The sequence below is a fragment of the Flavobacterium movens genome, assembly GCF_039581425.1.
GTDB lineage: Bacteria > Bacteroidota > Bacteroidia > Flavobacteriales > Flavobacteriaceae > Flavobacterium > Flavobacterium luteolum.
Window position 1 is genome coordinate 230,687 of the sequence record NZ_JBCPXY010000003.1, and the last position, 230,686, is coordinate 461,372.

At 33.6% G+C, this 230,686-nt stretch carries 199 protein-coding genes, 2 tRNA genes and 1 pseudogene (2 of these 202 cut by a window edge); 123 read left to right on the forward strand and 79 right to left on the reverse strand.

The features are described from left to right. The 3 genes in view from AAYQ05_RS07365 to AAYQ05_RS07375 are tightly spaced (at most 31 nt apart) and all read left to right on the forward strand, a layout consistent with a single transcriptional unit that may run on beyond the window. Nucleotides 1-373 carry the 3' end of a DoxX family membrane protein gene (locus AAYQ05_RS07365; RefSeq protein WP_343542281.1) on the forward strand. 443 nt of this gene lie to the left of the window's left edge, so 373 of the gene's 816 nt are visible here — the last part of the coding sequence; its start codon lies beyond the left edge, outside the window; the stop codon is at nucleotides 371-373. Between the two features lie 31 nt (nucleotides 374-404). After that, complete coding sequence (locus tag AAYQ05_RS07370) at nucleotides 405-899, forward strand: SRPBCC family protein (protein WP_343542282.1); 495 nt, start codon at nucleotides 405-407, stop codon at nucleotides 897-899. Nucleotides 900-913: 14 nt separating this feature from the next. Beyond that, nucleotides 914-1,153, forward strand: coding sequence for a hypothetical protein (locus AAYQ05_RS07375; RefSeq protein WP_343542284.1), 240 nt, complete (start codon nucleotides 914-916; stop codon nucleotides 1,151-1,153). Nucleotides 1,154-1,229: 76 nt separating this feature from the next. Here the strand turns inward: AAYQ05_RS07375 and AAYQ05_RS07380 are convergent, their stop codons facing one another. The 3 genes from AAYQ05_RS07380 to AAYQ05_RS07390 form a co-directional block, all read right to left on the reverse strand. After that, complete coding sequence (locus AAYQ05_RS07380; protein ID WP_343542286.1) at nucleotides 1,230-2,216, reverse strand: hypothetical protein; 987 nt, start codon at nucleotides 2,214-2,216, stop codon at nucleotides 1,230-1,232. 190 nt (nucleotides 2,217-2,406) lie between these two features. Next, complete coding sequence (locus tag AAYQ05_RS07385; protein ID WP_343542288.1) at nucleotides 2,407-3,198, reverse strand: DUF5995 family protein; 792 nt, start codon at nucleotides 3,196-3,198, stop codon at nucleotides 2,407-2,409. A 180-nt stretch (nucleotides 3,199-3,378) separates the two neighbouring features. Further along, nucleotides 3,379-3,750 (reverse strand): GreA/GreB family elongation factor, encoded by a 372-nt coding sequence (locus AAYQ05_RS07390; RefSeq protein ID WP_343542289.1) that lies wholly within the window; start codon nucleotides 3,748-3,750, stop codon nucleotides 3,379-3,381. Between the two features lie 422 nt (nucleotides 3,751-4,172). Between AAYQ05_RS07390 and AAYQ05_RS07395 the strand changes: the two genes are divergently transcribed. The 5 genes from AAYQ05_RS07395 to AAYQ05_RS07415 all read left to right on the forward strand — a co-directional run bounded on the left by AAYQ05_RS07395 (nucleotide 4,173) and on the right by AAYQ05_RS07415 (nucleotide 9,312). Further along, entirely contained in the window at nucleotides 4,173-4,598 is a 426-nt protein-coding gene (locus AAYQ05_RS07395) for a copper resistance protein NlpE N-terminal domain-containing protein (protein WP_343542290.1), read from the forward strand. A gap of 79 nt (nucleotides 4,599-4,677) precedes the next feature. Next, nucleotides 4,678-5,082 (forward strand): DUF3997 domain-containing protein, encoded by a 405-nt coding sequence (locus AAYQ05_RS07400; RefSeq protein ID WP_343542291.1) that lies wholly within the window; start codon nucleotides 4,678-4,680, stop codon nucleotides 5,080-5,082. Nucleotides 5,083-5,269: 187 nt separating this feature from the next. Further along, nucleotides 5,270-7,579, forward strand: coding sequence for a type IA DNA topoisomerase (locus AAYQ05_RS07405; RefSeq protein ID WP_343542292.1), 2,310 nt, complete (start codon nucleotides 5,270-5,272; stop codon nucleotides 7,577-7,579). 360 nt (nucleotides 7,580-7,939) lie between these two features. Beyond that, nucleotides 7,940-8,416 (forward strand): DUF6265 family protein, encoded by a 477-nt coding sequence (locus AAYQ05_RS07410; protein WP_343542293.1) that lies wholly within the window; start codon nucleotides 7,940-7,942, stop codon nucleotides 8,414-8,416. 20 nt (nucleotides 8,417-8,436) lie between these two features. After that, nucleotides 8,437-9,312 carry a hypothetical protein gene (locus AAYQ05_RS07415; RefSeq protein ID WP_343542294.1) on the forward strand — a complete coding sequence of 292 codons (876 nt, stop codon included), beginning with the start codon at nucleotides 8,437-8,439 and terminating at the stop codon, nucleotides 9,310-9,312. Nucleotides 9,313-9,361: 49 nt separating this feature from the next. On the opposite strand, the gene AAYQ05_RS07420 is transcribed toward AAYQ05_RS07415, so the two are convergent. Beyond that, nucleotides 9,362-10,522 (reverse strand): MFS transporter, encoded by a 1,161-nt coding sequence (locus AAYQ05_RS07420; protein ID WP_343542295.1) that lies wholly within the window; start codon nucleotides 10,520-10,522, stop codon nucleotides 9,362-9,364. A gap of 219 nt (nucleotides 10,523-10,741) precedes the next feature. Between AAYQ05_RS07420 and AAYQ05_RS07425 the strand changes: the two genes are divergently transcribed. From AAYQ05_RS07425 to AAYQ05_RS07435, 3 genes are all read left to right on the forward strand, one after another. Beyond that, nucleotides 10,742-13,060: a TonB-dependent siderophore receptor gene (locus AAYQ05_RS07425; protein ID WP_343542297.1), complete on the forward strand. Its 2,319-nt coding sequence runs from the start codon at nucleotides 10,742-10,744 to the stop codon at nucleotides 13,058-13,060. A gap of 146 nt (nucleotides 13,061-13,206) precedes the next feature. Then, nucleotides 13,207-13,932, forward strand: a complete 726-nt coding sequence (locus AAYQ05_RS07430) for a DUF4198 domain-containing protein (RefSeq protein WP_343542299.1) — start codon at nucleotides 13,207-13,209, stop codon at nucleotides 13,930-13,932. Nucleotides 13,933-14,165: 233 nt separating this feature from the next. Continuing rightward, nucleotides 14,166-16,457 (forward strand): TonB-dependent siderophore receptor, encoded by a 2,292-nt coding sequence (locus AAYQ05_RS07435; RefSeq protein ID WP_343542301.1) that lies wholly within the window; start codon nucleotides 14,166-14,168, stop codon nucleotides 16,455-16,457. Between the two features lie 328 nt (nucleotides 16,458-16,785). Here AAYQ05_RS07435 and AAYQ05_RS07440 read toward each other — a convergent pair whose 3' ends face one another. Then, on the reverse strand, nucleotides 16,786-19,419 hold the full coding sequence (locus tag AAYQ05_RS07440; RefSeq protein WP_343542302.1) for a valine--tRNA ligase: 2,634 nt from the start codon (nucleotides 19,417-19,419) through the stop codon (nucleotides 16,786-16,788). A gap of 288 nt (nucleotides 19,420-19,707) precedes the next feature. On the opposite strand from AAYQ05_RS07440, the gene AAYQ05_RS07445 reads away from it, so the two are divergent. After that, complete coding sequence (locus AAYQ05_RS07445) at nucleotides 19,708-20,088, forward strand: DUF1573 domain-containing protein (protein WP_343542304.1); 381 nt, start codon at nucleotides 19,708-19,710, stop codon at nucleotides 20,086-20,088. Nucleotides 20,089-20,233: 145 nt separating this feature from the next. Here AAYQ05_RS07445 and AAYQ05_RS07450 read toward each other — a convergent pair whose 3' ends face one another. The 5 genes from AAYQ05_RS07450 to AAYQ05_RS07470 all read right to left on the reverse strand — a co-directional run bounded on the left by AAYQ05_RS07450 (nucleotide 20,234) and on the right by AAYQ05_RS07470 (nucleotide 27,990). After that, nucleotides 20,234-20,716 (reverse strand): hypothetical protein, encoded by a 483-nt coding sequence (locus AAYQ05_RS07450; protein ID WP_343542305.1) that lies wholly within the window; start codon nucleotides 20,714-20,716, stop codon nucleotides 20,234-20,236. Nucleotides 20,717-20,781: 65 nt separating this feature from the next. After that, nucleotides 20,782-22,911 carry an OmpA family protein gene (locus tag AAYQ05_RS07455; protein ID WP_343542307.1) on the reverse strand — a complete coding sequence of 710 codons (2,130 nt, stop codon included), beginning with the start codon at nucleotides 22,909-22,911 and terminating at the stop codon, nucleotides 20,782-20,784. A gap of 10 nt (nucleotides 22,912-22,921) precedes the next feature. Further along, nucleotides 22,922-23,848, reverse strand: coding sequence for a PorP/SprF family type IX secretion system membrane protein (locus tag AAYQ05_RS07460; protein WP_343542309.1), 927 nt, complete (start codon nucleotides 23,846-23,848; stop codon nucleotides 22,922-22,924). A 31-nt stretch (nucleotides 23,849-23,879) separates the two neighbouring features. Next, on the reverse strand, nucleotides 23,880-26,516 hold the full coding sequence (locus AAYQ05_RS07465; protein ID WP_343542311.1) for a gliding motility-associated C-terminal domain-containing protein: 2,637 nt from the start codon (nucleotides 26,514-26,516) through the stop codon (nucleotides 23,880-23,882). A gap of 148 nt (nucleotides 26,517-26,664) precedes the next feature. After that, nucleotides 26,665-27,990: a PDZ domain-containing protein gene (locus AAYQ05_RS07470; RefSeq protein ID WP_343542312.1), complete on the reverse strand. Its 1,326-nt coding sequence runs from the start codon at nucleotides 27,988-27,990 to the stop codon at nucleotides 26,665-26,667. Nucleotides 27,991-28,113: 123 nt separating this feature from the next. Between AAYQ05_RS07470 and AAYQ05_RS07475 the strand changes: the two genes are divergently transcribed. The 5 genes from AAYQ05_RS07475 (at nucleotide 28,114) to lgt (ending at nucleotide 33,151) form a co-directional block, all read left to right on the forward strand. Further along, the gene (locus AAYQ05_RS07475) at nucleotides 28,114-29,310 is read left to right on the forward strand and encodes a pyridoxal phosphate-dependent aminotransferase (protein WP_343542313.1); all 1,197 of its coding nucleotides are present in this window, start codon (nucleotides 28,114-28,116) and stop codon (nucleotides 29,308-29,310) included. Between the two features lie 204 nt (nucleotides 29,311-29,514). Then, the gene (folE, locus tag AAYQ05_RS07480; RefSeq protein ID WP_177210396.1) at nucleotides 29,515-30,186 is read left to right on the forward strand and encodes a GTP cyclohydrolase I FolE; all 672 of its coding nucleotides are present in this window, start codon (nucleotides 29,515-29,517) and stop codon (nucleotides 30,184-30,186) included. A gap of 132 nt (nucleotides 30,187-30,318) precedes the next feature. Continuing rightward, on the forward strand, nucleotides 30,319-31,800 hold the full coding sequence (gene cysS / locus AAYQ05_RS07485; RefSeq protein ID WP_343542315.1) for a cysteine--tRNA ligase: 1,482 nt from the start codon (nucleotides 30,319-30,321) through the stop codon (nucleotides 31,798-31,800). A 104-nt stretch (nucleotides 31,801-31,904) separates the two neighbouring features. Then, nucleotides 31,905-32,153, forward strand: a complete 249-nt coding sequence (gene yidD / locus AAYQ05_RS07490; RefSeq protein WP_008462282.1) for a membrane protein insertion efficiency factor YidD — start codon at nucleotides 31,905-31,907, stop codon at nucleotides 32,151-32,153. 65 nt (nucleotides 32,154-32,218) lie between these two features. Further along, nucleotides 32,219-33,151, forward strand: coding sequence for a prolipoprotein diacylglyceryl transferase (lgt, locus tag AAYQ05_RS07495; protein WP_343542317.1), 933 nt, complete (start codon nucleotides 32,219-32,221; stop codon nucleotides 33,149-33,151). Nucleotides 33,152-33,208: 57 nt separating this feature from the next. Here the strand turns inward: lgt and AAYQ05_RS07500 are convergent, their stop codons facing one another. The 11 genes from AAYQ05_RS07500 to AAYQ05_RS07550 all read right to left on the reverse strand — a co-directional run bounded on the left by AAYQ05_RS07500 (nucleotide 33,209) and on the right by AAYQ05_RS07550 (nucleotide 51,639). Next, entirely contained in the window at nucleotides 33,209-33,823 is a 615-nt protein-coding gene (locus tag AAYQ05_RS07500; protein ID WP_343542318.1) for an acyloxyacyl hydrolase, read from the reverse strand. A gap of 87 nt (nucleotides 33,824-33,910) precedes the next feature. After that, entirely contained in the window at nucleotides 33,911-36,901 is a 2,991-nt protein-coding gene (gene secDF, locus AAYQ05_RS07505; protein ID WP_343542319.1) for a protein translocase subunit SecDF, read from the reverse strand. A 225-nt stretch (nucleotides 36,902-37,126) separates the two neighbouring features. Then, nucleotides 37,127-38,062, reverse strand: coding sequence for a malate dehydrogenase (mdh, locus tag AAYQ05_RS07510; RefSeq protein ID WP_281631800.1), 936 nt, complete (start codon nucleotides 38,060-38,062; stop codon nucleotides 37,127-37,129). Nucleotides 38,063-38,172: 110 nt separating this feature from the next. Continuing rightward, nucleotides 38,173-40,113: a DNA topoisomerase (ATP-hydrolyzing) subunit B gene (gene gyrB / locus AAYQ05_RS07515; RefSeq protein ID WP_177210402.1), complete on the reverse strand. Its 1,941-nt coding sequence runs from the start codon at nucleotides 40,111-40,113 to the stop codon at nucleotides 38,173-38,175. A gap of 363 nt (nucleotides 40,114-40,476) precedes the next feature. After that, nucleotides 40,477-42,090 (reverse strand): asparagine synthase B, encoded by a 1,614-nt coding sequence (asnB, locus tag AAYQ05_RS07520; protein ID WP_343542321.1) that lies wholly within the window; start codon nucleotides 42,088-42,090, stop codon nucleotides 40,477-40,479. A gap of 310 nt (nucleotides 42,091-42,400) precedes the next feature. Next, the gene (gene asnB / locus AAYQ05_RS07525) at nucleotides 42,401-44,074 is read right to left on the reverse strand and encodes an asparagine synthase B (RefSeq protein WP_343542323.1); all 1,674 of its coding nucleotides are present in this window, start codon (nucleotides 44,072-44,074) and stop codon (nucleotides 42,401-42,403) included. Between the two features lie 527 nt (nucleotides 44,075-44,601). Then, nucleotides 44,602-45,051 carry a hypothetical protein gene (locus AAYQ05_RS07530; protein WP_343542325.1) on the reverse strand — a complete coding sequence of 150 codons (450 nt, stop codon included), beginning with the start codon at nucleotides 45,049-45,051 and terminating at the stop codon, nucleotides 44,602-44,604. Nucleotides 45,052-45,114: 63 nt separating this feature from the next. Then, nucleotides 45,115-45,645 carry a GNAT family N-acetyltransferase gene (locus AAYQ05_RS07535; RefSeq protein WP_343542327.1) on the reverse strand — a complete coding sequence of 177 codons (531 nt, stop codon included), beginning with the start codon at nucleotides 45,643-45,645 and terminating at the stop codon, nucleotides 45,115-45,117. 132 nt (nucleotides 45,646-45,777) lie between these two features. Beyond that, nucleotides 45,778-47,529 carry a TonB-dependent receptor gene (locus AAYQ05_RS07540; RefSeq protein WP_343542329.1) on the reverse strand — a complete coding sequence of 584 codons (1,752 nt, stop codon included), beginning with the start codon at nucleotides 47,527-47,529 and terminating at the stop codon, nucleotides 45,778-45,780. 141 nt (nucleotides 47,530-47,670) lie between these two features. Next, complete coding sequence (locus AAYQ05_RS07545; RefSeq protein WP_343542330.1) at nucleotides 47,671-48,534, reverse strand: PhzF family protein; 864 nt, start codon at nucleotides 48,532-48,534, stop codon at nucleotides 47,671-47,673. A gap of 90 nt (nucleotides 48,535-48,624) precedes the next feature. Next, nucleotides 48,625-51,639 (reverse strand): tetratricopeptide repeat protein, encoded by a 3,015-nt coding sequence (locus tag AAYQ05_RS07550; RefSeq protein WP_343542332.1) that lies wholly within the window; start codon nucleotides 51,637-51,639, stop codon nucleotides 48,625-48,627. Between the two features lie 308 nt (nucleotides 51,640-51,947). Between AAYQ05_RS07550 and AAYQ05_RS07555 the strand changes: the two genes are divergently transcribed. From AAYQ05_RS07555 to AAYQ05_RS07565, 3 genes are read left to right on the forward strand one after another with little or no spacing between them, the layout of a single operon-like run. Then, the gene (locus AAYQ05_RS07555; protein WP_177212503.1) at nucleotides 51,948-52,631 is read left to right on the forward strand and encodes a cell division ATP-binding protein FtsE; all 684 of its coding nucleotides are present in this window, start codon (nucleotides 51,948-51,950) and stop codon (nucleotides 52,629-52,631) included. Then, the gene (locus AAYQ05_RS07560) at nucleotides 52,631-53,512 is read left to right on the forward strand and encodes a glycosyltransferase family 2 protein (RefSeq protein WP_343542333.1); all 882 of its coding nucleotides are present in this window, start codon (nucleotides 52,631-52,633) and stop codon (nucleotides 53,510-53,512) included. The genes AAYQ05_RS07555 and AAYQ05_RS07560 overlap by 1 nt, the downstream gene beginning before the upstream one ends. Then, nucleotides 53,513-54,439, forward strand: coding sequence for a glycosyltransferase family 2 protein (locus AAYQ05_RS07565; RefSeq protein ID WP_343542335.1), 927 nt, complete (start codon nucleotides 53,513-53,515; stop codon nucleotides 54,437-54,439). It abuts the gene before it with no gap. Here AAYQ05_RS07565 and AAYQ05_RS07570 read toward each other — a convergent pair. Together AAYQ05_RS07570 and AAYQ05_RS07575 are read right to left on the reverse strand one after the other, a co-directional pair. Beyond that, complete coding sequence (locus AAYQ05_RS07570) at nucleotides 54,422-54,829, reverse strand: sugar 3,4-ketoisomerase (RefSeq protein ID WP_343542337.1); 408 nt, start codon at nucleotides 54,827-54,829, stop codon at nucleotides 54,422-54,424. The two genes, AAYQ05_RS07565 and AAYQ05_RS07570, sit on opposite strands and share 18 nt — an antisense overlap. Next, complete coding sequence (locus AAYQ05_RS07575) at nucleotides 54,829-55,911, reverse strand: glycosyltransferase (protein ID WP_343542339.1); 1,083 nt, start codon at nucleotides 55,909-55,911, stop codon at nucleotides 54,829-54,831. The genes AAYQ05_RS07570 and AAYQ05_RS07575 overlap by 1 nt, the downstream gene beginning before the upstream one ends. Nucleotides 55,912-55,955: 44 nt before the next feature. Here AAYQ05_RS07575 and AAYQ05_RS07580 point away from each other — a divergent pair, with 44 nt between their 5' ends. Continuing rightward, the gene (locus AAYQ05_RS07580; protein WP_343542340.1) at nucleotides 55,956-57,092 is read left to right on the forward strand and encodes a glycosyltransferase; all 1,137 of its coding nucleotides are present in this window, start codon (nucleotides 55,956-55,958) and stop codon (nucleotides 57,090-57,092) included. Here AAYQ05_RS07580 and AAYQ05_RS07585 read toward each other — a convergent pair. The 6 genes from AAYQ05_RS07585 to AAYQ05_RS07610 all read right to left on the reverse strand — a co-directional run bounded on the left by AAYQ05_RS07585 (nucleotide 57,089) and on the right by AAYQ05_RS07610 (nucleotide 62,814). Next, complete coding sequence (locus AAYQ05_RS07585; protein WP_343542341.1) at nucleotides 57,089-58,363, reverse strand: O-antigen translocase; 1,275 nt, start codon at nucleotides 58,361-58,363, stop codon at nucleotides 57,089-57,091. The two genes, AAYQ05_RS07580 and AAYQ05_RS07585, sit on opposite strands and share 4 nt — an antisense overlap. Then, complete coding sequence (locus tag AAYQ05_RS07590) at nucleotides 58,364-59,476, reverse strand: DegT/DnrJ/EryC1/StrS family aminotransferase (protein WP_343542344.1); 1,113 nt, start codon at nucleotides 59,474-59,476, stop codon at nucleotides 58,364-58,366. Beyond that, the gene (locus AAYQ05_RS07595) at nucleotides 59,473-60,420 is read right to left on the reverse strand and encodes a GNAT family N-acetyltransferase (protein ID WP_343542346.1); all 948 of its coding nucleotides are present in this window, start codon (nucleotides 60,418-60,420) and stop codon (nucleotides 59,473-59,475) included. The genes AAYQ05_RS07590 and AAYQ05_RS07595 overlap by 4 nt, the downstream gene beginning before the upstream one ends. A 2-nt stretch (nucleotides 60,421-60,422) precedes the next feature. Further along, the gene (locus tag AAYQ05_RS07600; RefSeq protein ID WP_281631785.1) at nucleotides 60,423-61,025 is read right to left on the reverse strand and encodes a trimeric intracellular cation channel family protein; all 603 of its coding nucleotides are present in this window, start codon (nucleotides 61,023-61,025) and stop codon (nucleotides 60,423-60,425) included. A gap of 85 nt (nucleotides 61,026-61,110) precedes the next feature. Next, complete coding sequence (locus AAYQ05_RS07605; RefSeq protein WP_343542349.1) at nucleotides 61,111-61,962, reverse strand: hypothetical protein; 852 nt, start codon at nucleotides 61,960-61,962, stop codon at nucleotides 61,111-61,113. A gap of 108 nt (nucleotides 61,963-62,070) precedes the next feature. Next, nucleotides 62,071-62,814, reverse strand: a complete 744-nt coding sequence (locus tag AAYQ05_RS07610; RefSeq protein ID WP_343542351.1) for an RDD family protein — start codon at nucleotides 62,812-62,814, stop codon at nucleotides 62,071-62,073. Nucleotides 62,815-62,834: 20 nt separating this feature from the next. On the opposite strand from AAYQ05_RS07610, the gene AAYQ05_RS07615 reads away from it, so the two are divergent. The 15 genes from AAYQ05_RS07615 (at nucleotide 62,835) to AAYQ05_RS07685 (ending at nucleotide 79,737) form a co-directional block, all read left to right on the forward strand. After that, entirely contained in the window at nucleotides 62,835-63,815 is a 981-nt protein-coding gene (locus AAYQ05_RS07615) for a stage II sporulation protein M (RefSeq protein ID WP_281631782.1), read from the forward strand. Between the two features lie 9 nt (nucleotides 63,816-63,824). After that, on the forward strand, nucleotides 63,825-64,601 hold the full coding sequence (locus tag AAYQ05_RS07620; protein WP_343542353.1) for a DUF4129 domain-containing protein: 777 nt from the start codon (nucleotides 63,825-63,827) through the stop codon (nucleotides 64,599-64,601). Then, nucleotides 64,594-65,796: a DUF4350 family protein gene (locus AAYQ05_RS07625; protein WP_343542355.1), complete on the forward strand. Its 1,203-nt coding sequence runs from the start codon at nucleotides 64,594-64,596 to the stop codon at nucleotides 65,794-65,796. Before AAYQ05_RS07620 ends, AAYQ05_RS07625 begins: the two co-directional genes overlap by 8 nt. Before the next feature lie 104 nt (nucleotides 65,797-65,900). Continuing rightward, nucleotides 65,901-66,914 (forward strand): AAA family ATPase, encoded by a 1,014-nt coding sequence (locus tag AAYQ05_RS07630; protein WP_177210425.1) that lies wholly within the window; start codon nucleotides 65,901-65,903, stop codon nucleotides 66,912-66,914. Nucleotides 66,915-66,998: 84 nt separating this feature from the next. After that, nucleotides 66,999-68,330: a DUF58 domain-containing protein gene (locus AAYQ05_RS07635; RefSeq protein WP_343542357.1), complete on the forward strand. Its 1,332-nt coding sequence runs from the start codon at nucleotides 66,999-67,001 to the stop codon at nucleotides 68,328-68,330. A gap of 64 nt (nucleotides 68,331-68,394) precedes the next feature. Continuing rightward, nucleotides 68,395-69,540: a transglutaminase domain-containing protein gene (locus AAYQ05_RS07640; protein ID WP_343542359.1), complete on the forward strand. Its 1,146-nt coding sequence runs from the start codon at nucleotides 68,395-68,397 to the stop codon at nucleotides 69,538-69,540. Between the two features lie 49 nt (nucleotides 69,541-69,589). Further along, complete coding sequence (locus tag AAYQ05_RS07645; RefSeq protein ID WP_343542361.1) at nucleotides 69,590-70,675, forward strand: phosphoglyceromutase; 1,086 nt, start codon at nucleotides 69,590-69,592, stop codon at nucleotides 70,673-70,675. Nucleotides 70,676-70,861: 186 nt separating this feature from the next. Further along, nucleotides 70,862-71,650 carry a TrmH family RNA methyltransferase gene (locus tag AAYQ05_RS07650; RefSeq protein WP_343542364.1) on the forward strand — a complete coding sequence of 263 codons (789 nt, stop codon included), beginning with the start codon at nucleotides 70,862-70,864 and terminating at the stop codon, nucleotides 71,648-71,650. A gap of 156 nt (nucleotides 71,651-71,806) precedes the next feature. Further along, a complete protein-coding gene (locus tag AAYQ05_RS07655; RefSeq protein WP_177210429.1) occupies nucleotides 71,807-74,026 on the forward strand; it encodes a RelA/SpoT family protein in 2,220 nt (739 codons plus the stop codon). 88 nt (nucleotides 74,027-74,114) lie between these two features. After that, nucleotides 74,115-74,579 (forward strand): Fur family transcriptional regulator, encoded by a 465-nt coding sequence (locus tag AAYQ05_RS07660; protein ID WP_008462215.1) that lies wholly within the window; start codon nucleotides 74,115-74,117, stop codon nucleotides 74,577-74,579. A gap of 93 nt (nucleotides 74,580-74,672) precedes the next feature. Continuing rightward, entirely contained in the window at nucleotides 74,673-75,944 is a 1,272-nt protein-coding gene (locus AAYQ05_RS07665; protein WP_343542367.1) for an adenylosuccinate synthase, read from the forward strand. Nucleotides 75,945-75,999: 55 nt separating this feature from the next. After that, nucleotides 76,000-76,581: a GDP-mannose pyrophosphatase NudK gene (nudK, locus tag AAYQ05_RS07670; protein ID WP_343542369.1), complete on the forward strand. Its 582-nt coding sequence runs from the start codon at nucleotides 76,000-76,002 to the stop codon at nucleotides 76,579-76,581. A gap of 104 nt (nucleotides 76,582-76,685) precedes the next feature. Continuing rightward, the gene (locus AAYQ05_RS07675) at nucleotides 76,686-77,570 is read left to right on the forward strand and encodes a L,D-transpeptidase (protein ID WP_343542371.1); all 885 of its coding nucleotides are present in this window, start codon (nucleotides 76,686-76,688) and stop codon (nucleotides 77,568-77,570) included. Between the two features lie 294 nt (nucleotides 77,571-77,864). Beyond that, the gene (locus AAYQ05_RS07680; RefSeq protein WP_343542373.1) at nucleotides 77,865-78,455 is read left to right on the forward strand and encodes a TetR/AcrR family transcriptional regulator; all 591 of its coding nucleotides are present in this window, start codon (nucleotides 77,865-77,867) and stop codon (nucleotides 78,453-78,455) included. Between the two features lie 142 nt (nucleotides 78,456-78,597). After that, nucleotides 78,598-79,737 (forward strand): FAD-dependent oxidoreductase, encoded by a 1,140-nt coding sequence (locus tag AAYQ05_RS07685; protein WP_343542374.1) that lies wholly within the window; start codon nucleotides 78,598-78,600, stop codon nucleotides 79,735-79,737. Nucleotides 79,738-79,798: 61 nt separating this feature from the next. Here the strand turns inward: AAYQ05_RS07685 and AAYQ05_RS07690 are convergent, their stop codons facing one another. From AAYQ05_RS07690 to AAYQ05_RS07710, 5 genes are all read right to left on the reverse strand, one after another. Then, nucleotides 79,799-80,191, reverse strand: coding sequence for a hypothetical protein (locus AAYQ05_RS07690; RefSeq protein WP_343542375.1), 393 nt, complete (start codon nucleotides 80,189-80,191; stop codon nucleotides 79,799-79,801). A 5-nt stretch (nucleotides 80,192-80,196) separates the two neighbouring features. Next, nucleotides 80,197-81,669 (reverse strand): IMP dehydrogenase, encoded by a 1,473-nt coding sequence (guaB, locus tag AAYQ05_RS07695; RefSeq protein WP_177210436.1) that lies wholly within the window; start codon nucleotides 81,667-81,669, stop codon nucleotides 80,197-80,199. 208 nt (nucleotides 81,670-81,877) lie between these two features. After that, nucleotides 81,878-83,272 (reverse strand): DUF5723 family protein, encoded by a 1,395-nt coding sequence (locus AAYQ05_RS07700; protein WP_343542377.1) that lies wholly within the window; start codon nucleotides 83,270-83,272, stop codon nucleotides 81,878-81,880. Next, nucleotides 83,269-83,820: a hypothetical protein gene (locus AAYQ05_RS07705; RefSeq protein ID WP_343542378.1), complete on the reverse strand. Its 552-nt coding sequence runs from the start codon at nucleotides 83,818-83,820 to the stop codon at nucleotides 83,269-83,271. The genes AAYQ05_RS07700 and AAYQ05_RS07705 overlap by 4 nt, the downstream gene beginning before the upstream one ends. A 77-nt stretch (nucleotides 83,821-83,897) precedes the next feature. Then, on the reverse strand, nucleotides 83,898-84,764 hold the full coding sequence (locus AAYQ05_RS07710; RefSeq protein WP_343542379.1) for a hydroxymethylglutaryl-CoA lyase-like TIM-barrel protein: 867 nt from the start codon (nucleotides 84,762-84,764) through the stop codon (nucleotides 83,898-83,900). 210 nt (nucleotides 84,765-84,974) lie between these two features. On the opposite strand from AAYQ05_RS07710, the gene AAYQ05_RS07715 reads away from it, so the two are divergent. After that, entirely contained in the window at nucleotides 84,975-85,586 is a 612-nt protein-coding gene (locus AAYQ05_RS07715) for a hypothetical protein (RefSeq protein WP_343542380.1), read from the forward strand. After that, on the forward strand, nucleotides 85,583-86,299 hold the full coding sequence (locus AAYQ05_RS07720; RefSeq protein WP_343542381.1) for a DUF3307 domain-containing protein: 717 nt from the start codon (nucleotides 85,583-85,585) through the stop codon (nucleotides 86,297-86,299). Before AAYQ05_RS07715 ends, AAYQ05_RS07720 begins: the two co-directional genes overlap by 4 nt. Here the strand turns inward: AAYQ05_RS07720 and AAYQ05_RS07725 are convergent. Then, nucleotides 86,285-87,319 (reverse strand): quinone-dependent dihydroorotate dehydrogenase, encoded by a 1,035-nt coding sequence (locus AAYQ05_RS07725; protein ID WP_343542382.1) that lies wholly within the window; start codon nucleotides 87,317-87,319, stop codon nucleotides 86,285-86,287. The genes AAYQ05_RS07720 and AAYQ05_RS07725 overlap by 15 nt on opposite strands. Before the next feature lie 372 nt (nucleotides 87,320-87,691). On the opposite strand from AAYQ05_RS07725, the gene AAYQ05_RS07730 reads away from it, so the two are divergent. From AAYQ05_RS07730 to AAYQ05_RS07760, 7 genes are all read left to right on the forward strand, one after another. Further along, nucleotides 87,692-90,130, forward strand: a complete 2,439-nt coding sequence (locus AAYQ05_RS07730) for an arylsulfatase (protein ID WP_343542383.1) — start codon at nucleotides 87,692-87,694, stop codon at nucleotides 90,128-90,130. 121 nt (nucleotides 90,131-90,251) lie between these two features. Then, nucleotides 90,252-90,836 carry a hypothetical protein gene (locus tag AAYQ05_RS07735; protein WP_343542385.1) on the forward strand — a complete coding sequence of 195 codons (585 nt, stop codon included), beginning with the start codon at nucleotides 90,252-90,254 and terminating at the stop codon, nucleotides 90,834-90,836. A gap of 22 nt (nucleotides 90,837-90,858) precedes the next feature. Next, nucleotides 90,859-92,079: an OprO/OprP family phosphate-selective porin gene (locus tag AAYQ05_RS07740; protein ID WP_343542387.1), complete on the forward strand. Its 1,221-nt coding sequence runs from the start codon at nucleotides 90,859-90,861 to the stop codon at nucleotides 92,077-92,079. Nucleotides 92,080-92,152: 73 nt separating this feature from the next. Beyond that, entirely contained in the window at nucleotides 92,153-93,145 is a 993-nt protein-coding gene (locus AAYQ05_RS07745; protein WP_343542389.1) for a DUF6515 family protein, read from the forward strand. Nucleotides 93,146-93,247: 102 nt separating this feature from the next. Then, a complete protein-coding gene (locus AAYQ05_RS07750) occupies nucleotides 93,248-94,381 on the forward strand; it encodes a formylglycine-generating enzyme family protein (protein ID WP_343542390.1) in 1,134 nt (377 codons plus the stop codon). 117 nt (nucleotides 94,382-94,498) lie between these two features. Continuing rightward, nucleotides 94,499-95,776 (forward strand): peptidase T, encoded by a 1,278-nt coding sequence (pepT, locus tag AAYQ05_RS07755; protein WP_343542391.1) that lies wholly within the window; start codon nucleotides 94,499-94,501, stop codon nucleotides 95,774-95,776. 1 nt (nucleotide 95,777) lies between these two features. Then, nucleotides 95,778-96,365 carry a YdeI/OmpD-associated family protein gene (locus AAYQ05_RS07760; protein WP_343542393.1) on the forward strand — a complete coding sequence of 196 codons (588 nt, stop codon included), beginning with the start codon at nucleotides 95,778-95,780 and terminating at the stop codon, nucleotides 96,363-96,365. 362 nt (nucleotides 96,366-96,727) lie between these two features. Here the strand turns inward: AAYQ05_RS07760 and yajC are convergent, their stop codons facing one another. From yajC to AAYQ05_RS07775, 3 genes are all read right to left on the reverse strand, one after another. After that, nucleotides 96,728-97,003, reverse strand: coding sequence for a preprotein translocase subunit YajC (yajC, locus tag AAYQ05_RS07765; RefSeq protein ID WP_008462186.1), 276 nt, complete (start codon nucleotides 97,001-97,003; stop codon nucleotides 96,728-96,730). Nucleotides 97,004-97,107: 104 nt separating this feature from the next. Continuing rightward, nucleotides 97,108-98,019, reverse strand: coding sequence for a transcription antitermination factor NusB (nusB, locus tag AAYQ05_RS07770; protein ID WP_343542396.1), 912 nt, complete (start codon nucleotides 98,017-98,019; stop codon nucleotides 97,108-97,110). A 287-nt stretch (nucleotides 98,020-98,306) separates the two neighbouring features. Continuing rightward, on the reverse strand, nucleotides 98,307-99,413 hold the full coding sequence (locus AAYQ05_RS07775; protein ID WP_343542397.1) for a Glu/Leu/Phe/Val family dehydrogenase: 1,107 nt from the start codon (nucleotides 99,411-99,413) through the stop codon (nucleotides 98,307-98,309). A gap of 204 nt (nucleotides 99,414-99,617) precedes the next feature. Between AAYQ05_RS07775 and AAYQ05_RS07780 the strand changes: the two genes are divergently transcribed. The 4 genes from AAYQ05_RS07780 (at nucleotide 99,618) to AAYQ05_RS07795 (ending at nucleotide 103,385) form a co-directional block, all read left to right on the forward strand. Then, nucleotides 99,618-101,396: an ABC transporter ATP-binding protein gene (locus tag AAYQ05_RS07780; RefSeq protein ID WP_343542399.1), complete on the forward strand. Its 1,779-nt coding sequence runs from the start codon at nucleotides 99,618-99,620 to the stop codon at nucleotides 101,394-101,396. Between the two features lie 68 nt (nucleotides 101,397-101,464). Then, nucleotides 101,465-101,833: a PUR family DNA/RNA-binding protein gene (locus tag AAYQ05_RS07785; RefSeq protein WP_177212505.1), complete on the forward strand. Its 369-nt coding sequence runs from the start codon at nucleotides 101,465-101,467 to the stop codon at nucleotides 101,831-101,833. Between the two features lie 156 nt (nucleotides 101,834-101,989). Beyond that, on the forward strand, nucleotides 101,990-102,814 hold the full coding sequence (locus AAYQ05_RS07790) for an alpha/beta hydrolase (RefSeq protein ID WP_343542402.1): 825 nt from the start codon (nucleotides 101,990-101,992) through the stop codon (nucleotides 102,812-102,814). A gap of 22 nt (nucleotides 102,815-102,836) precedes the next feature. Beyond that, nucleotides 102,837-103,385, forward strand: a complete 549-nt coding sequence (locus AAYQ05_RS07795) for an RBBP9/YdeN family alpha/beta hydrolase (protein ID WP_343542404.1) — start codon at nucleotides 102,837-102,839, stop codon at nucleotides 103,383-103,385. Nucleotides 103,386-103,535: 150 nt separating this feature from the next. On the opposite strand, the gene AAYQ05_RS07800 is transcribed toward AAYQ05_RS07795, so the two are convergent. Then, the gene (locus tag AAYQ05_RS07800) at nucleotides 103,536-103,871 is read right to left on the reverse strand and encodes a tRNA-binding protein (RefSeq protein WP_343542407.1); all 336 of its coding nucleotides are present in this window, start codon (nucleotides 103,869-103,871) and stop codon (nucleotides 103,536-103,538) included. 129 nt (nucleotides 103,872-104,000) lie between these two features. On the opposite strand from AAYQ05_RS07800, the gene AAYQ05_RS07805 reads away from it, so the two are divergent. The 3 genes from AAYQ05_RS07805 (at nucleotide 104,001) to AAYQ05_RS07815 (ending at nucleotide 106,350) form a co-directional block, all read left to right on the forward strand. Beyond that, nucleotides 104,001-104,894: an alpha/beta fold hydrolase gene (locus AAYQ05_RS07805; protein WP_343542409.1), complete on the forward strand. Its 894-nt coding sequence runs from the start codon at nucleotides 104,001-104,003 to the stop codon at nucleotides 104,892-104,894. A gap of 126 nt (nucleotides 104,895-105,020) precedes the next feature. Then, complete coding sequence (locus AAYQ05_RS07810) at nucleotides 105,021-105,575, forward strand: thioredoxin family protein (RefSeq protein WP_343542411.1); 555 nt, start codon at nucleotides 105,021-105,023, stop codon at nucleotides 105,573-105,575. A gap of 379 nt (nucleotides 105,576-105,954) precedes the next feature. Then, entirely contained in the window at nucleotides 105,955-106,350 is a 396-nt protein-coding gene (locus AAYQ05_RS07815) for a GreA/GreB family elongation factor (protein ID WP_095931379.1), read from the forward strand. Between the two features lie 108 nt (nucleotides 106,351-106,458). Here the strand turns inward: AAYQ05_RS07815 and AAYQ05_RS07820 are convergent, their stop codons facing one another. The 8 genes from AAYQ05_RS07820 to AAYQ05_RS07855 form a co-directional block, all read right to left on the reverse strand. Then, nucleotides 106,459-106,764: a cytochrome c gene (locus tag AAYQ05_RS07820; protein ID WP_343542413.1), complete on the reverse strand. Its 306-nt coding sequence runs from the start codon at nucleotides 106,762-106,764 to the stop codon at nucleotides 106,459-106,461. Between the two features lie 101 nt (nucleotides 106,765-106,865). Continuing rightward, on the reverse strand, nucleotides 106,866-107,798 hold the full coding sequence (locus AAYQ05_RS07825) for a peptidylprolyl isomerase (RefSeq protein ID WP_281631748.1): 933 nt from the start codon (nucleotides 107,796-107,798) through the stop codon (nucleotides 106,866-106,868). Nucleotides 107,799-107,840: 42 nt separating this feature from the next. After that, nucleotides 107,841-108,995 carry an MFS transporter gene (locus AAYQ05_RS07830; protein WP_343542415.1) on the reverse strand — a complete coding sequence of 385 codons (1,155 nt, stop codon included), beginning with the start codon at nucleotides 108,993-108,995 and terminating at the stop codon, nucleotides 107,841-107,843. A gap of 199 nt (nucleotides 108,996-109,194) precedes the next feature. After that, nucleotides 109,195-109,545: a cupin domain-containing protein gene (locus tag AAYQ05_RS07835; protein WP_281634770.1), complete on the reverse strand. Its 351-nt coding sequence runs from the start codon at nucleotides 109,543-109,545 to the stop codon at nucleotides 109,195-109,197. A 9-nt stretch (nucleotides 109,546-109,554) separates the two neighbouring features. After that, nucleotides 109,555-110,418, reverse strand: coding sequence for an archaemetzincin (locus AAYQ05_RS07840; RefSeq protein WP_343542416.1), 864 nt, complete (start codon nucleotides 110,416-110,418; stop codon nucleotides 109,555-109,557). A gap of 10 nt (nucleotides 110,419-110,428) precedes the next feature. After that, on the reverse strand, nucleotides 110,429-111,301 hold the full coding sequence (locus AAYQ05_RS07845; RefSeq protein WP_343542418.1) for a sugar phosphate isomerase/epimerase family protein: 873 nt from the start codon (nucleotides 111,299-111,301) through the stop codon (nucleotides 110,429-110,431). A gap of 32 nt (nucleotides 111,302-111,333) precedes the next feature. Beyond that, entirely contained in the window at nucleotides 111,334-111,870 is a 537-nt protein-coding gene (locus tag AAYQ05_RS07850; protein ID WP_343542420.1) for an NADPH-dependent FMN reductase, read from the reverse strand. Nucleotides 111,871-111,941: 71 nt separating this feature from the next. Then, nucleotides 111,942-112,301 (reverse strand): hypothetical protein, encoded by a 360-nt coding sequence (locus AAYQ05_RS07855; RefSeq protein WP_343542421.1) that lies wholly within the window; start codon nucleotides 112,299-112,301, stop codon nucleotides 111,942-111,944. 180 nt (nucleotides 112,302-112,481) lie between these two features. Between AAYQ05_RS07855 and trmD the strand changes: the two genes are divergently transcribed. The 22 genes from trmD to AAYQ05_RS07965 all read left to right on the forward strand — a co-directional run bounded on the left by trmD (nucleotide 112,482) and on the right by AAYQ05_RS07965 (nucleotide 136,624). Beyond that, nucleotides 112,482-113,162 (forward strand): tRNA (guanosine(37)-N1)-methyltransferase TrmD, encoded by a 681-nt coding sequence (gene trmD, locus AAYQ05_RS07860; RefSeq protein WP_111365359.1) that lies wholly within the window; start codon nucleotides 112,482-112,484, stop codon nucleotides 113,160-113,162. A 48-nt stretch (nucleotides 113,163-113,210) separates the two neighbouring features. After that, a complete protein-coding gene (locus AAYQ05_RS07865; RefSeq protein ID WP_343542425.1) occupies nucleotides 113,211-114,047 on the forward strand; it encodes an AraC family transcriptional regulator in 837 nt (278 codons plus the stop codon). A 105-nt stretch (nucleotides 114,048-114,152) separates the two neighbouring features. Next, nucleotides 114,153-115,274 carry an agmatine deiminase family protein gene (locus AAYQ05_RS07870; protein WP_343542427.1) on the forward strand — a complete coding sequence of 374 codons (1,122 nt, stop codon included), beginning with the start codon at nucleotides 114,153-114,155 and terminating at the stop codon, nucleotides 115,272-115,274. A 205-nt stretch (nucleotides 115,275-115,479) separates the two neighbouring features. Further along, on the forward strand, nucleotides 115,480-115,830 hold the full coding sequence (gene rplS, locus AAYQ05_RS07875) for a 50S ribosomal protein L19 (protein ID WP_008462155.1): 351 nt from the start codon (nucleotides 115,480-115,482) through the stop codon (nucleotides 115,828-115,830). Between the two features lie 280 nt (nucleotides 115,831-116,110). Continuing rightward, nucleotides 116,111-118,330, forward strand: a complete 2,220-nt coding sequence (locus tag AAYQ05_RS07880) for an NADP-dependent isocitrate dehydrogenase (protein WP_343542429.1) — start codon at nucleotides 116,111-116,113, stop codon at nucleotides 118,328-118,330. Nucleotides 118,331-118,471: 141 nt separating this feature from the next. Continuing rightward, nucleotides 118,472-120,853 (forward strand): TonB-dependent receptor, encoded by a 2,382-nt coding sequence (locus tag AAYQ05_RS07885; RefSeq protein ID WP_343542431.1) that lies wholly within the window; start codon nucleotides 118,472-118,474, stop codon nucleotides 120,851-120,853. A gap of 29 nt (nucleotides 120,854-120,882) precedes the next feature. Beyond that, nucleotides 120,883-121,704 (forward strand): DUF4249 domain-containing protein, encoded by an 822-nt coding sequence (locus tag AAYQ05_RS07890; RefSeq protein ID WP_281631736.1) that lies wholly within the window; start codon nucleotides 120,883-120,885, stop codon nucleotides 121,702-121,704. 2 nt (nucleotides 121,705-121,706) lie between these two features. Beyond that, on the forward strand, nucleotides 121,707-122,189 hold the full coding sequence (locus AAYQ05_RS07895) for a GyrI-like domain-containing protein (protein WP_177210470.1): 483 nt from the start codon (nucleotides 121,707-121,709) through the stop codon (nucleotides 122,187-122,189). A gap of 22 nt (nucleotides 122,190-122,211) precedes the next feature. Beyond that, a complete protein-coding gene (locus tag AAYQ05_RS07900) occupies nucleotides 122,212-122,790 on the forward strand; it encodes a hypothetical protein (protein ID WP_343542437.1) in 579 nt (192 codons plus the stop codon). A 13-nt stretch (nucleotides 122,791-122,803) separates the two neighbouring features. Beyond that, on the forward strand, nucleotides 122,804-123,250 hold the full coding sequence (locus AAYQ05_RS07905; protein WP_343542439.1) for a DinB family protein: 447 nt from the start codon (nucleotides 122,804-122,806) through the stop codon (nucleotides 123,248-123,250). Nucleotides 123,251-123,324: 74 nt separating this feature from the next. After that, nucleotides 123,325-123,987, forward strand: a complete 663-nt coding sequence (locus tag AAYQ05_RS07910; RefSeq protein ID WP_343542441.1) for a thiamine diphosphokinase — start codon at nucleotides 123,325-123,327, stop codon at nucleotides 123,985-123,987. A gap of 265 nt (nucleotides 123,988-124,252) precedes the next feature. After that, entirely contained in the window at nucleotides 124,253-125,050 is a 798-nt protein-coding gene (locus tag AAYQ05_RS07915; RefSeq protein ID WP_343542443.1) for a hypothetical protein, read from the forward strand. Nucleotides 125,051-125,245: 195 nt separating this feature from the next. Next, nucleotides 125,246-126,163 (forward strand): restriction endonuclease, encoded by a 918-nt coding sequence (locus AAYQ05_RS07920; RefSeq protein WP_343542444.1) that lies wholly within the window; start codon nucleotides 125,246-125,248, stop codon nucleotides 126,161-126,163. Between the two features lie 201 nt (nucleotides 126,164-126,364). After that, nucleotides 126,365-126,841, forward strand: a complete 477-nt coding sequence (locus AAYQ05_RS07925) for a GNAT family N-acetyltransferase (RefSeq protein WP_343542445.1) — start codon at nucleotides 126,365-126,367, stop codon at nucleotides 126,839-126,841. 180 nt (nucleotides 126,842-127,021) lie between these two features. Continuing rightward, entirely contained in the window at nucleotides 127,022-127,942 is a 921-nt protein-coding gene (locus AAYQ05_RS07930) for a DUF6438 domain-containing protein (protein WP_343542446.1), read from the forward strand. 184 nt (nucleotides 127,943-128,126) lie between these two features. Further along, a complete protein-coding gene (locus AAYQ05_RS07935) occupies nucleotides 128,127-128,651 on the forward strand; it encodes a hypothetical protein (RefSeq protein ID WP_343542447.1) in 525 nt (174 codons plus the stop codon). Between the two features lie 187 nt (nucleotides 128,652-128,838). After that, nucleotides 128,839-129,726 carry a hypothetical protein gene (locus tag AAYQ05_RS07940; protein WP_343542450.1) on the forward strand — a complete coding sequence of 296 codons (888 nt, stop codon included), beginning with the start codon at nucleotides 128,839-128,841 and terminating at the stop codon, nucleotides 129,724-129,726. A gap of 119 nt (nucleotides 129,727-129,845) precedes the next feature. Further along, nucleotides 129,846-130,922 (forward strand): 23S rRNA (adenine(1618)-N(6))-methyltransferase RlmF, encoded by a 1,077-nt coding sequence (gene rlmF / locus AAYQ05_RS07945; RefSeq protein ID WP_343542452.1) that lies wholly within the window; start codon nucleotides 129,846-129,848, stop codon nucleotides 130,920-130,922. A gap of 123 nt (nucleotides 130,923-131,045) precedes the next feature. Next, nucleotides 131,046-131,282: a uroporphyrinogen decarboxylase gene (locus AAYQ05_RS07950; RefSeq protein ID WP_343542453.1), complete on the forward strand. Its 237-nt coding sequence runs from the start codon at nucleotides 131,046-131,048 to the stop codon at nucleotides 131,280-131,282. Between the two features lie 85 nt (nucleotides 131,283-131,367). After that, nucleotides 131,368-132,309 carry an alpha/beta fold hydrolase gene (locus AAYQ05_RS07955; RefSeq protein WP_343542455.1) on the forward strand — a complete coding sequence of 314 codons (942 nt, stop codon included), beginning with the start codon at nucleotides 131,368-131,370 and terminating at the stop codon, nucleotides 132,307-132,309. Nucleotides 132,310-132,356: 47 nt separating this feature from the next. Next, the gene (uvrB, locus tag AAYQ05_RS07960; protein ID WP_343542456.1) at nucleotides 132,357-134,348 is read left to right on the forward strand and encodes an excinuclease ABC subunit UvrB; all 1,992 of its coding nucleotides are present in this window, start codon (nucleotides 132,357-132,359) and stop codon (nucleotides 134,346-134,348) included. Nucleotides 134,349-134,452: 104 nt separating this feature from the next. Then, complete coding sequence (locus tag AAYQ05_RS07965) at nucleotides 134,453-136,624, forward strand: prolyl oligopeptidase family serine peptidase (RefSeq protein ID WP_343542458.1); 2,172 nt, start codon at nucleotides 134,453-134,455, stop codon at nucleotides 136,622-136,624. A gap of 36 nt (nucleotides 136,625-136,660) precedes the next feature. On the opposite strand, the gene AAYQ05_RS07970 is transcribed toward AAYQ05_RS07965, so the two are convergent. Beyond that, nucleotides 136,661-137,062: a TerB family tellurite resistance protein gene (locus tag AAYQ05_RS07970; protein ID WP_177210486.1), complete on the reverse strand. Its 402-nt coding sequence runs from the start codon at nucleotides 137,060-137,062 to the stop codon at nucleotides 136,661-136,663. 57 nt (nucleotides 137,063-137,119) lie between these two features. Here AAYQ05_RS07970 and AAYQ05_RS07975 point away from each other — a divergent pair, with 57 nt between their 5' ends. The 4 genes from AAYQ05_RS07975 to AAYQ05_RS07990 all read left to right on the forward strand — a co-directional run bounded on the left by AAYQ05_RS07975 (nucleotide 137,120) and on the right by AAYQ05_RS07990 (nucleotide 140,557). Next, the gene (locus AAYQ05_RS07975; protein ID WP_343542638.1) at nucleotides 137,120-137,917 is read left to right on the forward strand and encodes an alpha/beta hydrolase; all 798 of its coding nucleotides are present in this window, start codon (nucleotides 137,120-137,122) and stop codon (nucleotides 137,915-137,917) included. A 32-nt stretch (nucleotides 137,918-137,949) separates the two neighbouring features. Beyond that, complete coding sequence (locus AAYQ05_RS07980) at nucleotides 137,950-138,960, forward strand: dipeptide epimerase (RefSeq protein ID WP_343542459.1); 1,011 nt, start codon at nucleotides 137,950-137,952, stop codon at nucleotides 138,958-138,960. A gap of 1 nt (nucleotide 138,961) precedes the next feature. Beyond that, entirely contained in the window at nucleotides 138,962-139,996 is a 1,035-nt protein-coding gene (locus AAYQ05_RS07985) for an aminotransferase class I/II-fold pyridoxal phosphate-dependent enzyme (protein ID WP_343542460.1), read from the forward strand. 96 nt (nucleotides 139,997-140,092) lie between these two features. Continuing rightward, the gene (locus AAYQ05_RS07990; RefSeq protein ID WP_343542462.1) at nucleotides 140,093-140,557 is read left to right on the forward strand and encodes a DUF1456 family protein; all 465 of its coding nucleotides are present in this window, start codon (nucleotides 140,093-140,095) and stop codon (nucleotides 140,555-140,557) included. Between the two features lie 129 nt (nucleotides 140,558-140,686). Here AAYQ05_RS07990 and AAYQ05_RS07995 read toward each other — a convergent pair whose 3' ends face one another. Both AAYQ05_RS07995 and AAYQ05_RS08000 read right to left on the reverse strand, forming a co-directional pair. Continuing rightward, nucleotides 140,687-141,400, reverse strand: coding sequence for a LytR/AlgR family response regulator transcription factor (locus tag AAYQ05_RS07995; RefSeq protein ID WP_343542463.1), 714 nt, complete (start codon nucleotides 141,398-141,400; stop codon nucleotides 140,687-140,689). A 3-nt stretch (nucleotides 141,401-141,403) separates the two neighbouring features. Then, on the reverse strand, nucleotides 141,404-142,444 hold the full coding sequence (locus AAYQ05_RS08000; RefSeq protein WP_343542465.1) for a sensor histidine kinase: 1,041 nt from the start codon (nucleotides 142,442-142,444) through the stop codon (nucleotides 141,404-141,406). A 220-nt stretch (nucleotides 142,445-142,664) separates the two neighbouring features. Between AAYQ05_RS08000 and AAYQ05_RS08005 the strand changes: the two genes are divergently transcribed. After that, nucleotides 142,665-143,462, forward strand: coding sequence for a DUF5694 domain-containing protein (locus tag AAYQ05_RS08005; protein WP_343542467.1), 798 nt, complete (start codon nucleotides 142,665-142,667; stop codon nucleotides 143,460-143,462). Between the two features lie 347 nt (nucleotides 143,463-143,809). Here AAYQ05_RS08005 and sucC read toward each other — a convergent pair whose 3' ends face one another. After that, nucleotides 143,810-145,003 (reverse strand): ADP-forming succinate--CoA ligase subunit beta, encoded by a 1,194-nt coding sequence (gene sucC / locus AAYQ05_RS08010; RefSeq protein WP_066035083.1) that lies wholly within the window; start codon nucleotides 145,001-145,003, stop codon nucleotides 143,810-143,812. A 416-nt stretch (nucleotides 145,004-145,419) separates the two neighbouring features. Here sucC and gltB point away from each other — a divergent pair, with 416 nt between their 5' ends. From gltB to AAYQ05_RS08110, 20 genes and pseudogenes are all read left to right on the forward strand, one after another. Then, nucleotides 145,420-149,937, forward strand: coding sequence for a glutamate synthase large subunit (gltB, locus tag AAYQ05_RS08015; RefSeq protein WP_343542472.1), 4,518 nt, complete (start codon nucleotides 145,420-145,422; stop codon nucleotides 149,935-149,937). 93 nt (nucleotides 149,938-150,030) lie between these two features. Beyond that, on the forward strand, nucleotides 150,031-151,485 hold the full coding sequence (locus AAYQ05_RS08020) for a glutamate synthase subunit beta (RefSeq protein ID WP_144339285.1): 1,455 nt from the start codon (nucleotides 150,031-150,033) through the stop codon (nucleotides 151,483-151,485). Nucleotides 151,486-152,179: 694 nt separating this feature from the next. Then, nucleotides 152,180-153,406 (forward strand): annotated as a pseudogene (gene lysA, locus AAYQ05_RS08025) (diaminopimelate decarboxylase); the annotation flags it as partial. A 357-nt stretch (nucleotides 153,407-153,763) separates the two neighbouring features. After that, complete coding sequence (locus AAYQ05_RS08030) at nucleotides 153,764-154,078, forward strand: GIY-YIG nuclease family protein (protein ID WP_343542476.1); 315 nt, start codon at nucleotides 153,764-153,766, stop codon at nucleotides 154,076-154,078. 170 nt (nucleotides 154,079-154,248) lie between these two features. After that, nucleotides 154,249-154,644 carry a helix-turn-helix domain-containing protein gene (locus AAYQ05_RS08035; RefSeq protein ID WP_343542478.1) on the forward strand — a complete coding sequence of 132 codons (396 nt, stop codon included), beginning with the start codon at nucleotides 154,249-154,251 and terminating at the stop codon, nucleotides 154,642-154,644. A 163-nt stretch (nucleotides 154,645-154,807) separates the two neighbouring features. Beyond that, complete coding sequence (locus AAYQ05_RS08040; protein ID WP_343542479.1) at nucleotides 154,808-155,110, forward strand: hypothetical protein; 303 nt, start codon at nucleotides 154,808-154,810, stop codon at nucleotides 155,108-155,110. Between the two features lie 93 nt (nucleotides 155,111-155,203). Next, nucleotides 155,204-156,025, forward strand: coding sequence for a hypothetical protein (locus AAYQ05_RS08045; RefSeq protein WP_343542480.1), 822 nt, complete (start codon nucleotides 155,204-155,206; stop codon nucleotides 156,023-156,025). 13 nt (nucleotides 156,026-156,038) lie between these two features. Beyond that, the gene (locus AAYQ05_RS08050) at nucleotides 156,039-156,488 is read left to right on the forward strand and encodes a hypothetical protein (RefSeq protein WP_343542481.1); all 450 of its coding nucleotides are present in this window, start codon (nucleotides 156,039-156,041) and stop codon (nucleotides 156,486-156,488) included. 26 nt (nucleotides 156,489-156,514) lie between these two features. Then, the gene (locus AAYQ05_RS08055) at nucleotides 156,515-156,982 is read left to right on the forward strand and encodes a DinB family protein (RefSeq protein ID WP_343542483.1); all 468 of its coding nucleotides are present in this window, start codon (nucleotides 156,515-156,517) and stop codon (nucleotides 156,980-156,982) included. A 107-nt stretch (nucleotides 156,983-157,089) separates the two neighbouring features. Continuing rightward, entirely contained in the window at nucleotides 157,090-157,455 is a 366-nt protein-coding gene (locus AAYQ05_RS08060; protein WP_177210499.1) for a hypothetical protein, read from the forward strand. 37 nt (nucleotides 157,456-157,492) lie between these two features. Then, nucleotides 157,493-157,855 (forward strand): hypothetical protein, encoded by a 363-nt coding sequence (locus AAYQ05_RS08065; protein WP_343542486.1) that lies wholly within the window; start codon nucleotides 157,493-157,495, stop codon nucleotides 157,853-157,855. A 237-nt stretch (nucleotides 157,856-158,092) separates the two neighbouring features. After that, nucleotides 158,093-158,644 carry a hypothetical protein gene (locus tag AAYQ05_RS08070; protein ID WP_343542487.1) on the forward strand — a complete coding sequence of 184 codons (552 nt, stop codon included), beginning with the start codon at nucleotides 158,093-158,095 and terminating at the stop codon, nucleotides 158,642-158,644. Between the two features lie 31 nt (nucleotides 158,645-158,675). Further along, nucleotides 158,676-159,149 carry a DinB family protein gene (locus AAYQ05_RS08075; RefSeq protein WP_343542488.1) on the forward strand — a complete coding sequence of 158 codons (474 nt, stop codon included), beginning with the start codon at nucleotides 158,676-158,678 and terminating at the stop codon, nucleotides 159,147-159,149. Between the two features lie 59 nt (nucleotides 159,150-159,208). Continuing rightward, nucleotides 159,209-159,574: a hypothetical protein gene (locus tag AAYQ05_RS08080; protein WP_343542489.1), complete on the forward strand. Its 366-nt coding sequence runs from the start codon at nucleotides 159,209-159,211 to the stop codon at nucleotides 159,572-159,574. A gap of 244 nt (nucleotides 159,575-159,818) precedes the next feature. After that, complete coding sequence (locus tag AAYQ05_RS08085; protein ID WP_343542491.1) at nucleotides 159,819-161,006, forward strand: hypothetical protein; 1,188 nt, start codon at nucleotides 159,819-159,821, stop codon at nucleotides 161,004-161,006. Nucleotides 161,007-161,160: 154 nt separating this feature from the next. Then, the gene (locus AAYQ05_RS08090) at nucleotides 161,161-161,487 is read left to right on the forward strand and encodes an ArsR/SmtB family transcription factor (protein WP_276174622.1); all 327 of its coding nucleotides are present in this window, start codon (nucleotides 161,161-161,163) and stop codon (nucleotides 161,485-161,487) included. Further along, entirely contained in the window at nucleotides 161,477-161,974 is a 498-nt protein-coding gene (locus tag AAYQ05_RS08095) for an SRPBCC family protein (protein WP_343542494.1), read from the forward strand. Before AAYQ05_RS08090 ends, AAYQ05_RS08095 begins: the two co-directional genes overlap by 11 nt. A 48-nt stretch (nucleotides 161,975-162,022) precedes the next feature. Continuing rightward, on the forward strand, nucleotides 162,023-162,523 hold the full coding sequence (locus AAYQ05_RS08100; protein ID WP_177210507.1) for an SRPBCC family protein: 501 nt from the start codon (nucleotides 162,023-162,025) through the stop codon (nucleotides 162,521-162,523). Between the two features lie 102 nt (nucleotides 162,524-162,625). Further along, nucleotides 162,626-163,012, forward strand: coding sequence for a hypothetical protein (locus AAYQ05_RS08105; protein ID WP_343542498.1), 387 nt, complete (start codon nucleotides 162,626-162,628; stop codon nucleotides 163,010-163,012). Beyond that, entirely contained in the window at nucleotides 163,012-163,881 is an 870-nt protein-coding gene (locus AAYQ05_RS08110) for an alpha/beta hydrolase (RefSeq protein WP_343542500.1), read from the forward strand. Before AAYQ05_RS08105 ends, AAYQ05_RS08110 begins: the two co-directional genes overlap by 1 nt. A 98-nt stretch (nucleotides 163,882-163,979) precedes the next feature. Here AAYQ05_RS08110 and AAYQ05_RS08115 read toward each other — a convergent pair whose 3' ends face one another. Together AAYQ05_RS08115 and AAYQ05_RS08120 are read right to left on the reverse strand one after the other, a co-directional pair. Further along, nucleotides 163,980-165,515: a YifB family Mg chelatase-like AAA ATPase gene (locus tag AAYQ05_RS08115; RefSeq protein ID WP_343542502.1), complete on the reverse strand. Its 1,536-nt coding sequence runs from the start codon at nucleotides 165,513-165,515 to the stop codon at nucleotides 163,980-163,982. An 80-nt stretch (nucleotides 165,516-165,595) separates the two neighbouring features. Next, the gene (locus tag AAYQ05_RS08120; RefSeq protein WP_343542504.1) at nucleotides 165,596-166,570 is read right to left on the reverse strand and encodes a Gfo/Idh/MocA family protein; all 975 of its coding nucleotides are present in this window, start codon (nucleotides 166,568-166,570) and stop codon (nucleotides 165,596-165,598) included. A 316-nt stretch (nucleotides 166,571-166,886) separates the two neighbouring features. On the opposite strand from AAYQ05_RS08120, the gene AAYQ05_RS08125 reads away from it, so the two are divergent. Continuing rightward, entirely contained in the window at nucleotides 166,887-168,203 is a 1,317-nt protein-coding gene (locus AAYQ05_RS08125; RefSeq protein WP_343542506.1) for an ammonium transporter, read from the forward strand. Nucleotides 168,204-168,353: 150 nt separating this feature from the next. On the opposite strand, the gene AAYQ05_RS08130 is transcribed toward AAYQ05_RS08125, so the two are convergent. From AAYQ05_RS08130 to AAYQ05_RS08140, 3 genes are all read right to left on the reverse strand, one after another. Beyond that, a complete protein-coding gene (locus AAYQ05_RS08130) occupies nucleotides 168,354-170,435 on the reverse strand; it encodes a protein-disulfide reductase DsbD family protein (RefSeq protein ID WP_343542507.1) in 2,082 nt (693 codons plus the stop codon). Next, on the reverse strand, nucleotides 170,435-171,745 hold the full coding sequence (gene tilS / locus AAYQ05_RS08135; protein ID WP_343542508.1) for a tRNA lysidine(34) synthetase TilS: 1,311 nt from the start codon (nucleotides 171,743-171,745) through the stop codon (nucleotides 170,435-170,437). Before tilS ends, AAYQ05_RS08130 begins: the two co-directional genes overlap by 1 nt. 225 nt (nucleotides 171,746-171,970) lie before the next feature. Further along, entirely contained in the window at nucleotides 171,971-173,257 is a 1,287-nt protein-coding gene (locus AAYQ05_RS08140; RefSeq protein WP_343542509.1) for an anthranilate synthase component I family protein, read from the reverse strand. Nucleotides 173,258-173,555: 298 nt separating this feature from the next. Between AAYQ05_RS08140 and AAYQ05_RS08145 the strand changes: the two genes are divergently transcribed. After that, a complete protein-coding gene (locus AAYQ05_RS08145; RefSeq protein WP_281631675.1) occupies nucleotides 173,556-173,930 on the forward strand; it encodes a DoxX family membrane protein in 375 nt (124 codons plus the stop codon). 59 nt (nucleotides 173,931-173,989) lie between these two features. Here the strand turns inward: AAYQ05_RS08145 and AAYQ05_RS08150 are convergent, their stop codons facing one another. From AAYQ05_RS08150 to AAYQ05_RS08160, 3 genes are all read right to left on the reverse strand, one after another. Next, nucleotides 173,990-174,532, reverse strand: a complete 543-nt coding sequence (locus tag AAYQ05_RS08150) for a lipocalin family protein (RefSeq protein ID WP_281631674.1) — start codon at nucleotides 174,530-174,532, stop codon at nucleotides 173,990-173,992. 156 nt (nucleotides 174,533-174,688) lie between these two features. Next, complete coding sequence (gene lpdA / locus AAYQ05_RS08155; RefSeq protein WP_343542515.1) at nucleotides 174,689-176,092, reverse strand: dihydrolipoyl dehydrogenase; 1,404 nt, start codon at nucleotides 176,090-176,092, stop codon at nucleotides 174,689-174,691. Nucleotides 176,093-176,472: 380 nt separating this feature from the next. After that, nucleotides 176,473-176,931, reverse strand: a complete 459-nt coding sequence (locus AAYQ05_RS08160; RefSeq protein WP_012024199.1) for an Lrp/AsnC family transcriptional regulator — start codon at nucleotides 176,929-176,931, stop codon at nucleotides 176,473-176,475. Between the two features lie 412 nt (nucleotides 176,932-177,343). Between AAYQ05_RS08160 and AAYQ05_RS08165 the strand changes: the two genes are divergently transcribed. Continuing rightward, nucleotides 177,344-178,588, forward strand: coding sequence for an aminotransferase class I/II-fold pyridoxal phosphate-dependent enzyme (locus AAYQ05_RS08165; RefSeq protein WP_343542518.1), 1,245 nt, complete (start codon nucleotides 177,344-177,346; stop codon nucleotides 178,586-178,588). A gap of 231 nt (nucleotides 178,589-178,819) precedes the next feature. On the opposite strand, the gene AAYQ05_RS08170 is transcribed toward AAYQ05_RS08165, so the two are convergent. The 5 genes from AAYQ05_RS08170 to AAYQ05_RS08190 form a co-directional block, all read right to left on the reverse strand. Beyond that, on the reverse strand, nucleotides 178,820-179,872 hold the full coding sequence (locus AAYQ05_RS08170) for a DUF695 domain-containing protein (RefSeq protein WP_343542520.1): 1,053 nt from the start codon (nucleotides 179,870-179,872) through the stop codon (nucleotides 178,820-178,822). 188 nt (nucleotides 179,873-180,060) lie between these two features. Continuing rightward, the gene (locus tag AAYQ05_RS08175) at nucleotides 180,061-181,995 is read right to left on the reverse strand and encodes an amino acid permease (RefSeq protein WP_343542522.1); all 1,935 of its coding nucleotides are present in this window, start codon (nucleotides 181,993-181,995) and stop codon (nucleotides 180,061-180,063) included. Nucleotides 181,996-182,329: 334 nt separating this feature from the next. Beyond that, on the reverse strand, nucleotides 182,330-185,236 hold the full coding sequence (locus AAYQ05_RS08180; RefSeq protein WP_343542524.1) for an FAD-binding and (Fe-S)-binding domain-containing protein: 2,907 nt from the start codon (nucleotides 185,234-185,236) through the stop codon (nucleotides 182,330-182,332). A 44-nt stretch (nucleotides 185,237-185,280) separates the two neighbouring features. Further along, nucleotides 185,281-185,463, reverse strand: a complete 183-nt coding sequence (locus tag AAYQ05_RS08185; RefSeq protein WP_343542526.1) for a hypothetical protein — start codon at nucleotides 185,461-185,463, stop codon at nucleotides 185,281-185,283. Between the two features lie 8 nt (nucleotides 185,464-185,471). Next, a complete protein-coding gene (locus tag AAYQ05_RS08190) occupies nucleotides 185,472-185,915 on the reverse strand; it encodes a DUF6896 domain-containing protein (protein WP_343542528.1) in 444 nt (147 codons plus the stop codon). Between the two features lie 70 nt (nucleotides 185,916-185,985). Between AAYQ05_RS08190 and AAYQ05_RS08195 the strand changes: the two genes are divergently transcribed. After that, entirely contained in the window at nucleotides 185,986-186,882 is an 897-nt protein-coding gene (locus tag AAYQ05_RS08195) for a hypothetical protein (protein ID WP_343542530.1), read from the forward strand. Nucleotides 186,883-187,066: 184 nt separating this feature from the next. Further along, entirely contained in the window at nucleotides 187,067-187,300 is a 234-nt protein-coding gene (locus AAYQ05_RS08200) for a hypothetical protein (RefSeq protein WP_343542531.1), read from the forward strand. Nucleotides 187,301-187,365: 65 nt separating this feature from the next. On the opposite strand, the gene AAYQ05_RS08205 is transcribed toward AAYQ05_RS08200, so the two are convergent. From AAYQ05_RS08205 to AAYQ05_RS08215, 3 genes are read right to left on the reverse strand one after another with little or no spacing between them, the layout of a single operon-like run. Further along, nucleotides 187,366-188,559, reverse strand: a complete 1,194-nt coding sequence (locus AAYQ05_RS08205; RefSeq protein WP_343542533.1) for a WG repeat-containing protein — start codon at nucleotides 188,557-188,559, stop codon at nucleotides 187,366-187,368. 46 nt (nucleotides 188,560-188,605) lie between these two features. Beyond that, nucleotides 188,606-189,562 (reverse strand): DUF3137 domain-containing protein, encoded by a 957-nt coding sequence (locus AAYQ05_RS08210; protein ID WP_343542535.1) that lies wholly within the window; start codon nucleotides 189,560-189,562, stop codon nucleotides 188,606-188,608. Next, entirely contained in the window at nucleotides 189,562-190,119 is a 558-nt protein-coding gene (locus AAYQ05_RS08215) for a LemA family protein (RefSeq protein WP_343542536.1), read from the reverse strand. Before AAYQ05_RS08215 ends, AAYQ05_RS08210 begins: the two co-directional genes overlap by 1 nt. 205 nt (nucleotides 190,120-190,324) lie before the next feature. Between AAYQ05_RS08215 and AAYQ05_RS08220 the strand changes: the two genes are divergently transcribed. The 16 genes from AAYQ05_RS08220 (at nucleotide 190,325) to AAYQ05_RS08295 (ending at nucleotide 205,976) form a co-directional block, all read left to right on the forward strand. Continuing rightward, nucleotides 190,325-191,533 (forward strand): anhydro-N-acetylmuramic acid kinase, encoded by a 1,209-nt coding sequence (locus AAYQ05_RS08220; RefSeq protein ID WP_343542538.1) that lies wholly within the window; start codon nucleotides 190,325-190,327, stop codon nucleotides 191,531-191,533. A gap of 198 nt (nucleotides 191,534-191,731) precedes the next feature. After that, nucleotides 191,732-193,306, forward strand: coding sequence for a glycoside hydrolase family 10-like protein (locus AAYQ05_RS08225; RefSeq protein WP_343542540.1), 1,575 nt, complete (start codon nucleotides 191,732-191,734; stop codon nucleotides 193,304-193,306). Continuing rightward, nucleotides 193,293-194,615 (forward strand): MFS transporter, encoded by a 1,323-nt coding sequence (locus AAYQ05_RS08230; RefSeq protein WP_343542542.1) that lies wholly within the window; start codon nucleotides 193,293-193,295, stop codon nucleotides 194,613-194,615. The genes AAYQ05_RS08225 and AAYQ05_RS08230 overlap by 14 nt, the downstream gene beginning before the upstream one ends. 21 nt (nucleotides 194,616-194,636) lie before the next feature. Then, nucleotides 194,637-194,978: a hypothetical protein gene (locus AAYQ05_RS08235; protein WP_343542543.1), complete on the forward strand. Its 342-nt coding sequence runs from the start codon at nucleotides 194,637-194,639 to the stop codon at nucleotides 194,976-194,978. A gap of 129 nt (nucleotides 194,979-195,107) precedes the next feature. After that, nucleotides 195,108-196,721, forward strand: coding sequence for a glycoside hydrolase family 3 protein (locus AAYQ05_RS08240; RefSeq protein ID WP_343542545.1), 1,614 nt, complete (start codon nucleotides 195,108-195,110; stop codon nucleotides 196,719-196,721). Between the two features lie 125 nt (nucleotides 196,722-196,846). Beyond that, a complete protein-coding gene (locus AAYQ05_RS08245) occupies nucleotides 196,847-197,485 on the forward strand; it encodes a peroxiredoxin (RefSeq protein ID WP_012024184.1) in 639 nt (212 codons plus the stop codon). A 185-nt stretch (nucleotides 197,486-197,670) separates the two neighbouring features. Beyond that, nucleotides 197,671-197,979, forward strand: coding sequence for a thioredoxin family protein (locus AAYQ05_RS08250; RefSeq protein ID WP_007805605.1), 309 nt, complete (start codon nucleotides 197,671-197,673; stop codon nucleotides 197,977-197,979). Nucleotides 197,980-198,089: 110 nt separating this feature from the next. Further along, nucleotides 198,090-198,347 carry a DUF6952 family protein gene (locus tag AAYQ05_RS08255; RefSeq protein ID WP_008462029.1) on the forward strand — a complete coding sequence of 86 codons (258 nt, stop codon included), beginning with the start codon at nucleotides 198,090-198,092 and terminating at the stop codon, nucleotides 198,345-198,347. Nucleotides 198,348-198,684: 337 nt separating this feature from the next. After that, on the forward strand, nucleotides 198,685-199,182 hold the full coding sequence (gene tpx, locus AAYQ05_RS08260) for a thiol peroxidase (RefSeq protein ID WP_308853433.1): 498 nt from the start codon (nucleotides 198,685-198,687) through the stop codon (nucleotides 199,180-199,182). A 13-nt stretch (nucleotides 199,183-199,195) separates the two neighbouring features. Further along, nucleotides 199,196-199,570: a diacylglycerol kinase family protein gene (locus tag AAYQ05_RS08265; RefSeq protein ID WP_057119332.1), complete on the forward strand. Its 375-nt coding sequence runs from the start codon at nucleotides 199,196-199,198 to the stop codon at nucleotides 199,568-199,570. An 18-nt stretch (nucleotides 199,571-199,588) separates the two neighbouring features. Next, a complete protein-coding gene (locus AAYQ05_RS08270; RefSeq protein WP_343542549.1) occupies nucleotides 199,589-202,042 on the forward strand; it encodes a DNA translocase FtsK in 2,454 nt (817 codons plus the stop codon). A gap of 73 nt (nucleotides 202,043-202,115) precedes the next feature. Continuing rightward, on the forward strand, nucleotides 202,116-202,742 hold the full coding sequence (gene lolA1, locus AAYQ05_RS08275; RefSeq protein ID WP_510727516.1) for an outer membrane lipoprotein periplasmic chaperone LolA1: 627 nt from the start codon (nucleotides 202,116-202,118) through the stop codon (nucleotides 202,740-202,742). A gap of 8 nt (nucleotides 202,743-202,750) precedes the next feature. Next, nucleotides 202,751-204,205 (forward strand): LptF/LptG family permease, encoded by a 1,455-nt coding sequence (locus AAYQ05_RS08280; protein ID WP_343542554.1) that lies wholly within the window; start codon nucleotides 202,751-202,753, stop codon nucleotides 204,203-204,205. Nucleotides 204,206-204,207: 2 nt separating this feature from the next. Beyond that, a complete protein-coding gene (ribB, locus tag AAYQ05_RS08285; protein ID WP_343542556.1) occupies nucleotides 204,208-205,341 on the forward strand; it encodes a 3,4-dihydroxy-2-butanone-4-phosphate synthase in 1,134 nt (377 codons plus the stop codon). A 1-nt stretch (nucleotide 205,342) separates the two neighbouring features. Then, a complete protein-coding gene (locus AAYQ05_RS08290; protein ID WP_095931760.1) occupies nucleotides 205,343-205,741 on the forward strand; it encodes an acyl-CoA thioesterase in 399 nt (132 codons plus the stop codon). A 150-nt stretch (nucleotides 205,742-205,891) separates the two neighbouring features. Beyond that, a tRNA-Ser gene (locus AAYQ05_RS08295) sits at nucleotides 205,892-205,976 on the forward strand. A gap of 161 nt (nucleotides 205,977-206,137) precedes the next feature. On the opposite strand, the gene AAYQ05_RS08300 is transcribed toward AAYQ05_RS08295, so the two are convergent. Then, nucleotides 206,138-206,338, reverse strand: a complete 201-nt coding sequence (locus AAYQ05_RS08300) for a YqaE/Pmp3 family membrane protein (protein ID WP_204251877.1) — start codon at nucleotides 206,336-206,338, stop codon at nucleotides 206,138-206,140. 287 nt (nucleotides 206,339-206,625) lie between these two features. On the opposite strand from AAYQ05_RS08300, the gene AAYQ05_RS08305 reads away from it, so the two are divergent. Next, a tRNA-Ser gene (locus AAYQ05_RS08305) sits at nucleotides 206,626-206,713 on the forward strand. A 146-nt stretch (nucleotides 206,714-206,859) separates the two neighbouring features. On the opposite strand, the gene AAYQ05_RS08310 is transcribed toward AAYQ05_RS08305, so the two are convergent. From AAYQ05_RS08310 to AAYQ05_RS08345, 8 genes are all read right to left on the reverse strand, one after another. After that, complete coding sequence (locus tag AAYQ05_RS08310; protein WP_343542561.1) at nucleotides 206,860-207,759, reverse strand: ROK family protein; 900 nt, start codon at nucleotides 207,757-207,759, stop codon at nucleotides 206,860-206,862. 22 nt (nucleotides 207,760-207,781) lie between these two features. Beyond that, entirely contained in the window at nucleotides 207,782-209,245 is a 1,464-nt protein-coding gene (locus tag AAYQ05_RS08315) for a glycoside hydrolase family 125 protein (protein WP_343542562.1), read from the reverse strand. Nucleotides 209,246-209,251: 6 nt separating this feature from the next. Further along, nucleotides 209,252-211,531 (reverse strand): GH92 family glycosyl hydrolase, encoded by a 2,280-nt coding sequence (locus AAYQ05_RS08320; RefSeq protein ID WP_343542564.1) that lies wholly within the window; start codon nucleotides 211,529-211,531, stop codon nucleotides 209,252-209,254. Nucleotides 211,532-211,624: 93 nt separating this feature from the next. Continuing rightward, nucleotides 211,625-213,886 (reverse strand): GH92 family glycosyl hydrolase, encoded by a 2,262-nt coding sequence (locus AAYQ05_RS08325; protein ID WP_343542567.1) that lies wholly within the window; start codon nucleotides 213,884-213,886, stop codon nucleotides 211,625-211,627. 189 nt (nucleotides 213,887-214,075) lie between these two features. Further along, nucleotides 214,076-216,064 carry a beta-mannosidase gene (locus AAYQ05_RS08330; RefSeq protein WP_343542569.1) on the reverse strand — a complete coding sequence of 663 codons (1,989 nt, stop codon included), beginning with the start codon at nucleotides 216,062-216,064 and terminating at the stop codon, nucleotides 214,076-214,078. Between the two features lie 442 nt (nucleotides 216,065-216,506). Then, nucleotides 216,507-218,021 (reverse strand): SusD/RagB family nutrient-binding outer membrane lipoprotein, encoded by a 1,515-nt coding sequence (locus tag AAYQ05_RS08335; protein ID WP_343542572.1) that lies wholly within the window; start codon nucleotides 218,019-218,021, stop codon nucleotides 216,507-216,509. Nucleotides 218,022-218,032: 11 nt separating this feature from the next. Next, complete coding sequence (locus tag AAYQ05_RS08340) at nucleotides 218,033-221,125, reverse strand: SusC/RagA family TonB-linked outer membrane protein (protein ID WP_343542574.1); 3,093 nt, start codon at nucleotides 221,123-221,125, stop codon at nucleotides 218,033-218,035. A 202-nt stretch (nucleotides 221,126-221,327) separates the two neighbouring features. Beyond that, on the reverse strand, nucleotides 221,328-222,338 hold the full coding sequence (locus AAYQ05_RS08345) for a LacI family DNA-binding transcriptional regulator (RefSeq protein ID WP_343542576.1): 1,011 nt from the start codon (nucleotides 222,336-222,338) through the stop codon (nucleotides 221,328-221,330). Between the two features lie 383 nt (nucleotides 222,339-222,721). Between AAYQ05_RS08345 and AAYQ05_RS08350 the strand changes: the two genes are divergently transcribed. Continuing rightward, nucleotides 222,722-224,332, forward strand: coding sequence for a class I SAM-dependent methyltransferase (locus AAYQ05_RS08350; RefSeq protein ID WP_343542577.1), 1,611 nt, complete (start codon nucleotides 222,722-222,724; stop codon nucleotides 224,330-224,332). Nucleotides 224,333-224,378: 46 nt separating this feature from the next. Then, a complete protein-coding gene (locus AAYQ05_RS08355; RefSeq protein ID WP_343542578.1) occupies nucleotides 224,379-225,353 on the forward strand; it encodes a bifunctional helix-turn-helix transcriptional regulator/GNAT family N-acetyltransferase in 975 nt (324 codons plus the stop codon). Between the two features lie 62 nt (nucleotides 225,354-225,415). On the opposite strand, the gene AAYQ05_RS08360 is transcribed toward AAYQ05_RS08355, so the two are convergent. The 3 genes from AAYQ05_RS08360 to AAYQ05_RS08370 all read right to left on the reverse strand — a co-directional run. After that, nucleotides 225,416-227,428 (reverse strand): protein-disulfide reductase DsbD family protein, encoded by a 2,013-nt coding sequence (locus tag AAYQ05_RS08360; protein ID WP_343542579.1) that lies wholly within the window; start codon nucleotides 227,426-227,428, stop codon nucleotides 225,416-225,418. Between the two features lie 280 nt (nucleotides 227,429-227,708). Further along, the gene (locus AAYQ05_RS08365; RefSeq protein WP_343542581.1) at nucleotides 227,709-230,498 is read right to left on the reverse strand and encodes a M16 family metallopeptidase; all 2,790 of its coding nucleotides are present in this window, start codon (nucleotides 230,496-230,498) and stop codon (nucleotides 227,709-227,711) included. A 105-nt stretch (nucleotides 230,499-230,603) separates the two neighbouring features. Beyond that, on the reverse strand, nucleotides 230,604-230,686 hold the 3' portion of the coding sequence (locus tag AAYQ05_RS08370) for a redoxin domain-containing protein (protein WP_343542584.1). It continues 1,057 nt past the right edge of the window; 83 of the gene's 1,140 nt are visible here — the last part of the coding sequence; its start codon lies beyond the right edge, outside the window; the stop codon is at nucleotides 230,604-230,606.

Sequence of the window (230,686 nt, forward strand, 5' to 3'; positions counted from 1 at the left end):
GGTTGGGCGAATTTTCTATTCGCTTTTAATGCTTTTGTTTGGATTAAGCCATTTTCTTTTTGCCGAGTTTGTGTCTACAATGGTTCCGAAATGGCTGCCAGGAACTATGTTTTGGACTTATTTTGTAGGCGTTGCGCTTATTTGTTCGGGCATTTCGATTATTTTTAAACTTTGTATAAAACCTATTTCGCTACTTTTGGCTTTAATGCTTTTACTTTTTGTACTTTTCTTCCACATTCAAGATGCTGTTGCAAACCCAACTGTTGGTGGCGGAAATGAAATTGTACGCGCCATTATTGCTTTACTTTTCTGCGGAATTGCATTGGTAATTGCACTAACAAACGATTCTAAAAAACAGGTTTTGGCGAGCTGAGATAATTTAAAAAAATCAGAAAAAACAAACCATGGAAAACTTCGATTGGACTTCTTTTACCAAAAAAATAGCTGTTAAAGCACAACTCAGCGAAATTTACAATGCTTGGACCATTGCAAACGAATTGGAAAAATGGTTTCTAGAAAAAGTATCTTTTTTTGATGCAAATCTCGAACCAATCAACAAAGACCAAAATGTTTTGGGAGGCAATGCTTATGAATGGCTTTGGTATTTGTATGATGATGCCATGAAAGGAAAAATCACTTCGGCCAACGGAAAAGACCAATTGCAATTTACATTTGAAGGAACGTGTCTTGTAGATATAAAATTGAGTGAAGAAAACGGTTATACAATTGTAGAACTTCGTCATCATAACATTCCGACAGATGATAATTCGAAAAAATTTATCAGATTAGGTTGTTCCAACGGTTGGCATTTTTATTTGACCAATCTAAAATCGGTTTATGAAGGCGGTCTGGATTTGCGTAATAAAGATGAGAATTTGAATCCTATGATTAATAATTAACTAGATCTCTTAAAATGGATCTTGAGCAAATAGTATTAGGGCGAATTATTCTGGAGTTTTTAGGTGCTTCAGCAAGATTTCTTGGTTACAATTTATGGACTCTTTCCAATGATAATGATTTCAGAACATTTTCAAGTTTTTGGTCACCAAGCGGAAGCAATCAGAAAAAAGATGATAATAGCAATCGCAATCATATGATTGGAGTTCTATTTTTGGGAGGTTTTACAATGCTGATGATTATTTTTAATACTTAATTCAAAAAAAACATCCCCAAAAGAAAGCTCTTTTTGAGATGTTTTTTATAAATGAAAACACAAGAAAAACCACCTTTTATTGTGGCGCAAATCGATTATGATCGTATAGTTTTTTCTCTGTTATATAATGTAAAATAAGATTCTTTGTCTGTTCTGCTGTCAAATCCTGATTGTATTTTTTTGCCACTACAACTCCCAGTCTGTTTTTTTCATCGTTTGACAGGTTTTCAAAATAAGAAAGTATGGTTTCTTTATTTTCCAATTCGTTAATATCAAAAACTGGAATTATTTCCTGCTCTTCAATTTCTTTCTTTCGGCTTGAAACGTTTATTTTCTCTATTTTTTCAGCTTTATTTTCAGACAAAGTTTTAACTGGCGCATAATTAACTGCAACTTTAGGTTCTGGCTCAGACGGTAAATCGGCAGGATTCATTTTAGAAACTTCTTTAAAAATATTTCCTAAAACTACAATCAAAACTATTTTTGGCAAAAACACAACGATATCGCTGTTTATGACTTTTACCATTTGAAGCGCCGAAACGATTGCGTACACTATAAACGAAAAACCTAAGATTTTAAAGTAATCTTTCAGAGCAATATCAATTTTTCTAAGACGGTTTCCTAAAATAATATCAAGTACAATCAATACCACACTGGATAAAAGCAAAAGAATGGCACTCGAAATAGAGCTTGTACTAAAGGAGAGCAGCGCATTAACATCGTTTGAAGAAAAATAAACTTTTAGAGACTTAAAAAAAATTACACCAACAGAATAAACTCCTATTCCTAAAAAAATGAAAGAGGCATTTATTAATGAGTTTGCTTTATTGTATTGCAATGTTTTATTCAAAAGAACTTTAAGGGCTAGCAAAAGTCCGATCCAAATTAGATTACTGAAAACAGAAAATCCGTTAGCTGTAAGACCATGAAGCCAAGTTTGGTCGACATAAATGAAATCTTTGTAAACTGAAAAAATAAGCATTAAACCAGCATATACAAATGCTACTATTGCAGCGGTATTATAAATTTTAGGCAATCTTGCCTTTGAGGTAATGTTGTTCATAGAATGGTTAGTTTGTTAATGGGTGATTGGGTGGTTATGCGGTCAAAAATATAAAAATATAAAAATATAAGTACAAAATCACTTTAACATTTCAGGAATTTGAATATGTTTGTGATAAAAAATAAAAGCTGCAAAATGATGCAGCTTTTTATATTTTCGAAGTAGAAAAACTAACTTTTACGAATCCAAATCACGCCACGATACATTCCATGTTTTTTTCTTCCATGATCTGCATATCGATTATTTTTTGAGCAACAGTTCCTCTTTCAAATAAACGAATGAATTTAAAAACAGCGCTGACAAAATATCCAGGATTTGAAACCAATCTGGCGATTTCTGTTATTCTCTGGTCTCGTAATTTCGTACAGGCTTCTCTTTCGTTTTCTGGAACTGCAACAAATTCATTGGCAAATTTCCATGCGCCATTTCTTGCGGTTTCCATGCTGAAATCGATAAAGAAATTGTCTACTTTACCCGTAAATTTTAATATCCACGTGAGTGTAGGCCAAATTTTGATTAAGCATTTTTCAACACCGCCAACCAAATTGCTCAAAATGAAGTTTATCTTATCAAAATCGGCTTTTAGATCTTCGATATCTTCGACTCTACTGACTTCTGCCGAGGCAATTCCTAAATCGAGATTGATATGAGCGTTGATTCCAAGCAGTAAATGCTGTAAAACTATTGGCCAGAACTTTTCGGCTTGTTCAAAAGCAAATGCCCAGCATTCAGACGGTTTTTCTTTGGCTTGGTATTGATAATACGCTTTCAAATACCGATTGGCAAAAATAACATCCAGCTTTTCCATTCGCTCACCATTCTGAAAAGAACCCGCCAGAATACCTTCTTTTACTCTTACCGTCACTTCGCGATACAGAATGGCAAATAAACCTAAATTGCTCTGGTCTATTTTTGACTTTTCTATTATTTGATCCAATAACAGAATTACTTCGTCTATAGTTTCAGCTTGTTTCATACTCATTCAGAATTGGTTATAACTAAATTGGGATGAACGAATTTAATTATTTTAAGCTTTCAATGAACGTCGTTTTGAGGTAATTCTCCTATTATTTCGCACTCTTATTATTTCAAAAAAAATCCCAAAAGAAAACTCCTTTGGGATTTTTACTGACTTTAAAACGAAAACGAACAATATTTTAGATTACTCTTCTACTTTCAAAATTTCTAATTTAAGATTTCCTTTTTTAGCAGGCCATTCAATAATATCGCCTTCTTTATAACCCACCATTGCAATTCCTTCATCTGAAAGAACCGAAATTTTGTTTTTACTGACTTTCGCTTTTTCTGGACCAACAAGAAGAATTGTTCTTTCTTGGTTATTAATATGGTCTTTATAAGTAATTTTTCGATCTATTGAAACCACATCTTCTGGCAAATTTTTTCGCAATACTTGTGTGGCGTGTTTTAACTGGCCTAATAAAAGTTCTTCTTCTTGAGCGGTTACTTTTTTTCTTCTTACGTGATCTTTAATTAAATCGTAGGTTCCTGTTGTTAAAATAATATGTTGCGACATGACTTTCTTGTTTGCTCCATTATTTCTAAGATATGACACAACTCTACAGTAAACAGCACGCAAAGCGACTATTCAACGATATCATATCCTGAATAAATGAGATTAAATAATAAAATTAAAATGGTAAAATATCCCCTGCCTAGAGTTGTGACAGGGCAAAAGGAATAAACTCTTTTGAGCTTTTCAAGAAAGTATCGTCATGCAAATACAGCAATGTGCACATTAAGCACATTAAACAGCTGTTTATTAAATAAAAATTTGCAGTGATCATTATGATGTTAATTGTAATCTGTTAGCAAGATAAGCTTATTTTCTGACAATAAAAAAATTATAAATTTATCAATACGGTTTTACGTAAGGATTTTGATTCTAAACCATTTATTTTTGAAAAAACTCTTAAAACTATCCGAAAAACAAAACCAATGAAACTAATACTTACGGCATTACTTTTAATTTTAAAATTAAACTTATTTGCACAGTCTAATCAGTTTGCAGGCGATTACACTCGTTCTCTTTCTACAGAAAAACATAAAATTGAATATAAACTGACTTTAAGTCAAGACGGAACATTTGAGTTTCATTCGTATTCCAATATGCAAGGCGGAAATCCAGAGGAAGGCAACTTGTATGGAAAAGGAAAATGGAGCGCAAAAGACAATCTGATTACTTTTTCGTCTGATAAAAAAACAGACTTAGACGAAAAATATACTTTAGATTTTAGCCATTCTACTGCAAGATTTGTCACTAAAAATGCAAGAGACAAAAGCGATAAAATAGTAAAAACCAAACTTCAATTTTTAGAATCGGAAATCTTCTGGATGAGAAGAATTGATATTTTAAAAGTGTAAATAGCTTAACGGTTCTGAAATTATCCAAATCTGTTTTTAAATCATCTAAAATAAATTATAGAAAAGAGAATTTAAACTCATGAAAAAATTCGTTTTTGCAGTTTTAACCTCTATTACATTAACTTCTTGTTTTGGTTTTCATGATTACGAAATTGAGACCATCGTAGACGACTACGAGGTTCTTTGGATTGACATACATCAATCAAGGTCGCTGAAAAAAGTAGAAACATTGGTTCCTGCTTTTGTTTTTGCCACAGGATACAATTCTAAATATATTTATTCGAAACAGCACCCTCTTTTAAAGAATTCCAAAGGCAAAATAAATTTAAACATAACACACTATTATATTATTGAAAGAACAAAAAGCATTTTTCAAGACAAACCCATTTTTGGCCCTTTCAATAAAATGGAGTTTGAAAAAAAATGCAAGGAACTTGCCATCAAAAAACCAGAATTTAATTTAACTTTTCCAACTGAATTTTGATTGACTCTTAAAGCTCTTTCTCGCTTTACGTGCCCTTCTCTCGAAGCCTTGGGATCGCTCAGTAGGACATAAAATGAAGGTATATCTATATCAAGTAAAACAAAAACCTTTGTCCCTTTGCTCCTTACAACCTTTGCCCCTTTCCCATAAAATCGTTACTTTCGCTCTTCAATAAGAAAAGGAAAAAATGAAGGTCTGTATTGCTGAGAAACCAAGTGTAGCACGTGAAATCGCATCTGTTTTGGGCGCTAATACCAAACATGACGGATATTATGAAGGCAATGGCTATGCCGTGACTTACACTTTTGGGCATTTATGCACCTTAAAAGAACCCAATGATTATAAACCGCATTGGAAAAGCTGGGATTTGAACAATCTGCCAATGCTTCCTGAAAAGTTTGAAACCAAAGTCGTTCAAAATTCTGGAATTCAAAAACAGTTTAAAATTATTAAAAGCCTTTTTGAGAAAGCCGAAGTGGTTATCAACTGCGGGGATGCTGGACAAGAAGGAGAATTGATTCAGCGTTGGGTAATGAACGAGGCGCATTACAAAGGCGAAATTCAGCGTTTATGGATTTCGTCACTTACAACGGAAGCCATTAAAGAAGGTTTTGAAAACTTAAAACCATCAGCCAATTATGATAATTTATACTACGCTGGGTTTTCTAGAGCTATTGGCGACTGGTTATTAGGAATGAATGCCACACGTTTGTATACCGTAAAACATGGTGGTTACAAACAGGTTTTATCTATTGGACGCGTGCAGACTCCAACGCTGGCAATGGTTGTGGATCGTTTTAGAGAAATCGAAAACTTTAAACCTCAACCTTATTGGGAATTGCAGACTTTATATAGAGAAACACTTTTTAGTTATGAAGAAGGCCGTTTTCTAAACCAAGAAGATGGACAAATTATAGTAGCAAAAGTCAAGGAAAGTGATTTCGAAATTGTTTCTGTTGAGAAAAAGAACGGAAACGAATATGCTCCAAAACTTTTCGATTTAACAGGTTTACAGGTGTATTGCAATCAAAAATTTGGCTTTTCGGCAGAAGAAACACTGAAAATTGCACAAACTTTATACGAGCAAAAAGTAATTACATATCCTAGAGTTGATACGACTTTTTTACCAGGAGACATTTATCCGAAAGTACCTGGAATTCTCCAGAAATTAACCAATTATGCTGAATTGACTCAGCCTATTTTGGAGAAAAAAATCAAAAAATCGCCAAAGGTTTTCAACGATAAAAAAGTAACCGATCACCATGCGATTATTCCAACGGGAGTTCAAAACAATCTGCCTCATAATCAACAGCAGGTTTACGATATTATTACAAGACGTTTTATTGCCGTTTTTTACGATGATTGTCTCGTTGCCAATACAACCGTAATCGGAAAAGCTGCCGATGTGACTTTTAAAGCAACTGGAAAAGAAATCTTGAAGAAAGGTTTTCGCGTTGTTTTTGAAGATCCGAATGCGAAAGAAAAAGAGCCCGACTTATTGCCGAGTTTTACTGTGGGCGAAAAAGGTCCGCATGAACCATCTTTTCTTCAAAAAGAAACCAAACCACCCAATCAGTTTACCGAAGCTACTTTACTTCGTGCCATGGAAACCGCAGGAAAACAGGTTGACGACGAAGATTTACGTGAATTGATGAAAGAAAACGGAATCGGACGTCCGTCAACTCGTGCGAATATTATTGAAACGCTTTTCAAACGTCAGTATATTGTTCGAAATAAAAAACAGGTTTTACCAACTTTAATGGGAATTCAATTGATCGATACGATTCAGAACGAATTGGTAAAATCGGCTGAACTTACTGGAACTTGGGAAAAACAACTGAAAGATATTGAAAAAGGAACTTTCACCGCTGCTGCGTTTATCAGAAACATGAAGCATATGGTGGAAGCTTTGGTTTATGAAGTTCGAAGCGAAACCAAACATGCTAATATTTCTCATGCTGCAACGATTCAGAAACCTGTTGTAAAAGCAGAAAAAGAGAAAAAGAAAGCGGCTGGAATTTCGGCAGAAACATGTCCGAAATGTCAAAAAGGAAATATACTAAAAGGAAAATCGGCTTTTGGTTGCAGCGAATACAAATCGGGCTGTGATTTTGTGTTGCCTTTTGTTTTTCACGATAAAAAAATTACGGAAAGCCAGTATTTAAGATTGGTTCAGAAAGGTTCTACAGTAAATATAAAAGGCTTTAAAACTGATTCTGGAACGGTTGAGGGTTTAATTCGTTTTGAAGAAAATTACAAACTGAAATTAGAGCCAAAGAAAATAGATAAAAAAGCCGAAACAAAAGAAAGTTCAGATGCTTTGACTTGTCCGAAATGCAAAAAAGGAACAATTCTAAAAGGTAAAACAGCTTATGGCTGTGCTGAATACAAATCGGGCTGTGATTTTAAAGTCACTTTTGATGAAGTTCGAGCGAAACTGCAAGACCAAAAACCTACTAAGGAATTAGTTTACTCTATTTTGAGTGCTAGTGTTTGATTTTTTAAGCCACAGATTAAAAGGATTCACACAGATTTTTTCTGCCGCGACTCGCCAGAAGGGACAGACGTAGTAATTACACGAATTTCCACAAAATTTTTCTCGCAGATTTAGCAGATTTGACAGATTTTTATAATGCAGAGTACAAAATTAAATCTGCTGAATCTGCTAAATCTGCGTGAGACAAAATCATTTTAATCCTTTTAATCTGTGGCCAAAAATAATTTTACTCTTCAATAATAATTCGAAAAATTCGCAGAAAACTTTCCATTCCGTTTATCAAGAAAAATTCGTGAATTCGTGGCTAAAAAAAAAATTCATACTTTAGTAGCATATTACCAAACCCAAAATCTCATAAATATGTTTCAGAAAATTACTCTTTTAGCTCTTGTATTAGCCGCAGTTTCCTGCCAGAAAAAAGAAACGGTTGAAAAAGATAAAATCAAAAAAGCCGACTGGTTAATCGGGAACTGGGAAAATAAAACTCAAGATGGAATTTTATCTGAAAATTGGCAAAAACTAAACGACAGTACTTTTAGCGCTTCTTCTTATTTTATTAAAGGAAAAGACACTTTGCATTTTGAAACTATTGTTTTGGCTCAGTTAGGCGAAACGCTAACTTACAAAGCAACTGTAAAGGGGCAAAATGATGACAAACCAGTTTTCTTCCCTTCTACTTCTGAATCAGATAAACAATTGGTTTTCGAAAATCCGAAACACGATTATCCTCAAAAAATCACTTATACAAGAAGTGCAAACAATACTTTGACAGCAGAGATTTCTGGAAATCTTAACGGAAAACCGAGTTCTGAGAAGTTTGTGATGACGAAGAAATAATAAATATTATTAATTTAAAGATGAGCTACGATTTATATTTTTTCAAAACTAAAGGAAGTCCTATAACTGATAATGAAATTGAGAATTTTTTATCCTCAGAATTAGTTCCAAAAGAAAATAATCAATGGTTTTTTCATAATTCTGATACAGAAGTATATTTTACTTTCGAAAAAACAGAAAAAGAAAATAATAACGATTCTGAAAATTTTGAAAATTTTGAAAATTTTGAAGATTTCAAGGATGTAAATATTTCCTTCAATCTAAATTTTCTTCGACCAAGTTTCTTCGGAATCGAAGCATTCGAATTTATAGATAAACTAGTAAATGATTTAGACTTATATGTTTTCAATCCGCAATCTGAAAATGACAAACCATACAAGCCGAATCAAAAAGAATTGTTCAACAATTGGAATAACACAAATTTACATGCAAGTTCAAGCCACTTTTCAGAACAAAACAGTTATTTAGACATTGAAAAATCAAATCAAATTTGGAATTATAATGCTAACCGAAATTTAATTCAACAAAAGTTAGGGAACGCTTATTTTGTTCCTAAAATGTTTTTTTTCAAAACAAAAGAAAACAATGATGTTATCACCGTTTCAAGCTGGACTGAACATATTCCAAATGTAATTCCTAATGCAGATTATTTTTTATTGACTAAAGTTCAAAAAAAATGGTTTAAAACAAAGAAAGAAAATACTTTAATTTCCAGAGAAAAATTATTATCAACTTTTGGAGAATATCTAAATGATCATGATTTTATAAATTGTAAAATCATTCACCCAGAAAATGCGCAAAAAGTTAAGATACTCTTTAATAATATATCTTCAGACTTAAATCTTGAAACTTTTGCTGAAAGAATCCAAATTGAAAGCTTGTTTAATGCAAAATAATAAATAAAACGGTTTGCTAAACTCTAGAACTTACTTAGTATTTTAAAAACTACTCATTCTCCCCGATCTTGTTCACCATAAAAATCATCAGAATACCTAGAAGTGCCATAATAAGAAACGCCCATTTCATGCTTAGATATTCAGAAATAAAACCAACCATTGGCGGAACTAATAAAAATCCGAGGTAACCAATTGTTGAGATTGAAGTTAAGGCCGAACCGCTGCTTAAGTTTGAAGATCTTCCGGCAATGCTAAATACTAACGGAACCACGCAAGAAACCCCAAATCCGATTAAAACATAACCGAAAATTGTTGGATACGCATACGGCAAGACAAAACAAAGACCAAAACCAGCCGTTATTAAGATTCCGCTATAAAGCAGGATTTTTTTAGTTCCAAATTTCATTACGCCATAATCCCCAAAAATACGCCCTAAAGTTACTGCCGAAGCAAAAAACACAAACGCAGCGCTGGTTAATTTTGGAGAAGCTTTTAAGATATTTTCGAAATAAATTCCGCTCCAGTCGTACATCGTATTTTCGCAAGCCATAGAAACGAAACAGATCAGGGAAAATTTTACCAGATTTTTTTCTGGCATTGAGAAAAACTTCTTTTTAACTGGAACAGGTTCGTTGTGAATACTCATCGGATAGAAACAAGCTGTCAGCGCCAGCATAAAAATACTCACTCCCAATAAATGATGTGATGGCGCAATTTTCTGTGTTACCATTACATAGCCTAATCCCGCTCCCGAAAAAACGGCAATACTCCAAACTGCATGAAAACGCGTAATAATCGATTTTGGATATAATTTCTGCACTTCAAGAGATTGTGCATTTATAGATAAATTGAAAATATTACGAGAGGCTCCAAAGAACAAAAGTATAATGACTAATTGCCAGACAAATGCCGCCAAACCTGGCAAAGACAAAGCCACATTGAACATTACCGCACCAAGTAGCATAATATATCGACTACTGTATTTGTTTAACAGTTTTCCCGTAAAGGGCATTGTCAACATTAAACCGATTGGAAAAGCAAATAAAACGGCTCCAAATTCGGCTTCAGATAATTTCAATTGGGCTTGTATATGTGGGATTCTCGAAACCCAAGAAGAATAGCCAAAACCAGAAAGAAAGAAAAAAACTGTATTGGCAATACGATATCCTCGAGGCGTATTTTGAATCTTTTTAAAGAATGGTAAAATCATGAAATCGTTTTTCAGACTGCAAAATTAAGCCTTTTTAAAGTTTATCCCACTACAAGTTCTAATAAGAATTTTGATTAATCTCTATAAAATCAACATTTAACAATTTCGACACTAAATGAGAAAAAAATAAAATTGTTAAAACTATTTTAATTTTTACATTTGCATTGTTTTTATTTATTCTAAATAAAATTAATAATTATAAACCAATTTAAAATAATAATGAATTACCTCCATTTGAAAACTACGCGTTTTCTATTTTCAGTCAGTTTACTATTTTCGTTTTTATCTGCCTTTGCACAAAACCACGGAAAAATAAAAGGAACAATCACAACATCTGATGGCGATGCCGCTGCCGGTGTCAATATTATTCTTAAAAATACGAAATACGGAACCGTTTCTAATGACGACGGCGGTTTTGAATTTAACAGAGTAAAACCCAGCACTTACATTATACAAGTATCTCTATCGGGCTATGAAACGCTTGAAAGAGAAATAATTGTCACTGAATATGAAACCATTACCATTAATTTACAATTAAAGGTTTCTAATAAAGAATTGAATGAAGTGGTCGTAAATGGAAAGAAAAGCAACTTGTCAAAAAAGACCGATTATGTTGCTAGAATGCCGTTAAAGAATCTCGAAAATCCTCAGGTTTACAATGTTATTCACAAAGAACTATTACAAGAGCAAATTGCGGTAGACATAAGAAGCGCAGTGCAAAATGCTACTGGTGCGATCTCAAAAATATATCCTTCTGGCGGACTTGAAATTAGTTTTAGAGGATTCAGTACAGGTGTAAATGCACGAAACGGAATGGAGACTCTTTCTGGACGAAGCTCAATCTCAATTGATAATGCCGAGCGAATTGAGGTGCTAAAAGGTCCTTCTGGAACTTTATTTGGTTCTTCTGTTTCTTCATTTGGAGGAGTTGTCAACCTGGTTACCAAAAAGCCTTTTGAAACTAGCAAAACAGAGATATCTTATACTGGAGGAAGCTTTGGACTGCAACGTGTTGCGGTAGATTTTAATATGCCTTTGACTCAGAATAAAAAAGTTTTGTTTAGAATGAACGCTTCGGCCAATACAGAAAACAGTTTCTTAAATTATGGTTTTAATAAAACGGTCTTATTTGCACCAAGCATTATTTATAAAGCAACCGATAGATTAACGTTGAGTTTGGACACAGAGATTTTCAACACCAATAACACACGCCCTACTTACGGACGTTCTTATGCGAAAGGACTTACCAACCCAACAGATCTAAAAGTAGATTACAGAACGAGTTTATTTGCAGATGATCTTGATGCTAAAACGACTTCTCCTAAAATATTTGCTCAAGCGGAATATAAAATTTCTGACAACTGGAAATCTACAACACTATTCTCATTGGTAGACGAACGCGTAGATCATAGTTACCAGTATTACACTACATGGAAATCGCCAACAGAAGTTCAAAGAATGGTATCGCGTTTTGGCCCAATTCATAATAACTTCACCAATTTTCAAGAAAATATTAATGGCGAGTTTTCTACTGGAAGCATCAAACATAAACTTTTAGCGGGCGTTAATTACAGATTTACAAAAGGCACATTTAAATATGCCACAACACAAGTTTTAGATGAAATTGACGTAACGACAGCTTTCGAACCAATTCGAAAAAGCGATGTAGATCCGAAATTGAAGGAAATGCAATTTGGTGTTCCAAATGAGCAGACTTTTAGTGTTTATGCTTCAGATGTCGTAAGTTTTACAGATCGCTTATCGGCAATGTTAAGTCTTCGTCTAGATAACTTTGTTCAGAAAAAATTGGAAGATACAGATGGATATAACCAAACTGCTTTGTCTCCAAAATTAGGTTTGGTTTATGAACTGGTTAAAGAACAGGTTTCTTTATTTGGAAATTATATGAATGGTTTTCAAAATGCTGGACCTGTAAATCAGCCAGACGGATCTATATTAATCTTAAAGCCAATTTATGCCAATCAATATGAAGGTGGTGTAAAAGTAGAAGGATTTAATAAAAAATTAAGCACAACAATTAGCTACTACAACATTACAATTGATAATGCTACAAGAACAAATCCTGATGGATATAATATTCAGGACGGAAAACAAGTAAGTAAAGGAATTGATTTTGAATTTATTGCCAATCCGATAAACGGCTTAAACTTGACAGCTGGTTATGCTTATAATGACAACCGCATCGTCAAATCGTCTGATGCCTCAATTGAAGGCAACAAGGCTAGCGGTGCACCAGAAAATGTTGTCAATTTCTGGGTTTCGTATAAATTTCAAAACACACTAAAAAATTTAGGATTTGGTTTTGGAGGAAATTATGTAGACAAACAGTATAAATTTGAAGATGAAAGTTTTTATGCTCCTTCTTATTCAATTTACAGTGCAACTGTATTTTACGACAGACCAGTATGGAGACTTGGCGTTAAATTCAACAACCTGACAAACACAAAGTATTGGGATTCTTATGGAATGGCTCAAACCCCTGCAAACTTCTTAGTAAACCTAACAGTAAGACTTTAGTTTTCCTATTCAAATATTTTCTAAAACCTCGAAATCTATACAATTTAAAATGTATTTCGAGGTTTTTTTTTATGTTTTATTTTTATTTATTCTAAATAAGACTTATGTTTGTGGAAAATATAATTCTATACTTTAAACTTGATCTTATGAAATCAAATACTTTAAAAACACTAAGCTTTTTATTTTTAATGCTTTTTGCTGCACCTCAGCTTTTTGCTCACGCCCTTTGGATAGAAACTAAGGCAACAGGAACAAAAGGAAAAGCTCAAGAAATTTCTGTTTATTTTGGCGAATTCTCTGATAACGATATTACAAAAGCAGATAAATGGTTTTCTGATTTAAAGGATTTTTCTTTAGTTGTAATTTCTCCATCCAAAAAAGAGGTTAAATTAACTTCTAAAGCTTTAGACAATAAATACCAGGCTTTCTTTACACCAGATGAAGACGGAGTTTATACAATTGTTATGCATCATACTGTAAAAGATGTTTATGGCACGATGAAACTAGATTACAATTCTAGTGCAACTGTTGTTGTTGGAAACAAAGCTACAGGAAACAATATTGCTTCTAACACAAACAAGATTGCTGTTTTCTCAGAAAATGCAGATGTCGCAAAAAAAGACAGTAAAATCACTGGAGTTGCTTCTTACGAAGGAGCTATTGCTAAACAAACAAAAATCAAAGTAATTGCTCCAAACGGATGGGAAAAAGAATTATGGACAAACGATAAAGGAGAATTCTCTTTTACACCAATCTGGTCTGGAAATTATATGGTAGAATATGCGCATACAGATAAATCGTCTGGCGAACATAATGGAAAAAAATACGATGAAATCTGGAAAATGGCAACGTATCAAATTGCTGTAAAATAATTTCAGTCAATCTCATTCTTAGATTTTAATTTCAATTTAAAATCCTTGCTCCTTAGCAAGGATTTTTTGTTACTATTTATACTAAATTAAAATAACATTAGAAAATCCTTAAGCAAATCTTAAGAAAAGAATAAGTAAGTTTTAATAAAGAAAATCGCTTCATAATTTCCTGTTAAAGACTTTGTCTATTTATATTTGCACTCGATAATTTTTATTGAATCTAAATAAACACCATGAAATATAATTTACTATTTGCATTAGGATTATTAAGTTTTGTCTCTTACGGCCAAGATTACTCAAGCAATGAGACTACTTCTTCAGTTAATGATACTGTAAAAAACAAAAAAGGAGAAATTCTTAACGAGGTTGTGGTTACCAAAACAAAAGAACCAAAACCTGTAACAGCAGTTCGTTCTGGATTAAAACCAATGGACAATCCTCAAACGATACAAGTTATCGGTTCTGAAATAATCGAACAGCAGCAAGCCATCAGATTAAGTGAAGTTCTTAAAAATGCTAACGGTGTTTATGTAGGTTCTGCTCGTGGTGGTGCTCAGGAATCATTCTTTTCTAGAGGTTACGACATGTCTGCCAATAATATGTTCAAAAATGGATTCCGTTACAATTCGGGATCAATTCCTGATGTTTCAGGTTTAGAGAAAGTAGAATTTCTAAAAGGTAGTTCTGCACTATTATTTGGAAATGTAGCTCCAGGGGGGATCTTAAACTTAGTAACCAAAACTCCTCAATTTAAAAGCGGAGGAGAAATCTCAATGCAGTTTGGAAGTTATGCGTACTACAAACCAGCATTTGATTTTTACGGAGGCTTAAATAAATCAATCGCGTTTAGAATTAATGGTTCTTACGAAAATTCAGAAAGCTTTAGAGATGTTGTAAAAAACGAGCGTATTTATGTAAATCCATCATTACTTTTTATTGTTAATCCAAAAACACAAATTACAGTACAAGGAGACTATTTAAGTGCTGATTGGACACCTGATTTTGGAACTGGAATTATCGGAAAAGAAATTTTAGATCTTCCTCGAAGCGCTTTTTATGGATCTCTTTGGTCAAATGGAACAACTAAATCTTCAAGTGCATCTGTATTATTAAATCACGATTTTAATAAAAACTGGAAACTAAACTTCAATAGTTCTTATCAAACATACAAGAGAACACAAAAATCTACAGCTCAACTATCAGGCTTAGATGACACTAAAATATATCCAATTCCAGGTTACTGGAACAGAGGATTAACTCAAGGACAAAACTTAGAGCAAATTTTAGGAGATCAATTAAGTCTTCAAGGGAACTTTAATACTGGTTCCGTAAAACATCAAATTTTTACCGGTGTAGACTGGGAAAATTCGTTTGCAACTGCTTATACTTACGCTTTTAGTGAAGAAGAAGTAAAAGTAAATGGTAAGTATGATCCTAGTCTTTATGACACTATTTATCTTTTTGATTTTGATCCGTCAACACAACGAAATGACATTCCGAACGCAAGAGCTACTCAAATTACAAAAACAGACACGAATCGTTTTGGAGTTTATTTTCAAGATTTTATTTCTATCACAGATAAATTTAAAGTTTTGGCAGGTATAAGATGGTCTTGGCAAGAAGCTGAAGTAAGTACATATAAAGAAACTACAACTGGCGCTGGAAATCCTCAAAATGCAGTTCCAACAATTACTCCAAAGCGTTTAGATAATGCATTTTCTCCTAAAGCTGGATTAGTGTATCAGCCAACAAAAGATGTTTCAGTATTTGGAAGTTATTCAACTTCTTTTACTCCAAATACAGGAACCACAGTAGACTTACAGCCTATTGAAGCTTCTATTATTGATCAATACGAACTTGGTGTAAAAACAGATTGGTTTAAAGGATTATTAAGCACAAATGTTACTGTTTATCAAATTACTAATAGCAATTTGGCACAGATGGCACCAACAAAAGCTGATGGAAGCGACAATTTTGACGCTAACATTAAAATGTTAAGTGGAGAAACGAAAAGCAAAGGTGTAGAAGTTGACGTTACGGCAAGACCTGTAGATGGTTTAAATATTATTGCTGGATACAGCTACAACGACATGCGTTACACTAAAACTTCAGGATTAAACGGAAGCTTTGTCGAAGGAGACCGTGTAGCAAGAACTCCATTAAACACAGCTAACTTAAGTTTCTTTTATACTTTACAGTCTGGATTCTTTAAAAACGTTTCTTTTGGTGCAATCGGAAACTACATCGGAAACCGTTTAGGAGGATGGAATGATGATTATCTTTGGACAGAAAATAAACCTTCAACAAATCCAAAAACGTACACAGTAACAATTAGAGATCGTGATATTCCATTAGAAGGCTATGTTACAGTTGATGCATCTGTTGGATATACTTGGCAAAAATTCTCTATTCTTTGCAAGTTATCAAACATTACAAACACATTAAATTATACTGTTCACGAGAACTATAGTGTGAACCCAATCGCTCCTCGTCAAGTTATGACAAGTCTGCGTTACAAGTTCTAAAATATTGAATTAGATGTTTTTTTTTATCCCAAGATTTTATGTTTCTCTGGAAATAGAAAAATCTTGGGATTTTTGTTTTAAGTCCAATTATAATTCAATTATAACTATTTATATGCCTGCAGTTTTCACGACCATAGCGAAAGCAAACAGGCAAACCAATTCATTAGTTTTATTCTTATAATCTACGGCCAGATCTTCGTAAATTATTGTTTTACTCCACGATTATAAAAATAAAATTCGTGAATTAGTTGGCTATAAAAAACAACAAACCCGACAGATTTTTGAAACCTGTCGGGTTTAATTTTATAAATTTAAAAAAATCTGATTCTTATTTCAAACCAGCCAAACTCTGCTCAATTGTAGCAATTTTTGCTAGAGCGTCAGCTTGTTTTTGTTTTTCTAAATTAAGGACTTTCTCTGGAGCTCCGTTTACGAATTTCTCATTTGAAAGTTTCGCTTCTACAGATTTCAAGAATCCTTTTGTATAATTTAATTCTTCTGTCAGTTTTGCAATTTCAGCTTCAATATCGATGTTTCCTGTAATCGGAATGAAATATTCATTTGATTTTACACGGAAAGACAATGCGCCGTCTACTTTTTCAGAAACATATTCGAAAGCAGAAACGTTTCCTAATTTTGTTATGATTGAATCAAAATAAGTAGAAACATTCTCGCTGTTGATTCCTTTTAATTCGATTGCGTCTTTAAACGGAATATTTTTATCTTTTCTGATTGTTCTGATTCCAGAAATTACTTCAATTGAATTTTCAAAATCAGCAATCAATTTAGCATCAAACGGTTTTACTTCTGGCCAAGTTGACACAATTAAAGCTTCCTCAGGCGTTCTTTCTGTGATTAACTGCCAAATTTCCTCTGTCAAGAAAGGCATAAATGGGTGAAGCAATTTCAAGTTGCTTTCTAACATTTCGATCGCTTTCGCGAAAGTAACGCTGTCAATTGGCTGTTGATAAGCTGGTTTGATCATTTCTAAGAACCAAGAACAGAAATCATCCCAAACCAATTTATAGATTGCCATAAGAGAATCTGAAATTCTGTATTTCTCAAAATTATCTTCAATATCAACCAAAGTCTGCTGTAATTTCGCTTCGTACCATTCGATTGCCACTTTTGATGATTCTGGCTGTGCGATCGTTTCAGAAACTTCCCAACCTTTAATCAATTTAAAGGCATTCCAGATTTTGTTTGAAAACGCTTTTCCCTGATTACATAATTCTTCGTCAAACATAATATCGTTTCCTGCAGAAGCACTTAAAAGCAATCCCACACGAACACCGTCAGCTCCAAAAGCATCGATCAAGTCTAAAGGATCAGGAGAATTTCCTAATGATTTAGACATTTTACGACGTTGTTTATCACGAACTAAACCAGTCAAATATACGTTTGTAAATGGTTTTTCACCTGCATATTCATAACCTGCAATGATCATTCTAGCAACCCAGAAAAATAAAATATCTGGACCTGTTACCAAGTCGTTTGTTGGATAATAATATTTAAAATCTGGACTTTCTGGATCCATGATTCCGCCAAAAACTGACATTGGCCATAACCAAGATGAAAACCAAGTGTCTAACGCATCAACATCTTGTTTTAAGTTGTCAGTTGTTAGTTGTTGGTTGTTGGTTTTTTCTTTTGCTAAAGCTAGCGCATCTTCGATGTTTTCAGCAACTACAAAATCTTCTTTTCCGTCTCCGTAATAATATGCCGGAATTTGTTGTCCCCACCACAATTGACGAGAAATATTCCAATCACGAATATTGTTTAACCAGTGCGCATAAGTATTTTCGAAACGTTTTGGATGTAATTTAATTTCTCCTGTTTCTAAAACCGACTTAATTGCTGGTTTTACCAATTCTTCCATTTTCAAGAACCATTGATCAGACAATCTTGGTTCGATTACCGCTTTTGTTCTTTCAGAAGTTCCAACTTTATTTAAGTGTGTTTCTGTTTTTGCTAAAGCGCCAATTTCTTCCAGTTCTTTTGCAATTTCTGTACGAACTACAAAACGGTCTTTTCCTTGATAATGTAATCCGAAACTATTTAAAGTTGCGTCTTCATTAAAAATATCAACGATTTCTAGATTGTGTTTTTCTCCTAACGTTTTATCGTTCATATCGTGAGCAGGCGTTACTTTCAAACATCCTGTACCGAATTCAACATCAACATATTCGTCTTCAATAATTGGAATTACTCTTCCGCAAATCGGAACGATCGCTTTTTTACCTTTTAAATGTGTAAAACGCTCATCATTCGGATTGATACAGATTGCAGTATCTCCAAAAATAGTTTCTGGACGTGTTGTAGCAATGGTTAAGAAATCTTCTGAACCTTCGATTTTATATTTTAAGAAAAATAGTTTTCCTTGTTGTTCTTCATAAATTACCTCTTCGTCAGAAAGCGTAGTTTTTGCTTCTGGATCCCAGTTAACCATACGGTATCCTCTGTAAATTAATCCTTTGTTGTATAAATCTACAAACGATTTAATTACAGATGCAGACATATCTGGGTCCATAGTAAATTTAGTGCGTTCCCAATCGCAAGAAGCACCTAATTTCTTAAGCTGTTCTAAGATTGTTCCACCATATTTATCTGTCCATTCCCAAGCGTGTTTCAGGAATTCTTCGCGGGTCAAATCGTTTTTATTGATTCCTTCTGCTTTTAATTTTGCTACCACTTTTGCTTCAGTAGCAATAGAAGCGTGGTCTGTTCCAGGAACCCAACAAGCGTTAAATCCTTTAAGACGCGCTCTACGAATTAAAACATCCTGAATCGTATTATTCAACATATGTCCCATGTGAAGGACTCCAGTGACGTTTGGCGGCGGAATTACAATGGTGTACGGTGTTCTATGATCTGGTTCTGAATGAAAATAGTTGTTTTTCATCCAGTAATCATACCATTTACTCTCAATCGTCTTAGCGTCAAATTGTGCTGGAATTGTCATTTACTAGGGTTGTTTAATCGTTAATTTGTTTAACCGTTTAATCGGTTTTGATCATCGAATTTCAAATTGATTTGTTTTCTTATTTTCTGTTTTAAAAAATCATTTATAAATCAATCTCAACGATTAAGCAAATAAACGATTAAACAGTTAAACAAAAAAATGGTTCAATTTTTGTATTTATAACTGACAGCAAAAGTAAATAATTAAGTAGACTATAAAAAGAGAAATAATAATTTGTGTGTTAATTAAAAGAATGTATATTTACTTACAATTAAAAAAAGATTTCATATGAAAAATGCAGCCTCTTTTATTGCAGCCTTATTGTTTAGCGCAGTAAGTTATGCACAAAACGGCCCAAAAATTGAATTTGCAGCCCCAGACAATACAATTGATTATGGAAAAATTTCTAAAGGTGACAATGGACTTCGTTCCTTTGAATTTACAAACACCGGAGATGCTCCTTTATTAATTACCGGTGCAGAATCTACAGTAAGTTCAATCGTTGTTACTAAACCTGCCGCAGCCATTTTGCCGGGCAAAAAAGGAAAAATCGATGTAAAATATAATATGGTTGCAGGGCCAATTCGTAAAACAATTACTGTTGAGACAAATGCAGTAAACTATCCTGATGGAAGAGTAGCCCTTAAAATTAAAGGTGAAGTTCAATAAGAATTAAAAAACCTAAAATAACAAAAGCCGTTTCTAAATCTAGAAACGGCTTTTTACTTTTACAGAGAAATATCTTCCTTCTAAAATCTTTTCTCTTTATCTACATAGAGAAACAACATCTTGCTTCTCAAATCTTTCTTCTTTATTACTTTGCAGCGCACTCGACAGAATCAAACTTGTATTTTACGCTTTCAAAATCAATTGGTTTATCTTTTACTAGATAAGTAACTCCCATTGTTGTCTGCATGGTTCCGTTTCCTAAAATAAGCTGATTGTTACGTTTTAAAAGAGCCATTGGGTTTTTGAATGTTTTTTCTCCATTCACATTGTCTTTAAAAGTATAATCTACAAATAAAGTATCACCATGAAACTCACCCGCAACTTCTCCTGTTCTAACAGTTGAAGGAGCAACTCTCATAATCATATCTCCAGTTAATTTTCCACTCTTTAAAGTATTCAATTTTAAATCTATTGTATCCTTTTCATAAATTGCTTTGTAGCAAGCAGTGCTAACTACTGTTTCAGCTTCTGCTTTTACAGCTTCAGCGGCTTTTTGTTTTTCTTCATTTTTACAGCTTTGCAATCCTACAAAGGATAAAAGCAAACAAGATAAGGCTAGATTTCTCATAATTTTTCTATTTTATTGATACTACTATAAAATTAAAGAAAAAAGATTTTTTTCTTACTATAATTTTATAAATTTTTGATTACAAATTCAGATCTTCTATTCAATTCGTGTTCTTCTTCTGAGCACGATTCATCTGTTTTACATTTTATAATTGGCACTGATTCACCATAACCTTTTGCAGAAACTCTTTTGGCATCTATACCAGATTGTATGATAAACTCTCTTGTTGAATTGGCTCTTTTCTGAGATAAATCGGCATTGTATTTTTCGTTTCCTCTTGAATCGGTATGCGATCCAATTTCGATTACCATTTCAGGATATTTTTTCATTAGTTCTACAACTCTGCCTAAAATCACTTTGGATTCTTTACGGATGTACCACAAATCATAATCGAAATAAATCGGATCTGTTTTAATGATTAATCGGTCTTTGTCTTTTACAACATCTTTTTCTTTTGCTAAAATGTCTTTTACTTTTTCGTTCTTTTTGATTTCAGCGGCAACAATTGCAGCTTCTTTGGCCTTTTTTTCTTTTTCTTTTAATTCAATTGCAACCAAAGCTTCTTTTTTCTTATTCTCTTCTTCAATAAAAATTTCTTGCTTTCTCTTGTTTTCAGCAATTTGTTTTTCTTCTTGTTTGATTGCTTCTAAAGATTTTAATGCCAAAGAACCATCGTTAACCTTATCTCTTGTTTTGTCTAATGTCAGTACTTTTGATGCGTTAGTATAATTTTCTTTGAAAGCACTAATTTTATACGAAGTCTCACAAGCAACAGTAAAACTAAATTTTCCGTCAGCCGAAGTTGTAATAGTATTTAAAGTTTTATTTTCTGAATCCTGCAATAGTACCGTTGCATTTTCTAAAGCCAATTTCGTATCAATATCTGTAATGGTTCCAGCAATAAACTGTTTGCAATCTTCAACAATTAAATCTTTTATTTCTTTAAATTGATAAATATCATCGCTTCCCTTTCCTCCTTCTCTATTTGATGCAAAAAATCCTTCTTTGGTATTAGAATCGATATTAAACGCAAAATCATCTAAATTAGAATTTAAAGGAAGTCCAATATTTACAGCTTTTGAATATTCGTTTCCATTTATTTCAGAAACAAAAACATCCAAAGATCCGTAGCCTAAATGTCCGTCTGAAGAAAAATATAATTTATTATCTGCCGAGGCAAAAGGAAACTGCTCTCTTTTATTGGTATTAATTTGTGGACCCAAATTCTTTGGAGTATCAAATGCACCTTTATTGATATTAACCGAATAAATATCAAAAGATCCTAAAGATCCAGGCATATCTGAAGCAAAATACAACACTTTTTCGTCTGGACTTAAGGCCGGATGCTCAACAGAATAATTCGGGCTATTGAATGGAAGCGATGTAATTTTTGTCCATTTTCCATCAACCAATTCTGCTTTAAAAATCTGAAGATTTGAAATTTTCTTATCGTCTTTTTTCTTTTTTCCGTTTTTTGAATTGTTTCGAGTAAAATACATTGTTTTGCCATCTTTTGTAAAAACAGCATTCGATTCATGCATTCCGGTTTTCAATTCTTTAGCAAAATAATGAACAATAGAATCTGCCGAATTAATGTTTTTAAGCGGAACTGAAACCAAATTCAAATAGGTTTCGTTATCCCATTTGTATTTTTTATCGAATAGACCAGGCTTCAATTTAACACCTGCAAAAACTAGATTTTCTTTGTATTTCACCGCTCCAAATTCAGAATTTGGGGTATTTATAGCAAGGTTTTTAATTTCAAAACGCTTACCGATTGCGGTAACATTTTCTAAAGTTTTAAGGTCTTTTTCAAAATTGGCAAGATCCTCAGAATTGGCAGATTTAGCATAATACTCTTTTAAATTGGCATTTGCGTCATCGTCTCTATTTGTTGCTTTTAAAGTTTGCGCGTATCTAAAATAATATTCTCGATCCAAATTATTACTATAACTTGAAACCAAAAGACGATAATATCGCTGTGCTTTTATCAAATCGTTTGTATAGAAATAAGAATCAGCCAGATTTTTAATGACTTCTTGCGAAGGTTTTTCGTCTGCTAATTTTTGGTACAAAACAATAGCTTCACTGTAATACGTTTTGTCAAAAAATCGTTTTGCTCTGCTTAACTCCTGACTTTGGGCACTTATAAACTGTATTGAAAATACGAATACAATAACGAGTAGTTTTTTCATATTTTTCATTTTAGAAGAATCTTGGTGATTTATCAAATCCTTTTCCTAACAAGTCTAAATCGAACAACAGCATGATTTCGTGTGTTCCAGAATTAAACTGTCCGAAGTTTGTGAGCGTATAATCGTAAGCATAACCCACTCTTAGGGTCGGCGTAACATTAATATTAAATAATGCACTTACCGAATCATCGATTCTATAGGCGGCTCCAAATTCAAATTTTTCATTATACAGAACATTGGCTGTAATATCTAACGTTATTGGCGCGCCTTTTACAAATTTTGACATAAATGCGGGTTTCAATTTCAATGCATCATTCAGCTGAAAAACATAACCTGCGGTTAAAAAAGTATGTATTTCTTCAGAACCAAAAGCATTAATCCCTGACTTTTCTTCAATGTATTTGGATTTCAGCAGATTTGGCACAGATAATCCAACATATAAATTATCTATAAAATAGTAGGCTCCTACTCCAATGTTTGGTTTTGTTGCATTTATATTTTCTGCAAAAGCTAGATCGGTTTGAGGATCTGTGAATTGAAAACCATTAAAATTGGTCTGCATGGATGAAAAACCTGCTTTTAAACCCAATGATAATTTATTTTGTCCGCCCAATTTTAAAACGTATGCAAAATCAGCATAAACATTATTTTCCTTTTTGGCTCCATCTCCAATATCATCTGAGACAAATGAGATACCAGCTTCTATTTTATCTGAAATGGCGGTGTGACCGAAAAATGTAAATGTTTTTGGAGCTCCAACTGCCCCTACCCACTGTGTTCTGTACAATCCTCCAAAATTCATCATGGCAGGAATACCTGTAGCATAAGCCGGATTAACTACACTCATATTGTACATATAATGCGTGTATTCGGGATCTTGCTGGGCAGAAATGGATAAACAGAAAAGGAAATTTATAACGAGTATTATTTTTTTCATTTGAAAATTATATTAAAATGTAAAAAGTGGTTTAGCGATTTAAATAAAGACGGCCTTGTTTGGGCGGTTTATTGTCTTTATTGAAATGCAGTACATAAAAATAAACTCCGTTGGGCGCAATACCAGCTGCGATACCGCTCTTTTCGTAATTTTTGCCATCCCAAGCAGGTTTACTATTATCTCCTTTATACATTCCGTTTCCGTATCTGTTATAAATTTCAAGTGTATAATTTGGATATAAAAATTCAATATCTTTTATCACAAACGAATCGTTTACCCCATCTCCGTTTGGAGAAAATCCGTCTGGGATAAAAAAATCGTATTGAGCAACCTCACAGTCCTGAAGTGAAACTTTTACTTCTTTATAATTATCTGACAAACATCGTGTTACTTCATTCAAATCGTATCCATAATAAGTTGCATTATGAACTAACATTGTGGTTGAAGGCAATAGATTTCCATCTACAGCATCATACCAAGCTACTGTTGTTGGAACATTTGTTTTATTAGACAAATCACTTATTTTTGGGTTTGCCAATCCACAAAAATCTGCCGTTTCATTCATTTCCGGTGCAGGAGTATCGTAAATAATTACCGTAACCTTGGCAGGTTCTGAAACACAGCCTGCTGTAGAAGTTTCTCTAACGAAGTAATCTTCTGTTTTTAAAACATAATCAGAAGCAAGCGGTGTTGTTGCTGTTGCCGAATTATACCATTTATATTGAGTTCCTTTCGGTTCTAAATTAGCAATTACCGCTTCATCAACCTTACAAAAATTTTGATCTAGAACAATTGGCGCTGGTGGAATTGGATTTATTATGAAATCATCTGTAACATTGATTAAGTCTACATCACAATTTGTAACCGTACTGGTTAAATTCAATAATGTAATTTTTGTGACGCCTGTATTTAAAAGCAATTCAGCCGGAATTATAAAATCTAATTTACCATTTGTTACAGCTTTAGTAATAGTTTGAACAGATGAAAAATTGCTTTCAGACAATGTATAAGAAATACTGGCGTTGGTTAAGCTTCCTAATCCCGAAACTGCTACAGAAACTGGAGCATTCAAACAATAATCATTAACTTTTGCAACCACAGTTACTGCATTTGGCAATGGATTTATATTTAGATTTCCGGCCACATTTGCTGTATTACTGCATTGAGGTGCAGGATTTGTGATATTGGTAATACTATAAATGGTAATTACTGATAATCCGCTTCTGGTGCTCAGGTTTCCTGGAACTACAAAAGAGGCTTTTCCACCAGCGGCAAGCATTTCTGCCGTTTCACCAAGAGCAAGATTATCTCCATTCACATTATAAGAAATGCGATAATTTCCATCTAGTAAATTGGGTGCAGTAACTTGAATTACTGCATCATCATTTTGACAAACTGCGAGTGCTGTTAATGAAGCATTCGTCAATCGCGGTAACGGATAAATCGTTAAAATAGTTGCAAATGGACTAAAAATGTTAACGCATTTTCCTTTACTTGATGTTGATACTATATTGGTGACCGTAATATTGTATTTACCAACCCGATTAAAATAAGCTGTTTCTATTGGAAAATTAAGTTCTCCATTTACAAAATTTGCGGTCTTTGCATTTGAAACAGATATTCCTGGCCCAACAACGGTATAAGAAACTTTATATTCGCCATTCGGAATAGGATCTGGTCCCTGTGTAATTTTTGCCGAGTAAGTTGCTATCGCAATTTCCGATTCGCAGATATCTTTATTAACTACGATTTTAGCCCCTGTAAAATCAAGTCTTTTTTCAAGAGTTATTTTTACTGTAGCTTCTTTATCAGGACATATATTATTGTCAGGAATTGCTAAAACTTTATAAATGTAAGCATATTCTCCAGGCCCGTTCGCATCAAACAATTCTTGTAGATTAATATTATGATCTGTAGGAGAAGTTATTCCTATTCCTGTCCACGTACCACCGGGGTCTTCATCAGTAAGCTGATCATTTAAATTTAAATCAGTGTATGCATCCAAATCAGTAGTTCCACATAAAATTAGATCTGCCGGTTTTCCTTCTTTTGGAGCTATCAAAACTGTAACTTCAAGATTAGTCGATTTTTCGTCTGGAGAACAGGCAAGCACAGCGGGTACGGTATAGACAAAACGAAGCGTAGTTTTGGTTTTTATACCCCCAATCTTTATCGGATTTTCGGCAGGCTCTCCTGTAATGTAAGTAAATCTGCCGTTTGTATGTGGCCCCATCACTTTACTGTCAAAAGCCGTAAAAAGATTAAAAGAGTCATCTTCATTACAAACTGTCACTTCCGATCCAACCCCAACGTATGCTCCTATGGTAATGGTAATGACAGCTTTATTATCTGTACATCCCGAAGTTGCAGGAGCTGTATAAGTATACTTGTAAGTTCCTCCTGCACGAATAAGCTGAGCATTCAAAACACCAGTAGAAGTATTTAGCCCTCTTAGGTTATTATTATCTGTCCAAGTTCCTCCAGGAATAGGAGAACCACCTAATAAAGAAAATAAATTTACAGATTGATAAATAGGATTTGTAACATCACAAATCAATTCGTTTGTGTTATCATTGCCAGCACATTGGGCTGCTAGTTTTGAAAAAAAGGGATTAAAAACTATAAAAAACAATACAAAATATAAATAGCTTATGTAGTTTTTTGCCATAGATTAAATTTTTGCTAAACATAAGAAAATATTTAACAAAAAAACTAATTTTTAGTAAACTTATTTTCACAAAAAAAAGATGTTTCTGCAATACAGCATCATAAAACGTGGTTTCCCAATAATTAAAGAAACTACAATTCAATAGTTTTTACAGTTCGTCTTCTAATTTGAATCTAAATTTAAGTACAACACTATTTCGTTCTACTTCCATATTAATCCAAATATCATCTTCCGATTTCAAAAGGTTATTGATCTGCTCAAGACTATATTTATAGGGCTGAGCATTATTAATACTGACGACAACATCACCTTTGCGTAATCCGCATTTTTCGGCTGCAGAATTCTTCCTTACATTAACAATCTCGTAAACAGGTTTAAGAGCAAATTTGTATTTAAAATTATTGTTGTTTTTGTCTTTGTCTTGCAATTCATCAATTGTAGAAGCCACCTGAACTGTTTCTAAATGTACTGTTTCCTGAACCCATTGAAGTCCATTGTGCTGAATCGTGATTCCGCTCTTATTATAGGTAAACGGCTCTGCATATTTGCTGTTTTTTCTTAGGTATAGTTTTTTTCCTTTATAATCCAAAACCAGAGTAAATCGTTTTAAGACTTCGCCCCCTACAGACCCGATACGTCCTGGGACCATCTTAACGTTTCGAATTGAAGCTGAATCAGGAAAAGAGACAATTGGTTTTTTAAAATCAAATTCGTCAATCGAAAATTTATCAATTTTGGCTCTATGCCCCTCAATGTCGCCACTAAATCCTTTTCCAAGAAAATCAGGAAAATTTTTATTTGGGAGTTTTATTTTATCATTTTCAAAAATCCAGAAAGCATCACTGTTTCCAATATCAATTAAAAGTTTTGCTGGAATTTCTTGATTGTTCACAGTAGCCGTTGTCATAATGTAAGGTTTTGACTTTTCTATGGTAATCGGAACTTTTTTAAACTTTCTGTTTAGCTTTTCTTCAAACTTAGCATTATTAGCATGCACTATTATTTTTCTTTTTTGATAATTGACTTCAACAAAATTATTTCTAAAGAATTTATGACCGATAATTCCGTTAACAGGAATTCCGATATGAGAAGATAAATTGAAGCTTTGATCTAAAATAATAAATACCATATGGTCTTTTGATTTTAGACCATGCGTTTCGAGAATATTTTTAGTTGATTTTAGGCCTTCTATTTCTTCTTCGCTTCCTAAACCACGTAGCTTTATTTTCTCCACATTGTTAAAACTGACTTCCTGCTTTTCTTCCATACTAAACAGAATTGTTTCTTCAACTCCTGAATCCAAAAGAAAATTTAGCTCAACTCCGTTTACTTTTATAGGAATAAAAACAAGATTATTAATCAGTTTAAAAGGAATCGTAGCCTTTGTTGCATTGTTTTCTAATAAAAAATCGCCTTGCCCGAAAAGCAAAAAAGGTAAGAATAACCCAAAAAACAATACTATATATTTTTTCATTGACAATATTTTATTATAAAATTAGTAAATATATTTATTATTGTTACATTTTCGCAAGTCCTTGTATTGTTTACGTTAAATTGGAAAAAAAAATGCAAATTTGCACTTCAATAATTTATACTCATGCCGACAATTTCACTCAAGGGAAAAAACATGCCCGAATCTCCGATACGCAAGCTGGCTCCTTTTGCTGATTTAGCAAAGAAAAAAGGACACAAGGTGTATCACTTAAACATTGGTCAACCGGATATCAAGACACCGGAAGTGGCCATCGAGGCGGTAAAAAATATTGATTTGACTCTTATAGAATACAGTCCGTCTGCCGGATATGAAAGCTATAGAAAAAAATTAGCACAATTTTACCAGCGCCAAAACGTAAACGTTAACACAGAAGACATCATTGTAACAACTGGTGGTTCTGAAGCCTTACTTTTTGCACTGGCCACAATTACAGATCCTGGAGATGAAATTATTATCCCAGAACCTTTTTATGCTAATTATCATGCGTTTGCTTCTTCTACAAGTGCAACTGTAGTACCTCTTGTTTCTACTATAGAAACTGGATTTGCTTTGCCGAGCATTGATGAAGTTGAAAAACTAATAACACCACGAACAAAAGCCATTCTGATTTGCAACCCTGGAAATCCGACTGGATATTTATACTCTGAAGCCGAAATTAAACAATTAGCGCATTTGATTAAAAAACATGATCTATACTTAATCGCTGATGAAGTTTATCGTGAATTTTTATACGATGGCGATGATGTGCACTTTTCTGTAATGAATTTAGAAGATGTACAGCAAAATGTAATCATGGTTGATTCTGTTTCTAAACGTTACAGTATGTGCGGAGCTAGAATTGGCTGTTTGGTGACAAAAAACAAAGATGTTTTATCAACTGTAATGAAGTTTGCCCAGGCGCGTTTGAGCCCGCCAACTATTGAACAGATTGCTTGTGAAGCTGCAATAGACACACCGCAAAGTTATTTTGACGAAGTAATTGGCGAATACAAAGAGCGCCGAAACACTTTAATTGCTGAATTAAACAAGATTGATGGTGTTGTGGTTACAAAACCAAAAGGTGCTTTTTATTGTATTGCCGAACTTCCAATAGAAGATTCAGATGATTTTGCACAATGGCTTCTTGAAAGTTATGATTTAAATGGCGAAACTGTAATGATTGCTCCTGCTAAAGGTTTTTATTCTACACCTGGAATGGGACTTAATCAGGTTCGTATTGCCTATGTTTTAAACAAAAAAGATTTGATTACAGCCGTAAACATTTTAAAGGAAGCTTTATTCGTTTACAATAACAGATAATCAATTCATTATAATACACTTTAAAAAGACAATAACGTTTTTCGTTGTTGTCTTTTTTATTTTTAATAATAGTATTTATCTTCAAATTTTAAATTATATCCAAAAAGCAGCAATTAAATCCTAAAAACCATAGAATAGGTTTCCTATTTATTAATTATCTTTACCGCCTTAAAAAGATATACCACATTATAATAGTAGTTCTTAATGATAAATAACGAAGATTTTTTAGACGAAATAGGTGACAGTCACTTCAGCAGTAATGCAAAAAACCCTTTAAGAGAGGATGCTTTTGACATCACTGATGAAGAAAAAATAGAAAAAATTAAAAAAGATGTCGAAAGCATTCTGCAAACATTAGGAATGGATTTGACAGATGACAGCATTAAAGGAACTCCAAACCGAGTTGCAAAAATGTTTGTAAAAGAAATTTTTGGAGGTCTTAATCCTGCAAAACAGCCAAAAGCTTCTACTTTTGACAATAATTACAAATATGGCGAAATGCTCGTAGAAAAAAACATTACAGTTTATTCTACTTGCGAACACCACTTACTGCCAATTATCGGGCGTGCTCACGTTGCTTATATCTCAAGCGGACGCGTGATTGGTTTATCAAAAATGAACCGTATTGTTGAGTATTATGCTAAAAGACCTCAAGTACAGGAGCGTCTAACTATGCAGATTGTTCAGGAACTTCAAAAAGCTCTAGGAACAGAAGATGTTGCCTGTGTGATCGACGCAAAACACCTTTGCGTAAATTCTCGCGGAATTAAAGATATCGAAAGCAGTACAGTAACTTCTGAGTTCGGCGGAAAATTCAAAGATCCTCAAACGAAGAGAGAATTTCTTGACTATATCAAACTGGAAACGCAGTTTTAATTTTTTTACGGTTATTTCTATTATATTTATGATCTAGCCCTGATAGAAGCGGCATCCTTTTATGGTGGGGTTCACCATAAAAGATATAGCTGATAGCAGGATTAGCTCCTATAAAACATCAATAAACTTAATATGCCATTATATACAACACAACCTCTAAAAATATACAATTCACTTTCGGGTGATAAAGAAGATTTCAAACCAATCCATGAAGGAAACGTTGGAATGTATGTTTGTGGACCTACCGTATATAGTAATGTCCATTTAGGAAACGTGAGAACTTTTATGTCTTTTGATGTAATTTTTAGATATTTTCTTCATTTGGATTATAAAGTTCGCTATGTTCGAAATATCACCGATGTTGGACATATTGTAGACGACGTCGATGAAGGTGAAGATAAAATTGCTAAAAAAGCACGTTTAGAACAATTGGAACCAATGGAAGTAGTACAGCGTTACACTGTTGATTTTCATAATATTCTAAAGGCATTCAACTTTTTACCACCAAGTATCGAGCCTACAGCAACTGGACATATTATTGAGCAAATTGAAATTATTAAAAAAATTATCGATAAAGGCATCGCTTATGTCGCTAATGGATCGGTATATTTTGATGTTGTAAAATATAACGAGACTAACAATTACGGTATTTTAAGCGGTAGAAATATCGATGATATGTTGGCTAACACGCGTGATCTTGACGGACAGTCAGACAAGAGAAATCCGCAGGATTTTGCGTTGTGGAAAAAAGCAGAGCCAGAACATATTATGAGATGGCCTTCTCCTTGGAGCGATGGTTTCCCAGGATGGCATCTAGAATGTACGGCAATGAGCACCAAATATCTTGGCAATCATTTTGACATTCACGGAGGCGGAATGGATTTAAAATTCCCTCACCACGAATGTGAAATTGCTCAAAACGAAGCTTGCACTGGCCAAGCTCCAGTAAATTACTGGATGCATGCTAACATGCTTACCTTAAACGGAAAGAAAATGGCAAAATCGACTGGAAATAACATTCTTCCAGGTGAGATTCTTAGCGGAGATAATAACATCTTAAGTAAACCATTTTCTGCTTCTGTGACTCGTTTTTTCATGCTTCAAGCACATTATAGAAGCATTTTAGACTTTTCTGATGATGCCATTGTTGCAGCTGAGAAAGGATACAAAAGATTAATGGAAGCACTAGATGCTTTACCAAATATCAATGCAAGTGCTTCTAGCTCTATAGATTTTGCAGCATGGAAACAGCTTTGCTACGATGCTATGAATGACGATTTCAATACGCCAATTTTAATTGCGCAATTGTTTGAAGCTGTTCGTTACATCAACCTATTAAAAGATGGCAAAGAAACTATTTCTGCGAATGATTTAGTTGATTTTAAAACAGCGGTAAACGCTTTTGTATATGACGTTTTAGGACTTAGCGATGACAAAGCTGCCGATGGCGATAGCGACAAACTAGATGGCGTGGTAAACATGCTTATCGAAATGAGAAATCAGGCGAGAGCAGACAAAAACTTTGCGCTTTCTGACCAGATTCGTGATCAATTAATCGCTTTAGGAATTCAGCTTAAAGACGGAAAAGAAGGAACTACATTTAGCATTCAATAAAAAAAGTGATCAGTGTTCAGTTTTTTAGTATTCAGTTTCAAACTTTATACTGACTGACACTAAAAAACTAAACACTGACCACTAAACTAACTGATACAAAAAATATGTTTTCAAAAATTCTAATATATCCGTTTGTATTGTTAGTCCGTTTTTATCAGACTGCGATTTCGCCTTTTACACCTGCCGCCTGCAGATTTGAACCAACTTGTTCAACTTATATGATTCAAGCACTGCAAATTCACGGATTGTTCTATGGTGGTTTTTTAGGTATTAAACGCATCTTAAGCTGCCACCCTTGGGGAAGAAGCGGATATGATCCTGTACCAGAAAAGAAATGCAACCACAAACATTAACTTTTTAGAAAGCGGTACTTTACATTAAATATTTATTTTTACAGCTATATAAAAAAAATCAATACATGACACACGCCTTAAATTTAGTTTGGAATCCTTCTGAGGGAATCAACTTAGGATTTTTTATGATTCGCTATTACAGCTTAATGTTTGTAATTGCTTTTGGTTTAGGATGGTTCCTAATGAAAAAGATGTTCGAAAGAGAAAACGAATCAATAGAAAAACTAGATTCTTTATTTGTTTGGACAGTATTAGCCACTTTAATTGGAGCTCGTTTAGGTCATGTTTTATTTTACGATTGGGAATATTTCAGAAATCATTTACTAGAAATTTTCCTTCCAGTTAGATTCGAACCAGAATTTCAATTTACCGGTTTCCAAGGATTAGCAAGTCACGGAGCAGCAATTGCGATTATTGTTGCCATGTATTATTACAGTAAAAAAATATTAAAGCGTCCTTTATTATGGATTTTAGACCGTGTTGTAATTCCAGTTGCGAGCGGTGCTATCTTTGTTCGTTTAGGGAATTTCTTTAACTCAGAAATTATCGGAAACGAAACTGACTCTGCTTTTGGAATCCGTTTCCTTCATGATAAATTCAGTAAGGCTGAAGCAGTTCAAAAAACAGGAATAGCAGATCCAAAAGAAGCTTATAATGCAATCGTTTCAGACCCAAGATTTGCTAATTTATTAGCCGAAGTACCTTCAAGACATCCTACTCAGCTTTACGAAGCAATCTGTTATGTTTTTGTTTTTGCTATTCTATACTTTTTATACTGGAAAACAAATGCAAGACTTAAATCTGGTCTATTATTCGGATTGTTTTTAGTGCTTTTATTCGTTGTACGTTTCATCGTAGAGTTTGTAAAAGAAAGCCAAGGCGGTTTTGAGAGCGAATTAGGCTTATTTTCAACAGGACAATGGTTAAGTATACCATTTATCATTATCGGGCTTTTCTTTGTCATTAGAACACAGAGAAATCCTTTAGCAGAATCATAAAGAACAATTTACAATTCAATAAAAAAGCCCAGTATTCAAATATTGGGCTTTTTCTTTTTATAACTGGTACGAAATACCAAATTCGATATTCTTGGTGTTATAACCTGCATTACTGCTTCCTAAACCAGCATTCGAAACATGCCTCACACTAGGACGCACATCAAACCGGAATTTATTGTAATCAACAGTAAAACCAAGCGCAAAAACATCGGCAAAAGCAAAACCTTTAGACATTCTTTCTGTTTCTGTATCTGTAATAAGTGGACCAACACTTCCTAATGCATAAACCGAAAAGATCTTACCAATGGGCTTTCTAACTATAAAACCAATATTAAGAACATATTCCCTCACCTCTTTTAGTTTCATATATTCTATTCTTTTCTGTTCGAAATTGGGCATCTCTGGTTTAACAAAATAATAATTCAACAATTGGTGCTTTCCAAAATTGATTTCGGGTTGAATTAAAACTTCATAAACAAAATTCTTAGTCTCTTTTATTTTGTAATAGAGTTGTGCTTTATAAAAATGATTCTCAAAAGTATAATCCGTGTTACTAAATTCACTTCCAAAACCATAACTCAAACCTACTCTGAAATTACTGTTTTTCTCTTGCGCATTAAGCTGGAATACCGCGAATAAAAAAAGCACAAAGAATATTTGTCTAAGAATCATAATTTGTTTTTGGTTGGCAGGTACAAACATAAAAAAAAGATCCAGCTTTCACTGGATCTTTTTTTTTATTTAGAATAAGGTTTTTAATTATGCCTTATTGTGTTTGTCTTCGATTGTGTGTTTCTCATCACTTGAAATCGTGTCAACCAATACTGGCGTAGCGATAAATAATGAAGAGTAAGTACCAACGATAATACCAATTAACATTGCGAAGATAAATCCTCTGATAGACTCTCCACCGAAGATAAACATCGTTAATAATACGATAATCATCATTAATGAAGTATTCAATGTTCTAGATAATGTAGTATTAATAGAAGCGTTTACTATATCTTCGAAACTTCCTTTACGGTTTCCGATGATAAACTCTCTAACCCTGTCAAATACGATTACAGTATCGTTCATAGAGTAACCAATTACTGTTAAGATCGCAGCGATAAAGTGCTGATCCATTTCCATGTGGAATGGCATGAATTTGTAGCATAATGAGTAAACTCCTAATACGAAGATTACGTCGTGTGCAACAGCTGCAATCGCACCTAATGAATATTGCCATTTACGGAAAGAAACCATTAAGTATAAGAAAATAACCGCCATAGCACCAAGAACTGCCCAGTAAGAGTTAGTTTTAATATCCTCAGAGATAGAAGCTCCAACTTTAGAAGCTTGCAACACACCTACTCTTTTACCATCAAATGAGTTGATAAATTTATCGTATGTTGTATTTGGGAAATATTTCTGTAAAGCAGCGTATAATTTTTGGTTTACTTCTTCGTCAATTGCTACACCGTCTTCTTTAATTTTATATTTAGTTGTGATTTTCAATTGATCATCATCACCTAAAATTTTAGCTTCAACTGGCGTACCGAAAGCAGCAGATAATTCATCTGAAACTGCAGTAGCATCAACTGGTTTTTCGAATTTAACTTGGAAAGTTCTTCCTCCAACAAAATCAACACCTTCATCTAATCCGTTAACAAAGAAAATAGAAACTAAACTTACTACAACTACAATTGAAGAGAAGATGTAAGTGAATTTTTTAATCTTGATAAAGTCAAAGTGGAAGTTTGTAAACCAGTTTTTAGTAATGTTTGTAGAGAAAGTTAAATCACCTTTTCCAGCAATATTTCTGTCAATGAAAATTCTAGCAATAAAGATAGAAGTAAACAATGAAGTTACGATACCAATTAATAATGTTAATGCGAAACCTTTAATAGGACCTGTTCCGAAAATAAATAAGATAGCTCCAGTTAAAACGTGAGTAACGTTAGCATCAATAATAGAACGCATTGCACCATGCCATCCGTAAGAAGCTTGAACTGCTTCAGAAAGAGATTTTCCTTCACGTAATTCCTCTTTCGCTCTTTCGTAGATAATAATATTCGCATCTACCGCAGTACCTAATGTTAACACGATACCTGCAATACCTGGTAATGTCAATACAAAACCAAAACTTGCCATAATTCCGAATAAGAATAGTAAGTTTAATAATAACGCAAGGTTTGCATACCAACCAGCTTTACCATAATAGAATACCATCCAAACACAAACTAATAAGAAACCTAATACAGAAGAAATTGTACCTGCATCAATAGCCGCTTGTCCTAAAGATGGACCTACAACAGTTGACTGGATAATATCTGCAGAAGCTGGTAATTTACCTGCATTTAATACGTTAGCTAAATCTTTAGTTTCAGCTACATCAAATGAACCTGTAATCTCAGATCTTCCTCCAGCAATAGGACCGCTTGTTACACCTGGAGCAGAATATACGATATCATCTAATACAATAGCAATGTAGCTTTTTTGAGCAAATGCTCTTCCTGTAAGTTCTTCCCAAACTTTAGCACCTTGGCTGTTCATCTGCATAGAAACTGCAGGTTTACCCATTTGGTCAAAAGTATCTTTTGCATCAGTTACAACACCACCGCTCATTGCTGGAGTATTGTCTCTGTTTCCTTTTAAAGCGTATAATTCTACAACTTCGATATCAGCTGCACTTTTTGCATCTTTAGCTTTTGGATCTTTAATAGTTGTTGGCTTACTCCATACAAATTTTGCATAGTGTTGGTCAGCTGCTAATAAAACTCTAATTTCTGGTCTTTTAAAATAATCATTGATAGTTGCAGTATCTTTAGGAGCAAAGTAACCTAAAACTGGTCCACCACCGTTACCAATTATTTTATCAAATAAAGGATTGTTTCCTTTTTTAACTTCTGAAGAATCTTTAGCATCAGTTAATAATGCATTTAATGAATCTTTAGCAACTGTTTTAGTTTCAGTTTTCTTAACTTCAGTTTTCTTCAAAGCCTCGTTAGCTGAAACTAAGAAATTACCAATTTCTTCAATTTTATAAGTTTCCCAGAACTCTAATTGAGCTTTTCCACCTAATAATTTTTTAATTCTATCAACATCCTTAGCACCTGGAAGCTCTACTAAGATTCTTCCTGTTTCTCCTAATTTCTGGATGTTTGGCTGTGTAACACCAAATTTGTCGATACGCTCTCTTAATACTTTAAAAGCACTTTCTACAGACTCATCAACTTTTCTTTTGATAACTTTTTGAACTTGCGCATCAGACATTTGAAAGTCTACTCCACCTTCTCCTTGAAGACTTCTGTTAGCGAAAATATCTGGAGATGCAAGTTTTACAGTTCCTTTTGAATTTGCTTCAAAAGCTTCAAAAAACTTATTTAAATACGTTTTGTTTCCTTCTAAATTTGCAGATGCATCAGCTAATGATTTATTAAAAACTGGATTTTTAGAATTATTAGCCAAACCTTTTAATACATCTTTAATAGAAATTTGAAGAATTACGTTGATTCCTCCTTCTAAGTCAAGACCTTTATTAAGCTGTTTGTTTTTCACTTCGTTATAAGTGAAATCAGTAAAACCAAGGTTTAATACTTTTTCTTTACCAATAGAATCTAAATATTTCAGCTCTTTATCAGGATTATCTCCTGCAAAAGCTTTAGCTTCACTTTTGACACCATTTGCCACAAAAGTGAATGATAGTTGGTAAATACTTACCAATGCAAATAGAATTGCGAAAAATTTAATAAGTCCTTTATTCTGCATTATTACTAAAAATTAATTATGTTTTATTTTTGTTTTTGTTTTAAAGTCCCATAAAATAAGCCCTGACATGATTTTTTAAAACAAAAAAACGAGATCACGAATTACCAATTTTTTTTTAAACCGAGCAAATATATAATTAACGAAAATATTAACCAATTTATTTATTAATTAATCTCAAAAAAAAAGCTGCAAAAGTGCAGCTTCTTTTCTTTTTTGCCGTTTTTATTATACTAAAATCGTTTTTAAGGCATCATTCATACTACGAACTGCATCTGCACTTTTCGCAAATAAAGCCTTTTCCTGATCGTTTAAGTTTATATCTAAAATTTCTTCTACACCGTTTTTACCAATTATACAAGGCACTCCTATACAGATATCATTTTGCCCATATTCTCCTTCTACCAAAACAGAGCATGCAATCATTTTTTTCTGATCGTTCAAAATACTATCCACTAAATATGCAACAGAAGCTCCTGGCGCATACCATGCAGAAGTCCCTAGAAGACCTGTAAGAGTTGCACCTCCTACCATTGTATCTGCGGCAACTTTCTGCAATACTTCTTCCGAAAGAAACTGCGACACCGGAATACCGTTATAAGAAGCTAAACGCGTTAACGGAATCATAGTAGTATCTCCATGACCTCCAATTACCATTGCCGAAATATCATTTGCTGGTTTGTCTAAAGCTAATGAAAGATACGTTCTAAAACGAGAACTATCTAAAGCCCCCCCCATACCTATAATTCTGTTTTTTGGAAGACCTGTAGCTTTTAAAGCCAAATACGTCATGGTATCCATCGGATTGGAAACTACAACAATAATTGTATTAGGAGAATACTTTAGCACGTTCTCAGCAACTGTTTTAACAATTCCTGCATTGATACCAATTAATTCTTCTCTCGTCATTCCCGGTTTTCTCGGAATTCCTGATGTAATTACTACTACATCGCTTCCTGCAGTTTTAGAATAATCGTTGGTAACGCCAGATACTTTAGTATTAAAACCAGTATTTGTCGCACATTGTGTAATATCCAATGCTTTACCTTCGGCAAAACCTTCTTTAATATCCAACAATACTACTTCGCTAGCAATTCCTCTATAAGAAATAACATCCGCACATGTAGCTCCAACATTTCCTGCTCCTACAATGGTAACTTTCATATTTTATACTTTATCGGTTATTAATTTTGTCTATTCTTTAAAAAGACAATTCGTTTAATTGTCTAGTAAATTTAAACAATTAAACGAATTGGAATTATTAAATTTTTATTTTATGCATCAATATTTGCATAAACTGCATTTTTCTCGATAAATTCTCTACGAGGCGGCACTTCATCACCCATCAACATAGAGAAAACTTGATCAGCTTCTGCAAGACTATCAATATTTACTTGGCGTAAAGTTCTGAAATTCGGATCCATTGTAGTTTCCCATAATTGCTCCGCGTTCATCTCCCCAAGACCTTTATAACGCTGAATATTGGCACTTCCTCCCATTCTTTCGTTAGCTTGATCACGCTGAACATCATTCCAAGCATATTCTTTTTTGTTTCCTTTTTTAACTAAGTATAAAGGTGGTGCTGCAATGTAAACGTGACCTTCTTCGATAAGTTCTTTCATGAAACGGAAGAAGAACGTTAATATTAAGGTAGAAATGTGGCTACCATCGACATCGGCATCACACATGATGATTACCTTATGATATCTTAGTTTTTCTAGATTTAATGCTTTACTATCTTCTGCAGTTCCTACTGTTACTCCTAAAGCAGTAAAGATATTTCTAATCTCTTCGTTTTCGAATACTTTATGGTGCATCGCTTTTTCAACGTTCAAGATTTTACCACGTAATGGCAGAATCGCTTGAAAGTTACGATCACGTCCTTGTTTTGCTGTTCCACCAGCCGAATCTCCCTCGACAAGATAAACCTCACATCTTGCTGGATCTTGCTCAGAGCAGTCAGATAATTTACCTGGCAATCCGCCACCACCCATAACGGTTTTACGCTGTACCATTTCACGCGCTTTTTTCGCTGCGTGACGAGCCTGAGCTGCTAGGATTACTTTTTGGATAATTAATTTCGCATCATTTGGATTTTCTTCCAAATAATTCTCCAGCATTTCTCCAACCGCTTGAGAAACTGGAGAAACAACCTCTCTGTTTCCAAGCTTAGTTTTCGTTTGACCTTCAAATTGAGGTTCAGATACTTTTACCGAAATAATAGCTGTTAATCCTTCACGGAAGTCATCTCCAGAAATTTCGAATTTTAACTTATCTAATAAACCAGAAGCATCTGCATATTTTTTAAGCGTTCTTGTCAAACCACTTCTAAAACCTTGTAAGTGCGTTCCTCCTTCGTGAGTATTGATATTATTTACGTAAGAGAAAATGTTCTCTGTATAACTTGTATTGTAAATTAAGGCAACCTCAACTGGAATTTCCCCTTTATCATTATCCATACTGATAACGTGAGAAACAATTGGCTCACGGTTACCGTCTAAGTAACGAATGTATTCTTTAAGACCTTCATCAGAATGAAATACTTCACTTCTAAATTCGCCTTTTTCATCCACTTCTCTCTTATCTGTAAAGGTAATTGTAATTCCCTTATTCAAGAAAGAAAGCTCACGCATACGCGCTGAAAGTGTATCATATGAAAACTCAGTAGTCTGAGTAAAGATCGTATCATCTGGATAGAAAGTCTGACGAGTTCCTCGTTTATCAGTCTCTCCAATTTGTTTTACTGGATATAAAGATTTACCTCTTTCGTATTCCTGCTCATAAATTTTACCTTCTCTAAATACAGTAGATTTCATGTGAACAGAAAGGGCATTTACTACAGAAACCCCAACCCCGTGCAAACCTCCTGAAACTTTATATGAATCTTTGTCGAATTTACCTCCGGCACCAATCTTTGTCATTACAACCTCAAGTGCAGAAACACCCTCTTTTTTATGCAAATCAACTGGAATACCACGTCCGTTATCTTCAACTGTAACAGAACCATCTTCGTTTATTGCAACACTAATCGTATCACAATGCCCTCCCATGGCCTCATCAATAGAGTTATCAACAACCTCATAAACTAAATGATGCAGTCCTCGAACCCCTACATCTCCAATATACATTGATGGACGCATTCTTACGTGCTCCATTCCTTCTAATGCCTGAATACTATCTGCTGAATAATTGTTCTTCTTGATTTCTTCGCTCATATAATTTATTCTAAAAATGTATTTACTGTCTAACACGCAAATATATAAAAACGCGAGCTATATACCCAGTAAAATACGACTTAAAGCACTTAAGTTATCAACACAATTGTCTGAAAAACCTAAAAATAGACTTAAAAATGAATTTAAATTCCAATTTTCTGAAATTCCAAATTCCAAAACTGGAAATAATGCAAAAATTGAAAAATTTAATTCTGGAAATTTTATTTATAGAAATTGCCAATTCCAAAAATGAAATTCCAATATATACAAAAAGCCGAAACTACATTTTTGATGCATTTCGGCTTTTTTACATTAAGTTCCTAAAATGGAATTTGTAATTTATTTTATTTTAGAATTTAACTTTTAAACCACTACTCCAGATTTTACCGTTTCAAAATTACCATTCAAATGGGCTGCATTTGCTCTTCCGCTTGGATCAAGGTTTTCCTGCCATTTTGGTATCCATTTACGAACGGTTTGCGCCGCACTGACCTGTGGATAGTATTTATGGAAAATCGATCGATACAAGTATGCTTCTTTCGTCGTTGGCGAATTATACGGAAATTCGGCACTTGCACCAGCTAATTGCTCATCTGTAACCTGAGATGCACAATATTCGATTAACTCATCTACCCAATTATATCCTACACCATCAGAAAACTGCTCTTTCTGACGCCATAAAACTTCCGACGGTAAATAAGCATCTTCAGTGTCAAACGCTTTTCTTAGAATATATTTCTCAACACCATCATAAGTTTTTGGCTGTTTTTCTTCTGTTTTAATTCGAATCGCAACATCTAAAAATTCGGTATCCAAAAACGGAACTCGGATTTCTAAACCATTTGCCATTGTTGTTTTATCTGCACGAAGCAAATCGGCTGTAAACAGCTTTTGCACTCTTTCTATCGTTTCATCTTGAAATTCTTCTTCTGATGGCGCATTTCTAAAATACAAATGTCCTCCAAAAACCTCATCGGCTCCTTCGCCAGACAAGATCACTTTTATTCCTTGATCAGCAATAGCTTTAGAAAGCAAATACATTGGAACACCAGATCTTACAGAAATAATATCGTATGTCTCCAAATGATAAATTACTTTTTCTAATGCTTTAACTCCCTCTTCAACAGAAAAATGGATTTCGTGATGCTCTGTTCCTAAAAATTCTGCCGCTTTTCTTGCTGCGATATTATCTGGTGCTTCAGCATCTAATCCGATAGAAAACGAATGTAGTTTTTGTCCTTTTTCTTTTAGCAATCGAGAAGCAATAGAAGAAATCAACGAAGTGTCTAAACCTCCTGACAAAACAGTTCCTAAAGGCACATTGCCCAATAATCGCTTATTTGTAGCTTGAATCAAACTTTCACGAATCAACCCTAAATCTAGTGCATGAGTCGCGTTTTTATGATCTTCGTATTCTGGGCGATAGTATTTTACAAAGCCTGTTTTTGCTGTATAATAATGTCCTGGGGGAAAAGTAGAAAAAGATTTGCACTGGTCTGCAATAGATTTCATTTCTGAGGAAAAATAAATTCGTCCTCTTTCATCTAAACCATAATATAAAGGTTTTACTCCAATCGGGTCACGACCTGCAATATATTTATCTCCATCAATTACAACAAACGCAAAATCTCCATCCAATTTATTACAGAAATCATAGCCGAATTCTTCATACAGATGCACAATAACTTCTGAATCTGATTCAGTTCTGAACGTATGGTCCTTTAAAACTGTATTTTTAAGCTCTTGATAATTATAAATCTCTCCATCATGAACCATCCATGCTTTGTTCGTTCCCTGAATAGGCTGTTTTCCTGAATTAAGATCAATTATAGACAGACTTTCATGACAAAGTATACTGCCATTTTCCATAATATGAATATCGCTCTCATCAGGTCCGCGATGTGACATTCTCTCAGAAAGTTCTTTTACAAGCTTGGGGTCTTTTCCTTTACCAATAACGGCTAACAATCCAGACATACTATTTTATTTTTTATTTTTATTCTGATGTACCAGCCTCAAATAAGCTGTACATTAAAAAATCATTAAAATTTCCGCTTAAAAGCAAAACTAAATATTATTTTCTGCTTTCCTACATTTTACATCCTAAAATTTCAGTGTTTAACTTTTATTTCGACGAAAGTCAAATTGGAAATAAATTTTAATCGATTACCAAAACTTTTAATTTTAATCTATTGAAAAACAGAAACTTTTTTAGACAAGAAAGACGCTCTAATAAAAGAACGTCTTTCGGCAATATATATACTAATTCTAAAAATTAAACTCTTAATTATTTAACATAAGCGTCATCGTGAACATTTGCTACTGCTCTTCCAGATGGATCGTTTAAGTTTTTGAAAGCTTCATCCCACTCCAAAGCAATTTTTGTACTACAAGCCACACTTGCTTCCTGAGGAACACATAATGCTGCGGCATCACTTGGGAAATGTTCTGTAAAAATTGAACGATAGTAATACTCTTCTTTTGAAGTTGGAGTTTGTAACGGGAATTTGAATCTAGCGTTTGCCAATTGTTCATCTGAAACTTCTCTAGCTACCACTTCTTTCAAAGTATCAATCCAGCTGTATCCTACTCCATCAGAAAATTGCTCTTTTTGTCTCCAAGCAACACTTTCTGGAAGCATATCTTCAAAAGCTTTACGAACAACCCATTTTTCCATCGGATGCTCTTTGTTGATCATTTTATCTTGCGGGTTGATGCGCATTGCAACATCCATAAATTCTTTATCTAAGAATGGCACACGTCCTTCGATTCCCCAAGCCGCCAAACTTTTGTTTGCACGTAAACAATCGTACATATGAAGTTTTCCTAATTTACGAACGTTTTCTTCGTGGAATTCTTTAGCGTTTGGTGCTTTGTGGAAGTATAAGTATCCTCCAAACAACTCATCTGCTCCTTCTCCTGAAAGAACCATTTTGATCCCCATAGATTTGATTACTCTCGCCATTAACCACATTGGAGTTGAAGCTCTAACTGTAGTTACATCATACGTTTCTAAGTTGTAAATTACATCACGAACAGCATCTAAACCTTCTTGGATTGTAAACTTAATTTCGTGGTGAATAGTTCCGATATGATCTGCCACCTTTCTCGCTGCTGCTAAATCTGGAGAACCTTCCAAGCCAACAGAGAAAGAGTGCAATTGCGGATACCAAGCATCTGTAGTATCATCTGACTCAATTCTTTTTTGAGCAAATTTCTTGGCCACAGCAGAAGTAATAGAAGAATCTAAACCTCCAGAAAGTAAAACTCCGTAAGGAACGTCACTCATTAATTGTCTGTGAACTGCAGCTTCCAATGCTTTTCTGATTTCTGGAATGCTAGTTTCATTGTCTTTTACTGCATCATATTCTGTCCAATCTCTTTTGTACCATTGTACAAATTCACCGTCTTTGCTTGATAAATAATGTCCCGGAGGGAATAATTCGATTTTTGTACAATATCCTTCTAAAGCTTTTAACTCAGAAGCTACGTAGAAAGTACCGTGCTGATCCCATCCAATATATAATGGAATAATTCCCATGTGGTCACGAGCTACGAAATACTCGTCTTTATCAACATCATAAATTGCGAAACCGAAGATTCCGTTTAATTCATCAACAAAGCTTACTCCTTTTTCTCTGTAAAGTGCTAAAATAACCTCACAGTCACTTTCAGTTTGAAACTTATATTTTCCTTCAAATTGTTTACGCAAATCTCTGTGGTTGTAAATCTCACCATTTGCAGCTAAAACTAATTTCTTGTCTTCTGTAAATAAAGGCTGTTTTCCTGAAGCTGGATCTACAATTGCCAAACGCTCATGAGAAAGAATCGCTTTATCATTACTGTAAATTCCGCTCCAGTCTGGTCCGCGGTGACGAATGATTTTTGACATTTCTAATACTTGAGGTCTTAACGCTTCGGCTTTTTGTTTAAGATCAAAGGCACATACAATTCCACACATAATTTTATATTTTAATTCTTTAAATTTTAATTTGATAGGGCAAAGATGTGATATTAGTTACAATTGAAAAACACAAACATCAATTTCAATTACAATTTAAAACCATAATTTTATTTTTACATATAAAATGTAAAATTTAGAAGTAAAAACAAGCTCAAAACTTGAAAATTTTAATTTTGACTATACAACTGATTGAAAATTGAAAGTTTTAAGCAGTTTTTTGAGTTAATTTTTGAGTTATTCTATTACTGATAAAAGATTCGTAAAGAAGAAATGGAAAGCTGTTCTGGAATTGTAGTTTATATAATTATTTCAGCTAGTTTGTCATTTCGAGGAACGAGACCCTAGCGATACCGACTAGGCAAAGCAAATCTTCACGAAAAGCCCTGCAAAGATTGGCGACTTACGTTGCGGAGTTACTTGCGAAGATTTCTCGTTCCTCGAAATGACAAGATTGAGTGAAGATGATTATTTAAAGAACTTTGTCAAAGTTTGAAACTTTGACAAAGTTGTTCCGAGCCTATAGATTACTCAACGCTTTGAATCGTATAATGTGTCTTATTTATTTCAAACTGAAATCCCGCTTTATTACCCATTAAATGATTTCCCAACGGAGATTGTGGAGAAAGTGCAATAACGTTAATTCCATCAATTGTTATTTTAGGAAGCGCAACACTTACATATAAATAGATTCCGTTTGCTTTTACCAAACTTCCCAAAACAATATTTTCTGTCGTTTTTAGCGGATCTATCTTATCCAAAATTGCTTTTTGCTCTAAAGCTTCTTTTAATTTATTTGTCAATTTTTCTTGCTCGATATGCATCATTGACAAAGCCGTTTCATGCTTATCACCTGCAGAACCTTTTGCATCATTTTTTGAATCTTCTGTCAAACCCGAAATCATGTCTTTAAAAACATCAATTCGATCTTGAACCATTTGAGTATAGTGAGAATATATTTTTTCTTTGAAAGCCATTTTTTTAAAGGTACTAAGGTTCTGAGGTGCAAAGATGCTAAGGTTTTTTCTTTATTTAAATTTTTATTCGAAAAAAGCTTTTGGGTATACTACTTCTCCGCTTACTTCTTTTAAACCGTCTTCTATTAATGCGATAACCATACAGTTTTCGGCGGGAACATCAAATGGCATTTTGATATTGTATTTTTCGCAAAGTTCATATCCAAACCTTGGGTAATAATCCTGATGACCTAATAAAATAACCGATTTGCAACCTAAGCTTTTTGCAATTTCATGCCCATGGAGAATAAGTTTAGAACCAATTCCCTTCCCTTGAAATTCTGGTAAAACCGAAATCGGAGCAAGTGCTAGTGAAGTAAAGGTTTGCGTTTCATTTTTTATCTGCAGTTTGGTAAATAAAATATGACCTATAATATGATTATCAGTTTCAGCAACAATAGATAGTTCTGGAATAAAAGCATCCGATTTTCTTAATCTTTCTACCAAAAACTGTTCTTTATGATCGCTGTATTCTTCCTTTTCGAAAGCTTTTTCAATCAAATGAAAAACACTTTCAAAATCGTTTTTATTTTCTTGGCGTAGTTTAATTTCCATTTTATAAAATTAAAAAAAACAGCCACGAATTCACGAATCTACTCCAAAAAATTCATGAGCTCATGGCTGAAAAAAAAAGGCACATTCATTTAAAATGTTTTTGTGCCTAAGTATCTTTATGGCAAAGATCTCTTAAAAATCAAATTTATAATTTGCGCCTCCCAAAACCTGGAATCCTTGTACAGGATAATTCAACCATTTTTCGTAAGCTTGATTTCCGATATTATTCAATTTCAAGAAAAACGTTAATCTTTCGTTGAATTTATAACCTACATGAGCATTCGCGTCAAAATAGCTTTTTAAAGTAATTGGTGTAGCATCGATTCCTAAAGAAGTATTTGTCTGCATATCTTTTCTTTCTCCAACATAAAACACATTCAATCCAGCGTACCATTGCTTTGTAATATTAACGTCTAAAGTCGAACTTAATTTCATTGTTGGCAAATTCCATGCTTCAACCACATTGTCTGTATTGTAACTATTAAAAGTTCCGTTGATTCCAAAAGTTACATTTTGAGAGAAATCGGCTTTTAATTCTCCATAAAAACGGAACGTTCTAATATCTTCATAAACTACTCCAAACGAGTTTCCAAAAGCATAATCTTCATTTGTAACTACTTCTGTATAATCATTTGCTTTAAAAAGCGCTTTATCTTTTTCATTTAAATATGAAGCAGTCACATTATAATTTACATTGTTCGCTAATTTTCCTTTTAATCCAGCAAAAACATTGTATTGTGTGCTCGATGGTCGCATGTTTAATGTCGGAGACAAAAACGGATTTTCGGTCACAAAATCGGCATACGAATTCTGATTTAAACCACCGTTTACTCCCGTATAAAAAATCATCAAATCGCCAACCAGTTTATAAGAAGCATTTACTTTTGGATAGAAATAGAATTTATTTCCGCTATTTTCAGAATCTGCACTGTAGTAAATTCCAGCCCCTAATTCTAATGTCCATTCATTTTCATTAATCACAAAACTTGGCTCAATTCCAACATTTGTAAAACTGTATTTTAAAGCTTCTGTATTGTCTTGGAAATAATTATTTTTGAAAGAACCGCTTACGTGATCTACAATTACATTGGTTTTAATTGCCTGATCCATTACATCAACAGTAAAAGTCGGCTTTACATAAAATCTGTTTTCAGAAGAAGAATAACTATCTGAAAAATGGGTGAATTTTGCAGAAAGCTTACTAAAAATACTTTCTGTAAATTCAGCATTTCCGCCGAGCCAAATTGTGTTATATGAATGATCTGGATTAATGCTGTTTACCAAATCATAACGCTGATCTGGAATTGTAGAGCCAAAATCTGATGGAAGTCCGTACCAATTATAAATCTGGTTTTGATATCCTAAATCAACGTTCCAGTTATTATCTCTGTTATTTTGACCGTAACCAACATTTATTGCAGTATCGTAAAATTCATCATTCAATTCCACATCTTTAATTCCGCCTTGAGAAGAGTGATGACGAAACATTCCCGCCACATAATCATTATTCCCTAAATCCTGATTTACGAATAATTCTCCGTTTAAAGTACCATAATTTCCAACTCCTAAAGTCGCATAATTATTAAACAATTTTTCTCTTTTAACTTTCTCAACGCCTTCTGCTTTTCCTTTTGAAGGTGTAAAAGTAGAAGCCACAGGAACAGACAAAATACTGTACTTAATAACTTCTTTTGGCTGATTTCCGCTATCGTCAAGCGAAGGCGTTTCTTTCACTTTAAAAGCATCTGAAATAGTCGGCGAATAAGGTTTTACTACGTTTATAGTTTCGGTTCCAATAGTTTCATTTTTCTTTTGCGCAATCGAAAACTGAGCAGCAAATAACACTAACAAAATGATTATTTTATGTCGGCAGTTTAATTTCATATTTATATTATTGTGTAAAATGTTGTTTGTAAAATGTAAAATGTGTTTTCAACCAATATTCTCTTTTCACATTTACATCTTTCTTTTCACATTTCACTTTTTACATTATCTAATTTTCTAATTATCTCAATTATCTAATTTCTAAGCTTCCCACTCTCCTTTAGCCACAAACTGAGCTTTTCCTCCTATTTTAATATCAAACAAATCTCCGTTTAGTTTTCCATTAAAATAGATCTCAGACGGGCGCCCGATGTAATCTCCTTGATGATTTGTCAATTCAAACTCAGGTTTATGATATTTTAGTAAAAAGGCCTGCAAACAGGTACTAGCACTTCCTGTTGCGGCATCTTCCACCAACTGATTATGCTCGATACACAACATTCTGCTGAACAATTTTTCTCCTTCCAAATAATAAAAGTATAAACCTCTGTGGTCTGTTTTACAGTGCTGTTTCATCCATTCATCAGCTTTATCTTTATCCAAAACCAAGTTTTCCAATGCTCTTTTACTGCTTAATCCAATCATTACAAAAGCACTTCCAGTTGTGACTTCCTGAATTGGAAACTGATTTTCGAAATCACTTACTTTCAAGTTGCTAAAAAAAGTAAAATCTATTTTAGAAAAAGTATCCCAAAACTTTGGCTGAGCCGCTTTCAACCAAATCAAATCATCTAATTTATTGATTGAAATTGGTCCAATTGGCACTTCTAATTTTATTTCGTTAGGCGAATTTTCAAAAATCTTATTCATCAAAACCCAAGAAGTCCCAATAATCGGATGACCTGCAAATTGCATTTCATGAGCTGGTGTAAAAATTCTAATTTCTGCTTTATTATTAGCTTTATCCAGTTTGGTTACAAATGTGCTTTCTGCAAAATTAATCTCGCGTGCCATCTGCTGCATTTGCGCTGTACTTAGATTTTCTGCATCCATAAAAACAGCCAGCTGATTTCCAGCATATTTTTTATCGGCAAAAACATCAACTATATAAAAAGGTAAACTCATTTTTTTCTTCTTTTCTTTTAGAAGCAAGAAGCAAGAGAAAAGACTTTATCTAAAAATCTTGCTTCTTGTCTCTTTCTTCTATTATTCTCTCTATCTATTAATCGACGAATTTGTTTTTGATTCTTCCGATTTAATTGCTGCTAATTCTTTTTTCGCTTCTTCTACAACATCTGGATAATCTGTAAAGTTGTTGATTACGTTATCCAAAATATAAGTCGCCTGATAACTGTCTTTTAATCCGTAGAAGTTTTTCGCCATTAATACTAAGCCTTTTGCTCCATAATATTTGTAAGCCGAATAGCTTTTTGCTAATTTCTGAACCGCAGTATTAGAAGCATCATATTTTCCTTCTTTCGTTTTAAAATATGCATCATAATACAAAGCTTCTGCAGCTAATTCTCCTTTTGAAGTCGTCATTAATTTTGCGTAAGCTGTTTTTGCCTTGTCTTCATTTCCTGTTTGAATCGCCGCTCTTGCAACAATAATTTGCGCATCGGCTTTTACTCCCGCATCAGATTTTGCATTTTCCAAAACTTTATCAGCAGCAATAACAGAATTATCATAATCCTTTTGATCATAATAACATTTCATCAAGTTTGCTTGCGCGAAAGTTTTATTCTGCGGATAATCTGCTTCGTTTTCTAAACGTTTTAAAACTGGAATTGCTTTATCACAATCTTTAGCTTTCAAATAAATTTGAGCCAATCTGTTTAACGCCTGCTCTGTAAATTCATTTCTTGGCTGATCAATTACAAATTGGTAATTAGCGATTGATTTTGTTTCAGAACCTTCTGCATAAGTCAGCTGAGCCAAATAGAAATTAGCTTCCAGCGCGTGCATTCCGTTCGGGAATTTAGACACATAACCCGCGAAACCAGTAATTGCTTGTTTCGAATTATTTTGGCTGTATTGTTTGAAAGCCGCATCATAAGTATCATTATCCAATTCTGCATCTGTAACTGCAACAAAATCTAATGTACGAACCCAAGTTGCATATTCGTCTACTTTTCCAGAATCTACATAGATTAATCTTGCTGTGGCAACTGCTTCTAGAGCTTCTGGAGTTTTTGAAAATTCAGCAGCAACTTTTTTGAATTTTGTTAAAGCCTGTTCGTCACGATCCGAATTATAATAAATCAGACCTTGTTTTAAGATTGCTTTTGAAGTAAAAGATCCGTTTTTAAACTCCGAAATCAATTGATCATAAGTTTTAATTGCCTGATCGTTTTTCTTTTCAGTAACATAAGTGTTTCCTAATTCGAACAAAGCATCATCACGATAAGATGATTTTTTGTACATCTGAAGGAAATTATTCAATTCCTCCACTTTTTTATCGTGTTTCGACATAAACCCGTAAGAAAGTGCTTTTTGAAACTGTGCATAATCAGCATCTACACCTTTTGCTGCAATTGCTTTTGAATATGCTTCGTTTGCTGCGCTATATTTTGAAGTCACAAAACGGCAGTCACCTAAACGCAAATAAGAATCGTTTAAACGGTTTTTATCTGAAGGCGAATTATCAATCTGAGCTTGAAAAGAATTTGCTGCCTGATCGTAATCTTTCAGTTTAAAATAGGTATAGCCAATATTATAATTGATGTTTTTATATTCCTCTGTAGATTTTGCCGCAGCCATTCCAGCAAATTGCTTGTAAGTCAGCAGAGCGTTTTGCATATCATCATTCAGATATTCTGTTTCTGCTTTCCAGAAAGTAGCACGTGCTGTAAACTCAGGCGTTTTTTGTTCGCTGATAGCACTTTTGAACATTTTACCCGCTTCTTGGTAGTTATTTTCGTTGTACAATTCTAATCCGCGATAAAAAAGCACTTTCTGGTATGCCGCTTTGTTTTCAGCAGTTCTATTTTTTTCTAACAAGGCCAAAGCTTCTTTATAGTTTTTAGAAGAAATATAAGAATCTACCAAAAGTTTTTCTACTTCTGCACGGCTTGAATTATTTGGATATTTTTTAAGGAAATCCAACAAAATACCTGGAACAGCTTGATACGCATTTCCGATATCATAACTTAATTTAGCGTAATTTAAAGCAGCATCTTCTTGAATCTGTGCATTAAAATCCATTTCGGAAGCATTTTTGAACGCATTTAAAGCTTCCTGTTTTTTACCCGTATTTAAATAACTTAATCCTAAATGATAGTAAGCATTTTGGGCAACAAAATCTTTTCCTTCAATAATTTTATTGAACTGAGAAATTGCTTTTTCGTACTCTTTCTGTTCATAATACGCATAACCTAACTGATAGAAATCGGTATTGTTCCATTTCCCTTTTTTGCCTGCATATTGCTCTAAATACGGAATTGCTTTTCCATATTGTTTTAAGTTGAAATAACTTTCTCCGATAATTTTATTCAGTTCCGATTTTTCAATATCGTTCGATTTGTTCATGGCTACCAATCCTAAATCAATCGCTTTTTGAAAATTCCCTAATTTGAAATTCATATCGGCTTGATAGTACGACAGTTTTTCTTTGTATTTTTCTTCGCCCGAAACCTCATCAAAATATTTTGTTGCTTCTTTATAATCGTCGCCTTCATACGCCATAAATCCTAAGTAATATTTGGCTTGAGAACCATATTCTTTAGAATTGACAACTTTATTAAAATAATTGGTGGCTTCTTTTTTCTTTTTAGCATTAAAATAGCTGTAGCCCTTCATGAAGTTAAACTTATCCGATTCAGTTTTACTCATGTAGCTTTCGTCTACTTTATCAAACCATTGCAATGCTTTTGGGTAATTTCCTTGTTCGAAGAAAAATTGTGCAGCCTCAATATAAGCCTGATTCTGTTTAGTGCTCGTCGGATAATCATTTACAAATTGCTCTACCAAAGCATCAGCATTTGCTTTATTGGTTCTTATAGCACAATTGGCAATGTAGAAAGCACAATCAGATTGAACCTCTTCGTTTGCTGCATTGTATTTTACTTTTTCAAAAATCAATTGAGCCGAAGCATATTGTTTGTCATTATATAAAGCCAGTGCTTTGTCAAAATCCTTTAATTCATAAGTATAAATAGCCGATTTTTGTGCCGAAGCTATAGTCGAGGTAAGGATAATTTGGAATAAAAAGAACCTGGAAAGTTTACGCATTGTAATAATATTTAGTATTCAAATGTATCATTTTATACGGTTTATAACGAAACGTTTTGAGGTTTTATTATGAACAAATATTCGATAATATGCATTTAGAAGCTCTACAAAAAACGAATCTGAAACATTAAAGGCAATATAAGTTATTCTAAGTTAGGAGCTTTTGACATATTAATTAAAATGAACTAAGGCTAATTATATGATTTAAATTTTCGTCCTTTTTCTAGAACTTTTCTTAAGAAATGATTGAAATTTATTTTGAATACAACCGTTATCTTATTACTTTTACCATTCAAACCAATTTTATTATGTCACAAACCGTACTATCTCTTAAAGAAGTCACTATATATCAAGAAGGAAGAAAAATTATATCTCACATTAACCTAGATGTTAACCATGGTGAGTTTATCTACATTATCGGAAAAACCGGTTCTGGAAAAAGTAGTTTTCTAAAAACTTTATATGCTGATTTGCCGTTAATTGAAGGTGAAGGACATATTGTTGAATTTGATTTGGCAACTTTAAAAGAAAACGACATTCCATATTTAAGACGTAAAATCGGAATCGTATTTCAAGACTTTAAACTACTTCCAGACCGTTCAATTAAAGACAATATGCTTTTTGTTTTAAGAGCTACAGGATGGGTCGAAAAAGAAGCCATGCAACATAAAATTGATGAAGTTTTGGATAAAGTAGGCATGAAAGACTTCATGAACAAAATGCCCCATCAGCTTTCTGGCGGAGAGCAGCAGCGTGTTGCGATTGCAAGAGCATTGCTTAACGATCCAGAGTTTATTTTAGCCGACGAACCAACAGGAAATCTTGATCCTCAAACGAGTTCTGAAGTATTAGAAGTATTAAAAGCAATCAACGCTGCAGGTAAAACTGTTATTATGGCTACTCACGATTATGCTTTATTAATGAAATTCCCATCGAAAACATTAAAATGTGAAGATGAAAGAATCTTCGAAGTGGTGCAAAGAAGCGTGTAATGCTTTCTATTTTAATTCCGGTTTATAATTATGATGTTTTTGCTCTTGTAGAAATGTTATATAAGCAAGCTTTAGAATGCCATATTCCTTTTGAAATTATTTGTCTGGATGATGCTTCACAAGAGTTTACTATAGAAAACCAAAGAATTAATCAATTCGAAAATACCTATTATTCTATTTTAGAAAAAAATATCGGACGAAGCGCAATCCGAAATCTATTGGCTCAAAAAGCAGTTTATGAAAATCTGCTTTTTTTGGATGCCGATACAATTCCTGTACATAATACTTTTGTTTCGAATTATATTTCAGAACTAGAAAACAAAATTGTTTTTGGCGGGCTTTTATATGAAAATAAAAAACCGCGACAAGAACAAATTTTACGTTGGATTTATGGCAAAAAAAGAGAAGCTTTAAGTTTATCAGAAAGAAATAGAAATCCATCAAATACAGCATTAGTTTCTAATTTATTGATAAAGAAAGAAATTCTTGATCGCTTTCCTTTTGATGAAAATCTAACAAAATATGGTTATGAAGATCTGCTTTTTTTTGCCGTTTTAAAATCTAATCAAATTGAGATTAAGCACATTGAAAATCCTGTTTTTCATTTAAATTTAGAATCTTCCAGCTTATTTCTAAGCAAAACAAAAACGGCGTTAGAAAATCTAGTTCTTTTAGATTATTTGAATAAAATATCGAAAAACGAAAGCAAAATCATTAGTTCTTTTGACTTCTTAAAAAAAATGAAACTGATTTCTATTTTTAATATTGCTTTTAAAAAATCGAAACAAAAAATTGAACGAAATTTGCTTTCAAACAAACCTTCACTTTTTCTGTTTGACATTTACAAATTAGGTTATTACTGTTTTCTTAAAACAAAATAAATGGCTTTTTTTTCAATCATAATTCCGCTTTACAATAAAGAAAACTTCATCGGAAATACGATTCAAAGTATTTTGAATCAAACTTTTCAGGATTTTGAAATTATTGTGGTAAATGATGGATCTACAGATAAAAGCGAAGAGAAATTACTGCAGTTTAACGATTCTAGAATTCAGTATTTCAGTAAAAAAAATAAAGGTGTTTCTGCAACAAGAAATTACGGAATCGAAAAAGCAAATTCCGATTTCATTACTTTTCTTGATGCAGATGATTATTGGTATCCAACATTTTTGGAAACTATGTTTACTAACATTTCAAAGCTTCCGGATCAAAAAGTGTTTTCTGCTGCGATAGAATTTGAAACTTCAAAAAAAATAATTCCAGCACAATATTCAATTTCTAAAACAAATGATGATTTCGAAATTGTAAATTATTTTAAAGCCAGTTTAAAAGAAACCGTATTGTGTACTTCCTGCTCCGTTTTTCATAAATCTATTTTCCAAGAAATTGGAAACTTTGACACCAAAATTAAAAGTGGCGAAGACACCGATTTATGGATTCGAATCGGACTTGTTTATCCTGTTGTATTTTCATGGAAAATCTTAGCCCGTTATGTTTACGACGCAAATAGTCTTTCTAAAAAAAGTGAGATGAAAGGCAAAATGGATTTTTCAAAATTTGAAGAGGCCGAAAAAACAAATTCAGACTTAAAATACTTTTTGGACTTAAACCGTTTTTCACTTGCCATTAAAAGTAAATTGGTTGGAGAAAAAGCTCTTTTTTACAACTATTACAATCCAATTGATTTAAAAAAAATTGGCTGGAAGAAAAGAACTTTGTTGCTTTTACCTGCATTTGCTTTACGTTTTTTAATTTCTTTTAAAACCTTTTTAGCAAATTTTGGAATTGGTTCATCTGTCTTTAAATAATCGAAACTTTTTGTATTCTCGAATATAATCTTCTTCATTAAATTCGCCAGAAGACAAAACGAGACAAACACTTCCTGAAGAGAAATTTTTGAGTTCACGCCAAATTCCAGAAACAATAAGCAAACCTACATTTGGTTTATTTAGCGTAATTGTTTTAATACTTTTTCCGTCTTTCAAAACTACGTCAAAACTACCGCTTAATGCAATTAAAAGTTCCTGCTGTTCTATATGAGCGTGCCCTCCCCTTTTGCTTCCGCTTGGAACATCGTACAAATAATATACTCTTTTGGAAACAAACGGAATCGTATTACCTTCAACAACCGAAAGATTTCCTCTTCGATCTTGAATTTTAGGAATCTCGATCAATTGAACATCTGAAATATTCGTCATTATTGATTGTTTAGAAGGTTTTTCCATTGATTAGAAATGTGTTTTAAAGACAAATGTTTTACGCTTTCAGTAGCATTCTGTTTACAAAAATGGTATAATTCGGCGTCATCTGCAAATTGATTCATTGCTTCGGCTAAAGCTTTCGGATTATGATTTTCGACCAACAAACCATTAAAAGCATTCTGAATAATTTCTCGCGGTCCAGAATTGCAATCAACAGCAATGACAGGCGTTCCTAATGCCAAAGATTCTACTATTGATAAAGGAAAACCTTCATATTTACTCGTCAAAATCGTAAATTTTGCTTCACGAACCTCATCGAAAGGTTTTGGTTTAAAGGGAAGAATTTTTATGCAATCATTTAAATTCAAAGTTTTTATTTTCTGCTGAATAAAACTTACATCATCTCCAGATCCCATTAAATGCAAACGGTATCCTTTCTCATATATTTTTGATTGCGAAAAAGCGTCTAACATCAAGGTGAAATTTTTCACTTTTTCTTCAAATCGTCCAAAATATAAGATTATTTTTTGCGGTTCTAAAACTGCTTTTTTCAATTCTTTTTCAGCAATAAAAAAAGGATTGTAAATGGTAATGGTATTTTCAAATCCATACCAATCCTTTACTTTTTCTTCAATCGCTTTTGAAACGCAAATCACATCTTTTACGTTTTTGTAAAGTATTCTCGACCAGAATTTTGAAGAAGGAAAGTAATCTTTAAAATTAAAGCTATGAACGATGTAATAAACTGTTGAATTTCGGCAAATGAATTTGGTAATTAATTCGCGCAATAAGACGTTTTTTGGCCGGCTGTCTATCACAATATCGATTCTACTTTGAAGTAAATAGTTTCTCAATAATTTCCCTTTTTTTAATTTTCTAAAAATAGAAACCGAGCCAGCGCTTTCTTTTTCTAAATTGAATAAAGCTCCTGTATATTCATAATCGACATCATCGTTGACAATTATGGAATGGACTTGAAAACCAGAACTTTCTAACATAAAAGTAAGCAAAGCTGCAAAACGTTCTGCGCCTCCTTTTCCTAAGGAAATTGAAACAATAGCAACTTTCTTTTTATTCATGTTTTAACCGAAAAAGTAAATATATTTGTCAAATATACATATAAATGAAAGTTTTACTGGTAGGCGAATACAGCCATTTGCACAATTCTTTAAAAGATGGTTTGCAGGCTTTAGGACATGAAGTTTTTATAATCGGTCACAATGACGGTTTTAAAAATTTTCCTGTTGATTTTCCTATTCAAAAAAAATGGGATTCTGGCTTTCTGAAAAAAGTAAAAATTGCAGTTTATAAAATCTCTGGATTCGATATTAGTTCTTATCTGACTTTTAGGCAATTTTTAAAATTCGAAAAACAATGTTCTGGTTTTGATGTTGTACAGCTGATTAACGAAAACAGCTTTTATTGCACTTATTATTTTGAAAAAAAAATCATTTCAAACCTCTTAAAAAATAACCAGGAACTATTTCTTTTAAGTACAGGTTACGATTATTTGAATGTGAAATATTGTTTTGAAAATCCTGATTTTAAATCTGTAATTCCGTTATATCTTAATCATAAAATTGATAAAAAATCTTTTGGAAATGTTTTAAAATTCCGAGAAAAAGCTTTTTTCAAACTGCATCAGTTTATCTATAAAAACATTCGTGGAATTATCGCTACAGATTTAGATTATCACCTTCCATTACAAAGCAATGAGAAATATTTAGGAATGATTCCGAATCCAATTAATATTGATAAACTTCTTTTTGAGCCACTAAATATTACTGATAAAATTGTCATTTTTCACGGAATCAATACTGAGAATTATCTAAAAAAAGGAAATGATTATTTTGAAAAAGCGTTAGAAATAATCGAGCAAGAATATACTTCAAAAGTCGAAATTATAACGGTACGAAGCGTTCCTTATGCCGAGTATATTAATTTGTACAACAGCTGTCATATTTTATTGGATCAAATTTATGCGTACGATCAAGGCTATAATGCACTTGAAGCAATGGCAAAAGGGAAAGTAGTTTTTACAGGCGCCGAAAAAGAATTTACCGCACGATATAATCTTTCTGAAAAAGTGTGCATAAACGCCATTCCAGATGTAGATTATCTAGTAAATGAGTTGTCTTTTTTAATTGAAAATCCAGAAGAAATCACTGCCATAGGAAAACGTGCGAAAGCTTTTATAGAAGAGTATCATCACTATAAGAAAATTGCAGAAAAATATATTCTAAAGTGGAATGAAAATTAGAATAGAATTTTTCTAAAATAAAACGTCAAAACCAAGAGATAAACCAAATTATCGAAAGCATAAGCGATTACAACACCCTCGATTTGAAAGATTTTGATAAAATACAAACTGGCAAAATATAAAACCGAAAACGAAAATAACTCGGCAATGATAAAGGCTGAAGTCATTTTTTTAGCAAAAAACTGAAAACCCAAAATTAGAGCGCAAACTTTGAAAACATCTCCTAAAAGCTGCCAAAAAAACAAATTGGATACAGGTAAAAATTCTTTAGTAAAAAGCAATTGAACTATAAAAATTCTAGTAAAATAAAGCAACGTTAAGCCCAAAACAAAAATTGGAAGTATAAATTTATAATACTGCAAAAAGATATTTTTGGTTTCTAAATCATTTTGAGCTTTAGATAATTTTGGAAGAAAATAAACACTCAAAATCGTACTGGCAAACATTAAATAATAAGTCGAAATTCTCATCATAGTTTCCCAATATCCCGCCTGTTCGATTCCTAAATCATGAATAATATGATTTCGTATTGCGAGAAAAACAAAAGGTCCTAAAACAGAGGAAACCAATACCATTAGAGAATAAGAAAAAAGATTTTTCAATACATTAAAATTGAATGCTTTTAATTTTATGAATTGCAGAAACTGAATCTCTTTTTGAACCAAATAAAAAGTAATAAAAAACAGCAAAGCCGGCGCAATTACAATTGCCAGCAGAGCTCCCGTCGTTTTGAACTGCAAAATCAGAAAAATAGAAGTCAATAAACCAACAATGTTTCCAATAATATTGATTGTAATTACTTTTTTAAATCTGCCCAAACCATTAATTACAGAAATAAAAAAAATAGAAAGTCCATAAGTTGGTAATACAAATGCTAAAATTTTAAAAACAATTAAATATTCCGTATTATTCCCAAATATTTTTTCGTTCCAATACGAAGCTGTAAAAAACAAAATACAACTTAAAAAAAGTCCAATTCCTATCAAAGTAATAAAAACCGTAGAAACTATTTTTTGAAGTTCGCTTTTATTTTTTTCATTTTCAGCGGTGTATTTTACAATTCCGTTCTGAAACCCTAAAGTTGAAATACTTTCTAATGAAGTCAAAAAATTACGCAGATTTCCGATCAAAGCCATTCCACTTGGTCCAACAAAAATCGCTAATATTTTCGAAGTAATTAAACCAATTCCGATTTTTAAAACAACGCTAAAGCTGTTTAAAGAAGCAATCTTAAACAAACTCGTTTGAATTATTTTTCTATAGAAATTCAATTAGTATTCGTTTAAAGTTTTAATAATATAATCCACTTCAGATTCAGTCAAAACTGGACTCATTGGCAGACTTAAAACTTCTTTATGAATCTTTTCCGTAATCGGAAATGATACATTATTCCATTCCAAGCTTTTGGAAGAAAAAGCTTTTTGCTGATGCGGCGGAATCGGATAATGAATTACGGTTTGGATATTGTTTTTAGCTAAATACTCTTGCAACTTTTCTCTATTTTCTGTTCGAACAACAAACAAATGAAAAACATGATTATTGGAAAAATCCCAAAACGGCAATACAATTTTACTGTTTTTAATTTCATACAGATAACGTTTTGCAACTACTCTTCGCTTTTCATTATCAGAATCTAAATTTGGCAGTTTAAGATTTAGAAATCCAGCTTGCAATTCGTCAAGTCTAGAATTTACCCCAATATATTCGTTATAATATTTTTTTTCTGAACCGTAATTACGAAGCGAAAAAAGCACTTTTGCCAATTGCTCGTCATTTGTTGTAACTGCTCCGCCGTCGCCTAAACAACCCAAATTCTTTCCTGGGTAAAAGCTGTACGCCGATGCCGATTTTAGATTGTAGGTTTTAGGTTTTAGATTCTTTTCTATGCCATGAGATTGCGCAGCATCTTCAATTATTAAAAGATTGTTATTATTCGCAATTTCACTTATTTTGTCCATTTCCGATAATTGCCCGTACAAATGAACTGCTAAAATCGCTTTTGTTTTTGGTGTGATTTTTTCCTGAATTAAATCTGGATTTATGTTGTAGGTTTCTAATCTAGGCTCAACCAAAACCGGAATCAAATCGGCTTGTAAAATAGCAAAAATACTTGCAATATATGTATTTGCAGGAACGATAACCTCATCGCCTTTTTTGAGTTTTCCGAGTTCGATATAACCTTTAAAAATAAGAACCAAAGCATCAAAACCATTTCCTACTCCGATGCAATATTTTGATCGGCAGTATTCTGCAAAGGCTCTTTCAAATGTTTCCACTTCTTTTCCTAAAACATACCAACCGTTTTCTAAAACCAGTTTCAGTTTTTCCTGAAATGCAGTTTCATACGGTTCGTTTATCTTTTTTAGGTCTAAAAATGGTATCACTTTATTTCTATTTTATAAAAATCCTGATTATAGACCGTACAGCCTAATTCTTCTTTCTGTGCCAAAAGTCCCAAATTATAACCTGATTCATTCTCATCATCCACAATTCCCATATCAAAAAAATGCTTTCCTTTTCGTTTATATTTATGAATCAGATTAATGAATAAAAAGTCTAATGCTCTAAATTCTTCTCCAATTTTTGAAGTGGCACCATATTGCGATTTTACAACATTTTTGGTTTCAAAAATCGTTATTCCTGCTATAATTTCATCATTTCTGTAAGCAGAATATTGTCTAATATTTTGGGGGAATTTAGATTTTAAAAGCCCTATTTCTTCTTTGGAATGCACTGGTTTTGTATTAAATCTTTCTACTAATCTTGGTTTCAGAATTTTTTCCCAAAAAGGATCAAAATTTTCTTCTTCGAAAATATCTAAATCCAAATTTTCAATTCTTCTAAAGTGCTTCATTTTGCTTTTAGAAATCTTTAGAGGAACAGTTAGATTAACTGCCAGATTCATTTCTTTTCGTTCTAAAACTGCTCCTCTTTTCATTAGGAAAAAGTCTATTGCTGCGTTTCCTTCAGAAAAATAAAAATCTGGAATCGGTTTATAATAAAAAGTATCGATTTTGTTCTCTTTTAGAAAAAGTAAAATTTCATCTAAAATTAATTCAACTTTTGCAGCTTTCAATTTTGGCAAATAAACCAAACCTCCATAAGTAAGCCCTTGATGCGAATAAACGGCATTTTCTTTTTTATTGGCTGGTAAGACAGCTCGCAATTTTTCTTCTTCGAAAACTAAAAGAGAAAAATCTTCAAAACGATCTTTGTGATATTCCATAAAATCGCGATGAAACAAAAATGTAGCATTTTTAGCTTGGGCAACAAAATCGTTCCAAATTGAATAATCGTCTTGAGAATACTTCTTTATGGTATATTTCATGTCTACTTATGATCAAATGCTTTTAAATGCCATTTGTATTTAACCGCCATTAACCTGATGATAATAATAACCAGCGAAGTAACCAAGTACAATATATCATCGTTTAAGTTTAGTTTTCGCAGTCCAAAAAATACAATTCCTCCAAAAATACAGATCGTTGCGTAAATTTCCTCTCTAAAAACGTTTGGAATTTCGTTACATAAAATATCTCGAATTACACCGCCAAAACAAGCCGTCATTGTTCCCAATGCAATACAAATTGCAGGATGAAGACCTGTTACAATTCCTCTTTCAAGACCTATCAAAGTAAAAACTCCGAGCCCAATTGTATCAAAAAGAAACAATGAGGTTCGAAGTTTATCGAAACTTTTTCTAAAAAGAATTGCTAAAAAAAAACCTAAAATGATCACATACACATATTGCATGTCGCGCATCCAGCCAACAGGAGTTCTTCCGATCAAGACATCACGAAGTGTTCCGCCTCCAACGGCAGTAACAAATGCAATGATAAAAACCCCAAACGGATCGAGTTTTTTGTGCATTGCGGTCAAGGCGCCTGACATTGCAAATGCCATTGTCCCAATAATATCAAGTAAGTGAAACATTTTTTTTGAGTTACAAAGATGCAAAGGGTCAAAGTTACAAAGTTGTAACGAATAATCTTAACAACTCTCACTCATAAAACATTCCTTATTTTTTTACGTAAATCGGACTTCTTTTTAGCAAATACGTAATCGAATCCATCCAACCGTCTTTTACTGCCAAGAATGGCTTGCGGGTTTGCGAGTAGATTTTATCAGTATTTCTATACATATCAAAATAAACCGTATAGTAGTAATACGTCTGATTGTTTGCCGTTGTCGTAGAAATGTCGTTTGTAGTTACTTTTTTGTTGTTATTGCTCACTTTTGCATTTCCGCTATTATAAGTAGTAGCTGTAGTACCTGTTCCAATTGTGTATGAAACTTTTGCGGCAACAATATTGTCTACTCCTAATATTTTTTCTAGATCCTCAATTGGCGTTTCGTCAATGTTAGTGTGGTCTATTCCTGCTTTGTGCAGTAAGCTATTTGTTGTTCTTAAATCCTGAACTGTTAACGGAAAAATGTTCGAAGATTTGTCTAACAATTTATTGTATAAATCGTTTTGAGCAAATTTTGCCATATCCTCAGAACCTTGCTGATTATCTGCATTTACATAAGGAACTGGCAATACTGCAATTGTATTGTGCTTCATATCTGCACTTGCAATACTTTGAGAGGAACTCTGAGAAGCACTGCTTGCATCTGCAGAAACATCAAAGGTTTGAGACCTTCCGCTTGCAAAATCAATTTTGGCAATTTGGGAAACATCTAACGAGATTTGAACCGTCTCGCCAGGAAGCGAATATTCAACTGTTTTATCAGACATTTTTAAAACGGTACATTCAATAATCTGATAATCTCTTTTTATAATTTTATCTAATTTTTTTCCGCTTTGAGCAAAACTCACAAAAGCAGACAGTAATACTAATAAGAATAAAAATGGCTTTGTAATTTTCATTGGATTGGAAATTTTATGAATTAATTATGTATATATAAATTTACGAATAAATATTAAACAATTATCAGTAAAAACCAGAAAAAACCATTAATTATTCAAAGAAAAAAATCACATGTTTTGTGTGTAAAAATTATAATCTTTTAAAATTACCCTAATAAAATCGCTATTGTTTCCTGATTGATTTTTAATCCCCGCGACACTTTCGATCTTAGCAACGAGTTTGTAAATAATTTCATGATCGTTTTTAGCGGTTGCTTTTTGAAAAGTTTCTTTTATAATACGCATATCATTGTCTGAAAGCTTAATTACCAAAGGATAAGTTGGAACATAAGCTTCTCCGATTTCTTCTAAAATAGTATGGCTGATATTAATTCTATTTTTCAACGTTATAACAGCTGTTCCCGCCGCCATATCGCCCAATCTTTGCGATTTCTGACTTGTAATAACTGAGATAAGTCCGGGAAGTCCAAAAAAGGTAAGAAAATCTATCACTCTAAAAAACCAGCGAATTAAATAATCTCCAAAACTGGCCTGATAACCATCAATTTTTACGACTTTAATTTTTACTATTTTTTTGCCAAGTGACTGGCCTTCAAAAACACTTTCTAAAACCAAAGAGTAAACTATAACTGGTGAATAGAGCAATAAAAAAATCGCGCCACGTGACCATCCATCCAAATTAACCATCAATCTATCTAACTGTAACCAGTCAAAAAGAACAATAGAAAGTGCTGTTATATAACAGATTATGATAAACAAATCAATAAAAAAAGCTCCTAGCCTTTCGCCTACCGAAGCCGCTATAAAATTTATTTTGACATTTTGTGTCGTATTAATAGATAATTCTGACATATTTCATATTTTAGCCTGCAATGAGAGAAATCGCCTTTATAAAACAAAACAGAGAAAAATGGCTCGAGTTTGAGCTGGCAATTTTTGGTAAAGCTAAAAAAAATCCTGATGAATTAGCTAATTTGTACATTCAAATGATGAATGATTTGTCGTATGCTCAAACGTATTACCCTAAAAGTAAAACGGTTGTCTACCTCAATCATCTTGCCTCTCAGATTTATCAGAAGATTTACAAAACCAAACGTACTGACCAAAATCGCTTAATAGATTTCTTTAAAATCGAAGTTCCTTTATTGGTTTACGAATACAGAAGATATTTGGTTTATGCCTTTGTTTTATTTTTTGTTACGGTTTCAATCGGAGTTCTTTCTGCGCGTTATGACCGTGATTTTGTACGTCTTATTTTAGGCGACGAATACGTAAATATGACTTTAGAAAACATCAAAAAAGGCAATCCGATGGCCGTATATGGTTCGGGAAGTAATTGGGGAAGCTTTATTGGTATTACGGTAAATAATCTTTTTGTAGGTGCCAGATGTTATTTCTATGGTATTTTTGCAGGAATCGGAACTTTTAATGTTTTCCTTCAAAACTGCATTATGCTGGGTTCTTTTCAATATTTTTTCTACGAACAGGGCGTTTTTTGGAAAAGTGTGCGAGGAATCTGGATTCATGGTTCTATGGAAATTTTTGCCATTGTAATCGAAACAACCGCTGGATTTATTTTAGGCGCTTCTATCCTATTTCCAAAAACTTTTTCGAGAATGAATTCTTTTAAAATTGGTTTCAAAAACAGCTTTAAAATATTCTTAAGCACATTCCCTTTTACCATAAGCGCTGGTTTTTTAGAAGGTTTTATTACACGATATTCTATCGATATGCCCAATTGGCTAAGCAGTTTTATTATCTTAGTGACGCTTGCAATAATTTCGTTCTATTACTTGATATACCCTTTTATTGTACACAAAAAAGTTCACTCTTTAACCGCCGAAAAACTTTAAGACCAAGTAATGACAAGATTATTTTTTATTTTATCTTTTCTTTTTTGCTGCAGTATTTCTCAGGCCCAGGATACTATTATCATACCTCAAGATCCTCCAAAAATTAGCGGAATTAAATATACCGAAAAAGACATCAAGATAGATTCTAGCAATATACAGATTAGACATTTTGAAAAGGATTTCAAAAAAAAATATACTGATAAAGATTTTGTCTACGAATACAAAGCTCCCGAAAAAAGCTGGTGGGATCATTTCAAACATTGGTTAGCCAGACAAATTTTTAATTTCTTTAATTTCAGTAGTGTAAAAACGTCTCTCAATTTTGTTTCTATCCTTTTTAGGATAATCGCTGTTCTGGTCGTTATCGTCCTAATTTATTTTATTGTCAGAGCTTTAACCAACCAAGAAGGAAGGTGGATTTTTGGGAAAAATGCCAATAAAAGAGCATTGTTTTATTCTGATGCAGAGAAAAATATCCATCTTTTAGATTTTGAAAAACTCATTAAAGAAAGCATCGAGGCTGGAGAAAAAAGAATCGCTGTACGCTATTATTATTTATGGCTTTTAAAAGTAATGGCACAGCATCATTATATTGAATGGGATATCGAAAAAACCAATTCCGATTATTTGTATGAACTTTACAACCCTGCGCATAAAGAAGAGTTTACCTATCTTTCTTATCTGTACAATTATATTTGGTACGGCGAATTTGAAATTGACGATGCAACGTTTAGAAAGACTGAAAACAGATTTAAAAAAGCACTAAAAACCTTTGGCAATGGATAATAAAGTTAAAATATACATTGCTATTCTGGTTTTAATTTTCGGAATAACATTACTTGTAGACAAAGGACAGCCAAAACCTATTGACTGGACTCCAACTTATTCTGTTGAAGATAAAATCCCGTTCGGATTGTACGTTTTCGATCAAGAAGTCGAAGGTCTTTTTAAACAAAAAGTGGAAAGAATTTCGACACAGACTCCTTACGAATATTTCGATTCTAAATATGATGATAGAGAAAACGTAGAATCTTATAGAATTAAAGGTACTTTCATGAATATTTCTGAAGCCGATAATATTGACGAAGGTTCGATGAAAGAAATTCTATATTTTGTTTCGCACGGAAATAACGCATTTTTAAGCATGAAAGTGTTTCCGAAAACGCTGCTTGATTCTTTAAAAATTGAGCTAAAAACCGATTTTATGCCCAATGACAGTATTTCGACTTGGATGGCAAACAAAAAAGTTAGCGCAAAAAAATATACTTTAAATACTGGATTAAGTGATTATTTTTCTAAAATAGATACTTTAAATACAAAAGTTTTAGGATATCAAATCAATCGTAAAAAAGAAAAACAGGTCAATTTTATAGAAGTTCCTTATAAAAATGGTTATCTCTATCTGCATACGCAGCCAGTGGCATTTACCAATTATAATCTGCTAAAAAAAGATCATTATCAATATGCAGATAATGTACTTTCTTATATTCCGAAAGGAAATATATTCTGGTACAATAAACCTTTTAACGATAAGCGAATTTCAACTTCTCCGCTCCGTTATATTTGGAGTCAGCCCGCTTTAAAATCGGCTTGGTATTTAGGCTTAATCGGAATTTTGATTTTTATGATTTTTAATGCAAAACGTAAACAGCGTATTGTGCCTATCATAAAACCATTGCAGAATTTAACGGTTGATTTTACCAAAACTATTGGGAATTTATATTATCAAGAAGGAGATCATACTAATATTATTGATAAAAAGATTATCTACTTTTTAGAAAAAATTAGAACCGATTATCTGCTTGATACCACCAAACTCGATGAAGATTTTATAACCAAATTGCATTATAAAACAGGGAAAGACGAAAAAGATATACGCGATGTGATTCAGCTAATCAATGATCACAGAAATAGCTATCACGGAAGTCTTGAAGAAGATTTGATTAAAATAAACACAGCAATAGAGAAGATTTTACATTAATTTATTTAGCTACAGATTAAAAGAATTAAAATGATTTTATAAAAAATAATCTGCGCTAATCATTTTAATCTGTCGCAAAAAAACATAAAATAACTGACCAAATTATGGACGATATCAATACAACATCAGGAGAAATCACAAATGAAAATGTGAATTTTGAAACGAGAATTAATTTAGGACCACTTTTAGATCACGTAAATACAATCAAAAAAGAGATCGAAACAGTAATTGTAGGACAGCACAAAATGGTTGATCAGCTTTTGGTTGCAATTTTGTCAAACGGTCACGTACTTTTAGAAGGTGTCCCTGGAGTTGCCAAAACAATAACAGCAAAATTATTGGCTAAAACCTTAAATATCGGTTTCAGCAGAATTCAGTTTACTCCCGATCTAATGCCGTCTGATATCTTAGGAACTTCTATTTTTAACCTAAAAAGCTCAGAATTCGAATTCAAAAAAGGACCTATTTTCTCTAATCTGATTTTAATCGATGAGATTAATCGTGCACCAGCAAAAACACAAGCTGCACTTTTTGAAGTTATGGAAGAGCGCCAAATTACAATTGATGGTTCTGCTTATCAGTTAGATGCACCGTTTTTGGTTATTGCTACTCAAAATCCAATTGAACAAGAAGGAACGTATCGTTTGCCAGAAGCGCAATTGGATCGTTTTCTTTTTAAAATCACCATTGATTATCCAAAATTAAACGAAGAGATTTTAATCATTCAGAGAGAACATACGTTGCAAGATCACGGAAAATTGGATGCGATAAAAACGATTCTTTCTGCTGAAGAAATCAAAGAATACCAAGGTTTGGTAAAACAAATTAGAGTTGAACAAAATCTGTTAGAATACATTGCCAGAATTGTGGTAAACACACGTGAAAATGCCTTTTTATATTTAGGAGCTTCGCCTCGTGCTTCAATCGCAATTTTAAATGCTTCAAAAGGTTTTGCTGCAATCCGCGGACGCGATTTTGTTACGCCAGAAGATATTAAAGAAGCCGCAATTCCTGTTTTACAGCACCGTGTTATTGTAGCACCAGAACGCGAAATGGAAGGGATTACGAGTTCTGAAATTATTAAACAGATTATTGAAACGGTGGAAATACCAAGATAGTTTTAGTTTTCAGTCGCAGTCTCAGTTTACAGTAATTCTGAGACCGAAAATTGAGACTGAAAACTGAGACCGAAAACTAAAAAAATGAAATTCATAAAAAGTCTATATCTGAACAATTTCTTTTTCTATATACTGATTGGTATTATAGGATTGTTTGTCTGCGCTTTTATTTTTCCGACTATGTATCATGCAGTTTGGCTACTAGTTCTAGGTTTAATTACTTTTTTGGGACTTGATATTTTACTTTTATATTTAGCAAGAACAGGACTTGAAGCTGAAAGAATTACGCCCGAAAAACTATCAAATGGAGATTTAAATCCGATAAGAATTAATTTAAAAAACCATTATACTTTTCCTGTTTCGGCTAAAATTATTGATGAGATTCCGTTTCAATTTCAGGTTCGCGATTTTAAAATTGTAAAAACAATAAAAGCGGCAACACAAAAAGAAATTGGTTATGATCTTCGTCCAACAGAACGTGGAGAATACCATTTTGGCTCTTTGAATATTTATGTTTCATCTCCATTAAGATTGATTTCCAGAAGATTTATTTTCGATAATGGTCAAATGGTTCCAACATATCCATCTTATATTCAGCTAAGAAAATACGATTTAATTGCTTTTTCGAATAATCTATTTCAATACGGAATTAAAAAAATACGCCGTATTGGTCATACAATGGAGTTTGAACAGATCAAAGAATATGTTCAAGGCGACGATTTAAGGACTTTAAACTGGAAAGCTACAGCCAAAAGAAATTCCTTGATGGTTAATCAATTTCAAGACGAAAAGTCACAATCGGTTTACATGGCAATCGATAAAGGACGCGTAATGCAAATGCCTTTTGACGGATTAAGTTTATTGGATTATGCCATTAATTCTTCTTTGGTTTTATCTAATGTGATTTTGAAAAAACAGGATAAAGCGGGACTTTTTTCTTTTTCTAAAAAAGTAGAAAATAGAGTTTTTGCTGAAAGAAGAGGTTCACAGATGCAGAAAATCCTTGAAACTTTATACAACATAAAAACCGATTTCTTCGAAAGTGATTATAGCAGATTGTATGTTGATATTAAGAAAAATATCAATCAGAGAAGTTTAATAATTCTGTACACCAATTTTGAAACAATGGATGGCTTAAATCGTCAATTGCCTTATTTAAAAGGAATTGCCAAAAGTCATTTATTGGTTGTTGTTTTCTTTCAAAACACAGAACTGAATTCAATCATCAATAAAAAGACAGGAACAATTCAGGAAGTGTACGACAAAGTTATTGCTGAGAAATTCATGTTCGAAAAACGTTTAATTGTGAATGAATTAAAGAAATACGGAATCCATTCAGTTCTTACACAACCCGAAAATTTGACTTTAGATGCCATCAATAAATATCTGGAGATTAAATCTAGAGGCATTTTATAGTTTATTCATTCCCAAATTTGTTCTATCTCAATCAAAATACTATTATCAATCAAAAATCAAAATAATGAAATCAAAAATCACTCTTATTGTATTTTTTGCTTTTTTTGCACAACTAGCTATAGGTCAAAAAAATATTCCAACAATAAAAGCAATATCAAAAAAACTTGACATTAGAGATGGTAAAACCTACAAAAAACAATCTTGGAACATTTCTCCGGAACTTAATCCAGATGTATACGAAACATCATCTCTAGGACAAAGAGTCACTTTTATTACTGATAAAGATTCGATTTCAATAAAGATTAAAAAAAATACTCAATTCGATTTTGTGATTTTACTTAATGATTCTGTAAAAGCTTATACACAAATCAAATATAAAGCCACTACATCTCGTTTAGAAATACTAAAAAAAGCAGCTAAATATAATTATTCAGATAATAGATTTATTCCTGAATTTAGTTATCAACCCGCGGATAATCCAAATCTAATGAAAATCAGAAAAGATTTAAAATTGGATTCAATTGCTGGAACTGGAAGTGAAACTTCTCAAATTCTTAATTTACTTCATTGGGTGCATAAAATAATTAGACATGATGGAAGCAGCTATAATCCAGCTCTAAAAAATGCAATCGATTTAATAAAAATATGCAAAACCGAAAATCGTGGTCTTAATTGTAGAATGATGGCAACAATTCTTAATGAATGTTATTTAGCTATGGGGATAAAATCAAGATATATTACCTGTATGCCAAAAGAAACTGATTTTGATGATTGTCACGTAATTAACATGGTCTACAGTAATGAATTTAAAAAATGGATTTGGATCGATCCTACGTTTGATGCTTATGTCATGAATGAGAAAGGAGAATTACTTGGAATTCAAGAAGTAAGAGAAAGATTGATTAACGGCAAAACATTAATTTTAAATCCTGAAGCAAATTGGAATAACAAAGCCACGCAGACTAAAGAATACTATCTGGAAACTTATATGGCTAAAAATTTATACCGACTAAAAACTCCTGTTTACAGTGAATATGACACTGAAACCGTGAAAGATGGAAAAGAAATTGCATATGTTGAACTATTGCCATTAGACGGAATCGAGCAAACTCCACAAAAAACAGAGTCTACGAATACTAAAACAAATGTAAAAACTATAAATTACAAGACAAATAATCCAAATTTGTTTTGGGCGAAACCAACAAAATAGAAAAGTTTTATAAAAGTTTTTAAATGTAAAGTGATTAAATAAAAATCTAATGAAAAAAATATTTTTAATTCCGATTGTTTTAATAAGCTTTCTAAGCAATGCCCAAAAAACTGAAAACATCATTATCATCACGACAGATGGTTTTAGATGGCAAGAAGTTTTTAAAGGAATAGATCCTGCAATTGCCAATGATAAAAAATTTAATCAGGGAGACAGCGCTTACATTTATAAAAAATATGCTAATGCCGATATAAAAGAAGCGCGTAAAAAACTAATGCCTTTTTTCTGGTCTGAAATTGCTAGTAAAGGTCAGATTTATGGAAATCGTGATTTAGGAAACAAAGTCGATGTCGCTAATCCTTATTGGTTTAGCTATCCTGGCTATAGCGAGATCATGACTGGAAATGTTGATTTAAAAGTCAATTCAAACGGTTACAAAGCCAATCCGAATGTAAATGTTTTGGAATTTTTAAATAAGCAGTCTAAACTAAAAGGAAAAGTTGCCGCTTTTGGCGCTTGGGATGCTTTTGACAGAATCTTAAACGAAGAAAGAAGCGGATTTCCTGTAATTTCAGCATTTGATAAAGTAGGCGGAAATAAGCCAACAGCGGCGCAACACTTACTAAATGAGATGCGTGACAACTCTTACAAACCATTTCACATGGATGAATGTCTAGATGTTTTTACGCATTATCAGGCAATGGATGAATTAAAAAATAAAAAGCCAAAAGTACTCTATATCGCTTATGGCGAAACCGACGAATGGGCACATCATGCGCAATACCGTTCGTATTTGGACGCAGCAAACCAAGTCGATAAATGGATTCAGGAAATCTGGAATTTTGTTCAAAATGATCCACAATACAAAAACAAAACAACTCTTTTCATAACAGTCGATCACGGACGCGGAGACAAAGTAAAAGCGCAATGGACCGATCATGGTTCTGATGTTCCTGGCGCTTCAGAAATTTGGTTCGCCGCAATGGGACCAGAAATTGCTCCAAAAGGCGAAATCAAGACAAATTCTCAACTTTATCAAAAACAGTTTGCTCAAACGTTAGCAAAATTGATGGGATATGATTTCAAAACCGATCATCCTGTAGAAACTGAGATTAAAGAAATTTTCGAGAAATAGTTTTTAGCCACGAATTACCCGAATTTTCACGAATTATAATTGAACGTAATCAAAATAAATTTGTGAAAATTCGTGTAATTCGTGGCTAAAAAAACTTTATTACTATACCTACAAGGTTTTAAAAACCTTGCAAGAAGAAAAAAACTCAGTACCTTAGCGCCTTAGAATCTTAGTCGCTTAAAAAAAATGAAACAAATCACTTCAATTCAAAATCCGTTTATCAAATCTTTGGTTTTACTTCAGGAAAAATCCAAAGCCAGAAAACAAACCGGCACATTTTTGATTGAAGGACAACGCGAAATTTCATTAGCCATAAAAGGCGGCTACGAAATCGAAACTGTTCTATTTTTACCAGAATTAGTTTCAGAATCAGAAATCAATAAACTGATTCAGAATCCGTTTCAGCTTATCGAAATTAATAAAGAAGTATACCAAAAACTAGCTTATCGAGATACTACAGAAGGAATTTTAGCTGTAGCAAAAACCAAATCTTTAAAATTATCCGATTTAAAGTTATCTGATAATCCATTAATTTTGGTTGTCGAATCTTTAGAAAAGCCAGGTAATATCGGTGCTGTTTTACGTACAGCCGATGCAGCCAATTTAGATGCTGTTTTAATTGCCAATCCAAAAAGTGATCTATACAATCCGAATATTGTTCGTTCTAGCGTAGGATGCCTTTTCACCAATCAAATCGCAACTGGAACATCTGAAGAAATTATTGCATTTTTAAAAGAGAAAAAAATCAATTTCTATAGCGCAACTTTACAAAATTCAACTTCATATCATACACAAAACTTTACTACTCCAACTGCTTTAGTCGTAGGTACAGAAGCTACTGGTTTAACCCAGCAATGGCGTGACGAAGCAACTCAAAATATCATTATCCCAATGCAAGGAGAAATTGACAGCATGAACGTTTCTGTTGCTGCCGCTATTTTAATTTTTGAAGCAAAAAGACAGAGGGGGTTTTGATTTTTGATTTTTGATTTTTGATTTTCTAAAAATCACTTCGTTCTTTTTGGAATTTATTTCTTCAAAAATCTAAAATCTACACTCTAAAATCTACAATCATATGGCCTTGCGTATGTTCAAACTAATTCTTATTTTTAGTACTTGAACTATGCCGTTATGACAGAAATAGATATAGAAAAAGAAAACAAAGCTATTGCGCAGGAATACAAGGAATTACTTCGAATAAGTTACCAAACTTTAAGCCCTACTGACAAGAAATTAATTAGAAAAGCTTTTGATGTTGCCGTTGATGCTCACAAAGAGCAGAGACGTAAATCGGGCGAAGCCTATATCTTTCATCCTATTGCAGTTGCAAAAATTGTTGCCTCAGAAATTGGTCTGGGCGCGACCTCTATCGCCGCGGCCTTACTTCATGATGTTGTAGAAGATACACCAATGACCGTTGAAGACATTGAGCGTTTGTTTAACCCAAAAGTGGCGCAGCTTGTTGAAGGACTTACGAAAATATCTTTAGTCCAAAAAGATTTGAATGCCTCAATGCAGGCTGAGAATTTCAGAAAAATGATTCTGACGCTGAATGACGATGTTCGGGTAATTTTAATTAAGCTTGCCGATCGTCTTCATAATATGCAAACAATGGATTCGATGGCGGAATACAAACAAACCAAAATCGCATCTGAAACTTTATACATTTATGCTCCCCTTGCCCACCGTTTGGGATTGTATAATATCAAAACCAAATTAGAAGATTTAGGATTAAAATATACTGAACCTGCAGTTTATGACGATATCGTAAGTAAAATTCGTGAAACTAAAGAAGAGCAGGATGCTTACATCAAAGATATTTCGGATGTATTGAAAAAATCTTTAGACAATGAAGGTGTAGATTACATCATCAAAGGGCGCCCAAAATCGATTTATTCTATTCGTCGAAAAATGCGTGCTCAAAACGTAACTTTCGATGAAGTTTACGATAAGTTCGCACTTAGAATTGTATACAAAGCCGACCCGCATGAAGAAAAATTTATTGCCTGGAAAATATATTCTATCGTAACAGATCATTATAGACCAAGCCCGAGCCGTTTGCGTGACTGGATTTCATCTCCAAAATCGACTGGTTACGAAGCGCTTCACATTACTGTAATGGGTCCAAAAGGACGCTGGGTGGAAGTTCAGGTTCGAAGCGAACGTATGGATGAAATCGCCGAAAAAGGATATGCAGCACACTATAAATACAAAAACGGCGCAACAGAAGAAAGCGGTCTGGATACTTGGCTGAATCTTCTTCGCGAAGCTTTAGAAAATCCAGAAACCAATGCGGTTGATTTTGTAGAAGATTTTAAAATGAATTTATATTCTAAAGAAATCTTCGTCTTTACGCCAAAAGGAGAAATCAAATCGTTGCCAAAAGGCGCTACTTCTCTTGATTTTGCTTTCAGCATTCACTCTGAAATCGGAATTAAAACACGTGGAACTCGTGTAAATGGACGTCTAGTGCCGTTGAATTACGAATTAAAAAGTGGTGATCAAGTTGAAGTAATTACTTCTCCAAACCAGAAGCCAACTGTAAACTGGTTAGAATATGTAACAACTTCAAGAGCTAAAAATAAAATTAAAAACGTTCTTAACGAGAACACCAAAAAAATTGCGGAAGAAGGAAAAGAATTACTTGTTAGAAAATTAAAACATTTAAAAGTAACATTCAACGAACAAGTTACAAACGAGTTAGTTAACTTCTTTAAATTAAAAACAAGTTTAGATTTATTTTATAGAGTTGGAATTGGTGCGATTGAAAATCAGCAGTTAAAAGATTATGCTGCGCAGAAAAGCAATTCGTTTATCAATTTCTTCAAAAATAAAATTAAGCGAACGAAAGACACTGCAGACGAGGACATTCACAAACCAGTCATCAGCAGCAATTATGATATGTTGGTTTTTGGAACCGAACATGACAAGTTAGACTATAAACTTTCGCAATGCTGCAACCCAATTCCTGGTGATGATGTTTTCGGTTTTGTTACCATTAATGAAGGAATAAAAGTGCATAAAAAAGATTGTCCGAATGCAATTGGAATGCAGTCTAATTATGCTTACCGAATCATGAGCGCCAAATGGATTGACTCTTCTCAAGAAGAATTCAAAGCCATTATCAACATTACAGGAATGGACGTTTTAGGACTTACCAACCAATTGACAAAGGTAATTTCAAACAATATGAGCGTAAATATTCAGAGTATTTCACTAAGCACCGATGCTGGAATTTTCCACGGACAGGTTGCCGTAATTGTTAAAAACAATACGATTTTGAAAAAAATGATTAGCGCTATCAAGAAAATTGACGGGGTCGATAAGGTTACTAGAGAGTATAGAACCTAACTTTTTAGGGAAACTATAAGAATTTTGTAACGAAACTTTAAACCCGAAACTTTTATTCATTAAAAATAAAAAATTATCTTTGCCGGATATGACACTTATTTCAACTGACAACACTAAGAATCAAGAAATTGTAAAAAATGTTTTTACACTATATCTTGAACAAAAAGGGCATCGCAAAACTCCTGAGCGTTATGCTATACTTCAGGAAATTTACGATAGCGAGGAGCATTTTGATATAGAAAATCTATACATCAAAATGAAAAACAAAAACTATCGTGTGAGTAGAGCTACTTTATACAACACGATTGAGTTATTGTTGGACTGCGCTTTGGTTAGAAAACATCAATTTGGGCAAAATCAGGCTTACTACGAAAAATCATATTTTGATAAACAGCACGATCACATCATTATGACAGATTCTGGTGAGGTAATTGAATTTTGCGACCCAAGAATTCAAACCATCAAAAAAACGATCGAAGAAATTTTTGATATTGAAATCACAAATCATTCGCTTTATTTCTACGGAAACAAAAAGCAAAATTCAAATTCATAGTCTTTAAACAGACTTTTTCAAAAAATTAAAAAAGAAAATTAACTACATAATCAGTAGGACGACTTAGATTGTCCCAACGCAAATTAAAACAGAATGACCGTAGATTTATTACTAGGATTACAATGGGGAGATGAAGGTAAAGGAAAAATTGTTGACGTACTTACCTCAAATTATGATATTATTGCACGTTTTCAAGGAGGACCAAATGCAGGACATACATTAGAATTTGACGGAATTAAGCACGTACTTAGAACAATTCCTTCTGGAATTTTTCATAAAAACTCAGTAAACATCATCGGAAATGGTGTTGTAATTGATCCTGTAGTTTTTCAAAAAGAAATTGAAGGTTTAGAGAAATTCAACCTTGACATCAAAAAGAAATTAATCATTTCTAGAAAAGCACATTTAATTTTACCTACTCACCGTTTGCTTGATGCAGCTTCTGAAGCTTCAAAAGGAAAAGCAAAAATTGGTTCTACTCTTAAAGGAATTGGACCAACTTATATGGACAAAACGGGTAGAAATGGTTTACGTGTTGGAGATATCGAATTAGAAGATTTCAAAGATCGTTACAGAGCATTGGCTGACAAACACGAAGCGATGATTGCTTTTTACGATGTTAATATTCAATACAATTTAGCTGAATTAGAAAAAGAATTCTTTGAAGCTATCGAAGAACTTAAAAAATTAGATTTTATTGACAGTGAAGAATACATGCACCAAGCTCAAAAAGCTGGAAAATCTATTCTTTGCGAAGGTGCTCAAGGATCTTTATTAGATGTTGATTTCGGAACTTATCCTTTCGTTACTTCATCAAATACTACTGCTGCTGGAGCTTGTACAGGTTTAGGAATTGCTCCTAACAAAATCAAAGAGGTTTACGGAATTTTTAAAGCTTACGTTACACGTGTAGGTAGCGGACCTTTCCCTACTGAACTTTTTGACGAAGCTGGTGCTACAATGGCAAAAGTGGGTAACGAATTTGGTTCTGTAACAGGAAGACAAAGACGTTGCGGATGGTTAGACCTTGTTGCTTTAAAATATGCAGTTCAAGTTAACGGAGTTACTCAGTTAATGATGATGAAAGGTGATGTACTTTCTGGTTTTGAAACTTTAAAAGTTTGTACAGAGTACAACTACAAAGGACAAAACATTTCTCACTTCCCTTATAACATTGAACCAGAAAACGTTACTCCGGTTTACAAAGAATTTAAAGGATGGAAACAAGATTTAACTGGATTAACATCTTACGATCAATTACCAATTGAGCTAAAAGAATATATTGAGTTTATTGAAAAAGAAATCGAAGTACCAATCAAAATTGTATCGGTTGGACCAGATAGAAAACAAACAATAACAAAATAACACATTTAAACGCTCTGATAATCAGGGCGTTTTTTTTATACAAACTATTTCATTTATGAAAAATCCAAAAGTTGAAATTAAAGAAACTAAATTATTATCAGACAATTGGTATATCTTAAACCGTGTTACTTTCGATTACCAAAAAGAAAATGGCACATCTGAAATTCACACCCGTGAAGTTTATGATCGTGGTAATGGCGCTGGAATTTTATTGTACAATTCAACTAAAAAGACAGTCATTTTAACACGTCAGTTTCGTCTGCCTACCTTCCTTAATGGAAATAAGGACGGAATGATGATTGAAGTTTGTGCAGGACTTTTGGACAAAGACAATCCTGAAACGGCAATTATTCGCGAAACAGAAGAAGAAACAGGATATCGAATTTCTAAAGTTCAGAAAGTATTTGAAACTTATATGTCTCCAGGCGCTGTAACAGAGATTTTATATCTTTTTATAGGCGAATATGATGAAAGCATGAAAGTAAGCGAAGGTGGAGGGCTTGATGCTGAACAGGAAAACATAGAAGTTCTGGAATATACTTTTGATGAAGCTTACGCCATGATTGAATCTGGAGAAATCACTGATGCAAAAACCATTATGCTTTTGCAGCATGCTAAAATAAAAGGGATGATTTAAAAGTCTAGTTTTGCAAAAATGTAAATCCCGAAACCAATTCAAAAAATTATGTAACCCTTTTCAGCTATCAGATTTATAACTTTATATTCATAAAAATTCGACCTATGAAAAAGTTATATTACACAGCAAACATACTACTAATCTTGATGTTGGTTTTATTAGGTTCTTGTAAAAAAACCGATACCATCACACTGACTGAAAATAAAAAAGAGAAAAAAAAGGTAATTGAACACAAAAAACCTGAAACGACTGGGTATCAAATCGAGAAAACCAAAGATTGGCTGAAACTAAACGAAGCCGACAGTTCTAAAATGGATATTGTTTACGCATTGAATAGAACTGATAAAGCCAATTTTAAAAAACTGGATTCAGTTGTAATTCCAGCAGATTTTAGCGGTGATTTGGTTTATTACTTGCCATTTCCATTGCATGTTTCAGCATTAGAAGAAGTTTCAAAAATTATCCTTTTTTCATATCCCACACAAGCTTTTGCCGCTTATGAAAATGGCGAATTAGTTCGTACAGGACCAACTAATATGGGCAGAAAAAAAGACCCCACTCCTACTGGATTGTTTTTCACCAATTGGAAAGCAGAACAAACCACAAGTACATTTAATGACGAGTGGGATTTAAAATGGAATTTTAATATCGAAAATAAATTAGGAGTCGGCTTTCATGAATATGCGCTTCCAGGATATCCAGCATCACATTCTTGCTTACGACTATTAGAAAAAGACGCTAAATACCTTTATAAATTTGCTGATGAATGGATTCTAAAAGACAAAGAAAACATAAAAGTAAAAGGTACGCCAGTTATAGTTTTTGGAAGTTATAATTTTGATGGTCCAAAACCATGGTTGCAATTAACATCAGATCCCGAAGCTTTAAACATCTCTGAAGGCGATATCGAAAACATCGTAAATCCTTATTTAAAGGAAATCTTAGAGAATCAAAACCTAAGAGAAGCCGAACCCACAAAAACTTTATAAAATATACTCTAAATACAGAATCAGCTGAAATGATAGAAAATCGTTTCAGCTTTTTTTGTTTTTGTTTAAACATAAAATTTGGCTAAAGCCGCTCATACAATTATTATAAACGTCCAGCTAAAGCTGGAGGCAATTCATATTTTCAACCCTTTGAACCTTTACCTCTTTGCTCCTTTGAACCTAAAAAACTCAGGACCTCAGCACTTTAGAATCTTAGCATCTCAAAAAAAAACATAAGTAAGCGATCGTTCATTTATTATTTTTCATATCTTTGTACCATAATCAATTAGAATCATGAGAACTAGAGATACCAATAAAGAAGTAATTGTAAAACAAAAAGCAATAGAAATGATTGTTACGCAAGGCGTAGAAGGTTTCGGAATGAATCGTCTTGCTAAAGAATGCGGCATTTCTGTTGCGACACTTTATATCTATTATTCAGACAAAGAAGATTTGATTCGTAAAATTGGAATTGAAATTGGCCAAAATTTCTTTGAAAAAATGTTTGATGGTTTCTCTACAGATATGTCTTTTAGAGATGGATTACGAAATCAATGGGAAAATCGTATTTATTTTAACCTAAATTTTGCTCAACAAGCTACCTGTTTTGAACTTTTAAGACATTCTACTCACGGCGATGCAATCATACAAGAAGTAACAGGAAAGTACAAACAAATGATGACTGAATTTATGCTTTTGGCCATTGAGAGAAAAGAGCTCATTTCTGTCCCGTATGAAATATTTTGGAGTATTGCTTACGGCTCACTTTATTCTCTTTTAGAGTTTCATCGAGACGGAAAATCCATGTCTGGAAAATCTTTTGTTCTTAATGACGAGATTAAAAATAAAGCTTTCAATTTAATCCTAAAAGCTCTAACTCCATGATTTTTCAATTTCAATCACAATTTCAATCACAATTTCAAAAATCAATTACAATTAAAAAACTTAATTTCAAAAATTCCAAATTCAAATAATTTGTCACTCTGAGCGAAGTCGAAGAGCACTTACAATATTAATATCAATAAAAATGAAAACTTCAATTATAGAAAATAAAAAAATAGCCATTATTGGCGGTGGACCAGTTGGATTAACAACTGCAAGAATTTTACAAATAAACGGTGCTAATGTTACGGTTTACGAAAGAGATAGTAATGCACAAGCCAGAACGTCAGGAGGAACTCTCGATATTCACTCCGATTCTGGTCAATATGCGATTCAGAAAGCGGGTTTAATGGATGAGTTCTACAAATATGCGAGACCAACTGGAGAAAAAATGGCTGACATAGATGGAAATATCACTTCTGATGAAACGCCAAACGAAACCAATGCTTTCTCACGCCCAGAAATTGACCGTAATGATCTTAGAAAAATTATGCTGGACAATCTTAAAGAAAATACCGTTGTTTGGGATAGTCAATTAATTAATCTCGAAAAACATGAAACCCAATATGTTTTGGAGTTCAAAAACGGTACAAAAACAACTGCAGATTTTGTTATTGTGGCAAATGGAGGAAGATCAAACGCTAGAAAATTTGTGAGCGATCAGGAACCACAACTTTCGGGAACATATATTATTCAAGGCGAAATTGTAAATCCAGATCAAGATTATCCTGAATTTAAACCGAAATACGGAAACGGAAATGTTATGGCAATGGGCGAACATAAAATGTTCTACACACATACTATGCGGGATGGTTCTGTTCACTTTGGCGTTTCTTTTAAAGCAGATGAAGATTGGATTTCGAACCACGGAATCAATTTTGAAGACGATCAATCTGTAATTTCTTTTTTAAACGAAACTTTTGAGAACTGGGGAGACGATTATAAAAAATTCTTTGCCGTTTCTACTGAGTTTTCCGGTTTGCCTTTGAGATTGTTTTCTTTAGAAGAACCATGGAAAGAACATTCAAATATTACGCTTGTTGGCGACGCAGCTCACTTAATGCCTCCATTCGCAGGTGAAGGTGTAAATATGGGACTATTTGATGCTTTCCATTTAACCGAGAATTTAACCAACGGAAAATTTGAAACCATTGACGAAGCAATTGCTGATTACGAAAAGAAAATGTTTGGTTACGCTCTAGAAGCACAACGTGTGACAAAGAAAATGGAAGATTTACTGCATTCTGATATTGTTGCTGAAGATATTTTGAATAGTAGATTCTAATAAAATCAAATACTAAAAATTAAAAAAGGCGTAAGATTAAATCTTACGCCTTTTTTATATACTAACAGATCAATATTTCGATCTCATCTAACTGTATTTGTTTTCTTTTTATTCCATAAAGTCTTTTCAATAAATTCAAAATACTAAATGGATTACTTCCTAACATTGAATAAAACACAGTCATATCTTCATAATTATGAACTGAAATTTTATACCTTGCTTTCTCAGTTATTTGAAAACTAAAAAATTTCACTGCTCTTTTTCCATTTTTAGAATCTCTTGTTTTAAAGCTTTTCTCTGTAAGCATTATCGATTCATTTGTTTTTAAATCAAGTATCTCAACAAAAAAATCATCATTTACCTGAACATCAAAACCACCTAAAACATAAATATCATAAAATCCATAATACAAATCAACCTCAAGAACATCTTTTAACTTGAACTGTATATTCATTATAATTATCTAGAATAATTTGGAGCTTCTTTTGTAATAGTTACGTTATGTGGATGGCTTTCAGTGATTCCGCTTGAAGTAATTCTCACGAAACGTCCTGTTTCCTGTAAAGTAGGAATGTCTTTTGAACCGCAGTATCCCATACCTGCACGAAGACCTCCAATAAATTGAAGCATACTTTCGTTTAATTCTCCTTTGTAAGGAACACGTCCAACGATTCCTTCTGGAACCAATTTCTTAACGTCGTCTTCAACATCTTGGAAATAACGGTCTTTAGATCCTGTTTGCATTGCTTCAACAGATCCCATTCCGCGGTAAGATTTGAATTTTCTTCCTTCAAAAATGATAGTTTCTCCTGGAGATTCTTTTGTTCCTGCTAATAATGAACCTAACATTACACAGTCAGCGCCTGCAGCGATTGCTTTAGGAATATCTCCTGTATAACGAATTCCACCATCGGCAATAACTGGAACTCCAGTTCCTTTGATAGCTGCAGCGACTTCTAAAACTGCTGAGAATTGAGGAAAACCAACACCTGCAACAATACGTGTAGTACAGATAGAACCTGGTCCGATTCCGACTTTTACTCCGTCAGCACCATTTTCTACTAAATATTTAGCAGCTTCTGGCGTTGCAATATTTCCAACCACAACATCTATTTGAGGGAATTTTGATTTTACTTCTTTCAATACATTCACCACGCCTTCTGTATGTCCGTGAGCTGTATCAATAATAATGGCATCTACACCAGCAGCAACTAAAGCTTCAGCTCTTTGAACTGCATCTCCAGTAACTCCAATTGCAGCAGCAACTCTTAAACGACCAAAAGAATCTTTATTAGCGATTGGCTTTTGAGTTAGTTTTGTAATATCTCTAAACGTAATTAGACCTACTAATTCGTTTTTATCATTTACAACCGGTAATTTTTCGATTTTATGACCTTGTAAAACTACTTCTGCCTGCTCTAATGAAGTTCCTTCAGAAACCGTTACTAAGTTTTGGCTTGTCATAACCTCAGCGATTGGTCTTGCTCCGTTTTTCTCGAAACGCAAGTCACGATTGGTAACAATCCCTTTAAGGATTCTGTTTTCGTCAACGATTGGAATACCACCGATTCCGAATTCTTTCATAGCGTTTTTAGCATCAGCAATTGTAGAGTTCATTGGTAAAGTTACCGGATCGATAATCATACCTGCTTCTGCACGTTTTACTTTTCGAACTTTTCCTGCTTGCTGTTCGATAGTCATATTTTTATGTAAAACACCAATTCCGCCTTCTTGTGCCATAGCGATTGCCATTGCGCTTTCTGTAACTGTATCCATCGCAGCTGATACAATTGGAACGTTTAATGTAATGTTTTTTGAGAATCTTGATTTAATGCTCACTTCGCGAGGAAGCACATTCGAGTAGTTAGGTACTAATAATACATCGTCGTAAGTTAAACCTTCGCCGATAATCTTGGAGTTGTGTGCTATCATGGTGCAATTTCTAGTTGAATTGCGTGCAAATATAGTGAATAAATTGCTAACTTGAATACTAACTTATTCATAAATTTATTTTTACACGAATCGACTTACAAATTAAATTCCAATTTTTTAAATTCCAAATTCCAAGTTAGATCGAAAAAAAAAAGCTTCGCTTTTTTTTGGGGAGTTTGGAATTTGGAATTTGAAAAATTGAATATTTCTATTCTTTGTCTTCAAAAACAAAATTGATTCCGAGTTGAAAGGCTGCGCTGCTGGCTTTGGAAATGTCTTTATATTCCAAAACATTATTGACTAAAGCATAAATATTTACGGGACCAATTGTTCCTGCAAGTCCTAAGCCAATGTTTTTATTGGAAAAAGTATCTAGAGTATAAGTTGCTTTAAGATCTAGTTTTTTAAAAATATTTCTTCTGTAAAAAGCTGTTATAGCAAATAAAGGTACTCGAGGCGCAGACATTGCAAAGACCTGCGCTCCTACTGCATTTTTATAATATTTATCGACTTTTCCGTGACAATTACATTCGTCATCAGGACGCGCTTCTCCAAATGAATATTGAATAGAAGAATAAATCTTTGTTGGGCGCCAAGTTGTATATTTATGGTATAAGGTATCTCTTGGTATTGCTTTGTCAAATTCGTCGAAGACATTTTCTGGATCATCAGAACCTAAAAAATCAGGATTAGCGCCATTGTAACGATAGGTTCCTTTATATGTTAGGGTTTCAATATCTTTAGATTGTCTTACAAAACCTAAATCTACAATACTTGCTGTAAACTGCAAATTGTCTTTTATATAATAGGTAATTCCTGCATCTACTCCTAAACCAAGACTTCCGTTAAAAAAAGTATTATTGGTAAGATCACGAGCTATATTTCCGTCATATTCATCCTTCGTAAAACTCGCAATTCCAGAGGTTTTTAATTCTAAATTAGAAGAAATAACCTGATTGTAAAGATTTGGAGTTCCTGCCTGTTGGCCTGTGTATATGTAACCAGAATTTTTTGTCGAAGTAGCATTTGCGCCGCTTGAGTAAATTTTGGCACGTCCTCCGTAAACAAATTTATCATTTACTTTTTTATGAAATCCGACATGAAAAACAGAAAGCACTTCGGCTTTCATATTCAAATCGCCTAGATTGAATGATTTACCAATATAATCTCTGTTTCCGTTTAAAGCTAACAAAGCCAAATCTTTTGGAACAAACATAAAAAAATCGAATTCCTGATACAATCCAAACGTAATGTAGGAACGACTTTCTCTGCCACCAATTCTAAATCCGCCAGAAAACAATTCCAATTGCTGATTCGTAACTACTTTATCATTACTAGAAGATTTATTGACAACATCTCTCACTTTCTGATTAAAATCGACTCCGTCTTTTGAAAATAGATCATAAGCCGAAAAACTGCTGGAACCCACATTTGCTGAAATTCCAGATAAAACCGGAAATCCAAAATAATATTTATATGAAACATCAGCTCCTGGATTTACTAGTGAAGATTGTGGGATTGAAGTAAAATTATATAACAACTCTCTGTTTTGCGCAAAACAAGAAAGATGAAAAAACAAGCAAAGAATTAGAGTTTTTCTCATTCAATTACCAAATAAGCCGTTGCACTTGATCTTAATTTTAAATTTCCTAGACTTTCACTATTTAATGGAGGTCCGGCAGCAATTACCACCACAAAACCAATTCTTTGAGTTTGCTTTAAAAGATCTAATCGCGCGTTTTCAAAAACTTCTGTTGGGTATTTTATAACATTTGGTGTTCCTGTATAGGCGGGAACGGTAAAAGATAGAGTCTGTAAAATCTGATTCCCTTCGCTAAGCAAGAGCATATTTATAACAAAAGAACGATTTATATTGTTTTCGATTTCAAAATCAAATTCGGCTTTTTTAAGACGCTCATTAAAAAATTTATTTTTAAAAATATCAAAATCTCTTACATCTGGATAAATATTAGTTCCGCCATCGTCTACAAGTTTGTTTGCTGGAATATCAAAATAAGCAAGGTTTGCTACAAAAACAGGTTCGATTTTAAAATCGTTTAGCTGATCAAAATCTAAGTCGCTTGAGCAGGAAAATAATAGAAAAACTGAAAAAAGTATACTTGAAATTTTACTTAGCGAGCTTGATCTCATGAGAATAATTATATCAATACTAATGTAACGCTTAATGTTTACAAACCGTATCGAAGGTAAGAAAATATAACTATTTTTTAATGAAACTTTCCGAACAATTTTGAAGCTTCGTTATAAGCGCTTTCGAAGCTAAGAGAATTAAGTCCGGTTATTTTTTTATTTGCAGTAAAATAAGAAACGAGCTTTTCTGTCGGCATATTCCCTGTCAGTTTATCGGTAGCCATTGGACATCCTCCAAAACCTTGAATAGCGCCATCAAAACGGATACAACCCGCTTTTGCTGCGGCGTCAATTTTTTCGAACCAGCTGTCTGGCGTGGTATGAAGATGGGCACCAAATTCAATTTCAGGATATTTCGGAATTAAATCCGAGAACAAATAGGTAATTACTTCTGGTGTAGACGTTCCCACCGTATCAGACAGCGATAAAATTTTCACTCCCATTCCTGCCAATTTTTCTGTCCACTCTGCTACGATTTCGACATTCCAAGGATCTCCATATGGATTTCCAAAACCCATTGAAAGATAGGTAACCACTTCTTTGTTTTTATTATCTGCCACTTCAAGAATTTCTTCAAGAGTAATTAGAGACTCTGCAATTGTTTTGTGCGTGTTACGCATCTGAAAGTTCTCAGAAATAGAAAATGGAAAACCTAAATAGTGAATCTGTTCGTAATTTGCAGCTGTTATAGCGCCTTGTGTATTGGCAATAATAGAAAGCAGTTTACTGGACGTTTGAGATAAATCAAGCTGTTCTAAAACTTCGGCAGTATCTTGCATTTGCGGAATAGCTTTTGGAGAAACAAAACTTCCAAAATCAATGGTATCAAAGCCAACTCGCAACAAAGCTTGTATGTAAGTAACTTTATTTTTTGTCGGAATAAAATCCTTAATGCCTTGCATGGCATCTCGAGGGCATTCGATAATTTTGATTTCTTTACTCAAAGCTTATTCTTTTGTAAAGGCTAAGTTAGTTTCTTTTTTAATGAAATAAAAGAGAATTTTAGCGCAATCCTATTTATTACAAAATATCGTAATAGTTCGCATTATTACCAAAAAATGTAATATTTTAAAATATTACCAAAAAACGTAATAATTAATTTTATTACTTATATTTGTAATAGAAAGTTTATTATTTTTTAATTATATTTGATTATGACTAGTGTAATTACAGGTGACATAATTGGCTCGAGACAGCAATCTGAACATTGGGTTGAAGATTTAAAAAAAATCTTGGCTCCATTTGGTCATACGCCAAGTCAATGGGAGATTTATCGTGGAGATGAGTTTCAAGTTGAAGTAACCAATCCTGAAGATGCATTACTAATTGCTATTTTAATAAAAGCTCATTTACGATCTATAAAGTCTGATGCCCGTATGAGTATTGGTTTTGGAGATAAAACACATCAAGCTGAACGAATTTCTGAAAGCAATGGCTCTGCTTTTATACATTCGGGAGAACTTTTTGAGACTTTAAAAAAACAGAAAGTCACCTTAGCCCTTCGAACTGGAAATACCGATTTTGATGAGAAATTGAATTTAATGCTGCAATTGGCATTAACCTTTATGGACAGCTGGCTGGTACAATCGGCAGAATTTGTTACTGTTGCCATCGAGAATCCGACTTTATCTCAAGAAGAATTAGGACAAAAACTAGGTATTAACCAAGCTGCTGTCAGCAGAAGACAAAAACGCGCTCAGTTTGATTTGGTCATGAATTTAGACAGATACTTTAGAAAACAAATAAAACAATTTATAGCCCCATGATTTTATTTATAAAACTGCTTCTCGCTCATTTGTTAGGAGATTTTATCTGGCAGCCCAATTCTTGGGTCGCCGACAAAGAAATTAAAAAACACAAAAGTATTTACCTGTATATCCATATTTTACTGCACGGAGTTTTAGCCGCAATTTTGGTGGGCGAAATCAGCTTTATTCCTTACGCAGTTTTAATTGCTGTTACACACGGAATTATCGATTTAATCAAACTGAATTTTCAGAAAAAGAAAACCAAAAGAACTTGGTTTGTTGTCGATCAAATTGCACATATTCTTGTTCTAATTGGTGTAGTGCTTCTTTATGAAAACAAAACCATTATTAACTTTTGGCAGAATAATACCTTTTGGATTCTCATTACTGGAATCTTACTGTTAACCAAACCTACTTCAATTTTTATAAAAACTATAATCTCAATATGGGCTCCTGAAAGCAAAAACAGCCATCAGGATAATTCTCTGATAGCTGCTGGAAATTATATTGGTATTTTAGAACGCTTATTTGTTTTCGGTTTTATTTTAACCGGACATTTTGAAGCAATCGGATTTCTATTGGCCGCCAAATCTATTTTTAGATTCGGAGACTTAAAAGAAGCCAAAGACAGGAAATTGACCGAATATGTTTTAATCGGAACTTTGATCAGCTTTGGAATTGCAATACTCGCAGGATTAACCGTTCAAATACTTCTTTTACAATTGTCCTAAAACTTTTTTATTGATTGCTTTTATCAATGCTGGCCCTTCGTAAATAAAACCAGTATACAATTGCACCAAACTTGCTCCTGCATTTAGTTTTTCAATTGCATCATCTGCAGAATGAATTCCTCCCACTCCAATAATTGGGAATGCTTTATTGCTTTTTTCAGAAAGAAAACGAATGACTTCTGTAGAACGTTTTGTTAAAGGTTTTCCAGACAAACCTCCTGTTTCTGTTTGATTGGCAGATTGTAATCCTTCTCTTGAAATTGTAGTATTTGTAGCAATTACTCCCGCAATCTGAGTTGTTTTTACAATATCAATAATATCTAGCAATTGCTCGTCTGTTAAGTCTGGAGCAATTTTTAAAAGGATTGGTTTTACTTTTTGAGTGCTTGTTTTTTGCTTTTCAACATTTCTGTTCTGCAAAGTCTGCAATAAAGCCGTTAATGGTTCTTTATCTTGCAGAGCTCTCAAATTTGGTGTATTTGGCGAACTCACATTCACAACAAAATAATCTACATGATTAAACAAAGCATCAAAACAAATGATATAATCTTTTACGGCATCTTCATTATCGGTTACTTTATTTTTTCCGATATTTCCTCCAATCAAAACACCCGAATTCTTTTTCAAACGTTCTACCGCTTCCAAAACACCGCCATTATTAAATCCCATTCGGTTAATAATCGCTTGATCTTCTTTTAAACGGAATAAACGTTTTTTCGGATTCCCTTCCTGTCCAACTGGTGTTACAGTTCCTATTTCGATAAAACCAAAACCAAAATCACCAAGTTCTTTGTACAGCTTTGCGTCTTTGTCAAAACCAGCCGCAAGTCCAACTGGATTTTTAAATTTAATTCCGAAAACTTCTCTTTCTAATCGAACATCTTTTACTTCATAAATCGATCTTATAATTGCCGAAACTCCTGGGATTTTTGAAATGAATTTTACAAAAGAAAAAGTAAAATAATGCACTTTTTCAGGATCAAAACAAAAAAGTATCGGGCGAATTATCAATTTATACATAAGAGTTGTGTTGTTGTTATTTTGGCTGCAAATTTAAATATTATAGTTTAAAAAGGTGTCTTTTTACAAAAACAAATCATTTTCTTTTTGTTTGATTATTCTACTTATAAATAAAACCATTCTTAAATTTTATGTCATGTACTGTTTAAAAACATGTTTTTTATGTTGCAAATTATAAAATGAAACAAGTTCACTTCTTTTAAAACTTCTTTTTGGGTTAAGAATCTCTAATTTTGAGATATTCATTCCAAATAAAAACCTATACACCAGCAAAATATTCAAATCCGAAAAAATTTATTTTTTTTCAGATTGTCCTCATAACCACGTTCAAAAAATTCCTTCACAAAAATTATTAATTAATCAAGTTCAATTATGAAAGTCAGTAAACAATTAATTCTAAAAAGTATCTTCGTACTTCTATTTTGTCTTTCTTTCGGTTTATCAACTAAATTATTTGCGCAAGCAGATCCTCAGCAGGTAACCAAAGAAACTTTTAAAGGAAAAATGGCCTTAGACATTAGAGATTCCAAAAGTGATTGGGCTCCATACTTACCTAAAAAAGCACCTGCAGGAGCTCCAAATATTCTATTTATCTTATATGATGATACTGGTATGGCTGCATGGTCAACATACGGAGGAGCGATTAATATGCCAACGATGCAAAAATTAGCCGATAACGGAATTACTTACTCGCAATGGCATACAACAGCTTTATGTTCTCCAACCCGCTCTACACTTTTAACAGGTCGCAACCATCACCTTAACGGAATGGCTGCAATCACAGAAACAGCAGATGGATATCCTGGAGCAAGCGGAAGAATTCCTAAACAAGCCGCAACAATTGGCCAGATTCTTCAAGATAATGGTTGGAGCACTTTTTGGGTTGGAAAAAATCATAATGTACCCGAACAAGATATTGCCTCTGGTGGGCCTAGAGCTACTTGGCCGCTTCAAATGGGATTTGATCGCTTTTATGGTTTTCTTGGCGGAGAAACCAATCAATGGTATCCTGATTTAGTTGAAGACAATCATTTTATTGAACCACCTGCAACTCCAGAAGAAGGATATCATTTGTCTAAAGATTTAGCCGATCATGCATTAGAATTTATCAAAGACCAACAGGCAACAAATCCTTCCAAACCATGGTACATGTGGTATTGTCCAGGTGCTAATCATGCTCCGCATCAAGCTCCTGAAGAATACATTGCAAAATATAAAGGCAAATTTGACGAAGGTTATGATGCGTATCGTAAATGGGTTCTTCCTAGAATGATTGCAAAAGGAGTTTTACCTCCGGGAACAAACTTTGACAAATTTAATCCTATGCCTCCAGGAGTAGCAAATCCTGCGGACAATGTATTGGATTGGAATAAATTGAAACCAGAAGAAAAGAAATTGTTTTCTAGATTGGCTGAAGTTTATGCTGGTTTTTCAGAATATACCGATGCGCAGGTTGGAAGAATTATTGATTATCTAGAAAAAACAGGACAGCTAGAAAATACACTTGTAATTTATGCTGCTGACAACGGTGCTTCGGGTGAAGGTTCTGAATCGGGTTCTGTTAATGAGAATAAATTCTTTAACGGTTATCCTGACGAATTAAAAGAAAATTTAAAATATATTGATAAATTAGGAAGTCCTGATACTTACGAACATTATCCAACTGGTTGGGCTGCTGCGTTCTCGACTCCTTTTAAAATGTTTAAAAGATACAGCCAATATGCTGGAGGAACTTGTGATCCGCTAGTAATGTCATGGCCTAAAGGAATAAAAGCGAAAGGTGTTGTTCGTGATCAATTTCATCATTCAACAGATATTGTTCCGACAATATTAGATGTATGCGGTTTAGAAATGCCTAAAGAATATCGAGGTGTCCCACAATATCCTTTATCTGGAGTTTCTATGCGTTATACTTTTGATGCTGCTCCAAATACAAAAACTCAAAAACATATTCAATATTTTGCCATGTTAGGAAGCCGCGCTTTATGGAAAGATGGCTGGAAAGCTGTAGCATTGCACGCTCCATTGTCTGGAAAAGGAAATTTTGATAAAGACGTTTGGGAATTATACAATACTGATGTGGATCGATCTGAGTCTAAAAATTTAGCAGCAAAATATCCAGACAAATTAAAAGAGCTTATTAAAGACTGGAATGATGAAGCGGCTAAAAACTTAGTATTGCCACTTGACGACCGCTCTGCAATTGAAATTCTTGGAACAGAAAGACCTTCTTCTGAAGCTCCTCGCGATCTTTATAAATACTATCCTGGAACTTCGGCCGTACCAGAGGGTGTTGCTGTTAATGTTCGTGGACGCTCTTATAAAATAGTTGCTGATGTTGATGTTAAAGATGCCAATGCTTCAGGTGTAATTTTTGCTCACGGTTCACGTTTTGGAGGCCATACTTTATTCTTAAAAGATAAAAAATTAAATTATGTCTATAATTTCTTAGGAATTGCTCCTGAACAACGATTTACTTCTAACATTGCTATAACTCCAGGAAAACACGTTTTTGGAATGGAATTCAATCGTGAAAAAGCAGGTCCAAATGGTGAATCTATTGGAACAATGAAGTTATACATCGACGGAAAAGAAGTAGCATCTGGACCTATGAGAACTCAATCTGGCAAATTTACACTTTCAGGAGATGGACTTTGTGTTGGTTTTGACAGCGGGGATGCTGTTAGTAAAGAATACAAAACTCCAGGAACTTTTAAAGGCGGTGAAATTATTGGTGTCGGAGTTAGTGTTGGAAAAGTTGAATATTCTGACCTAAATAACGACGCAAAAAGAGCTTTAGGAAGAGATTAATCACCTAAATAGAAATTTAAAAAGAGGTATTTAATGAACATAATCATGGACAGTAATACCTCTTTTTTCTTTATAATTAATGTAAGGCAATAAAAAAATGTTTCTTTAAGAATGAATCAAAATGTTCGATAATACTTATTATATAAAAAACTTCCTTGTAATTCTAATTTCTTTAATCAGTTGCTTTTTTTCGACTAAAATTAAAGCTCAGGAGCATGAGGAAAAGACTTTTAGTCCGCACCATCAAATCGGCATTTCTATTAATCATGTTCATGTTTTTGAAGGTCGAGATGAAGATGGAAATCGAGAAACATTAACGCTTCCTGCTTGGGGAATAGATTATACATTTCAGTTTCACGAAAAATGGGCTATTGGTCTCCATACTGATTTTATTATGGAAAAATATAAAGTCGAAAAGGTTTATGCAAGCGAAGAAGACAAAGAAACTGTAGAAAGAAGTTATCCTATTGCTCCTGCTCTAATGGGAATTTACAAACCTAATGAGCATTGGAGTTTTCTTTTAGGATTTGGAGGTGAATTTGCCAAAGAAGAAGATTTTTTCCTGACCAGAGCAGGAGTTGAATATGGCTACGAACTGCCAAAAGGCTGGGAAATTTTCGGAACTGTCAGCTACGATTTCAAATGGAATGCCTATGACAGCTGGGGAATTGGTTTAGGAATCGCAAAAAACTTTGGAGGAAAATAATTTATACCAACCTATTGATTTTATGTATAGCACAAATAAACCAAATCGCATTTCTAAATATTCCCTCTTAGTTTTTCTTTTACTAATTGGTTTCAAAGGATTTTCGCAGCAAGAAAAGGACACTACCAAACTAATGAATGTTCGCTATGGAAGTAAAGGAATTGAATTAGAAACCCGTGACAAAAAGTTTCTCTTCCAATTGGCAAGCCGTCTTCAATTTCGTTTTTCAACACCAAATGACACAGACCCTTTAACTTATGATGATTATAGCCAAGACGCTAAAACGACTTTCAAAATAAACCGTGCCAGATTAAAAATTGGCGGTCATGCTTTTGAACCTTGGCTTAAATACTACTGGGAATATGAATTAAGCCAGTCCAATTTATTGGATTTTAGAATTATGATCGAAAAATGGGATTTCCTGAGTTTTAAAGTTGGGCAATGGAAGACGGAATTTACACGAGAACGCTTTATCAGCAGCGGTGAACAGCAAATGGTAGATCGCTCATTAATTAACCGTCCCTTTACCGTAGACCGACAATTAGGAGCCGAAGTTTATGGACATTTAAAAGGTGCTGGAGTTGCCGATTTTAATTATTGGTTCGCTGCTCTTACAGGAACAGGACGCGGAAGCACTTCTAATGACGATAATCATTTAATGTATTTTGGAAGAGCGCAATGGAATTTTCTTGGAAGATTTCTTGATTTCGAAGGTTGTGATTTAGAATTCCACGAAAAACCAACTCCAATTATTGCGTTTTCTGCCATCACAAACCGAAGCCCTTATACTCGTTTCTCTCAAGCTGGAGGAGGTTCTCTCGACGGATTTGAAGATGGCTTGCCTGGACAATACAGAGTTAATCAATGGAATCTGGAAAGTGCTTTTATGTATCGCGGTTTTTCTTGGCAGAGCGAATGGCATACCAAAGAAATTATTGACAAATACAATAATAATGACATGACTGTAATGAAAGGTTATTATGTTCAAGCTGGATATTTCTTCCATAATGTTTTTGACTGGTGGCCAAAGCACTTGGAAATGGCTGGACGGCATGCCGCATATCGACCTGATAATTCTATTAGAGAAAATAGACAAGAGGAATCTACATTGGCATTTAACTGGTTTTTTAAAGGACATAAAAACAAACTAACTTCAGAGATAAGTTATTTTAGCTTTCAAGATAAAACACTTCCTTTACAAGAAGGGTGGCGATTTAGAATACAATGGGATATCTCATTATAATTCAAACTTTTAATTCATTAATTCAAAACCAACATTTTTTTTTCATAACTTTAAATCACATAAATTGCTGAATATGAAAAATATATCGAAAACAGTAAAAAAACTGGCACTTTTAATGTGTTTGACCGGAACTTTTTTGTTTATTTCTGTTGACAGTTTAGCACAGCGCCATCGCGGAGGCGGCGGAGGTGGCGGATTTAACAGAGGCGGCGGAGGGGCAGCTCATACTCGTCCCGCAAGACCAGCAACGCAATCTAGACCAAATGTGAGTAGACCTACCACAACAAGGCCAACAGCAACGACTAGACCTGCCGCAACTAGACCTGGAGCAAATAACTCGGGAACTAAAATAAATAGACCTTCTAACAATTCCAACAGAAACAATACGGTAAATAGAAATAATACCGTAAATAGAAACAATGTTGGCAACAGAAACACCAACATAAGCGGTAATAACGTTAACAGAAACAGAAATAACGTCAACATAAATGTAAATAATAGTGTTCATGTTCGCAACAACCGCAACACTATAGTTAGACCTGGACCTCGACCTTACGTTCGTCCACCTTATGTATACGGCGGTTACAGATACAATTGCTACCATCCTTACTATCCGCGCCCTTACAGACCTTTTTATTGGGGACCAGTTTGGCATCCTTGGGGATTTTTTGTTGCAACTCTAGCAACTACAGCGATTATTGTTAGTGTAGAAAATCAGAAATACCACTACGATCAAGGAGTTTGGTATACCTCGACAAATGGCGGTTATACTGCTGTACCTGCACCAGTTGGCGGAACGGTAAATAATATTCCAAGTGGAGCAGAAACAGTCAATACAGGAACAGTCAATAATTACTATTACGGAGGAACGTATTACGAAAAAGACGGTGGAAAATATACTGTCGTTGCTCCTACTGCTGGAACAATTGTAGAAAACTTGCCTGAAGGCGGAGAAGAAGTAACAATTGGAGATGCTAAATATGTAAAATTTGGAGAAACCTATTATCAGCCCGTACAAATTGATGGAAAAGATAAATACGAAGTAGTTTCGGTTGAGAAAGAATAATATAATTTTATTAATTCTATAAAATTAATATACTTTCAAAAATAATTTTAACTATTTTTATCCCTGCTATTGACACCATTATAAGCTCAAAATAAATAAACCATGAAAAACAAAACCTTTTGGATTTTTGCACTACTTACATTATCCATTATTTCAATTGCTTACAGTTATACAAGATTTAAAGATAAAGCAGAAAAAACAGCTGTCGAATGTCATGAAACTCCAAGTACTACTGTAGAATCTGAATTTAAACCAACTGTCGAAAATAAATTTAAACCGACAGAAAAAGCTCCTAAAGGCATGGTTTGGATTCCTGGAGGCGAATTTTCTATGGGAACAAATGTAGAAGATGAAAGTTTATGCAGTATTAAAGGCGTTACTAAAGATGCAGCTCCAATACATAGAGTTTATGTTGATGGATATTATATGGATGAAACTGAAGTCACCAATGAAGAATTCGAAAAATTTGTAAAAGCTACAGGGTATGTAACTGTTGCGGAACAAAAACCAACAAAAGAAGAATTTCCAACAGCAAATGAAGAAGACCTAGTTACTGGTTCTGTTGTCTTCACTCCTACTCCTTCAGCGGTTAATTTGAATAATTTCTTGCAATGGTGGCGTTATGAACCAGGTGCTGATTGGAGACATCCAGACGGTCCACAAAGCACTATTAAAGGAAAAGAAAAATATCCCGTTGTGCATGTTGTATACGAAGACGCTGCAGCTTATGCTAAATGGGCTGGAAAAAGATTGCCAACAGAAGCAGAATGGGAATTTGCAGCACGCGGTGGTAAAACTGGAAATCTATATGCTTGGGGAAATGATTTAAAACCTAAAGGAAAATTCCAAGCTAATATTTATCAGGGGCATTTCCCTATCAAAGACGGTGATACCGGAGAAGATGGCTTTAAAGGTATTGCACCAACAGCGCAATATGCTCCAAATGCATACGGCTTGTATGACATGGCTGGAAATGTATGGGAATGGGTAAACGACTGGTACAGCGTTGACTATTACAAATCATTAGCAGAAAGTGGAAAAGTAACAAAAAATCCGCAAGGACCTAGCGCTTATTATGATCCTAGTGATCCAAGCGAAATAAAACGAGTTCATCGCGGTGGTTCATTCTTGTGTACAGACCAATACTGCACTCGATACATGGTGGGGACAAGAGGAAAAGGCGAAATCAGATCGGCTGCTAACCATGTTGGCTTTAGATGCGTAAAAAGCAAATAGCAAACTTAAAATACTAGAAAGGGATTCGACAACGAATCCCTTTTTTTATTAATTCAGATATGGAAAGCTAAATTTCGTAGCAGAAAAATTTTCTATATTTGCTAAAAATCTAAAAAAATGCAACATATCATAGATCGTTTTATCAGTTATGTAACAATTGATACTGAATCGGATCCAAATTCACAAACCACTCCAAGCACACAAAAACAATGGAACCTTGCCAATAAATTAGTTGAAGAACTAAAAGCAATTGGTCTTGAAGAGGTAACTATAGATGACAAAGCCTATATCATGGCGACACTTCCAAGTAATGTTGATCATGAAGTGCCAACGATTGGTTTTGTTTCTCACTTTGATACTTCGCCAGACTTTAGCGGAGCAAATGTAAAACCGCAAATTGTTGAAAACTACGACGGAAAAGATATCGTTTTGAACGCTGAGAAAAATATTATTTTATCTCCTGATTACTTTAAAGATTTACTTCAATATAAAGGTCAGACCATCATTACTACTGACGGAACAACGCTTTTAGGAGCAGATGATAAAGCCGGAATTACTGAAATTGTTTCGGCAATGGAATACCTGATTCAGCATCCTGAAATCAAACACGGAAAAATCAGAATCGGATTTACGCCAGATGAAGAAATCGGTCGCGGTGCGCATCATTTTGATGTTGAAAAATTTGGAGCACAATGGGCTTATACCATGGACGGAAGCCAAATTGGTGAATTAGAATATGAAAATTTCAACGCTGCTGGAGCAAAAATTACTTTTAAAGGAAAAAGCGTTCACCCAGGTTATGCTAAAGGAAAAATGATCAATTCTATGCTTTTAGCAAACGATTTTATCAATGAACTTCCGAAAGGCGAAACTCCACAAGAAACAAAAGGTTATGAAGGTTTCTTTCATGTGCACCATATTAAAGGAAATATCGAAGAAACAGTTTTAGAATTAATTATTCGTGATCACAACAGAAAGAAATTCGAAAAACGAAAAGAATTGATTCACAAACTGACTAAACAATTCAATAAAAAATTCGCAAAGAAATTTGGCGAAGATATTGTGATCGCTGAAGTAAAAGATCAATATTACAATATGAAAGAAAAGGTTCTACCTGTAAAATATATTGTAGATATTGCCGAAAAAGCAATGAGAGAATTGAGCATAAAACCAATCATTAAACCAATTCGTGGCGGAACTGACGGTTCGCAATTGTCATTTATGGGATTGCCTTGTCCGAACATTTTTGCGGGCGGACATAATTTCCATGGAAAATACGAATATGTTCCAGCAGAAAGCATTCAGAAAGCTACTGATGTAATTGTAAAAATTGCTGAACTGACTGCTATTCCAGGAATTTTTGATGCACCAGAAAAATCTAAAAGAAAAAGATAAAGTGGAACCGAATTCTGATAAAAAACACGTTTGGGACAAAGTCAATCAATGGGAAGAAGAACTTCTTTTCCTAAAATCAATTATTGACAAAACAGAACTGGTCGAAACCATAAAATGGGGAGGACCTATTTACGTCTACAACAAAAAAAATGTTATCGGAATTGGAGGTTTTAAAAATTATTTTGCCATTTGGTTTCTAAACGGTGTTTTTCTGAAAGATGAAAAAAAGAGACTAATCAACGCTCAAGAAGACAAAACAAAATCGATGCGCCAATGGCGTTTTACTTCAAAAGAAGAAGTAAATGAAAAAGAAATTTTAGAATACATTCACGAAGCGATTGAAAACGAAAAACAAGGAAAAGTTATTAAACCTTCTAAAAAAGAGGCTATTGTATCTGAACTTTTAGAAAAAGAAATGACTCAAAATCCAGCTTTAAAAGAAGCATTTGAAAAATTTTCTCCTTACAAACAATATGAGTTTTTAGAATATATTGAAACAGCTAAACAGGAAAAAACTAAAATTTCAAGAATCGAAAAAGTGATTCCGATGATTTTGGCGAATATTGGATTGAATGATAAATACAGGTAATTTAAGTTTTAATATTTAAAATCCAAATTCCAAAACTGTTGTCATTCTGAACGAAGTCGAAGAACGAAACTATACGAGAACCTTTGTCAAAGTTTAAAACTTTGACAAAGGTTTTTTCATAATAGAACACATATCATACAAACATAGCCCGTGGTTTCAACCACAGGAATACGGATTGTGATCATGATAATGATTGCGTCCCGTCGTTGAAACCGCGGGCTATATTTTTCATACAATGAATTAAAGTCTTTGAGGAGCTACTTGCGAAGATTTCTCTCTTCGCTCGAAATGACAAAACAAGGCACAAAAAAATCCCAAACTCCTTTTGGGATTTGGGATTTCTAAAATATTGTAATTTAAAATTAAGCTTTTTTATTCAAAGCCGCGCTCAATTCTAAAGAGATTGCAGAACGCTCTAATTTTAATTTTCCAGACATTGTTTCAATTACAACAGTAGTTTCTGCTAATTCAGCTATTTTACCGTGGAAACCACTTTTTGTAACTATTTTATCACCTACTTTTAGGTTGCTTTCAAATTCTTTTTCGTTTTTAGCTCTTTTTTGCTGTGGTCTAATCATGAAGAAATAGATTACCACAAACATTAAAAGAAATGGCGCAAATTGAGATAATTGTCCCATAATTTAAATTTGTTTTTGATTTATATTTAATATTCTTTTTTTGGAATTTGGACTCGAGCGATAGCGAACAGGCGAAGCAATTTAAAAATTGATTATTTTAAATCTTACATTAACCCTCTTCCTACTTTTACCATTTTTTTATTGGCAGTCAGTTCCTTAACAAGATTATCTAAAATTCCGTTGATAAAAATACTACTTTTTGGTGTAGAATACTCTTTTGCAATTTCTAAATATTCGTTAAGAGTTACTTTTACTGGAATTGAAGGGAATTTAACAAACTCGCAAATTGCCATTTTTAAGATAATAGTATCAATTTCGGCAATACGATCGCTGTCCCAATTTGGTGTTTTATCCTCGTATTCTTTTGCAAAAGCAGTTTCATTTAAAATTGTTCTTCTAAACAAATCTTTAGCAAAATCTTTATCTTCAACATCTTTATACAATTTTGGCACTCTAAAATCGTCTGGATCTTCGGTTTTGATAGCTTTCAATTGTTTAACAATATGCGTATTTACAACCGGAATATCATCAACCCAAGTTAATTTATCATCCTCTAAATACTCATATAATTTTTCGTTTGGTACAATAACATTTTCAAACAAATCAATTATAAATTGTCTGTCTTCTTCAAACGTATTTACGCTATTGCTCATGTATTTTTTGTAGATATCGCTTGCTTTAACATCATTTAAAAGCAAAATGATATAATCATCGTTTAAAGACCAGTTATTGATTTTACGATTTTCTAAAGCAATACTAAGAGAATTACTTTCTGCTAAAAGCTGGAAGATTTTGTTTTTGATGAACTTTTCGTTCGGATTACGTTCTGCTGCAGTAGCGAGGTGTTTTTTACTTGACAGATGCAAATAGACAGCTTCTTTTTTGCAAATTTCTATCAATGAAGAAAGCATTATAAGATATAAGTCCTGAATATTATCTATGCTATAAAAAAGAAATTTTTCTTCTTTTTCCATATTATCAGAACCGCTTTGGTGCATTGCATAAATGGATTGCATTACTTTAACGCGTATGTGTCTTCTATTTACCACCGTGTAAGAACATTTAAAAATTAGTCTGCAAAAGTATAACTTTTGATGCGTATTTTAAAATTAATTCGTAAAAAAGTGGTCTTTTTAGTGGTCAGTTTTCAGAATTTAGTGGTCAGTCTCTATTTATAGTGGACAGTGATCAGTTTTTAGTGAACAGTGCCAAACATTCGCAAAAAAAATCTCAGTTTACAGCATAAACTGCAAACTGAGACTTTAAGACTGAACACTTAAGAAAGTGAACACTGAACACTTAATTACTTCTTAGCGTTCTCGATTCTTCTTTGATCGATACGGTTTTGAGCAATTGTAAGTGCCGCTTTATGCGTTGTAATATTATTTTTAGCTGCAAAATCTATAATTTCTAAAGTAGTATTATAGATATTTTCTGTTTTGCTCATAATTTCAGCTTTACCGTAGTTTGCTAATTCAGCATAAACATTGATGATTCCACCAGCGTTGATTAAGAAATCTGGAGCGTATAAAATACCTCTTTCTTGTAATCTTGCACCATGAACATTCTCATCTGCTAATTGATTGTTTGCTGCACCAGCAATAACTTTTGCTTTAATTTTATCTACTGTAGCATCATTAATTGTTGCTCCCATTGCACATGGTGCATAGATATCAACATCTGCAGTATACAAATCTTCACCTGTATAAATTGCAGCATTGTATTTTGAAGCTACTTGATATAATTTTTCTTCGTTAATATCGGTAATAGTAACCTGTGCTCCTTCTTTAGTTAAATAATCAACCAAAGTCTCACCCACGTGTCCAATTCCTTGTACCAAAACTTTTTTACCTTCTAAAACATCAGTTCCAAACTGACTTTTAGCAGCAGCTTTCATACCTAAGTAAACTCCGTAAGCAGTAATAGGAGAAGGGTTCCCAGAACCACCTCTTTCTTCAGAAATACCAGTAACATAAGGCGTTACATCTCTTACCGTGTCCATGTCTTTAGTTTCCATTCCGACATCCTCAGCAGTAATATATCTTCCGCTTAATGAGTGAACGAATTCACCAAACTTACGCATTAATTCAGGCGTTTTCTGAGTTTTAGCATCACCAATAATAACGGCTTTACCTCCACCAATATTAAGTCCAGTAATAGCAGATTTAAACGTCATACCTCTAGAAAGGCGTAAAACATCGTTTAAAGCTTCCCATTCTGTGTTATAATTCCACATTCTGGTTCCTCCCAAAGCTGGCCCCATAACCGAATTATGAATACCAATAATTGCTTTTAAACCTGTATCTTTGTCATTGCAAAATACAATTTGTTCGTGATCGTCAAAAGATAATTGACCAAAAACAGGATCCATTTTTTGAAGTTCCTTTCCAGTTGCGAAAGTTGCATCCATAGCGCTAGTATTAATTAGGTTAAAATTATGAATTCGTCAAAAAGACAACTCAAACATAATTAAAAAATACATATGTGCTAATTTTTTATCTTTAAAATAACAATATTACAATCTAATTGTTTTGATTAAATCGCAAATTATTATAATTTTATTTAACAATAATTCTTAAATCCAAAACAATTCAACATCATATTTCTTAAAAAAATGAAAGAATTAAGCTATTTAAACAAATATTTCATTAAATATAAATACAGTTTCTCGCTTGGTATTTTAATCACCATAATCGCACAAATATTTTCTCTATTTACTCCAAAACTGATCAGCAAGTCTTTAAACGCTATTGAGAATTTTGACAAATTATCTGCCTCAGAGCAAAAATCGGAAATAGTAATCGCAACTTTTCGTCAGGATCTCATTCATAATGTGCTACTTATTATTGGAACAACCATTGTAGCTGGATTTTTAACCTTTTTAATGCGTCAGACCTTAATTGTAATGTCTCGCCATATTGAATTTGATTTAAAAAATGAAGTTTTTAGACAATATGAGAATCTTTCGCAAAATTTCTACAAACAAAATAGAACTGGAGATTTGATGAACCGTATTAGCGAAGACGTTTCAAAAGTTCGTATGTATGTTGGGCCAGCAGTAATGTATACTATAAATACAGCTATCCGTTTCGCTATTGTCATATTATATATGTATAATGTATCGCCGCTTCTTACCTTATATACTATACTGCCTTTGCCTATTCTTTCGTATTGCATTTTTAAATTAAGTTCAGAAATCAATAAACGAAGCACTACTTTCCAACAATACCTTTCTAAAGTTTCGAGTTTTACACAAGAAATATTTTCAGGAATTCGAGTTATAAAAGCGTATTCTTTAGAAAATCAGCATCAAAATAATATGGTTGATCTGGCTGAAGAAAGCAAACGTAAGAGTTTAAGCCTAGCAAGAGTACAATCTTTATTTGGGCCTTTAATGATCGCCCTTATCGGAATCAGTAATTTGGTTGTAATATATTTTGGAGGTGTAATGTATATCAATGGAAGCATTCCTAATATTGGAACCATCGCAGAATTTATTCTATATGTAAACATGCTAACTTGGCCAGTTGCTTCTTTAGGATGGGTTTCGTCTATGGTTCAAGAAGCAGAAGCTTCTCAAAAACGCTTGAATGAATTCTTGAAAATTGAACCAGAAATTAAAAACAACAACCAAAACACTTCAGAAATCCAAGGAAACATCTCTTTCGAAAATGTGTCTTTCACTTATGATGATACCAACATCGAAGCTTTAAAAAATGTTTCTTTTACAGTAAAAAAAGGAGAAACATTGGCAATCTTGGGAAAAACAGGTTCTGGAAAATCGACCATTCTTTCTTTGATTTCGAGATTGTACGATATTACAGAAGGTGAAGTTAAAATTGACGGAAACGAAATCAGTACTTTAAACTTAAATGATCTTCGAAATAATATCGGAATCGTACCTCAGGATGCTTTCTTATTTTCGGATACGATTAAAAACAATATCAAATTCGGAAATCAGAATGCAACTGAGGAAGAGGTAATCGAAGCTGCTAAAAACGCTGTGGTTCATGATAACATTATTGCCTTTAACAAACAGTACGACACTATTTTAGGAGAAAGGGGAATTACACTTTCGGGCGGACAGAAACAGCGTGTTTCTATTGCGAGAGCCATTATTAAAAACCCTGCAATTTTACTTTTTGACGATTGTCTGTCAGCTGTTGATACTGAAACCGAAGAAATGATTTTGAATAATTTGTTCGAAATTTCTAAAGACAAAACAACCATAATTGTAAGTCATCGAGTATCATCTGCCAAGAATGCAGATAAAATTATTATACTTGAAGATGGTAAGATAATTCAACAAGGTTCTCATAATCAATTAATAAATCAAGAAGGTTATTATGCATCGTTATATTTAAAACAACTTTCGGAAAAAGAATTACTTTAATTGTTGCGTAATAGATAATTTTTTATGATTTTTGAGTACTATTAATTCCAAAAATGATAGAACGTATTATGAGAGAAAATGACATGTTAGAAAAAGAAGAGATTTTTTCTAAAGTATTACGCGCAGGAAGAAGAACTTATTTCTTTGATGTGAGAGCTACCAAAGCTGATGATTATTATATCACGATTACAGAAAGCAAAAAATTTACTGAAGAAGATGGTTCTTTTCACTTCAAAAAACACAAAATCTACTTATACAAAGAAGATTTTAGTGCTTTCTCTGAAATATTAGAAGAAATGACTTCTTATGTTTTAAACCACAAAGGCGAAGAAGTAATTTCTGAAAGACACCAAAAAGATTTTAAAAAAGAATATAGCTCTGAAAAGAGTGAAAGCCAAAGATCTAGTTTTACAGATATTGATTTTGATGATATTTAAATCCAAAATCATCTACATAAAGTAGAAGTCCAATTTGTTATGCATTTTGGACTTTTTTTATATATTTATGTTTCGAGATGTGAATTGTAAAATGTGAGACGTACGATTCATGCACTTTTTACTTCTAACAATTTTACAAATTACACCTTACTTCTGATGAAAAAATTAATTATTCTCCTAAGTTTCTTCCTTTACGGAATTTCGCTATCTGCCCAAAATTTAGAATACGAAACAAAAAGCAACATTCAATATTATAGTACAGCTGTAAATAAAGCCGATAAATACATCAACGAAAGATGCGTTCTAGATATTTATTATCCAAAAAATAAAACTGGATTTGCTACAATCGTTTGGTTCCACGGCGGCGGATTAACTGGCAGAAACAAAGAAATTCCCGAGGCTTTAAAAAACAAAGGCTTTGCTATTATTGGTGTTAATTACAGACTATCTCCAAAGGCGAAAGCTGAAAAAGCGATTGAAGATGCTGCTGCTGCAGTTGCTTGGACTTTCAATAATATTGCAAATTATGGTGGTGATAAATCTTTAATTTTTGTTTCTGGACACTCTGCAGGAGGATATTTAGGAATGATGATTGGTCTGGATAAAAAATATCTTCAAAAAGAAAACATTGATGCCAATCAGATTGCTGGTCTTATTCCGTTTAGTGGACAATGCATTACGCATTTTGAAATTAGACGAGAAAACGGCATTCCTGAAAAACAGCCTACAATTGACCAATTTGCTCCTTTATATCACGTTCGTGCCGATGCTTCGCCAATGTTATTAATTACTGGAGATCGCGAACTAGAAATGCTTGGGCGTTACGAGGAAAACGCGTATATGGCCAGAATGATGAAACTGGTTGGACATACACAAACTAAATTATATGAATTAGACGGTTACGGACATGGAATGACAGAACCTGGTTTTCCGCTTTTAGTTAATGAAGTAAACCGAATTTTAAAAGAACGTAAAAAATAATCACTAAATAAAATCCACGGCAATGGAGACACAACTATTAATTATACCAGGACTTGGAGATTCTGGAGAAAAACACTGGCAAACCTTTTGGCATAAGAAATTTGAAAATTCAATTCGCGTTGTACAAGACAACTGGGACGAACCTGTTCGTGAAGAATGGCTTGAAAGATTAAATGAGAATATTTCAAAACTTAACAAACCAACTATTTTAGTAGCGCATAGTTTGGCAGTTTCGTTGGTTCTGCATTGGGCAGAAAAATACAACAATCCCAATATTATTGGCGCTTTTTTGGTCGCTCCTGCTGATGTAGATTCACCTCAACATACGCCAGAATGCACAAGAAACTTCTCGCCTATTCCGCTTTATAAATTACCTTTTCCGTCTGTAGTCGTTGCAAGCGAAAATGATCCTTATGCTTCATTTGAAAGAAAAAAACTCTTTGCCGAAAAATGGGGAAGTGATTTTGTAAATATTGGTCAACAAGGACACATTAACTCTGATTCTGATTTAAAGTATTGGGAGGAAGGACAGGAGATACTACAGAAGTTAATTAAAAAGACAAACCTTTAATTTAACCGCAAAGAGCGCAGAGATCTACGCAAAGAACGCAAGCTTTATGCGAAGTCTTTATCAATTAAAGTTCACAAAGCTTTGCGCTATTAACTTTGCGAATCTTGCGTAAGCCTTTGCGGTCTTTGCGGTTAAAACTAAGGATTAAAACTATCCTATACGTAGTCCATTAGGAATCTTAAAATCAGGAGCCAATAAAATTACGTCTCCCTCCTCTCCTACTGCACCCAAAACAAGGCATTCACTCATAAATTTTCCAATTTGTTTTTTCGGGAAATTGACAACCGCAACAATCTGACGATTAACTAAATCTTCCTTCTGATATCTTTTAGTAATTTGTGCAGATGATTTTCTAATTCCGATTTCTGAACCAAAATCTATCGTTAATTGATACGCAGGTTTTCTTGCTTCAGGAAAATCATTGACTTCAACAATAGTTCCTACGCGCATATCGGTGCGCTCAAATTCGTTCCAGGTTAAATCCATTTTTAATTGTATTATTTACAAACCTATAAATTTTGTAATTAATGCACCTAATTCTATAACCAATTTCTTTTTCTTAAATCTAATTTTACGAGAAGAAAAATGAAAAACACTCACGTAAAAAGATATAACATGGAACATACTGAACCAAATGCATGCATGTCAATTAAAGATTTTGAATCTAATTTAAAACAGGTTCACACTGATAAATATATAGAAACTGCTCAAAACGTAAGGCTTTATGTAAAGGATTATGGTCAGGGAAAACCCGTTATCTTAATTCACGGCTGGCCTCTTTCGAATGAAATGTGGGAATATCAAATAGACCATCTTGTCCAAAATAATTATAGAGTTATCGCTTACGACCGACGCGGGTTCGGAAAATCTTCTCAGCCTTGGGATGGCTACGATTACGATACTTTGACTGATGATCTTAAAGAAATTATTGAGCAATTAGAGTTAGAAAATGTAACTCTCGTCGGCTTTTCAATGGGAGGCGGCGAAGTGGTTCGATATTTCAGTCGTCATGGCGGAAAAGGCGTTACCAAAGCAGCTTTGATTTCGTCAATTATTCCATTTCTGCTAAAAACTCACGATAATCCTGACGGACATCCAAAAGAAAAAAGCGACAATACTGCTGCAGCAATAAAAGAAGACAGAATAGGATTTATTGATAATTTCGGAAAAACGTTTTTTGGGGTCAATATTATCAATAAGCCTTTAAGCACACCTTTATTAGAATATTACAGAGCTTTATGTTCAGTGGCTTCTCCAAGAGCTACTTTAAAATGCGCCGAATCTTTTTCTTATACTGATTTTAGAGATGAATTAGATTTTATAAAAGTTCCAACTCTGATTATTCATGGGGACGATGATAAAATTGTTCCAATTGACCTTACTTCAAGAAAAGCAGCAAAATCAATTGCAAATAATACTTATATCGAATATGAAGGCGCTCCTCATGGGCTCTTTTATACAGATAGAGACAAATTAAATGAAAATTTACTGGAATTTTTGAATTCATAAAACTTAAAAAAGCATCCAAAGAAGCAAGCTGTTGTAGCTAACTGCTTTCTTTGGATACTTTTTATTCTTGTGCTCTTTTATTTACAGATTTTTAAAGCTACTTTTGAAAATCAAATTTCGAATAAAATGGCACGAACTGAATCAACAATGCTTCCTTTAGGAACAGTTGCACCTGATTTTTATTTAAAAGATACCAACTCGAACAATAGTTTTTCTTTTGAAGATTTAAAAGGTTCGAAAGGTACTTTGGTAATGTTTATTTGCAACCATTGTCCGTTTGTGCACCACGTAATAAGCGAAATTGTAATGATTGCCAATGATTATCGTGTTCAGGGATTAGGAGTAATCGCTATTTCAAGCAATGATGTTGTTAAATATCCGCAAGACGGCCCAGAATTAATGACTGAATTTGCAATGGAAAACAAAATAGATTTTCCGTACTTGTATGATGAAAGCCAAGAAACGGCAAAAGCATATCAGGCTGCCTGCACGCCAGACTTTTACTTGTTTGATAATCAAGACAAATTATTTTATCGCGGTCAGCTAGATGATTCGAGACCAGGCAACGGAATTCCACTTAGCGGAAGCGATCTGAGAGGCGCTATAGATGCCTTAATTTACAACAGAAGTTTAAAGGAACCACAAAAGCCAAGTTTAGGCTGTGGCATTAAATGGAAGTAAAACCTCACTAAATTCAAAAAGATTACGTATCTTTGTAAATCAATTTAATCCTCCTTATGGGAAATAAAACACCATTTACAGCTTCTATAAAGTCGTTTTGCCTAGCAAAACCACTACCTGCTGTAATTATTTCACATAATAAGGCCTTTATTTTTTAGGCCTCCGTCTACTTCACTTTTCTTCTTTTTGACGGAGGATTTACATCAGCTTAAGCATTTACTTATTTGACAAAAATCAATTTTTGATCAGATATTTTTTTTGTTTTTCAGATTAAACATTTCGATTCTGTCTTTTTTAAGACTCTGAAATTTTTAGTTTGTAAATTACTCTAAGAAGAAAAAATCAGTTAAAATTTTATAATAATAAATTCAATATAGATATGAAACCAACACCCACTTTCTGTAAATCAGATTATCAATTTTTAAGAGAATTGATTTTAAAAAGTAAAAACTCAACAAATACTAAAGAAGCCAATCAGCTTTCGCAAGAATTAGATCGCGCTGTAATTAGTAAAGAAAGCGAGCTTGACAGTTCGGTAATCCGAATCAATTCATTTGTAACAATAGAAGATGTAAAGGCCAAGAAACAAATGAAAATTCAAATCGTTTTACCTTCTGCAGCAGACGTAAAACAATCTAAAATATCAATTCTAGCACCTTTAAGTGTTGCGATTATTGGTTTTAAAGAAAATGACGAAGTGGATTGGGAATTACCCGCTGGCATCAAAACTTTAAAAGTAATAGCTGTAGACAATTCGGCTGTACATCATTCTTAAATTTTAAAACACCTCATTCTGTGACGGTGTTTTTTTTATATCTATTTGAAAATAAAAAAAAACTGTTCGATTGAACAGTTTTTTTTATACTTCTTCTTAAAATTCAAATTACAATTGCGAATCAATATAATTTGTAATTGAAGCCATTTGGGTATCATCTAATTTTGCTTTTTTACCCATTTTCACCAAAATCGGAGTCCATTCTTCTTTTGTGAATTTTTTAGGTTCAAACAACTTATGGCATTTAGCACAATTGTTTTCATAAAGATTTTTACCTTCAGCCAATGCAGGAGTTAATTCTGTTGCTTTTATTTCTTTTCCTGCAGCAGGAGCTTCTACAACAGCCGTTTTTTTCGTACCACATGCTGCTGCAAGCAACATGATAGCCATTAAACTTAAGATTGTTTTTTTCATTTCTTGGTCTTGTTTTTTAATTCAAGTAAATATAAAAAAATCCCATACGCCGTGGCATATGGGATTATTATTTAAAACAATACTAAATTGCTTGTAAACTCTTATTTTACGTCCATTAATTCAACGTCAAAAATCAAAGTTGCGTTTGGCGGGATAACTCCTCCAGCACCAGACGGACCGTAAGCTAAATCAGAAGGGATTACAAAACGAGCTTTGTCTCCAACTTGCAATAGAGCGATACCTTCGTCCCATCCTTCGATAACTTGTCCGATTCCTAATTTGAATTCGATTGGTTTTTTACGTGGGTAAGAAGAATCAAATACTTTTCCGTTTTCTAAAGATCCTTCGTAGTGAACAGAAACTGTTTTTCCAGCTTCAGCTTTTTTACCTTCACCTTTTTGGATCATTTTATAACGCAAACCGCTTTCTGTTTTATCAAAACCAGCAGCTAATTGTTCCATTTTTGCTTCAGATTCCGCTTTTAAAGCCGCTTCTCTTTTAAGACGAGCACCTTTTAAACCAATAAAAGCTTCAATTGCATTCCATTTTTGAGCTTCATCTCCAACTCTGATAATTTCAACAGACTCTAAATTATCACCCTGAGCCACAGCATCAACAATATCTTGTCCTTCAATAACGTGTCCAAAAACAGTGTGTTTGTTATCTAACCAAGGAGTTGGAACGTGAGTAATGAAGAATTGAGAACCATTACTTCCAGGACCAGAGTTTGCCATAGATAAAACTCCTGGACGATCATGTTTTAAACTTGGGTGAAATTCGTCGTCAAATTTGTAACCTGGATCTCCAGTCCCAGTTCCTTTTGGACAACCACCTTGAATCATGAAATCTGCAATTACTCTGTGAAAAGTTAATCCGTCATAGAATTTTTGTCCTTGAGGTTTCACTTTATTCTCCATATTTCCTTCTGCAAGAGCAACAAAGTTACCTACAGTTCCCGGTGTCAAATCATGTGTCAATTTTACTAAAATTGAACCTTTGCTAGTATTGAATTTAGCGTATATTCCGTTTTCCATGTTGTTATTTTTAATTTGAACGCAAATTTACAAATTAATTTTTTAATCAATTTGAGCTTTCGCTTTTTTAGACTTTGATTTATATGTAAATCCATAAATCGTTAATGACAATAATGATAGGACCATACAGCCAATTGTCACGTATGGCCATCCGCCCATTTTCCACAACAATAAACCGTATGCCGATCCCGCTGCTGTTCCTAAAAAGGTAAGCGACATAAATACAGTATTTAATCTGTTTCTTGCTTCTGGCAATAGAGAATACACTCTTGTTTGATTAGAAATGTGAACACCTTGAATTCCGATATCAATAAACACAATTCCGATTGCGATTCCAATTACACTTTCAATAGCAAAATAAAATACTATAAAGCTTATCAAGACCAATAAACAGCCATAACCAACTGCAATTCTAGAATTTCCTTTGTCTCCCAATTTACCAACAAGAGGCGCTGCTAAAGCTCCAGAAGCACCAACGATTCCGAATAAACCAATTGTAGCACTATTAAAATCGAATGGTTTGCCAGAAAGTAAAAGCACCATTGTAGTCCAAAATGCTCCAAACTGAGCAAAACTGAAAACATTAATTGCTGTTGCTTCACGCAAAACAGGTTGTGTTTTTATAAGAGTAAATAAAGACTTAATTAATTGTCCGTAAGTCCCCTGAAACTGTGGTTTATTGTATGGAAACTTGCTTTGAATTACAAAAAAGATCAAAAGACAGATTCCGGCAGCGATGTAAAACATGAATCTCCAGCCTAACACTTGGCCGATAAAGCCGCTTAAAGTTCGCGAAAGCAAAATTCCGACTAAAAGTCCGCTCATGATTGTTCCAACAACTTTTCCTCTTTGTTCAGGCGCGCTCAAAGAAGCTGCCAAAGGCAAGATAAGCTGTGGCACAATCGAGGTGATTCCGATTAACAACGAAGCGATTTGTAAAACAAGAAAACTTTTTGCTGTTGCTGCAATCAGTAAGGCAATTACAGTAGCAAAAGTGGTCATTAAAATTTGCCTTTTTCGTTCTATTTTATCACCAAGCGGCACCATAAAAAACAATCCGATTGCGTAACCTGCTTGAGTTAGATAGGTTATTGTTCCGGCGCTGGCTTCAGGAATTTTAAATTCGTTGGCAATTAAAACAATTAAGGGCTGGCAGTAATAAAGATTTGCAACTATAAGACCAGTGCAAACTGCCATAAACAGTACATTAGTTTTAGATAAATTCATGCTGCAAAAATACCACTCTAATCTTTAGCAAAACTTTAAAAAAAATATAATTTTTAAGTTTTTTTAAACCATATAAGTGATATAAGTTCATTCAAAAATATCTTGTTGAAACTTACAGCCAAACTTAAATTTTCTTAAATCACTTATATAGTTATTTTTTATTAAGCTTTTAATAGTTTAAAAAATCTTCTCTTGCAGGGCTAAAGACATCTGTAAGCATTCCTTCCTCCAAACAGACAACACCATGCACCGCGTGTGGCGGAATATAAAAACTATCTCCTTCTTTTAAAGTCTGCGTTACACCACTGATGGTTACATCAAACTTTCCGCTTGCGATATAAGTAACTTGCGAATGATAATGATCGTGTAAAGTACCAATTCCGCCTTTCTCAAAATATACATTTACAAGCATCACTCTTTCATCAAAAGCCAAAATCTTGCGCTTGATTCCTTCACCGACTACTTCCCACTCGATTTCGTCTCCTTTTATAAATTCTTTGCTAGTTCCTAAACTCATTATTATTTCTTTTTATTCAATACTTTTAAAATCTTTTCCCATCAATTCAGCTCCCGTAGCCAATTTATTTCTCTTAAAATACTTTTCCAACTCTATTAATCTTTTCTTATTATCGTATTTTATACTCGAATTTAATTTCCTCTGGCAATTAGAGCACAGTCTCAATGTATGCTCATCTGTTTCTGATAAACTATTTGTTCCATTCATAACACAATTAGCATCAATGCAATGATGCAAGCCAAACATATGTCCAATTTCATGAGAACAAATTTTCAACAATCTTTCTAAACATAAATTAAAATCTTTATTCTCTAATCTTTTGTCATATAACCTGTAAATTGAACTTACTGCAATTCTGTCTCTGTATGATGCCAAGCCAAAAACAAAACTCCATTCTGGTTTTGGATACAAATCTACTTCTGTCAAAGCCATTAATCCAATTCCATTTTGAGGCTTTTCTTTCTTCAAAACACTATCCAAAATAAATCCCGCAAGAAATTGTTCGTTTTGATCTGGACCGATTCTTCTAGCTTGTTTCGGAATAACATCACTTGAGACATTATCAAGTGTTTTGATCTTCAACTGAAAAAATATTTTCAAATATTCTTCAACTAATTTTATTTGTTGGTCTTGTAACGCGTCAAATTTTCCTATCGGCTGAAGATAAATAATATTATTTTCTGTTGTTGGAATTATATGTTTTGAAGTAAGAAACTGTTCAAAACTCTGCCCCTTTTCTTTATAGGAATACAACCAATCACCTGGTTTTGGAGGAAAAAGTTTTATATCGTTTTCCGCAATAGCCTCAAAATAATCGCTTTTCTTAGAGTTGCAAGACATAAAAATCACAAATACCAGCAAAAGAAGTTTCTTCATAAAGTATGAATTAGACTAAATTCTTTGAAATAAAATCACAGCTCTTTTTAATCGAATCAAAAGAATCAGAAGCAAAATTATTTTCCTGTTCTACAAAAAAATGAATCATTCCAGATTGTTTGGCTTCTTTAAAAATAGGTTTAAAATCGATTGTTCCAGAACCAATTTCCGTATTCAAATCGTTGTTCTTTTTATCCTTATCTTTTACGTGCCACATTTTAAAACGCCCAGAATTTTCTTTGAATAATTTTATAGGATCATTTCCAGAATGGACTACCCAGTATAAATCTAATTCAAAATAAACAAGATCTTTGTCGGTTTCGTTTAATAAAATTTCATAACCTGTTACTCCATCATGTTTTTGAAACTCAAAATCATGATTATGATAAGCCAGTTTTAAGCCTGCTTTTTTGCACATTTTTGCAGCTTCATTTACACGAGCTGCAATCTTTTTATAATCTTCTATATTTCTCCTAAAAGGTTCATCGACCCACGGAATAGTCAAAAATTCACTTTTCAGAATCTTTGCTGCTTCAATTGAGGCAATTAATTCCTCCGTATTTCCATCATACAAAAAGCTTCCTAAATTATAATGGCCACTAACTGCTTTCAATCCATTATCATCTAAGATCTTTTTAAGTTCCTTTGGCGTTAATCCCCAAAACTGATCTTTTATAGAAAAACCGTATGTTTCAACGGTCGTATATCCCGCTTTTGCAACTTTTTCTAAAGTTCCTTTTACATCTTTAGGAAGTTCATCACGAAGCGTATACAGCTGTAAACCTATTTCTTTTTTATTCATAGAAAGTGCAAATGATGGTGAAGCTAAAACTGCTGTTGCAGCAAGACCTGTGGTTACGATAAAGTTTCTTCTGCTAATCATGTTAATGATTTAAATTTCAGAAAGTAAATATATTATAAAAATTGATTCTTAAAGTTTTTTGCAAAATTTTGAAGGGCTTCTGCGGTTTGTTCTGACGTGATTTCGCCTTCAGCGTTAACTTTTCCACGAACTCCCTGAATTAAAAGCTGTGTTGCATCGTCAAATTTTGCTTCAAGCGTTTTCATTACCAATAGCAACTGTTCGTGCCCCATTTCGCCAGAGGCTGAAGCTGTAATAAGACCCGTTTTTTTGTTTGAAAAAATAGTCGTCGATACACACCATTCTAAAGCATTTTTTAAACTTCCAGGAAGACTGAACACATATTCGGGCGTGCAAATGATAATTCCATCAGCATTTATAATTTTATTTCTAAATGTTGCGATTTCTTGCGGAGGATTATCAGTATCCAAATCTGGATTAAAATGTGGAAGACGCTCTAAATCTTCAAAAAAATCTACTTCAAATTCAGGTTTTAAGTAATTTGAAATGTATTTCAAAATTTTGAAGTTACTGGAATTATTTCTGGTACTGCCCGATATGGCAAATATTTTTATTTTTGTTGAAGCCATTAAATAAGCAATTCGTATTTTTATAATTAACTATAAAAATACGAATTCCTTAAAGATATTTCTAGAAAAAATTATTTTGAAGTTAACAAATTCATTCCCTGCATTTTACGAGAATCAATTGCTTGTGGCGGATAATTTTGTTTTTCCTGATGTGTCGAGGTGACTTTGCCTTCTTTACTTATATAGACATAATTGTAGCGCCAATAATTTGGTCCAGCAATTTTTGATCCATCGGAGTTCTCATTGTTAAAAACCTGATCGGCATACACTAGAATTTCTCCATTTTGATTATTATCTAAAGTTCTAATTGGATTTCCCAATTTTTTCAGCACTTTAGTCTTAGCTTCTCCCACAGCTACTGTAGTTGAATTGGTACTTGCACAGGATATAAAAAGTACAAGCAATGCGGTCATTACTATTGTTTTTTTCATAGTAAACATTTGAATTTAGGTTTGGATTTTTGGTTGGTGTAAATTAAAAATTAGGTATGTAATGATAAATAAAGTTACGAAATTAAATTTTACATATTTTAATAGGTATGTTATATAATTATTAGCAAAAGACTCATTGGCTATTTGTATCTTTGCACGCAAGAAAATTATCGAATACAGATGCGAATTGACATTATTACTCTTTTACCTGAATTATTAAGAAGTCCGTTTGAGGCCTCAATTATGAAACGTGCCATCGACAAAGGTTTGGTCGAAGTGCATTTTCATAATCTTCGTGACTACAGCACAAACAGACAGAAAAGTGTAGACGATTATCCTTTTGGTGGAGGTGCGGGAATGGTAATGACAATTCAACCTATCGATGACTGCATTACACATTTGAAAAGCCAACGCGAATACGACGAAGTGATTTATATGTCTCCTGACGGCGAAACTTTAAATCAGAAAATGGCAAATAAAATGTCTATGTACGAAAACATTATCATTTTATGCGGGCATTACAAAGGAGTTGACCAAAGAGTTAGAGATCATTTTATTACAAAAGAAATCTCAATTGGCGACTATGTTTTATCTGGAGGAGAATTGGGCGCAATAGTTTTATCAGACGCCTTAATTCGATTAATTCCTGGTGTTTTAAGTGATGAAACCTCAGCATTAACAGATAGTTTTCAGGACAACTTGCTTTCAGGCCCAATATATACAAGACCTGCAGACTATAAAGGATGGAAAGTTCCAGAAGTTTTAACTAGCGGTCATGCTGCTAAAATCGATAAGTGGCGCGAAGATATGGCATACGAACATACTAAAAATAGACGTCCAGATTTATTGGAAGGTCATTAGAAAAGTGTTCAGTTTTCAGTCGCAATATTCAGTCTGATAAAAGTGAGAATGAAAACTAGAAAAAAAATGAATCTAAAACGCATTTATAATACTCGCAATTATATTGAGACAAATTACAATCAAATTATCTCAATAAGTGCTCTTGAAGATATTTCTAGTTACTCTTACAGAAATTTACAGCGCGTTTTTTATTCTTTGTTTCAAGAAACCATTGGCACTTACCAGACTCGGCTGAAAGTAGAAAACGGATATAAAAAGCTTTTATATTCTAATGAACAAATCTCTGATATTGCTCTTGAGGTTGGTTTTGCTGATGTACAGTCTTTTTCCAAAACTTTTAAAAAACATTTTAAATCTTCTCCTTCTGCGGCACGAAATCAAAAAGAATTGCTGCTAAATGATTATCCCAAAAGCGAAGAACATATTGTTTGTATTTTAGAACCCGAAATTGTTTTTGTTTCCGAAATAACAGCTTATTATTCCAGCTGTAAAACCTCATACATTAATCCTGAAATAGAAAATCTTTGGGATATTTTATTAAAAAATGAAATAGCCGAGCCTATTTCCGATTTCTTCGGTATTATTACAGACGATATTTTAATTACCGAAAAATCGAAATGCACTTATGAAGCTTGCATTGTTACTGAAACCATTATCAAAAATCTTCCAACAAAAAAACTTTTTGGAGGTAGATATGCGCGTTTTCTTCATCACGGATCTTATGAAACCCTAGAAGACACTTATCAGCAAATTTTTGGCGGATGGTTTCTTAGTAATGATTTTGAAATATCTCATTTACCAGTTATTGAACAGTACATCAAAAACGATTCAAATTGCAAAACGCCAGCTGATTATCTTACAGCTATTTATATTCCTCTTATTTAAATTGTCCATTTTGGACAACTTCGCAATTACTATTTAGAAATACTTTTGTCCCGTCAAGTTATCGGTACAAAAAGGCGCTAAACATTTAAAATTAAATCAACTAAGATGGAAAAACTTTTTTTTACATTATTATTAATTCCTCTAATCTCTTCTTGTCAAGGAGATGAAATGAATACAATTACAAATAAAATAGAAAATACCGAAGTTATGTATACAATGCCAGAAGAATCGGCTCCACATAAAGGAACTTGGCTTCAATGGCCGCATCAACATCAATATGGTATTGATTATAGAAATGATTTAGATGCTACATGGATTGCCATGACTAAATCATTAATAACAAGTGAAAAAGTTTTTATTATTGCCTACGACATTGTCGAAAAAAGCCGAATTGAAGCTTTACTACAAGAATCAGGAGTTACATTATCTTCCATAGAATTTAAAATTTATAAAACCGATGATGTTTGGGTAAGAGATAATGGGCCAATTTATGTAAAAGACAAAAACAATCAATTGGTTATTCAAGATTGGGGATTTAATGGTTGGGGCAAAAAAGCAGCTTTTCAAAATTGCAATACAATTCCATCAGAAATCGGTGCAGAACAAAAAATCACGGTTTTAGATTTAAACAAAACAATGATCAATGAAGGTGGAGCTGTAGAAATAGACGGAAATGGCACTTTAATGGCTACCAAAAGTTCGATTCTAAATTCAAATCGGAACCCTTCAATGACGCAGCAACAGGCCGAATCGAATTTTAAAAAATATCTTGGCGTAACACATTTTATTTGGCTAGACGGCAAAGCTGGCAGGGAAATTACTGATATGCATATTGATGGATTTGCTCGTTTTGGAAATAAAAATACCATTGTAACCATGAATGAAAATGATTTGCAATATTGGGAAGTTCCTCAAAATGACATTAGCACTTTATACAATTCGAAAGATAAAAACGGTAAAAATTATGCTATCTTAAAATTGCCATTGTCTAAAAATAATGTTGTGACAACTTACGGTAAAAACTTAGGATATAAAGGTTCTTATGTAAACTTTTATATTGGAAACACGGTTGTTCTGGTTCCGAATTATAATGACCCGAACGATATAGTTGCCAATCAGCTAATTCAAAGTTTGTATCCGACTCGAAAAGTAATTGGCATTGATGTTCGCAATTTATATGCAAACGGAGGAATGATTCATTGTGTTACACAGCAACAGCCGAAGTGAGTTTACAGTCTCGGTCTCAATAACGCAAACCGTGATTGAGACTAAATACTAACCCACAAATAATCAGTCAATTAAAAAAATAGAATTTAGAATTTTATTTCTTGGAATTTCATTTTTTTCAAACTATATTTGCACCCGAATTTGACCAACCTCTGGCGAGATCCGTGAATGTTGCTCTAATATAAAAACCATAATTTAAATTATCATGGCAGATTTATTAAAATTCGTTCAAGACGAATTCGTTGCTAAAAAAGATTTCCCAGATTTCGGAGCTGGAGACACAATCACTGTTTTCTACGAAATTAAAGAGGGTGAAAAAACAAGAACTCAGTTCTTTAAAGGAGTTGTGATTCAAAGAAGAGGTTCTGGAGTTACAGAAACTTTTACTATCCGTAAAATGTCTGGATCTGTTGGTGTTGAGCGTATCTTCCCAGTAAACTTACCAGCTTTACAAAAAATCGAAGTGAACAAGAAAGGTGCTGTACGTAGAGCTAGAATTTTCTACTTCAGACAACTTACTGGTAAAAAAGCTAAGATTAAAGATAAAAGAAGATAATCATTTATCAAAATGTTATAAAAAACTCGTTTCAGATTACATGAAACGAGTTTTTTTTGTCTTATATTTTTACTGCTGTCAAAACTGTAATTTTTTAATACCAAAATCATCGATTTAGCAATTTAACGAGCTCGAAATAACAATCTGTTAATTTCGTCTTTTCTCATCAAAACTCAACCGTTTTCGTTGTGATTTTATTATATTTGCTCCGCTCATTTTGAGCCGAATATATCTTTTACATCGTTAACTCCTGACGATACGATTATAAAAAAAAAAGAAAATGAATAAATCAAAAATTTTTTACACCTTAACTGATGAGGCGCCTTTATTGGCAACGTACTCTTTGTTACCAATTGTTCAAGCTTTTACAGCAACAGCTGGAATTGAAATCGAAACCAGAGATATTTCGCTGGCAGGAAGAATTTTATCAAACTTCCCGGATTCTTTGACAGATGCTCAAAAAACTGGAGATGCTTTGGCAGAATTAGGTCAATTAGCAACTCAGCCAGAAGCAAACATTATTAAATTACCAAACATTTCAGCATCTGTACCGCAATTAAAAGCGGCAATTGCTGAATTACAATCGCACGGATACAACGTACCAAATTTCCCAGAAGATCCACAAAACGATGCTGAAAAGGAAATTAAAGCAAAATATGCTAAAGTTTTAGGTTCTGCTGTAAACCCAGTTTTACGTGAAGGAAATTCTGACCGTAGAGCTCCAAGAGCAGTTAAAAACTTTGCAAAAGCAAATCCACACTCAATGGGTGCTTGGTCTGCTGACTCAAAAACTAAAGTAGCTTCTATGTCAGGCGGTGATTTTTACGGAAGTGAAAAATCATTGACTGTAAATGAAGCTAATGATGTAAAAATCGAATTTGTTGCTAAAGACGGAACTACAACTGTCCTTAAAGCAAGTACTCCATTAAAAGCTGGAGAAATTATCGACAGCTCTGTTTTAAGTGTAAGCAAATTAAAAGCTTTTGCTGCTGATGTAATCGCAGAAGCTAAAGCTGCAGGAGTTTTACTTTCTGTACACTTAAAAGCTACAATGATGAAAGTTTCTGATCCAATTATCTTTGGCGCTATCGTTGAAGTATATTTTGCAGATGTTTTCAAAAAATACGCTTCTTTATTTGCTGAATTAAACGTTGATACAAGAAACGGATTAGGTGATATCTACGCTAAAATCGCTGGAAGACCTGAACAAGCAGAAGTTGAAGCTGCTATCGATCAAGCAATCGCAAACGGACCAGCTTTAGCAATGGTTAATTCTGATAAAGGAATTACAAACTTACACGTTCCATCTGATGTAATTGTTGATGCTTCTATGCCAGCAATGATTCGTACTTCTGGACAAATGTGGAACAAAGAAGGAAAAGCACAAGATACATTTGCTGTTATTCCAGATCGTTCTTATGCTGGAGTTTATACTGCAACTATCGATTTCTGTAAAAAACACGGTGCTTTTGATCCAAAAACAATGGGAAGTGTTCCTAACGTTGGATTAATGGCTCAAAAAGCTGAAGAATACGGATCTCACGACAAAACTTTCCAAATGAAAGCTGACGGAGTTGTACGTGTTGTTGATGCAAACGGAAATGTTTTAATGGAGCAAAACGTTGAAGCTAATGACATTTTCAGAATGTGTCAGGCTAAAGACGCTCCTATTCAAGACTGGGTTAAATTGGCTGTAAATAGAGCTCGTTTATCTAGCACTCCTGCGGTTTTCTGGTTAGACGAAAACAGAGCACACGATAGAGAATTGATCGTAAAAGTTCAAAAATACCTTAAAGACTACGATACTACAAACTTAGATATCCGTATTTTAAACCCGATTGCTGCGACTGAATTTACTTTAGACAGAATCATCAAAGGTTTAGACACTATTTCTGTAACAGGAAACGTTTTACGTGACTACTTAACAGATTTATTCCCAATTTTAGAATTAGGAACTTCAGCTAAAATGCTTTCTATCGTTCCATTAATGAATGGTGGTGGATTGTTCGAAACTGGTGCTGGAGGTTCTGCTCCTAAACACGTTGAGCAATTTACAGAGGAAGGATATTTACGTTGGGATTCATTAGGAGAATTTTTAGCTCTTGGTGCTTCTTTAGAGCATTTAGGACAAACTTTAGATAATTCTAAAGCAATTGTTTTATCTGAAACTTTAGACCAAGCAAACGATAAATTCTTAGCAAACGATAAATCTCCAGCTCGTAAAGTGGGTCAGATTGATAACCGTGGTTCTCACTTCTATTTAGCATTCTACTGGGCTCAAGCTTTGGCTGCTCAAACTAAAGATGCAGAATTGAAAGCCATCTTTACTCCAATTGCTGCTGAATTTGAAGCTAACGAAGCTAAAATCGATGCCGAATTAATTGGTGCTCAAGGTAAACCTCAAAACATTGGTGGTTACTACCAACCAACACCAGAATTGGTAAGCAAAGCAATGCGTCCAAGCGAAACTTTCAACGCTATTGTTGCTAAAATCAAATAATTCAGAATACATTTTGTATTTCTAAATAAGTAAAAGGACAACTCTCAAAGTTGTCCTTTTTTTTCTTAACTTATGTTTAACAAAAATTCCGTAAGAATATATAGTAAGAATTTGTTAACTATGTAAATCAAAATCAATATAATGATTACAAAAAAGACCTGCACATTTTTTCTTTTTATTCTTACGATTTTCACCTCATTTGCGCAGGAAAAATTCACTTTAAGCGGAACCATCAGTGACAGCAAAAACAACGAAACTTTAATTGGAGTTAATATCTTTATTCCGTCTCTAAAAATAGGAACTACAACCAACGAATATGGTTTTTATTCCCTTTCTGTTCCTAAAGGAGAATACGACATCGAAATCAGCTATGTTGGCTATCAAACCATTCAGAAACATATTTCTTTACATCAAGATACAAAAAGCAATTTCTCAATTAAAGAAGGTGGCGAAGAACTGCAAGAAGTTGTTATTACAGAAAATAAAGGCAAAATAAATGTCAAATCGCCAGAAATGAGCGTAAATAAACTCTCCATTTCAACCATAAAAAAAATGCCGGTTGTTTTAGGAGAAGTTGACGTGATAAAATCTATTTTGCTACTTCCTGGTGTAACCAATGCAGGCGAAGGCGCTTCCGGATTTAATGTCCGCGGAGGCGGTGCAGACCAAAATCTCATTCTTTTAGACGAAGCAACTATCTTTAATTCTTCTCACGTTTTCGGATTCTTTTCTGTTTTTAATCCTGATGCTATTAAGGATTTAAAATTGTATAAAGGTGGAATTCCTGCGCGTTATGGCGGTAGAGCTTCTTCGGTTTTAGAAATCTATCAAAAAGACGGAAACAGTAAAGATTTCCATATGAATGGCGGTATCGGACTAATTTCAAGCCGTTTACTGGCTGAAGGCCCAATTGTAAAAGACAAAGGTTCTTTTTTGATTGGCGGACGAGCTTCTTACGCCCATCTTTTTTTAAAACTATCTGAAGACAACAAAAATAACTCTGCCTATTTTTATGATTTAAACACCAAACTAAGCTATAAGCTCAACGACAATAACAGTTTATATTTATCAGGCTATTTTGGACGTGACGTTTTCAGCTTAAACAAAAGCTTTACCAATACGTACGGAAATTCAACTTTAAACCTAAGATGGAATCATTTGTATTCTAATAAACTATTCTCCAATCTCTCTTTAATTTACAGTGACTATTATTACGGACTAGATCTTGATTTTGTGGGATTCAATTGGGATTCTGGAATCAAAAACTACAATATCAAATACGATTTCAAGCATTATCTTTCAGATAAACTGAAACTAAATTATGGCGTAAACGGTATTTATTACGATTTTAATCCTGGAACCATAAAACCAACTTCTGAAGATTCGGGCATAAATCCTGATCAATTAGACAAAAAATATGCTTTTGAACCTTCTGTTTATTTGGATGCAGAAAGTCAGCTTTCTAAAAAAATCACCATTGCTTACGGTATACGCTACAGCTTATTTTATAGATTAGGTGCTTCTACTATTAATTATTATGATAATAATCAAGCAGTTGTTTTCAATAATAATATGCAGATTTACGAAAAAGGCACGCCTACTTCAACAAAATACTTCAGCCAAAACAAAGTCATTCAGAGTTATGATAATTTTGAACCTCGTTTTTCTCTTTCTTACCAATTAAATGAAGATCAATCTGTAAAAGCGAGTTACAACAGAATGGCGCAATATCTTCAGTTAATTTCAAACACCTCATCTCCTACTCCTCTGGATGTCTGGATGCCGAGTGATAATTACATTAAACCTCAACTCGCAGATCAGGTGGCGTTAGGATACTTTAGAAATATTTATAATGATGCCTATTCTTTAGAAATCGAAACGTATTACAAGAAAATCCAAAATAGATTAGACTATATAGATGGAGCCGATTTAATTGCCAACAATGCCATTGAACAAGTTATTTTAAACGGTCACATGCGTTCGTATGGTTTAGAGCTTATGATAAAGAAAAACAAAGGCCGATTTAATGGTTGGATTTCGTATACATTATCAAAATCTGAACAGCAGACTCCTGGAAGAACACCTGAAGAAATCGGAATTAACAATGGTCAATGGTACGCTTCAGCTTATGATAAAACTCATAATCTTGCCATTACATCTGCTTATAATTTAAACGAAAAATGGTCATTTGGTGCTAACTTTGCTTTACAGTCAGGACAGCCTGTTACTTATCCGAATGGCCAGTACGAATATTTAGGAATCACTGTGCCAAGTTACGGTTTGCGAAATGAAAATAGACTTCCTGCCTATCATCATTTGGATATTTCAGCAACTTTAACTCCAAGCAAAAATAAAGATAGAAATTGGAAAGGAGAATGGGTATTCAGTATTTACAACCTTTACAATCGCATGAATGCAGCCTCAATCAATTTTCGTCAAAATACCGACACAGGTTTGAATGAAGCTGTTCAGCTATCAATTTTCGGAATTGTTCCAGCTGTTAGTTACAATTTCAAATTCTAAAAACCAGTTTAAAGACTAAAAATATACATATGAAAAAATTAGTTTTTTTAATCGTGCTTTTCACATCTCTATTTTTCGCAAGCTGCGAAAAGGTTGTGGATGTTGATTTAGATACAGCTCCTCCAAAATTGGTAATAGAAGCCGCTATTACTTGGGAGAAAGGAACAACAGGAAATGAGCAGACAATAAAGCTGACAACTACAACGGGTTATTTTGAGAATAAAATTCCAACCGTTTCTGGAGCAATTATTTATATAGAAAATAGTAAAAAGGAAAGATTTAATTTTATCGAAATTAAAAAGACTGGCCAATATTCATGCATAAATTTTACACCCGTTATCGATGAACAATATACGTTAACTGTAATTAGCCGAGGAAGTAGATATATCGGAACAGAAACTTTAAAATCAGTAGCTCCCATTACCCGCATCGAACAAAATAATCAAGGCGGTTTTACTGGAAAAGACATTGAAATAAAAGCTTTTTATACTGATCCTGCCGATACAGATAATTTTTATTTATACAAATATTTATACTCAAATAAAGTTAAATCAACTTTCTATGTAGACGAGGATAAATTTTTTAATGGCAATGAATTTTTTAGCCTTTCAGACGATGAAGATTTAATAATTGGAAATGAAATTGAAATCAAACATTACGGGATTTCAAAACAGTACTATAATTATATGAATATTTTGGTCAGCATTGCAGGAAGCACTGTTGGAGGACCATTTCAGTCTCCTCCAGCAACCGTAAAAGGAAATATGATCAATGTAACCAATAAAGATAATTATCCGTTAGGCTATTTCTCTCTAAGTGAAACCAGTACAGAAAATTACAAAATTAAGTAATTATGAAACCTATCATTAGAAACTTAACCGAAAAAAAACTCCTTGGACATTTTATTGAAATGTCTTTTATTGAGAATAAAACTTTTCAATTATGGAATGGTTTTATGCCAAATCGAAAAGAAATAAAAAATACAATTAATGCCAATTTATATTCTTTAGAAGTTTATGCAGAAAATCATTTTGATAATTTTGACCCTAACGACAGTTTTCAAAAATGGGCTGCCGTAGAAGTTTCAGATTATTCAACTATTCCAGAAGGAATGCAAACTTTAATTATTCCTGATGGTTTATATGCTGTTTTTCTTCATTTAGGGCCAGCGACAGAAGCTCATCAAACCTATCATTATATTTTTGCAGAATGGCTTCCAAATTCTGAATATACGGTAGACAATAGACCGCATTTTGCTGTAATGAATGAAAAGTATAAAAAAGACGATCCTAATTCTGAAGAAGAAATCTGGATTCCTATAAAAAGCAGAAATTAATCATTCGGAATTTATCATTATAATGAATTATAAAAATTACTCTGACAAAGATCTTGAGGAAGCTTATATTACTATGGTTGATTACTCTGGAAAAGCTAGTAAGGAAATACTTTTGGAGATAAATAACAGAGGCGAAATTGACGTTTTTCTATCTACTCTAGAATCCAATAAAACTAATAAAAAAGAAATACAAAGAATAACGAAGGAAGTGTATGATTTGAGTAATGATTATTCTGATTTGGACTTCATAAAACAATTTATAAAATCAGACATATTAGATTCTAATGAATTAAACAATTTAATCGACTCTAAATTTAATGAACATCAAGCAATTTTAAAAGATAGAGAAATTAATCAAAAAACAATTTATGGAAGTCTAGCCGGAATGACATTAGGAATTATAATCAGTTTAATTTTCTATATTTTGATTATTAACCTTTTAGGAAAATTTATATATTATCCTATTATAAGTGTATATTTCATTTGCTATCGAACTATTAAATTCATGACCAAACAAACACGAGATAATACATTTGTATTTCTAACATCACTAATAGGAACAATACTAACATTGATTTGCCTTTTTTCCATTTACCGTTAATTTAAATAAAAAAATGTCAATAGAAACACTAAAAACACTTTTCAATCGAGATTTAAACAAACTAAAAATCGAAATTGAATCTTATCAAAATGAAAATTCAATTTGGGCCATTGACAAGAACATCTCCAATTCGGCTGGAAATCTGTGTCTTCATTTAGTTGGAAATCTCAATACTTACATCGGGGCTGAAATTGGCAAAACCGATTATGTCCGAAATCGTCCTTTAGAATTTTCATTAAAAGATATTCCGAAAGCAGAATTGATTTCAAAAATCGAAAATACAATTAACGTTATCAATAACAGTTTAGATTCCTTAACAGAAACAGATTTAGAAAAAATTTATCCGCAGATTGTTTTCGAAAAAGAAATGACAACAGGTTTTTTCTTAATTCATCTTTCAACCCATTTAGCGTATCATTTAGGGCAAATCAATTACCATAGAAGATTGCTTGATTTCTGATTGTTTCAAGCTTTGAAAAAATCAGAAATCTAAAATTGTAAACCTTACCTTTGCATCACATTCAAAAAACAGTTATGTCATCACATCATATAGTCCGAGACGATCAGGAACCAGCTTTAATAATTGCAAATGGCGCAGCCTGTGATCCTGAATTATTAGGACAATTACTAGAATGGTCACCGTTGGTTGTTGTTTTAGATTCGGCTATAGAAAGAGTAATTGAATTAGGTATAAAAGTAGATGTTTTATTAGGTGATTTTGACCGTGGTTTTGATCCTGAAATTTATAAAACTTCGCAATTTCCAATCGAAATCGTTCATACACCCGATCAAGATAAAACAGATTTAGAAAAAGCTTTTGATTATCTTATCGAAAGAAAAATTCCTGCCGCTAATGTCGTTTGGGCAACTGGAAAACGTGCAGATCATACGATTACAAACCTCACGCAGATTGTTCGCTACAGAGATTTACTCAAAATTGTAATTCTCGACGATCATTCTAAAATATTCTTGCTGCCGACAAAATTCGAAAAATGGTATACCGCAAAAACACCTATTTCGTTAATTCCAATTGGTGTTGTTAACGGAATTTCTTCAACCAATTTAAAATACGAATTAAACAACGATACGCTCACAATGGGCTACAGAACCGGAAGCAGTAATTCTGTTGAACAAGACGGAATTGTAACCATAACACATCGCGACGGAGATTTGCTTTTAATGGAGTGTTTTGATTAATTTGTCTTCTTAAATTTCTTAATGCCGAAACTTCGCAAATAGTTTTTTTTGATATAAACTAATGCAAATTTTACCCCAAATTAGACTAAAAAATCTAAACCAAACAAAAGATTTTTTAAAAAATTTGTAATAAAAAGATTATTGATATATTTGATTTAATTAAAACATTCGCCGTGACGTTGGTTTGCTTTGTATGTTTTTGTCATAAACATATAATACTTATGCCTCTGTTAAAAAAAATGAAGCGTAAAATAAAATAAATCTAATGAAAATATTTTTAACGATATTTCTATTGAATATATCATTTTGCTTCGGTCAAAATTATTCATTAAATGACTTTGAAGAATGCAACATTCCTGATATGGAAAGCAAAGAATGGTATGATTTTAATCATTCAAATAAAGAGTTTGTTTTTACATTAGAATCGGGTAAGATAAAAGTGTTAAAATACAAGGAAGCATCTTCTGTAGAGTACAATATTCCCAATGGACAGTTGATTGCTATCAATATGGGAGAATTTGGAGGTGGATTATACTACAGACAAAAAGATTCAACTAAAATATTTTATGTTAATGGAAAAAATGGAAAGGATATTACACCAAGGTGGTTTGGAGGCCTAATGACTAACGAAACAGATCCAATTACTAAAGTCCTTAAAGATTGTAAACTTCTGAAAAGCGGGAATGTAAAATTTATTTTTGGAATTAAAAATTCAATTTATTTGCTAGAAGGCTTATCGCATATGGGATTAAATTCTGGAGGACTTTATACAATTAAGTGCTCTACAAATAATTTTTTTATTTCCGAAGCTTTAAATCTTGAAGATGCTCCGTCAGCTATGTCGATTTATAAAGATTGCATTTATCTAGCAGGTAGTAAAGGATTTTATATAATTGATGAAAACTTGAAGTTAAAGACAATTTTTGACAATTTATTTTGGTATGGACTTTATCCAACTTCAGTTGTTGTACTTGATAAGAAGAATGTATTTGTAACGATAAGAGGTGGCTACGTAAAAATCAATCCCGAAGAAAAAAAAATAAAACTTTATAAAGCAAAATAAGTACATCGCCCAACAGCCACTAAAACAGTTTTGGGCATTTGCCTTAATGGAAAGATGGTTTTATCTTTGAATGATTTGCTTCGCCTGTTCGCTATCGCTCAGGTGGCAAATCAGAGGAATGGGCTTAATTTAGTCCCAGACCCGCTGTAGCAACGGGAGGTTACCACCAATATTAAAAAAAAAAAAAACGAAATAATGATTCCTGATTATCAATCCATAATGTTACCACTCTTGAAAATAATGAGTGATGAAAGAACTCATAAACTTAGAGAGCTTATAGAAATCTTACATAGTCATTTTAAATTGAGTGATGTTGAGAGAAAAGAATTGTTGCCAAGTGGAAATCAAGCAATTTTTGACAATAGAGTTGGTTGGGCAAAATTCTATTTGGAAAAAGCTAATTTATTAAAGACTGAAAAAAGAGGATACTACCGTATAACAGAACTTGGGATGAGTTTTTTAAAATCAAATCCAAACGAACTTAGAACAAAAGATTTGGATAAATTTAAAGCTTTCAAGGAATTTAAAGAATCAATTACTCCCAAAAATGATGTTGCCAATTCTTATTCGGAAAATCAAGAAAATGTAGACATAAGTAAAACTCCAGAAGAAGCTTTAGAATATGCATATCAGAAATTAAAAAATGATTTATCAAGAGATTTACTTGATACTATCAAAAGTTGCTCTCCATCATTTTTTGAAAAGTTGGTCATTGATATGTTAACAAAAATGGGATACGGAGGTTCACGTAAAGACGCCGGAAGAGCTTTAGGCAAATCAGGAGATGGGGGAATTGACGGAATAATAAAAGAAGACAAATTAGGTCTCGACACAATTTATATTCAAGCAAAAAGATGGGAAAATATTGTTCCGGTTAGAGAAATTAGAGACTTTGCGGGTGCATTACTTTCAAAAAAAGCTAGAAAAGGTATTTTTATTACAACATCTAGTTTTCCAAAAGGAGCTTATGAATTTGTTGAGAGCATCGAACATAAAATAGTATTAATTGATGGTGGACGACTTACAGATTTAATGTTTGAGTTTAATGTTGGTTTATCAACTCAATCTACTTATGAAGTGAAAAGAATTGATACTGATTATTTTGACGAATAAAAATACCGGTAGTAACAGCTATTACAACAGATTTGGGCAATAGGCTTAATGGAAAGATGTTTTTTGTATTTGGGATGATTTGCTTCACCTTTTCGCTACCGCTCGAATGGCAAATCCGATGGATGGATTTGATTTTGTGCCAAACCTGCTTTAGTGCCAGAACGTTAGTCCCAAACTTAAGCGAAGAACTCACAACGACAAATGACAGAGAATATTGAAATTATACAGACGACTGAATTAAACGAACAAGCAAAAAAGCAAGTGCTTGACTTATGGAATAGCGAATATCCTGAAAAACTTTCATACAATAGTTTGACTGAATTCGACAATTATCTGCAAAACTTAAATAACCTTAAGCATTTTTTGATGACAAATGACATAGGCTTAATTTTGGGTTGGGCTCTGACATTTGACAGAGATAATGAGAAGTGGTTTGCTATCATTTTATCAGAAAAAATAAAAGGAAATGGATTAGGACGAAAAATGCTAGACAAAATTAAAAATACTGAAGTAGTATTAAATGGTTGGGTAATAGCTCATAACAATGACAAGAAGAAAAACGGTCAAGAATATATTTCACCATTGAAATTTTATGAAAAATGTGGTTTTAGAATTTTAAAAGATGTAAGACTTGAACTTGACAAAATTTCAGCAGTAAAAATAAAATGGCAAAAATAAACCAATAAAGTCTGAGACTAACAGTTAGCACAACAGATCTAGGCAATAAGCTTGATGGAAAAATGATTTTGAGTTTGGAATGATTTGCTTCGCCTGTTCGCTATCGCCCGGGTGGCAAATCCGATAATAGGCCTTAATTTAGTCGCAAAGCCACTGTAGTAGCAGGATGTTACCAATAATATGAAGAAACTAACTCTAATATTCGTAATTATTTTTTCAAACGTAGCCTTTGGAAATAAAATAGATGAACTCAAAACAGATAAAGACGTTGAGGATTTTATCAAAACTGTAGCTCCTGAATTTGTTAAGAAAGTATGGAAAGATTTTGATTATGGAAATTTTAGAATCGTTCCAACAGATAGCATTTATACAAATTTAAAATGTCAGAAGATTTTCAATCAATCTGAAATAAATAATTGGAAAAAAGTAGACATTAACAACGATGGACTAACTGATTTGCTTTTCATTCCGCATTACTACGGATATTCACAATATGCTATAATTGATCAAGGCAGTAATAATTTTAAACTAACTAGATTTATTATAGATTTTGCAATTTGTGAATATGTGAAACCAATTAAAGTTAAAGATAAAAATGAATTACAAATTCGAAAAGTAAATTTACCCTTTGATTTTGATGATAACATTGAGAAATATATCAAGATAGATACTTTAACATATAAGTTTGATTCTTTTATTGAACTTAACGACAAAGTCATCATTGATAATAAAATTAAATCTATAAAAGTTAAAACGGATTATTGCTTTGGAACCTGTCCAGTTTTTAAACTTACAATTAATAAAGATGGTTTAGCTGAGTTTGATGGTATAGAATTTACTAAGTTTAGAGGAAAATCAATAAAGCAATTTGACCCAAAAAATATTGCAGAAATATTTGACTTACTAAATTATATAGAAATTAAGAAATTAAAAGATTCCTACGAAGTTAATTATACTGATGCTTCAACAGCAACTCTTGAGATAATTTTTGAAGATGGATCAATTAAGAAAATAAAAGATTACGGGTTAAGTGGCACTTATGGATTAAGTGCTCTGTATTCAAAACTAACTAAATTAGCAACAGAAACTGAATGGAAATAAAATACTGCCGGTAACAGCTACTACAGCGCATTTGGGCAATTACCTTAACAGAAAAATGTTTTTATATTTGGAATGATTTGCTTCATCTGTTCACTATCGCTCGGGTGGCAAATCTGAAGAATGGGCTTAATTTAGTCTCAAATCTGATGTAGCACCTAAGCTTTTGCCTTAATACAAAGTAGAAATGAGTAAAATAAAGATTATAATTACTTCTCTCCTTATTTGCTTTATTATGCAAGCACAGGAAAAATCAGAAGCCGAAAATTTTGTCATTGACTTTTTTAAAAAAGAAAAAATAGATAAAATCACCTATACCGAAAACATACCACCTTCCCATTTAGAATATATAAAAGATGCTTTAAAAGCAACCACTCTTCAAATTCGGGATACAAGATTTGCAAAAAATATTGATGAAATGCCAAATAGTATACTATTCACAAGTAAAGAGATGGATTATGTATATAAAGAAATTGAAGACAACAATAAAACAGGTTGGGCAAAGGGAAAACTCGAGAATTCTGAATTTATTGCTAGTGAAAAAAGTGAAAAATATTATGGAATTTATAGTTTTTCGAAACCTGTATTTTTAAGAAATAATACACTTTGCATATTTTACTCTGAAGGCAATGAAAGTGGAATGCTTGCTACATACATAAAAATCAATGGCGAGTGGAAATATTATTCAGGCTTTTTCGCATGGGTAAATTAAGTACTACTGCTAACAGCAACTATAACAAATTTGGGCAATTGACTTAATGGGATAATGTTTTTATATTTGGGAAGATTTGCTTCGCCTGATCACTATCGCTCGTGTCGCAAATCCGAAGAATAGCCTTAATTTAGTCCAAAACCAGCTCTAGTACTAGAGCGTTGATAGTAATTTTGATTCAAAAACTATGACAAATTCATTTAATCAAGATGTAATAAACAAAATTGATGTTTTAAAAAATAGCATTAACTCTTCAGTTGAGGAAATCGAATTAATCGAAACTTATACAAAACTTAGTGAAATAGGTGAAAAATTTGAATTAAATGAAATAACAAATTTTTTAATTCAAAAGTACATAACTGAAAAAAATGAGAATGTAAAAAGCATAATTCATAGCTCGATACGAAAACAGGCAAAAAACGAAAATACCGAAGTAAAACCTTTACTCTTAATTTTACAGAAATATAAAAAAAGTAATATTGTAGAGTCTATCATAGAATTATTGCATAATTCGAAAAATTCTGAAATCGAAAATGCCCTAATTAATATTTTAGAAAGCAATCATAGTGACTGGATTTATAAAAGAGTAAATACTTGCTTACATACTTCTGGCACCAGAAAATCAATTCCTCATCTAGTAAAGAAAATTAATCATAAAAGCAATGATGTTGCTACCTCTTCATTAATAACAATTATTCGTCTTGCAGATGAACGCGAATCGGAATTATTTATTAATGAATTAACTAACGGAAAAATTAAAGATACTGCTATGGAAGGAGTTTGTCTATATTCTGGAATTGAAGCCGTAGACAATGTAATAGAAAGATTAAAAAAGAAAACGAATCGTAAAAGAGAAACTGATTGTTCAACTTATTTTTATTTAGGAAATGAAAATGAAACTACAATTGGATTAAAATTTCTAAATAAATTTAAAGAAGAAAGGAAGGATATAGAAACTTTTTTTACGTTTTTGCTAGAAAAAAGAATCGACAAACTCTTCGATTATGAAATTGATACTTTAAAAGAACTTATAAAAGCACCAAGTACTGAGATTACATTGAAAAAAAGAATATAGCATCAAAAAAAACTACCGCCAATAGCTACTACAACAGATTTGGGCAATAGGACTAATGGGAATTTCCTAAAATCATTTCCAAAAAAGGAATGCCTATCTTTGCATCGAAATCAAAAAAAATGAAAGCAGAAAACAATTCCCAAAAAGACAATTTACATCCAAGAAATCTTCATCGAAACCGATATGATTTTGAACTTCTCATTTCAAATTGTCCCGAATTAAAAGCTTTTGTCTCCATTAATAAACACGGAATAGAAACCATCGATTTCAGTAATCCGCTTGCTGTAAAAACATTAAACAAGGCTTTACTTAAAACGTATTACAACATTCAAAACTGGGATATTCCTAAAAATTATCTTTGCCCGCCAATTCCAGGACGTGCCGATTATATTCATTACATAGCCGATTTATTGGCCGAAAGCAATAACAATCAAATTCCAGAAACCAGCACTGTTTTAGGACTAGATATCGGTACGGGCTCAAATTTAATCTATCCGATATTAGGAAATTCGATTTACAATTGGAGTTTTGTCGGAACAGATATTGACCAAAAATCAATTGAAAATTGCGCTAAAATTATTGAAACCAATCCAGAATTAATTGATTCTATCAGCTTGCAGCAGCAAACCGAACCTCGATTTATTTTTAAAAATATTATCACGCCCGAAGATCGTTTTACATTCACGATGTGCAATCCGCCTTTTCATGCATCTGCCGAAGAAGCTCATAAAAGCACTTCTAGAAAAGTTTCTAATTTAAACCCGAAAGAAAAAAGAAATACAAATCCAGTTTTAAATTTTGGCGGACAAAATGCAGAATTGTGGTGCAACGGTGGCGAAATCGGATTTATCACGCAAATGATTTACGAAAGCGCTAAATATCCATCGCAAGTATTGTGGTTTACTACTCTAGTTTCTAAAAAAGAAAATCTTTCATCGATTTACAAAATCTTGAAAAAAGTAAACGCCGTTTCTGTCAAAACAATCGAAATGTCGCAAGGGCAAAAAAATAGCCGAATTGTAGCCTGGAGTTTTCTAAATAATTCTGAACAGAAATTTTGGGCTTTAAAAAACATAAACGATTCTAAAATCGAATATAATAACGATTTAAATTCTACCGAAGAAAATATCAAAAAAGGAAATTCTTATTTGCATTCTGAAATTAAAGATGAAATTGAACAATGGAAAAAGAGATAATTTACATTTAAAAAGACTTAATTTATTCTCTTTTTGCATATACTCTTTTGATTTCCAAAACAAAACCTTGATTTTATAATTAGCTTTTGCTACATTTATTGTAAACTATTTAAAATCAAGATTATGGCAGAATATATTGGTTATCTCGCATCTGTATTTATTGTTGGAGGTTTTTTGCTAAAAAATCTCCGAGCAATCCGATTTATTAATATGTTTGGCTGTATCTGTTTTGTCATTTATGGCATCTTTTTAAACGACTATAGAGATTTTAACCAATGGCTTTGGCCCGTAATAATTCCGAATGCTATTTTAGCTTTTGTACAGACTTATTATCTGACTTCCAAAAACGATAAATCTTAAAATTATGATATTTTAAAATAAAATTCTGATACACTTTTCGCCAGCTCTACTCGTAACTTTAAGCTGAAAATTGAATTTTATTACTATGTTAAAACTATATTTCCGATTGGCAGTTGTGCTCTTTTTAGTCGCAAGCTGTTCTTCGTCCAAAAAGGCAAAATTTGACGATTATGTTTTTAAAACTAGAACTGAAGAGGTAAAGTATCAAACTGCTTATGATAAAGCTTTAAAACTTTGGAATATTCCATATACCGAAGAAGATGTAAAAACTAGTTTTGGAACCGCACATGTAATTATTGCTGGACCAAAAAACGGAAAAGATCTTGTTTTACTTCACGGAATGGATGCCAGTTCAACCATGTGGCATCCTAACATTAAAACTTTGGCCAAAAATCATCGCATTTACGCCATCGATTTTATAATGGAACCCAATAAATCTAACTTAACTGCGAAACCGCTTTCATCCGATAATATTGTTGTTTTTTACAATGAAGTTTTCAGCTATTACAAATTAAAGAAATTTGATATCATTGGTGCTTCACGAGGCGGCTGGATTGCAACATTATTAGCCACTCAAAAATCAAATTCGATCGATAAAATTGTTTTATTAAGTCCAGCGCAGACTTTTAAATTTCTTGATAAACCAAGAAAAACGACTTCGGCCCTAATGCTAAAACTTTTTCCGAGCGAAAAGAAATTCAGTAAAACATTAAACACTTTTTCAACTCATCCAGAAAATATTAGTGTCATTTATAAAAGACAGTTCTATTTGGCCAATAAATATGCAAAATCAAATTCCAGCATGCTTAAAATGATGCCTTTTTCAGATAAAGAATTAGAATCTATTCAAAATCCGGTTTTAGTTTTAATCGGAGATAAAGACGTTATTAATTCAGAAGAAAGTTTAGATCTTGCAAAAAAACATCTTGTCAATTGTAAAACAAAAACGGTAAAAGATGCAGGGCATTTTTTAACCATAGATCAGCCAAAAGCGGTAAATGATGCGATCATTAATTTTTTAGATTAGAATTCAAACTTCGTATCTTTACAAAACCAAATTTTCAGTATACTCAAATGAAATTTCAAGTTTCCTCAGAATATAGTCCAAAAGGAGATCAGCCTCAAGCCATACAAAAATTGGCACAGGGCGTGGTCGACGGAGATAAATACCAAACTTTATTAGGAGTTACAGGCTCGGGAAAAACATTTACCGTTGCCAACGTAATTCAGGAAGTGCAAAGACCTACTTTGGTTCTGGCGCACAATAAAACTTTGGCCGCTCAATTATACTCTGAGTTCAAACAATTTTTTCCAAATAATGCTGTTGAATATTTCGTTTCGTACTACGACTATTATCAGCCAGAAGCTTTTATGCCTGTAACCGGAGTTTTCATTGAAAAAGATTTATCAATCAATGAAGAATTGGAAAAGATGCGTTTAAGCACTACTTCTTCCCTTCTTTCTGGTCGCCGCGATGTTTTGGTTGTAGCTTCAGTTTCTTGTTTGTATGGTATTGGAAACCCAGTTGAATTTCAGAAAAACGTTATTGAAATTAAACGAGACCAGGTTATTTCAAGAACTAAATTATTACACAGTTTAGTGCAGAGTTTATACGCTAGAACAGAAGCCGATTTTAACCCAGGAACTTTCAGGATTAAAGGAGACACAGTTGAAGTTTATCCAAGTTATGCAGACGATGCATATCGAATTCATTTCTTTGGAGACGAAATTGAAGAGATTGAATCTTTTGATGCAAAAACATCTCAGGTTATCGAGAAATTTCAAAGATTAACCATTTATCCTGCCAACATGTTTGTGACTTCTCCAGAAGTTTTACAAGGCGCAATTTGGCAGATCCAGCAAGATTTGGTGAAACAGGTTGATTATTTTAAAGAAATTGGAAAACATCTGGAAGCCAAACGTTTGGAAGAAAGAACCAATTTTGATCTGGAAATGATTCGCGAATTGGGTTATTGCTCTGGAATTGAAAATTACTCACGCTACCTTGACGGACGTGAAGCAGGAACGCGACCTTTCTGTTTATTAGATTATTTTCCGAGCGATTATTTAATGATTATTGATGAAAGTCACGTAACTGTTTCTCAAGTTCATGCTATGTATGGAGGCGACCGAAGCCGTAAAGAAAACCTTGTGGAATATGGTTTTAGATTGCCTGCCGCTATGGACAACCGCCCTTTAAAATTTGAAGAATTTGAAGCCTTGCAAAATCAGGTTATATATGTTTCTGCAACACCCGCCGATTACGAACTACAAAAATCGGATGGTATTTATGTCGAACAGATTATTCGCCCTACAGGATTATTAGATCCTGTTATTGAAGTGCGCCCAAGCTTGAATCAGATTGATGATTTGATTGAGGAAATCCAAGTTCGCTGTGAATTGGACGAAAGGGTTCTTGTGACAACTTTGACCAAAAGAATGGCCGAAGAATTGGCTAAATATTTAACTAAAGTGAACATTCGATGCCGATACATACATTCTGAAGTAGATACTTTAGAGCGTATCGAAATTATGCAGGATTTACGAAAAGGTCTTTTTGATGTCTTAATTGGAGTTAACTTACTTCGCGAAGGTTTAGACTTACCAGAAGTTTCGCTTGTTGCTATCTTAGATGCTGATAAAGAAGGTTTCTTGAGAAATTATCGTTCGTTAACGCAAACCATCGGACGTGCGGCGAGAAACTTAAACGGTAAAGCGATTATGTATGCTGATAAGATTACGGCAAGCATGCAGAAAACAATCGATGAAACCAATTACAGAAGAACGAAACAAATTAATTTCAACGTTGAAAATAATATTGTTCCTCAAGCTTTAAATAAAAAAATCGAAAGCGCATTTACCAAGAATCCTTTGGTTGAATATGAATTAGGTCATCCGATTCCTGTTGCAGCTGAACCAGAAACAGCTTATCTATCTAAAGCTGAATTAGAAAAAATGATTCGTGAAAAACGCAAAACGATGGAAAAAGCAGCTAAAGAATTAGACTTCTTGCAAGCTGCTAAACTTCGTGACGAGATTAAAAAACTACAGGAGCAATTACAATAAGAAAAACATAATTAACTATATATCAATTAATTAAAATAATTTCATAACTTTACCTGTCCATAATCTATCTGGAAATTCAGCCTTTCTTTTAAACTAGACAGATTATGAATACGAAATTACTTTGCACTACTGTAGCACTCAGCTCAGTAGTATCGTTTTTTGGGCAAAATAAACCACAGCCCGCGCCAGAAAAAATTGTCACAGACGAATATTTTGGAGAAAAGATAGAAGATGGCTATCAATATTTAGAAAATTTAAATGACCCGAATGTTGTCGCTTGGATGAAAGCGAATACAGATTATACTCGGCAAAAATTAAGCGAAATTCCAGAACGGCAAAATCTTGAAAAAAAACTCAAAGAGCTTGATGCAAGAAAAGAAAGTACAATCTCTGAATTACAAATTACAGAGAACGACCATTATTTCTATCTAAAACGAAATGCCAACGAAGAAAATGGCAAATTGTACCAGAGAATTGGTTATAAAGGAACCGAGAAATTACTTTTTGATCCAGAAACTTATAAAAAAGCAGCTGGAGTAAATTACAACATCAGCTCTATAACTCCCAATGAAAAAGGAGATAAAGTAGCGATAGAAATTTCACCAAGCGGTTCTGAAAGTGCCGAATTGCTTATTATAAACAGCGATGGAAAAGTTTATCCTGAAGTATTCGACAGATGCTGGTTCAGCTCCCCTTCGTGGATGCCAGATGGTAATTCATTTACATACGGTCGCTTAAATTCTTCCAATGTTACAGATCCAAATAGATTATTAAACTCCAAAGTTTACTATCATAAATTAGGAGAAGATCCAAACAAAGATGTCGAATTTTTGTCCAATACAACCAATCCTGAACTTAATATAGGTGCAGAAGAATTCCCTTTAAATCTTTATCATAAAAATTCTAATAAAAACTACGGACTGGTTGTTACGGTTGATAATCGAATTAAGTTATATGACACCGATTTAAAAGATAGTTTTAAACCTGCAAAATGGACCAACTTGGTCGATAAAAAAGATGAAGTGACCAATTATCTTGTCGATAAAGAGTTTATTTATTATTTAACTTATAAAAATGCTTCCAACTATAAAATCATCAAAGTTCCTATTTCAGATCCAGATATAGAAAAAGCAAAAACAGTTGTACCAGAACCAAAAAATGGAAACATTACCGATTTTAAACTTACAAAGGATGGCTTATATTATTCAATTACAGAAAACGGTGTTCAAGCAAAAGTATTTTTCTTAGCAAAAGGAAAAACAGATCCGATTGAATTAAAATTACCTCTGCAAGCAGGTTCAGTCTCTTTTTTGGCTATAAGCGAAAATAAAAGCGAAATTTGGATGACGCTTTCGGGTTGGACTTCTCCTCAAAAACGTTATTTGTACAATCCAACAACAAATACGTTTACTTTTCAGCCATTATCAAAACCTATTGAATATCCTGAATTTAAAGATTTAGTGTCTAAAGAAATTATGGTTCCATCTTATGATGGTGTTAAGGTTCCTGTTTCTATCATTTATAACAAAAACATTAAGCTAAATGGCGACAATCCAATTCTTATGGTTGGATATGGTGCTTACGGAATCTCGCTTGAACCACGTTTTAGCACTGGATTTGCATTGCCTTACTGCACTTATGGCGGCATATATGTTGTTGCTCACGTTAGAGGTGGCGGAGAATTGGGCGAAGCTTGGCATAAAGCAGGTTTTAAAACCACCAAACCTAATACATGGAAAGATTTAATTGCGGTTACTGAATATCTTATTAAAGAGAAGTATTCTTCTCCTAAAAGAATTGCCATTTGGAGCGCAAGCGCTGGCGGTATATTAATTGGACGAGCTATTACGGAGCGACCAGACTTGTTTGCAGCTGCCATTCCAGAAGTAGGAGAATTTAATACGATTCGTTCAGAATTAGCCCCAAATGGTCCTGGTAATATTCCTGAATTTGGAACTATAAAAGACAAAACAGAGTTCAAGGCGCTCCTAGAAATGGATTCGTTTCATCATATTAAAAAAGGAACTGCCTATCCGGCAACATTAATAACAGCGGGAATGAATGATCCTCGTGTAATTGCATGGCAACCTGCAAAATTTGCAGCTTCACTTCAAAATGCAAACACCTCCAACAATCCAATCTTTTTTTTAGCCGACTTTGAATCAGGTCATGGAATGGGTGACAGCGCAACAAAAGTTATCGAAAAAGACAGCAACTTAATCAGTTTTGCTTATGCATATACTGGACATCCAAAATTTCAACCTTCTAAAAAATAAATCCGAAACAAATAATAAACGAAAAAAGGTTTTAATCTAATTGTGTTGTTCGTGAAAAATTTCCAACAGCACAATTGGGTTAATTACTGTATTTGGTGCTTTTTTCATCATTTCTAAAACACGTTTTACAGCAGAAAGGTTCAGTCCCATTCCGATAGCGATCTGTTGAATAGCATGAAATTCTCTTTCGTGCAAAACGCCATCACAATGCATTAATAAAGCCAATCTATAAAACTGATTGATACGCTGCATTTCAGATGGTATTGGCAATGGTTTTGTTTCCTGATGAAATAAATCCTGAAATTCTTCCTCGCTAATATTCAATTCCAAAGCTACAATTCTCAAAAATTCAAGCTCACGTTTGTGCAAATGTCCATCTACAGTGGCGAGGGTAATCATTTCTAAAAGTAAACTTCTTTTTTCTGCTTCTGTATTCATCAATTTATTATTTTTAGCTAAAATATTGCTTTTAAATAAAAATACAAAACAAGGATGATGAAGAGGATTTTCTTGGCAGTTTTACTTCTATTTACTCTTATTGGCAAGGCACAAAGCACTGCTTCAAAAAATGTATCTACTTTTACAATTGAAGCGCCTCAACTAAATACCTCAAAAAAAATCTGGATTTATCTTCCAGAAAATTATTCCAAAGACATTCAGAAAAAATACAGCGTTATTTACATGCACGACGCTCAAAATCTGTTTGATGCTAAAACTTCTTATTCTGGCGAATGGAATGTAGACGAAAAATTGGACAGCCTAAAAGCTCCCGTAATTGTTGTAGGAATTGAGCATGGAAATGAAAAACGAATCGAAGAGCTTACTCCTTTTAAAAATGAAAAATATGGTGGCGGAAATGCCGATAATTATCTCGAATTTATCGTAAAAACCTTAAAACCGTATATCGATAAAAATTACAGAACCAAAACAAAAGCCAAAAACACGATTCTTTTTGGAAGCTCTCTCGGCGGACTAGTTTCTTATTACGGAGCATTAAAATACCCTGAAATTTTTGGTAAAGCGGGTGTTTTTTCGCCTTCATTCTGGTTTTCACCTGAAATTTATACTTTCACAGAAAAGCAATCTAAAATTAAAACTAAGATCTATTTTCTGTGTGGCGATAAAGAAAGTGATGACATGGAAAAAGATTTAACTAAAATGAAACGTTTACTAGATACCAAACGCTGTTATTGTCTTCATCTAGATAAAACCAAGATTGTAAAAGGCGGAGAACATAATGAAAAGCTTTGGCGTGATCATTTTACAGAAGCAATACTCTGGCTTGGCTATTAATTGAAAAAAAACTAAAAAAACATCGCATACCAATGAAACTAATTTTAAGAGAATACAATCTCAAACTAAAACACACTTTCACCATTTCGAGAGAATCCATAGATTTTCAGCCTTCGTTAATTGTTGAATTGCAAAGCGATGGCTTGTCGGGTTTTGGAGAAGCAACTTCAAATCCGTATTACAATACGACTGTGCCGATGATGATGCAGGATTTAGAAAAAATTAGATCTATTATTGAAAACACAGAAAATGAAACTCCAGAAGTATTTTGGGCAAAAATTCATCCCTATTTAAAAGACGATATGTTTGCTTTATGCGCCTTAGATCTAGCTTATAACGATTTGTATGCTCGCAAAAAAGGCAAAAAGCTTTACGAATTATGGAACTACACAACCGAAAAAAATCCGATGACGGATTACACTATCGGAATTGCTTCTATTGATAAAATGGTTTCTAAAATGCAGGAACTTCCATGGCCTATTTATAAAATTAAATTAGGAACCAAAGAAGATATCGAAATTGTAAAAGCGCTTCGAAAACATACCAATGCCATTTTTAGGATTGATGCCAATTGCGGATGGACAGTTGAAGAAACCATAAATAATTCGATTGAACTAAAAAAATTAGGTGTTGAATTTCTAGAACAGCCTATGAAAGCTGATAATTGGGAAGGACATAAAGAGGTTTTTAAACATTCTGCTCTTCCAGTAATTGCTGACGAGAGTTGTATTATTGAAGAAGATGTAGCTAAATGTTTCAATCATTTTCATGGCGTGAATGTAAAACTGGTAAAATGCGGTGGTTTAACGCCTGGAAAACGCATGATTGAAGAAGCTAAAAAACTTGGTTTACGAACAATGGTTGGCTGTATGACAGAATCTACTGTTGGAATTTCTGCTATTGCGCATTTGCTTCCTCAATTGGATTATGTAGATATGGATGGTGCGTTACTTTTAGCAGAAGATATTGCAACAGGTGTTACTATAAAAGATGGTGTTGTAAGTTATTCTGATTTAAACGGAACGGGAGTTACACTTTTATAAAATGAAAGTCGAAAAATTTCCAGATCGAGTAATCGAAATTGACCAAGAACATTATTTGTATTTTGGCGGAACTGCCTATTTGGGTCTTCCGACAAATACAGCGTTTCAGGATTTAGTCGTTCAGAACATTTTAAAATGGGGAACTACTTACGGAAGTTCTAGAACTGCGAATATTCAATTAACGGCTTATGATGTAGGCGAAAACTTTTTAGCATCTCATATTGGCTCAGAAAGTACCGTTACCGTTTCTTCGGGAATGCTGGCTGGAAAACTTGTTTTAGAAAAATTGAAAGAGCAAACCGATTGTTTTTATCATTTAAATGAAATTCATTCCGCTATTCAAATTGAAAATAGTGATCCTGTTTTTATAAATAAAAAACTGAGTGACCGTTTATTAGATTCAAAATCTGAGAAAATAACGATTCTAACTGATGGTGTTCCTTCTTTTGAAACAAAACCAATCGATCTAACTTTTATAAAAGAAATTTCAAAGGAAAAGGAAATTACATTAGTTATTGATGAATCGCATTCATTAGGAATTGTGGGAGAAAATGGTTCTGGAATTTATGCTTCAATTGATTTTCCAATTAAAAGAAAAATATTGGTTTCATCTCTCGGAAAAGCTTTCGGCTTAACAGGCGGAGTAATTGCATCAAATTCTGAATTCATTGACTCAATAAAAGAAATTGAAACTTTTACAAGTGCTGCCGGAATGAATCCTGCTTTTGTACAAACACTTTCTGATGCTAAAGAAATTTATAAAACACAGCATCAAAAATTGAAAGATAATTTGAGTTACATCGATACGATTTTAACTAAAAACAGTACTGTTCTATTTGATAAAAACTATCCTTTAATTTATCTTTTATCAAATGAATTAGTTGAAAAATTAAAACAGGAAAAAATCATTATTGCTAGTTTTAGATACACCAAAGAAGCTGAACCATTAAATCGAATTGTAGTTACAGCAAATCATTTAAAAGAAGATTTGGATAAATTGGTCGCAACTTTAAATGATTTCAATTCTAGATTTTAATCATTTTAAAAACTACCTTTGTAAAATAAATTAGGAGTTTTAGTTTCAGATTGAAAACTTGAAACTTGAAACAGAAAAAAACCTGAAACAAAAATTATGACAAATAACGATATACTTAAAAAACTTCGCGTGGCTTTGATGCTCCGTGATGACCAAATAGTTGAAATTTTAGAATTGGTAGATTTTAGAATTTCAAAGTCTGAATTAGGTGCTTTTTTTAGAGCCGAAGATCATCCAAATTATATGGAATGTGGCGATCAGGTTTTAAGAAACTTCTTAAACGGATTGGTTATTCATTTAAGAGGAACTAAAGAAAATCCTAAAAATCCAAATGACGTTTTAGCAAAACATAAAGCTGAAATTCCGAAGAAGGAAACGTCTAAAGAAAGACCAGAATTCAAAGCTGCTCCAAAAGATTCAGAAAAATACAGAGGTGATCAAAGTGCATCAAAGTCAGGTTCATCAGCTGGAAAACCTAAAAAGAAATCATTCCCAAAAGGAAACGGAAAACCGGTTGTTGTAGAAAAAGTGGTATTCAAAAACGGCAAGAATAAGAAATAATTTTACCGCAATTCCAATAATTTATCTGGAATTACTATATTTTTAGCCACAGATTAAAATGATTATAATGATTTTTTGAAAATCTGTGTTAATCTTTTTAATCTGTGGCTAAATTTTTTGCGTTAAAATTTAAATCTTATTCTCTTCTATTTTATCAAAAAAAGCCTCTTTAAAAGTTGCACCAATCGGCAATTCTTTTCCATTTATAAAAACAGAAAAATTATCTGTGGATTCTATATGCTGCAATGAAACCACATACGATTTATGTATTTGAATAAAATCCTTTTCTGGCAATGATTCAATAACATTTTTTAATGACGAATGTGTAATAATCTGCTGCTTTACAGTATGAATGCAAACATAATTCTGTAAACTTTCTACGTATAAAACATCATTCAAAAAAACTTTCTGAAACTTATTTTTTCCATCTGTTTTTATAAATAAAAAATCTGGTGCAGTACTATTAGCGGTACTCGAAACTTCTATTTTGGATTCAGAGTTTAGTTTAGAAACGGCTTGATAAAATCGTTCGAATGCAATTGGTTTTAATAAATAATCAACTGCATTTAATTCAAATCCTTCTAAAGCAAAATCTGGATAAGCCGTTGTAAAAATTACTTTTATATCCTTAGAAATGATTTTAGAAATCTGTAAACCTGTTAATTGCGGCATTTGAATATCAAGAAAAATAGCATCTACAGATTGTGAATTTAGAAATTCTAATGCTTTTAACGAATCATTAAAAACGCCTACTTTCTCCAGAAAATTCACTTTCCCAATGTAATTTTCCAATATTCGAGTTGCAGGCGGTTCGTCGTCGACAATTATGCATTTAAAAGCCATAAATTATTTCTTTAGCGGTATTTTTAAGTAAGTTTTAAAGGTATTATTTTCTTCTGTTTTTTCAAGAATAAATTGGCTTTTATAAGTGTATTCCAGTCTTTTTGTCAAGTTATCAAAACCGATTCCAGTTGACGAATAATTTTCTCCCTGAATGAAATAATTGAAAGTTGAAATTTCTAGAAAATCGTTTTTTATTTGAATTGAAATAATAGCTTTTTCTTCTTCATTATTAAATTTTCCATGCTTGAAAACATTTTCAACAAAGTGAATTAAAGCCGACGAAATGATTTTTTCGTTTGAATAATTTCCTTCCACTTTAAAATCTAAAAATAACTGATCTTCAAATCTTTTCTTTTGCAGATGAATATAGTTTTGAATAAATTGAATTTCTTTTGAAAGTATCGCTTCATCTTTATCTGTTTCCGTAATAACATACCGAAGTAAATCAGAAAGGACCAAAATATCATCAGCCATTTCATCTTCTTTCATAACCAACTGACTGTAAAAAGAGTTCAACGTATTAAACAAAAAATGCGGACTAACTTGCGCTTTTAGCATTTGAAATTCTGCTTTTTTATTCTCTAAAAGCAATTCTTGATTTTGATGCTGAGCGGTTTGAAATTGCCAAAATAAAAAGGTCAAAGCACTTAAAAAGACAGCTGGCAGTCCAAAGAAAAAGTTATCTTTTATGTAATAACCTATTTCTCTAGCTTCTTCATAGTAATTGTGCATTCCGGTAATATTATACATAACGACTTCTTGCAAAAAATAACGAACAGCCGCAAAAAGCAATAGCGAAACTGGAATTGTCAGGATATAAAAAAGTAATTTCTTCTTGTTTAAAAACCATTCGCAGAAATAGTAAAAGTTGAGAATGTAAATACAAAATATTGCTAACAAATGAGTTGGCGTAATTCCATAACATATTCCTTTAATTACAATTTCTATTTTTTGATCATTAAGTCCAATATCCCAGAAAATGTAGGTTAGGAATAATAAAAAGAAAAAAACAATGTGATAGTAAAAAGGTATTCTTGATTTCATAGTTTTTGATAATTAACTCAAAAATACCATTAAGCCTTAAATAGAAAATGGCATTTATTTAAAACATGCTTTTTTAGGGATGAACTATCCAAAACGTTACACGAAATTATTACTATGCAAATTTCATGTGTTTATAAAATGAAATCCTATGTTCATCAAAAACAAAAAATAGAGGTCAAAAGACAGAATACATTTGTCATGAATTTAAAAACAAAACGTCATGCACAAAATTATTTTATTACTAACAATTATTACATTAAACCTAACGTCTGCTCAAACTAAGAAAAAACAGATATTATTGGTTGGAACTTTTCATTACGCTAATCCTGGTCTTGATGTTGCTAAACTAAACAGTTTTGATATCTTGTCTGAGAAAAGCCAAAAGGAACTCGAAATAATGAGTGACAAAATCAAAAAATTTGGTCCCGATAAAATATTTGTAGAATGGGAATTTAACGAACAAGCCGATTTAGATAAGTTTTACAATAAAAACACCGATAGTCTTTTTAAAACTAACAAAAACGAAATAACACAACTGGCACTACGCACAGCTAAAAAACTAAATCATAAAAAATTATACGGAATGAATCTCTACACTTCTTTTCCTTATGACAGTTTAATGATGTCAATGGAAAAAGCAAACCAGCAGGATTTATTGAAAAGAAATAATGAATGGAAAAAAAGGAATGAAAAAGATCATAATGAAAGAATAACAAAAAGCTCGTTACAAGAACTCATGCTACATTACAATAAAAAAGAAACCGAAAATAAAAATATACAATGGTATTTGGAAGTAGCAAATAGAGCTGGAAATCCAGATGATTTTACAGGAGCGCATTTAGTTTCAAATTGGTACAAAAGAAATTTATATATGTATTCTTTAATTCAGAAACTAACTGAAAGCACAGATAATAAAATAATGGTTTTAGTAGGTGCTGGTCATGCTGCATTGATTAGAGAATTTATAACACATGATCCAGAATTTGAAATTATAGATTTGGCGACTGTTTTGAAATAATTCATTTTTAACCGCAACCCCGATAGCTATCGGGAGCAAAGTTTTTTTTTAGCCACAGATTATTAGGATTAAAAGGATTTTAAAAATCTGTGTTAATCTGTATAATCTGTGGCTATCTTTTTAAACAAATAGCTTTGCAAATTTTGTGTATCAAATGATTTTAATTACAAAATCCAATTGTCAAATATAGCCCATAAAATTTTATTGATTTAGCTTTGCGAACTTTGCGTTTATATCCATAATCCTTGACAAAAAAACCTTGCGAACTTTGCGATTAAATAGACTCCTAAAAAAAAATCCCTCCGAAGCACGGAGGGATTTTCTATATAAATTGATTTCTTAATTAATTAAGAAAGAGCAGCTTTAACTTGGTCAGCAGCTTCTTGGAATTGAACTGCAGATAAGATTGGCATACCAGAGTTGTCAATTAATTCTTTTGCAATTTCAGCATTTGTTCCTTGCAAACGAACGATAATTGGCACTTTAATAGCGTCACCCATGTTTTTGTAAGCATCAACAACACCTTGAGCAACACGGTCACAACGAACGATACCTCCAAAGATGTTAATTAAAATAGCTTTTACGTTTGGATCTTTCAAGATAATTCTGAAAGCTGTTTCAACACGTTTAGCATCAGCAGTTCCTCCTACGTCAAGGAAGTTAGCAGGCTCAAAACCAGCGTATTTAATTAAATCCATAGTTGCCATTGCAAGACCAGCTCCGTTTACCATACATCCTACAGTACCGTCAAGGTCAACATAGTTAAGACCAACTTCTTTAGCTTCAACTTCGATTGGATTCTCCTCACGGATATCTCTCATTTCAGCATATTTTGGTTGTCTGTATAAAGCGTTATCGTCGATGTTAACTTTAGCATCAACAGCTAAGATTTTGTTATCAGAAGTTTTTAAAACTGGGTTGATTTCAAACATAGAAGCATCAGAACCAATGTAAGCATTGTAAAGTGCGTCGATGAATTTAACCATTTCTTTGAAAGCATTTCCAGAAAGCCCTAAGTTAAAAGCAATTCTTCTAGCTTGGAAACCTTGTAATCCAACAGATGGATCAATTTCTTCAGTAAAGATTAAGTGTGGAGTGTGCTCAGCAACTTCTTCGATATCCATTCCACCTTCAGTAGAATACATGATCATGTTGCGTCCAGTACCTCTATTCAATAAAACAGAAACATAAAATTCAGAAGTTTCGCTTTCACCTGGATAGTAAACATCTTCTGCAACTAATACCTTATTTACTTTTTTACCTTCAGGCGGAGTCTGAGGTGTAATCAACTGCATTCCGATGATTTGTTCTGCTAACTCTTCAACTTGTTGTAAGTTTTTTGCCAGCTTAACTCCACCACCTTTTCCACGACCACCTGCGTGAATTTGTGCTTTTATTACATGCCATCCTGTACCAGTTTCGGCAGTTAATTGTTTTGCAGCAGCTACAGCTTCAACCGCATTGTTAGCCACAATTCCGCGTTGTACGCGTACTCCGTAACTCGCTAAAATTTCTTTTCCTTGATATTCGTGTATGTTCATAATATAGAATTTGTCTGGTTCTGAATTTATTTCAGAATAAAAGTGCGACAAAAGTAACAAAATACAACTTAATAGTAAAATCTTTTTCAATTAAATAAATGTTATATATAGGTATTAGGCGTTGATAATTTTTCAAAGCAAACAAATCGTTAACGGAACAATTTGTTAATGTTAACACAATTCACATAAAACGTTTGATATTTAACAAAAAATTCATTGGTTTTATTGGCCTGCCGACGATTTTTCCTAATATATTTTAAGAGTAATTATATTTTTAGCAATTCGGGATGCCTTATATAATAATATTAATAATTAAGAATGCTTTTTCTAATATTACAGCAAAAATGAAAGCAAAAACACTATTTCAATACATTATGTTTAATGAAATCTTTATTTTTGTAAAAAAAATATCAAGAATGAGAGTTAAAGAACAAGGGCTTTATCTGCCTGAATTTGAACACGACAATTGTGGTGCAGGATTTATTTGTAATTTGAATGGTATTAAGTCAAATGATATTATTCACAAAGCATTAGACATCTTAATTAAATTGGAACATCGTGGTGCCGTAAGTTCTGATGGAAGAACTGGTGACGGAGCCGGAATTTTATTCGACATTCCTCATGATTTTTTTAAGAAAGTATGTGACTTTGAAATCCCAGAAGCGCGTGAGTATGCAGTAGGAATGGTTTTTTTACCAAAAAGCAAAAACCAAGTTTCTTTTTGTATTAATGCATTTGAAGCAACTATCAAAGACCAAAACTTAAAAGTTTTAGGTTGGAGAGATGTACCTGTTGACGTTGAAAATCTAGGTGAAATTGCCGCAGAAAAAGAACCAACAATTAAACAAGTTTTCGTTTCTAAAAACGGACAAGATTTAACTGAACAAGAATTTAATGCAAAACTTTTTGCAGCTAGAAAAATTGCTGAACATGCAGTGAGAGGATCTAAAACCTCAGAAAGCCACATGTTTTATTTTACTAGTTTATCGACAACTACTATAATATATAAAGGTCTATTGATGCCAGAAGACATCAGCCGTTATTATATAGATTTGAAAGATCCAGACTTGGTGACGCGTTTAGCGCTTGTACACCAGCGTTTCTCTACAAATACATTCCCATCTTGGGACTTAGCTCAACCATTTAGATACATGTGTCACAATGGTGAGATCAATACACTTCGTGGAAACGTAAGCCGTATGCGTGCTCGTGAAGAGCTTATGCAAAGTAAAGTTTTCGGAGAAGACATTAAAAAATTATTCCCAATTATCTTAGAAGGAAAATCAGATTCTGCTTCTATGGATATGGTGGTTGAACTTTTATTAATGACCGGCCGTTCTCTTCCAGAGGCAATGATGATGGTAGTTCCTGAAGCTTGGGAAAAACACCAAACAATGTCTCCAGAGAAAAGAGCTTTCTATGAGTACAATGCTTGTATCATGGAGCCTTGGGATGGACCTGCTTCTATTCCGTTTACAGATGGAAACGTAATTGGTGCTTTGTTAGACAGAAACGGATTGCGTCCTTCTCGTTATACATTAACGAAAAGCGGATTCGTAATTATGTCATCTGAAATTGGTGTATTAGACATCGATCCAGAAGATGTAATTCAGCATGGTCGTTTAGAGCCAGGAAAAATGTTCTTAGTTGATATGAATGAAGGTCGTATCATCGAAGACGAGGAAGTTAAAAAAGCAATCGTTACAAAACGTCCATACAAACAATGGGTTGATGAAAACTTATTGCCATTAGCTAGTGTTCCTTACACAAACAACCCTACTCCTGTTGAAAAATTAGATTTCTTGACAAGACAGCGTTTGTTTGGATATACAATTGAAGATTTAAAAACGATCATCAACCCAATGGGAAGCGACGGAGCTGAAGCAATCAGTTCTATGGGTAATGATACACCTTTGGCAGTTCTTTCAGATCAGCCTCAGTTGTTGTACAATTACTTCAAACAATTGTTTGCTCAGGTTACTAACCCACCGTTGGATGGTATTCGTGAAGAAATTATTACTGATATCAGTTTAGCGATTGGTGGAGATTTCAATATTTTCGAAATCGAATCTAAACAATGTAAAAAATTAAAAATCCAGAATCCGGTTATTTCTAACGAGGATTTGGATAAAATCAGAAATATCGATCACGCAGATTTCAAATCGGCTACTATTTCTACTTTATACAAAATAGAAAAAGGAGTTAACGGTTTAGAAAGAGCGCTTGAGAAATGCGTTCAGGCAACTTTTAAAGCGGTTAATGAAGGATGCAACATCATTATCTTGTCTGATAGAGGTGTAAGCGAAGAATTAGCTCCAATTCCTATGTTATTGGCTTGTTCTTACATTCACCACTCATTAAACATTTTACAAGTTCGTTCTAAATTCGGAATCATCATCGAATCTGCTGAACCACGTGAACCTCATCATTTTGCTTTATTGTTCGGATATGGCGCAAGTGCAATCAACCCTTACATGGTAAATGAAATCATTCACGATCAAGTTGAAAAAGGTTTCATTACAAAAGTAAAAGCAGATTATGCAGTTGTTAATTACAACAAAGCGATTGCAAAAGGAATCGTGAAAATCATGAACAAAATTGGTATCTCTACTTTACATTCATATAGAGCTGCTCAGATTTTCGAGATTTTAGGTTTAAACAAAACATTTACATCTAAATACTTCCCTTACACGCCATCAAGAATTGAAGGAATTGGTTTAATGGAAGTAGAAAAAGAGGTTAAAAAACGTTTCCAAAAAGCTTTCCCAAATTCAAAAATTGCAAACTTGCTTTCTCTTGAAATTGGAGGTATTTACAGATGGAGACGTGGTGGTGAAAAACACATGTTCAACCCAACCACTATTTCTAAATTACAGCAAGCGGTTCGTTTAAACAGCCCTGAAAGTTATAAAGAATACTCTAATGCCGTTAATGAGCAAAGCTCAAACTTAATGACCATTAGAGGTTTATTTGAATTCAACAACTTAGATCCAATTTCTATTGACGAAGTAGAACCTTGGACAGAAATTGTAAAGAAATTCAAAACTGGAGCAATGTCTTATGGTTCTATCAGCCAAGAAGCGCATGAGAACTTAGCAATTGCAATGAACAGAATTGGTGGAAAAAGTAACTCTGGAGAAGGTGGAGAAGATCCAAGACGTTTCCAGAAAGAAATTAACGGAGATTCTAGAAATTCTGCTATCAAACAAGTTGCTTCAGGACGTTTTGGTGTTTCGATCAACTATTTGACAAATGCTAAAGAAATCCAAATCAAAATGGCTCAGGGAGCAAAACCTGGTGAAGGTGGACAGTTGCCTGGAGAAAAAGTTGTGCCTTGGATTGCTGAAACTAGAAACTCTACACCTTATGTAGGTTTGATTTCGCCTCCTCCTCACCACGATATTTACTCTATTGAGGATTTATCTCAGTTGATTTACGACTTGAAAAACGCAAACCGTGAAGCTCGTATTAACGTAAAATTAGTTTCTGAAGTTGGAGTTGGAACCATCGCTGCCGGTGTTGCCAAAGCAAAAGCTGACGTTATCCTTATTTCAGGTTATGACGGAGGAACGGGAGCTGCTCCATTAACATCTTTACAGCACACAGGTATTCCATGGGAACTTGGTTTAGCTGAAGCGCAGCAAACTTTGATCTTAAACGATTTAAGAAGCCGTGTAGTTTTAGAGTGTGACGGACAGTTAAAAACAGGTCGTGATGTTGCCATTGCTGCCTTATTAGGAGCTGAGGAATTCGGTTTTGCAACGGCTCCGCTTGTAGCTTCTGGATGTATCATGATGAGAGCTTGTCACTTAAATACTTGCCCAGTTGGTATTGCAACTCAGGATCCTGAATTGAGAAAAAATTTCAAAGGAACTCCAGAGCACGTAATCAACTTCATGTATTTCATTGCTGAAGAGTTAAGAGAAATCATGGCGCAGTTAGGTTTCAGAACTTTAAAAGAAATGGTAGGTCAGTCACAAAAATTAAATGTGAACAAAGCTATCAAACATTATAAAGCAAATGGTTTAGACTTGTCTACAATTCTATACAAACCGGAAAAAGCGAAAACAGAGCCAAATCATAATACAACTACTCAAGATCACCAACTTGAAAACGTATTGGATTTTGACATCATCAAAGAAGCGATTCCGTCTATCTATAGAAAAGAGAAAACAAGAGTAACTTTTAAAATTAAAAATACAGACCGTTCTGTAGGTGCTATTTTGAGTAACGAAATCTCAAAAATCTACGGCGCACAAGGATTACCTGATGACACTATTTTAGTTGATTTTGAAGGTTCTGCTGGACAAAGTTTTGGTGCTTTTGCAACAAACGGATTGTCATTTAAAATTCACGGAAACTGTAATGATTATTTAGGAAAAGGTCTTTCTGGAGGAAAATTAATTGTAAAAGTACCTCCTACTGCGACTTTCAACCCTGAAGACAATATCATTATTGGAAACGTTGCCCTTTACGGAGCTATTACCGGAGAGGCTTATATTAATGGAATGGCCGGAGAGCGTTTCTGTGTAAGAAATTCTGGAGCAACAGCAGTTGTGGAAGGAATTGGAGATCACGGATGCGAGTACATGACTGGTGGTACAGTAGTAGTTTTAGGAAAAACAGGAAGAAACTTCGCAGCTGGTATGAGCGGTGGTGTAGCTTATGTTTACGATCCAAATAAGAAATTCGACGCAACAGTTTGCAACATGGAAATGGTTGCATTCGATCCAATGGAAGAAGAAGATCTTACGAAACTAAGAAAACTGATCAAAAATCACTCGTTGTACACAAGCAGTCCATTAGCAAAAAGAATTTTAGCAGACTGGGAAAACCAACAACAGCACTTCGTAAAAGTAATGCCAACTGATTACAAAAAAGCATTGAAACGAATTGCAGAAGAAAAACAAATAGAAGAATTAATAGCTAATTAAGAGGTTCTGAGATACAAAGGTGCAGAGGTGCTAAGTTTTTTTTAACTCACCTCTCACATTTTACAACTCACAACTAAATTTATTAAAAATGTCATGGGTAAAATAGGCGGATTTAAAGAATATAACAGAGCCGACGAAAGTAATTTAGCAGTAGCAGAACGTGTTTCTAACTACAACGAATTTACTATTCCGGTACCAAAAGATAAATTAAAAGAACAAGGATCAAGATGTATGGACTGTGGAATTCCTTTTTGCCACAGTGGTTGTCCGTTAGGAAATTTAATTCCTGACTTCAACGACATGGTGCATCAGGAAGAATGGCAGAGTGCATTAGAGATTTTACAATCTACTAATAACTTCCCTGAATTTACAGGACGCTTATGCCCTGCTCCATGTGAGAAATCATGTGTATTAGGAATCATCAAAGATCCGGTTTCTATCGAAAACATCGAAAAAAGCATCGTTGAAAGAGGTTTCGCTGAAGGATGGATCAAACCACAGCCACCAAAAAAGAGAACTGGAAAAACGGTTGCTGTCATTGGTTCAGGACCTGCAGGTCTTGCAGCGGCTCAGCAATTAAACAGAGCGGGGCACACGGTTACTGTTTTTGAAAGAGACAACGCAATTGGAGGTTTATTACGTTACGGAATTCCGAATTTCAAATTAGAAAAAGGAATTATCGACCGCCGTGTTGCTATTCTTGAAGCAGAAGGAATCACTTTCAAAACTGATGTAAATGTTGGTGTAAACTTTAGTGTTGAAGAATTAAACGCATTCGATTCTATCGTTTTATGCGGAGGAGCAACTGAAAGAAGAAGCTTGCCAACTAAAGGTATCGAAAGCAAAGGCGTTGTACAGGCAATGGATTTCTTGACACAGCAGACTAAAGTTTTATACGGAGAATCAATTCCAGATCAGGTTAAAGCAACTGGTAAAGATGTAATCGTTATTGGTGGTGGAGATACTGGTTCTGACTGTATTGGAACTTCAAACAGACATGGAGCTAAATCGGTAACTAACTTTGAGATTTTACCAAAACCTCCAGTTGGAAGAAGCGAGTCAACTCCTTGGCCTTTCTGGCCGTTGCAGTTGAAAACATCTTCTTCTCACGAAGAAGGTTGCGACAGAAACTGGTTGATCAACACTAAAGAATTCATTTCTAACGATAAAGGCGAATTAACTGGATTAAAAACAGTTGAAGTGCAATGGAAAATGACTCCAGGTCAGCGTCCAGAATTAATCGAAAAAGAAGGTTCTGAGAAAATCTGGCCTTGCGATTTAGCTTTATTGGCTCTTGGATTTACAGGTCCTGAGAAAACATTAAGCGAGCAATTAGGAATCGAAACTGATATGAGAAGCAACTACAAAGCGCATAACTATCAGACAAACGTTCCTCACATTTTCACTGCAGGTGATATGAGAAGAGGACAATCATTAATCGTGTGGGCTATTTCAGAAGGTCGCGAAGCAGCAAGAGAAGTAGATTTATTCTTAATGGGATCTACAAACTTGCCTACTAAAGGAAAAGGAGATTTACCGAGCTTATAATTTAAGGTTCTGAGGTTCTAAGATGGTAAGGTTCTAAGTTTTTTTTTCCTTGCATTTTATTAAATCTTTTATTCCGATAACAACATAACTACTAACAAACCCTTGAATTTATATTCAGGGGTTTTGTTTTTTTTAGCCACAGATTTCACAGATTAATTGGATTTTTTCTCGCCACGACCCGAGCGATAGCGAACTGGCGAAGCAATTGCACAAATTTTCACTAATTTTTCTCTTCTCTTTGGTTTCTATATTCAAATATAGCCCGTGGTTTCAACCACGGGGACGCAATATATGATTACGCACAATCTATAACGTTTCCCGTAGTTGAAACCACGGGCTATGTTTTGGGCATTTTGTGAAAAATCTAAAATTAAAAAATTGTGTAATTCGCGTAATTACTTCGCCAGTTCGCTATCGCTCGGGTCGTGGCAAACAAAAAATAATCTGTGCAAATCATTTTAATCTGTGGCAAAAAACAATTTCAAGAGCATTTAAGAAAAAGTTAATTCGCGAATTCGCGACAAAAAACCTTTGTATCTTTGCACCTCTGCCCCTTTGAACCTCCTACCACGTTATAAAATTACAAAAACAGCAACTTTTTGTTCAAAATAAAACAATTTGTTATAATTTGTTATTTTTCTGCAAATTATTTGCTGATAGATAAAAGTGTAATAACTTTGCCCAAAATGATTTAAAAATGCAAGCAAAAGATTTACTGCAGTTAGCAGACCAATTTGGAAGTCCATTGTATGTTTACGATGCTGAAAAAATCCAATCTCAGTACAACAGATTAACTAAAGCTTTCTCTAAGGTAGAAAACTTAAGAGTTAATTACGCCATGAAGGCATTGTCAAACGTTGCGATTCTACAGTTATTAAAGAACATGGGGTCTGGTTTAGACACTGTATCAATTCAGGAAGTTTTATTAGGACTTCATGCTGGCTATGAACCCGAAAGAATTTTCTTTACACCAAACGGCGTTTCTTTAGAAGAAATCGAAGAAGTTGCCGCAATGGGTGTACAAATCAATATCGACAATTTATCTATTTTAGAGCAATTCGGAACAAAACATCCACATATTCCGGTATGTATTCGTATCAACCCACACGTAATGGCGGGCGGAAACGCTAACATTTCTGTTGGACATATCGATAGTAAATTCGGAATTTCTGTACACCAGATTCCGCATATCTTGCGAATTGTGGAAAACACAAAAATGAGCATTGTCGGAATTCACATGCACACAGGATCTGATATTTTAGATATTGAAGTATTCTTATATGCTGCTGAAATCTTATTTGATACAGCTAAACATTTCAAAGATTTACAATTCTTAGATTTCGGAAGCGGATTCAAAGTTCCTTACAAAAAAGACGATATCGAAACAGACATTGAAGAATTAGGCAAAAAATTATCTAAAAGATTCAATGCTTTCTGTGCAGAATATGGCAGAGATTTGACTCTTATTTTCGAACCAGGAAAATTCTTGGTGAGCGAAGCAGGTCATTTCTTAGTAAAAGTAAACGTAGTAAAACAAACAACTTCAACAGTTTTTGCAGGAATCGATAGTGGTTTCAACCATTTAATTCGTCCAATGTTTTACGGGTCTTCGCACCATATTGAAAACATCTCGAATCCAAAAGGAAAAGAGCGTTTTTACTCAGTTGTAGGATACATTTGCGAAACGGATACTTTCGCGAATAACCGCAGAATCGCTGAAATCACAGAAGGTGACATCTTAGAGTTCAGAAACGCTGGAGCATATTGTTTCTCAATGTCTTCAAACTACAACTCAAGATACAAACCAGCCGAAGTTCTTTGGATGAACGGTCAAGGAATCTTGATTCGTCAAGCTGAAACATTTGAAGATTTACTTAAAAATCAAATCCCGTTGCCACAAGAAATTGCTGCTACGGTTTAACAATAGAAAAAAAGAGAATATCAATTGTTGAAATCCCGTTCCCGAAAGGTGAACGGGATTTTTTTTACTCAATCTTGTCATTTCGAGGGACGAGAAATCTTCACAAGAAACTCCGTAAAGAGAGTTACTTCACACCAGTTTGTCATTTCGACGAAGGAGACTCGAGCGATAGCGAACAGGCGAAGCAAATCCTCGCAAGTAGCTCTACAAAAAAAGTCAAAACACACATAACGAAACCACCAAGTTTGTCATTTCGACGTAAGGAGAAATCTTCGCAAGAAACTCCACCAAGCATATAAAACCCATTACAAAAGAAAGAAAAATCTTAAACAATTATTTATCTTTAGCCGAAAAAAAATGCATCAACAAGAAGGCTATCACACATACTACATATACATCCTAACAAACAAATACAAAACCGTTTTCTACACAGGAGTCACAAATAATTTAAAAATCCGTTTAAGCCAGCACAAAGAACACAATACAACGGGAAACAAAACTTTTACCGCAAAATACAATGCTACTTATTTGTTGTACTACGAAAAATTTACTTGGATTCAAGAAGCAATTGCTCGTGAAAAAGAAGTAAAAGACTGGCGAAGAGAGAAGAAAATTGAATTAATAAAAACCATTAATCCTGATTTGGATTTTCTGAATTATTTATTTGAATGATCTGTTTCCAATCTTTGCGGAGCTACTTGCGAAGATTTCTCCTTCGTCGAAATGACAAGATTAAGGATAATTGCAACTGTAAATAGAAAATTGAATTATTAAATCTTACCTCAGAAAAATCATATATTTACTCTTCAATAAAATCAAAAATTTTAAATACCTTTGAAATTATGAGCACAACATCAAAACCAAAACATATCGGCAGAAACATTAGCCGAATCAGAGAGCTTAAAGGTATGAAGCAGGAAGCGCTTGCAATTGCAATTGGTTTAAGCCAGCAAACTGTTTCTAACATTGAAGCAAGTGAAACTGTAGATGAAGAAAGACTTATCGAAATTGCAAAAGCTTTAGGAGTAACTAAAGAAGCAATTGAAAATTTTTCAGAAGAATCTGTTTTTAATTTTTTTAATAACTTTCACGATCATAGCTCTATTAGTGGTGCACAAGGAATTAATAATAATTGCACTTTCAATCCACTTGATAAAGTTGTAGAACTTTACGAGCGTTTGGTTCAAGCTGAAAAAGACAAAGTGGAATATTTAGAAAAATTACTAAAAGGAAAATAATTCCTTAGAAATATAAATTTTACAAAAGCACAGAGATTTACTTTGTGCTTTTTTTAAGCCCAGAAACAAAATGTCATATCTTCTTCTTGCCCTTTTTATTGTCTTATTAAATTGCTATATTTTTTATTTTCTAAAACCTGAAAATGGGTTAAAAAAAATACTTTTGTATGCATTAGTTTATTTTGTAATTGCAATAGTTTTTACCAAAATTTATACTTTACTAAACATCGAAGAAATGCCAAATGGTTTTGCCTTTTTTATCCTTTTAATGTTTAGCTGGTCAATCGTATTAATGCATTTTTTAAAAACCTTAAATAACAGAAGAGTAAATATTGCAAAACAATTACAGATAGAAAACAATAAACTTATTAATTCTTCTGCTTATCTCACACTTATTACGGTCTCTATAACTGCCTTTCAATTGTATTTAATTTTATCAAAAACGATTAATGTTTTTAGAAATTAGTTCGAATTGTAAAATTAAACTTGGCAAATAAAAAAAAACATTCAAAGTTTTAAAAGTAAAACAGCTTTTTAACTCTAATAAACCATCACTTCAATGAAAAAAATTTTACTTGTCGGATTACTTTTTTTTGCAATATCAAATGTTACAGCTCAAAGTAAATTTACTTTAGAAGAATCATTCTCAAATTACGACATTAAGTACGAAAAAAAAAGTAAAGATTGTGAATATAAAATCTACGTAGACAGTATTGGCACAACAAAATATACTCTCTTTTTAATTAAACTACCTAGCGGAAATAATTTTAAAAATACACATTCGGTATTGGTTTATAATGAACTTGACAGGAAGTCAACTTACTTTTTTCCAAAAGAAGAAAATAAAACTTCAAATTTAGATACCATATCTATAGTAGTCAAAAGTTTAATTTCTCAAAATTTTAAGCCCAAAAAAGATATTACTTTATTGGATAAAAACCTGAATAGCCAAATAATAAGTCAAGCTAATAGTAAAATTGCAGATTTAGTAAATAAAAATTATAAAAAATTCGCATTTTCATTGCATCCGTTTACGCTAAAAGGGCAAAACTATAATGAAGCAGGTCAGAAATTACAGGATGATTTTCTGCAAAGCAAAATAAACCTTACCTATTTAAAAGGAAAGTCTGTTGTTACATCTCAAATAATCAATCATAATCAGCAACTAGAATGTCTGATGAAATGGGAACTTGATGTAAAAGCTGATAATCAGAATCAAAAATTGGTCTGGAATATTTTAGCAACTTCTATTGACGATGGCAAAAATTGGTTTTTTACAGAGTTTGGAAATAAAGAAGGTCTAGAAATTTTGGCAAATGATAAATTTATAAAACTGAATAAAATAATAATTTCTAAAATTACTCTCAATAGTTTTAAATAATCCCCGAAAAGCAATGAAACCTACAATCCTACTATCAACATTATTACTATTATTTGCAACCAATTTATTCAGCCAGACCTTAGCCGATTTAAAACTAAAACCAAAAGAAATTCCGAAAGGCTATACACCAAACGACGGTAATATTTGTGTGTCACCTCAGGCTTGTAATTTTTATACTGATATTGAAACCTACAGCAATATTGTTGGAACTGTAAAAAGTAAAGCCATTCAAAGTTTTAAAAACAAAGGTGACAAAGGCTCTATTATGTATTTTGAATTTGATCATGTTTTTAAAGGCGATCGTTTTCTGCAAGGTTTATTGTGGGGAAAAGCTGGCGAACCAACAGACGAACATCCGGAAGAATATGTTGTAAAAGGAAAATTTCTAATCATTTGGAGTTTGAAAGCCGATAGTCCGCTAAAAGAAAAATCGGAAACCAAAATAGAAACGCTTTTGCCATAAAATAAACTTGAATAACGTTGCAAAACATGACCAAAACATACAGACAAGGCGCAATTGGAGCTTTACTCGATGAATACGAAAGAGCGATTTTAGATTTAAGTAAAACAATCTCATCTTTTAATGACACAGCACTTACGGCAACAATCAATGATGTATCAGTTCAATCGATACTGGCGCATGTAGTTCGTTCTGGATATGCTTATGCTTTGTATGTTCAAAAATTATTAGGAGAGCAAAATGAAGTTCCTAATCTTGTGTACAGAGATACTATTTCTGATTATCAAAATGATCTAACTGCTTTTTTTGTTTTCACAGAAAATGTGCTTAAAAATTTCAACGACAGTCAATTAGAAGAATCAGACAATGCAAAAAAAATAGTAACTTCTTGGGGACAAGTTTATGATATTGAACAAATGATGGAACATGCAATTGTACATATCTTACGTCATAGAAGGCAAATTGAAAAATTCAAAATTGAGCTTGAAACTAAATAATCAAAAAAGTTTGTTAATCTTGATCTATGAAGTTCACAGACTTCATCTGGCATTCATCATTTAGTAGTATCTTCGTGTATAAAAAAAATCATCCTAAAAATATCAAAATGAAACCACAAGTACGAATCCTAATTTATTCTATTCTTTTCTTTTTATACCTTACTTCTACGCATTTTTTTCTTGAATTAAATGAGAAATTTAAAGGTGATGGTTTTGTAACTTTAGGAGTTGGCTTTGGTATTCTAAATCTTATTTATGCTTTTACAGCCCTAAAATGGAAACCTCTGCTTAATGTACTTTGCGCTGTCGGAATTGCCGCTTTAGCTATGTTTTTGGCCTTACAGTTTACCAATTTGCATCTGCTCGTAAATTACGATCCGTATCAGGTTAAAACTGCCATTTTTGCCAATGCTGTTTTCTCAATTATCTTTTGGGAAATTGTATATCAGGTGAAGATTAGAAAATCTAAATAATTTTTTGAAATTTTACTAAAAAAAGCAAAAAGCAAAAATGAAATTAAAAGCTAGAATCTTCATTTATTTGACAATGCTTATAGTGTATTTTTTTGCTGCTCCCTTTTTATTTGAACTTTCCGATAGATTAAATAGTGATTTTTTTATTACTGTAAGTTTTGGATATATATTCTTAAATATTATTTATGCTTGTTTTGTTTTGAAATGGAGCTTATTATTAAATATTATTTGTTCGTTCCTAATTGCATTTTTAAGTGTATTTTTAGCTATAAAAGCAGGAGAAATGCTTTTGTTTAGAACATTCACTGAGAATGTCCAAACTGCCATTTTTGCTAATGCTGTTTTCTCAATTATCTTTTGGGAAATTGTATATCAGGTTAAGATCAGAAAGTCTAAATAAATATATTTTAAGTTGCCTCCAGCTTTAGCTGGAGGTGCATAAAAAGTCTCGGAAGGGCTTTAGCCAAATCAAAAAATTTCGGCTAAAGCCCTTTCTTTCCAACACACACTACCTCCAGCTAAAGCTGGAGGCAATTCATAATATGATTTGTAAGGATAATATTCAATAGTTCGCAAAACCATATATTTTCGTACGTAATTTTTTATATTAGCATTTTAAAATTTATCTAAGCCTAATATGAAAATTAGAACTCTACTCTTTTTGTCTGTACTTACTATTTCTTGTAAAAAAGAAGTAAAAACAGAAACTTCTAAAATTGCTCCAAAAGATTCTTTGAAAGTAACTGAAAAGAAAGAACCAGAAACACAAAAAGCAGATACGATTGTGTTATCTACAAAACATAAAACCAATAAAATCTTATGTGATCTTGACGGAGATAATTTAGATGAAACTGTTGAAATTTTCAGAAGTACCAAAAATGATAAAAGCGGTCTAAAAATAACTTTTGGAAACGGAAAAAGAACTGATTATTTAGGCTTTGGAAATGATATTTTAGCACAAGGTTTTGATGAAATTGATTGGGCTGGAATATTTGAAAAAGCGCCCAAAAATGAGGTTTATTTTGAAAATGTAAATGAAGACGGAGAAATCATTGGCGAAGAACAAGTTGCAGAAGAAGACAAAATAAAACTTCCAAACGACGGAATCTTTATTCATGCCGATGAAAGTTGCGGCGGTGGTGTTATTTATTTGAAAAACGGAAAATACGAGTGGATTCAGCAGGAATAAACTCTTTATAGTAACTCCTAAATTATGAAATATGAAAAGTGCGACAGAAATTGCCAATCGGTTTAGAGAAGTCATTTTAGACGGAACTTGGATTGCAAACACCAATTTTAAAGATCAGCTCGAGAATCTAGATTGGAAAATTGCAGTTAGTCCAATAAAGAACTTAAATACAATTGCTGTTCTGGCTCAGCATATTCATTATTACATTAAGGGACTTAATGAGGTTTTTAAAGGTGGAACTTTGGATATAAAAGACAAATTTAGTTTTGATTTTCCGCCAATTCATTCGCAAGAACAATGGAATGTCTTTTTAAATAGATTCTGGAATGATGCCGAAGAATTTGCTTCACTAATAGAACAAATGCCCGATAAAAAACTCGATGAAGTTTTTGTAGATGCCAAATACGGAACTTATAAAAGAAATATCGAAGCCATGATTGAACATAGCTATTATCATTTAGGGCAGATAGTTTTGATTAAAAAACAGCTTAACAACTTAACATAAATTTCCTTTTCAAATCATTAAAAGTCATTAAATTAGAATTCAACTTTAAAATTTTAAAAATGAAGAAATTAATTGCAGCATTCGTCTTTTTAATCGGTTTATCTGTTTCCGCTCAAACTTCTAAAGAACTAATCGGGAAATGGCAATTGGTAAAATGGACCAAAAACGGAAAAGAAAAAAGCATTGAAAAACGTTTTAAAACAGATCAGGTTTTTCAGGTTTTTAAAGAAAATGGCGATTTTGAAAGTGTTATTGGAGAAGAATCACACAAAGCAAAATGGAAACTATCTAAAGACAATTCTCAACTTACAATTATTTCTGTTATACTTCCAGTTGTGTTTACTATAAACTCTTTTGACAGTCAAAAAAGGGTCATAACAAATCCTGAAGTGGGTACTTTTGAATATAAAAAGATCTCTGAATAAATTAGTTTTATTTCACATTTCTTCTGAAAAACAAAAGTTCTAATCTAGCCCCGATGGAAGCGGTATCTCCCGATTTAGAAAAACAAGGCTATTTCAGCCGTAGTTTTTGTTTATCGGGAATTTAGCGGACAGCGGGACTAAACGTTCTTATGAAAATAGCTTTTTCTGCTCCTTAAATAAATTAGAAAAAGGCATAGTTGTTGAAAGTTAAATAAAATATATTTGCAACTTCAAAAAACACACTATGCAAAAAATTACTTTTCTAGTTTCTATATTGTTTTTAGCCCTTTCTTCTTGCGGCGTAAAAACAACACAATCAATGCTTAGCGATGGAAATTATGACGGTGCTATTGATCGCGCGGTTGAGGCACTTCGTACCAAAAAAGATTCTAAAGGAAAACAAGATTATGTTTATCTGCTTGAAGAAGCTTTTGCAAAAGCCAAAGATCGCGATTTGCGTAATTTGGAAATGCTGAATAAGGAAAACAATCCAGCAAACGCTGAACGTATCTACAATACTTATGTGCAGCTAAATAATCGTCAAGAAAAAATTAGACCGATTTTGCCTCTGCCTTTATTAAAGCTGGGAAGAAATGCAAATTTTCCGTTTGATAATTATTCGAATGAGATTGTAAACAGTAAAAATGCGCTTTCGAAGTATTTATATGAAAATGCGTCGACACTTTTAAAATCAAACAACAAATTGGATTTCAGAAAAGCATACGACGATTTTGCTTATTTAAAAAGCATTAATCCTGGCTACAAAAACACCAAAAAACTGATGGACGATGCTCAGTTTAAAGGAACTGATTTTGTAGATGTTTATGCCAAAAACGAAACCGAAATGGTGATTCCGAAAATGCTTCAGGAAGATTTATTAGATTTTAAAACCTACGGTTTGAACGATAAATGGACAGTTTACCATAGCGCAAGACAAAAAAATGTAACGTACGATTATAGTCTGATTTTGAGTTTCAGACAAATTGCGATTTCGCCAGAACAAATTAAAGAGAAAGAATTTGTTAAGGAAAGACAAGTTAAAGATGGTGTAAAAACGCTTTTGGACAGCCGCGGAAGACCTGTAAAGGATAGTTTAGGCAAAGAAATTAAAGTGGATAATTATAAAACACTTCGCGCAACAGTTTACGAATTCAGACAATTTAAGTCTTGTCTGGTAACGGCAAAAGTTGATTATATCGATTTAAAAAGCAATCAGCTGGTGCAGACTTTCCCGATAAGCAGCGAATATGTTTTCGAAAATATTTATTCGACTTACAAAGGAAACAGAGGCGCTTGCGATGATAACTATCTTGGATATTTTGACAAACGCGCTGTTGCGTTTCCAAACAACGAACAGATGGTTTATGATACAGGTGAAGATCTGAAAGCTAAGCTGAAAGATATCATTGTAAAAAATAAATTTAGACGGTAATTATATAACATGATTATAAAGAAAAAGGCGCATTTTTGATGTGCCTTTTTTTTTGCTTTAAACTTTTTCATTAAAAAAAATGTCTTTTTGAATTGTGCAACCAAAAAGTTGCGTATATTTGCAACTTATTAGTTGCGAATAAATATTCAAAAAAATGAAAAGAGATATTTTTCAAGCTATTGCCGATCCCACGAGAAGAGCAATATTAGTTTTGATTTCTTCAACTGCATTAACCCCAAATGCTATTGCAGAGCAATTTCAAACTACAAGACAAGCGGTTTCTAAACACATTAAAATACTGAATGAATGTGATTTATTGGAAGAAAAGAAATTGGGCAGAGAAATTTATTATCAGCTCAAAATTGATAAAATGAAAGAAATTGATCAATGGCTAGAGCAGTTTAAAGCAATTTGGGAACAGCGTTTTAGCCAATTGGATCAGGTATTACTTAACTTAAAATCTAAAGAAAATGAAAACTGATTTATTAATGAATTTTTCTGTAGACAAGGAAAATAAAACGGTGAATGTAAAACGTGAATTTGATGCGCCATTGTCAAACGTTTGGTCTGCTTGGACAGAAGCCGAAATTCTAGATTTGTGGTGGGCGCCAGCTCCGTTTAAATCTAAAACCAAAAACATGGAGTTTAAAGAAGGTGGAAAAAGATTGTATGCCATGGTTGGGCCTGATGGTAAAGAAAGCTGGAGTTATTTTGTGTATTCTTCAATTTCTCCTAAAACAAACTTTAAACACTCTGCTACTTTTTCTGATGCAGAAGGAAATCCGAATTCTGAATTTGGAAGTTCATATTGGGACATCACTTTTTCTGAACAAGGCAATTCGACAATTGTTGATATTTTAATTAGACGTGACAGTTTTGAAGAACTGCAAAAAATAATTGAAATGGGCTTTAGAGAAGGATTTACTTCTGCAATGCAAGGTTTAGACAAAATCTTAGCCGAAAAATAAAATCTGTTGATCTTAATTAACTAGTAACGAATTTAAAATCTAAAGAAAATGAAATCAAATCTTTTAATGAATTTTACTGTAGATAAAGAAAATAAAACTGTAAATGTAAAACGCGAATTTAACGCTTCTTTATCTCAAGTTTGGTCTGCATGGACAGAAGCTCAAATTTTGGATTTATGGTGGGCACCAGCTCCGTGGAAATCTGAAACGAAAAGCATGGAATTTAAAGAAGGTGGAAGAAGATTATACGCCATGGTTGGACCAGAAGGCGAAAAACATTGGGCAATTGCTGATTACACTTCGATAAACCCGAAGACAAATGTAAAATGGCTAGATGCTTTTAGCGACAGCGAAGGAAATTTAAACAAAGAGTTTCCGCGTTCTGATTGGGATGTGACTTTCTCTGAAAAAGACAATGCTACTTTTGTTGATATTGTAATTAAACATGAAAAACTTTCTGATCTGGAAATGATTATCCAAATGGGCTTCAAAGAAGGTTTTACCATTGCAATGGAAGGTTTGGATGCTATTTTTGCAGAAAAAAAATAAATTTTAAATAATTAATGCCATTTGTTAAATCCTGCATTTTTGCAGGATTTTTTTTGTATTTTCGATTCAAAAATTAATTTTATGATCTAAAAAACTAAAAAAATGATGAAATTCTTTACTTTCCTGTTTTTGTTCATTTCAGTTACCATTTTTTCTCAAAACAGATACGAGCTTTCTGACGAAGGGCAGGACAAACTCTATCTTTCAGATTCTATTATAAATCTTGCCAAAGCTGGAAAAATTACAGATCATCCGATTGTCGTAGTTGACGGAATTCCGCATCGCTTTGAAGGTCTTGAAAAAGAAAAACTTGTTCTTTCTAAAATTGAAATCAAAAAAATTATTGCTCTTGAAAAAAAAGCTGGAATTAGTATTTATGGCAATTACGGCGAAGCTGGCGTTTTAATTGTCACTACAAATAGAAGCAGTTATTACAAGCCTGAACAAGAAGTAAAACAAGAATCTTTACCACAAAATTTTAAAAATTAATGACCAAATTTATTGCCTTAGCTTTTCTACTCTTTTCTTCGAATTTTATATTCTCTCAAAAGAAAAAAGCTAAAACCCTAGAAACTTTAAAACCTTTTGTATTAGGCGTTATCGATGAAATTCAATCTAAAGAATTAAATGAAAAAAGAATTCTGAACATTTATCTTCCTGAAGGCTATAATCCTGCCGAAGCGACAAAATATCCTGTCATTTATCTATTAGACGGTTCTGCAGATGAAGATTTTATTCATATTTCTGGATTAGTGCAGTTTAATAGTTTTGAATGGATCAATCAGGTTCCAAAATCAATTGTTGTCGGAATTGCAACTGTGGACAGAAGACGCGATTTTACTTTTCCTACTACTGTTGAAAATGATAAAACTCGCTTTCCTACAACTGGACATTCTGATCAGTTTATTGCTTTTATCGAAAAAGAATTACAGCCTTTTATTGAGAAAAAATACAAGACAAATGATTCTAAAACCATTATTGGCCAATCTCTTGGCGGATTATTAGGAACTGAAATCTTACTCAAAAAGCCAGCTCTTTTTAATAAATATGTTATTGTAAGTCCGAGCTTATGGTGGAACAATGGCTCATTGCTAGATTTGGATTCTGAAATGCTGAAAGAAAATTTTACACAACCAACTGAAATTTATATTGCGGTTGGCAAAGAAGGATTAGCTCCAACAGCGATTCCGCATGTTATGGAAGTTGATGCTAATTTACTGGCAGAAAAACTAAAAGGATCTAAAAGCAAAAATGTAAAAACGTATTTCGATTATTTCCCAGAAGAAAACCACGGATCAATTCTACATACAGCTGTTTCTAATTCGTTTAAATTCTTTTATCCGGAAAGTAAAGAATAGACCTTGTTATATTGTAAGATGTGAAATGTGAAATGTAAGATGCTAAAGTCTTCATTTCACATTTCACATTTCACATTTCACATTTCACAATAAACAGTTTATCCCAACCACCCTTCTCGATCCAAACTTCTATATTGAATCGCTTCAGCAATATGTGAAGAAACAATATTTGGAGCATTATCTAAATCTGCAATAGTTCTAGAGACTTTTAAAATTCTATCATAAGCACGTGCTGAAAGATTAAGTCTTTCCATGGCAGTTTTTAGCAATTCTTTTGAAGGCTCATCCAAAACGCAAAACTCCCGAATTAGTTTACTGCTCATTTGTGCATTATAATGAACATTCTCAACCATTTCAAATCGTTTGGTCTGAATTTCTCGTGCTGCCGTTACTCGTTTGCGAATTTCTACACTGCTTTCTGCTTTTCGTTCGTCTGATAATTTATCAAACGGAACTGGAGTAACTTCAATATGAATATCAATTCTATCTAATAAAGGTCCAGAAATTTTACTCATATAACGCTGCATTTCGTGTGGCGAAGAAGTATTTGGCATACTTGGATCATTAAAAAATCCGCTCGGACTTGGATTCATACTCGCAACCAACATAAAAGACGACGGATAGGTTATGGTAAATTTGGCTCTCGAAATAGTTACTTCTCGGTCTTCCAATGGCTGACGCATGACTTCTAAAACATCTCGTTTGAATTCTGGCAATTCATCCAAAAACAAAACACCATTATGCGCCATCGAGATTTCTCCTGGCTGCGGATAACTCCCTCCTCCTACCAAAGCGACATTAGAAATCGTATGATGCGGACTCCTAAAAGGCCTCTGATTCATTAATCCGACCTCCTTTAATTTTCCTGCAACGCTATGAATTTTGGTGGTTTCCAAAGCCTCTCGCAAGGTCATTGGTGGCAAAATACTCGGAACACGTTTGGCCAGCATTGTTTTTCCTGCTCCCGGCGGACCAATCAAAATAATATTATGTCCGCCCGCTGCCGCAATTTCCATACAGCGTTTAATGCTTTCTTGTCCGCGAACATCTGAAAAATCATGTTCAGGGAAATCGAGCGTTTTATAAAATTCCGCTCTTGTATCGATAACTGTGGGTTCAAGCGTGCCTTTACCAGCAAAAAAATCAATGATTTCTTTTAGATTTTCGACTCCATACACATCTAAACCTGTTACAATAGCCGCTTCCTTTACGTTTTGAATCGGGAGAAAAAATCCTTTATAACCTTCTTCTTTTGCTTTTATAGCAATTGGCAACGCTCCACGAATGGGTTGTAAACTTCCGTCTAGAGAAAGTTCTCCCATAATAATATAACGTTCAATTTCTGGCGCTTTTATCTGATCTGAACCGACTAAAATTCCCATTGCCAATGTCAAATCATATGAAGATCCTTCTTTTCGAAGGTCGGCAGGCGCCATGTTTACTGTAATTTTCTTTCCAGGAAAGCTAAATCCGTTATTCTTCAAAGCAGCGGCAATTCTAAAACTGCTTTCTTTTATAGCATTATCTGGAAGTCCAACTAAATGATAACCAATCCCTTTATCCATATGAACCTCAACTGTAATTGTTGTGGCCTCAACTCCAAATACGGCACTTCCATAAACTTTTACTAGCATAATTATCTATTCATTAATTGTTTTTAAAACTAACGAAAAAATAATTAATTGTAAATATTTTATTACAAAATAATTTAATTCTAAAAAGTCAACTGAATTTGATTTTTAATAGCCTCCACAATTACACTCAAATCCAAACAATTCTGATGCGACCAAAGTTTACTTTCAATTTCGTTGTTTAGAATACAATTTTGACATTCGATAATTTCATGTGAATATCCTTTTCCTAAAGTTGGTAAAGTAAAAGTGGCTTCTTTTTCTTCACTTATAAATAAAGAATAACCATCAGCAACAAACCACGGAGCATTTAATTCTATTCGCCCTTTTGTTCCCGCAATAACGGCTTTCATATCAGATTCTGAAATTATGGAAGCGTGCAAAACCGATTGAGCTGTTTCGTATTGCAAAATCATAGAAGTCTGCAGATCTATATCGTTTTTATGTTTGATTGCTTTTGCCATAATCTCTTTTGGCTTTCCTAATACTATATAAGAGAGAAACAAGGGATAAACACCAATATCAAACAATGCTCCACCTCCTAATTCTTTATCAAAAAGTCTTTTGTTTTCTGTTTCACTTCCATGAAAGGCAAAATCGGCTTTTATATAATTTATGTCTCCTATTATTCCGTTATTAATTTTTTGTAAAACATCTTGAACAGAAGGAATAAATCTAGTCCAGAATGCTTCCATAAAAAATCTATTATGTTTTTTAGAAGCTTCTATTATTCTCTGAGCATCTTTATAAGACAGAGACATTGGTTTTTCGCAAAGAACATGCTTGCCATTTTCTAATGCTTTTATAGATAGTTCAACATGCGAATTATGAGGAGTTGCAATGTAAACAATCTCAACTTCTGAATCTTCAAAAAGCAAATCATAAGAATTGTACATTCTTAAAGTATTAAATTTTCCACCAAATTCCTCAGCTTTAGCAAAATCTCTTGAAGCAACTGCCGTTAACTCAGCATTTTCAATCAATAACAAATCTGATGCGAACTGATTTGCAATATTTCCGAGCCCTACTATTCCCCACTTAACACTTCTATTTTCCATTCTTATATTATAATCATCAAAATTGTTAAAAAGATTAAAAAATATCCTTCACAACCTGTATGAGGCATTTTTTAAACAACAAATATCTATTATCCTACAAAAAATAGCAATCAATTACCCTAAAAATTATCAAAAATGGTGGTAAGTGAAAAAAAAATGTTGCTGAATTGTAAATTTTAAGTTTGTTTTAAGAAATTCACGCAAAATCATAGGGGTTAAATTTTAAATTTAACAAAAATTAAACATCAAACCCTATTTTTTTAGGGGGTATTAAATCATTTTATACTTTTATAAAAAATTTTAAAACTAAATAACTATGCGAAAAATTATTTTAAGTGTGATTCTTATCACGATTTTGGTCCTAACCTTTATTTCGAACTTCATTATTGCAGACAACCCAATTCCTGCAGAAGCTGTAAAGTTTGATACGGGAGATACTGCCTGGATGATCGTTGCAACTGCTTTTGTATTGTTAATGACACCTGGATTAGGATTTTTCTACGGAGGTATGGTAGGTAAGAAAAACGTAATTAGTACTATGCTTCAAAGTTTTATGGCTATGGTAATTGTTACTATTCTATGGACAGTTGTTGCTTTTGGTTTGGCTTTTGGACCAACAATAGGAGGAATTATCGGAAATCCATCTGAGAATTTGTTCTTTGCAGGAGTTGGAACCAATACCGCATGGAGCCTTGCACCAACAATTCCATTTATATTATTCGCATTATTTCAGGCAAAATTCGCCATCATTACTCCTGCATTAATTACAGGTGCTTTTGCAGAACGTATTCGTTTCTGGGCTTATTTGTTATTCATGGTTTTATTCATACTATTAATATACGCTCCGCTTGCTCACATGACATGGCATCCTGATGGATATTTCTTCAAAATGGGAGTTCTTGACTTCGCTGGAGGAACAGTAGTGCATATGAGCGCTGGATGGGCTGCTTTGGCTGGAGCAATCTTCTTAGGAAAAAGAAAAGTTCAAAAAGTAAATCCAGCTAGAATTACTTACGTTTTATTAGGAACTGGTTTACTTTGGTTCGGATGGTTTGGTTTCAACGCTGGATCTGCTTTAGGAGCAAATGGTCTTGCTGCTCAAGCTTTAGGGACAACTACTGTTGCCGCTGCCGCTGCTGCAATGGCTTGGGTTTTCCTTGATAAAATCTTAGGACACAAATTATCTGCACTTGGAGCTTGTATTGGAGCTGTTGTTGGTCTTGTTGCTATCACTCCTGCTGCTGGTTTCGTAAGTATTCCTCACGCAATCTTCATTGGTTTATTCTCTGCAATTGTAAGTAACATTGTAGTGAGCAAATTTCCTAAAGGAAAAATCGATGATGCGCTTGATGTATTTGCTTGTCACGGTGTTGGCGGTATGGTAGGTATGCTTTTAACTGGTGTTTTTGCATCAAAAGCAATCAACCCAGCTGTTGGAGACAATCAAGGTTTAATCTTCGGAACTCCAACTTTATTCATCAACCAATTGACTGCTTTAGTTGCAGTTTCAATCTTTGCTTTTATAGGTTCTTATGCATTATTCTTTATCGTAAATAAAATTACTCCTCTAAGAGTTACTGAAGAAAAAGAAGAGCTTGGATTAGACATCTCTCAACACGGAGAGTTCTTGTAATAAATTAATTTTCACTTTCGCTTGATAAATAAAAAGCACTCTAAATTTGACTTAGAGTGCTTTTTGCTTTGAATTAAATCCCCTTTTATATTTTAGATTGTAGATTTTTGAGATCCAATTTCTTTCTTCTTTCTTCTTTCTTCTCTTCTCTTACTTGAAATTCGAAATCCCTTCTTTTAGCCATTGCAGATATTCTTCTGTACTTACATAACTAATTGTTGGTTTTGTTTTATTTAAATTATTTTCTTCTAAATCTGTAATCACATACAAAGGCTGTGTATTGGTTTTATATTTAGAGATCATAAAATCTGTCCATTTATCGCCAACAGTTATAATTTTATCTCCTGATGCAGTTGTAAATTGTTCTTCTTTTGGTAATTCACGTTTATCATCAACGTAAAGCGAAATTAAAACCACATCATTTTTAAGGATTGGCAAAACTGAAGGATCTGACCAAACGTTGTTTTCCATTTTTCTGCAATTTACACAAGCATAACCCGTAAAATCGAGCATAATTGGCTTTTTGATTTCTTTTGCGTAAGCTAAACCATCTTCGTAATCGTGAAAAACCATAATTCCATGAGGGCCTAATTCAGCTCCTTCTGGCATACCTTTAATAGATTCTGAAGAAACTGCTCCGTTTCCTGAACCTCCTACTCCAAATGGACTTTCGCTGTATTGCGGAGGCGGCGGGAATGCACTAATTAATTTTAAAGGCGCTCCCCAAAGTCCAGGAATTAAATACATCGTAAACACAAATGTCAATAATCCTAAATACAATCTTCCAACAGAAATATGATTTGTCGGACTATCGTGAGGCAATGTAATTTTTCCGAACAAATACAACGTCATTGCTCCGAAAATAGCAATCCAGATTGCAATAAACACTTCTCTTTCTAAGAAATGCAATTGCAAAACCAAATCTGCATTTGATAAGAATTTGAATGCTAAAGCTAGTTCTAAAAACCCTAAAACTACTTTTACAGTATTTAACCATCCTCCAGATTTTGGCAAAGAATTTAACCATCCTGGGAACATTGCAAATAACATAAATGGAAGCGCTAATGCTAAAGAAAATCCTAACATTCCAACAATTGGCGCAATTCCTCCGTTTGATGCCGCTTCAACCAATAAAGTTCCAACAATTGGCCCTGTACAAGAGAATGATACAATTGCTAAGGCTAAAGCCATGAACAATATTCCAATTAAACCTCCTTTATCTGCCTGTTGATCGGCTTTATTCGCCCATGAATTTGGAAGCATAATTTCAAAAGCTCCCAAAAATGAAGTAGCAAAAACAACCAAAATCACAAAGAAAATCAGATTAAACCAAACATCTGTTGACAAGGCATTTAGAGCATCTGCACCGAATATTTTAGTTACAATAAGGCCTAAAATCACATAAATTGCAATGATCGAAAATCCGTAAATAATCGCATTTCTAATTCCTTTTGCACGGCTTTTACTTTGTTTTGTAAAGAAACTTACAGTCATCGGAATCATTGGAAAAACGCAAGGCGTTAACAATGCCGCAAAACCTGATAAAAAAGCAATAAAAAATATTGACCATAAACTTCTTGAAGGCGCTGATACAGGAATTTCTTCTTTTGCAGTTTCAGCTGTTTTCTCTACTTTTGGCTGTACAGCTTCTTCTTTTTTAATGGTATCAACCGCCAAACCAACAACTTTTGTTTCGTCTAATTTTGCCTCTGCTACAACTGGAACTTCATCCATTTTAAAAGTTGAAGGAACTGCAATTGAGAATTTTTTATTTGAATTGATACAAACTTCTTTACAAACCTGAAAATCAAACTCTACATTTACCGTTTTTAAATTTGGGTTTATGATTTTTATTTCTTGTTCGATATGCGCTTTGCCTTCAAAAAAAGTTTCGTCTACACCAAAAACATCGTTAAAAGCTGTTCTTGTTTTGCCTTCTTTTGCTTTTCCAACTAACTCGTAATTTCCTTTTTGGTTTTTAAACGAAATTTCCAACGCAAGTGGCCCGCCATCTGGCGTAAACTGAGAATACATGTGCCAGTCTTTTTCGATAGTTCCATCAAAAATCAAAATAACTTTATCTCCTTTTTTCTCCATTTTAGAAGTCCATTTTACTGGTTCTAAAATTTGCGCGTTACTTGCTAATGCAAAAAAGAAAAAGAGTAAAAAAACATTGATTTTATTCCAGATACTTTTCGAAGTTATCGACTGATGGGCTTGAGTAAAGTTCATTATTGTAATTCTATTTTAAGTATTTTATTTGTGGCTTTTTCTATTTTAAAACGTTCGTCCTGTCTCATTCCGACTACCCAGACAATTTGATTGTCAGAACATAAAATCCATGTTTTTTCCTTTTCGATTAAGGATAGCTTTTCATCTTTAAAAAGTTTGCTTACTTTTTTTGACTTTCCACGCATTCCAAAAGGCTGAAAAACATCTCCCTCTTTCCATTTACGTAATATCAAAGGATAGTGGATTTTATCGGAATCGACAAATATAACTTTATTTGAACCGAATGTTGTGTGACCTACGTTACAAAGACTCATTTTTAAGGGAAAATTAACTTCTGTATCGTTTTCACTAATTTCATATTCGTCTTTTTCTGATCTTTCAGAAAGCGGACTCAAAATCAATATTTCTCTATTTTTCAACAACCTAAACTCTTCTGAAAACACCTGTTTCCCAGATTGGCTTTCAACCAAATCATAAATATCATTCCATGCCGAAAAACCAAATTCTTTCAGCCATTGATACAAATATGATTTGTAATTAGGAAGTTTTTTTAGCTGATTTAAATCGAAATGAATATCATCGCCTTCTTCTTTTGCCACCTGCTGATAAACAATGATCGATGCATCTTCAACCATTTCTTTTGATTCTTGAAGAAAGGATTGTGTTTTCTGAAAAGCATCCAAAAAATTTGGATTGATTTCTTTTAAAACAGGAACCAAATTATGGCGAATTTTATTTCTGAGATATTTCGTCGATGCATTACTGCTGTCTTCTCTCCATTCAATTTTGTTTTCTTCTGCATATTTCAAGATTTCTTCTCTTGAAAAAGGTAATAACGGACGAATAATTTTATCATTTTGTTCTGGAATTCCAATTAAACCTTCTAAACCAGTTCCGCGGGTTAAATTGATGATAAAAGTTTCCAGATTATCATCGGCGTGATGCGCAGTTAAAATATAATCGAAGTTTTCTTCTTCTAATAATTCATAAAACCAACTGTATCGTAGTTCTCTTGCTGCAACTTGTGTAGAAAGCTTGTAATCTTTAGCGAAAGCTTCTGTATCAAAATGAGTCGTAAAAATCGGGATATTATTCTGATCGCAATACTTCTGAATAAATTCCTGATCCCCGAAACTTTCTAGTCCGCGAAGCTGGAAATTGCAATGCAAAACCGCAATTTCATATGGCAATTGATTCATTAAATGCAACAAAACCATACTGTCTAATCCACCACTTACAGCCAGAAAAAGTTTTTTTTCGGCTAAAAAGGGAAATCTTGAAACGATATGATTTTGAAATTTTAAAAACATCTGATAAAAGTAAAAAATTAAATTCGATCTATTTTTAAACGAAATGTTAAGCGAATATTTTTTTGCCACGAATTACACGAATTTGCACAAATTTTTCTTTACTAAATTCTATAAAATAGCCACAGATTAAAAGGATTAAAATGATTAAAAAATCTGTGCAAATCTTTTTAATCTGTGGCAAAAAAAATAATTCGTGCAAATTCGTGTAATTCGTGGCAGAAAAAATTACTGCAAAACTTCGTGCATTGCCTTTGCCTTTAGCAAACATTCTTCGTATTCTTTTTCTGGAATTGAAAGTGATGTTATAGCGCTTCCAACCGAAAAAGAAACATATTTATTTTCCTGATTATATAAAATACTTCTGATTACGACATTAAAATCAAAATCCCCTTCAGGCGTAAAATAACCAACCGCACCGCTATATAATCCTCTTTTGGTTTCTTCTATTTTTTCAACAATTTCCATTACTGAAATCTTTGGAGCTCCGGTCATGCTTCCCATTGGGAATGTTGTTTTCAAAACATCTACAACTGAAAATTTTGAATCTAATTTTGAAGTTATAGTAGAAATCATCTGATGCACTTGTAAAAACGAATAAATTCCGCAAAGTTCTTCAACCTCAACCGAGCCTTTTTGCGACGTATGCGACAAATCATTTCGAACTAAATCGGTTATCATAATGTTTTCAGCTCGTTCTTTAGCATCAGAAGCTAAAATATTTTTTGATTTTTCATCCTCAATCGGATCTGCAAAACGCTTAGAAGTTCCTTTTATTGGTTGCGAAATAATTTTATCTCCTACTTTTTTCAGATAACGTTCTGGTGAAGCAGAAAGCAAATATTGTTTGTAATTTTTAAAGAAAACCGAAAAAGGAGCTTGTGAAATCTCATTCAGTTTCTGAAATTTTTCTAACGGATTTATAACGGCATTTTCTGCATAAAACTCTATACAGAAATTTGCTTCGTACATATCCCCAATATGAATATGATGAAGCATTTTATTTACTTTTTCAACATATAATTCTTTCGAAATACGTTGCTGTATGATTATCGTTTCCTGACTTTCGACTTTCGACTTTTGACTTTCAACTATCTCATTAAAATCCTCTTCAAGCTCATCATCACAAAGCAGTAAATACTGAATTTCGAGTTCATTTCCCTTTAGAATAAAAACCTTCTTAGGCTGAAAGAAAAACAAATCAGGAAAGTCCAAACCATCAAAATTATTCGATTGAAGATCTTCAATATCATTCTTTAAATCATAAGAAAGATATCCAAAAAGCCAGTCTTTTGTGTTTTGCTGATATTGTTTTAAATCTTCAAAAGCATTGTAATAGTCTGTTTTTAAAGAAGTAAAAGCATCTACTGCCAATATGCAGTCAAAGCTAGAATACTGCTGCGGATAAGAATTACTGTCTAAAAAAACGACTTCACGAAATTGCTGCGCCCAACTTAAAAGCTGTTCTTTAAACAGTTTCGGATTGGCAATATTTTTACGGATGGAAACTCTCAAAAATGGTAATTTTAAAGGTCAAAATTACGACAAAATTCTTTCATTAGCAGAAAACAAAAAAATAATCCAACGTTTTGAATTGCATTACAAAACTGTTAAAAACAGATACTTTTTATAAGAAAAAATTCGTTATATTTGATATACATTTAGATTAATCCTAAAAGAGCATTAATTTGATTGTAAAATTCTTAAAAAAGAACCTCAAAAAAAATAATTTGAGATTCTCGTTTGAGCTTTAGATTGCATCTTTTCCAATAACTTAATTATATTTTTTAACCCTTAAAAAATCCTAAGTATTATGAAAATTGCCACAATTATTGTCCGCGTTTTAATCGGTCTTTTGCTGCTTTTCGCCTCTATCAGTTATTTTTTCCATCTTATGCCTGAACCAGAAACTACAGGAGACTTTAAAGCTTTTAATGTTGGTTTAATGGCTTCTACGTATTTAATGCCTTTAGCAAAATCTATCGAATTGCTTTGTGGAATTGCATTTGTAACTGGGCGTTATGTAACTTTAGCAAACATCTTGATCTTACCGATTACGGTAAATATTTTGTTTATCAATTATTTCCTTGCGCCAGATGGCTTGCCTATTGCGGCCCTCCTTTTTCTAGGAAATTTATTCTTGATCTACAGATACTGGGATAATTACAAAAGTGTTTTTACTGCCTAAACATTTTTTAACTCAAAATAAAAAGTCCGTCAGATGTAACACTGACGGACTTTTTATTTTTAATTTGTCTTATCATGTTTTACCCAAACTAAATCGGTTACTTTATACCCAATTTCTTGAGCCTTGATAAGAAAATCTGCTTTTATACTTTCGGGAATTGTTTTTTCTCTAGAAAGTATCCACATGTATTTTAAACTTTCTCCAGCTACAAGTGCGTATTTGTAATCAGAATCGATTGCTACGACATTGTAACCAGAATAAAAAGGACCAAAAAATGAGACTTTCAGCATACCAATATTGTCCTTTTTGACAAATCTAGCTTTCCCGACACTTTGTTCCCATTTGTCTTTTTTGACATTATAGCCCTTATTATCGACTTTTATAGTTTTATCTTCGTTTAAAGAATACTCGGCTGTTACATTGTTCAAATCTCTTTCCCATTTGTAATCTAATCTGGCAATTTCATACCATTTTCCGAGATATTTTGCGCTGTCAAAGTTTGTTACAGCTTTTGCTTTATTTGGAATTCCTCCTCCGCATGAGTACAACGCGATTCCGATTCCTGCTCCAATCAAAACTGGAACTACATATTTAGTTTTCATAATACTATCTTTTTAATTATCATAAAGATAGCACCTGAACTACACATCTAATTTACAAAATTATTTTTGATTATTATATTATATAACGCTTAAAAATATTGCATAAAAAAACCGCCAGACTACTCTAACGGTTTTAAATATGATTCAACGCAAAAATTATACGTGTAAAGCTCTATTTTCAGTTGCTGCCAAAGCTGCTTCTTTTACCGCTTCCGCGAAAGTTGGGTGCGCATGGCTCATTCTAGAAATATCCTCAGCAGAAGCTTTGAATTCCATTGCAGTAACCGCTTCAGCAATTAAATCTGCTGTACGAGCACCAATCATGTGAACTCCTAAAACCTCATCTGTTTTTTCGTCAGCTAAGATTTTCACGAATCCGTCTAAGTCAGCACTTGCTCTTGCACGTCCTAACGCTTTAAATGGAAAACTTCCAGATTTGTATTTTACTCCTGCCGCTTTCAATTGCTCTTCAGTTTGACCAACTGCTGCAACTTCTGGCCAAGTATAAACTACACCAGGAATTAAGTTATAATCAATATGTGGTTTTTGACCTGCTAAGATTTCAGCAACCATTACTCCTTCTTCCTCTGCTTTATGCGCTAACATTGCTCCACGAACAACGTCACCAATTGCATAGATATTTGGAACACTAGTTTGTAAATGATCGTTTACTTCAACTTGTCCTCTATCTGAAATTTTAACTCCAGCTTTGTCAGCATTTAATCCGTCTGTATAAGGACGACGACCAACAGAAACTAATGAATAATCTCCTTCAAGAGTAATTGTTTCTCCTTTTGCATTTTCAGCCTGAACCACAACTGCGTCGCCGTTTCTTTCTACTGATTTTACTTTATGAGAAACGTAGAATTTCATTCCTTGTTTTTTCAACACTTTAGTCAATTCTTTAGAAAGAGCTCCGTCCATTCCAGGAATGATTCTGTCCATGAACTCAACTACAGAAACCTGAGCTCCTAAACGAAGGTAAACTTGCCCAAGCTCGATTCCGATAACTCCACCACCAATAATTACTAAGTGTTTTGGAACTTCTTTTAAAGCCAAAGCTTCAGTAGAAGTAATGATTCTTTCTTTATCAATTTTGATGAATGGTAAAGAAGATGGTTTTGATCCTGTAGCAATTACAGTATATTTTGCTTCGATAGTTTCAGACGTTCCGTCAGCTTTTGCAATAGCTATGTGCGTTGCATCTACGAAAGAACCTAAACCATTGAAAACAGTAATTTTATTTTTATCCATTAGATAGTTGATTCCACCTACTGTTTGATCTACAACAGCTTGTTTACGTGCGATCATTTTCTCTAAATTGATTTTTACATCTCCAGAAACTTCGATTCCGTGATCTGCAAAATGAGCAATTTCAGCATAATGATGAGAAGAAGATAATAATGCTTTTGAAGGAATACAACCTACATTAAGGCAAGTTCCACCCAATGAATTATATTTTTCTACAATTGCAGTTTTGAAACCTAATTGTGCGCAACGAATTGCTGATACATATCCTCCAGGACCTGAACCTATAATGACTACGTCAAATGAACTCATAGTAATTTGTTTTTATTTTAGCGGTTACAAAATTAAGCAATAAAGTTCTGTTTAAGGTTTAAATTTCAATGTTTTTTGTGTGAAATATTAGCCTGTTTTAATCTTGAAGCCGGTAAGATTGTATAATTTGTTTTTATCTCGCAAAGACGCAGAATCACAAAGTTTTTATTGATTTTAATATGAAATGTTTTTTCATGAGTAATTTTGTCATCCTGAGGAACGAAAGATCACACATGAAACTCTACAAAGATTGGCAATTCAGTTTATGGAATTTCTAGTGTGATCTTTCGTTCCTCAGGATGACAAACAAAACGTTAGACGCACTGCAGTGCGTCTCTACGAAAAAACTTGGAATCTCAGAATCTTAGCATCTTAGTAGCTTAGAACGAAATCACCGTAGAATTCTTCACTTCGCTAATCATAAACATACTTTGCGTGCTCCCAATGTGCTGTAGCGAAGTTAATTTGGTTACTAAAAATTCGCGATACGCTTCCATGTCTTTTACCAGAACTTTCAGAATATAGTCGTAATCTCCACTTACGTGATGACATTCTAAAACTTCATTAAGTTTAATGACTTCGCTTTCGAATTTAGTTAGGAATTCTTTAGTGTGCTGGATCAATTTTAAATGACAGAAAACCACAAAACCTTTTTCGATTTTGGATTTATCGACTAAGGCAACATAGTTTTTTATTATGCCTTCGCGTTCTAATTTCTTGATTCTTTCGTATACCGCTGTAACAGAAAGATCAAGTTTTAATGATAATTCTTTGGTTGTTTTTTTACTGTCGGTTTGAAGCAAAACCAAGAGTTTTTTATCTGTAGCGTCTAAAGTCATTTTTAGTTGATGTTTTTTGGTTGATGGTTGATAGTTTATCACAAAAGAAAGAAAATCTATCCAACTGTGTTTTTTTAATCAAATTTAGATTAAAAATCATAAAAAATACATTTTTACAGTTTTAAAATCTAATTATTCAATTTATGATTGATTAATTTTCTTATTAGACCTTATTTTGGATGGAATTTCTTTTGAAAATGAGTGCCCTAGCCCTGATAGAAGTGGAAATCCTTTTGTGCCGGTCTCGATAGCTATCGGGAGACACAAAAGATTGAAACGAATAGCAGGAAATAGCTCCTAATAATTTTGTTTCAGGTTTCAAGTTTCAGGTTGTTGGAACTTAAAACCTGAAACTTGACCCGAGGCTGAAAGCCGAATGGGCGAAGCAAACAAAACAAAAAAACTAACTAATATGAAAAACTTTAACCCAGCAGATAAAATTCAGGATTTGCAATATTTTGGCGAATTTGGCGGTGTAAATCCGTCGATTTCTGATTCTTCGACTTATACTTTTCTTTCGGCCAAAACGATGTTTGATACTTTTGAAGGAAATATGGAAGGCTGTTATTTGTATTCTCGTCATTCGTCTCCAAGCAATTTATATTTGGATCAGGCTTTAGCAGCGATGGAAGGAACAGAAACCGCAAACGTTTCTGCATCTGGAATGGGCGCAATCACTCCTACTCTATTGCAATTGTGCGGGGCAGGCGATCATATTGTTTCGAGCCGAACTATTTATGGCGGAACATATGCTTTCCTGAAAAACTTTACACCAAGATTCGGAATTGAAACAAGCTTTGTTGACATTACGAAATTGGACGTTGTTGAAGCTGCAATTACTTCTAAAACTAAAGTTTTGTATTGCGAAACGGTTAGCAATCCTCTTTTGGAAGTTGCAAATATTGCAGGCTTGGCAGAAATTGCCAAAAAGCATAATTTGAAATTGGTTGTAGATAATACATTTTCACCCTTATCTGTTTCTCCTGCAAAATTGGGTGCTGATATCGTAATTCATAGCTTGACAAAATACATTAACGGAAGCAGTGATACAGTTGGCGGGGTGACTTGTGCATCAAAAGAATTTATTAATTCACTGAAAAATGTGAATTCTGGCGCAAGTATGCTTTTAGGTCCAACGATGGATAGTTTGCGTTCGGCAAGTGTGATGAAAAATTTGAGAACACTTCATATCCGTATTAAACAGCACAGTCATAATGCGCATTATTTGGCTGATCAGTTCGAAAAAGATGGTTTAAAAACGGTTTATCCGGGTTTAAAAAGCCATCCAAGTCACGAATTATATAAAACGATGATTAATCCAGAATACGGTTTTGGAGGAATGCTAACGATTGATGTTGGAACTTTAGAAAAAGCCAATGAATTGATGGAATTAATGCAGGAAAGAAATCTTGGTTATCTGGCTGTAAGTTTAGGTTTTTATAAAACGTTATTCAGCGCTCCGGGAACCTCAACTTCTAGCGAAATTCCATTAGAAGAACAGAAAGAGATGGGATTGACAGATGGTTTGATTCGTTTTTCTATTGGTTTGGATAATGATATTGACCGTACTTACGAAATGATGAAACAATGTATGGTTGATGTTGGAGTTTTAAATTCCGTAGAGATTCACAAAGAAGTTTTCACAGAGATTCGCTAAGCTTTTCTCTCGCAGATTTGGCTGATTATGCAGATTTTATTCTAGAAATCTATAAAAACAATCTGCAAAATCTGCGCGAGAAAATCACTCACAATAAAGGCAAACATTCCTCTATAAATAAATTTGCACATTTTTTATTAGATTGTTTGAATCCGCTGGAGATCTTTTCTCTTAGCGGATTTTTTTTAAAACAAAAGCCGTTCTGAGGTTGTTCAGAACGGCTTTTGTCATTTATCTTGGCTCAAAATGCCTAAATGTCTGCCAATATTTGTCTTTATAAATTTCGTAGCTAATTTCAAAAACCTCATTGTATTCTTTGATTAAGTCATCGGCTACTTTGGTTGGCTTTCTGAAATCTTTGCAGGCGAAAAATATTTCTCTTTTATTATCAGCCGTTTCTCTCCCGATGTTCAAATATCCATCAGAATCTGGCAAAATTTGTATTATTTCTTCTTCAATACTATCTAATAATTTATACGTTTTTTCATCTGGAAGTCCGCCATTACCGCAGTCATCAAACGGAATTGTCACAATAAAAATCCATGGATGTGATGCTTTTTTATCCCACTGAATTAATGTGGTATTAATTAATGCTAAAACTATTGACCCATCTTGTTTTTTACCTTCAAAATTAGCATAGCTGTCATTTTCTGTATTATGCCTCGTTCCTTCGTATTTTTCAACGAATTCCTTTTCTCTCCAAATTAGGTAATCTCTTAATTTTTCGATCGAAATTAATTCTTTCGAAATGTCATTTGTCCCCACCACTTTCATATTGTCTATTAAAGTAACTGAATGCAATTCGCCTAAATAGTTATCCAGAAAAATATAAACTCCATTAGTGACTTGCTGTTTTTTATCCTCTGTGAAATGATCGTAAACAATCGTCAAATCAATTTCGTCAGGGTAGTTTTTATGTATGTTGGGATAAAATTTTAAATTGTCTTTATTAAAATCGAAATTTTCGTAAGTAATACTAACATCCTTAATATCTGACGCTGGTTTAAGGGCTGTAAATTTCCAACCTTTAATTTCAGGCGCTGCATTTACTAATTCTTCTATCGCATAAATATTTCTAATTGCTCCATCCGGAGTTAGAATTAATTCAGCTGTTTGATCATTAAACATTCCTGTCAGGAAATAAATCCCTTCATGAACTTCATCAAGTTTTGGAGCTAGTTTATCAAAAAAATCTTTATGTATATTATCTCCTATTTGAACTGTTTTAAAAAAATCTTTTTCATTTTTTAAAAACCAATTCCAGAAGTCTGCATTAGATTGCATTAAAGCTTCTTTTTTGCCCAATATTTTATCGAGAAAACCCATGTATTACTAATTAAATTTAAAATTTTACTGAAAACAAACTTAAGGAAAAGTGTTTTTAAAACATAAGAATATTTCTATAAAATATCAATAATGCAAAAAGCCGTTCTGAAGTACTCAGAACGGCTTTTCTATAAAAAATTTACTTTTTAAACTATATTTTCAGTATTCAATTTACTGTTTTTTCGGCTATAGCCAAAATAAATCAGCAATCCGATTATTAACCAAACTGTAAAATAAATCCAATTCCAAACGCTTAATTCGGCCATCATATACAAACAGCAGATTAATCCTAAAAGCGGAATTAAAGACAGATTTTTTCTGAAAGCCCAAACAGCTAATCCAACCAAAACAAATAAAAATATCCACATTGGAATTTTGTGTTTGAATAAGCCAAATCCTGACTCATACTTTGCAGAATCTGCAATTGGCAATCCTTTTACAACCTCAGCATATTTTACTTCGTCGTCTTGATATTGTCCTAATAAATGTTCTAAATCTGAAGTTTCAGCTGTTTTATTGTTTACTTCAATACTCTCTAAATATTTAAAAACTTGCTCTGATTCTGATTTATCTAAAGAAGTTACAATTGATGTTGCATCGTAAATCTGCGGATCGTTATTGATAAATACCATTGTAGCTTTATTGTTGAAAGCAAAAGCATAATACAACCCCAAAATCAAAAGTATTGGCAGAATAAATTTTGAATTGATATAAGGTGTTTTGAATTTTCCTCTTGGAATTTCAGGTTTGTTTTGTAAAACTAAAACGCCTGCACAAACCAACACAAAGGCAAACAAAGTCCCGATACTACATAAATCGGTCACCATTGTCAGGTTTAAGAATAACGCCGGAATTGCTACTACAAATCCTGTAACGATAGTTGCAAAAGATGGAGTTTTGAATTTTGGGTGAACAGTAGAAAATTTCTTTGGCAATAAACCATCACGGCTCATACTCATCCAGATACGAGGCTGTCCCATCTGGAAAACCAATAAAACGCTTGCCATCGCCACTACTGCACTAACTGCGATAATTCCTGACATCCATTTTAAGTTTAATTTATCGAAAACAAATGCAAGAGGATCTCCAACATTTAATTCGTGATATTTTACCATTCCTGTCAAAACCAAAGCGATAGCTATATAAAGAATCGTACAAATAATAATCGCCCACATCATTCCGCGTGGTAAATCTCTTTGAGGATTTTTACATTCTTCAGCAGTTGTCGAAATCGCATCAAAACCAATATAAGCAAAGAAAACGGCAGAAACTCCTTTTAAAACTCCGCTAACACCATTTGGAGCAAACGGATCCCAGTTTGCTGTATCTACATAAAAAATCCCGACAGCAATTACTAAAAGAACCACACAAAGTTTTACTACAACCATTAAATTACTTGCATTACGAGATTCTTTCATTCCTCTGTAAACCAAAGCTGTAATCAGAATAATAATGAATAATGCTGGTATATCGGTTACGAAATGAAAAGATCCGATTGTTGGCGCAGTTGTCCAGGCTGTATGCGCTTGCTGTAAAGCAACACTTAAATTTTCGAATGATTTACCCCCTCGCATTAAGGCCTCGGCATCATTAAATCCATTTGAAGCAGTTAGGTAATCCATCTGAATCCATTGCGGCAAATGAATGCCACCACTTTGTAGAAGTCCCGTGAAATAATCACTCCACGATATGGCGACGGTTATATTTCCAACAGCATATTCCATGATTAAAGCCCAACCAATTATCCAGGCAATTAATTCGCCAAAAGCGACATACGAATAGGTGTAAGCACTTCCTGAAACTGGAACCATCGAAGCAAATTCTGCATAAGCAAAAGCAGCAAAACTACACGCCAAAGCAGTAAATAAGAATAAGAAAATTACAGCTGGTCCTCCGTCTGCACTGGCTTTTCCAATAGTACTGAAAATTCCCGCTCCAACAATAGCCGCTATTCCAAAAGCCGTTAAATCCCTAGTTGTCAAGTGTTTTCCTAAGGCATTATGACCGTCTGTTTCGTTCTGTGCAACCTGCTTCAGAATATCCTGTACTGTTTTCTTTCGGAATAAACTTGAAAATGCCATATAATGTTTTGCTGTTATAAATTAATTTAATTCAGTTCTTTTTGTTTTATTTTGCAAATAATGCAAAAATTATCTTGATTTCAAATATATAAAACGATTTTGTTTTCGATGAAGTTTTTTTCGCCACGAATTCGCGAATTATTTTTTCTATCTGTATCTATATTTTTCTCTCGCAGATTTAGCAGATATAGCTGATTTTTGTTGGTGAGAAGATTACACCAATCTTTAATAAAATTAAATCTGCTCAATCTGCCAAATCTGCGTAAAACAAAAAAACTTTGCGTTCTTAGCATAATTCTTAGCTCCCGATAGCTATCGGGATTGCGGTTAAACTTTACTTCAAGCAATTTCTCAAAATACTAACCGGATGCTGTGCTTCACGTTTTGTCCCGTCGTAAATTTGATGGCGACAGCTCGTTCCTGCAGCGGCAATTTTTACGTTTTCGGCAGTGTTGCGCACTTTTGGAAAAAGCGTGTCCTCTCCCATTTGCATACTTACTTGATAATGTTCTTTTTCATAACCAAAAGAACCAGCCATTCCGCAACAACCCGAATTGTAAATCGTAACTGTATTATTTTTAGGAAGATTCAGCATCGCAAAAGTCGCTTCAACAGAACTTAATGATTTCTGGTGGCAATGTCCGTGAATTTTAATTTCTTTCGCTTCTTCTGAGAATGAATCTGGCGTTATCTTTCCGTCGATGATTTCTTTTTTGAAGAATTCTTCAATTGTAAAAGCGTTTTGCGAAATACGTTCCGAATTTTCTTTATCCGATGCCAATCGTAAATATTCATCTCTAAAAGTCAAAATCGCCGAAGGTTCAATTCCGATTAAAGGCGTATTGCTCGAAATCAAATCTTTAAAAATATTCACATTAATATCGGTTATCTTTTTGGCTTCTTCCAGAAATCCTTTCGATAAGTAAGTTCTGCCACTTTCTTCATGATTCACGATTAAAACTTCGTAACCTAATTTCGTCAATAATTCAAAAGCATCGATTCCGATATTTACGTCGTAATAATTAGTAAATTCATCAACAAATAAATATAATTGACCGTTTGGAAAATCGGCGTTTTTAAGTTTATTATTTTCATACCATTTTCTAAAAGTCTTTTTCGCCAAAAGCGGCACTTGTCTTTCTGGCGCAATTCCCATTGTTTTTTTCACCAATGACTGATTCGAAATAAAATTCGTAATCGACGGGAATTTGCTTCCCATTTTATTCAATTTGGCGTTATTCGCAAAAATTTTATTCCTGGTCGAAAATCCGTTTGCTTTTTGATATTGATATAAAAATTCCGCTTTAAGAGTCGCAACGTCAACATTACTCGGACATTCGCTTGCGCAGGCTTTACAGCTTACGCACAACTCAAAAACTTCGTATAATTCTTTCTGATCAAATTTGTTTTCTTTTTCAGAATAGGTCAAATATTCGCGTAATGCATTTGCTCTTGCACGAGTGGTTTCTTTTTCATTTCGCGTCGCACGATAACTCGGACACATCGCTCCGCCCGCCGATGGCATTTTCCGGCAATCGCCAGAACCGTTACATTTTTCGGCCGCACGTAAAATTCCTAAACTATCTGAGAAATCCTGAAACGTTTTAATATCCGGTTCTACTCTTCCTGAAATCACACGATGGTTTTCGTCCATTTTTAAAGCGTTGACAATCTTCCCGATATTTAAAACCGAATTCGGGTCAAACGCTAATTTGATTCTTTTCAGCAATTCGTAATTCTTCTCGCCAATCATAAACGGAATAAATTCACCGCGCACGATTCCGTCGCCATGTTCACCGCTTAGTGAACCTCTATATTTTTTCACCAAATGCGCCACTTCGGTCGCAATGGTTCTGAATAATTTTAAATCTTCCGTTTTCTTCAAATTCAAAACCGGACGCAAATGCAATTCTCCCGCACCGGCATGCGCATAATAAATCGCTTCCTGTCCGTAACGCAACATCATCGCCGAAAACTCTGCAATATACGCTGGCAAATCGCTTAATTCTACGGCTGTATCTTCAATAGAATCGGCTGCTTTGTCGTCGCCTACGATACTTCCTAAAAGTCCGAGTCCGGCTTTTCTCAGTTCGTTGGCTTTATCAATATCTGGTCCAAATAATTTAACGCTGGCATATCCAAAATTGTGTTTTTCTAAATCGGCGATTAAAGCATTGGCCTGATTTTCTGCATCTTCTAAAGTGTGCGACGCTACTTCAAACAACATAATTGCTTTGGGTTCGCCAACCAAAAAGAAACGATTTTTAATGTGCTCACGATTGGTTTTCGTACAATCCAAAATCGTGTCGTCGATCATTTCGCAAGTGTATAAATGATGCTTCATTGCCACGACAACCGATTCTAACGATTCCTGAATTGTATGATAATGTGCCACTACCATAATACTGTGAGGCGGTGGCAGATCGTCTACTTTTAAAGTGATTTCGGTTGTAAAGGCCAAAGTTCCTTCACTTCCGCAAAGTAGTTTTCCTAAGTTTATCGTAGGTTCTGTTCCGCCAAATAGTTCTGATCGTAACAGAATATCAACGGCGTAGCCTGTATTTCGTCTGTGAATTTCTGGTTTTGGAAACTCTTTTATAATTTCTTCCTGATTTTCTTTTACCGAAAGTTCGTCGTAAACGCTTTTGTAGATTTTATTTTCTAAAGAATCTCCTTTGGTTTTCTCGATAAATTCCGCCGAAGTCAATTCGCCAAAAGCCACTTCTGTTCCGTCGCTCAAAATCGCTTTTACTTCAGCAATTTTATCGCGCGTAACGCCATAACGAATCGAAGTGGTTCCAGAGGAATTATTTCCCACCATTCCGCCAATCATCGCGCGATTTGAAGTAGAAGTAATTGGCGCGAAAAATACATCATAAGGTTTTAAATATAAATTCAGTTCGTCGCGAATAACGCCCGGCTGAACCGTAACCGTTTTTTTCTCGGCATCGTAACCTAATATTTTGGTAAAATGTTTCGAAACATCAACCACAAGTCCGTCACCAACGGCTTGTCCTGCAAGTGAAGTTCCAGCGGTTCTTGGCGTAATTGAAATATTATGTTTTCCCGCAAAGCGAATTAACTTGCTAATATCAGCCACAGATTTAGGCAAAGCCACTGCATTTGGCCGAATCCGGTACACTGATGCGTCTGTCGAATAAAGTGTTTTATGAAGATCATCGTATAAAAGTATGCCTTCGAGTTCGCCGGCTAATTGCTCTAAATCCTTAAGTATTGACATTTTTGCTTTTCTTTTGAAGTACAAAAATAGTTATTTTTTTAGGTTCAAAGGTTTAGAGTTACAAAGTGGCAGAGGTTTTCTTTGATGCTGTTTTTAGGTTGGAATTTTAAATCAGGAGCTATTTCCTGCTGTCCGCTATATTCCCGATAAACAAAAACAAAGCTTTTAACCGTAGTTTTTGTTTTTCGGGAGATGCCGCTCCCATCGGGGCAGGCACTTGGTTTCATAAGAAGGTTTATTGAAGAAAAAACGATTCCTGAACAACTCTATAACATTTAAAAACACATCCAAAAGCTTTTCCTTCAATTCTCTCAAAAGTTAACCATTCTAAAATTCCTTTATTTATAAGCTGGTAAAGTGCATACTCGATATAATTTTCACTATAATTTAATTTTTGATATTCTGGATGTGTTTTAATAAACTCTGTAATTTCCCATTGAGTAAATTCGATGATATCCTTTTCAAAAATTGAAATATCGTAAGCATAAGTAACTCCATCTTTTTTTGCAGTGCATCCACTTCCGTGAAAATAATATTCAATCCCCTCAATTGAACCTACTCTTTCAAAGAAAGTAATTGAAAATGAACATGGATTTATGTCTTTTTGGTATTTATCTTTTAATAAAGCTTCGAAGCTTCTGATAAATGTAATGTAGTCTGTTAAGATTTTTTCGATCATAATTAAAACAAATATCCAAAACTTTATATATTTAGCCTGATATTCTTTTTAAAATAATTCCAAAAACACAATGGCAACAGACGGCGTAAAAATAATCGATGGTGATTTAGCTCGAGATACTTACGAATTAATAATGGATTTATATGACAGCGATGCAACTATAGAAACCATTAAAAAAGAAATTCCTTTTATCATAGAAGATTACGGCGACGATACCGATTTCTATCACGAAATTTTTGTAACATCTTATGCACTTGCTTTTTGGGAAATTGGTGAATTAACCGAAGAAATTCTTGAAGAAGTAAAACGTGTTATTGAAATAAAAGCTGGGGTAAAAATATGGACTGAGGAATGCGATGCCAATGAAGGTAAAAAAAGACAAAAAGAGCTTGATAAACTTTTAAAGAAAATAAATCAGCCAAATTTGAAAGTTAGAAAAAGAAAAAAATACAGGATTATTAAAAATCTATATTTTCAGCCAAATGATTTGCTAACTTTCCAACTTTCAGACAATAATTATTATGCCGTAATTTGCGCCAAAGTTACACAACAAAGAGGACAATGTTCATATGATTTGGCTATCACAACATATAAAGGCGTAAACAAGCCAACTGTTGAAGATTTAAAATCTTGTTTCATTTCTGGCAGAAAAATTCCTTCAACTTATGATTGGAAAACCATTTTAGAGCAACAGCCAAATGTAGATGAAATTTGGGAATATGCTAATCAAGATAATTTTTTATTTGGACTTTGCTATCATTTAGTAACTCATAGAGATATTATATCTTTTAAAGATAAATTTGAAGTTATTGGTACACTTAAAATTAAAGAAAGTTTCAAAAAAGATGGAAGCTATGGTTATGAATCTTCTTTTGATAGATTTGAAAGCATATTTTCTGATCTTGATAATCATATGAAAATATTTCGTGAAGAAAAATATCCTGTATCTTTACTTTGTGAATTTTAAAACATAATCCTTTTCTTACTTTAAAATATTTTTTTGATATCTTTACAATCCTAAACACAAAGAAATATGATATCAAAAAAACTTTTGCCCGTGCGGTATGGTGGCGGTATTGGAAACAACTGCAACGCACTTTGTGGCGTAGGACACCTTAGCTGTGCGGGTTCTTTTCCTAAACACAAAGATTATGAGTACAAACACAATTTCAAAACAGACTGAAATCAAGCTTTTGAATTTCTTCAACGAAAGAATCGATCCTGTTGAAATGGCTAAAACTTTAAGGCAGGTAAATTTTACACTCGCTTTATGCGTTTTGAGCGAACATGAAACATTTCAAAGCGAAATCATCAAATTAAGAGACAGTTTTTACTGGCTCAATGAATTGGCTGAAACTCTAAATCCTTATTTGGAATTGACGTAGAATTTAAAATGAAACCCCTCGATTTTAAAAAATCTAGGGGTTTATTTGTTGCAATAATTGTTTTTTTATTTTTTAATCCTATAATTATCCAATCCTAACTTACTTAATTTTCTACAATTTTTTACACACTCCAGCTTTTCATTAAAATAAATGCTTTGTTCGTCTTTTGTGAATCTATATTCCAGCGAAGGGTAAATGGTAATAAAGTCATCCGATAGAATTGCTTCATCAAAAATAAATGGCAGTATAATTTTTCCATCTCTATCAATAGCACCATATTTATCTTTCTGTTTTACAACAAAAAAATCAGCCGTGCTCATGAGGGCTTCTTCATATTTAAAATCAATTACTACATTGTTAGATTTATTAATATATCCCCATTTACCTTTTTTCTTGGCTGGTATATAATCCTTTAAACCTAACTGAATTGAATCATACTTAAAAGGGATAATCACTTTACCAACACTATCTAAAAGCCCTACTTTACCTTCTTTTTCTGCAACAATCTGATTCAAATATAAATCCGAAAGCGATTCATAATTATTTGGAATTACTATTTTACCACTTCTGTCAATCATTCCGATTTTCTTATTTAGCTTATATTTCGCTCGATTGTTATAGAATGAAGAGACAGCGTCGTACACAAAAGGTGCGATTATATTTCCTTCATTATCAATTAATCCCCATTTTCCATTTTTTGAAGCTACAGCTGATCCTGTTTCGTCAAAGGCATACAAGTTGTTAAGTTCAATAGGATAAATAATTTTGAGTTGCTCGTTAATAAGTCCTATTTTTTCATTTAGACAAATTCTTGATAGTCCTTTATAAAACCAGAGATCTTGATCATATTGTATTGGAAGCAAAATCTGATCTGTTTTGTCAATCAAACCATATTTATTATTTTTTTTTACCGAAGCATAATTTTTATCTTGAAATCTAAAAAGCCCTTCATATTTTGCAGGAATAACCATTTTGCCAGCAGAATCTACTGCACCCCAGAGATCATTTTTTTTAACCGCTATTGGAAATTGCATATCAAAAACGTCAACATCTTGATATTCTACTGGTATAACTAAGTTCCCTTTTTTATCCTTTAAACCAACTTTGCCATTTATTACAACTTTTTCAAATGACAGCCCAGAATAATCTACAGATACAGTAGGACCTAAATCCGAAACATTTTCCTGAGCATAAACAGCATTATTAAAAAGCACATTTATAGAAACTCCCAATAACATTGTAAATATTGTATTCTTCATAGTATCGTAAAAAAATCAAATTGTGATTGCTACTTTATAAAACCTTTTACTCTTTCCCCCAAATCCTGGTATTCAAATCCAATTCATGTACAATATCATGCATAAACTGAACAATCGAAAGATCATCGGTTAGTAAATCGGGAGCTAAAAGTGAGGAATGAATTGGCGCTTCAAAGTAATTTTGAGACAAAGGGAAAGCGATATACATTTTAGAATTAATAAACGATATTGAAATTGTATCCTCCGATTTTTGATTTAAATCCAAAATCCTTTCCATCATAGCGGGCGTTAAAATGTATCGCGCTTCGATTTGATTTTTGGAATAGGTTACAAATATTTCGTCAAAGACTTTATTTTCTAATTGAACTAACTCGGAATTGCCTAAACTGAAAACGTTTTTCGAAAACCATGAACCAATAGCATCTGTAATACCTTTTGGACGCACAATAGTCGAAACATTAAAGTTTTTATTGAAATCAGCTACAAAAACAATTCCTTTAAAGATGGTGTGCCAAGTTGTTTTTGTCCCATTTTTATCACGAGTTTCTGTTTTATATTCAGCATGAGCTTCGGCAAACCAAAAAGAAGTTTTATCTGCTGTTCCACTTATTAAATCTTGCGTTTTATAGCGATCTGGTTTGGTTGTAAAAAGCTCCGAGCTTATAAATTCGTATTCTGGAAGCCCACTTTTTGGCGTTATAGTCAGCGTATCGTCGATGTCTTTTAACGCCGCTCCAACAATACTCATTTTATAAGCCTCTTTGTATTTTTTGACATCGTCATCTATTCTAAAATACATTACGATTCCAACAATTAAAGGAACTAGTCCTAATATTACTGCAAAAACTCCTAATCCTATAAATATACTTACAGCTATAATTATTGCGGCAAGACCAAATAAGATATAGCTGGTTTTATAGGTCTCTGCTATTTTTTTTCGATCAACTTCTAAAGTATTCAGAATGTCCTGCAAGTTTGCTTTCGATTTTATTTCTGAATCCATTAATTGTTAAATAGTTCTTTTGCACTAATATTTTTGCGTTCTTCTTCTGGCGTTTCTAAAACATCAATTTTAGTATAACTCAACATTCCTGCAAACATATTGCCTGGAAACATCATAATCGCATTATTATAATCGGTCACTACTGCATTGTAAGTTCTTCTTGCTGCAGCGATTTGCTCTTCACTTTCTGTCCAAGTTGTTTGCAGATTTAAAAAATTCGTATTTGCTTTTAGATCTGGATAATTTTCAACCGTTACCATTAAGCCTTTTACAGCAGAACTTAATTCGGTATCCAAACTTGCTTTCTCTTTGTCTGTTAAAGTTCCTGAAGTAGCTTTTGAACGGAGCTCCACGATTTTAGTCAAAGTGCTTTGTTCATAATTCGTGTATTGTTTTACGACTTCAACTAGATTCGGAATCAAATCGAAACGTTTTTTCAACATTACATCAATTGCAGAAAAAGCATTCGCAACCTGATTTCTTTTTCCGATAAGTGAATTGTAGATTACTATTCCGATGATAAAAAGGAAAACAAAAATTCCTATAATAACTAACATATATATATATTTTAAATTGGTTATCAGCAAATATATAGAAAAGACAGGAAGTTTGAATTATTTTTTTAGGATTTTTACCACAAAATATTATTCTACAATAGTGGCATTCAAAAAATAAAAATTGTCTAAAATCTATAGTTTTATATCTGAAATAATCTCATTTTAGCGTTTCCAAATTAATTGCGTTTTTTTAAGATTAGTTGAAATGAATAAAAACATAAAAGCTCTCTACGAAATTGCCCAAAAAGATACTCGAAAAATAGTAGGTTTAATGTCAGGAACTTCACTTGACGGACTTGATCTGGCTCTTTGCGAAGTTTCGGGCGAAGGCGGAAATACTGTTGTCAAAATCGAACACTTTGAAACCATTGATTACAACGAAGACATTAAAACCGAAATCAGAAAAGTGTTTGCTAAAAAGACAATTGATTTTCAGCATTTGGTTTTATTGAACGAATGGATTGCAAACCTGCATGCCGGAATGATCAACGATTGTCTTTCTAAATGGAATATTCCCGCAAGCGAAGTCGATTTAATTGCCTCACACGGACAAACGGTTCTGCATGCGCCAAAGTTTTTGCATCAGCAGGAAAAATTTCCAAATGCGACTTTGCAAATTGGCGATGGCGATCATATTGCAGTAAAAACCGGAATTATAACGTTATCAGATTTCAGACAAAAACAGGTGGCTGCAGGTGGCGAAGGCGCGCCTTTGGCAGTTTATGGCGATTATTTGTTATTCAGTAAAAAAGGCGAAAACCGAATTATGCTGAACATGGGCGGAATTGCAAATTTCACTTATTTACCAGCTTCACAAAACGCCGAAGAGGTCTTTGTAACCGATACTGGAACTGCAAATACTTTAATCGATATTTTTACCAAACAGTTTTTTCCTGAAAAAAGCTTCGATAAAGACGCAGAGATTGCTAAAAAAGGAACTGTAAATCAGGAACTTTTAAGCAAATTAAAAAGTGACGCTTTCTTCCAGAAAAGCTTTCCAAAAACTATCGGTCAGGAATTGTTTAATCACGATTTTGTAAACTCGGCTCTGGTAAAATTAAGTTTACAAAACATTTCGGCATCAGATTTGCTGGCAACTTTAACACGCTTGAGCGCAGAAACGATTGCCGAAGCGGTTTTGTTTGTTGTAGAAAATACTAAAACACCAATCGAAGAGTTTACAGTTTATATGTCTGGCGGTGGTGCAAGAAATCCGTTATTAGTGAGCTGGTTACAGGATTTATTGCCTTGTAGATTTGAAAAAAGCGACGTTCTCGGAATTTCAGGCGATGCAAAAGAAGCGGTCTTATTTGCCGTTTTGGCCAATGAAACTGTTGCAGGTGGCAATTATAATTTTGGTTCGCAAAAAGGAATTCCGTCAGTAACAATGGGGAAAATTTCTTTCCCTGATTAAAGATAGCCACGAATTCACGAATTTATTTAAAAATCTATGCAGAAAAAACGTGATTAATTAAACGAATTATACTTACTTGGATTATATAAAATGATTCGTGAATTCGTAGCGGGAAAACTTTGATTAAAAAAAATTCGTGAATTCGTGGCAGAAAAAAAATTAAGCCTATTTTTGGTTCTTGTTAAAATAAAGATTGAAATGCATAAAAATCAGCACTTACTATACTCTCTCCTATTTTTGTTTTTCTTTGGATGGAAATCTGTTTCTCAGGAAAAAATACTGCATCCTAAAAATGAATTTAGAGGAGTCTGGATTGCAACAGTCGTAAACATTGACTGGCCACAAAAAGCAACAGACAACGTAGAAAAAGAAAAAGCTGATTATCTTGAAATTTTAGAAGCGTATAAAAAACTGAATTACAATGCTGTAATCGTTCAGGTTAGAAGTGTTGGCGATGCTATTTATCCTTCAGAATTTGCGCCTTGGTCTCGATTTTTAACTGGAAAAGAAGGCTTGGCTCCAAACCCATATTACGACACTCTAGAGTGGATGATTGAACAAGCACATAACCGTGGATTTGAATTTCACGCTTGGTTAAATCCATATCGTGCAACTTTCGACTTAAATAAAAATCTTTTAAGCCCTGGACACGATTTTTTTAAACATCCGGAATGGATGATTGAATATGGGGGAAAATATTATTACAATCCTGCATTACCAGAAGTTCAGGCACATTTAACTAAAGTAGTAAAAGAAGTCGTGGACAAATATGATATCGACGCAATTCATTTTGACGATTATTTTTACCCTTATGCGGTTCCTGGAAAAGTGTTTAACGATACTGCATCTTACAAAAAATACGGAGCTGGTTTGAGCCTTTCTGATTGGCGCCGTGCGAATGTGAGCAATTTTGTGCATGCTATTTCTACAACTATCAAAGAAAGCAAACCTTGGGTACAATTTGGAATTAGTCCGTTTGGGGTTTGGCGAAACAAATCTCAAGATCCGAGAGGGTCTGAAACACAATCTACATCAAATTATGATGATCTATACGCAGATCCGATGTTATGGATGGATCAAAAATGGATCGATTATATCTTGCCTCAATTGTATTGGAGCATGAACAATACCAGAGCATCTTACTCTAAACTGGTAAAATGGTGGTCTGAAAATACGAATCCTAATACTGCTATCTACATCGGACATGCTACTTACAAAATTAGAGCCGATGGTGATAAAAACTGGAATTACATGACCGAAATTCCAACTCAAATTGATTTTTTAAGGACTTTTAAAAATGTTTCCGGAAGTGCTTATTTCAGTTCAAAATGGTTTATGGGCAAAAATTTCGACGTAGTGCGTCATTTAGAAGAAAACCAATATAAATATCCTGCACTTCCTGCAGCGGTTCCAAATTTAAGACACGTAATTATTGATACGCCAAAAGTTTTGGAATATAGCAAAGACAGCATTAAATACAACTTTACATTCCAAAGTCCACTAAATACAAAAGTTCGTTATATGGTGGTTTATGGAGGCGATCACGTTTCGAAAATTGATATTAACGACGCAACAAAAATCGTTGAAAAAGTAACTGTAAAAGAAGCTGACGGAAAAATCAATTTCTCTATCGCAGCAGGAAAACTAAATCTTTACAAAGCCTGCGCTGTAACTTTTATTGATTATTATGCCAACGAAAGCACCCCAACTGCTATTGACTTAAAAAAACCATTTAAAAACTATACACCAAATCAGCCTAATGAAAATAGATAATAAACCTTGGTTCTGGATTCCGCTTCTAAACTTCGCTTCAGGATTACCGTATGCCATAATTATTTCGGTTTCGGTAATTATGTACAAAAATCTAGGAATTACAAATGAAGACATTGGAGTCTATACCAGTTTATTATATCTTCCATGGGTTATTAAGCCACTTTGGAGTCCGCTTATAGAATTAATTGGAACCAAAAGAAAATGGTTTCTGCTGATGCAACTGATTATTTCAATTGCATTTCTATTGGTTGGCTTTACCATTCCGCTCGACAGATTTTTCATCATGACCTTATCAATTTTCTGGGTCGCAGCTTTTGCTTCAGCTTCCAATGATATTGCGACTGATGGCTTCTATTTATTGGTTTTACCCGAAGACAAACAATCTTTTTTTATTGGAATCAGAAGTACTTTTTACAGACTTTCAATGCTTGCAGGAAACGGTTTGGTAGTACTTTTTGCTGGATATTTGGAACATAAATACGGAGACAATACCAAAGCTTGGTCATATACCATGATTTGTGTAGGTTTATTGATGGTGTTTATTACTGCTTACAATTTCATTTTCACACCAAAAAATGAAATTAATGCTGTAGAAAATAAGAAAGAAACACCTCATCAAAACTTCGCAACTATATTTACCAGCTTCTTCCAGAAAAAACAAATTGGTTTAATTTTAACTTTTATATTGGTTTTCAGATTAGGAGAATCGCAATTATTGAAAATGTTGAGTCCTTTCTTGCTTGATAAAAGAGAACTAGGCGGAATGGGATTAGACACTGAAGCTGTTGGAATTATCTACGGGACATTAGGAATTTTTGCCCTTACGGTTGGCGGTATTTTAGGTGGAATTGCCATTTCTAAACATGGTCTAACAAAATGGATGCTTCCGATGTTTTTAGCAATGCACCTTCCTATACTTGGTTTTATTGGCTTAGCTCATTTTCAGCCACAAGAGCTTTTTCACCTTCATATAAATTTATATTTTTTCGAAATAAATTCTCCATTAAATCTTTATACTTGCATTACGGTTGTTCTGGAACAATTTGGTTACGGCTTTGGATTTACAGGTTTTATGATGTATTTAATTCATGTGGCAGAAGGCGAATCGAAAACAGCGCATTATGCACTTGCAACTGGTTTTATGGCATTAGGAATGATGCTTCCAGGAATGTTGAGCGGTTATATTCAGAATTTTTTAGGCTATCAAAACTTCTTTGTTTGGGTTTTAATAGCTACAATTCCAGGTCTTATTTTATCACGTTTTTTAACTTTCCCAAAAGATTTTGGGAAGAAATCAGAAGAAGTTTAAACCCCAAATCAAACTTTACCTATGGAAATCAATGAAAATTTGCAGAACGAACGAAATCTGAAAGGAGCTGAGTTCGAAAAAACTGGAAATCTTGAGAAAGCAATTGAATTGTATGAAGAAAATGCTACTGAAGGCTTTAAAGGAAATCATCCATATGATCGATTAGCTACGATCTACAAAAACCAAAATGACCTTGAAAATGAAATCAGGATTTTAGAAAAGGCTATTTTGGTTTACGAAGAAATCACCCTTGTAGATCGATTAGAAGGATTACCAAAACTTTTCCGTTTCAAAAACCGATTGGAAAAAGCGCTTGAAACCAAAAAGCAATTAGCCAAACAAAAGAAAGCCAAATTAAAGTAAGCGAATAAAAATAATTGTGTCCTTTTAAGAAGAACACAACTTATTTTAAAATCAAATTATACCATCATTCCGAATTATCTGTCCTAAAAAAATAGATAATAAAGTTTGCATGAAAAAGCCTTTATAATAATGAAAATTACAGCCGAAGCATTACGCCAAAGAATAGGACAATTCTTTTTTCCTGCCGTGTTCATCAACGACACCGAAGAAAATATTCAAGAAACCGAGCGCCTTATAAAAGAACATAATATTGGCGGATTGACTTTTTTCCATAGTCGCGCAAGCGCTGCAACCAATTACGAGAGTAAGAAAAAAGTAGTTTTTAATGACGACAGCTACGAAAAAATTAAAGCCTTAATTGCTCGTTACCAAAAAGCCGCTTCTACTCCACTTTTAATCAGTATTGATGCAGAATGGGGATTGGCCATGCGAATTGAAAAAACACCTCAATATCCTTATGCGATTACGCTTGGCGCTTTGCCAGAAAACAAATCTAATTTAGTTTACGAAGTTGGAAAACAAATTGGGTTAGATTTAAAAGCAGCGGGAATTCAGTATAACTTATCGCCTTTGGCAGACATCAACAATAATCCAAATAATCCGGTTATTGGTTATCGTTCATTTGGTGAAAACAAAGAAAAAGTAGCCGATTTTTCGGTTGAATATTTAAAAGGAATGTCGGAAGTTGGCGTTTTAGGCTGTCTGAAACATTTTCCAGGGCACGGAAATACCAATGTTGATTCGCATTTGGGATTACCTGTTTTAAAGGAAACTTTAGAAGAATTGATGGAAAACGAATTATATCCGTTTATCAAAGGAATCGAAAACAATGTCGATTCAATTATGATTGGACATTTGGCAGTTCCAAGTTTAAATGACGGAAAAGATACTTCTGCAACTTTATCAAAAGCGGTTATTCAGGATCTTTTGCGTGAAAAATTAGGTTATAAAGGTTTAATAATTTCTGACGCATTAAACATGCACAGTGTTTCTAAATTATATGAAACTAAAGGACAATTAGAATGGGAAGCTTTTAATGCCGGAAACGATGTTTTATGCTTCGCAGAAAATGTTCCCGAAGGAATTGAAGAAATTTTGAAAAATGCATCGCCAGAACGCATCGAAGAAAGTTTTAACCGAATTATGAAAGCGAAAGAAAAAGCTGGAATTCTTTCTGGAAGTACTGCGGTTTCTGGCGAATTGGATTTCGAAAAAACATCAAAAATAAACTTAGAAATTGCACAAAATGCAATTACTAAAATTATAGATAACTCAAGTGCTGAACTAGCTTTTGAAGCACAGAAAAACAATAAACTTGCTAAACTGAGTTTATATAAAAATACCGAAAATACATTTTTCAAAACACTAAATTCAAAACTGAATTCTCCAGAATTTGCTTTTGAAAATCTAGAAGTTTCAGATATTTCATCAATTCAAAAAGAATTAGACAATTTCGAAACGATTTTAATTTCATTATTTGTTCCAAAAGCAAAACCTCTAAATAATTTCGAAATTGATAATGAAGTTTTAAAACTACTTTCTGAATTATTGCAGACTAAAAAATGCATCGTATTTGTTTTCGGAAATCCGTATGCATTGCCTTTAATTCCGAATCTGAAAAAGGCTTCAGGACTATTTGAAGCGTATCAAGATTTTGAAGAATTTCAAAAAACTGTGGGAATTCAATTTTTAGAAAAAAATAGTTCATCAGGCGTCTTACCCGTAAATATTGACATTCAATAAGTTAAAAGATTAAATAGTCAAAATTTATCAACTTATAAGTTTTTATAATCACAACTTATTGTAAGTACCTATACTTATGCCCTACTTTTGCACCAGAAATAAATTTTTAACGTAAAACGAAAAATATGTCTTTAGTAGGAAAAAAATTCCCAAGTATTGCAGTAGATGCTATCTCAGAAATGGGTGATAATTTAAAAATCAACATTTTTGAAGAAGCAGTAAACAACAACAAAAAAGTATTATTGTTTTGGTACCCAAAAGATTTCACTTTTGTATGCCCAACTGAATTACACGCCTTTCAAGCTGCATTACCAGAATTCGAAAAAAGAAATACTATCGTAATTGGTGCTTCTTGTGATACTAACGAAGTTCACTTTGCTTGGTTAAACACGCCAAAAAACAATGGTGGAATCGAAGGTGTTACTTACCCAATCTTAGCAGATACAAACCGTAACTTAGCTAATATTTTAGGTATTCTTGATATCGAATCTACAAGCTACAGCGAAGACACTGATTCAGTTATCATCGAAGGTTCAAACGTAACTTACAGAGCTACTTACCTAATTGACGAAACTGGAAAAATCTTCCACGAAAGTGTTAACGATATGCCATTAGGACGTAACGTAAACGAATACTTAAGAATGGTTGACGCTTACACACACATCCAAACTAAAGGTGAAGTTTGTCCAGCAAACTGGGAAGCTGGTAAAGAAGCTATGTCTGCAGACAGAATCAGTACTGCTGAATACTTAAGCGCAAACTAATTTTTAATTAGTTTCTAAGATACTAAGATGCTAAGGTTCTAAGATTTACTCTTAGGCCTTAGTAACTTAGAAATCTAATCCTCTCTCAAAAAATCTCAAAAAATTATAGTTGCTAAAATCCACAAAGGTTCAAAAACTCAGAACCTTAGAATCTTAGCACCTTAGAATCTCAAAAAATAAAACTTATGTTAATCGACTTAAACGAAGATACGTTAGCAGATTTAGTTGCTAAAAACGAAAAAGTAGTAGTACAATATTCAGCTTCATGGTGTGGAAATTGCCGTATTATGAAACCAAAATTCAAAAAATTAGCAACAGAAAATGAAGCTATCACTTTTGTTTTGGTTGATGCAGAAAACTCTCCAGAGTCTAGAAAATTAGCTAATGTGAGCAACTTGCCAACATTTGCCACTTTCGTAAACGGACAATTAGTTGGCGAAACGCAAACGAACAAACAAGAAGTTTTAATCGATCTTGTAAACGCAATTGCTTAAATTTAGATTGTTAGACTGGCTTAGATTTTTAGACATCTTAGATGTTTTAAAAATTTTAAAGTAAAGTCTAAGAAGTCTAAGAATGTCTAAAAATCTAAGAAGTCTAAATTATGAAATTACCAGTAATAAAGCATTTAACGCAATTCATCGAAGAAAACGATCAGGATTATATCATTGAAACAATCGAAGTTTTGGAAGCCATGACCGAAATCCCTTCTCTTAAAGACGAAGAATTAGACGTAATCGGCGAATTGATCTCGAACATGTATGGCGCACTTGAAGTACAGAAACTTGTAGCTCAAGGAACAGATAAAAAAGAAGCTTTAAATACGTTCATGAAACGTGTATTAGGCTCAATCGATAAGTAAGGCGACCTCCTTCCCAAGAATAAATACAAAAACAAGATTTAGAAAAGCGTTTCATACCACGAGGCGCTTTTTTTTGTTTGCTTTTTTGTCATCCTGAGGAACGAAAGATCACACTCGGAAATTGGCAAAGATTGTCGACATTCGCTGCGGAGTTTCTTGTGTGATCCTTCGTTCCTCAGGATGACAAACTGTATTTTAAATCTAATTTGAATGCAAAATCCGTGAATTCGTGGCCACCAAAAAACCATCCTTAATCTCTCCTTAAACCCTTAACAAATACTTTTAGATTAAAATATTAATCCTTACTTTTGAGCCTCATTAATTTTAAACAAAAATCATGGCATCTATCACATTAGGAGGAAATCCAGTTCATACATCAGGCGAATTACCAGCAGTTGGATCGCAATTAGCTGACTTCAAATTAGTACAAAACGATTTATCTGTTGCTTCATTAAGCACTTTCGCTGGTAAAAAATTAGTTTTAAACATTTTCCCAAGTGTTGATACTGGAACTTGTGCAACATCAGTTAGAACTTTCAATGCAAGTGCAAGCGGATTAGAAAACACTACAGTATTATGTATTTCTAGAGATTTACCTTTTGCTCAAAAACGTTTTTGTGGTGCTGAAGGTTTAGAAAATGTGGTTAACTTATCAGATTTTCAAACTGGTGCTTTTGGTAAAGCAAATGGATTAGAGATCGTTGACGGACCATTAGCAGGTTTACACTCAAGAGCGATCATTGTTGTAGATGCTAACGGAAAAATTGTTCATACAGAACAAGTAGCAGAAATTGCAAACGAACCAAATTACGAAGCAGCTTTAGCAGCACTATAATATTTTCCTTTAAATGGAGTTTCAAAAAGACAATACTTTTGTTACAGGTCGTTTAAAAAGCATGACGTATGCTTTTAACGGAGCTGTAAAATTAATTAAAACAGAACACAGCATTATGGTTCAATTCTCATTGGGAATTATCATGACAATTGCTGGATTCTATTTTCATATTTCTCAAACCGAATGGCTATGTCAAACCTTAGCCATTGGTTTAGTTTTAGCTATTGAAGGATTAAATACGGCAGTCGAAAAAATTGCCGATTTTATCCATCCTGATTACAGCAAACGAATCGGTTTTATTAAAGATATTGCTGCCGGAGCGGTATTTTTTGCCGCAATGACTGCAATTGCAATAGGCTTGATTATTTATATCCCAAAATTTATTTAGGCAAAGGAAAACGCAAGAATGGCAAAAAATAAAAAAGAAACTGTAGATAAAAAAAACGAAAAACAGGAAGGAGTTAAAAGATCATTTAAGATGTCTAAACAGCAAAGATTTGTTTTAGGCTGTCTTTTGGTTCTTTTTTCTATTGCACTATTGGTCGCATTTATTTCTTTTTATGTAAACGGACAATGGCAAAATGACCAAAGTGTCGTGAATCAGCTTGGTGATCGTACCGAAGTTGCTGAGAACTGGCTCGGAAAATTCGGGGCTTATTTGGCCGATTTAATTATTTACAGAGGTTTCGGACTTGCGTCTTTTATTTTCGTACGTCTATTTTTCCTAACCGGAATGTTTTTGGCATTGGAGCTTTCAACTCAAAAACTAAAAAACACCTGGTTCTGGGATATTTTTGCCATTATTATCGTTTCTGTACTGTTTGGTTTCTTTGCTACTTCTGCACCAGAATTAGGCGGAACAATTGGTTACGAATTGAACTTATTCCTTCAAGATTATATCGGAAAAACAGGTACATTGCTTACACTTCTTTTTGGTTTAATTATCTATCTGATTTTCAAAATCAAATTATCGCCAGAAAAAATTCAATCGTATTTTGATTCTACTAAAAAAGAATTTAAATCAGAATTAGACACTTTAAAACCAGCTGTAAATCAACCTGAAAGCGCTTATAATTTAGAAGAATTTGCTATTAAAGAAGAAGTAGAAAGCGATCCTGAAATAGATGACATTCACATCAAAACAGTTGACACGCAATTCGAACTTAACAAAGAAGCTTTAAAGCCAACTATTTCTCATTCGTCTGAAATTGAATTAAATCCAGTTTTAAAGCCAATTACTCCAAAACAAGAACTGCCATTAGTTTCTCCCGATGAAGCTTTTGTAATTGAAAAAGCAGAAGAAGAAGATATTATCGAAGAAAACTTGGCTTCTCGCTTAGTTGCCGATTTCGGATTATTTGATCCAACTTTGGATTTATCCAATTACAAATTCCCAACCCTCGATTTATTAAAAGAATATTCGACTGGCGGAATTACTATCAATCAGGAAGAATTAGAAGAAAATAAAAACAGGATTGTAGATACACTTCGTAACTACAAAATTGAAATTGCACAAATTAAAGCAACGGTTGGGCCATCGGTTACTTTATATGAAATTGTGCCGGAAGCCGGAATCAGAATTTCTAAAATTAAGAGTTTAGAAGACGATATCGCTTTATCATTATCAGCACTAGGAATTCGTATTATTGCGCCAATTCCAGGAAAAGGTACTATCGGTATTGAGGTTCCGAACAAAAACCCTACTATGGTTTCTATGAAAAGCGTTATTGGAGCTGCGAAGTTCCAAGAGGCCGAAATGGAATTACCAATTGCTTTAGGAAAAACCATTTCAAATGAAACTTTTGTTGTCGACCTTGCAAAAATGCCTCACTTATTGATGGCGGGTGCAACAGGACAGGGAAAATCTGTTGGATTAAATGCCGTGTTAACTTCATTGTTATACAAAAAACATCCAGCAGAAGTAAAATTTGTTTTGGTCGATCCAAAAAAAGTAGAACTTACGCTTTTCAATAAAATTGAAAGACATTATCTAGCTAAACTTCCAGATACAGAAGATGCTATTATTACTGATAATGCAAAAGTTGTTAATACTTTAAATTCACTTTGTGTCGAAATGGACAATCGTTATTCTTTATTAAAAGATGCGATGGTTCGTAACATTAAAGAATACAACGAAAAATTCAAATCTAGAAAACTAAACCCAGAAGCGGGCCACCGATTTTTACCTTACATCGTTTTGGTTGTCGATGAGTTTGCCGATTTGATTATGACTGCCGGAAAAGAAGTTGAAGTTCCGATTGCGCGTTTAGCTCAATTAGCCCGTGCCATTGGTATCCACTTAATTATTGCAACTCAAAGACCTTCTGTAAACGTTATTACAGGTTTAATTAAAGCCAATTTCCCTGCCAGAATAGCATTTAGAGTGACTTCTAAAATTGACTCTAGAACTATTTTGGATACTCAAGGCGCAGATCAGCTTATTGGACGCGGGGATTTATTATACACTAACGGAAACGACGTAATCCGCGTACAATGCGCTTTCATTGACACCCCAGAGGTAGAAAAAATTACAGATTTTATTGGAGGACAAAAAGCGTATGCTACAGCTTATTTGCTTCCAGAGTTTGTCGGAGAAGAAAGTGGCATTAATCTTGATATAGATATTTCTGAAAGAGATACTTTATTTAGAGAAGCGGCAGAGATTATTGTCAATGCACAGCAGGGTTCTGCTTCTTTATTGCAACGAAAATTAAAATTAGGATACAACAGAGCTGGTCGTTTGATCGATCAACTTGAGGCAGCAGGTATTGTTGGTCCGTTTGAAGGCAGTAAAGCACGCAGTGTAAACATTTTAGATTTAAATGCTCTTGATCAATTTTTTAATAATGAACAAAATTAATCCAATCATGAAAGCAAAAATTCAAGAAATCAACAACAATTCTATCACAAACATGACTAAAAAGTGTTTCCAAATGGCAATCATTTTGCTTTTGAGCTTCACTTCTATTCAGGCGCAAGATAAAAAAGCGAAAGATTTATTGAACGAAGTAACTTCTAAAATAAAAAGCTACGACAATATTGTTATCGATTTTAAATATTCTTTGAATAATGCCAAAGAAAACATCAATCAAGACAGTAAAGGAAACGTAACAATGAAAGGAAACCAATATGTTTTAAATTTCATGGGCGTTACTAAAATTTTTGACGGTCAAAAAACATACACTATTGTTCCTGAAGACGAAGAAGTTACTATTTCTAAAGTAAACGAGAAAGATGATAATGCAATCACTCCTTCAAAAATGCTTACTTTCTTTAATTCTGGCTACAAATACAACATGGACATTGTTCAGAATGTAAAAGGAAGAAAAATTCAATACATCAAATTGGTTCCAACTAGCGGAAAAGACCAAAGAAAAGAAATTTTGTTAGGTGTTGACGTTCAGACAAAACACATCTACAATTTGATTGAAACTGGAAAAAACGGAACAAAAACAACTTTAACCGTTAATTCTTTTAAAACCAATCAGCCATTATCAAAAAATCAATTTACCTTTGTAGCGAGTAAATACCCGAAATACTACATCAATAAAATAGATTAATTAGAAGGTTGAAAATTCTAGACAAATACTTATTAAAAACATTCTTACTTACATTTACTACGGTATTTGTAATCTTATTTTTCATATTCATACTGCAAACAGTATGGCTATTTATTTCAGAACTAGCAGGTAAAGATCTCGACTTAATATTGGTCGTGAAATTCCTGCTTTTTTCTATGCCACGAATTATCCCGTTAGTTTTACCTCTTTCGGTTTTATTAGCTTCGATCATGACCTTCGGAAATCTTGCCGAAAATTATGAGTTCGCAGCCATGAAATCGTCTGGAATCTCACTGCAAAGAGCAATGAGAGTACTAATTATTTTTATTTTCGTTTTAAGTATTGTTGCATTTTGGTTTGCAAACAATGTAATTCCTTATGCCGAATACAAATTTGTCAATTTTAGAAAGAACATTGCTCAAGCAAAACCGGCTATGGCAATTGCCGAGGGTCAGTTTAATGATGTTGGCACTTACAATATTAAAGTAAACAAAAAATCTGGCGAAAACGGCAATCACTTGACTGGTGTGACTATTCATGAGAAAGCGAATAATTTGGGCGAAAACAAAACCGTGATTAAAGCTAAAACAGGGGAACTTGTAAGCAATGAAAAATCTAGCATTTTAAAACTGGTATTAAATGACGGTTATTACTACCAAGACGTTACTCCAAAAAAATATGAGGATCGTGCGAAAATGCCCTTTATAAAAGGAAAATTTAAGACGCAGATTATCAATATCGATTTATCTGAACTAAACAAAGTAGATGACAGTAAAGAAAGTATTGCAGGAACAAATGCAATGCTAAACGTTAATGAATTGCGCTATACTTTAGACTCATTGAGTAAAAATTTAGATAACGAAATAGTTTCCTTTTCTGAAAACATCAATCAGCGTGTTGGAATTAAAAGATTCTATGAAAATACTCAAAAAAATATCAAGAAGAAACCGCTTCCAAACGATGTTTTGTCTATTTATTCTAATAAAGACAAAGTTGATATTTTAAAAATGGCAGGAAGCAATATTACCAGTAATATTTATTCTATAGAAACGACGCAGAAAGATTTAAAAGACAAAGAGCGAGAAATCAATAAACATTATAATGCATTATACGAGAAGTTTGTTATTGCTTTTGCCTGCTTCTTAATGTTCTTTATTGGAGCTCCGCTTGGCGCTATTATTAGAAAAGGAGGACTTGGCCTTCCTATTGTATTTGCTGTTTTAATCTTTATTACTTTCCATTTCATCAATACATTCGGAAAAAGGTTATCTCAAGAAGGCGGTATGACTCCATTTATGGGATCTTGGATGTCTTCTTTTATCTTGTCGCCACTTGCCATATTATTAACCTATCGCGCTACAAACGATAATGGCTTGATTAATTTTGATGCGATCACAACCCCAATTTCACAACTAATTCAGAAAATCTCTGAGCGGTTTTCATCTGCTCAAAAGCAAAAATAATTATGTCAACAACAAAAATACAACTGAATACCATTGAAGAAGCTATAGAAGATATTCGTCAAGGTAAAGTAATCATTGTAGTCGATGATGAGGATCGAGAAAATGAAGGTGATTTTTTGGCTGCTGCCGAAAAAGTAACTCCAGAAATGATCAACTTTATGGCTACTCACGGACGTGGTTTAATTTGTACACCGCTTACAGAAAGCCGATGCAAGGAATTAGATCTTCGTGCTATGGTTACCAACAATACAGATCACATGGAAACTGCTTTTACTGTTTCTGTTGATTTAAAAGGTCAAGGGGTTACAACTGGAATTTCTGCTGCCGATAGATCAAAAACAGTTCAATCATTAGTTGATCCAAATACAAAACCTCACGATTTAGCTCGCCCTGGCCATATTTTTCCTTTAATTGCTAAACAAGGCGGTGTTTTAAGAAGAACTGGCCATACGGAAGCAGCTATTGATTTTGCACGTCTTGCGGGATTTAAACCTGCTGGTGTAATCTGCGAAATTTTAAACGAAGACGGAACAATGTCACGTTTGCCAGAATTGATCAAAGTGGCAAAGAAATTTGATTTGAAATTAGTTTCTATTGAAGATTTGGTTGCTTATAGAATGCAGCACGATAGCCTAATCGTTAAAAAAGAAGATTTTGATATTGAGACTCGTTTCGGAACTTTCCGTTTAAGAGCTTACGAGCAAACGACTAACAAGCAAATTCATATCGCTTTAACTAAAGGAACTTGGAATCTTGGCGAACCTATCTTAACAAGAATTCACTCTTCGCAAGTAAATAACGACTTGTTAGGCACGCTAACTAATAATGCCGAACAGCAATTAGATGACATGTTCAAAGTGATTAATGAGAACGGAAAAGGTGCCGTTATCTTTATCAATCAAGACATGACTGCGGTTAATCTTTTAAACAGAATTTCTGAACTTAAAACATTACAAGCTAACGGAACTTTAAAAGCTCCAAAAGTTATTATTGACAGCAAAGATTACGGAATTGGGGCACAAATTCTTCATGACATAGATATTTCTAAAATTAGATTGGTTTCGAATACAGAGCAAACAAAACGTGTCGGCATGATTGGATACGGACTTGAAATTACAGAATACGTTAATTACTAATATGGGGACAGTAGAAGAAAGAATTCAAAAATCAGAAACTCGTATTTTTAAAGCGGTATTTCCTAGCACAACAAATCATTATGATACTTTATTTGGAGGAACTGCTCTTCATTTAATGGACGAAGTTGCCTTTATCTGTGCAACACGTTTCAGCCGTAAAAAAGTAGTTACAATTTCGACAGGGCAAATTGACTTTAAAAAAGCGATTCCTGCGGGAACTTTAATCGAATTAGTAGCAAAAGTAGATAGCGTTGGAAGAACAAGCTGTAAAATTCATGTTGATATTTTTATGGAACAAATGTATTCTGAACTTCGCGAAACGGTAGTTTCAGGAACTTTTTCGTTTGTTGCAGTTGACGAACATAAAAAACCAACGCCAATTTTAGACGATTTAGATTAATTTAAAAAAAATATCACTTTCGGAAATACTGATAATTAGACACTTGAAAATTATCTCAAAAAACTTTAAAAAAAAGTCCAAAAAAAGTTTTTATAACCGAAAAACCGTCTTATATTTGCACCCGCAATCAGATAATGATCGCGACATACTGGAGAAATGGCAGAGCGGTCGAATGCGGCAGTCTTGAAAACTGTTGACTGTAACAGGTCCGGGGGTTCGAATCCCTCTTTCTCCGCTGAAATTCAAAACCCTTAACTTTGTTAAGGGTTTTTCTTTTTTACCATAATACACCTATGGAAATGTTTTAAATTCCCAATCTGCATTCAATAACGATTTTAAGCGGATTTCTCCAATCCTAAAATAAAGTTGTTTTAAAAAACGAGCAATATAAAAAATTTATCTATTTCGCATTGCCTTTATTAATCTTGCATTACGTCTGTCAGCTCTGGAATTCTGAAGTGATATAACAGCCCATATTGCAGCAGGCAACCAGCCGATTAAAGTAAGCTGTAAAATCAAACAAAGTAAAGATGTCAAAATTTTACCTCTTAAAAGAAAGGAAATACAAGGAAAAAATATCGCTATAAGTGTCATCATTTTTATCTAGTTTTAATTATATGTCGTAAATCTTCAAATTTGTTACTTAAGATCTTAGAGTAAAAACAACTGAACCTCTGGAAAAATTAAAATATTTCACAAAACAAACTAAAACTTCCAAATTTAGCTCTTTTCATTTTTGACTCACTGTTAAACCTTTAGCTTTGTCAGAGATTTTATTTTTTCTCAGACAATCATTTTCTTTGCAAATAGTTCCAAAAAAATTTTCACAATTCAAAAAACAACTTATCTTTGCACTCGCAATCAGAAAATGAGAGCAACATATTGGAGAAATGGCAGAGCGGTCGAATGCGGCAGTCTTGAAAACTGTTGACTGTAACAGGTCCGGGGGTTCGAATCCCTCTTTCTCCGCCAGATGAAGTTTCATAAGAAACTTAAAAAATAAAAAGCCTTTAAATATTCGTATTTAAAGGCTTTTCTATTTTAGTCAAAAGGATACTAATGTTAGGATAAGTAAAACAAAAAACGGATGAGTTAAATACCTCATCCGTTTTTTGTTTTTAATCGCAAAGGAAACTGACCGCTCCTAATAATGCTGCAACTTCATTATCATTTGAAATGGAAACTTGAATTTCAGAACCCGATTTCTGAATTGTTTTATTAAATGAAGACAGAAACAAATCGCTTGCATTGGCAATTTTTCCGCCAATAATAATATGATCTGCTGTGAAGTTTTTTATCCACGGTATAACAACTGCAGCTAAATCCTCTCCCATTCTTTCAAACACCTCAATTGCCTTCTGATTACCATTTTTAGCTAGATCATACAGTTCTAAGCCATTATTAAGATCGTTAAAGCTTAAAGATTTGTAATGCGATAAAAGACCTCTAACCGAAACATAATCTTCTGCAATTCCTTCTTTATATGGCAAATTGTAAATTTCTCCATCAGCGGGAACAGAATTGCCTGAACTGATTGATGCCCCCTTATCAATGAAACAAGCGCCTAATCCAGTTCCTAATGTTACGGCCATTACTTTTTTTGAAAGATTTTCCTGTTGTTTAAAAACTTCACCTTTTCCAAAGCAAACAGCGTCATTTTCAAAAAGAACTGGAAAATCTGCAGGAAAACCAAGAGTTTCTAGAAGTAATTCACGAATGTTTAATCCGTAAAAATGTTCGTATTTCGACTGGTCTTTAATCCAGCAAATTCCTTTTTTGTAGTCAAAAGGTCCAGGCATGCAAATCGCTATTCCAGTAATATCTTTTACTTTAGAATTTTCAATTGACGTTCTGATTACTTTTTTCCAGATACTCATAACCTGATCTGTTGGCAAATTCGAATCAAAAGATTCTTTACAAAGTGAAAAGTCAAGAACTTTCATCTCTGTTTTATTGATAACCGCTGCGGTAATATGAGTTCCTCCTATATCTAGCCCAATGGCGTGTGATGTATTCATTTTTATTTATTAAACTTTAGTACTAGATATTTTTGTCTTTTAAAATTTGAGGATAATGAATACTGGTGTGTACAATCATTTCTCCAAACAATGTATTAGCCCAAGCAAACCATTTACGGGTAAATTTATTCACATCATCTTTATGGAACGATTCGTGCATAAATCCCGTGTCAGCGTTTGTTTTGATCAGATTACTTATACAGGTTTTTATTTCTTTTTCGTCTACACTTGTAATGGCTCTCAAAACAATACTCATTGGCCAGATTGTATCGACTCCGGTGTGCGGACCACCAATACCTTCTCCTGCTTTTCCTTTATAGAAAAACGGATTATTCTCTGACAATACTACTTTTCTTGTATTAAGATATAAAGGATCATTTGGAGCAATAGCGCCTAAATATGGTAATGACAATAAAGATGGTACATTGGCATCATCCATCATGTGGAAACTGCCATATCCGTTTACTTCAAAAGCGATAATTTTTCCGAATTTTGGGTGATTAATAATTCCGTGTTCATTAAGTCCATTTTGAACCTCATCTCTTAATTTTGTGGCTTTCGCAACCAAATCATTATCCTTTAAAGCTGGAAGAGAAAAAATTTCAATCAGATAACCTAATATTTCAATAGCGAACATATTACTTGGAATCAGATAACCAAACAAAGTAGAATCATCGCTTGGCCTGAAAGTCGAAACAATTAATCCGCACGGTTTTACCGGATAACCATAACCGCCTAACGGAACTCCATCTGTTGCCCACGCTGTCTGACGCTGAAAACTATATGGCCCGCCTTTACCGTCCATTCGCTGCTGCTCTTTAAAAGTCTGCAGGATTAAAAGCATAGCTTCTTTCCATTTGGCATCAAATAAACTGATGTCTCCTGTTTCCTTCCAATATCCATGTGCTAATCGAACTGGATAACACAAACTATCAATTTCCCATTTTCTTTCATGAATTCCAGGCTGCATTTTGGTAAGGTCATGTTTCCATTCGCTTTCCTTTGTAAAATCTTTATAAAAAGCATTTGCATACGGATCTAACAGTATACATTTCGCTTGACGATTAATTACTCCTTTAACCAGTTCTGCCAGTTTAGGATCTTCTTTTACAAACGGAATATAAGGCCAGATCTGCGCTGTGCTATCTCTAAGCCACATGGCATCAATATCGCCTGTAATGACATAGGTATCTGGTTTTCCGTCAATAATTTCAAAATCGACTGTTGTATCTAATGTATTTGGGAAACAGTTTTCGAATATCCATGCTAATTCTGGATTAGCAATTTGCTTTTTAATGCGTACGATAGCGGCTTCAATTGCTTTACTTGTAAATTTTCTTTCTCCAACAGGAGGTCTTTTGGAAACAAAATCTTTTAGCGGAAAAGGAAAAGCATCTGAATTAAATCCGAAAGCTTCTGTTTGAAGTGCCAATAATCCTGCTGAAAAAATGCCTGCGTTTCTTATAAATTTTCTACGTGACTGCATATATTTTTATTTTGAAGTTGAATAAGAATATGGGAATGATTCCTTTGTTGTACCTCTTTTAAAATTGGGAGAACTTGTCATATCAAAATTTAATTCTCCCCCTTTCAATACATCAAAATGATTGATATAATTTTTAGTATGAAGAGCATTATCCCATTTTAATTCGTTTACATATTTGTTAGTCTCTGAATTATTTGGTGCATTGATAATAAGTTGTTTTCCGTTTTCTAACTGTACCGTTGTTTTCTTAAACAAAGGCGCTCCCAAAACATATTCTTCTGTTCCTGGACAAACCGGATAGAATCCCATGGCTGAGAAAATATACCATGCAGATGTCTGTCCGTTATCTTCATCTCCGCAATAACCATCTGGAGTTGGTTTGTACAAACGATTCATTACTTCTCTTGACCAATATTGTGTTTTCCAAGGTTCTCCTGCATAATTGTACAGATAAATCATGTGCTGAATTGGCTGGTTTCCATGAGCGTATTGCCCCATATTCATAATCTGCATTTCACGGATTTCGTGAATTACAGCTCCATAATAACTGTCGTCAAAAATTGGAGGTGTGGTAAATACAGCATCTAATTTTGCTGTGAAATTTTTCTCTCCGCCCATTAAATCGATCAAACCTTGAATGTCGTGAAAAACACTCCAGCTGTAATGCCAGCTATTCCCTTCGGTAAAAGCATCTCCCCATTTAAACGGATTAAAATTGGCCGGAAAACTTCCGTCTTTATTTCGTCCGCTCATTAATCCTATCTCTGGATTGTAGAGTTTTTTGTAATTCAGCATTCTTTTTTCATACAAACTAATTTCCTTTTTCGGGCGATTTAACGCTTTTGCCAGTTTCCAGATTGTAAAATCATCATAAGCATATTCAAGCGTTCTCGCTGCATTTTCGTTGATCTTTACATCATACGGAACATATCCTAAAGTATTGTAATACTGAACTCCTTTTCTACCTACAGCATCCATCGGGCCTTCATTATTGGCGCCATGAAGTAAAGCTTCGTACAAAGTATTGATATCATAACCACGTAATCCTTTAACATAAGCATCTGAAACTACAGAAGCAGAATTATTTCCGACCATTACATTTCTAAAACCTGGACTCGACCATTCTGGCAGAAATCCGCCTTCTTTATAATCGTTTATTAATCCTTCCTGCATTTCTTTATTAATAGAAGGACAAACCAGATTTAACAAAGGGTATAAAGCACGAAAAGTATCCCAAAATCCTGTTCCTGCATACATATAACCTGGAAGGACTTTTCCGTTGTATGGGCTGTAGTGTACAATTTTTTCTTCTTTATCAATTTCATATTGTTTTTGAGGAAAGCAGACTGTACGGTACAAACAAGAATAAAAAGTTCTTAACTGATCTATATTATTGTCTTCTACAGTAATTTTTCCTAGAACTTTATTCCATTCTGCTTTGGACTGTGAAACCGTTTCTTCAAAAGTCGATGTGCCTAATTCGTTTTTCAGATTCAGTTCTGCCTGCTCCTGACTTATAAAAGAGGATGCCACTCTAACATTTACTTTTTCTCCTTTTTTGGTTTGAAAACCAATAACTGCTCCTACATGGTTTCCTTCTGCTTCTAACTTATCAGCATTCAGAACTTTATCAATCCAAGTTGAATTGGTTAAGAACTTTTTATCAAAAATCAGCACAAAATAGTTTTTAAAATTTTGAGGAACTCCACCACTGTTTCGAGTCGTGTAGCCAATTATTTTATTTTCTGAAGGAATTATTTTGATATACGAACCTTTATCAAATGCGTCGATTACAATAGAAGATTTTTCATTTTCTGGAAATGTAATCTGAAAATGCGCCGCTCTTTCTGTTGTCGTAATTTCGGTTGTAACATCATGATCAGCCAAATAAACGCTGTAATAATACGGTTTTGAAACCTCAGCTTTATGGCTGAACCAGCTCGCGCGTTCGTCTTCGGCGAAAACCAATTTACCCGTAACTGGCATAATCGAAAACTGACCGTAATCGTTCATCCAAGGCGAAGGCTGATGCGTCTGTTTAAATCCTCTTATTTTTTCTGCTGTATAAGTATATGCCCATCCATCGCCCATTTTTCCAGTTTGAGGCGTCCAGAAATTCATTCCCCAAGGTCTGCAGATGGCGGGATACGTATTTCCGTTAGAAAGATTATGCAAAGACTCCGTTCCCATTAACGGATTTACATATTCTACAGGATCTAAATTCTGCGCATTTAGAAAAAAGCAGGACTGCACTATTCCTAAAAAAATTAAACTCTTTATTTTCATATTCATGTGATTTGTCAAATGTGAAGTGTGAGATGTGAAATGTGATATGTCCAATTGCACTTTGCATTTTACATCTCACATTTTACCTTTTCACTACAACGGTCTGTCTTCTTTTTTTACTCCAAATGTTTGCGAAGGTTTGCTTCCCATATATAATTTGAGTTCTCCTCCTTTTACAATCATTTCTTGTGTGATATATGATTTTGTATAAGGTTTACCATTATATTCTGCTTTTTGGATATAAATATTTGAAGCACTGTTATTAACCGTATTTATCGTAAATGAAATTCCTTTTTTATGATGAATTACTGCATTGTTTACCAACGGACTTCCTAAAACATAAATTCCGTTTGCAGGATTAACCGAATAGAATCCCATAGAAGATAAAACGTACCAAGCCGACATTTGCCCTAAATCTTCATTACCGCACAATCCGTCTGGTTTTGTTGAGTAGAATTCCTCGTCGATTTCTCGAATTAATTTTGCTGTTTTCCACGGCTGTCCTGCATAAGCATATAAATACGGAATATGATGATTCGGCTCGTTTCCGTGAGCGTACTGCCCTATTAAACCGCTGATATCTGGCGAAACATCCTCACCTTCTACTTTATCAGTCAGCAGGAAAAGCGAATCCAATTTTGCGATAAATTTCTCTTCGCTTCCAAATAAATCGATTAAACCATATGGATCTTGAGGAACCAGCCAAGTGTACTGCCACGCATTTCCCTCCACATAATCGTCTTTACGGTGCGCTGATGAAAGCGGATTAAATGGCGTTCTCCAATTTCCATTTGTCAATTTACCACGCATAAAAGTGGTTTCTTTATCAAAATAGAGTTTGTATAAATTGGCTCTTTTGGTGAAATAATTATAATCGTCTGTTTTGTTTAAAGCTTTTGCCAATAAGGCGATGCAATAATCATCAATTGCATATTCTAAAGCGTTTCCAACAGATTCTAGAAGTTTATCAGCAGGAATATATTCTAGTTTCTGAACATAATCCATTCCGTCACGCGTTTGCATGGCCGTTTTTTTAATGGCTTCGTACGCTAAATTGACATCATAACCACGATATCCTTTTAAATAAGCATCAACAATAACGGCTATAGAATGGTTTCCGTTCATCGTATTGGTTTCATTGCCCATTAAGTGCCAAACTGGTAATCTGCCTTGCTGCTGATAAATCGCTAAAAACGATTTTACAATATCATTGATTTTTTCAGGCTGCGTAATGGTATATAATGGATGTAATCCGCGGTAAGTATCCCAAAGCGAAAAAGTAGTGTAATTGGTAAAATTAGCTTTTTCGTAAACCTTTTTATCAGTTCCTAGGTAATCTCCATTGGCATCATTAAAAATGGAAGGTGCAAACATGGTGTGATACAATGAAGTGTAGAAAACTTTCATTGTTTTTTCGTCTGCTTTTATTTGAACTTTATTTAATTCTTTGTTCCATTTTGAATCTGCTAATTTTACAATCGTTTCAAAATCCCAATTCGGAATTTCTGCTTTTATATTGGCTGATGCATTTTCTGTACTAACTGGAGAAATTCCGACTTTTACCAGAATCTGTTTGTTTTTTAAGGTTTTGAAATCTAAAACCGCTTTTATTTTTAAGCCCTCACCTTCAGTTCCTTTAACTACGGCTGTACTGTCGTAAACCATCATATTTGTGATAGGCTCAGAGAATTCCATTGTGAAATAAATACGCTGATCTGCCGCCCATCCTGCAGAATAACGATAGCCTTCTATTTTGGTTTCACTTACTTTTTTAATGAACGTTTTTACTGGTCTGTCCCAGCCAATTCCATCGGCTAAATCAATTAAAATGTGTGAATCATTAGTATGTTCAAAACTATATTTATGAAAACCAACTCTTTCGCTTGCCGTTAATTCGGCTTTGATTTTATATTTATCCAATAAAACACTGTAATATCCTGGTTTTACCACTTCGTTTTTATGAGAGAAATAAGAGCCGTAACCGTTCACCATATCTTCTTTTGTGCCTTTTGTTAAGCCTACTTTTCCGCTGATAGGAAGCACCAGAATATCATTTAAATCTCCAATTCCGGTTCCGCTTAAATGCGTGTGCGTGAAGCCTAAAATAGTATTGCTGGCATAGTTGTAACCGCTGCACCAATCCCAACCTTCAAAAATATTTACCGGACCCAGCTGCACCGCTCCAAAAGGAACATTTGCGCCTACAAATACATGCCCATGTCCCGCAGAACCAATTAGCGGATCTACATATTGCGTATATTTTACATCAGTTTGTTTTGCCTTTTTTTGCTGTGAAATTATCGGATTGGCAAAAAGTAAGCTCAAAGCCAAAAAACCACTAAATAGTATTCTCATATATTTTTATTTTTGATTGCGTTTATTCAAGATTGACGCAAATATTTTTAAATTCTGTGTGTTAGACGTACTGCATCTCTGCTATCAATTTATAGAACATTATGATAAAAAATGAACCGTAATTTTCAGAAGGAGACGCACTGCAGTGCGTCTCTACAAAAAACCTTTGTCCCTTAGAACCTTAGCATCTTAGTACCTTTTAAGAACCTCATACAAAGAATAAATCTTAATTTCAGGTTTTGCTATTTTACCTTCAAACGAAATTGTTTTTTCTTCTCCTGCCTTTAGATCAAAATAATTATCGCTCCATTTTCCATTATACCCTTTCATCGAGATGCAAACGTATTTTGCCATTTTCTGAGCTTTTACAATTACCTTATTCCCTTTTATTTCCCAACTAATTTTTGGATCTTCTAATGCCAAATCTTTCGGACGAATAAAATCGGTTTCTGGTTTTATGTCATCTCTGTAGGCTTCTTTTATCGCATACCACGCTGCTTTTGGCTGTCGGTTGTTGTAATCGGTAATACTCCAACTTGCAACAGGCCAACAGTCATTTAACTGCCAAACTAAAGTTCCCATATTATAAGGCGCTTTTGAACGATGCGTACCGACAATATTTTTTATGGAATAATAATGCAAACACTGACTCAAGTAGGCATAATCTTCCAGATTCAAATTTTTTATTTTTGAAGCATCGATGAAATACTTACCGAGATAGGTATCTAATTTTTCAAAACCTTTGCCCGCTTTTAAATGTACTTTTAGTATATCTGAATATAAATGTCGGTCTTCTGGAGAAGTAAAACCTTCAATTGAATTATAATTTGGTAAAGACAGCATTCCGTATTCGCTCACAAAACGTCCTGTTTTTTTCTGAACGGCTTCAATATCTTCCAATCCCCACCAAATTCCCCAATAATGGCTATCTCCTTCGGTTACGCTTTTTGCTTTTGACCAATGATACAATGGCGAAGAGCTCAAATACGGTCGTTTACCATCAACTTCTTTTACCCATTTCGGGATACTGTCATGAAATAATCGTGTATAATCTTTCCACAAACGGATTGAATCTTGTTTCGAGATTTTGAAACTTTTCATCCAGCCCCAATTTTTAAAAGCTTCGTCAGATTCATTATTTCCGCACCATAAAACAATACTTGGATGATGACGCAGTCTTTTTACTTGATACTGAACTTCTTTTTTTACATTATCAAAAAAAGCATCATCTCCCGGAACCATTGTACCTGCGAACATAAAATCCTGCCAGACATTTATACCGTATTTATCGCATAAATCATAGAAATAATCGTCTTCGTAAATACCTCCGCCCCAAACGCGAAGCATGTTCATATTGGCTTCTTTGGCAGATAAAACTATTTTTTCATATTCTTTTTTGGTCACTCTTGAAAGAAAAGCATCTGATGGAATATAATTGGCTCCTTTCATATAAACTGGCTTTCCATCAATTTTAAAATAGAAAGATCTGCCCAAACTATCTGGCTCTTGGATCAACTCTATTTTTCGATTTAAGACATAAGGCTTCTCAGATTCTTTTTCGTCGTAAGCTTCAAATCTTGGCGTTTTCCATATTCCGCAAGTTGTAAATTTTGGTCCCCAATCCCAACCAAAATGGTATTGCGCTTTGCGTACATAAGCACGTGGATTGTCTGGAATTACAAATGGGTAATCTTTTTTAGCCAACGAATCGACTACATTTTGTGCCGATTGAAATACGATTCTCAAATCGTTATTTCCAGATTTCAAGACTTTTTTAACGTCAACCCTCCATTGACGGAACATATTATCGGCTTTTAAAACTAACTGGCTATTTAAGTAAACTGATGCATAAGTATCTAATCCGTCGAAAACCAATTCTGTATTTTTCTTTTTCAGCATATTTGCCGTAACCTGAAAAGTAGTTTTGTATTCCCAGTTTTTGTGTTCAATCCATTGCAGTTTTTTTTCGTTATCTCTGTAAAATGGATCTGGTATTAATTTACTGTTTAGCAAATCGGTATGAATTTCTCCCGGAACACTAGCCGAATACCATTTTTGCGTTTTCACTTCACGATAGGTCCAATTGCTTTTTAGATCAATTTTCTGCGCAAAGGCAATTGATGTAAAACCTGCCAAAAATAAGGACATTATCCAATGAAGTTGTTTTTGATAATTCATTTTATTGAGTACTATATTAATACCTTCTAAAATTACTAAAAAAGGTAAGTAATCTGGTAACTTGGCAGTTTAGAGAAGGAAACAACTGACCGCATTATTCCTTCTCTTTAGAATTTATTCTTTGTTAGTAACTCTAAAATACAACTAGAAATATTTTCTTTACACTGCCTTACGCTTTATTTGATTTTGATATGGATTGTTTTTAAACTCAAATAACTGAAACAAACTTTAAGTATATTATTTTGAAATTTTAAAATACCGAATACAAAATCCATCTTTTTCAGCAGAACCAAAATTTGTTTTATGCGAAAAAAAGGGTATTTGAATCTATAAAATAATTTTTTCAAAAAATTGCCTGATTTTAAATCAATTAAATGGTTTTAAAAATAAGCCGGGTATGCTCAGTACCCGACTTATCTTAACTAACCAACCAATTTAAAAATTATTTATCCCACCAGATTCTTGTGGTCATTAAATCTAAACCTTGACGTTGAATTGCTTCTTTATAATTAGCCTCGTTTGTAATAAGTTCTGACTGATCATAAATTAATCTTCTCGGAATTGTTCCTTTTGTTTCTCCAGTTGGGTCATTAACAGGAACTAAAACTGGGTAACCTGTTCTTCTGTATTCTGAAAATGCTTCAAAACCGTTGAATAATAATACAATCCATTTTTGAGTGATAATCTGTTCGATTTTTTCTGCTTCTGTTCCCGCAGCTTTAAATGGATATGTTGTAATGTAAGTATTGTATTCTGCAAGTGTAACAGCAGGCACTTTATCTCCAAAAATGGTTAAAATATTCATCGCCGCTCTTACTCCATTATCATAGTAAGTTTGAGCAGATCCGCCAACATTCCATCCTTTTACTGCCGCTTCAGCCAATAAAAACTGAACCTCAGCATAAGACATAATTAAAGTTGGTGCATCCAAACGCAATACTGTAGAAGTATTTGGGTCTGAGAACAATTTTTTGTCTCCTCCCGGAAATTCTTTTGCATCATTTGCCAAACCTTGCTGACTTGCTGGGTTATTATTTCCTGTTGCTTCCAGTTTTGCATAAATTCTTAAACGAGGATCGTTTGTATTTTTCAATAAATCAATGAATGTTTTACTGAATTTAATGTTCGATTCTCCTCCATTTAAATCGTTTCTAACCCAAGAAGATGTAATTGGATTGGTTTTAACTCCTGCAGGACCTGCATCATGTTTTAAAACCAAACTGTCATCATTTGAAGTAAAAACTCCTTTTGCATAGGCTTTTTCAACAAATTCTTTTGCTTTTGCAGGATTTACTTTAGACAGACGCATTGCAACTCTCAACATTAAAGAGTTTGCTAATTTTTTCCATCTTGCAACATCGCTTTGATAATACAAATCGGCATTTCCAACGAAAGGTTTTCCAGCATCTAGAGCAGTTCCCGCTTCATCCAATTCTTTTAAAAGATCATTGTAGATAGCTTCTTGTGTATCATATTTAGGAGAAAATACGTTTCCGTTGTATCCTTTTCCAGCCTCAAAATAAGGAACTTCACCATAAGTATCTGTCAATTTTTGGAACAGAAAAACTTTCATGATTCTACATGCCTGAATCATATTTGAGTTTTCTGGTGTATTTTCTACCACAGATAATAACTGGAAAATCTGATTTAATCCTTTTCCATAAGTTTCGCCAAAAAGTGCAGCTGAATACTCCGAAGAATAACTGTATTTTGAGCCTGGCCCTCCAAGTGAAGAAAACTGCTGTACAATTTGTGCAGCGTATAAGTTGTTTCCTCTTGTATTAGAAAAATCTTGACCGTCTACATAAATCTCAGCAAGTGTAAACATTGATTTTACAGCTGGATCTGTTAACGCATTCGGATTCTTATTCATTTCTTCGAATCCTTTATCGCATGAAGCCAATGTCAAAGCACCAACAATTGCGACACAAAATATTTTGATATATCTATTTTTCATCTTTTTTAGAATTAGAATTTGACATTAAGTGCAAAACCATAGTTTCTTGTCAAAGGCATAGAAGCTCTTTCCATACCTTGAGCATTACTGTTTGAGTAATTTGACTCAGGATCGATGTTTGGAACTTTGTCATAAATAGTCCATAAATTGTGAGCAGAAAATGCTAAACTAACAGACTGGAATGGTGTTTTTTGCAAATATGCTTTTGGGAAGTTATAAGCAAATGAAATTGCTCTAAGCTTAACAAAATCGGCATCGTAAACAAAGTTTGAGGTTACGTCACTGTAACTTCTCCAGTAATCATAAGCAGAAACTGTGGTATTAACTGGATTTCCATTAACATCATTTCCGCTTACTGCGATACCGTTTTCACGACCAGGAAGTGTAATTTCAGACAATCCGTAACGTGTTCCTAACTGGTTTGTAGCCGAGTAGATTTCTCCTCCAAATTTTGCATCAACAAAAACTGAAAGTGTAAAGTTTTTATATGAAAAATCATTTGAAAGTCCCATAGATGTTGGTGCAACACCTTGTCCAGCAATGATTAGATTTCCTCTTAAAAATTTACCATTTGTATCCAAAACAATATTTCCGTTTGCGTCTCTTAAATAATCATACGCTTTAATAACTCCAAAAGGCTGTCCTTTTTCTAAAACTACATTGGCTCTTCCATCTCTGTTTCCTTCTAATGTTTTTGTTGTGATTTTATCAGAAAGATTTAAAACTTCGCTATCATTATAAGCAAAATTATAACCTACGTTCCAAGAAAAACTTGCCGTCTTAACTGCTTTCACATTAATAGCAAATTCAACCCCTTTATTTAAGATTTCCCCAACATTGATTTTTGTTGTTCTGTATCCTGAAGCCTGAGAAACATCGGCATCTGTAATATCATTAGTTGTTTTTTTGCTGTAGAAAGTCAAATCTGTACTCACTCTGTTATTGAAAAATGTATTTTCAAAACCAAATTCAATTGTACTTACATTATAAGGTTTTAAAGTTCTGTTCGGAATTGTTTCTCCATTCACGCCTAAAATTGGCTGTCCTAAAGAATCTGTCTGTCCGTCTGGCGTAGTATAAGTCAATGCTAAAGCATAAGCATCTGGCAATGCTCCTCCAACGTTCCCCCAACCTGCTCTAATCTTACCGTAAGAAATCCAATCAGGAAGGCCGATAACTTCTGAATAAATAAAACTTGAACTTACAGAAGGATAAAAAGTACTATTGTTTGCAGGATCTAAAGTTGAAAACCAATCTTCACGACCTGTTAAACTCAAGAATAAGAAATCTTTATATCCAATATCTGCAGAATAGAAAAGAGAGTTTACTTCGCTTTCTGAGAATAATTTTTCTGTTTTATCTGGCTGTGTATTTCCGTAGAAATATTTGAACGGAACAATAAAGTTATTCCCTTTCATTTTGATACCACTATATCTGTTATGCTGACGGTTTGCTCCAATAAAAGCATCCAATGAAAGATCTTTAGCAATATCTCCTTTGTAGCCTAAGAAACCAGAAGCATTTACTTCAGAACGAGTTTCAACTCTGTTTTCAATAGATCCGCCTGGGCTGTAATTTATTCCAGTAGGCTCGATTTCAGTATATTCATAATTAATATCATCAATACCAATAACAGCCTTAGCATAAATTTTATCTGTAATGTTGTAATTTACTTTTGCTGATCCGATAAAACGTTTTCTAAGGTCATCGTTTAGCGGCGATTTTGTAGCAAAATATGGATTTGTATGATATACGTTTGCTCCAAAAAAGTCTTCTTCTCCACCGTTTGCATCATAAGGATTGCTTATCCATCTGATATCTGTTCCTGGCGTCATGAATGTTGTTGGGAAAGACGGATTTCTTGGCGAGTCATTTAAATATGGACGATTATGACTTTTCTCCGAAATATATTGCGCATTACTTTCTATGCTAATTCTTTTATTTGGAGCCGAATTTAAACTCAAAGCCACGTTATTTCTTCCAAAAGTAGTTTCTGGTAAAATAGATTCGTCTTTAGTATTTCCAAAAGACAATCTAAAGTTTGTTGACTCATTTCCTCCAGAAATCGCTAAAGTATTACTGAAAGAATATCCAGTTCTGTAGAAATTCTCCACATTATCTTTTCCATAAGCCTGATAAGGGCGTGTCTTACCATCAAGAGATAAAGAAGGTGTTCCGTCATATTTATCTCCCCATGCAAAATAATAGGAATCTCTAAGTTCTTGTAAATTGTTAAATCTGGTTGGCACACCGTTCGCATCTGGAGCTCCAGCACCATATTGATCTTGCCATTTCAAAAGACTCGCAGGCGTATTGAAGGAAGAATTTGTACTGAAATCTACTCCGATTCCTGTTCCGTTTTTACCTTTTTTGGTTGTAATTAAGATAACACCATTTGATCCTCTGTACCCGTAAAGAGCAGAAGCGGCACTACCTTTAAGAACTGACATCGAAGCAATATCATCTGGATTGAAAGAAGACATACCATCTCCTTTATCGGCTCCTCCCCACATTCCAGCATTTCCCTGCTGTGTATTATCGATCGGAATTCCATCAACAACATAAAGTGGCTGATTAAGTCCAGAGGCAGAAGTTGCTCCACGAATTACCACGCGGCTAGAACCTGATGGTCCTGTAACTGGCGCCGAAACGTTTACTCCAGCAATTTTACCTTGAAGAGCGTTTCCTAAGTTAATTTCTTTATTTTTTGTCAGATCCTCGCCTTTTAGTTCCCCAACTGCGTAACCTAAACTTTTCTTTTGTTTTTTTACTCCAAATGAAGTTACTACAACATCTTTTAATTCTTGCGTAGTTTCAACTAACATGACAGCAATTCTTGTTTCTTTTTCCTGAAGCACTACTAATCTTGTTTGAAACCCTATAGAAGACACATTAAGGGTAACTTTACCTTCTGGAACATTCATTTTAAATCGCCCTTCGGCATCTGTAACAGCACTAAATGGCTTTCCTTGAACTTCGATTGATGCAGCAACAATTCCCTTGTTTTCTGCATCTGTAACTATGCCGGTTATTAATCGATTTTGCGCAGCAGCACTTAAACTGCTAAGCAATATCACTCCTAACACTGCTAATATTCGTCTCATAAGCATTCTTTTTGGTTATTGGTTTTGATTTTGTTTTGTTGATTTGATCTGTTGTTTGTTTTTAAATAATTAATAAAAATTTGTTCACTGTTTGCAATATTATTCCTAGCAGCTTTTTTGAATTGCTGCTGTATTTCCATTCTTACTAAAACGTTTTAGTGAAATGACTAAAAAAAAGCCTCAACTTTTTTAAATTCAATTTTTAAACGGATTCCCTGACAATCAAAGTTCCTTTCTTTAGAACTTTCTCTACTTTAAAATCTTCAAAGTTTGTCATCTGACTCATTAATAACTGTATTGATTTTACCGCTATTTCTTCTATAGGCTGAGCAATTACAGATATTGTTGGTGTATGGAGTTTGAAACTGTCATGATCATCAAAACTGATAACCGAAATGTCGTCTGGAATTCTGTATTTTAAAGTTCTAAAAGCCTGAAGTCCCGCAAGTCCGAGATAATTGGCTAAAAAAAGAACCGCATCTATCTCTTTATTTTTCTCAAAGAAATTGATAATCGCCTCAATTCTACTCTGTTCACTTGCATGAAAATCTAAATGAAGCGTATAGTTTTCATTATAAATTCCTTCTTCTTTCAGCGCTGCGATATATCCTTTTTCTCTTAATTTCATCTGAATCATTCCAGACTCATTATTTACAACAGCAATATTTTTTCCTCCTTTATCAATCAAAAATTTAGTTGCTGAATAAGATCCTTCGTAATTGTCCATTACAACATGACTTACTTTTTGATTCGCAAAATACCTGTCAATTAACACTACTGGCTTTTGCAATTTTAAGAGCTGACTGATTGTTTTCTCTAAATTTCGGGTTGGCGTAATGATAAAACCTTCCACATTAGCCTGTAAAAGACTCTGAATCAATTCCTCAGAACGCTCATTATCATCTCCTGTACTGCAATAAAAAACTCTGTAATTTATATTTTTTGCTTCGTCTTCAATGACCCTTGCCAAGTCTGCAAAAAACTGATTGGATATATCTTCCACAATAAGTCCGATAGATCTTGTTTTTCCAGTTCGCAAACTGCTCGCAATCATGCTTGGCTTATATTGCAGTTTTTGTGCTACATCTTGAACTTTTTTGATTACCGTTGGACTAATGGCCATTTTTTCGCCTTTTCCATTGATTACAAAAGACACAGTAGAAATAGAAACTTCTGCCTGTTTTGCAATATCTCTAATTGTAATCTTTTTCATCGGGCTAAAAATTTATTGTTGACTATTTTAGTACATCGCAAATATATGTAAGCAAAACTTACAAAAACGTTTTAGTAAAATTTTTTTTCAATAAATCTCTTTTTTAGAGCTAAAATTAAATGAAAAATGCAGTAAATATTGGATTTTACTCGGTTATTGTCATTTTGACTTTTAATATAAATTTTTATTTTTTTATACAGATTTGAACGAATTTCGGTAGAGTTTTTATTGATTTTTAATCTCATTTATTTGAAATCAAAGCTCAAAAAAGTTGAAATTGATTGAAAAATACCCAATAGAAAAAGAATAAAACCAACAAAAAATGAGACACCCTAACTAAGAAAAAATTCACTATTTTTAATCTAACCTTCATTCTTTGTATTATGACCGATAAATCACAACTTTTAAGTTCTATTTTTAGGCATCTCGACGGATTAGTTACCGCTCCTGTAGCAATAGCTTTTAAAAACAAATCTGTTTTAGAATTTATACTAAACAAAGAACAGCTCACATTATCTGAGCTAACTGCAGCTTTTAACGCTAACGAAGGTTATCTGAATGTGGCTTTGCGAGTTTTAGCTTCTCAAGGCTTTCTTGATTATGAAGTCGATAACAAAACACAGAAAATCACCATTTCTGTGAATGAAAAAACAGAAATAGCTTTTTCACTATTTTATCTTTATGAAGATGTTGTGAATTTGCTTCAGTTGTCGATTCAGTTTCATCCTCGTTTGTTTGAAGATACGCCGTTTGAAAAGCTCAATATTATTTTTGAAAAGTATAAAAAGCGCTACGGAATTGAACCTTCAGACGATCTACTGAAAAAAAGCATTCAGGAACAGATTTTAAAGCATATTGAAGGCTATCTTATTGGGCCGACCATTGTGCGTTTGGCAATGAACGGAATGTTTCATAAATATTTTATGGAAACTTCTTTCAGACCTGAAGAGTTTCATAAATCTCCAGAAAATTTTAAAAAGATATTAGACTTTTTTGTGCATTTGAACTGGTTTCTGGAAAAAAATGGCAATTATCAATTTACTGAAGCTGGTTTGTTTTTTGCCAAAAGAGCCAGTGCTTATGGTGTTACCGTTTCTTATCTTCCAACTTTTGCCAAAATAGAAGAATTGATTTTTGGAAATCCAGATATTTTAAGAACCTCCGAAGGAGAAAATGAACTTCATGTAGATCGCGAAATGAACGTTTGGGGAAGCGGTGGCGCTCACGACACTTATTTTAAAGTAGTCGACGAAATTCTCATCAAGCTTTTTAATCTTCCTATTGAAGAACAGCCAAAAGGAATTCTAGATATGGGATGTGGCAATGGCGCTTTTCTACAACATATTTTTGAAGTAATCGACAGACAGACTTTAAGAGGAAAGATGCTTGATGAATATCCGTTATTTTTGGTTGGAGTAGATTACAATCAAACCGCATTGAAAGTAACTCGAGCCAATCTGATAAATGCAGATATTTGGGCAAAAGTAATTTGGGGAGATATTGGGCGTCCTGATTTGCTTGCAGAAGATTTAAAAGAAAATTATAATATTGATCTCAAAGATTTGCTAAATGTAAGAACCTTTTTAGACCATAATAGAATCTGGCAAGATCCGAAACACATTAACGAAAAAAGGGTCAGTACCTCAACGGGGGCATTTGCTTTCAGAGGAAAAAGAATCAGCAACAATCTGGTAGAAGATAATCTTTTAGAACATTTGCAAAAATGGTCACCTTACGTACGCAAATTTGGTCTTCTTTTGATTGAACTTCATACCATAAGTCCAAAACTTACGGCCAGTAATTTAGGACGAACTCCAGCAACAGCTTATGATGCCACACATGGCTTTTCTGACCAGTATATTGTTGAAATTGATGTATTTAATGCAATCGCAGCAGAAGCAGGATTATTTGCAGATAAATCAATTTTTAAACGCTTTCCCGATGCTGATACTGCAACCGTAAGCATCAATTTATTGAAAGGAGAAAGAAATTAAAATTTAAAATTTTTCTAACTCATTTCTAAAAACCACATAAAATTAGTTGACAAAAGCAACTAATTTTATATATTTGCACTTCAACAATACATTATTTCAATTTATGAATGCCACAACTTCAAAAATCAGAAGTTTTAACCGATTCTATACGGCACATTTAGATATATTAAGTCAGCATTACTTAGACAGTGAATATTCTTTAACAGAGATACGGATTCTCTATGAAATCAGCGAAAGCAAAAACATAACGGCACAGAAAATCACCGAAATTTTAAATCTTGATAAAGGATATTTAAGCCGAATTTTAAAACGTTTTTTAAAAGAAAATTTAATTGTAAAAGTTGCTTCTACAGGAGACAAACGTGCCTTCAACATTAAACTTTCGGATACAGGAAAGGACTTACTGGCGGTTTTGAATACCAAATCTGAAAACAAGATTGAAGGTAAAATTGAAAATCTAAATTCTTTTGAAAAAGAAATTTTAGTCGAGTCGATGACCACAATAAGAAGTCTGTTATCAGAAAATAAAATAGCTCAAGAACATATTACCTATCGTCATGAAATTAATCCAGGCGACATTGGCTATATCATTTATCTCCACGGATTTATTTATGGCAATGAATCGAATTTTTCTAATGAATTTGAAAAGTATGTGATCAAGACTTTTTACCATTTCTTAGAAAATTATTCCCCTGAAAATGACCGCATTTGGATGGCAGAATACAATAATAAAATTGTTGGCTGTATTGCCATTCAGCATCAGCCGGAAAATGAAGCGCAATTAAGATGGTTTCTTCTTGATCCTTCTTTTAGAGGGCTTGGAATTGGTAAAAAATTATTGAATAATGCCGTAGATTTCTGCAAAGAGAAAAAATTCAAAAATGTATTTCTGCTAACAACGAGTATGCAAGATAAAGCGCTTGAAATGTATAAAATGGCAGGATTTAAGCTTACTCAATCAACAGAAGTAAACCAATGGGGAAAGACATTTCGTGATGAGCGTTATGATCTTAAACTATAAAAAAACAAACCTCCAAAGTGAAATTGACTTTGGAGGTTTTCTAAATAACATTTTTAAAATATCTACTTCTTAAAATTCCTAATCCCACTCTGCAACCAATTATAATACTCCTCAATACTCGGATTATATGCAGATGGTTCTGTCAAGTTTGCACTATTATGATCCACAATAACATAATATGGCTGTGCATTTGCTTTGTAGGTTTTAATCTGTAAATCGCTCCATTTGTTGCCAACTGTTTTAATCTTTTTCCCAGTAGTTTCAGAAACATATTGCTCGCTTTCAGGAAGTTCCTTTTTATCATCAACATAGAGCGAAATCAAAACAACATCATTATTTAAAACTCCCAAAACTTTTGGGTCTGACCAAACCAATTCTTCCATTTTTCGGCAGTTTACACAGGCATAGCCAGTAAAATCCAACAAAACTGGTTTCCCGATTTTTTTGGCGTATTCCATTCCTTTATCATAATCATGAAAAGTAATAATGTTTTGTGGCCCATGCTCTGCTCCTTCTGGTAACGAACCTGTAATTTTCAACTCCGAATTTCCCGAAACTCCTAGTCCGTTTGGAGATTCGCTGTACTGCTTAGGCGGAGGAAATCCGCTGATTAATTTAAGAGGCGCTCCCCAAAGTCCTGGAATCAGATAAATCGTAAAACTTAAAACTAGCAATCCGAAACCTAATCTTCCAACAGAAATATGATTTAGCGGAGAATCGTGTGGCAACGTAATTTTTCCGAATAAATAAAAAGCCAACATTCCAAAAACAGCAATCCAGATGGCAAGAAATACTTCTCTTTCTAGCCAATGCAACTGCAAAACTAAGTCGGCATTTGATAAAAATTTGAAAGCCAGAGCCAATTCCAAAAATCCTAAAACTACTTTTACCGTATTCAGCCATCCGCCCGATTTTGGCAAAGCGTTTAGCCAACCTGGGAAAGCTGCAAACAATGAAAATGGCAAAGCAATGGCAATTGAAAAACCTAACATTCCAACAATTGGTGCGATTCCGCCCTTAGACGCAGCTTCAACCAATAAAGTCCCTACGATTGGTCCTGTACACGAAAATGATACAATCGCTAAAGCTAATGCCATAAAGAAAATCCCTATCAATCCTCCTTTATCGGCCTGTGAATCTACTTTATTGGCTAATGCATTTGGCAGCATAATTTCGAAAGCGCCCAAAAAAGAACAGGCAAAAACAACCAATAAAATAAAGAAAATCAAGTTGAACCAAACATTGGTTGAAAGCGCATTTAATGAATCTGCACCAAAAACTGCCGTTACGATAGACCCCAATAAAACATAAATAATTACGATTGAAATTCCGTAAATCATCGCATTTCTTATTCCTGCAGCTTTGGTTTTACTTTGTTTGGTAAAATAACTTACTGTCATCGGAATCATTGGAAAAACGCAAGGTGTCAGCAAAGCTGCAAAACCCGATAAAAACGCTAAAATAAAAATTGTTAGCAATCCTCTAGATTCTGGTGTTTTTGGTGAAGAAACAACTGGTTTTATTGCTTTTTCTTCTGTCTGAACAACTGATTTTTCTCCTGTTTTAGCTGTAGTAGAATCTTCTTTTACGATTGCAGTTTCTTCAACAGTAACAAGTTTCTTTTCAGTCGGAATTTTAAATGCTAACTCTTCCGATGTTGGCGGCAAACAATTGCTATCATCGCAAACCATAAATTCGACTTCGCCCTCAATATTTGAAATGTTATCTGAAGTAAACTTGATCTTTTGTGTGAAAAGCGCTTTATCTTCAAAATATTTAATTTTCATATCAAAGATTTTATCGACTACTTCATGTCCTTTTTCTTCGGTTGTTTTTCCGATTAATTCGAAATTTTTATTCAGTTTTTTGAAGGTAAAAGCTGTTCTCGAAGGCCCGCCCTCTTCGATATATTGTCCGTATAAATGCCAGCCAGATTGTATTGTGGCCTTAGCTTTTAAAATATATTCTTTATCTGAAATTTTTTCTACAGCCGTCGACCATTTTACCGGATTGTACATTTGGGCAAACATACTTGCAGAAAAAAACAGCAGTACTATTATTATGTTTTTTTTCATTGTTTTTTGGTTTGATGTTTAAAAAAAGAGCTGTCGGCAAAACAGCTCTTTTTGTCTTTCACAGAAAATGGCTTACTAATTCAGATTCTAAAATGAAATAATGAAAGACGACTATTAAAATTATTGTTATTAGTTATTAGTTTTTAGTGGTCAGTGGTCAGTTTTTTTTAGTATTCAGTCGCAGTCTGAAACTTTGTCAAAGTTTAAAACTTTGACAAAGTTGTTTTTCCTAGCTGAGACTGAATACTAAAAAAAACTGACCACTGATTACTACTAAATACTACTTCAAAGGATTTCCATCTTTATCTAGAGAACCCGATTTAATGACAATCATTTTATCCAATTGAATGTATTTCTTAATCGCATCGTTTACCTGCTGTAAAGTTGCTTTTTCGATATCTTTTGGGTACTGGTCAATGTATGTTGGCTCCAAACCTCTTTCGATAAAACCCAAAATCGTTCTGGCCATACCGCTTGTGGTTGACATTCCAACTTTAAAACTTCCAATAAGATTAGTTTTCTTGTTTGCTAATTCTTCGGCTGTGATACCGTTTTTTACCCATTTATCCACTTGAACCATAGTCGCATCCAACCCTTTTTGAAATAGATTCGGATTGAAAGAAGCATTTACAAACCAGTATCCGCCAGTTTCTACGTTTCCTCCCAATCCAGAAGAAATGTTGTATGTTAAACCATCATTATCACGAACAGTCTGCATTAGACGTCCTGCAAAACCTGCACCTAAAGTGTAATTTCCAATGTAAAACGGAATATAATCGGCATCGGCTCTTTTTAAACCTGTAAACTGTCCGATGAATAATTCGGCGCTTGGTTTTTCTGAAATTGTAACCACTTCTGTTTTTGATGCTGCTTTTGTAGCTTCTTCAAATTTTAGTTTTTCAGTAACTCCTCCATTCCAATTTTTAAATGATTTTTTTAATGAAGCATTTAAATTTGCTCCATCGGTATCTCCCACAATTACAAGTCTCATTGAAGCTGTTCCGAAATATTTTTTGTGGAAAGCTTTCACTTCATCCAAAGTTGCATTTTTAATGTTTGCGATATTATCCTCAACGCTTAAACTGTAATTTGGATTTACTTTTGGATAAATCGCCTGAGATAATGCAATGCTTCCTCTTTCTCCTGGATCGTTTAAATCCTGCTGTGTATTTCCAATAAATTGCTGTTTTAAATTTTCGAATTCTTTGGCATCAAACAACGGATTTCTTAATTCTTCTGCCAATAAAGCAATTACTTGGTCTAAATCTTTTTTTAGACATTTAAATCCTATATTTACTTTGAAAGCTGAGGCATTTACATTTAACGAAACACCCAGTTTTTGAAGTTTTTCTGAGAATTTAAATTTATCATTTAACGTTGTCCCTTTTGACAGCATTGAAGCCGTAAGCGCTGGAATCATATCATTTTTAGTTTCACCTGCATAATTTCCTAACGAAATACTGGCAGCAATAGTTACAAAATCTTTTGCTGAAGTTTTTACCGAAACAACATCAATTCCTGATACTTTTTCTCTCTTGAAAGCAGAAGCCGATTTTTCAGTGGCATTTTCGAAAGAAATCAGCTCTTCTGACGTATTCGTAACTAAAGATGGAGCAGATGATTTTTCTTCATGAATATGTCTATCGTCTGAATGTCTATAATAGAACGGTCCATTTTCTGGCATATAATTAACCGCTTTTGCCGTGTCCTGATTTTGAGCACCAGCTTGTTTCGGAATAAAATATCCTGTTGTACTCTGGTCTTCAACCAGATATTTTTGAGCCACTCGCAAAACATCTGCTGGAGTTACTTTTTTAAGTCTATCAACTCCTTTAATGTAGTCCGTCCAATCTCCAGAAGCGATTGCCTCATTTAATTCAGATGCAATTACGCCAGAACCGTCGCGAGCCAAAATAGTCTGCGCACTAATTTTTGCTACAACTCGATTCACCTCATCTTGAGTTACGCCTTCTTTCTGAATTTTAGCCACAACTTCGCTAATTTTAGCTTCAATATCTTCATGTTTTGAAGTAGTTGGAAAACCAACGCCAATTGTAAAAAGTCCAACTTCTTTAAAGTTAGTTGCGCTAGCATATGCATAAATTCCTAAACGCGTATCAACGAAAGTTTTATTTAAAATTGCAGATGGTCCAACCCCAATAATCTGACCTAGAATATTCAATGCAGGAAGATCTTCGTGCAAAGCTCCCGGAATTTTATAGGCTTTGCTTACAACTCCCAATTCTCCTGGCTTTTTCACCGTAATTTTTCGCGCACCATATTGCTGGGGTTCTTGCGTATAAGGCTGTGGCATTGCATTTGGCGCTTTTGTAATTTTCCCAAAATACTTTTCTACTAATTCAAAAACATTCTCTTTTTTGAAATCTCCAATAATGGTTAAAGTCGCATTATCTGGCCAATAATAGGTATTATAGAAATTTTTCAATACTTCAATCGGAGCTTTTTCAATATCCGATTTCCAACCAATTGTCGAATGATGGTATGGGTGTGCAATATACGCCGAAGCCCAAATTTCTTTATCCAATAAACTGTTCGGATCATTTTCGCCACGCTCAAATTCGTTACGAACCACCGTCATTTCTGCTTCTTTATCTTCTTTTAATAATAAAGAATTACGCATTCTGTCGGCTTCGATTTGAATTGCCAGTTCTATTTTATCACTTGGCAATGTTTCAAAATAATTGGTGCGATCGTACCAAGTTGTTGCATTCAATTGTGCTCCTGTATTCTGCAGAACATCTGTAATCGAATTTCCGTTTTTCTTGTTGAAAATTGAAGTTCCTTTAAACATTAAATGTTCTAAAAGATGCGTTGATCCCGTGTTTCCTAAAACTTCATGTTTAGAACCTACTCGATATACAATTTGTACAGTTGCAACTGGTGAAGCATTGTCTTGCAAAAGCAAAATATTCATTCCGTTTGGCTGGTATAAATATTCTTCTATCCCGCCTAATTCTTTTATTTTCTTGAAGTTAACCAATTTACTTTGCGCTGAAACAAGCGCGCAGAAAGCTAGTGAGCAATAGCCCAGAAAGATGTATTTTTTCATTTTTTGTTGAGAGATTTTATTGGAGTGTTCAGTGTCCAGCATTTAGTGTTCAGTTCAGTGCAATACTAAACTGCAACTGAACACTAAATACTGAACACTGAATATTTACGATTTACTAAAAATTTCCTTCAGTTTAGATTGAAGTTCAGCTTCTCTAAGGTTCTTAGCCACGATTTTTCCGTCTGGAC

Excerpts from the sequence above, each read along its gene's own strand:
- AAYQ05_RS07370 (WP_343542282.1), top strand. The coding sequence starts at position 405 with ATGGAAAACTTCGATTGGACTTCTTTTACCAAAAAAATAGCTGTTAAA.
- AAYQ05_RS07375 (WP_343542284.1), top strand. The coding sequence starts at position 914 with ATGGATCTTGAGCAAATAGTATTAGGGCGAATTATTCTGGAGTTTTTA.
- AAYQ05_RS07380 (WP_343542286.1), bottom strand. The coding sequence starts at position 2,216 with ATGAACAACATTACCTCAAAGGCAAGATTGCCTAAAATTTATAATACC.
- AAYQ05_RS07385 (WP_343542288.1), bottom strand. The coding sequence starts at position 3,198 with ATGAGTATGAAACAAGCTGAAACTATAGACGAAGTAATTCTGTTATTG.
- AAYQ05_RS07390 (WP_343542289.1), bottom strand. The coding sequence starts at position 3,750 with ATGTCGCAACATATTATTTTAACAACAGGAACCTACGATTTAATTAAA.
- AAYQ05_RS07395 (WP_343542290.1), top strand. The coding sequence starts at position 4,173 with ATGAAACTAATACTTACGGCATTACTTTTAATTTTAAAATTAAACTTA.
- AAYQ05_RS07400 (WP_343542291.1), top strand. The coding sequence starts at position 4,678 with ATGAAAAAATTCGTTTTTGCAGTTTTAACCTCTATTACATTAACTTCT.
- AAYQ05_RS07405 (WP_343542292.1), top strand. The coding sequence starts at position 5,270 with ATGAAGGTCTGTATTGCTGAGAAACCAAGTGTAGCACGTGAAATCGCA.
- AAYQ05_RS07410 (WP_343542293.1), top strand. The coding sequence starts at position 7,940 with ATGTTTCAGAAAATTACTCTTTTAGCTCTTGTATTAGCCGCAGTTTCC.
- AAYQ05_RS07415 (WP_343542294.1), top strand. The coding sequence starts at position 8,437 with ATGAGCTACGATTTATATTTTTTCAAAACTAAAGGAAGTCCTATAACT.
- AAYQ05_RS07420 (WP_343542295.1), bottom strand. The coding sequence starts at position 10,522 with ATGATTTTACCATTCTTTAAAAAGATTCAAAATACGCCTCGAGGATAT.
- AAYQ05_RS07425 (WP_343542297.1), top strand. The coding sequence starts at position 10,742 with ATGAATTACCTCCATTTGAAAACTACGCGTTTTCTATTTTCAGTCAGT.
- AAYQ05_RS07430 (WP_343542299.1), top strand. The coding sequence starts at position 13,207 with ATGAAATCAAATACTTTAAAAACACTAAGCTTTTTATTTTTAATGCTT.
- AAYQ05_RS07435 (WP_343542301.1), top strand. The coding sequence starts at position 14,166 with ATGAAATATAATTTACTATTTGCATTAGGATTATTAAGTTTTGTCTCT.
- AAYQ05_RS07440 (WP_343542302.1), bottom strand. The coding sequence starts at position 19,419 with ATGACAATTCCAGCACAATTTGACGCTAAGACGATTGAGAGTAAATGG.
- AAYQ05_RS07445 (WP_343542304.1), top strand. The coding sequence starts at position 19,708 with ATGAAAAATGCAGCCTCTTTTATTGCAGCCTTATTGTTTAGCGCAGTA.
- AAYQ05_RS07450 (WP_343542305.1), bottom strand. The coding sequence starts at position 20,716 with ATGAGAAATCTAGCCTTATCTTGTTTGCTTTTATCCTTTGTAGGATTG.
- AAYQ05_RS07455 (WP_343542307.1), bottom strand. The coding sequence starts at position 22,911 with ATGAAAAAACTACTCGTTATTGTATTCGTATTTTCAATACAGTTTATA.
- AAYQ05_RS07460 (WP_343542309.1), bottom strand. The coding sequence starts at position 23,848 with ATGAAAAAAATAATACTCGTTATAAATTTCCTTTTCTGTTTATCCATT.
- AAYQ05_RS07465 (WP_343542311.1), bottom strand. The coding sequence starts at position 26,516 with ATGGCAAAAAACTACATAAGCTATTTATATTTTGTATTGTTTTTTATA.
- AAYQ05_RS07470 (WP_343542312.1), bottom strand. The coding sequence starts at position 27,990 with ATGAAAAAATATATAGTATTGTTTTTTGGGTTATTCTTACCTTTTTTG.
- AAYQ05_RS07475 (WP_343542313.1), top strand. The coding sequence starts at position 28,114 with ATGCCGACAATTTCACTCAAGGGAAAAAACATGCCCGAATCTCCGATA.
- folE (WP_177210396.1), top strand. The coding sequence starts at position 29,515 with ATGATAAATAACGAAGATTTTTTAGACGAAATAGGTGACAGTCACTTC.
- cysS (WP_343542315.1), top strand. The coding sequence starts at position 30,319 with ATGCCATTATATACAACACAACCTCTAAAAATATACAATTCACTTTCG.
- yidD (WP_008462282.1), top strand. The coding sequence starts at position 31,905 with ATGTTTTCAAAAATTCTAATATATCCGTTTGTATTGTTAGTCCGTTTT.
- lgt (WP_343542317.1), top strand. The coding sequence starts at position 32,219 with ATGACACACGCCTTAAATTTAGTTTGGAATCCTTCTGAGGGAATCAAC.
- AAYQ05_RS07500 (WP_343542318.1), bottom strand. The coding sequence starts at position 33,823 with ATGATTCTTAGACAAATATTCTTTGTGCTTTTTTTATTCGCGGTATTC.
- secDF (WP_343542319.1), bottom strand. The coding sequence starts at position 36,901 with ATGCAGAATAAAGGACTTATTAAATTTTTCGCAATTCTATTTGCATTG.
- mdh (WP_281631800.1), bottom strand. The coding sequence starts at position 38,062 with ATGAAAGTTACCATTGTAGGAGCAGGAAATGTTGGAGCTACATGTGCG.
- gyrB (WP_177210402.1), bottom strand. The coding sequence starts at position 40,113 with ATGAGCGAAGAAATCAAGAAGAACAATTATTCAGCAGATAGTATTCAG.
- asnB (WP_343542321.1), bottom strand. The coding sequence starts at position 42,090 with ATGTCTGGATTGTTAGCCGTTATTGGTAAAGGAAAAGACCCCAAGCTT.
- asnB (WP_343542323.1), bottom strand. The coding sequence starts at position 44,074 with ATGTGTGGAATTGTATGTGCCTTTGATCTTAAACAAAAAGCCGAAGCG.
- AAYQ05_RS07530 (WP_343542325.1), bottom strand. The coding sequence starts at position 45,051 with ATGGCTTTCAAAGAAAAAATATATTCTCACTATACTCAAATGGTTCAA.
- AAYQ05_RS07535 (WP_343542327.1), bottom strand. The coding sequence starts at position 45,645 with ATGGAAATTAAACTACGCCAAGAAAATAAAAACGATTTTGAAAGTGTT.
- AAYQ05_RS07540 (WP_343542329.1), bottom strand. The coding sequence starts at position 47,529 with ATGAAATTAAACTGCCGACATAAAATAATCATTTTGTTAGTGTTATTT.
- AAYQ05_RS07545 (WP_343542330.1), bottom strand. The coding sequence starts at position 48,534 with ATGAGTTTACCTTTTTATATAGTTGATGTTTTTGCCGATAAAAAATAT.
- AAYQ05_RS07550 (WP_343542332.1), bottom strand. The coding sequence starts at position 51,639 with ATGCGTAAACTTTCCAGGTTCTTTTTATTCCAAATTATCCTTACCTCG.
- AAYQ05_RS07555 (WP_177212503.1), top strand. The coding sequence starts at position 51,948 with ATGTCACAAACCGTACTATCTCTTAAAGAAGTCACTATATATCAAGAA.
- AAYQ05_RS07560 (WP_343542333.1), top strand. The coding sequence starts at position 52,631 with ATGCTTTCTATTTTAATTCCGGTTTATAATTATGATGTTTTTGCTCTT.
- AAYQ05_RS07565 (WP_343542335.1), top strand. The coding sequence starts at position 53,513 with ATGGCTTTTTTTTCAATCATAATTCCGCTTTACAATAAAGAAAACTTC.
- AAYQ05_RS07570 (WP_343542337.1), bottom strand. The coding sequence starts at position 54,829 with ATGACGAATATTTCAGATGTTCAATTGATCGAGATTCCTAAAATTCAA.
- AAYQ05_RS07575 (WP_343542339.1), bottom strand. The coding sequence starts at position 55,911 with ATGAATAAAAAGAAAGTTGCTATTGTTTCAATTTCCTTAGGAAAAGGA.
- AAYQ05_RS07580 (WP_343542340.1), top strand. The coding sequence starts at position 55,956 with ATGAAAGTTTTACTGGTAGGCGAATACAGCCATTTGCACAATTCTTTA.
- AAYQ05_RS07595 (WP_343542346.1), bottom strand. The coding sequence starts at position 60,420 with ATGAAATATACCATAAAGAAGTATTCTCAAGACGATTATTCAATTTGG.
- AAYQ05_RS07600 (WP_281631785.1), bottom strand. The coding sequence starts at position 61,025 with ATGTTTCACTTACTTGATATTATTGGGACAATGGCATTTGCAATGTCA.
- AAYQ05_RS07605 (WP_343542349.1), bottom strand. The coding sequence starts at position 61,962 with ATGAAAATTACAAAGCCATTTTTATTCTTATTAGTATTACTGTCTGCT.
- AAYQ05_RS07610 (WP_343542351.1), bottom strand. The coding sequence starts at position 62,814 with ATGTCAGAATTATCTATTAATACGACACAAAATGTCAAAATAAATTTT.
- AAYQ05_RS07615 (WP_281631782.1), top strand. The coding sequence starts at position 62,835 with ATGAGAGAAATCGCCTTTATAAAACAAAACAGAGAAAAATGGCTCGAG.
- AAYQ05_RS07620 (WP_343542353.1), top strand. The coding sequence starts at position 63,825 with ATGACAAGATTATTTTTTATTTTATCTTTTCTTTTTTGCTGCAGTATT.
- AAYQ05_RS07625 (WP_343542355.1), top strand. The coding sequence starts at position 64,594 with ATGGATAATAAAGTTAAAATATACATTGCTATTCTGGTTTTAATTTTC.
- AAYQ05_RS07630 (WP_177210425.1), top strand. The coding sequence starts at position 65,901 with ATGGACGATATCAATACAACATCAGGAGAAATCACAAATGAAAATGTG.
- AAYQ05_RS07635 (WP_343542357.1), top strand. The coding sequence starts at position 66,999 with ATGAAATTCATAAAAAGTCTATATCTGAACAATTTCTTTTTCTATATA.
- AAYQ05_RS07640 (WP_343542359.1), top strand. The coding sequence starts at position 68,395 with ATGAAATCAAAAATCACTCTTATTGTATTTTTTGCTTTTTTTGCACAA.
- AAYQ05_RS07645 (WP_343542361.1), top strand. The coding sequence starts at position 69,590 with ATGAAAAAAATATTTTTAATTCCGATTGTTTTAATAAGCTTTCTAAGC.
- AAYQ05_RS07650 (WP_343542364.1), top strand. The coding sequence starts at position 70,862 with ATGAAACAAATCACTTCAATTCAAAATCCGTTTATCAAATCTTTGGTT.
- AAYQ05_RS07655 (WP_177210429.1), top strand. The coding sequence starts at position 71,807 with ATGACAGAAATAGATATAGAAAAAGAAAACAAAGCTATTGCGCAGGAA.
- AAYQ05_RS07660 (WP_008462215.1), top strand. The coding sequence starts at position 74,115 with ATGACACTTATTTCAACTGACAACACTAAGAATCAAGAAATTGTAAAA.
- AAYQ05_RS07665 (WP_343542367.1), top strand. The coding sequence starts at position 74,673 with ATGACCGTAGATTTATTACTAGGATTACAATGGGGAGATGAAGGTAAA.
- nudK (WP_343542369.1), top strand. The coding sequence starts at position 76,000 with ATGAAAAATCCAAAAGTTGAAATTAAAGAAACTAAATTATTATCAGAC.
- AAYQ05_RS07675 (WP_343542371.1), top strand. The coding sequence starts at position 76,686 with ATGAAAAAGTTATATTACACAGCAAACATACTACTAATCTTGATGTTG.
- AAYQ05_RS07680 (WP_343542373.1), top strand. The coding sequence starts at position 77,865 with ATGAGAACTAGAGATACCAATAAAGAAGTAATTGTAAAACAAAAAGCA.
- AAYQ05_RS07685 (WP_343542374.1), top strand. The coding sequence starts at position 78,598 with ATGAAAACTTCAATTATAGAAAATAAAAAAATAGCCATTATTGGCGGT.
- AAYQ05_RS07690 (WP_343542375.1), bottom strand. The coding sequence starts at position 80,191 with ATGAATATACAGTTCAAGTTAAAAGATGTTCTTGAGGTTGATTTGTAT.
- guaB (WP_177210436.1), bottom strand. The coding sequence starts at position 81,669 with ATGATAGCACACAACTCCAAGATTATCGGCGAAGGTTTAACTTACGAC.
- AAYQ05_RS07700 (WP_343542377.1), bottom strand. The coding sequence starts at position 83,272 with ATGAGAAAAACTCTAATTCTTTGCTTGTTTTTTCATCTTTCTTGTTTT.
- AAYQ05_RS07705 (WP_343542378.1), bottom strand. The coding sequence starts at position 83,820 with ATGAGATCAAGCTCGCTAAGTAAAATTTCAAGTATACTTTTTTCAGTT.
- AAYQ05_RS07715 (WP_343542380.1), top strand. The coding sequence starts at position 84,975 with ATGACTAGTGTAATTACAGGTGACATAATTGGCTCGAGACAGCAATCT.
- AAYQ05_RS07720 (WP_343542381.1), top strand. The coding sequence starts at position 85,583 with ATGATTTTATTTATAAAACTGCTTCTCGCTCATTTGTTAGGAGATTTT.
- AAYQ05_RS07725 (WP_343542382.1), bottom strand. The coding sequence starts at position 87,319 with ATGTATAAATTGATAATTCGCCCGATACTTTTTTGTTTTGATCCTGAA.
- AAYQ05_RS07730 (WP_343542383.1), top strand. The coding sequence starts at position 87,692 with ATGAAAGTCAGTAAACAATTAATTCTAAAAAGTATCTTCGTACTTCTA.
- AAYQ05_RS07735 (WP_343542385.1), top strand. The coding sequence starts at position 90,252 with ATGTTCGATAATACTTATTATATAAAAAACTTCCTTGTAATTCTAATT.
- AAYQ05_RS07740 (WP_343542387.1), top strand. The coding sequence starts at position 90,859 with ATGTATAGCACAAATAAACCAAATCGCATTTCTAAATATTCCCTCTTA.
- AAYQ05_RS07745 (WP_343542389.1), top strand. The coding sequence starts at position 92,153 with ATGAAAAATATATCGAAAACAGTAAAAAAACTGGCACTTTTAATGTGT.
- AAYQ05_RS07750 (WP_343542390.1), top strand. The coding sequence starts at position 93,248 with ATGAAAAACAAAACCTTTTGGATTTTTGCACTACTTACATTATCCATT.
- pepT (WP_343542391.1), top strand. The coding sequence starts at position 94,499 with ATGCAACATATCATAGATCGTTTTATCAGTTATGTAACAATTGATACT.
- yajC (WP_008462186.1), bottom strand. The coding sequence starts at position 97,003 with ATGGGACAATTATCTCAATTTGCGCCATTTCTTTTAATGTTTGTGGTA.
- nusB (WP_343542396.1), bottom strand. The coding sequence starts at position 98,019 with ATGCAATCCATTTATGCAATGCACCAAAGCGGTTCTGATAATATGGAA.
- AAYQ05_RS07775 (WP_343542397.1), bottom strand. The coding sequence starts at position 99,413 with ATGGATGCAACTTTCGCAACTGGAAAGGAACTTCAAAAAATGGATCCT.
- AAYQ05_RS07780 (WP_343542399.1), top strand. The coding sequence starts at position 99,618 with ATGAAAGAATTAAGCTATTTAAACAAATATTTCATTAAATATAAATAC.
- AAYQ05_RS07785 (WP_177212505.1), top strand. The coding sequence starts at position 101,465 with ATGAGAGAAAATGACATGTTAGAAAAAGAAGAGATTTTTTCTAAAGTA.
- AAYQ05_RS07790 (WP_343542402.1), top strand. The coding sequence starts at position 101,990 with ATGAAAAAATTAATTATTCTCCTAAGTTTCTTCCTTTACGGAATTTCG.
- AAYQ05_RS07795 (WP_343542404.1), top strand. The coding sequence starts at position 102,837 with ATGGAGACACAACTATTAATTATACCAGGACTTGGAGATTCTGGAGAA.
- AAYQ05_RS07800 (WP_343542407.1), bottom strand. The coding sequence starts at position 103,871 with ATGGATTTAACCTGGAACGAATTTGAGCGCACCGATATGCGCGTAGGA.
- AAYQ05_RS07805 (WP_343542409.1), top strand. The coding sequence starts at position 104,001 with ATGGAACATACTGAACCAAATGCATGCATGTCAATTAAAGATTTTGAA.
- AAYQ05_RS07810 (WP_343542411.1), top strand. The coding sequence starts at position 105,021 with ATGGCACGAACTGAATCAACAATGCTTCCTTTAGGAACAGTTGCACCT.
- AAYQ05_RS07815 (WP_095931379.1), top strand. The coding sequence starts at position 105,955 with ATGAAACCAACACCCACTTTCTGTAAATCAGATTATCAATTTTTAAGA.
- AAYQ05_RS07820 (WP_343542413.1), bottom strand. The coding sequence starts at position 106,764 with ATGAAAAAAACAATCTTAAGTTTAATGGCTATCATGTTGCTTGCAGCA.
- AAYQ05_RS07825 (WP_281631748.1), bottom strand. The coding sequence starts at position 107,798 with ATGGAAAACGGAATATACGCTAAATTCAATACTAGCAAAGGTTCAATT.
- AAYQ05_RS07830 (WP_343542415.1), bottom strand. The coding sequence starts at position 108,995 with ATGGCAGTTTGCACTGGTCTTATAGTTGCAAATCTTTATTACTGCCAG.
- AAYQ05_RS07840 (WP_343542416.1), bottom strand. The coding sequence starts at position 110,418 with ATGAAGAAACTTCTTTTGCTGGTATTTGTGATTTTTATGTCTTGCAAC.
- AAYQ05_RS07845 (WP_343542418.1), bottom strand. The coding sequence starts at position 111,301 with ATGATTAGCAGAAGAAACTTTATCGTAACCACAGGTCTTGCTGCAACA.
- AAYQ05_RS07850 (WP_343542420.1), bottom strand. The coding sequence starts at position 111,870 with ATGGCTTCAACAAAAATAAAAATATTTGCCATATCGGGCAGTACCAGA.
- AAYQ05_RS07855 (WP_343542421.1), bottom strand. The coding sequence starts at position 112,301 with ATGAAAAAAACAATAGTAATGACCGCATTGCTTGTACTTTTTATATCC.
- trmD (WP_111365359.1), top strand. The coding sequence starts at position 112,482 with ATGCGAATTGACATTATTACTCTTTTACCTGAATTATTAAGAAGTCCG.
- AAYQ05_RS07865 (WP_343542425.1), top strand. The coding sequence starts at position 113,211 with ATGAAAACTAGAAAAAAAATGAATCTAAAACGCATTTATAATACTCGC.
- AAYQ05_RS07870 (WP_343542427.1), top strand. The coding sequence starts at position 114,153 with ATGGAAAAACTTTTTTTTACATTATTATTAATTCCTCTAATCTCTTCT.
- rplS (WP_008462155.1), top strand. The coding sequence starts at position 115,480 with ATGGCAGATTTATTAAAATTCGTTCAAGACGAATTCGTTGCTAAAAAA.
- AAYQ05_RS07880 (WP_343542429.1), top strand. The coding sequence starts at position 116,111 with ATGAATAAATCAAAAATTTTTTACACCTTAACTGATGAGGCGCCTTTA.
- AAYQ05_RS07885 (WP_343542431.1), top strand. The coding sequence starts at position 118,472 with ATGATTACAAAAAAGACCTGCACATTTTTTCTTTTTATTCTTACGATT.
- AAYQ05_RS07890 (WP_281631736.1), top strand. The coding sequence starts at position 120,883 with ATGAAAAAATTAGTTTTTTTAATCGTGCTTTTCACATCTCTATTTTTC.
- AAYQ05_RS07895 (WP_177210470.1), top strand. The coding sequence starts at position 121,707 with ATGAAACCTATCATTAGAAACTTAACCGAAAAAAAACTCCTTGGACAT.
- AAYQ05_RS07900 (WP_343542437.1), top strand. The coding sequence starts at position 122,212 with ATGAATTATAAAAATTACTCTGACAAAGATCTTGAGGAAGCTTATATT.
- AAYQ05_RS07905 (WP_343542439.1), top strand. The coding sequence starts at position 122,804 with ATGTCAATAGAAACACTAAAAACACTTTTCAATCGAGATTTAAACAAA.
- AAYQ05_RS07910 (WP_343542441.1), top strand. The coding sequence starts at position 123,325 with ATGTCATCACATCATATAGTCCGAGACGATCAGGAACCAGCTTTAATA.
- AAYQ05_RS07915 (WP_343542443.1), top strand. The coding sequence starts at position 124,253 with ATGAAAATATTTTTAACGATATTTCTATTGAATATATCATTTTGCTTC.
- AAYQ05_RS07920 (WP_343542444.1), top strand. The coding sequence starts at position 125,246 with ATGATTCCTGATTATCAATCCATAATGTTACCACTCTTGAAAATAATG.
- AAYQ05_RS07925 (WP_343542445.1), top strand. The coding sequence starts at position 126,365 with ATGACAGAGAATATTGAAATTATACAGACGACTGAATTAAACGAACAA.
- AAYQ05_RS07930 (WP_343542446.1), top strand. The coding sequence starts at position 127,022 with ATGAAGAAACTAACTCTAATATTCGTAATTATTTTTTCAAACGTAGCC.
- AAYQ05_RS07935 (WP_343542447.1), top strand. The coding sequence starts at position 128,127 with ATGAGTAAAATAAAGATTATAATTACTTCTCTCCTTATTTGCTTTATT.
- AAYQ05_RS07940 (WP_343542450.1), top strand. The coding sequence starts at position 128,839 with ATGACAAATTCATTTAATCAAGATGTAATAAACAAAATTGATGTTTTA.
- rlmF (WP_343542452.1), top strand. The coding sequence starts at position 129,846 with ATGAAAGCAGAAAACAATTCCCAAAAAGACAATTTACATCCAAGAAAT.
- AAYQ05_RS07950 (WP_343542453.1), top strand. The coding sequence starts at position 131,046 with ATGGCAGAATATATTGGTTATCTCGCATCTGTATTTATTGTTGGAGGT.
- AAYQ05_RS07955 (WP_343542455.1), top strand. The coding sequence starts at position 131,368 with ATGTTAAAACTATATTTCCGATTGGCAGTTGTGCTCTTTTTAGTCGCA.
- uvrB (WP_343542456.1), top strand. The coding sequence starts at position 132,357 with ATGAAATTTCAAGTTTCCTCAGAATATAGTCCAAAAGGAGATCAGCCT.
- AAYQ05_RS07965 (WP_343542458.1), top strand. The coding sequence starts at position 134,453 with ATGAATACGAAATTACTTTGCACTACTGTAGCACTCAGCTCAGTAGTA.
- AAYQ05_RS07970 (WP_177210486.1), bottom strand. The coding sequence starts at position 137,062 with ATGAATACAGAAGCAGAAAAAAGAAGTTTACTTTTAGAAATGATTACC.
- AAYQ05_RS07975 (WP_343542638.1), top strand. The coding sequence starts at position 137,120 with ATGAAGAGGATTTTCTTGGCAGTTTTACTTCTATTTACTCTTATTGGC.
- AAYQ05_RS07980 (WP_343542459.1), top strand. The coding sequence starts at position 137,950 with ATGAAACTAATTTTAAGAGAATACAATCTCAAACTAAAACACACTTTC.
- AAYQ05_RS07985 (WP_343542460.1), top strand. The coding sequence starts at position 138,962 with ATGAAAGTCGAAAAATTTCCAGATCGAGTAATCGAAATTGACCAAGAA.
- AAYQ05_RS07990 (WP_343542462.1), top strand. The coding sequence starts at position 140,093 with ATGACAAATAACGATATACTTAAAAAACTTCGCGTGGCTTTGATGCTC.
- AAYQ05_RS07995 (WP_343542463.1), bottom strand. The coding sequence starts at position 141,400 with ATGGCTTTTAAATGCATAATTGTCGACGACGAACCGCCTGCAACTCGA.
- AAYQ05_RS08000 (WP_343542465.1), bottom strand. The coding sequence starts at position 142,444 with ATGAAATCAAGAATACCTTTTTACTATCACATTGTTTTTTTCTTTTTA.
- AAYQ05_RS08005 (WP_343542467.1), top strand. The coding sequence starts at position 142,665 with ATGCACAAAATTATTTTATTACTAACAATTATTACATTAAACCTAACG.
- sucC (WP_066035083.1), bottom strand. The coding sequence starts at position 145,003 with ATGAACATACACGAATATCAAGGAAAAGAAATTTTAGCGAGTTACGGA.
- gltB (WP_343542472.1), top strand. The coding sequence starts at position 145,420 with ATGAGAGTTAAAGAACAAGGGCTTTATCTGCCTGAATTTGAACACGAC.
- AAYQ05_RS08020 (WP_144339285.1), top strand. The coding sequence starts at position 150,031 with ATGGGTAAAATAGGCGGATTTAAAGAATATAACAGAGCCGACGAAAGT.
- AAYQ05_RS08030 (WP_343542476.1), top strand. The coding sequence starts at position 153,764 with ATGCATCAACAAGAAGGCTATCACACATACTACATATACATCCTAACA.
- AAYQ05_RS08035 (WP_343542478.1), top strand. The coding sequence starts at position 154,249 with ATGAGCACAACATCAAAACCAAAACATATCGGCAGAAACATTAGCCGA.
- AAYQ05_RS08045 (WP_343542480.1), top strand. The coding sequence starts at position 155,204 with ATGAAAAAAATTTTACTTGTCGGATTACTTTTTTTTGCAATATCAAAT.
- AAYQ05_RS08050 (WP_343542481.1), top strand. The coding sequence starts at position 156,039 with ATGAAACCTACAATCCTACTATCAACATTATTACTATTATTTGCAACC.
- AAYQ05_RS08055 (WP_343542483.1), top strand. The coding sequence starts at position 156,515 with ATGACCAAAACATACAGACAAGGCGCAATTGGAGCTTTACTCGATGAA.
- AAYQ05_RS08060 (WP_177210499.1), top strand. The coding sequence starts at position 157,090 with ATGAAACCACAAGTACGAATCCTAATTTATTCTATTCTTTTCTTTTTA.
- AAYQ05_RS08065 (WP_343542486.1), top strand. The coding sequence starts at position 157,493 with ATGAAATTAAAAGCTAGAATCTTCATTTATTTGACAATGCTTATAGTG.
- AAYQ05_RS08070 (WP_343542487.1), top strand. The coding sequence starts at position 158,093 with ATGAAAATTAGAACTCTACTCTTTTTGTCTGTACTTACTATTTCTTGT.
- AAYQ05_RS08075 (WP_343542488.1), top strand. The coding sequence starts at position 158,676 with ATGAAAAGTGCGACAGAAATTGCCAATCGGTTTAGAGAAGTCATTTTA.
- AAYQ05_RS08080 (WP_343542489.1), top strand. The coding sequence starts at position 159,209 with ATGAAGAAATTAATTGCAGCATTCGTCTTTTTAATCGGTTTATCTGTT.
- AAYQ05_RS08085 (WP_343542491.1), top strand. The coding sequence starts at position 159,819 with ATGCAAAAAATTACTTTTCTAGTTTCTATATTGTTTTTAGCCCTTTCT.
- AAYQ05_RS08090 (WP_276174622.1), top strand. The coding sequence starts at position 161,161 with ATGAAAAGAGATATTTTTCAAGCTATTGCCGATCCCACGAGAAGAGCA.
- AAYQ05_RS08095 (WP_343542494.1), top strand. The coding sequence starts at position 161,477 with ATGAAAACTGATTTATTAATGAATTTTTCTGTAGACAAGGAAAATAAA.
- AAYQ05_RS08100 (WP_177210507.1), top strand. The coding sequence starts at position 162,023 with ATGAAATCAAATCTTTTAATGAATTTTACTGTAGATAAAGAAAATAAA.
- AAYQ05_RS08105 (WP_343542498.1), top strand. The coding sequence starts at position 162,626 with ATGATGAAATTCTTTACTTTCCTGTTTTTGTTCATTTCAGTTACCATT.
- AAYQ05_RS08110 (WP_343542500.1), top strand. The coding sequence starts at position 163,012 with ATGACCAAATTTATTGCCTTAGCTTTTCTACTCTTTTCTTCGAATTTT.
- AAYQ05_RS08115 (WP_343542502.1), bottom strand. The coding sequence starts at position 165,515 with ATGCTAGTAAAAGTTTATGGAAGTGCCGTATTTGGAGTTGAGGCCACA.
- AAYQ05_RS08120 (WP_343542504.1), bottom strand. The coding sequence starts at position 166,570 with ATGGAAAATAGAAGTGTTAAGTGGGGAATAGTAGGGCTCGGAAATATT.
- AAYQ05_RS08125 (WP_343542506.1), top strand. The coding sequence starts at position 166,887 with ATGCGAAAAATTATTTTAAGTGTGATTCTTATCACGATTTTGGTCCTA.
- AAYQ05_RS08130 (WP_343542507.1), bottom strand. The coding sequence starts at position 170,435 with ATGAACTTTACTCAAGCCCATCAGTCGATAACTTCGAAAAGTATCTGG.
- tilS (WP_343542508.1), bottom strand. The coding sequence starts at position 171,745 with ATGTTTTTAAAATTTCAAAATCATATCGTTTCAAGATTTCCCTTTTTA.
- AAYQ05_RS08145 (WP_281631675.1), top strand. The coding sequence starts at position 173,556 with ATGAAAATTGCCACAATTATTGTCCGCGTTTTAATCGGTCTTTTGCTG.
- AAYQ05_RS08150 (WP_281631674.1), bottom strand. The coding sequence starts at position 174,532 with ATGAAAACTAAATATGTAGTTCCAGTTTTGATTGGAGCAGGAATCGGA.
- lpdA (WP_343542515.1), bottom strand. The coding sequence starts at position 176,092 with ATGAGTTCATTTGACGTAGTCATTATAGGTTCAGGTCCTGGAGGATAT.
- AAYQ05_RS08160 (WP_012024199.1), bottom strand. The coding sequence starts at position 176,931 with ATGACTTTAGACGCTACAGATAAAAAACTCTTGGTTTTGCTTCAAACC.
- AAYQ05_RS08165 (WP_343542518.1), top strand. The coding sequence starts at position 177,344 with ATGAAAAACTTTAACCCAGCAGATAAAATTCAGGATTTGCAATATTTT.
- AAYQ05_RS08170 (WP_343542520.1), bottom strand. The coding sequence starts at position 179,872 with ATGCAATCTAATGCAGACTTCTGGAATTGGTTTTTAAAAAATGAAAAA.
- AAYQ05_RS08175 (WP_343542522.1), bottom strand. The coding sequence starts at position 181,995 with ATGGCATTTTCAAGTTTATTCCGAAAGAAAACAGTACAGGATATTCTG.
- AAYQ05_RS08180 (WP_343542524.1), bottom strand. The coding sequence starts at position 185,236 with ATGTCAATACTTAAGGATTTAGAGCAATTAGCCGGCGAACTCGAAGGC.
- AAYQ05_RS08185 (WP_343542526.1), bottom strand. The coding sequence starts at position 185,463 with ATGAAACCAAGTGCCTGCCCCGATGGGAGCGGCATCTCCCGAAAAACA.
- AAYQ05_RS08190 (WP_343542528.1), bottom strand. The coding sequence starts at position 185,915 with ATGATCGAAAAAATCTTAACAGACTACATTACATTTATCAGAAGCTTC.
- AAYQ05_RS08195 (WP_343542530.1), top strand. The coding sequence starts at position 185,986 with ATGGCAACAGACGGCGTAAAAATAATCGATGGTGATTTAGCTCGAGAT.
- AAYQ05_RS08200 (WP_343542531.1), top strand. The coding sequence starts at position 187,067 with ATGAGTACAAACACAATTTCAAAACAGACTGAAATCAAGCTTTTGAAT.
- AAYQ05_RS08205 (WP_343542533.1), bottom strand. The coding sequence starts at position 188,559 with ATGAAGAATACAATATTTACAATGTTATTGGGAGTTTCTATAAATGTG.
- AAYQ05_RS08210 (WP_343542535.1), bottom strand. The coding sequence starts at position 189,562 with ATGGATTCAGAAATAAAATCGAAAGCAAACTTGCAGGACATTCTGAAT.
- AAYQ05_RS08215 (WP_343542536.1), bottom strand. The coding sequence starts at position 190,119 with ATGTTAGTTATTATAGGAATTTTTGTTTTCCTTTTTATCATCGGAATA.
- AAYQ05_RS08220 (WP_343542538.1), top strand. The coding sequence starts at position 190,325 with ATGAATAAAAACATAAAAGCTCTCTACGAAATTGCCCAAAAAGATACT.
- AAYQ05_RS08225 (WP_343542540.1), top strand. The coding sequence starts at position 191,732 with ATGCATAAAAATCAGCACTTACTATACTCTCTCCTATTTTTGTTTTTC.
- AAYQ05_RS08230 (WP_343542542.1), top strand. The coding sequence starts at position 193,293 with ATGAAAATAGATAATAAACCTTGGTTCTGGATTCCGCTTCTAAACTTC.
- AAYQ05_RS08235 (WP_343542543.1), top strand. The coding sequence starts at position 194,637 with ATGGAAATCAATGAAAATTTGCAGAACGAACGAAATCTGAAAGGAGCT.
- AAYQ05_RS08240 (WP_343542545.1), top strand. The coding sequence starts at position 195,108 with ATGAAAATTACAGCCGAAGCATTACGCCAAAGAATAGGACAATTCTTT.
- AAYQ05_RS08245 (WP_012024184.1), top strand. The coding sequence starts at position 196,847 with ATGTCTTTAGTAGGAAAAAAATTCCCAAGTATTGCAGTAGATGCTATC.
- AAYQ05_RS08250 (WP_007805605.1), top strand. The coding sequence starts at position 197,671 with ATGTTAATCGACTTAAACGAAGATACGTTAGCAGATTTAGTTGCTAAA.
- AAYQ05_RS08255 (WP_008462029.1), top strand. The coding sequence starts at position 198,090 with ATGAAATTACCAGTAATAAAGCATTTAACGCAATTCATCGAAGAAAAC.
- tpx (WP_308853433.1), top strand. The coding sequence starts at position 198,685 with ATGGCATCTATCACATTAGGAGGAAATCCAGTTCATACATCAGGCGAA.
- AAYQ05_RS08265 (WP_057119332.1), top strand. The coding sequence starts at position 199,196 with ATGGAGTTTCAAAAAGACAATACTTTTGTTACAGGTCGTTTAAAAAGC.
- AAYQ05_RS08270 (WP_343542549.1), top strand. The coding sequence starts at position 199,589 with ATGGCAAAAAATAAAAAAGAAACTGTAGATAAAAAAAACGAAAAACAG.
- lolA1 (WP_510727516.1), top strand. The coding sequence starts at position 202,116 with ATGGCAATCATTTTGCTTTTGAGCTTCACTTCTATTCAGGCGCAAGAT.
- ribB (WP_343542556.1), top strand. The coding sequence starts at position 204,208 with ATGTCAACAACAAAAATACAACTGAATACCATTGAAGAAGCTATAGAA.
- AAYQ05_RS08290 (WP_095931760.1), top strand. The coding sequence starts at position 205,343 with ATGGGGACAGTAGAAGAAAGAATTCAAAAATCAGAAACTCGTATTTTT.
- AAYQ05_RS08300 (WP_204251877.1), bottom strand. The coding sequence starts at position 206,338 with ATGATGACACTTATAGCGATATTTTTTCCTTGTATTTCCTTTCTTTTA.
- AAYQ05_RS08310 (WP_343542561.1), bottom strand. The coding sequence starts at position 207,759 with ATGAATACATCACACGCCATTGGGCTAGATATAGGAGGAACTCATATT.
- AAYQ05_RS08315 (WP_343542562.1), bottom strand. The coding sequence starts at position 209,245 with ATGCAGTCACGTAGAAAATTTATAAGAAACGCAGGCATTTTTTCAGCA.
- AAYQ05_RS08320 (WP_343542564.1), bottom strand. The coding sequence starts at position 211,531 with ATGAAAATAAAGAGTTTAATTTTTTTAGGAATAGTGCAGTCCTGCTTT.
- AAYQ05_RS08325 (WP_343542567.1), bottom strand. The coding sequence starts at position 213,886 with ATGAGAATACTATTTAGTGGTTTTTTGGCTTTGAGCTTACTTTTTGCC.
- AAYQ05_RS08330 (WP_343542569.1), bottom strand. The coding sequence starts at position 216,064 with ATGAATTATCAAAAACAACTTCATTGGATAATGTCCTTATTTTTGGCA.
- AAYQ05_RS08335 (WP_343542572.1), bottom strand. The coding sequence starts at position 218,021 with ATGAAAAATAGATATATCAAAATATTTTGTGTCGCAATTGTTGGTGCT.
- AAYQ05_RS08340 (WP_343542574.1), bottom strand. The coding sequence starts at position 221,125 with ATGAGACGAATATTAGCAGTGTTAGGAGTGATATTGCTTAGCAGTTTA.
- AAYQ05_RS08345 (WP_343542576.1), bottom strand. The coding sequence starts at position 222,338 with ATGAAAAAGATTACAATTAGAGATATTGCAAAACAGGCAGAAGTTTCT.
- AAYQ05_RS08350 (WP_343542577.1), top strand. The coding sequence starts at position 222,722 with ATGACCGATAAATCACAACTTTTAAGTTCTATTTTTAGGCATCTCGAC.
- AAYQ05_RS08360 (WP_343542579.1), bottom strand. The coding sequence starts at position 227,428 with ATGAAAAAAAACATAATAATAGTACTGCTGTTTTTTTCTGCAAGTATG.
- AAYQ05_RS08365 (WP_343542581.1), bottom strand. The coding sequence starts at position 230,498 with ATGAAAAAATACATCTTTCTGGGCTATTGCTCACTAGCTTTCTGCGCG.